The sequence below is a fragment of the Gemmatimonadota bacterium genome, assembly GCA_016719105.1.
GTDB lineage: Bacteria > Gemmatimonadota > Gemmatimonadetes > Gemmatimonadales > Gemmatimonadaceae > SCN-70-22.
Map to the genome: position 1 here is coordinate 461,372 of JADKAQ010000002.1, position 230,686 is coordinate 692,057.

At 69.1% G+C, this 230,686-nt stretch carries 216 protein-coding genes, 4 tRNA genes and 2 pseudogenes (2 of these 222 cut by a window edge); 151 read left to right on the top strand and 71 right to left on the bottom strand.

Annotated elements, in window-relative coordinates:
• The 7 genes from IPN47_05615 to IPN47_05645 all read right to left on the bottom strand — a co-directional run.
• On the bottom strand, positions 1-1,442 hold the 5' portion of the coding sequence (locus IPN47_05615) for a hypothetical protein (GenBank protein MBK9407520.1). Its footprint begins 2,107 nt before the window's first position; 1,442 of the gene's 3,549 nt are visible here — the first part of the coding sequence; its start codon is at positions 1,440-1,442; the stop codon falls past the left edge of the window.
• Between the two features lie 129 nt (positions 1,443-1,571).
• Complete coding sequence (locus tag IPN47_05620) at positions 1,572-2,876, bottom strand: pyruvate dehydrogenase complex dihydrolipoamide acetyltransferase (protein ID MBK9407521.1); 1,305 nt, start codon at positions 2,874-2,876, stop codon at positions 1,572-1,574.
• A 78-nt stretch (positions 2,877-2,954) separates the two neighbouring features.
• Positions 2,955-3,938 carry a pyruvate dehydrogenase complex E1 component subunit beta gene (locus IPN47_05625; GenBank protein ID MBK9407522.1) on the bottom strand — a complete coding sequence of 328 codons (984 nt, stop codon included), beginning with the start codon at positions 3,936-3,938 and terminating at the stop codon, positions 2,955-2,957.
• 79 nt (positions 3,939-4,017) lie between these two features.
• Positions 4,018-5,037, bottom strand: a complete 1,020-nt coding sequence (pdhA, locus tag IPN47_05630) for a pyruvate dehydrogenase (acetyl-transferring) E1 component subunit alpha (GenBank protein ID MBK9407523.1) — start codon at positions 5,035-5,037, stop codon at positions 4,018-4,020.
• A 130-nt stretch (positions 5,038-5,167) separates the two neighbouring features.
• A complete protein-coding gene (gene lipA, locus IPN47_05635) occupies positions 5,168-6,076 on the bottom strand; it encodes a lipoyl synthase (GenBank protein ID MBK9407524.1) in 909 nt (302 codons plus the stop codon).
• Positions 6,077-6,222: 146 nt separating this feature from the next.
• Complete coding sequence (locus IPN47_05640; GenBank protein MBK9407525.1) at positions 6,223-6,882, bottom strand: FAD-dependent oxidoreductase; 660 nt, start codon at positions 6,880-6,882, stop codon at positions 6,223-6,225.
• The gene (locus IPN47_05645; protein ID MBK9407526.1) at positions 6,831-7,313 is read right to left on the bottom strand and encodes an FAD-dependent oxidoreductase; all 483 of its coding nucleotides are present in this window, start codon (positions 7,311-7,313) and stop codon (positions 6,831-6,833) included. The genes IPN47_05640 and IPN47_05645 overlap by 52 nt, the downstream gene beginning before the upstream one ends.
• 120 nt (positions 7,314-7,433) lie before the next feature.
• Between IPN47_05645 and IPN47_05650 the strand changes: the two genes are divergently transcribed.
• The gene (locus IPN47_05650; protein MBK9407527.1) at positions 7,434-7,661 is read left to right on the top strand and encodes a hypothetical protein; all 228 of its coding nucleotides are present in this window, start codon (positions 7,434-7,436) and stop codon (positions 7,659-7,661) included.
• Between the two features lie 153 nt (positions 7,662-7,814).
• A complete protein-coding gene (locus IPN47_05655; protein MBK9407528.1) occupies positions 7,815-9,380 on the top strand; it encodes a M28 family peptidase in 1,566 nt (521 codons plus the stop codon).
• A gap of 126 nt (positions 9,381-9,506) precedes the next feature.
• Here IPN47_05655 and IPN47_05660 read toward each other — a convergent pair whose 3' ends face one another.
• From IPN47_05660 to IPN47_05675, 4 genes are all read right to left on the bottom strand, one after another.
• The gene (locus IPN47_05660; protein ID MBK9407529.1) at positions 9,507-10,466 is read right to left on the bottom strand and encodes a hypothetical protein; all 960 of its coding nucleotides are present in this window, start codon (positions 10,464-10,466) and stop codon (positions 9,507-9,509) included.
• A gap of 38 nt (positions 10,467-10,504) precedes the next feature.
• The gene (locus tag IPN47_05665; GenBank protein MBK9407530.1) at positions 10,505-11,326 is read right to left on the bottom strand and encodes a DUF3108 domain-containing protein; all 822 of its coding nucleotides are present in this window, start codon (positions 11,324-11,326) and stop codon (positions 10,505-10,507) included.
• Complete coding sequence (locus IPN47_05670) at positions 11,326-12,132, bottom strand: glycosyltransferase family 2 protein (GenBank protein MBK9407531.1); 807 nt, start codon at positions 12,130-12,132, stop codon at positions 11,326-11,328. Before IPN47_05670 ends, IPN47_05665 begins: the two co-directional genes overlap by 1 nt.
• Positions 12,133-12,231: 99 nt before the next feature.
• Positions 12,232-13,287: a glycosyltransferase family 4 protein gene (locus tag IPN47_05675; protein MBK9407532.1), complete on the bottom strand. Its 1,056-nt coding sequence runs from the start codon at positions 13,285-13,287 to the stop codon at positions 12,232-12,234.
• Between the two features lie 132 nt (positions 13,288-13,419).
• Between IPN47_05675 and IPN47_05680 the strand changes: the two genes are divergently transcribed.
• The 4 genes from IPN47_05680 to IPN47_05695 all read left to right on the top strand — a co-directional run bounded on the left by IPN47_05680 (position 13,420) and on the right by IPN47_05695 (position 16,652).
• Entirely contained in the window at positions 13,420-14,145 is a 726-nt protein-coding gene (locus IPN47_05680) for a hypothetical protein (GenBank protein ID MBK9407533.1), read from the top strand.
• 204 nt (positions 14,146-14,349) lie between these two features.
• Positions 14,350-14,922 (top strand): hypothetical protein, encoded by a 573-nt coding sequence (locus IPN47_05685; protein MBK9407534.1) that lies wholly within the window; start codon positions 14,350-14,352, stop codon positions 14,920-14,922.
• Between the two features lie 123 nt (positions 14,923-15,045).
• Entirely contained in the window at positions 15,046-15,804 is a 759-nt protein-coding gene (locus IPN47_05690; protein MBK9407535.1) for a hypothetical protein, read from the top strand.
• A complete protein-coding gene (locus tag IPN47_05695; GenBank protein MBK9407536.1) occupies positions 15,696-16,652 on the top strand; it encodes a BamA/TamA family outer membrane protein in 957 nt (318 codons plus the stop codon). The genes IPN47_05690 and IPN47_05695 overlap by 109 nt, the downstream gene beginning before the upstream one ends.
• Positions 16,653-16,810: 158 nt before the next feature.
• On the opposite strand, the gene IPN47_05700 is transcribed toward IPN47_05695, so the two are convergent.
• Genes IPN47_05700 through IPN47_05725 form a run of 6 tightly spaced genes read right to left on the bottom strand, consistent with a single transcriptional unit; the run spans position 16,811 to position 23,257 of the window.
• A complete protein-coding gene (locus tag IPN47_05700) occupies positions 16,811-18,364 on the bottom strand; it encodes a peptide MFS transporter (GenBank protein ID MBK9407537.1) in 1,554 nt (517 codons plus the stop codon).
• 24 nt (positions 18,365-18,388) lie between these two features.
• Positions 18,389-19,489, bottom strand: coding sequence for an ATP-binding cassette domain-containing protein (locus tag IPN47_05705; protein ID MBK9407538.1), 1,101 nt, complete (start codon positions 19,487-19,489; stop codon positions 18,389-18,391).
• An 11-nt stretch (positions 19,490-19,500) separates the two neighbouring features.
• Entirely contained in the window at positions 19,501-20,526 is a 1,026-nt protein-coding gene (locus tag IPN47_05710; GenBank protein ID MBK9407539.1) for an ABC transporter ATP-binding protein, read from the bottom strand.
• Positions 20,523-21,446, bottom strand: coding sequence for an ABC transporter permease (locus IPN47_05715; GenBank protein MBK9407540.1), 924 nt, complete (start codon positions 21,444-21,446; stop codon positions 20,523-20,525). The genes IPN47_05710 and IPN47_05715 overlap by 4 nt, the downstream gene beginning before the upstream one ends.
• Positions 21,439-22,410 carry an ABC transporter permease gene (locus IPN47_05720; GenBank protein ID MBK9407541.1) on the bottom strand — a complete coding sequence of 324 codons (972 nt, stop codon included), beginning with the start codon at positions 22,408-22,410 and terminating at the stop codon, positions 21,439-21,441. Before IPN47_05720 ends, IPN47_05715 begins: the two co-directional genes overlap by 8 nt.
• A gap of 52 nt (positions 22,411-22,462) precedes the next feature.
• The gene (locus tag IPN47_05725) at positions 22,463-23,257 is read right to left on the bottom strand and encodes a lipoate--protein ligase family protein (protein ID MBK9407542.1); all 795 of its coding nucleotides are present in this window, start codon (positions 23,255-23,257) and stop codon (positions 22,463-22,465) included.
• Between the two features lie 221 nt (positions 23,258-23,478).
• Here IPN47_05725 and gcvP point away from each other — a divergent pair.
• Positions 23,479-26,362: pseudogene (gcvP, locus tag IPN47_05730) on the top strand (aminomethyl-transferring glycine dehydrogenase).
• Positions 26,363-26,483: 121 nt separating this feature from the next.
• Here gcvP and gcvH read toward each other — a convergent pair.
• On the bottom strand, positions 26,484-26,873 hold the full coding sequence (gene gcvH / locus IPN47_05735; GenBank protein MBK9407543.1) for a glycine cleavage system protein GcvH: 390 nt from the start codon (positions 26,871-26,873) through the stop codon (positions 26,484-26,486).
• A 66-nt stretch (positions 26,874-26,939) separates the two neighbouring features.
• Positions 26,940-27,554 (bottom strand): dephospho-CoA kinase, encoded by a 615-nt coding sequence (locus IPN47_05740; GenBank protein MBK9407544.1) that lies wholly within the window; start codon positions 27,552-27,554, stop codon positions 26,940-26,942.
• 95 nt (positions 27,555-27,649) lie between these two features.
• Between IPN47_05740 and folE (IPN47_05745) the strand changes: the two genes are divergently transcribed.
• A complete protein-coding gene (gene folE / locus IPN47_05745; GenBank protein MBK9407545.1) occupies positions 27,650-28,288 on the top strand; it encodes a GTP cyclohydrolase I FolE in 639 nt (212 codons plus the stop codon).
• 33 nt (positions 28,289-28,321) lie between these two features.
• Here the strand turns inward: folE (IPN47_05745) and IPN47_05750 are convergent, their stop codons facing one another.
• Positions 28,322-29,197: a helix-turn-helix domain-containing protein gene (locus tag IPN47_05750; GenBank protein MBK9407546.1), complete on the bottom strand. Its 876-nt coding sequence runs from the start codon at positions 29,195-29,197 to the stop codon at positions 28,322-28,324.
• A 255-nt stretch (positions 29,198-29,452) separates the two neighbouring features.
• Here IPN47_05750 and IPN47_05755 point away from each other — a divergent pair, with 255 nt between their 5' ends.
• From IPN47_05755 to IPN47_05775, 5 genes are read left to right on the top strand one after another with little or no spacing between them, the layout of a single operon-like run.
• On the top strand, positions 29,453-30,043 hold the full coding sequence (locus tag IPN47_05755) for a prepilin-type N-terminal cleavage/methylation domain-containing protein (GenBank protein ID MBK9407547.1): 591 nt from the start codon (positions 29,453-29,455) through the stop codon (positions 30,041-30,043).
• Positions 30,043-30,468, top strand: a complete 426-nt coding sequence (locus IPN47_05760) for a prepilin-type N-terminal cleavage/methylation domain-containing protein (GenBank protein MBK9407548.1) — start codon at positions 30,043-30,045, stop codon at positions 30,466-30,468. Before IPN47_05755 ends, IPN47_05760 begins: the two co-directional genes overlap by 1 nt.
• A 7-nt stretch (positions 30,469-30,475) precedes the next feature.
• Positions 30,476-31,654: a hypothetical protein gene (locus IPN47_05765; protein ID MBK9407549.1), complete on the top strand. Its 1,179-nt coding sequence runs from the start codon at positions 30,476-30,478 to the stop codon at positions 31,652-31,654.
• Between the two features lie 24 nt (positions 31,655-31,678).
• Positions 31,679-32,254 carry a hypothetical protein gene (locus tag IPN47_05770; protein ID MBK9407550.1) on the top strand — a complete coding sequence of 192 codons (576 nt, stop codon included), beginning with the start codon at positions 31,679-31,681 and terminating at the stop codon, positions 32,252-32,254.
• Entirely contained in the window at positions 32,215-33,837 is a 1,623-nt protein-coding gene (locus IPN47_05775) for a hypothetical protein (GenBank protein ID MBK9407551.1), read from the top strand. The genes IPN47_05770 and IPN47_05775 overlap by 40 nt, the downstream gene beginning before the upstream one ends.
• Before the next feature lie 106 nt (positions 33,838-33,943).
• Here the strand turns inward: IPN47_05775 and IPN47_05780 are convergent, their stop codons facing one another.
• Together IPN47_05780 and IPN47_05785 are read right to left on the bottom strand one after the other, a co-directional pair.
• Positions 33,944-34,555 carry a thymidine kinase gene (locus IPN47_05780; GenBank protein ID MBK9407552.1) on the bottom strand — a complete coding sequence of 204 codons (612 nt, stop codon included), beginning with the start codon at positions 34,553-34,555 and terminating at the stop codon, positions 33,944-33,946.
• Positions 34,555-36,474: a DbpA RNA binding domain-containing protein gene (locus IPN47_05785; protein ID MBK9407553.1), complete on the bottom strand. Its 1,920-nt coding sequence runs from the start codon at positions 36,472-36,474 to the stop codon at positions 34,555-34,557. The genes IPN47_05780 and IPN47_05785 overlap by 1 nt, the downstream gene beginning before the upstream one ends.
• 147 nt (positions 36,475-36,621) lie before the next feature.
• On the opposite strand from IPN47_05785, the gene IPN47_05790 reads away from it, so the two are divergent.
• The 9 genes from IPN47_05790 to IPN47_05830 all read left to right on the top strand — a co-directional run bounded on the left by IPN47_05790 (position 36,622) and on the right by IPN47_05830 (position 47,440).
• Positions 36,622-37,824, top strand: a complete 1,203-nt coding sequence (locus IPN47_05790) for a pyridoxal phosphate-dependent aminotransferase (protein ID MBK9407554.1) — start codon at positions 36,622-36,624, stop codon at positions 37,822-37,824.
• 131 nt (positions 37,825-37,955) lie between these two features.
• Positions 37,956-38,459, top strand: coding sequence for a hypothetical protein (locus IPN47_05795; GenBank protein MBK9407555.1), 504 nt, complete (start codon positions 37,956-37,958; stop codon positions 38,457-38,459).
• Complete coding sequence (locus IPN47_05800; protein MBK9407556.1) at positions 38,456-38,734, top strand: Lrp/AsnC ligand binding domain-containing protein; 279 nt, start codon at positions 38,456-38,458, stop codon at positions 38,732-38,734. Before IPN47_05795 ends, IPN47_05800 begins: the two co-directional genes overlap by 4 nt.
• Positions 38,713-39,753 (top strand): hypothetical protein, encoded by a 1,041-nt coding sequence (locus IPN47_05805; protein ID MBK9407557.1) that lies wholly within the window; start codon positions 38,713-38,715, stop codon positions 39,751-39,753. Before IPN47_05800 ends, IPN47_05805 begins: the two co-directional genes overlap by 22 nt.
• Positions 39,754-39,830: 77 nt before the next feature.
• Positions 39,831-41,840: an ATP-binding protein gene (locus tag IPN47_05810; GenBank protein MBK9407558.1), complete on the top strand. Its 2,010-nt coding sequence runs from the start codon at positions 39,831-39,833 to the stop codon at positions 41,838-41,840.
• 2 nt (positions 41,841-41,842) lie between these two features.
• On the top strand, positions 41,843-42,706 hold the full coding sequence (locus IPN47_05815) for a hypothetical protein (protein MBK9407559.1): 864 nt from the start codon (positions 41,843-41,845) through the stop codon (positions 42,704-42,706).
• An 88-nt stretch (positions 42,707-42,794) separates the two neighbouring features.
• Complete coding sequence (locus tag IPN47_05820; GenBank protein ID MBK9407560.1) at positions 42,795-44,003, top strand: metallophosphoesterase; 1,209 nt, start codon at positions 42,795-42,797, stop codon at positions 44,001-44,003.
• The gene (locus IPN47_05825; GenBank protein ID MBK9407561.1) at positions 44,000-46,459 is read left to right on the top strand and encodes an SMC family ATPase; all 2,460 of its coding nucleotides are present in this window, start codon (positions 44,000-44,002) and stop codon (positions 46,457-46,459) included. Before IPN47_05820 ends, IPN47_05825 begins: the two co-directional genes overlap by 4 nt.
• Positions 46,460-46,465: 6 nt before the next feature.
• Positions 46,466-47,440 carry a GNAT family N-acetyltransferase gene (locus IPN47_05830; protein ID MBK9407562.1) on the top strand — a complete coding sequence of 325 codons (975 nt, stop codon included), beginning with the start codon at positions 46,466-46,468 and terminating at the stop codon, positions 47,438-47,440.
• Between the two features lie 74 nt (positions 47,441-47,514).
• Here the strand turns inward: IPN47_05830 and IPN47_05835 are convergent, their stop codons facing one another.
• Together IPN47_05835 and IPN47_05840 are read right to left on the bottom strand one after the other, a co-directional pair.
• Positions 47,515-47,997 carry a hypothetical protein gene (locus tag IPN47_05835; GenBank protein ID MBK9407563.1) on the bottom strand — a complete coding sequence of 161 codons (483 nt, stop codon included), beginning with the start codon at positions 47,995-47,997 and terminating at the stop codon, positions 47,515-47,517.
• Between the two features lie 98 nt (positions 47,998-48,095).
• Positions 48,096-48,272 (bottom strand): hypothetical protein, encoded by a 177-nt coding sequence (locus tag IPN47_05840; protein MBK9407564.1) that lies wholly within the window; start codon positions 48,270-48,272, stop codon positions 48,096-48,098.
• A 254-nt stretch (positions 48,273-48,526) separates the two neighbouring features.
• Here IPN47_05840 and IPN47_05845 point away from each other — a divergent pair, with 254 nt between their 5' ends.
• The 5 genes from IPN47_05845 to IPN47_05865 all read left to right on the top strand — a co-directional run bounded on the left by IPN47_05845 (position 48,527) and on the right by IPN47_05865 (position 51,411).
• Positions 48,527-48,784 (top strand): hypothetical protein, encoded by a 258-nt coding sequence (locus IPN47_05845; protein MBK9407565.1) that lies wholly within the window; start codon positions 48,527-48,529, stop codon positions 48,782-48,784.
• A gap of 78 nt (positions 48,785-48,862) precedes the next feature.
• Entirely contained in the window at positions 48,863-49,276 is a 414-nt protein-coding gene (locus tag IPN47_05850; GenBank protein ID MBK9407566.1) for a 6-carboxytetrahydropterin synthase, read from the top strand.
• Positions 49,254-49,931, top strand: coding sequence for a GTP cyclohydrolase I FolE (folE, locus tag IPN47_05855; protein ID MBK9407567.1), 678 nt, complete (start codon positions 49,254-49,256; stop codon positions 49,929-49,931). Before IPN47_05850 ends, folE (IPN47_05855) begins: the two co-directional genes overlap by 23 nt.
• Positions 49,932-49,950: 19 nt before the next feature.
• A complete protein-coding gene (locus IPN47_05860; protein ID MBK9407568.1) occupies positions 49,951-50,655 on the top strand; it encodes an SDR family oxidoreductase in 705 nt (234 codons plus the stop codon).
• A 78-nt stretch (positions 50,656-50,733) separates the two neighbouring features.
• Positions 50,734-51,411, top strand: a complete 678-nt coding sequence (locus IPN47_05865) for a hypothetical protein (GenBank protein ID MBK9407569.1) — start codon at positions 50,734-50,736, stop codon at positions 51,409-51,411.
• Positions 51,412-51,431: 20 nt separating this feature from the next.
• Here the strand turns inward: IPN47_05865 and IPN47_05870 are convergent, their stop codons facing one another.
• From IPN47_05870 to IPN47_05890, 5 genes are all read right to left on the bottom strand, one after another.
• Complete coding sequence (locus IPN47_05870) at positions 51,432-53,258, bottom strand: long-chain fatty acid--CoA ligase (protein MBK9407570.1); 1,827 nt, start codon at positions 53,256-53,258, stop codon at positions 51,432-51,434.
• Between the two features lie 236 nt (positions 53,259-53,494).
• Positions 53,495-54,262, bottom strand: a complete 768-nt coding sequence (locus IPN47_05875; protein MBK9407571.1) for a hypothetical protein — start codon at positions 54,260-54,262, stop codon at positions 53,495-53,497.
• The gene (locus IPN47_05880; GenBank protein ID MBK9407572.1) at positions 54,259-55,026 is read right to left on the bottom strand and encodes a ParA family protein; all 768 of its coding nucleotides are present in this window, start codon (positions 55,024-55,026) and stop codon (positions 54,259-54,261) included. The genes IPN47_05875 and IPN47_05880 overlap by 4 nt, the downstream gene beginning before the upstream one ends.
• A gap of 1 nt (position 55,027) precedes the next feature.
• A complete protein-coding gene (locus tag IPN47_05885; protein ID MBK9407573.1) occupies positions 55,028-55,483 on the bottom strand; it encodes a tetratricopeptide repeat protein in 456 nt (151 codons plus the stop codon).
• Between the two features lie 299 nt (positions 55,484-55,782).
• Entirely contained in the window at positions 55,783-55,920 is a 138-nt protein-coding gene (locus tag IPN47_05890) for a hypothetical protein (GenBank protein ID MBK9407574.1), read from the bottom strand.
• Here IPN47_05890 and IPN47_05895 point away from each other — a divergent pair.
• Entirely contained in the window at positions 55,911-56,429 is a 519-nt protein-coding gene (locus IPN47_05895; protein MBK9407575.1) for a hypothetical protein, read from the top strand. The two genes, IPN47_05890 and IPN47_05895, sit on opposite strands and share 10 nt — an antisense overlap.
• 67 nt (positions 56,430-56,496) lie before the next feature.
• On the opposite strand, the gene IPN47_05900 is transcribed toward IPN47_05895, so the two are convergent.
• The 7 genes from IPN47_05900 to IPN47_05930 form a co-directional block, all read right to left on the bottom strand.
• Complete coding sequence (locus IPN47_05900; protein MBK9407576.1) at positions 56,497-57,123, bottom strand: PAS domain-containing protein; 627 nt, start codon at positions 57,121-57,123, stop codon at positions 56,497-56,499.
• Positions 57,124-57,254: 131 nt separating this feature from the next.
• The gene (locus IPN47_05905) at positions 57,255-57,815 is read right to left on the bottom strand and encodes a hypothetical protein (protein ID MBK9407577.1); all 561 of its coding nucleotides are present in this window, start codon (positions 57,813-57,815) and stop codon (positions 57,255-57,257) included.
• A gap of 17 nt (positions 57,816-57,832) precedes the next feature.
• Positions 57,833-59,848, bottom strand: a complete 2,016-nt coding sequence (gene ligA, locus IPN47_05910) for an NAD-dependent DNA ligase LigA (GenBank protein ID MBK9407578.1) — start codon at positions 59,846-59,848, stop codon at positions 57,833-57,835.
• A gap of 108 nt (positions 59,849-59,956) precedes the next feature.
• Positions 59,957-60,484, bottom strand: a complete 528-nt coding sequence (locus tag IPN47_05915; protein MBK9407579.1) for a ferritin — start codon at positions 60,482-60,484, stop codon at positions 59,957-59,959.
• A gap of 132 nt (positions 60,485-60,616) precedes the next feature.
• Positions 60,617-61,429 (bottom strand): GAF domain-containing protein, encoded by an 813-nt coding sequence (locus IPN47_05920; protein ID MBK9407580.1) that lies wholly within the window; start codon positions 61,427-61,429, stop codon positions 60,617-60,619.
• 175 nt (positions 61,430-61,604) lie between these two features.
• A complete protein-coding gene (locus IPN47_05925; protein ID MBK9407581.1) occupies positions 61,605-61,994 on the bottom strand; it encodes a response regulator in 390 nt (129 codons plus the stop codon).
• Between the two features lie 13 nt (positions 61,995-62,007).
• A complete protein-coding gene (locus IPN47_05930; GenBank protein MBK9407582.1) occupies positions 62,008-62,784 on the bottom strand; it encodes a hypothetical protein in 777 nt (258 codons plus the stop codon).
• 92 nt (positions 62,785-62,876) lie between these two features.
• Between IPN47_05930 and IPN47_05935 the strand changes: the two genes are divergently transcribed.
• Positions 62,877-64,256: a thymidine phosphorylase gene (locus IPN47_05935; GenBank protein ID MBK9407583.1), complete on the top strand. Its 1,380-nt coding sequence runs from the start codon at positions 62,877-62,879 to the stop codon at positions 64,254-64,256.
• Positions 64,257-64,400: 144 nt separating this feature from the next.
• Here the strand turns inward: IPN47_05935 and IPN47_05940 are convergent, their stop codons facing one another.
• Positions 64,401-67,622, bottom strand: coding sequence for a hypothetical protein (locus IPN47_05940; protein MBK9407584.1), 3,222 nt, complete (start codon positions 67,620-67,622; stop codon positions 64,401-64,403).
• Between the two features lie 223 nt (positions 67,623-67,845).
• On the opposite strand from IPN47_05940, the gene IPN47_05945 reads away from it, so the two are divergent.
• The gene (locus IPN47_05945) at positions 67,846-68,088 is read left to right on the top strand and encodes a hypothetical protein (GenBank protein ID MBK9407585.1); all 243 of its coding nucleotides are present in this window, start codon (positions 67,846-67,848) and stop codon (positions 68,086-68,088) included.
• A 105-nt stretch (positions 68,089-68,193) separates the two neighbouring features.
• On the opposite strand, the gene IPN47_05950 is transcribed toward IPN47_05945, so the two are convergent.
• From IPN47_05950 to IPN47_05975, 6 genes are all read right to left on the bottom strand, one after another.
• A complete protein-coding gene (locus tag IPN47_05950; GenBank protein MBK9407586.1) occupies positions 68,194-68,529 on the bottom strand; it encodes a hypothetical protein in 336 nt (111 codons plus the stop codon).
• Positions 68,530-68,545: 16 nt separating this feature from the next.
• Positions 68,546-69,211 (bottom strand): hypothetical protein, encoded by a 666-nt coding sequence (locus tag IPN47_05955; protein ID MBK9407587.1) that lies wholly within the window; start codon positions 69,209-69,211, stop codon positions 68,546-68,548.
• 165 nt (positions 69,212-69,376) lie between these two features.
• On the bottom strand, positions 69,377-71,311 hold the full coding sequence (gene gyrB / locus IPN47_05960; protein MBK9407588.1) for a DNA topoisomerase (ATP-hydrolyzing) subunit B: 1,935 nt from the start codon (positions 71,309-71,311) through the stop codon (positions 69,377-69,379).
• A 219-nt stretch (positions 71,312-71,530) separates the two neighbouring features.
• Positions 71,531-71,839: a DUF721 domain-containing protein gene (locus IPN47_05965; GenBank protein ID MBK9407589.1), complete on the bottom strand. Its 309-nt coding sequence runs from the start codon at positions 71,837-71,839 to the stop codon at positions 71,531-71,533.
• A complete protein-coding gene (gene recF / locus IPN47_05970) occupies positions 71,832-72,971 on the bottom strand; it encodes a DNA replication and repair protein RecF (GenBank protein ID MBK9407590.1) in 1,140 nt (379 codons plus the stop codon). Before recF ends, IPN47_05965 begins: the two co-directional genes overlap by 8 nt.
• Complete coding sequence (locus IPN47_05975) at positions 72,968-73,747, bottom strand: enoyl-CoA hydratase/isomerase family protein (protein ID MBK9407591.1); 780 nt, start codon at positions 73,745-73,747, stop codon at positions 72,968-72,970. The genes recF and IPN47_05975 overlap by 4 nt, the downstream gene beginning before the upstream one ends.
• 183 nt (positions 73,748-73,930) lie before the next feature.
• Here IPN47_05975 and mtnA point away from each other — a divergent pair, with 183 nt between their 5' ends.
• The 5 genes from mtnA (at position 73,931) to IPN47_06000 (ending at position 79,507) form a co-directional block, all read left to right on the top strand.
• Positions 73,931-74,989 (top strand): S-methyl-5-thioribose-1-phosphate isomerase, encoded by a 1,059-nt coding sequence (gene mtnA / locus IPN47_05980; protein MBK9407592.1) that lies wholly within the window; start codon positions 73,931-73,933, stop codon positions 74,987-74,989.
• A 185-nt stretch (positions 74,990-75,174) separates the two neighbouring features.
• Positions 75,175-76,647 (top strand): glycerol kinase GlpK, encoded by a 1,473-nt coding sequence (gene glpK, locus IPN47_05985; protein MBK9407593.1) that lies wholly within the window; start codon positions 75,175-75,177, stop codon positions 76,645-76,647.
• Between the two features lie 110 nt (positions 76,648-76,757).
• Positions 76,758-76,964, top strand: a complete 207-nt coding sequence (locus IPN47_05990; GenBank protein MBK9407594.1) for a hypothetical protein — start codon at positions 76,758-76,760, stop codon at positions 76,962-76,964.
• A gap of 141 nt (positions 76,965-77,105) precedes the next feature.
• Complete coding sequence (locus tag IPN47_05995; protein MBK9407595.1) at positions 77,106-78,920, top strand: hypothetical protein; 1,815 nt, start codon at positions 77,106-77,108, stop codon at positions 78,918-78,920.
• Positions 78,917-79,507, top strand: coding sequence for a zinc ribbon domain-containing protein (locus tag IPN47_06000; protein MBK9407596.1), 591 nt, complete (start codon positions 78,917-78,919; stop codon positions 79,505-79,507). The genes IPN47_05995 and IPN47_06000 overlap by 4 nt, the downstream gene beginning before the upstream one ends.
• Positions 79,508-79,529: 22 nt before the next feature.
• Here IPN47_06000 and IPN47_06005 read toward each other — a convergent pair whose 3' ends face one another.
• The 5 genes and pseudogenes from IPN47_06005 to IPN47_06025 form a co-directional block, all read right to left on the bottom strand.
• Positions 79,530-81,365, bottom strand: a complete 1,836-nt coding sequence (locus IPN47_06005) for a hypothetical protein (protein ID MBK9407597.1) — start codon at positions 81,363-81,365, stop codon at positions 79,530-79,532.
• On the bottom strand, positions 81,358-82,116 hold the full coding sequence (locus IPN47_06010) for an ABC transporter ATP-binding protein (GenBank protein ID MBK9407598.1): 759 nt from the start codon (positions 82,114-82,116) through the stop codon (positions 81,358-81,360). The genes IPN47_06005 and IPN47_06010 overlap by 8 nt, the downstream gene beginning before the upstream one ends.
• Before the next feature lie 148 nt (positions 82,117-82,264).
• Positions 82,265-83,689: pseudogene (locus IPN47_06015) on the bottom strand (transglutaminase domain-containing protein).
• On the bottom strand, positions 83,686-84,198 hold the full coding sequence (locus IPN47_06020; GenBank protein MBK9407599.1) for a macro domain-containing protein: 513 nt from the start codon (positions 84,196-84,198) through the stop codon (positions 83,686-83,688). Before IPN47_06020 ends, IPN47_06015 begins: the two are co-directional and overlap by 4 nt.
• Before the next feature lie 16 nt (positions 84,199-84,214).
• Positions 84,215-84,553, bottom strand: a complete 339-nt coding sequence (locus IPN47_06025) for a divalent-cation tolerance protein CutA (GenBank protein MBK9407600.1) — start codon at positions 84,551-84,553, stop codon at positions 84,215-84,217.
• Positions 84,554-84,717: 164 nt separating this feature from the next.
• On the opposite strand from IPN47_06025, the gene uvrA reads away from it, so the two are divergent.
• On the top strand, positions 84,718-87,618 hold the full coding sequence (gene uvrA / locus IPN47_06030) for an excinuclease ABC subunit UvrA (protein MBK9407601.1): 2,901 nt from the start codon (positions 84,718-84,720) through the stop codon (positions 87,616-87,618).
• Here the strand turns inward: uvrA and IPN47_06035 are convergent.
• Together IPN47_06035 and IPN47_06040 are read right to left on the bottom strand one after the other, a co-directional pair.
• Positions 87,593-89,155, bottom strand: coding sequence for a hypothetical protein (locus tag IPN47_06035; GenBank protein ID MBK9407602.1), 1,563 nt, complete (start codon positions 89,153-89,155; stop codon positions 87,593-87,595). The two genes, uvrA and IPN47_06035, sit on opposite strands and share 26 nt — an antisense overlap.
• A 16-nt stretch (positions 89,156-89,171) precedes the next feature.
• Entirely contained in the window at positions 89,172-90,038 is an 867-nt protein-coding gene (locus IPN47_06040; protein MBK9407603.1) for a CoA transferase, read from the bottom strand.
• A gap of 149 nt (positions 90,039-90,187) precedes the next feature.
• On the opposite strand from IPN47_06040, the gene sdaAB reads away from it, so the two are divergent.
• The 29 genes from sdaAB (at position 90,188) to rpoC (ending at position 121,893) form a co-directional block, all read left to right on the top strand.
• Positions 90,188-90,862 carry an L-serine ammonia-lyase, iron-sulfur-dependent, subunit beta gene (gene sdaAB / locus IPN47_06045; GenBank protein ID MBK9407604.1) on the top strand — a complete coding sequence of 225 codons (675 nt, stop codon included), beginning with the start codon at positions 90,188-90,190 and terminating at the stop codon, positions 90,860-90,862.
• An 85-nt stretch (positions 90,863-90,947) separates the two neighbouring features.
• On the top strand, positions 90,948-91,832 hold the full coding sequence (sdaAA, locus tag IPN47_06050) for an L-serine ammonia-lyase, iron-sulfur-dependent, subunit alpha (protein ID MBK9407605.1): 885 nt from the start codon (positions 90,948-90,950) through the stop codon (positions 91,830-91,832).
• Positions 91,833-92,005: 173 nt separating this feature from the next.
• Positions 92,006-92,410, top strand: a complete 405-nt coding sequence (locus IPN47_06055) for a hypothetical protein (GenBank protein ID MBK9407606.1) — start codon at positions 92,006-92,008, stop codon at positions 92,408-92,410.
• Positions 92,411-92,413: 3 nt separating this feature from the next.
• Positions 92,414-93,202, top strand: a complete 789-nt coding sequence (locus tag IPN47_06060) for a PspA/IM30 family protein (protein ID MBK9407607.1) — start codon at positions 92,414-92,416, stop codon at positions 93,200-93,202.
• Positions 93,199-94,392 carry an AI-2E family transporter gene (locus IPN47_06065; GenBank protein MBK9407608.1) on the top strand — a complete coding sequence of 398 codons (1,194 nt, stop codon included), beginning with the start codon at positions 93,199-93,201 and terminating at the stop codon, positions 94,390-94,392. The genes IPN47_06060 and IPN47_06065 overlap by 4 nt, the downstream gene beginning before the upstream one ends.
• Entirely contained in the window at positions 94,393-95,733 is a 1,341-nt protein-coding gene (locus IPN47_06070; GenBank protein MBK9407609.1) for a phenylacetate--CoA ligase, read from the top strand.
• Between the two features lie 184 nt (positions 95,734-95,917).
• Positions 95,918-96,754: a glycosyltransferase family 2 protein gene (locus tag IPN47_06075; GenBank protein MBK9407610.1), complete on the top strand. Its 837-nt coding sequence runs from the start codon at positions 95,918-95,920 to the stop codon at positions 96,752-96,754.
• Positions 96,751-97,623 carry an ABC transporter permease gene (locus IPN47_06080; GenBank protein MBK9407611.1) on the top strand — a complete coding sequence of 291 codons (873 nt, stop codon included), beginning with the start codon at positions 96,751-96,753 and terminating at the stop codon, positions 97,621-97,623. The genes IPN47_06075 and IPN47_06080 overlap by 4 nt, the downstream gene beginning before the upstream one ends.
• Positions 97,620-99,020 (top strand): ABC transporter ATP-binding protein, encoded by a 1,401-nt coding sequence (locus tag IPN47_06085; GenBank protein MBK9407612.1) that lies wholly within the window; start codon positions 97,620-97,622, stop codon positions 99,018-99,020. The genes IPN47_06080 and IPN47_06085 overlap by 4 nt, the downstream gene beginning before the upstream one ends.
• Positions 99,021-99,076: 56 nt before the next feature.
• The gene (locus IPN47_06090) at positions 99,077-99,571 is read left to right on the top strand and encodes a hypothetical protein (GenBank protein MBK9407613.1); all 495 of its coding nucleotides are present in this window, start codon (positions 99,077-99,079) and stop codon (positions 99,569-99,571) included.
• Between the two features lie 273 nt (positions 99,572-99,844).
• A complete protein-coding gene (locus IPN47_06095) occupies positions 99,845-100,873 on the top strand; it encodes a UbiA family prenyltransferase (GenBank protein MBK9407614.1) in 1,029 nt (342 codons plus the stop codon).
• A complete protein-coding gene (locus IPN47_06100) occupies positions 100,870-101,808 on the top strand; it encodes a sulfotransferase (GenBank protein ID MBK9407615.1) in 939 nt (312 codons plus the stop codon). The genes IPN47_06095 and IPN47_06100 overlap by 4 nt, the downstream gene beginning before the upstream one ends.
• Entirely contained in the window at positions 101,805-104,312 is a 2,508-nt protein-coding gene (locus tag IPN47_06105) for a glycosyltransferase (GenBank protein MBK9407616.1), read from the top strand. Before IPN47_06100 ends, IPN47_06105 begins: the two co-directional genes overlap by 4 nt.
• A 7-nt stretch (positions 104,313-104,319) precedes the next feature.
• A complete protein-coding gene (locus IPN47_06110; GenBank protein ID MBK9407617.1) occupies positions 104,320-105,537 on the top strand; it encodes a glycosyltransferase family 4 protein in 1,218 nt (405 codons plus the stop codon).
• A 1-nt stretch (position 105,538) separates the two neighbouring features.
• Positions 105,539-106,756, top strand: a complete 1,218-nt coding sequence (locus tag IPN47_06115; GenBank protein MBK9407618.1) for a glycosyltransferase — start codon at positions 105,539-105,541, stop codon at positions 106,754-106,756.
• 106 nt (positions 106,757-106,862) lie between these two features.
• A complete protein-coding gene (locus IPN47_06120; protein ID MBK9407619.1) occupies positions 106,863-108,335 on the top strand; it encodes a cysteine--tRNA ligase in 1,473 nt (490 codons plus the stop codon).
• Positions 108,336-108,509: 174 nt separating this feature from the next.
• Positions 108,510-108,582, top strand: a tRNA-Thr gene (locus tag IPN47_06125).
• A 69-nt stretch (positions 108,583-108,651) separates the two neighbouring features.
• Positions 108,652-108,734 (top strand) — tRNA-Tyr (locus IPN47_06130).
• A gap of 72 nt (positions 108,735-108,806) precedes the next feature.
• Positions 108,807-108,879 (top strand) — tRNA-Gly (locus IPN47_06135).
• A 54-nt stretch (positions 108,880-108,933) separates the two neighbouring features.
• A tRNA-Thr gene (locus tag IPN47_06140) sits at positions 108,934-109,006 on the top strand.
• A gap of 139 nt (positions 109,007-109,145) precedes the next feature.
• Positions 109,146-109,298 carry a 50S ribosomal protein L33 gene (gene rpmG / locus IPN47_06145; GenBank protein ID MBK9407620.1) on the top strand — a complete coding sequence of 51 codons (153 nt, stop codon included), beginning with the start codon at positions 109,146-109,148 and terminating at the stop codon, positions 109,296-109,298.
• A 2-nt stretch (positions 109,299-109,300) separates the two neighbouring features.
• Positions 109,301-109,528 (top strand): preprotein translocase subunit SecE, encoded by a 228-nt coding sequence (secE, locus tag IPN47_06150; GenBank protein ID MBK9407621.1) that lies wholly within the window; start codon positions 109,301-109,303, stop codon positions 109,526-109,528.
• 3 nt (positions 109,529-109,531) lie between these two features.
• Positions 109,532-110,089: a transcription termination/antitermination factor NusG gene (gene nusG, locus IPN47_06155; GenBank protein ID MBK9407622.1), complete on the top strand. Its 558-nt coding sequence runs from the start codon at positions 109,532-109,534 to the stop codon at positions 110,087-110,089.
• A 412-nt stretch (positions 110,090-110,501) separates the two neighbouring features.
• A complete protein-coding gene (rplK, locus tag IPN47_06160; protein MBK9407623.1) occupies positions 110,502-110,927 on the top strand; it encodes a 50S ribosomal protein L11 in 426 nt (141 codons plus the stop codon).
• The gene (locus tag IPN47_06165) at positions 110,927-111,619 is read left to right on the top strand and encodes a 50S ribosomal protein L1 (protein MBK9407624.1); all 693 of its coding nucleotides are present in this window, start codon (positions 110,927-110,929) and stop codon (positions 111,617-111,619) included. The genes rplK and IPN47_06165 overlap by 1 nt, the downstream gene beginning before the upstream one ends.
• Before the next feature lie 6 nt (positions 111,620-111,625).
• The gene (locus IPN47_06170) at positions 111,626-112,108 is read left to right on the top strand and encodes a 50S ribosomal protein L10 (protein ID MBK9407625.1); all 483 of its coding nucleotides are present in this window, start codon (positions 111,626-111,628) and stop codon (positions 112,106-112,108) included.
• Positions 112,109-112,243: 135 nt separating this feature from the next.
• Positions 112,244-112,627 carry a 50S ribosomal protein L7/L12 gene (rplL, locus tag IPN47_06175; GenBank protein ID MBK9407626.1) on the top strand — a complete coding sequence of 128 codons (384 nt, stop codon included), beginning with the start codon at positions 112,244-112,246 and terminating at the stop codon, positions 112,625-112,627.
• Between the two features lie 290 nt (positions 112,628-112,917).
• Positions 112,918-117,564 carry a DNA-directed RNA polymerase subunit beta gene (gene rpoB, locus IPN47_06180; protein ID MBK9407627.1) on the top strand — a complete coding sequence of 1,549 codons (4,647 nt, stop codon included), beginning with the start codon at positions 112,918-112,920 and terminating at the stop codon, positions 117,562-117,564.
• A 3-nt stretch (positions 117,565-117,567) separates the two neighbouring features.
• On the top strand, positions 117,568-121,893 hold the full coding sequence (rpoC, locus tag IPN47_06185) for a DNA-directed RNA polymerase subunit beta' (GenBank protein MBK9407628.1): 4,326 nt from the start codon (positions 117,568-117,570) through the stop codon (positions 121,891-121,893).
• 122 nt (positions 121,894-122,015) lie between these two features.
• On the opposite strand, the gene IPN47_06190 is transcribed toward rpoC, so the two are convergent.
• Positions 122,016-122,867 (bottom strand): carboxypeptidase regulatory-like domain-containing protein, encoded by an 852-nt coding sequence (locus IPN47_06190; protein MBK9407629.1) that lies wholly within the window; start codon positions 122,865-122,867, stop codon positions 122,016-122,018.
• A 128-nt stretch (positions 122,868-122,995) separates the two neighbouring features.
• On the opposite strand from IPN47_06190, the gene IPN47_06195 reads away from it, so the two are divergent.
• From IPN47_06195 to IPN47_06240, 10 genes are all read left to right on the top strand, one after another.
• Positions 122,996-124,453: a 1-acyl-sn-glycerol-3-phosphate acyltransferase gene (locus IPN47_06195; GenBank protein ID MBK9407630.1), complete on the top strand. Its 1,458-nt coding sequence runs from the start codon at positions 122,996-122,998 to the stop codon at positions 124,451-124,453.
• Positions 124,454-124,619: 166 nt separating this feature from the next.
• Entirely contained in the window at positions 124,620-125,021 is a 402-nt protein-coding gene (locus tag IPN47_06200) for a 30S ribosomal protein S12 (GenBank protein ID MBK9407631.1), read from the top strand.
• A complete protein-coding gene (gene rpsG / locus IPN47_06205) occupies positions 125,018-125,488 on the top strand; it encodes a 30S ribosomal protein S7 (protein MBK9407632.1) in 471 nt (156 codons plus the stop codon). Before IPN47_06200 ends, rpsG begins: the two co-directional genes overlap by 4 nt.
• A 149-nt stretch (positions 125,489-125,637) precedes the next feature.
• Entirely contained in the window at positions 125,638-125,919 is a 282-nt protein-coding gene (locus tag IPN47_06210) for a PqqD family protein (protein MBK9407633.1), read from the top strand.
• Between the two features lie 54 nt (positions 125,920-125,973).
• Entirely contained in the window at positions 125,974-127,887 is a 1,914-nt protein-coding gene (locus tag IPN47_06215; GenBank protein MBK9407634.1) for a hypothetical protein, read from the top strand.
• Positions 127,888-128,018: 131 nt separating this feature from the next.
• Complete coding sequence (locus IPN47_06220) at positions 128,019-128,198, top strand: lasso RiPP family leader peptide-containing protein (protein ID MBK9407635.1); 180 nt, start codon at positions 128,019-128,021, stop codon at positions 128,196-128,198.
• Between the two features lie 290 nt (positions 128,199-128,488).
• The gene (locus tag IPN47_06225; protein MBK9407636.1) at positions 128,489-128,668 is read left to right on the top strand and encodes a lasso RiPP family leader peptide-containing protein; all 180 of its coding nucleotides are present in this window, start codon (positions 128,489-128,491) and stop codon (positions 128,666-128,668) included.
• A gap of 216 nt (positions 128,669-128,884) precedes the next feature.
• Entirely contained in the window at positions 128,885-129,895 is a 1,011-nt protein-coding gene (locus tag IPN47_06230) for an ABC transporter ATP-binding protein (protein ID MBK9407637.1), read from the top strand.
• A complete protein-coding gene (locus IPN47_06235) occupies positions 129,892-130,692 on the top strand; it encodes an ABC transporter permease (GenBank protein ID MBK9407638.1) in 801 nt (266 codons plus the stop codon). The genes IPN47_06230 and IPN47_06235 overlap by 4 nt, the downstream gene beginning before the upstream one ends.
• A gap of 12 nt (positions 130,693-130,704) precedes the next feature.
• A complete protein-coding gene (locus IPN47_06240; GenBank protein ID MBK9407639.1) occupies positions 130,705-131,673 on the top strand; it encodes a hypothetical protein in 969 nt (322 codons plus the stop codon).
• On the opposite strand, the gene IPN47_06245 is transcribed toward IPN47_06240, so the two are convergent.
• Both IPN47_06245 and IPN47_06250 read right to left on the bottom strand, forming a co-directional pair.
• A complete protein-coding gene (locus tag IPN47_06245; GenBank protein ID MBK9407640.1) occupies positions 131,670-133,040 on the bottom strand; it encodes a hypothetical protein in 1,371 nt (456 codons plus the stop codon). The genes IPN47_06240 and IPN47_06245 overlap by 4 nt on opposite strands.
• Positions 133,037-134,407, bottom strand: coding sequence for a tetratricopeptide repeat protein (locus tag IPN47_06250; protein ID MBK9407641.1), 1,371 nt, complete (start codon positions 134,405-134,407; stop codon positions 133,037-133,039). The genes IPN47_06245 and IPN47_06250 overlap by 4 nt, the downstream gene beginning before the upstream one ends.
• A gap of 316 nt (positions 134,408-134,723) precedes the next feature.
• On the opposite strand from IPN47_06250, the gene IPN47_06255 reads away from it, so the two are divergent.
• The 28 genes from IPN47_06255 to map all read left to right on the top strand — a co-directional run bounded on the left by IPN47_06255 (position 134,724) and on the right by map (position 153,603).
• On the top strand, positions 134,724-135,203 hold the full coding sequence (locus tag IPN47_06255; protein MBK9407642.1) for a lasso peptide biosynthesis B2 protein: 480 nt from the start codon (positions 134,724-134,726) through the stop codon (positions 135,201-135,203).
• 38 nt (positions 135,204-135,241) lie between these two features.
• The gene (locus IPN47_06260; protein ID MBK9407643.1) at positions 135,242-136,441 is read left to right on the top strand and encodes a nucleotidyltransferase family protein; all 1,200 of its coding nucleotides are present in this window, start codon (positions 135,242-135,244) and stop codon (positions 136,439-136,441) included.
• A 493-nt stretch (positions 136,442-136,934) separates the two neighbouring features.
• Positions 136,935-139,052, top strand: coding sequence for an elongation factor G (gene fusA, locus IPN47_06265; protein ID MBK9407644.1), 2,118 nt, complete (start codon positions 136,935-136,937; stop codon positions 139,050-139,052).
• Positions 139,053-139,143: 91 nt separating this feature from the next.
• Positions 139,144-140,346 (top strand): elongation factor Tu, encoded by a 1,203-nt coding sequence (gene tuf, locus IPN47_06270; GenBank protein MBK9407645.1) that lies wholly within the window; start codon positions 139,144-139,146, stop codon positions 140,344-140,346.
• Between the two features lie 100 nt (positions 140,347-140,446).
• Positions 140,447-140,755: a 30S ribosomal protein S10 gene (gene rpsJ / locus IPN47_06275; GenBank protein ID MBK9407646.1), complete on the top strand. Its 309-nt coding sequence runs from the start codon at positions 140,447-140,449 to the stop codon at positions 140,753-140,755.
• Positions 140,756-140,899: 144 nt separating this feature from the next.
• Entirely contained in the window at positions 140,900-141,586 is a 687-nt protein-coding gene (gene rplC, locus IPN47_06280; protein MBK9407647.1) for a 50S ribosomal protein L3, read from the top strand.
• 3 nt (positions 141,587-141,589) lie between these two features.
• Entirely contained in the window at positions 141,590-142,426 is an 837-nt protein-coding gene (gene rplD, locus IPN47_06285; GenBank protein MBK9407648.1) for a 50S ribosomal protein L4, read from the top strand.
• A 3-nt stretch (positions 142,427-142,429) separates the two neighbouring features.
• Positions 142,430-142,720 (top strand): 50S ribosomal protein L23, encoded by a 291-nt coding sequence (locus tag IPN47_06290; protein ID MBK9407649.1) that lies wholly within the window; start codon positions 142,430-142,432, stop codon positions 142,718-142,720.
• A gap of 6 nt (positions 142,721-142,726) precedes the next feature.
• Complete coding sequence (rplB, locus tag IPN47_06295; protein ID MBK9407650.1) at positions 142,727-143,566, top strand: 50S ribosomal protein L2; 840 nt, start codon at positions 142,727-142,729, stop codon at positions 143,564-143,566.
• A gap of 30 nt (positions 143,567-143,596) precedes the next feature.
• Positions 143,597-143,911, top strand: coding sequence for a 30S ribosomal protein S19 (rpsS, locus tag IPN47_06300; protein MBK9407651.1), 315 nt, complete (start codon positions 143,597-143,599; stop codon positions 143,909-143,911).
• A gap of 3 nt (positions 143,912-143,914) precedes the next feature.
• Positions 143,915-144,277 (top strand): 50S ribosomal protein L22, encoded by a 363-nt coding sequence (gene rplV, locus IPN47_06305; protein ID MBK9407652.1) that lies wholly within the window; start codon positions 143,915-143,917, stop codon positions 144,275-144,277.
• Positions 144,277-144,936, top strand: coding sequence for a 30S ribosomal protein S3 (gene rpsC / locus IPN47_06310; GenBank protein ID MBK9407653.1), 660 nt, complete (start codon positions 144,277-144,279; stop codon positions 144,934-144,936). Before rplV ends, rpsC begins: the two co-directional genes overlap by 1 nt.
• 28 nt (positions 144,937-144,964) lie before the next feature.
• Positions 144,965-145,393, top strand: a complete 429-nt coding sequence (gene rplP / locus IPN47_06315) for a 50S ribosomal protein L16 (GenBank protein ID MBK9407654.1) — start codon at positions 144,965-144,967, stop codon at positions 145,391-145,393.
• On the top strand, positions 145,383-145,589 hold the full coding sequence (gene rpmC / locus IPN47_06320) for a 50S ribosomal protein L29 (protein ID MBK9407655.1): 207 nt from the start codon (positions 145,383-145,385) through the stop codon (positions 145,587-145,589). The genes rplP and rpmC overlap by 11 nt, the downstream gene beginning before the upstream one ends.
• 27 nt (positions 145,590-145,616) lie before the next feature.
• Positions 145,617-145,898, top strand: a complete 282-nt coding sequence (gene rpsQ, locus IPN47_06325; GenBank protein ID MBK9407656.1) for a 30S ribosomal protein S17 — start codon at positions 145,617-145,619, stop codon at positions 145,896-145,898.
• A 12-nt stretch (positions 145,899-145,910) separates the two neighbouring features.
• Positions 145,911-146,279 carry a 50S ribosomal protein L14 gene (gene rplN, locus IPN47_06330; GenBank protein ID MBK9407657.1) on the top strand — a complete coding sequence of 123 codons (369 nt, stop codon included), beginning with the start codon at positions 145,911-145,913 and terminating at the stop codon, positions 146,277-146,279.
• 82 nt (positions 146,280-146,361) lie between these two features.
• Complete coding sequence (rplX, locus tag IPN47_06335; protein ID MBK9407658.1) at positions 146,362-146,682, top strand: 50S ribosomal protein L24; 321 nt, start codon at positions 146,362-146,364, stop codon at positions 146,680-146,682.
• A 116-nt stretch (positions 146,683-146,798) separates the two neighbouring features.
• On the top strand, positions 146,799-147,416 hold the full coding sequence (rplE, locus tag IPN47_06340; GenBank protein ID MBK9407659.1) for a 50S ribosomal protein L5: 618 nt from the start codon (positions 146,799-146,801) through the stop codon (positions 147,414-147,416).
• Between the two features lie 23 nt (positions 147,417-147,439).
• Entirely contained in the window at positions 147,440-147,745 is a 306-nt protein-coding gene (gene rpsN / locus IPN47_06345) for a 30S ribosomal protein S14 (protein MBK9407660.1), read from the top strand.
• Positions 147,746-147,913: 168 nt separating this feature from the next.
• The gene (rpsH, locus tag IPN47_06350) at positions 147,914-148,312 is read left to right on the top strand and encodes a 30S ribosomal protein S8 (protein ID MBK9407661.1); all 399 of its coding nucleotides are present in this window, start codon (positions 147,914-147,916) and stop codon (positions 148,310-148,312) included.
• Positions 148,313-148,324: 12 nt separating this feature from the next.
• On the top strand, positions 148,325-148,864 hold the full coding sequence (gene rplF / locus IPN47_06355) for a 50S ribosomal protein L6 (GenBank protein ID MBK9407662.1): 540 nt from the start codon (positions 148,325-148,327) through the stop codon (positions 148,862-148,864).
• Between the two features lie 8 nt (positions 148,865-148,872).
• On the top strand, positions 148,873-149,220 hold the full coding sequence (locus IPN47_06360) for a 50S ribosomal protein L18 (GenBank protein ID MBK9407663.1): 348 nt from the start codon (positions 148,873-148,875) through the stop codon (positions 149,218-149,220).
• A gap of 2 nt (positions 149,221-149,222) precedes the next feature.
• Complete coding sequence (rpsE, locus tag IPN47_06365) at positions 149,223-149,987, top strand: 30S ribosomal protein S5 (protein ID MBK9407664.1); 765 nt, start codon at positions 149,223-149,225, stop codon at positions 149,985-149,987.
• Positions 149,980-150,234: a 50S ribosomal protein L30 gene (gene rpmD, locus IPN47_06370; GenBank protein ID MBK9407665.1), complete on the top strand. Its 255-nt coding sequence runs from the start codon at positions 149,980-149,982 to the stop codon at positions 150,232-150,234. The genes rpsE and rpmD overlap by 8 nt, the downstream gene beginning before the upstream one ends.
• Positions 150,235-150,256: 22 nt before the next feature.
• Positions 150,257-150,706, top strand: a complete 450-nt coding sequence (rplO, locus tag IPN47_06375) for a 50S ribosomal protein L15 (GenBank protein ID MBK9407666.1) — start codon at positions 150,257-150,259, stop codon at positions 150,704-150,706.
• Positions 150,707-152,038: a preprotein translocase subunit SecY gene (gene secY / locus IPN47_06380; protein MBK9407667.1), complete on the top strand. Its 1,332-nt coding sequence runs from the start codon at positions 150,707-150,709 to the stop codon at positions 152,036-152,038.
• 155 nt (positions 152,039-152,193) lie between these two features.
• A complete protein-coding gene (locus IPN47_06385) occupies positions 152,194-152,841 on the top strand; it encodes an adenylate kinase (protein MBK9407668.1) in 648 nt (215 codons plus the stop codon).
• A 3-nt stretch (positions 152,842-152,844) separates the two neighbouring features.
• Positions 152,845-153,603, top strand: coding sequence for a type I methionyl aminopeptidase (gene map, locus IPN47_06390; protein MBK9407669.1), 759 nt, complete (start codon positions 152,845-152,847; stop codon positions 153,601-153,603).
• A gap of 78 nt (positions 153,604-153,681) precedes the next feature.
• On the opposite strand, the gene ftcD is transcribed toward map, so the two are convergent.
• Together ftcD and IPN47_06400 are read right to left on the bottom strand one after the other, a co-directional pair.
• On the bottom strand, positions 153,682-155,205 hold the full coding sequence (gene ftcD, locus IPN47_06395) for a glutamate formimidoyltransferase (GenBank protein MBK9407670.1): 1,524 nt from the start codon (positions 155,203-155,205) through the stop codon (positions 153,682-153,684).
• A 348-nt stretch (positions 155,206-155,553) separates the two neighbouring features.
• Positions 155,554-156,378, bottom strand: coding sequence for an inositol monophosphatase (locus IPN47_06400; protein MBK9407671.1), 825 nt, complete (start codon positions 156,376-156,378; stop codon positions 155,554-155,556).
• 24 nt (positions 156,379-156,402) lie between these two features.
• Between IPN47_06400 and trpS the strand changes: the two genes are divergently transcribed.
• The 6 genes from trpS to gltB all read left to right on the top strand — a co-directional run bounded on the left by trpS (position 156,403) and on the right by gltB (position 166,076).
• A complete protein-coding gene (gene trpS / locus IPN47_06405; protein ID MBK9407672.1) occupies positions 156,403-157,377 on the top strand; it encodes a tryptophan--tRNA ligase in 975 nt (324 codons plus the stop codon).
• Positions 157,374-158,417, top strand: a complete 1,044-nt coding sequence (locus IPN47_06410) for a D-2-hydroxyacid dehydrogenase (protein ID MBK9407673.1) — start codon at positions 157,374-157,376, stop codon at positions 158,415-158,417. Before trpS ends, IPN47_06410 begins: the two co-directional genes overlap by 4 nt.
• Before the next feature lie 3 nt (positions 158,418-158,420).
• The gene (locus IPN47_06415; protein MBK9407674.1) at positions 158,421-159,563 is read left to right on the top strand and encodes a PilT/PilU family type 4a pilus ATPase; all 1,143 of its coding nucleotides are present in this window, start codon (positions 158,421-158,423) and stop codon (positions 159,561-159,563) included.
• Positions 159,560-160,459, top strand: coding sequence for a dihydrodipicolinate synthase family protein (locus IPN47_06420; GenBank protein MBK9407675.1), 900 nt, complete (start codon positions 159,560-159,562; stop codon positions 160,457-160,459). Before IPN47_06415 ends, IPN47_06420 begins: the two co-directional genes overlap by 4 nt.
• A 150-nt stretch (positions 160,460-160,609) precedes the next feature.
• A complete protein-coding gene (locus IPN47_06425) occupies positions 160,610-161,107 on the top strand; it encodes a DUF456 domain-containing protein (protein MBK9407676.1) in 498 nt (165 codons plus the stop codon).
• A 280-nt stretch (positions 161,108-161,387) separates the two neighbouring features.
• Positions 161,388-166,076, top strand: coding sequence for a glutamate synthase large subunit (gltB, locus tag IPN47_06430; GenBank protein MBK9407677.1), 4,689 nt, complete (start codon positions 161,388-161,390; stop codon positions 166,074-166,076).
• Positions 166,077-166,131: 55 nt separating this feature from the next.
• On the opposite strand, the gene IPN47_06435 is transcribed toward gltB, so the two are convergent.
• Complete coding sequence (locus tag IPN47_06435; protein ID MBK9407678.1) at positions 166,132-166,533, bottom strand: hypothetical protein; 402 nt, start codon at positions 166,531-166,533, stop codon at positions 166,132-166,134.
• Between the two features lie 197 nt (positions 166,534-166,730).
• Between IPN47_06435 and IPN47_06440 the strand changes: the two genes are divergently transcribed.
• Entirely contained in the window at positions 166,731-167,228 is a 498-nt protein-coding gene (locus IPN47_06440; protein ID MBK9407679.1) for a DUF1269 domain-containing protein, read from the top strand.
• A gap of 82 nt (positions 167,229-167,310) precedes the next feature.
• Here IPN47_06440 and IPN47_06445 read toward each other — a convergent pair whose 3' ends face one another.
• The 5 genes from IPN47_06445 to IPN47_06465 all read right to left on the bottom strand — a co-directional run bounded on the left by IPN47_06445 (position 167,311) and on the right by IPN47_06465 (position 172,022).
• Complete coding sequence (locus IPN47_06445) at positions 167,311-167,841, bottom strand: hypothetical protein (GenBank protein ID MBK9407680.1); 531 nt, start codon at positions 167,839-167,841, stop codon at positions 167,311-167,313.
• A gap of 169 nt (positions 167,842-168,010) precedes the next feature.
• The gene (locus IPN47_06450; GenBank protein ID MBK9407681.1) at positions 168,011-168,517 is read right to left on the bottom strand and encodes a hypothetical protein; all 507 of its coding nucleotides are present in this window, start codon (positions 168,515-168,517) and stop codon (positions 168,011-168,013) included.
• Positions 168,514-169,062, bottom strand: coding sequence for a GNAT family N-acetyltransferase (locus IPN47_06455; GenBank protein MBK9407682.1), 549 nt, complete (start codon positions 169,060-169,062; stop codon positions 168,514-168,516). Before IPN47_06455 ends, IPN47_06450 begins: the two co-directional genes overlap by 4 nt.
• Complete coding sequence (locus IPN47_06460) at positions 169,059-169,604, bottom strand: hypothetical protein (GenBank protein MBK9407683.1); 546 nt, start codon at positions 169,602-169,604, stop codon at positions 169,059-169,061. The genes IPN47_06455 and IPN47_06460 overlap by 4 nt, the downstream gene beginning before the upstream one ends.
• 84 nt (positions 169,605-169,688) lie before the next feature.
• The gene (locus tag IPN47_06465) at positions 169,689-172,022 is read right to left on the bottom strand and encodes an RNA-binding transcriptional accessory protein (GenBank protein MBK9407684.1); all 2,334 of its coding nucleotides are present in this window, start codon (positions 172,020-172,022) and stop codon (positions 169,689-169,691) included.
• Positions 172,023-172,247: 225 nt separating this feature from the next.
• Here IPN47_06465 and IPN47_06470 point away from each other — a divergent pair, with 225 nt between their 5' ends.
• The 18 genes from IPN47_06470 to IPN47_06555 all read left to right on the top strand — a co-directional run bounded on the left by IPN47_06470 (position 172,248) and on the right by IPN47_06555 (position 192,974).
• Positions 172,248-173,063 carry a TetR/AcrR family transcriptional regulator gene (locus IPN47_06470; GenBank protein MBK9407685.1) on the top strand — a complete coding sequence of 272 codons (816 nt, stop codon included), beginning with the start codon at positions 172,248-172,250 and terminating at the stop codon, positions 173,061-173,063.
• The gene (locus IPN47_06475; GenBank protein ID MBK9407686.1) at positions 173,060-174,373 is read left to right on the top strand and encodes a TolC family protein; all 1,314 of its coding nucleotides are present in this window, start codon (positions 173,060-173,062) and stop codon (positions 174,371-174,373) included. The genes IPN47_06470 and IPN47_06475 overlap by 4 nt, the downstream gene beginning before the upstream one ends.
• A 26-nt stretch (positions 174,374-174,399) precedes the next feature.
• Positions 174,400-175,293: an HlyD family efflux transporter periplasmic adaptor subunit gene (locus tag IPN47_06480; protein MBK9407687.1), complete on the top strand. Its 894-nt coding sequence runs from the start codon at positions 174,400-174,402 to the stop codon at positions 175,291-175,293.
• Positions 175,290-176,270: an ABC transporter ATP-binding protein gene (locus IPN47_06485; protein ID MBK9407688.1), complete on the top strand. Its 981-nt coding sequence runs from the start codon at positions 175,290-175,292 to the stop codon at positions 176,268-176,270. The genes IPN47_06480 and IPN47_06485 overlap by 4 nt, the downstream gene beginning before the upstream one ends.
• Positions 176,267-177,001 carry an ABC transporter ATP-binding protein gene (locus IPN47_06490; protein ID MBK9407689.1) on the top strand — a complete coding sequence of 245 codons (735 nt, stop codon included), beginning with the start codon at positions 176,267-176,269 and terminating at the stop codon, positions 176,999-177,001. The genes IPN47_06485 and IPN47_06490 overlap by 4 nt, the downstream gene beginning before the upstream one ends.
• Positions 176,998-178,101: an ABC transporter permease gene (locus IPN47_06495; GenBank protein ID MBK9407690.1), complete on the top strand. Its 1,104-nt coding sequence runs from the start codon at positions 176,998-177,000 to the stop codon at positions 178,099-178,101. Before IPN47_06490 ends, IPN47_06495 begins: the two co-directional genes overlap by 4 nt.
• A gap of 3 nt (positions 178,102-178,104) precedes the next feature.
• A complete protein-coding gene (locus IPN47_06500) occupies positions 178,105-179,241 on the top strand; it encodes an ABC transporter permease (protein MBK9407691.1) in 1,137 nt (378 codons plus the stop codon).
• Between the two features lie 139 nt (positions 179,242-179,380).
• Positions 179,381-180,676, top strand: coding sequence for an adenylosuccinate synthase (locus tag IPN47_06505; GenBank protein ID MBK9407692.1), 1,296 nt, complete (start codon positions 179,381-179,383; stop codon positions 180,674-180,676).
• Between the two features lie 2 nt (positions 180,677-180,678).
• A complete protein-coding gene (ypdA, locus tag IPN47_06510) occupies positions 180,679-181,722 on the top strand; it encodes a YpdA family putative bacillithiol disulfide reductase (GenBank protein ID MBK9407693.1) in 1,044 nt (347 codons plus the stop codon).
• 131 nt (positions 181,723-181,853) lie between these two features.
• Positions 181,854-182,849, top strand: coding sequence for an MBL fold metallo-hydrolase (locus IPN47_06515; GenBank protein ID MBK9407694.1), 996 nt, complete (start codon positions 181,854-181,856; stop codon positions 182,847-182,849).
• The gene (locus tag IPN47_06520; protein MBK9407695.1) at positions 182,833-184,371 is read left to right on the top strand and encodes an FAD-dependent monooxygenase; all 1,539 of its coding nucleotides are present in this window, start codon (positions 182,833-182,835) and stop codon (positions 184,369-184,371) included. Before IPN47_06515 ends, IPN47_06520 begins: the two co-directional genes overlap by 17 nt.
• A 51-nt stretch (positions 184,372-184,422) precedes the next feature.
• On the top strand, positions 184,423-186,114 hold the full coding sequence (gene peaA, locus IPN47_06525; GenBank protein ID MBK9407696.1) for a quinohemoprotein amine dehydrogenase subunit alpha: 1,692 nt from the start codon (positions 184,423-184,425) through the stop codon (positions 186,112-186,114).
• Positions 186,114-187,562 carry a quinohemoprotein amine dehydrogenase maturation protein gene (gene peaB, locus IPN47_06530; GenBank protein MBK9407697.1) on the top strand — a complete coding sequence of 483 codons (1,449 nt, stop codon included), beginning with the start codon at positions 186,114-186,116 and terminating at the stop codon, positions 187,560-187,562. Before peaA ends, peaB begins: the two co-directional genes overlap by 1 nt.
• Before the next feature lie 51 nt (positions 187,563-187,613).
• On the top strand, positions 187,614-187,979 hold the full coding sequence (gene qhpC / locus IPN47_06535; protein MBK9407698.1) for a quinohemoprotein amine dehydrogenase subunit gamma: 366 nt from the start codon (positions 187,614-187,616) through the stop codon (positions 187,977-187,979).
• Positions 187,976-189,091, top strand: coding sequence for a hypothetical protein (locus IPN47_06540; GenBank protein ID MBK9407699.1), 1,116 nt, complete (start codon positions 187,976-187,978; stop codon positions 189,089-189,091). The genes qhpC and IPN47_06540 overlap by 4 nt, the downstream gene beginning before the upstream one ends.
• Before the next feature lie 13 nt (positions 189,092-189,104).
• A complete protein-coding gene (locus tag IPN47_06545; protein MBK9407700.1) occupies positions 189,105-190,817 on the top strand; it encodes an ABC transporter ATP-binding protein in 1,713 nt (570 codons plus the stop codon).
• Entirely contained in the window at positions 190,814-191,551 is a 738-nt protein-coding gene (locus tag IPN47_06550) for a S8 family serine peptidase (GenBank protein ID MBK9407701.1), read from the top strand. The genes IPN47_06545 and IPN47_06550 overlap by 4 nt, the downstream gene beginning before the upstream one ends.
• Before the next feature lie 70 nt (positions 191,552-191,621).
• The gene (locus IPN47_06555) at positions 191,622-192,974 is read left to right on the top strand and encodes a glycine--tRNA ligase (GenBank protein MBK9407702.1); all 1,353 of its coding nucleotides are present in this window, start codon (positions 191,622-191,624) and stop codon (positions 192,972-192,974) included.
• A gap of 93 nt (positions 192,975-193,067) precedes the next feature.
• Here the strand turns inward: IPN47_06555 and IPN47_06560 are convergent, their stop codons facing one another.
• Entirely contained in the window at positions 193,068-193,859 is a 792-nt protein-coding gene (locus IPN47_06560) for a transporter (protein MBK9407703.1), read from the bottom strand.
• A gap of 270 nt (positions 193,860-194,129) precedes the next feature.
• On the opposite strand from IPN47_06560, the gene IPN47_06565 reads away from it, so the two are divergent.
• The 3 genes from IPN47_06565 (at position 194,130) to IPN47_06575 (ending at position 197,269) form a co-directional block, all read left to right on the top strand.
• Complete coding sequence (locus IPN47_06565) at positions 194,130-195,236, top strand: BamA/TamA family outer membrane protein (GenBank protein ID MBK9407704.1); 1,107 nt, start codon at positions 194,130-194,132, stop codon at positions 195,234-195,236.
• A gap of 235 nt (positions 195,237-195,471) precedes the next feature.
• The gene (locus IPN47_06570) at positions 195,472-196,671 is read left to right on the top strand and encodes a hypothetical protein (GenBank protein ID MBK9407705.1); all 1,200 of its coding nucleotides are present in this window, start codon (positions 195,472-195,474) and stop codon (positions 196,669-196,671) included.
• A 97-nt stretch (positions 196,672-196,768) separates the two neighbouring features.
• Complete coding sequence (locus IPN47_06575; GenBank protein MBK9407706.1) at positions 196,769-197,269, top strand: SRPBCC family protein; 501 nt, start codon at positions 196,769-196,771, stop codon at positions 197,267-197,269.
• Positions 197,270-197,333: 64 nt separating this feature from the next.
• Here IPN47_06575 and IPN47_06580 read toward each other — a convergent pair whose 3' ends face one another.
• The 8 genes from IPN47_06580 to IPN47_06615 form a co-directional block, all read right to left on the bottom strand.
• Positions 197,334-197,801 (bottom strand): hypothetical protein, encoded by a 468-nt coding sequence (locus tag IPN47_06580; GenBank protein MBK9407707.1) that lies wholly within the window; start codon positions 197,799-197,801, stop codon positions 197,334-197,336.
• A 148-nt stretch (positions 197,802-197,949) separates the two neighbouring features.
• Positions 197,950-199,482, bottom strand: coding sequence for an alpha/beta fold hydrolase (locus tag IPN47_06585; protein ID MBK9407708.1), 1,533 nt, complete (start codon positions 199,480-199,482; stop codon positions 197,950-197,952).
• 94 nt (positions 199,483-199,576) lie between these two features.
• Complete coding sequence (gene cbbX, locus IPN47_06590; protein ID MBK9407709.1) at positions 199,577-200,473, bottom strand: CbbX protein; 897 nt, start codon at positions 200,471-200,473, stop codon at positions 199,577-199,579.
• Positions 200,474-200,590: 117 nt separating this feature from the next.
• Positions 200,591-201,019 carry a ribulose bisphosphate carboxylase small subunit gene (locus IPN47_06595; GenBank protein MBK9407710.1) on the bottom strand — a complete coding sequence of 143 codons (429 nt, stop codon included), beginning with the start codon at positions 201,017-201,019 and terminating at the stop codon, positions 200,591-200,593.
• 119 nt (positions 201,020-201,138) lie between these two features.
• The gene (locus IPN47_06600; GenBank protein MBK9407711.1) at positions 201,139-202,599 is read right to left on the bottom strand and encodes a form I ribulose bisphosphate carboxylase large subunit; all 1,461 of its coding nucleotides are present in this window, start codon (positions 202,597-202,599) and stop codon (positions 201,139-201,141) included.
• 363 nt (positions 202,600-202,962) lie between these two features.
• A complete protein-coding gene (locus tag IPN47_06605; protein ID MBK9407712.1) occupies positions 202,963-204,636 on the bottom strand; it encodes an amidohydrolase family protein in 1,674 nt (557 codons plus the stop codon).
• Between the two features lie 87 nt (positions 204,637-204,723).
• Positions 204,724-205,356, bottom strand: a complete 633-nt coding sequence (locus IPN47_06610; GenBank protein MBK9407713.1) for a response regulator transcription factor — start codon at positions 205,354-205,356, stop codon at positions 204,724-204,726.
• Complete coding sequence (locus IPN47_06615) at positions 205,353-206,069, bottom strand: sensor histidine kinase (protein ID MBK9407714.1); 717 nt, start codon at positions 206,067-206,069, stop codon at positions 205,353-205,355. The genes IPN47_06610 and IPN47_06615 overlap by 4 nt, the downstream gene beginning before the upstream one ends.
• 241 nt (positions 206,070-206,310) lie before the next feature.
• Here IPN47_06615 and IPN47_06620 point away from each other — a divergent pair, with 241 nt between their 5' ends.
• The 17 genes from IPN47_06620 to IPN47_06700 all read left to right on the top strand — a co-directional run bounded on the left by IPN47_06620 (position 206,311) and on the right by IPN47_06700 (position 225,788).
• On the top strand, positions 206,311-207,669 hold the full coding sequence (locus tag IPN47_06620; protein MBK9407715.1) for a M20/M25/M40 family metallo-hydrolase: 1,359 nt from the start codon (positions 206,311-206,313) through the stop codon (positions 207,667-207,669).
• Positions 207,670-207,728: 59 nt separating this feature from the next.
• Positions 207,729-208,406 (top strand): SDR family NAD(P)-dependent oxidoreductase, encoded by a 678-nt coding sequence (locus tag IPN47_06625; protein MBK9407716.1) that lies wholly within the window; start codon positions 207,729-207,731, stop codon positions 208,404-208,406.
• Positions 208,407-208,830: 424 nt separating this feature from the next.
• Positions 208,831-210,252, top strand: a complete 1,422-nt coding sequence (nirK, locus tag IPN47_06630) for a nitrite reductase, copper-containing (protein ID MBK9407717.1) — start codon at positions 208,831-208,833, stop codon at positions 210,250-210,252.
• A 21-nt stretch (positions 210,253-210,273) separates the two neighbouring features.
• A complete protein-coding gene (locus tag IPN47_06635; protein MBK9407718.1) occupies positions 210,274-211,092 on the top strand; it encodes a formylglycine-generating enzyme family protein in 819 nt (272 codons plus the stop codon).
• Positions 211,089-211,721, top strand: a complete 633-nt coding sequence (locus IPN47_06640; GenBank protein ID MBK9407719.1) for an SCO family protein — start codon at positions 211,089-211,091, stop codon at positions 211,719-211,721. Before IPN47_06635 ends, IPN47_06640 begins: the two co-directional genes overlap by 4 nt.
• A gap of 37 nt (positions 211,722-211,758) precedes the next feature.
• Positions 211,759-213,165 (top strand): alginate export family protein, encoded by a 1,407-nt coding sequence (locus IPN47_06645; protein MBK9407720.1) that lies wholly within the window; start codon positions 211,759-211,761, stop codon positions 213,163-213,165.
• Positions 213,166-213,273: 108 nt separating this feature from the next.
• Positions 213,274-214,656, top strand: coding sequence for a GAF domain-containing sensor histidine kinase (locus IPN47_06650; protein ID MBK9407721.1), 1,383 nt, complete (start codon positions 213,274-213,276; stop codon positions 214,654-214,656).
• A gap of 6 nt (positions 214,657-214,662) precedes the next feature.
• Positions 214,663-214,950: a hypothetical protein gene (locus IPN47_06655; GenBank protein MBK9407722.1), complete on the top strand. Its 288-nt coding sequence runs from the start codon at positions 214,663-214,665 to the stop codon at positions 214,948-214,950.
• A complete protein-coding gene (locus IPN47_06660; protein MBK9407723.1) occupies positions 214,947-215,282 on the top strand; it encodes a hypothetical protein in 336 nt (111 codons plus the stop codon). Before IPN47_06655 ends, IPN47_06660 begins: the two co-directional genes overlap by 4 nt.
• A 137-nt stretch (positions 215,283-215,419) precedes the next feature.
• The gene (locus tag IPN47_06665) at positions 215,420-216,316 is read left to right on the top strand and encodes an AAA family ATPase (protein MBK9407724.1); all 897 of its coding nucleotides are present in this window, start codon (positions 215,420-215,422) and stop codon (positions 216,314-216,316) included.
• 183 nt (positions 216,317-216,499) lie between these two features.
• Entirely contained in the window at positions 216,500-217,372 is an 873-nt protein-coding gene (locus tag IPN47_06670; protein MBK9407725.1) for a DUF58 domain-containing protein, read from the top strand.
• Between the two features lie 3 nt (positions 217,373-217,375).
• The gene (locus IPN47_06675) at positions 217,376-220,861 is read left to right on the top strand and encodes a hypothetical protein (protein ID MBK9407726.1); all 3,486 of its coding nucleotides are present in this window, start codon (positions 217,376-217,378) and stop codon (positions 220,859-220,861) included.
• The gene (locus IPN47_06680) at positions 220,858-221,478 is read left to right on the top strand and encodes a DUF4159 domain-containing protein (protein MBK9407727.1); all 621 of its coding nucleotides are present in this window, start codon (positions 220,858-220,860) and stop codon (positions 221,476-221,478) included. The genes IPN47_06675 and IPN47_06680 overlap by 4 nt, the downstream gene beginning before the upstream one ends.
• The gene (locus IPN47_06685; protein MBK9407728.1) at positions 221,462-222,760 is read left to right on the top strand and encodes a hypothetical protein; all 1,299 of its coding nucleotides are present in this window, start codon (positions 221,462-221,464) and stop codon (positions 222,758-222,760) included. Before IPN47_06680 ends, IPN47_06685 begins: the two co-directional genes overlap by 17 nt.
• Complete coding sequence (locus IPN47_06690) at positions 222,757-223,683, top strand: histone deacetylase (protein ID MBK9407729.1); 927 nt, start codon at positions 222,757-222,759, stop codon at positions 223,681-223,683. The genes IPN47_06685 and IPN47_06690 overlap by 4 nt, the downstream gene beginning before the upstream one ends.
• A gap of 419 nt (positions 223,684-224,102) precedes the next feature.
• Positions 224,103-224,774 (top strand): GvpL/GvpF family gas vesicle protein, encoded by a 672-nt coding sequence (locus IPN47_06695; GenBank protein MBK9407730.1) that lies wholly within the window; start codon positions 224,103-224,105, stop codon positions 224,772-224,774.
• Positions 224,775-224,777: 3 nt separating this feature from the next.
• Positions 224,778-225,788 carry a serine/threonine protein kinase gene (locus IPN47_06700; GenBank protein ID MBK9407731.1) on the top strand — a complete coding sequence of 337 codons (1,011 nt, stop codon included), beginning with the start codon at positions 224,778-224,780 and terminating at the stop codon, positions 225,786-225,788.
• A gap of 60 nt (positions 225,789-225,848) precedes the next feature.
• Here IPN47_06700 and IPN47_06705 read toward each other — a convergent pair whose 3' ends face one another.
• Positions 225,849-226,343: a DUF393 domain-containing protein gene (locus IPN47_06705; GenBank protein MBK9407732.1), complete on the bottom strand. Its 495-nt coding sequence runs from the start codon at positions 226,341-226,343 to the stop codon at positions 225,849-225,851.
• 75 nt (positions 226,344-226,418) lie between these two features.
• Here IPN47_06705 and priA point away from each other — a divergent pair, with 75 nt between their 5' ends.
• The 3 genes from priA to IPN47_06720 form a co-directional block, all read left to right on the top strand.
• Entirely contained in the window at positions 226,419-228,926 is a 2,508-nt protein-coding gene (gene priA, locus IPN47_06710) for a primosomal protein N' (protein ID MBK9407733.1), read from the top strand.
• A 355-nt stretch (positions 228,927-229,281) separates the two neighbouring features.
• A complete protein-coding gene (locus tag IPN47_06715) occupies positions 229,282-230,403 on the top strand; it encodes a hypothetical protein (GenBank protein MBK9407734.1) in 1,122 nt (373 codons plus the stop codon).
• Positions 230,385-230,686, top strand: partial view of a transcriptional repressor gene (locus IPN47_06720; protein ID MBK9407735.1) — the 5' portion only. Its footprint extends 178 nt past the window's final position; the window shows 302 of its 480 coding nt (coding positions 1-302); its start codon is at positions 230,385-230,387; its stop codon lies off the right edge, out of view. The genes IPN47_06715 and IPN47_06720 overlap by 19 nt, the downstream gene beginning before the upstream one ends.

Genomic DNA, 230,686 nt, shown 5'->3' on the forward strand with positions numbered 1-230,686 from the left:
GCGATGCCGCCGCTGGCGAGTGCGTAGGTGAAGGCGGCCGAGGCGGCGGTGGCACCGGCGGTGACGGTGACCGTCCGCGTGGCGGGGGTCGGCGCGTACGTATGGGTCCCGGCGACCGCGTTGGAGGCGGTGACCGTGTAGCTGCCGGGCTTGAGATTGGAGAGCGTCGAGGTGTTGGCGACCTGCGCGGAGTACCCCGACGGGCCGGTGACGGTGATGGAGGCGGGGACGGCCTGCGGGAGGCCGGTGATGGTGACGACGAGGCTTCCCGTGGTGACCGCGTAGGTCACCGTGGCGGTCGCGGCGACGGCGCTCGCTGTCACCGCGATGACCTGCGAAGTCGGCGCGCCGGTATAGGTGAGCGCACCCGCCGTGACCGGGGTTGCGGCGATCGTGTAGTCGCCAGGTGCAAGTCCGGTGAGCGCCTGGGTTTCGGTGATGGTCTGCGAGTAGGCGTTCGGCCCCGTGACGGTGATCGCGGCGCTGGCGCCCCCGGGGAGACCGCCGACGTTGACGCTCAGGCGCCCGGTGGCCAGCGCATAGGGGAGCGCCGCGCTGACCGGCGAGATGGACGGGGCGACGTCGACCGTGACGGGGGCCGGCGCGCGGTACCCGTCGAGGCCGACGGTCACGGGGTCGCCGGAGATGGTGTAGCGTCCCGGCGTGAGGTTCATCAGGCGTTCGCCGGCGGCGGCGGTGCGCCGAAAGTCGTTAGGCCCGGTGACGGTGGCCGTTCCGCTCGCGCCGGTGGGGAGCCCTGAGATGGTGACGACGAGCGATCCGGAGGCCAGCGCGTAGGTGAAGGCGACCGGGGTGGGTGTCGTGGAGGCGGCGACGGCGACGTCGAGCGTGGCGGCCGTCGATGCGTAGGTGTTGTTGTCGATGACGTGCGCGGCCGGTGTCAGGCGATACGCCCCGGGCGCGAGCCCGCCGAGGGTCGCGCCGGCGCTCACGGTGCGGGAGAAGCTGCTGGGTCCCGTGACGAGGATCTCGGGGTTTGCTCCTGACGGGAGCCCGGCGGCCGTGATCGCCAGCGATCCGGTGAGGATGGCGTAGCCGACGGAGACCGGTGTGGTGGTGCCTGCCGCGATGGTGACCGCTTGCGTGGCGGGGGCGGCGCCGAACTTGTCCAGCCCTGCGGTGACCTCGGCGGCGGTAACGTCGTAGGCGCCCGGCGCGAGTGAGGCGATCGTCTCGGTGCCCGACACTGTGCGCGAGTAGCCGGCAGTGTTGGTGATGGTGACGCCGGCCGACGACCCGCCCGGGAGCCCGCTGACGGTGACCGCGAGCGCGCCGGTCTTGGGGTTGTTGGGGCCGTTGCTGCCGGTCGCGTTGCCGCCCTCGCTGCCGCCGCAGGCCGCGACGGTCGCCAGGATGCAGGCAGTGGTTAGGCGTGCGGCCCACACGATGCGTGGGGCGCGCTCGGCAAGTCGATGAAACATGCGCATGCGTCCTTGGGAAGATCCTCTCCCCAAGGACGCCTGCGCGGCTACCGGTGCAACGAGCTCGGCCGGAGCCACCACCCGTGCGTGACGTGCGTCACAGGTGGCGGCTCACGGGGAGGTGCCTGCCTAGTAGACCAGCAGGAGGGGATTCTCCACGAGGCGGCGGAGCGTCTGGAGGAACCTGGCGCCTGCCGCGCCATCGATCACGCGATGGTCGCAGCTCATGGTGACGCGCATGCGCCGACGGACCTGAACGTCCCCGCCCACCACGACCGCCTTGGCCTCGATGCCGCCGACGGCGAGGATCCCGGCTTCGGGCGGGTTGATGATGGCGGTGAATTGATCGATCCCGAACATCCCGAGGTTGGAGATCGAGAAGGTCGACCCGGTGTATTCCTCGGGCTTGAGCTTTCGCTCGCGGGCCCGCTTGGCGAGGTCGCGCGACTCGGCGGCGATCTGGCTCAACCCCTTGCTGTGGGCGTCGAAGATCACCGGGGTGATGAGCCCGTCCTCGATGGCGACGGCCATCCCGAGGTGCACGCGGTTCCAGTAGCGAATCGAGTCGCCCTGCCAGTGAGCGTTGCACTCGGGGTGCTGCGCCAGCGCGGTGGCGACTGCCTTGATGACGATGTCGTTGAACGAAACCTTGTACGCATCACCCAGCTCGGCCATCGCGGCGCGCATCTCGGCGACGCGCTCCATGTCCAGTTCGGCGGTGAGGTAGAACGTGGGGACCGGGCCGATCGACTCCGCGAGTCGGCGGGCGATCGTCTTGCGAATCTGGGTGAGGGGGACGTCCCGGTACTGCTCGCCGGAGAGGGGAGAGGGGACACGGGAGACGGGAGTGGCGGCGCTCGGCGCTGCCGAGGGCGGCGTCGTGCTGCTGGCGGCGGCTTCGACGTCGCGCTTGATGATACGACCGCCGGGGCCGGAGCCGTGGAGGGCGCCTAACGCGATGCCGTGGTCGGCGGCGAGCCGGCGGGCGAGCGGCGACGAGCGCAGGCTCGCATCGTTGGCCGGTGCGGCGGCGGGTGCCGGTGCGGCTGGCGGGGCCGATGGCGCGGCCTGCACCGGTGCCGGCGCAGGGGCGGCGGCGGTTGGCGCGGGCGCCGGGGTTGCGGCTGGCGGCGACGCGACCGGTGCGGCGGGCGCGGGGGTGCCGGAGCCGGCGACCAGGGCGTCGATGTTCTCGTCCGCTGGGGCCACGACGCCGATCAGGGTGCCGACGGCGGTGGTGGCTCCTTCGGCGATGAGTCGACGGCGCAGGACGCCGTCGCCTCGGGCGACGAGTTCCATGATCGCCTTGTCGGTCTCGACTTCGGCCAGGGTCTCGCCGTTCTTGACGACGTCGCCCTCATTCTTGAGCCACTTGACCAGGCGTCCTTCCTCCATCGTGGGAGAAAGGGCCTCCATGAAGACTTTGGTAGCCATGAGCGCTAGACGGGAGACGGGAGACGGGAGGCGGGAGTGCGCGGCTGCGCCGCGCTAGTCGGGCGGGCGATTGGTGACTCAGGTCCCCACATACATCACCTGCTTGATGGCCGCGATGGTCTTGGCCACGTCGGGCTTGGCGGCGCGCTCGAGGTTCTTGGCGTACGGCATCGGGACGTCCTCCTGGTGCACGCGGAGGATCGGGGCGTCCAGGTGGTCGAAGCAGTGGCGCTGCACGTAGTCGACCACCTGCGCGCCGACACCACAGACTTCCCACCCTTCCTCGAGGACGACGGCGCGGTTGGTCTTGCGTACCGATGCGGCGATGGTCTCGACGTCCATGGGGCGGATGGTGCGGAGGTCGACGACCTCGACACGGATGCCTTCCTTGGCCAGGGCGTCCGCCACCTGCAACGATGTCAGGACCGACTTGCCGTGGGTGATGAGCGAGCAGTGGTCCCCCTCGCGCTTCACCTCGGCCTTGCCGATCGGGACGATGTAGTCCTCGTCGGGGACCTCGCCCTTGGTGTTGTAGAGCATTTCGCCTTCGAGCAGGACGACGGGGTTGTCGTCGCGGATGGCGGCCTTGAGCAGTCCCTTGGCGTCGTACGGCGTGCCGGGCGTGATGACCTTGAGTCCCGGGATGTGGGCGAGCCACGATTCCCAGGCCTGCGAGTGCTGCGCCGACAGCTGCAACGCCGCCCCGTTCGGGCCGCGGAAGACCATCGGCATGGGGTACTGCCCGCCGGACATGTAGAGCATCTTGGCGGCCGCGTTGACCACCTGGTCGAGCGCGAGCAGGGCGAAGTTCCAGGTCATGAACTCGATGACCGGGCGCAACCCCGCCATGGCGGCGCCGACGCCGACGCCGGCGAAGCCCAGTTCGGTGATGGGCGTGTCGACGACGCGCATCTCGCCGAACTCCTGCAGCAATCCCTTCGACACCTTGTACGCGCCCTGGTACACGGCGACTTCCTCGCCCATGAGGAAGACGCGGTCGTCACGCTGCATCTCCTCGCGGAGGGCGTGATTGAGGGCGTCGCGGTAGGTAATTATCGGCATGACGAGAAGGGAGACTGGAGACGGGAGACGGGAGACGAGAGGGGACGGGCGCGGCGGTCGCAGGGGCGAGAGGTCGTCGTCATGTCGTGGTCTCCACCAGCACGTCCTCCCACAGGCTCTCGACCGCCGGCTCGGGGCTCGCATCGGCGAAGTCCCACGAGTCCTGCACGATCGCCTTCACCTCGGCGTCGAGCTTCTCCATCCCCGCGTCGTCGATCTCGCCTAACGCTTCCATGTGGGCGCGCAGGACGTGGATCGGGTCGCGCTTCATGTACTCCTCCAACTCCTGCTTCGAGCGGTACGTCCCGCTGACCGCGTCGGACATCGAGTGCCCCATGAACCGGTAGGTGCGCACCTCGAGGAGCGTCGGCGTGGACTGCGTCCGGGCGCGGTGCACCGCCTCGGCGACCGCGGCGCGGACGGCGAGAACGTCCTGTCCGTCCACCTGCGCACGCGGCATGTCGTACGCAGCGCCGCGCTGGTAGATGTCGTGGATGGCCGACGCGCGCTCGAGCGCTGTCCCCATGCCGTAGCGGTTGTTCTCGATGATGTAGACCACCGGGAGCTTCCAGAGCGCAGCCATGTTCAGCGCCTCATGGAAGGCGCCGGTGTTGACCACCGACTCGCCCATGAAGCAGAGGATGACCTGGTCGGTGCCGCGGTACTTGATGGCGAAGCCCACGCCGGTGGCGATGGGGACGTGCCCGCCGACGATCCCGTGGCCGCCGAGGAAGTTGGTGTTGCGGTCGAAGAGGTGCATGGAGCCCCCCTTGCCGCGGGCGCAGCCATCGCTGCGGCCGAAGAGCTCGGCCATGACGGCGCGCGGGGTGATGCCGCGTGCCAGCGCCTGTCCGTGGTCGCGGTACGTCGTGATGACGTAATCGTCCGGGCGCAGCTGCGTGATGGCCCCCGTGCCGCAGGCTTCCTGCCCGATGTAGAGGTGGCAGAAGCCGCCGATCTTGCCTAACGCGTAGGCCTCGGCGCAGCGCTCCTCGAAGCGGCGCTGCAGGAGCATGGAGTGGAGCAGGGCGGCGCGCGTGGGCGCGTCGGTCTCGCCGAACGTGCTGTCGGCCTTGAGGTCGGTCTTTTTCTTCGCCATGGTCGAGTGGGCGGGTGCCAGTGACGGCATCCGGTAACCGTGGCGCACGCTCTGGCGCGCTCGGAGGGTGGTCTCCTGGGAAGCTCGCGGGCGCCCTAGCGGCACCCGCGTCCCGGTGATCGGTCCTGTTCTACACGCCGGCGGCTTGCACCTGCTCCCAGGCGTGGTAGCTCGAGCGCACGAGTGGGGCGGCCTCGACGTGCTTGAAGCCGAGTTGCATCCCGATCGTGCGCAGCTCGCGGAACTCCTCAGGGGTATAGTATCGGTCGAGCGGGAGGTGTCCGTCCGACGGCCTGAGGTACTGCCCCATCGTGAGGATGTCGACGTCGACCGCGCGCAGGTCGTGCATGACGGCGACCAGTTCCTCCTTCGTCTCCCCCAGCCCCACGATCACCCCGGTCTTGGTGGGGATCTGCGGTGCCACCTGCTTGGCGAAACGAAAGATCTGCATCACACGCTCGTAGCGGCCGCCGGGGCGGGCGCGCTTGTACAGGCGCGGGACGGTTTCGGTATTGTGGTTGTAGATCTCCGGGCCGGCCTCGAGGACCGTGCGGATGGCGTCCTCGTTTCCCTGGAAGTCGGGGACGAGCACCTCGACCGAACACCCCGGGAGGCGCTGGTGGATCTGCCGGATCGTCTCGGCGAAGATGTAGGCGCCGAAGTCGGGGAGGTCGTCACGGTCGACCGAGGTGATCACCGCGTGCTGCAGCTGCATCTCGGCGATCGCCGCCCCCACGCGATTGGGTTCGTCGACGTCGTACTTGGGAGGACGCCCGTGCGAGACGGCGCAGTAACCGCAGTTCCGCGTGCAGACATCGCCCAGGATCATGAAGGTCGCCGTCCCGTGCTGCCAGCATTCGCCGACGTTGGGACAGTGCGCTTCCTCGCAGACGGTGTGGAGGTTGAGCTCCTTCATGAGCCCCTTGAGGCGCACGTAGTTCTCGCCCCCCGGCGCCTTCACCTTGAGCCACGACGGCTTGCGCTCGGGCAAGGGCTCGGCGCGGTGACGTCCCATGATCTGGTACAGCGTATCCGACATTCGCAGCTCGCTGGTCCGCCGGCGCGGGAGTGACATCAGGACGATGGCACCCCCACCCCGCATCGGTGCGGCAATCTACCCCTCGGTGCTCTCCGGAGCCAAGCACCCGTAACCGATCTGGAGATTTGAGAAGGTTACGGTCGGACTCAGATTCCGGGCGGAAAACGGTTGATCGAGAAGGGGGAGAGGTCGTGCGCGATCTCGTCGCCTGCCACCAGCGAGGCGACGACGTCGCCCGTGAGCGGGGCGAGCAGGATACCGTTTCGCGAGTGGCCGCAGGCGTAGATCAAGGCCGGATACTCCGGATCGGGACCGACGATCGGGAGCCCGTCGAAGGTCATCGGGCGGAAGCCCGACCAGGTCCGGACCTCGTCGGCGCGGGCCAGGGCGGGGACCAGGTGTCCAGCGACGTCGCGAAAGCCGTTGAGGGCGGCGTCTGTCGTCCCGACCTCGTATCCCACGGCCTCGGAGGTGCTGCCCACGAAAACCTGTCGGTCGGCGGGGCGAGGGACGAGGTAGCCGCCGAAGCCGAAGACGGGGCGGGAGAGCGGGGCACCGGCCAGCGCCATCATCTGTCCGCGCAGGGGGCGCACCGGGATCGTCCGCGGTGTGCCGTGGAGGAGCGGGGCCCAGGCCCCGGTTGCCACGACGACGCACCGAGCCCGCAACCGACGTCCCCCCTCGAGCTCGATCGCCACCATGTTTCCCACGAGCTCGATGCGCCGGGCCTCGGCGTCGACACGCGGGAGCGCGCCTAACGCCACGGCTTCGTCGAGCGCCAGGAGGAGTCGCTGGTTATCGACCATCCCGTCGTCCTGATGCAGGCGCGCGCCCAGCGGGGCGTGCAGCGCCGGCTCCAACTGGGCGACATCTCCTGCCGAGAGCCAGGTCGACATGGTGTCGGTGCTGGCGGCCAGCGCGGCGGCCTCCCGATCGGTGGCGGGGACGCGCAAGATGCCGTCGAGTGCGAACGGGATGCTCCGACCTGTGGTCGCCTGCAGCTCCTCGAGGAACGAGGGATAGCGCGCGCGCGCCGCGAGGGTGAACGGGAGCGCGCGGGGCGCACGGGGTCGATGGTCGGGGCGAGGAAGCCGGCGGCGGCAGCCGAGCCGAGTCCGGCGCGACGTCGGCCGACGATGGTCGTCTTGAAGCCGCGGGATGCGCAGGCGCGCGCGCAGGCCAGTCCGACCAAGCCATCGCCGAGGACGACTACGTCGAGAATTTCACTGGACGTCATGCGCGGTTCCTCGCGAGATTGCAGGCGGTTCTGGCGCACCGATGCGTGGCGCGCCCAGCGTGAAACTTCGACCGAGCCGCGGGCGTACGGTCGGCAGTCCTCGAATTGGAGTCGTCACCCATGCTTCGCACCATTTTCATGATCGGGCTGTTCGCCATCGGCGGGCTGTTCCTGCTCAAGCTCTTCTTCGGAGTCTTCGGCGTGTTCTTCGGGCTGCTCATCGGCCTGCTAGCGCTCGCCGTGAAGATCGCGATCTTCGGTGCGCTCATCTACCTGGTGATTCGCGTCGTCAGTCCGGACACGGCGCGTCGACTGCGGGAGCGTTGGTCGGGGGCGTCGTCGGTCTAGGGCGACGAGCGCGCACAGGGGCGCAGCGGGAGCACAGCAGCGGCGCAGCGGGAGCGCGCAGGTCTCGGTAGTTTCTCGGGCCGGTCCTTCGGATCGGCCCTGTTGTTTGGGCGGACGTTCCGTCGCGGGTACTCACTCCATTCGATTTCAGAGATGCGGAAGCTTCGTGGTACGTTGACGCTGTCGGCGCTGGTGTGGATGGGCGCGTGCAAGGCTGGGGCACCGGGTGTTGCGGCGGCACCGGCGCCGACGAGCATCGAACCTAACGCGGCGGAGTTGCGTTCGGACCTGTTCGCGTTTGCGGCCGACTCGTTTCGCGGGCGGGAGACGGGGACGCCGGATGCCGATCGGGCGGCGGCGTGGATTGCGCGACGCCTGGCCACACTGGGGCTCGAGCCGGCGGGTGACAGCGGGTACTTCCACCGCGTGCCGATGCGCCGTACCGCGCTGGCCGCCGATTCGATCGTCGTGACGACCCCCTCTGGGCGCACCTCGTGGCGACTGGGGCGCGACCTCCTGATGCTGACGGCGCTGGGTCCGGGGGCGCCGCTCCCCAAGCTCTCGACGGACGCCGAGGTGGTGTTCGCCAGCTACGGGCTTATTGACCCGGCGTTGGGGCGAGATGACTACAAGGGGCTCGATGTGAAGGGGAAGGTCGTGGTCATCGCCGGGGCGATTCCGCCTGGCGTCGATGCGGCCAAGCGGAAGGCGCTGGAGAATCCCGATGCGCTCTTCTCGCGCTTGGGTGGCGCGATCGGGCGGGGGCCGGCGGCGATCGTCCTCCTGCTCTCCGATTCGCTGTTCGAGCTCGCGTCGGGGCAGTTCTCCGACCGACAGGTCGAGCTGGCGCGCGGTCCTGCGCCGGCGAACGCCGCGCGCCCGCTTCCGATGGTGGCGGTCGGGCGGCTGACGAGCGGCTCTCCGCTGGTGCCGGCGGGGTGGCCGTCGGCGGATCAGTCGACGGTGCTGGCCGGGACCCGGCTCACCGCGTCGGTGCGGCAGCGCTCCGAGGACTTCAACGGCTACAACGTGGTGGGGATCGTGCGCGGGACCGACCCGGCGCTGCGCAACACGTACGTGGCGTACGGGGCGCACTACGATCACATCGGGATCCAGCCGGCGGTGAACGGCGACTCGATCGCCAACGGTGCGGACGACGACGGTTCGGGGAGCGTGTTGCAGCTGTCGTTGGCCCGTGCCTTCGCCCAGGGGCCCAAGCCGAAGCGCTCGCTCCTGTTCGTGTGGCACGTGGGGGAGGAGAAGGGGCTCTTCGGTTCGGACGTCTTCACCACGTCGCCGACCGTGCCGCTCGACTCGATCGTCGCACAGCTCAACGCCGACATGGTGGGGCGCAACGGCGACGACTCGCTCTACATCGTGGGGCCGGGGGCCGCGCCGAACGGGCAGAGTGCGACGCTGGGCGCGGTGATCGACTCGGTGAACGCGACGACCGCGCGTCCGTTCGCGTTCAACCGCGAGTGGGACACGACGACGCACCCCGAGCGGATCTACTTCCGCAGCGACCACTTCAACTACGCGCGCAAGGGGATCCCGATCGTCTTCTTCACCACGGGGCTGCACCCGCAGTATCACCAGGTGACGGACGAGGCGGGGCTGATCAACTACCCGAAGATGGAGCGGATCGGGAACCTGATGTACCGGGCCGGGTTCGCGTTAGGCGATCGGCCGACGCGGCCGAAGCCTACGGCGACGCAGTAGGCGGAAGACGGAAAGACGAGAAGACGAGAAGACGAGAAGACGAGAAGACGAGAAGACGAGAGGCGGGGGCGCTGAGGGTCGCGCTCCCGCCTCTTGCATGGTGCGACGGAAGCGCAGCTGTTGCTGTCACGTCTCGCCTTCGGGTCTTCCCGTCTTCCGCTCCATCTCGGTCACGACCGCCCACGCCAGCAGCGGCACCATGATCTCGTGATGGCCGGTGATCTCGAATCCCTGGCCGCCGGTGAGGACGGGGCGTTGCACGACGTTCATGCGGGGGCGGTAGTGCCGGTGCATGTCGAGGTCGCAGGTGGTGAAGTGCGTGGGGCGGCCGTCGTGGAGGTTGCGGGCGATGGTGAGCGCCTTGAGGAAGACCTCGGGCATGATGACTGCGCTCCCCAGGTTGAGGACGACCCCTCCGTCGTGGAGCCCCGGGAGTGCACCGGCCAGCCGGCGAAAGTCGCGGTGACTGGTGTCGCCGATGGCCGCGCCGCTGGCCGCGGGGTGCTGGTGGATGATCTCGGCGCCTAACGCGGCGTGCACGGTGGCGGTGACGCCGAGGGCGCGCGCGGCATACAGCACCGAGAGCTCGGGATGCGCGAGGTCGGGGGTGGCGTGCAGCAGACGCCCGACCGACTCCCCCATCCCCCATCCCTCGCGCTGCCCCTGCACGAAGGCCTCATTGAGGCTGCGTCCGGTCTCTTCGGCCATGCCGAAGGTCCCGTCGCGGAGGCCGGCGGCGACATCCTCCGACGTGGCGCCGAAGCGGGCCATCTCGTAGTCGTGGATGGCGGCCGATCCGTTCATCCCCAGGTGGGTGATCACCCCACGCCGCATGAGATCGATGAGGACGGGGGCGAGCCCGGTCTTCACGACGTGGCCGCCGAGCATGACGACCACGGCCCGCCGGGTACGTGCGGCGTGGACGATGGCAGAGACGACGCGGCGGAGGTCGCGCGCGACGAGGATGTCGGGGAGGGCGTCGAGAAAGGCAGCGAACGAGCGATCGTCGCCCGGGGCGCGGGAGAACTCGTTCGAGCTGACCTTGTTGGGGCGCCGGGCGACGGGGACGGTGTGCACGCGCGACAGGTCGGCCTCTGGCGGCGCCGCCGGAGCGTGCGCGCCGCCTAACGTGGCTGGTCCGTCGGGTTCGCCGGGGCGGGGAGGGGGGGCGCTCGGTGCGATTGGAGGTACAGGTTGAGGGAGCCGATCTTCGTCCGCGACTTCATCTGCACCATGATGCGACGGGAGTCGTCGGAGAGCCAGATGCGCGCCTGGCCGTTCTCCGAGAAGATCCCCTTGGACTTGATGATCGGCTGGATGACCAGGGTGTGAAACGTCCCTGCCGGGACGGTGATCGTCTCGCGGCCGAGGACACGCACGATGACCGGGTTGCGATCGGGGCGGAAGTAGCGACTGAACTCGTACGTCTTCCCCACTTCGAGGGGGATCGTGCGAATGAAATAGAGGAACGAGCCGTCGTCGAGCGGGTTGCCGACGGATGTTTCTTCGGCTTTGTCATTCTCCTGGAAGACGGCACGATCGGGGAAGATCTCATAGCGCCGCTCGCGGTTCTTGCCGCCCTCGTCGAAATCCTGCACGAAGCGCAGCGAGTTGAGCGACGCGCGATCGATCCAGCTTTCGAGCACGTCGTCGACGCGATAGAACGGGATGCCGCCGCGCACGCGGAACCGCGTGTGCCACGCCGGGCGCCCGCGGAGCGCGACCGTGTCGAGCACTTCCATGCTCCCCTGTCCCACCTTGAGCGCGCCGAACTTCACGTCATAGACCAGTCGCTCGCCCACGCCGAACGGAACCGCCGCGAAGGTCGACGGGGGGGACGGCGGGGGATCGCCGGCGCCGGACGCCTGCGCCGTCGCCGAGCCGGACCGGACGAGGGCGACGACTGCGCCCACCGCCAGGACGCGACGCACGACGGCACCGGGCATCAGCTGGTCGGTGTCGGGGGGGCGACCGGCGGGACGCGATGACGCGCGCTGCGGCCGAAGCGATAGAGGTTCATCACGTCGGCGAGCGGCTTGACGCGCGTGTCGCGCGGACGAAGGTCGTACCGCGGCTCCATCGTCACCGTCTCGGTGCGACGCGCGTGAGGGATGGTGGCCAGGAGGAGATCGACGTTGGCGGCCCACCCTTCACCCGAGATGAACGGCGCGTCGCCGGCGGCGCGCAGGGCGTCGCGCAGCACCGAAACACGGTAGAGGCGCAGGGAGCCGAACGGGTCCTTCACCCCCGGCGTCTTGACCGACCAACGCAGCGCCCATGGTGCAAAGCGGCGCAGCCGGCGAACGGCCTTGGGGCTTTCCGCGGCATCGGCCGATTCGGCGACCACGACGTCGGCGCCGCCTTCGAAGCGCTTCACCAGCTCGGGGATATGCTCCGGCTGGTCGGTGAAGTCGCCCTGGAGCGTGATCACGGCGTCGCGGCGCGCATAGCGCGTGCGCTGCGAGGCGTCGCGGCAGAGCGCGGTGAGCGCGCCAGCGTAGCCCACGCGGCGCTCGCCCCCGAGCACGGTGAGCGGGAGCACCTTGCGGTACGGCTCCAGCGTCTCGGCGGTGGCATCGGTGCTCGCGTCGTTGTACACGAGGATCTCATACTCACGGGAGTACTCCTGGAAGACCTTGCGGATCTTCCACAGGAGGACACCGATGGTCGGGGCCTCGTCGAACGTCGGGATGCAGATGTAGAGCACGTGGGGGCGAGTTGAAGGTCCGCCGAAAGCTAGGCGGATGGTCACGGCGATTGTACACCATCCGTCCGGAGTCGTTCGGTGGTACGGACGGTCGGGGAGGGGGGCGACGGCTGCCGTGACACACCCGTGGCGAGGTTCAGCCGATCATCTACCCAGGACGCGACGATACGTGGCCTCCGTCCCGTCGACCATTCGCTCCACGCTGAAGTCGGCGGCGCGGCGTGGTCCGGCACGCCCCATGGCCCCTCGCAACGCGGGATCGTCGGTGGCGCGCGTCACGGCGGTGGCGAAGGCGGCCACGTCGCCCGGGGGGACAAGGAGGCCGGTCTCATCCTGGGTGATGAGTTCGGGGAGCCCGCCGACGGCGAAGACGATAGGGGGGACGCCGAGGGCCATGGCGTCGATGACGGCGGTCCCGAGCCCTTCGGCGCTCGACGGGTGCCAGAGGAGATCGAGCCCGGCCATGGCCCGGTGCACCTCGTCGACGAATCCCGCGCGGAAGGCCTCGACTCCACCCAGCATCTCGGTCCCGGTCCCCTGACCTCCCAGGAGGACCAGTCGCACGCGCTGGCGCAGCGCGGGGGGGAGTCGCTCGCCGATGCCGGCGAGGAGTCGCACCCCTTTCTCTGCGGTCATGGCGCCCACGACGCCGCACAGGATGGTCTCGGCATCCCACCCCCGTTCGGCGCGCCAGTCGCGCGCGAGGTCGACGTGCGGGGTGGGGACGCCGGAGTACACCACGTCGATGCGGCTGGCGGGGACGCCGCCGAGTTGCAGCGCGTCCTGCACCGCGTGCGAGATGGCGATGAAGCGGGCGACGCGCGCGCCATACTTGAGCCGTCCCTTGGGGACGAAGGCGACGCGTCGGGTGACCACGAGCGGGATGTCGCGCTTGCCGATGAGCGCCCCCATGGCGAGGGCGTGCGCGCGTGCGTCGTGGGCGTGCACGACGTCCGGTCGCCAGGTGCGAATGAGGGCGTGCAGGCGACGCGCCGCGGCGAGGTCCCAGTCGGCGCGCATGCGCACGCCACTGGCCGCGAGGCCGGCGCTACGCAGCCGATGCAGCAGCGGCGCGTCGCTGGCGGCGACGACCAGGGGCTCGTGACCGGCGTCACGTTGGCCGCGCGTTAGCAGCAGCACCTGCCGCTGGCCACCGCGCCACTCTCGCCCACTGTCGACGTGCAGGATGCGAAGGGACATGTCGCCGGAAAGGTGCGTGCGAGGCGGGACGGATGGCAACGCGTCCCCCCTCCGGAGTGGTGTGGCGAAAAGCTGCGCCGATACCTACTCCTATGCGCGGGGTATGACCACGTGACGTCGGAGGGTTGCCGAATGATTCTCGCGAATGTCCGTCAGTGCCTGACGAGGGGGGATGCGCAGCTGGCGATGCGCCTCGTGGCCCGTGGCTCGTCGGCCGAACTCGATCGGCTGGAACACGCGTTGCGCGACGAGGGGATCGACGCGATCCTCGACGATCCGCGTCTGCGCCCGGCGATGCTGGAGCAATCGCAGGCGGCGCACGCCTCATCGCGCCTGTTCGTGTACGTGGTCGTGCGTCACGCCCTGCGGGAGGTGGGCGAGGACGACCGCACGATGGCGGACTTCGTGGCGAGCGTGCTGCTGCAATTCGGGGACAAGGATCGCGCCCGTCGCATCCGCGAGTACGACGACCAGGTGTACGACACGCTGGCCTCGCTCCTGGCCGATGCGGACAGTGCCGACCCGACGCGCGCCTTCCTGGTGCGCGTGCATCTCGGGCACTACGCGCTCTGGCTCGCGGGGGTCTTTCCCGATCATATCGAGCATCGCCGCCACCGTCGCGGCGGGCCCGATCTGGAGTACTTCGACGAGATGGGGCGTCGGGGCTACCAGCTGGCTGCTGAGCACCGCCTCGCGTCGGAGCACGGGGTCACGGCGCTGTTCGAGCACGCCGCGGAGCGTTTCGGGCGCCTGCGCTTTGCCCTGAACCGGGTGAGCGACGGGGTCTTCTTCGCCCGCCATCACACGGCGTCGAAGCTGATGCGGCAGGTGCGCGACGAGGCGCGCTGGGTGTCGTAGGAGAGCGGACGGGAGACGGGAGACGGGAGATAAAACCGACGGAGCGCGGGTACGTAGTGTCTGCCGTCTCGTGTTCGCACGCGGAGCGCGGGTGTCACCGCCCTCGCGCTTCCGCGTGGGCATGCGTGGCGAGTTGCCGTCTGCGGCGCTGGCGGGGTAACGTTCCCGTCTCACTTCCCCCGACTTCCCCCCGACGAGGATTCCGTGTTCGAGGAGATCCGGCAGGCATTCCACGATTTGTTGAACGGCAACGTCGCGCCCGAGGAACGGCGCGGGATGCTCAGCCAGATGCGCGACTCGCTGGTGCAGGCGCGCATGGCGGTGGACGACCTGCAGAAGGGGGTGGAGGTGACGCGGAAGCGTCTCGCCGCGGAGCAGCGCGAGCTCGACACGATCGTCCGTCGCAAGGCGCTGGCCGAGGGGATCAACGACGCGGAGACGGTGGCCGTCGCTGCCAAGTTCGAGGCGCATCATCTCGAGCGGGTGGCGCTGCTCCAGAAGAAGCTCGAGGCCGAAGAGGGTGAACTCGCCCTGGTCGAACGTGAAGTCGAGGAAATGAAGGGACAGTTCAAGGCGGCGAGCGCCGGCGTGGGATCGGGGCTGCGCGCGGGTGGGCCGGGGAGCGCGCCACCGAGCGATGCCGAACTCGGACTGGATGACCGCGGGGCAGGGCTGGCGTCGGAGCTGGGGGCGATGGATCGCGAACGCCGCCGGGCGACGAGCGAAGCGGACGCGGATGCGCGCCTCGCCGAGCTCAAGAAGCGCATGGGGCTCTAGCTGCTGCCACGCCTTCGAGCGCTCCGCCGGGCGACCCTCGCCGCGAGCATCCCCGGGGCCCTGCTGCAGGCACAGGGGCCGGTACGCACGCAGGTTCGCTGTGACGGGCAGACGATCACCGAGGTGGTGATCGTCTCGCAGGCCCCCGGTTTCGGCGGCGTCTTCGCGCGCTCGCCGTTGATGGGACGGCTTGTGACGCGCATGCACGTGACCACGGCGCCGGCGGTGATTCGCAACTTCGTCCTGCTGCGCAAGGGCGAGCGGTGCAGCCCACTGCTTCGCTCGGAGAGCGAGCGTATCCTGCGCGCGATGCCGTTCATCGCCGATGCCAACGTCACGGCCTACCGGGACGGGATGGATGGCGTGCGGGTCGAGGTAGTGACGGTCGACGAACCGTCGCTCATCGGCTCGGTGGGGCTGGAGAACGATGCGCCCTTTCTCACCGGACTCACGGTCGGCACGCAGAACCTGCTGGGGAACGCGGTCTTCGCGTCGGCGAGTTGGCGGGACGGCTTCTTCTATCGTGACCGGTATGCAGGGCGCTACACGAACTACCAGCTCTTCGGGAAGCCGTACCAGTTGCAGCTCGCGGCCGCGCGACGCGAGCTGGGTGGCGACTGGGAGGCCGAGGTGGCCTATCCCTTCCTGACCGACGTGCAGAAGTCGGCGTGGCGGGTGAGCGGGGGCGAGATCGACGAGTACGCGCGCTTCCTGCGTCCGGGGGGACGCCCTCGTCGCTCGAGGTCAAGCGCCGCTTCGCCGATGCGGGGGCGATGCTGCTCGTGGGTAGCTCGGGGTTGCTCGGGCTCCTGGGGGCGCAGCTCTCGTACGAGGCCAACTCGCCGTCGTCCGCGCCGGTGCTCGTCACCGATTCGGGGCTGACGTCCGACACGACGTCGACGCTGATCGGCCGGTATCGGACGTCGCGCAGCGCGCGCGTGAACATGCTGCTGGGGTTGCGGCGCGTGCGATTCGTGCGCGTGACCGGCTTCGACGCGCTCAATGGGCCGCAGGACCTTCGCATCGGCACGCAACTCGGCCTCACGGTGGGGCACAGCCTGCCGGCCTCGCGCGGGATCGCGCGCAACGAGAAGTACGTGAGTGCCAACCTGTACTTCGGCGTTGGGGGGACACGCTCGTACGCGGCGGTGCAGGCGGACGTGGAGGGGCGGCAGTCGCAGGAGACCAAGGGGTGGGACGACGTGCTCACGAGTGGGCGCCTGGCGTGGTACCTCAAGCCGCATCCGCGGCATCTCGTCTCGGCGGACCTCACGTGGGGGGGCGGGTGGAGTGCGCGCATCCCCTATCAGCTCGACCTGGGGGCGCGTCGCGGCGGGCTGCGCGGCTACGACGATGTGGAGCTTGGCGGCGCGCGGCGGGTGATCACGCGGATCGAGGAGCGGTGGCGCATCGGGAACTTCCGGGGGACGGCCGACGCGGGCGTGGGCGTCTTCACCGACTTCGGACGCGTATGGGCCGGCGACGTCCCGTTAGGCCTCAACAGCGGATTCCGACAGTCGGTGGGCCTCTCGTTGATGGCCGCCGTCCCCCCACGTTCGCAGCGCATGTGGCGCCTCGACCTCGCCGTCCCCATCGACCGCCGCGACGGCTCGCGCTGGGGCGTGCGCCTGACGAACGAGGACCGGACGCGTGCCTTCTTCAACTCGCCCGGCGACGTGCGACGCATCCGCGAGCGGGTGCTGCCGCAGAGCATCTTCAACTGGCCGTAAGGGGCGGACTAGGGGAAGACGGGAAGACGGGAAGACGGGAGGACGGGAGGACGGGAGGACGAGAAATGACGAGGGCGGCGAACTGGAAATGGTTCGCCGCCCTCGCTCGTCTCGTCTTCTCGTCTTCTCGTCTTCTCGTCTTCTCGTCTTCTCGTCTTCTAGTCCTTCGTCGTCGCCAGCATCTTGCGAATCGGGATGATGAGGAGTGCCATCACGGCCGAGGCGATGAACAGCGACGTGGCGGTGCGCTGGAAGAGGGCGGGCATCTGCTGCAGCTTCTCGGGATCGACCTCGCCGCCGACGAGGCCGGCGATGAGGTTCCCCATCGCGGTGGCGAGGAACCAGAGCCCCATCATCTGCCCCACGAACTTGCGCGGCGCGAGCTTGGTCATCGAGCTCAGCCCCACGGGGCTCAGCGCCAGCTCCCCAAAGGTCTGGAACAGGTAGCTCACCGTCAGCCACCACATGGAGATCTTCACCGTGCCGTTGCCGTCGATCACGAGGTTCGACGCCTGCACCATGATCAGGAAGCCGACGGCCGTGATGACGAGCGCGAGGGCGAACTTGGCGGTGCTGGAGAGTTCCATGCCGCGCTTGGCCAGCCCGACCCAGAGCGCGCCGAAGACGGGGGCGAGCGTGATGACGAAGAACGAGTTGGCCGACTGCAGCCAGAGCGTCGGCATCTCCCAGCCGAAGACGTTGCGGTCGGTGAAGTCGCGGGCGAACAGGTTGAGTGAGGTCGGCGCCTGTTCGAACGCGGCCCAGAAGACGATCGAGGCGAGGCAGAGGACGAGGATCACCGCCATGCGCTTCTTCTCGTCGCCGGTGAGGCCGGCGAACAGGAACAGGTAGGCGAAGTAGGCCAGCCCCATGGTGGCCATGATGAGGCTCATGCGCTCGGCCACTGCCACCGGGTTGATGTGGATGACCCCGACCATGGCGAGGATGACGATGCCGAACACGGCGGCGAGGGCGGTCAGCGACCAGCGCTTGACGCGTTGCTGTTCCTCGGGTCCCGACGACGGTGACACGCCTAACGGGCCCAGCGTCTTGCCGATGCGCGCGCGGTACGTGATGACGCCGGCGAGCATGCCGACGCCGGCGGCGCCGAAGCCCCAGTGCCAGCCCACGCGCTCGCCGAGGTAACCGGTGATGAGCGGGGCGATGAAGGCGCCGGTGTTGATCCCCATGTAGAAGATCGAGAAGCCGGCATCGCGTCGTGCCCCGCCCTCGGGATACAGGTCGCCGACGAGCGCCGAGATGTTGGGCTTGAGCAGGCCGGTCCCGACCACGATGAGGACGAGGCCGAGGAAGAAGGCGCTCTGCTCGAGCAGGGCGGAGAGCGCGATGCTCAGGTGGCCGAGCGCGATGAAGATGCCGCCGTACCAGATGGAGCGTTGCAGCCCGAGCCACCGATCGGCGACCCATCCGCCGGGGAGCGAGGCGAGGTAGACCGACGCCGCGTAGATCCCGACGATGGCCGAGGCCTGCGCCCGATCGAAGCCGAAACCGCCGCTGGTGAGGGCGGCGGTCATGAAGAGCACGAGCAGCGGGCGAATCCCGTAGTACGAGAAGCGCTCCCACATCTCGGTGGCGAAGAGCGTGGCGAGCCCGCCCGGGTGGCCGAAGAAGCTGCGGTCGCTCGTGAACGGGCGACGTGCGGCGTCGTCGGCGTTAGGCGTGGTGGACCCGGACGCGGTGGCGGTGGCCATGTGCGGAGGAAGTGGAGGGGACGTTCAGGAGTCGAGCCTGGTGCCGATGGCGGCGAGCGGGAGGTAGCGCTCCGCCGGCTTCGTCGCGCCGGCCCCCTGCTGCGCGGTCCAGTCGACGGTCGTCGGGAGCTGCTTGATGCACGCGGCCAGGTGATCCGTCCCCTTGGTCTCGAGCGGGGGGACGAGTCGTGCGCACGCCTCGTCGCGCGAGGGGTGATGGCACCGCGGATGGAAGACGCACCCCGACGGAGGAGACACCGGCGACGGCACGTCCCCCGACAGGACGATGCGCTGGCGCGACCGTGTGGGGTCGGGGACGGGGACGGCGGAGAGCAGCGCCTGCGTGTACGGCATGACCGGCTCGCGATACATGTCGCGCGCCGAGGCCAGCTCCACGATGTGGCCGAGGTACATCACCGCGACGCGCGACGCCATGTGTTCGACCACCGACAGGTCGTGCGCAATGAAGATGTAGGTCAGCCCGCGGTCGCGTTGCAGGTCCTGCAGCAGGTTGATCACCTGCGCCTGCACCGAGACGTCGAGCGCCGACACCGGCTCGTCGCAGACGATGAGCCGCGGTTCGACGGCGAGGGCGCGGGCGATGCCGACGCGCTGGCGTTGCCCGCCGGAGAACTCGTGCGGATAGCGCGCCGCGTACTCCGGGCGGAGCCCGACCTCCTCGAGCAATCGGCGCACGCGCGCGTCGGCCTCGGCCCCCTCGGCCAGGCGGTGTACCGTGATCCCTTCCTTGATGGTCGCGCCGATGGTGAGGCGCGGGTTCAACGAGGAGAAGGGATCCTGGAAGATGATCTGGATGTGGCGCCGCATCGCGCGCAGCGCGCTCCCCTTGAGGGCGAGCAGGTCGGTGCCGTCGAAGCGAATCGTGCCGCTCGTCGGTTCGACCAGCCGGAGGATGGTGCGCCCCAACGTCGTCTTGCCGCACCCCGACTCGCCGACGATGCCTAACGTCTCGCCCGGGAAGACGTCGAAGGAGACGCCGTCGACGGCGCGCACGACGCCGTGCGACCGACCGAACAGCCCGGTGGATTGCGCGAAGTGGGTGCGCAGGTCGCGCACCTCCAGGAGCGGCCGCGTGCCGGCCCCGGTCGTTGCAGCGGCGTTCACCGCGGGGGCGTTCACAGGGGCCTCGCGGCGCGGACGCGCGTGGGCTCGGGCGCGCGATCCCCTTCCGCCAGGTGGCAGCGCGCCTGGTGTCCGGCAGAGACCGCGATCATCGCCGGGGCGTCCACCTCGCAGCGGTTCCAGGCGTGCGAGCAGCGATCGCGAAAGCGGCAGCCGCTCGGCCACGCGGTCGGCGGCGGCACGCTTCCCGGGATCGTCGTCAGCCGCTCGCGGTTCATGCCCACGCGGGGCATGGCCTGCATGAGCCCGCGCGTGTACGGGTGCGCGGGCTCGGCGAAGAGCGTGCGCACCGGCGCCTCCTCCACGACCTGCCCGCCGTACATCACCACGACACGCTGCGCCGATTCGGCGACGACGCCGAGGTCGTGCGTGATGAGGAGGATGGCGGTCCCGAAGTCCTGTTGCACCTTGGCCAGGAGTTCGAGGATCTGCGCCTGGATGGTGACGTCCAGCGCCGTCGTGGGTTCGTCGGCGATGAGGAGTGCCGGGTTCATGACCAGCGCCATCGCGATGAGGACGCGCTGTCGCATCCCCCCAGACAGTTGGTGCGGGTAGTTGCTCGCCCGCTCGCGCGGCGACGGAATGCCAACGAGCGAGAGCATCTCGACCGCGCGCTCCCATGCGACCTTGCGGGAAGCGCCCTGGTGCACGCGGGCCACCTCGGCGATCTGGTCACCGACGGTGAAGACCGGATTGAGCGCGGTCATCGGCTCCTGGAAGACCATGGCGATGCGGTTGCCCCGCACCTTGCGCATCTCCTCGGTGCCCAGCGTCATGAGGTCGCGCCCCTCGAACCAGAGGTGACTGCCGTCCTCGATGCGTCCGGGGGCCTCGATCAGGCGCAGGAGCGACAACGCGGTGACCGACTTGCCACACCCCGACTCGCCGACGACGCCGACCGTTTCTCCCTTGGCGATCGAGAACGACACCCCGTCCACCGCCCGCGCGATGCCGGCGGGCGTGTGGAAGTAGGTGCGCAAGTTCTCGATGCGGAGGAGCGGAGCGAGGGGCGCGGTCATGGCGCGGGAAGCTGGCGCGGGTTGAGCGCCACGCGCAAGCGGTCGGCGAGGGTATTCACGGCGAGTGCGGTGCCGACGAGGGCGAGGCCGGGGAAGAAGGCGAGCCACCAGTTGGTGTCGATGGTCTCCCGTCCGTCGCGAATGATGCTCCCCCACGTCGGGGTGGGGCGGGGGATGCCATAGCCCAGGTACGACAGCCCGGCCTCGAGCACGATGACCTGCCCGATGGCGATGGTCGTGGCCACGAGCACCGGCCCGGCCGCGTGCGGCAGGACGTGCCTAACGAACACGCGCAGCGGGCCGGTGCCGAGCGCCCGCGCGGCGATGACGAAGTCGCGGTCGCGCAGCGCCGCCGCCTCGGCGCGTGCCAGTCGGGCCACGACAAACCACCCCGTGGCACCGAGGATGAGGACGAGCGTATCGGCTTCGACCGAGCGCCAGAGCGAGAGGATGGTGAGGAGGAGGAGGATGCGCGGGATTGCCAGGAGGGCATCGACAACGCGCATCATCGCGCCCTCGACCCGCCCGCCGAGAAAGCCGGCGGCGCCGCCGTACAGAAGCCCAAATCCCGAGGAAAGGGCAGCGGCGAGCGCGGCCACGCCGAGCGAGACGCGCGCGCCATGGAGCATGCGGCTGAAGACATCGCGACTCGACTCGTCGGTGCCGAACCAGTGCAGGGGAGACGGTGGCGCGAACTTGAGGGCGACCGGGTCGAGCGGCTTCAGGGGGTCGTGCGGCGACAGCCATGGGGCGGCGATCGCGGCCAGCGCGAGCAGCACGAGGAAGAGCAGCGCGATGCGCGCCCTTCCGTCGCGGAACATCAGCTGCAATACACGCCCGGCTGGCGTCGACGAAAGGGCCCGCGCGCTGTCGGGCGTCGAGGGAATCGCGAGCGAGGCGACGACGGGAGTGTCAGCCACGGCGCAGGCGTGGATCGACGACGGCCGAAAGCAGGTCGGCGAACAGGCTCCCAAGCACGACGAGGAGGCTCCCGACCATCGTGGTCCCGAGTACCACGGGATAGTCACGTGCGGCGATGGCATCCAGTGCCACGCGCCCCATTCCCGGCCACCCGAAGATGTTCTCGATGATGACCGCACCGCCGACCAGGGCGGGGAGGGCGAGTCCGAGCAGCGTGATGGTAGGCAGGAGGGCGTTTCGCAGCGCGTGGCGCATCACGACGGTGCGCTCTCGCACGCCCTTGGCGCGCGCCGATCGGACGAAGTCCTCGGGGAGGATGTCGACGAGCGCCTGGCGCTGGTGTCGGGCGACCACGGCGCCGATGATCAGCGCGAGCGTCGTGGCCGGGAGCACCAGGTGCCAGGCCACGTCGCGCAACTTGCCCATTGGCGACATGTACTCGTGCATGGTCTGGTCGAACATCCCCGACACAGGGAACCAGCGCAGGCGCATGGCGAAGACGAGCATCAGCGCCAGGGCGAGCCAGAAGTCGGGAAGCGCCGAGAGGGCGACGCTGATGCGGCCGGCGACCCGATCGAGGCGCGTGCCGGCGCGCGCCGCCTGCGCCGCACCGGTCACCACGCCTAACGCGAAGCCGGCCGCGAGCGCCGCCGACATCAGCACGAGCGTGCGAGGGAGCGCCTGCGCGAGGATCGCTCGCACCGGCTGATGTTGCGAGAGCGAATTCCCCAGGTCGCCGCGCACGAGCTGGGTGAGGAAGCGCGCGTACTGGGTGGTGAGCGGAGCATCGAGCCCGTACTGACGACGGAGGGTGGCACTCATCTCCGGGGTGAAGCGGGCGTCCTCGAGCTGCGCCGCAAAGGGCTCCCCCGGGGCGGCGTGGATGAGTGCAAACGTCACCGTCGCGACCGTGAAGAGGATCGCGAGTCCCTGCAGCAGGCGGCGGAAGAGGAAGGGGATCATGCGCCCCCAAGTGTACGGCGGCGATGCCTGACGAGCGAGCCGGGGCCGACGATCACCGTCGCCACGTCCACGCGTGGTCGGAAAAGCGTGCGCGCGCCAGCTGCAGCACGTCACCCTCGCAGGCGCCGGCGTCCAGGACGCTTGCCGTGGGGTCCCATGCGTCGCGCACGGCGGCGAACAACTCGTCGGCGAGGTCGCGCGGGGAGGGCGCACGTCCCAACGACTCAAACAAGGTCGCGGCCGGCATCGTCGTCCCCACCGGGACGGCCGAGAGCTCCGCGACGAGGGCCTGATCGTCCTCGACGAGCACGGAGCCGTGCTGCAGCATCGCCCCCTGCTCACGGTACTGGGCACTCCCCACGAGCTTGCGTCCGTCGACCATCAGTTCGCCGGAGGCGGGGAGCTCGAAGCAGGGCGCGCTCGCGGGGGGTGGCAACCGCTCGGCGCGCTCGGCCACCTGCGCCGCCACGCCCAGTGCGTGCAGGGCGGTCAGCAGGAGCCCGTTGATCGCGTGATACGATTGAGCCAGCGATTCGTGCGCCGGGGCAGGGGCGGTGACCGAGTAGGTGATCTCGCGGTGATGCAGGAGCGCGCGCCCGCCGGTGGCTCGACGCACGACGTGGACCCCTCGGGCGGCCGCGCGCTCGGCGGTGTAGACGCCGAGCGCGCGTTGGTTGCGCCCGAGCGAGAGCGTGGGGGCGCTCCACGAGTAGACGCGCACCACACCTTCCCCGGTGGCGCGTGCGCGCGCCATGAGCGCCTCGTCGAGCGCCATGTTCTCCACGCCGTCGAGCGGTGCCGTGAGGAGGAGGCGCCAGCGCCTGTCCACGAAGGAGGTCCCGTGCATGGCGACGAATCTAGCGCTGGCTCGGGTGGTCCGACCGGGGGGGGCGCTCGCGGGTGATGCATCCCGCACCCCGGTCCTATTCGCGGGCACTCCCCCCGGCGACTAGTTTTCCCCCCGCGCCTGCCCGTCGATCGCCACGGCGCCACGCCAACGATCGCCCTCGCGGTCGAGCCACGCGGCACGATGCATCGCGGGCCCCTGATCTCGCCCTTGGGGTGTCCATGACCACGACCAGCAAGCCGACGTTCGCGTTCGACGCGGACTCCTTCATTCGCCGGCATATCGGACCGTCGGCCCACGATATCGATGCCATGCTCGATGCGCTGGGCTACGAATCGCTCGACGCGTTCATCGATGCCACCGTCCCCGAACAGATCCGGCTGCGCCGGACGCTGAGCATCGGGCCGGGACGCACCGAGCACGATGTGCTCGCCGAACTGCGCGGGATGGCCGAGCAGAATCGCGTCTACCGTTCGTACCTCGGGCTCGGCTACCACGATACGCTCGTTCCCCCGGTCATCCAGCGCAACATCCTCGAGAACCCCGGCTGGTACACTGCGTACACGCCGTACCAGGCCGAGATTGCGCAGGGACGCCTCGAGGCGCTGCTGAACTACCAGACGATGGTGATCGACCTCACCGGTCTCCCCATCGCCAACGCCTCGCTGCTGGATGAAGGGACGGCGGCCGCGGAGGCGGTCGCGCTGGCCCACGCCACGAAGGCCGCGGCGGAGAAGACGACGGTCTTCGTCGACAACGGGTGCCTGCCGCAGACGCTCGACATCGTCCGCACGCGCGCCAAGGTGCGCGGCTGGCAGGTCGTGACCGGCGACGCCAGCACGGCATCGTTTGGGAGGGAAGTCTTCGCCGTCCTCCTGCAGTATCCCACGAGCAGCGGTGCCATCGTCGACTACCGCGACGTGGCCGACCGTGCGCACGCCGCCGACGCCCTGGTCATCGCCGCCGCCGACCTGCTGGCGCTGACGCTGCTCGTGCCGCCCGGCGAGTGGGGGGCCGACGTCTGCGTGGGCAACTCGCAGCGCTTTGGCGTGCCGATGGGCTTCGGTGGCCCGCACGCCGCTTTCTTCAGCACACGCGACGAGTTCAAGCGCAACATGCCGGGGCGCATCATTGGCGTGTCGCGCGATGCGCAGGGGAAGCCGGCGCTTCGCATGGCGCTCGGCACGCGCGAGCAGCACATCCGGCGTGAGAAGGCGACGAGCAACATCTGCACTGCGCAGGTGCTCCTGGCGGTGATCGCCGGGATGTACGCGGTGTGGCACGGTCCCGAGGGACTCCGTCACATCGCGAGGCGCATCCATCGCCACGCCGCCCTCCTCGCCCTCGGTGCCGAGCGCCTGGGGCACTCGGTCGCGCACGAGACCTTTTTCGATACGATCACGGTGCAGCTGGCGGGGATCTCCGCCGAGGCTATCGTGGGCGCTGCCGCCGAGCGCGGGATCAACCTGCGCGCGGCCGGCGAGACGTCGGTCACGATCGCGCTCGACGAGACCGTCGGCGCGGGCGACGTGCAGGAGCTGCTCGCCGTCCTCGCCAACGGCGCGGTCCCGCCCACGGTCGATGCACTCGACCGCGACGTGGACGCGCGTTTCGACGAACGCTTCAAGCGCACGTCGCCCTTCCTCACGCATCCCGTCTTCTCGCGCTATCACGCCGAGCACGAAATGCTGCGCTACATCCGCAAGCTCGAGGGGCGCGACCTGTCGCTCTGCCACTCGATGATCGCGCTCGGGTCGTGCACCATGAAGCTCAATGCCACCGCCGAGATGTTCCCGGTCACGTGGACCGAGTTCGGGCGCCTGCATCCGTTCGCTCCGGCCAACCAGCGGCGCGGCTACGACGCGCTCTTCTCGACGCTCGAGGCCGACCTGGCCGAGATCACCGGCTTCCACGCGGTGTCGCTGCAACCGAACGCGGGATCGGCAGGGGGAGTACGCCGGGCTGCTCACGATTCGCTCCTACCACGAGTCGCGCGGGGAAGGGCACCGCGACGTCTGCCTCATCCCGCAGTCGGCGCACGGGACCAACCCGGCCAGCGCTGCGATGGCCGGCATGCGCGTCGTGGTGGTCAAGAGCACCCCGAACGGTGATATCGACCTCGACGACCTGCGCGCCAAGGCCCAGGAGCACTCGGCCAAGTTGGCCGCGCTGATGGTGACGTATCCGTCGACGCACGGCGTCTTCGAGACCGGGATCAGGACCGTCTGCGAGATCGTGCACGCGCACGGCGGGCAGGTCTACATGGACGGCGCCAACATGAACGCCATGGTTGGCGTGGCGCGCCCCGGCGACATCGGTGCCGACGTCTGCCACCTCAACCTGCACAAGACCTTCTGCATCCCGCACGGCGGCGGTGGTCCGGGGATGGGGCCGATCGGTGTGGCCAGTCACCTTGCACCGCACCTCCCCGGGCACCCGATCGTCGCCCAGGATGGCCGCGCCACGTTGGGCGCCGTCTCGGCAGCTCCCTGGGGTTCGGCGTCGATCCTCCCCATCTCGTGGGTCTACATCAAGATGATGGGGGGCGAAGGGCTCGCCTTGGCGACCAAGATCGCCATTCTCAACGCCAACTACATGGCGCACCGCCTCGAGGCGCACTACCCCGTGCTGTACAAGGGGGAGAACGGGCGCGTCGCGCACGAGTGCATCATCGACACGCGCGTGGTGAAGGGGACGAGCGGCGTCGAGGTGGAGGACATCGCCAAGCGGTTGATGGACTACGGCTACCACGCGCCGACGATGTCGTTCCCGGTGGCCGGGACGATGATGATCGAGCCGACCGAGTCGGAGTCGAAGGCGGAGCTGGATCGCTTCTGCGATGCGATGATCGCCATTCGCGAGGAGATCACCGAGATCGAGCAGGGGATCCTCGATCGCGCCGACAATCCGCTGAAGCACGCGCCGCACACCATGGACGTCGTGATCAGCGACACGTGGAGCCGGGGCTACTCGCGCGAGAAGGCGGCCTTCCCCGCCGACTGGACCCGCGAGCGCAAGTTCTGGCCCGCGGTGAGCCGCGTGGACAACGCGTACGGCGATCGCAATATCGTCTGCTCGTGCCCGCCCATCGAAGACTATGTCTAGAAGACGGGTGCAGTCGATGTACCGTTAGGGTTGTTCGCGAATGTGGCAGCAAAGGAGAGGGCGGCGAGGCCAAGACTGGCCCGCCGCCCTCACTCGTCTTCCCGACTTCCCGTCTTCCGCGTTACTCGCCGATGTGCTTGGCGTAGGCTTCCGCCGAGAGGAGGCCGGACGTCTGCGACGGATCCGACAGCTTGATCTTGATCATCCACCCGTCGCCATACGGGTCGCGATTGATCGCGGCCGGGTCGCTGTCGAGGGCACCGTTCACCTCGACGATCTCGCCGGAGACCGGGGAGAACAGTTCGGATACGGCCTTGACCGCCTCGATGGTGCCGAAGGTGTCGTGTGCGCCGTATGACGCACCCGTCTTGGGGAGCTCGACGAACACGATGTCGCCCAGCTGGTCCTGCGCGTAGTGGGTGATGCCGACGGCAAAGACGTCCGCTTGGGCGGTCGCCTTGAGGTATTCGTGATCGGCGGTGTACAGGAGGTCGGTCGGGATGTTCGACACGTTCGCCACTCTGGGGAGGAAGGTCCGCGCGAAGTCTACCGGCGCGCGAAAGTCCTTGTCAAGAAATCAGGCGGTCGATCGTGCGCGCTCGACCAGGCGCTCCCAGAGCGCATCCACCTGCTCCAGGAGTGACTCGCGCGATCCGTCGTTCTCGATCACGTAGTCGGCGCGCGCGCGCTTCTCGGCGTCCGGCAGCTGTGCATCGATCATGCGCTGGGCCTCCTCCGGGGAGAGCGATCGGCGTTCGACCAACCGCGCCCGGCGAATCGGTTCGGAGGCTGCGACGAGGATGACCGCATCGAAGTCGCCGGCGCGATCGCGTGCCGACTCGAAATACAGCGGGATGTCGCATACCACGATCTCGGCACCCGCCGCGCGGGCCGCCGCGGCGCGGTGCTGGCGAAGCGCCTCCACGCGGGGGTGGACGATCGCATTCAACGTCTGGCGTGCCTCGGCATCGGCGAAGACGATCCGACGCATGGCGGCGCGGTCGAGGGAGCCGTCGGCGGAGAGCACCTCGGTCCCCCAGCGCGCGACGATTTCGGCCAATCCGGGCGTTCCCGGGGCCACGACCTCGCGCGCCAGGACGTCCGCGTCGACGAGCGCAGCCCCCCGGGCGACCAGTCGTTCGGCGACGGTCGACTTTCCGCTGGCGATGTTCCCGGTGAGGACGACGAGCATGACGGACGAGCGGGAGGGAGCAGGAGGGGCGCCACGGCTGTCGCGCGACGGGCCCCGTGGGCATGTTCACTCACCTCCACCCTTCGCGCAACCTCATGACTGAGCTCGTTCCGCGGGCGACCGTGCACGAATCCCCGTCTCCCCATCCCGGCGACGACGAGCGCGCCCCGGCGCCCACGGGGTACGCGACGCTGGTGCGGCGTCAGCTCGCGTTGTTAGGCGAGGATCCCACGCGCGAAGGGCTCCTGCGCACCCCCGAACGCGTGGCAAAGGCGATGGCCTTCCTGACGCGCGGCTATTCGCAGCGCGTGGAGGATGTCGTCGGCGAGGGGGTCTTCGAGGAACCGCACGAGAACATGGTGATGGTGCGCGACATCGAGCTGTACTCGATGTGTGAGCATCACATGTTGCCGTTCTTCGGGAAGGCGCACATCGCCTACATCCCGAACGGGCGGATCGTGGGGTTGAGCAAGCTCCCGCGCATCGTCGACATGTTCGCCCGTCGGCTGCAGGTGCAGGAGCGGCTCACGGGCGAGATCGCCGAGGCGATCGAGCACGTGCTGGCGCCGCACGGCGTGGGGGTGGTGATCGAGGCGTACCACCTCTGCATGATGATGCGCGGCGTGGAGAAGCAGAACTCGAAGACGATCACGTCGGCGCTGCTCGGTTGCTTCCGCGACGACGCGCGCACGCGCGAGGAGTTCCTGCGGCTCGCCTTCGCCCCCGATCACTAGGGGGCGCGACGAGTCGTCGCGCTGCGCGCGACGTCAGTCGGCGGCGGTCGTCAGCTGGCCCGAGGCGAGCGCGACGGCGGAACCGTCGATCGCACCGGTGAGGTCGTCGCTCGCCCCCTCGCTGCCGTCACCGCCGTCGTCATCGTCGTGGCTGGTGTCGCGCAGCATGGCGTGCATGGCGAAGTCGGCACCGCCGCGGGCCCGGATTTCCGATGGCGTGGCGTGCAGGTAGCGCTGACAGGTGTTGCGAAAGGCGCTGCCGGATGGGAAGTGCAGGGTGAGCGCGATGCGATCGGCGCTTCGGTGCGGGTCCTCGAGCATGTGTGCGGCCACGACGAGCCGCCCCCAGGTGAGCAGGCGCTGCGGTGAGGGGAGGGCGGCCTGCTCCAGGTGCTTGGCCAGGACTCGGCGCGAGAGCGAGAGCGTCTCGGCGAGCGACTCAGTCGTGAGCCGTTCGTGGGCCCGCGTGACGCAGAGCATGACGGCGTCGCGCACCGTGGGGCGCGTCTCTGCGAGGGCGGTACGCAGGCGGGTGGCGACGCTGCGCGCCTCGGCCTGTTCCACGATGGCGGCCAGCGACGACGGCTCGTCGTCGCGATCGGCGACGACCAGGGCGTCCACCCCCGCGCGACCGACGTCGAACAGGTCGTGGGCCCGCTCGGGCGTCACGGCGACGTAGGCGATCGTCGTCACACGAGGGAAGTTGCGCTTGAGTTGACGCAGCGGCTCCAGCGACATCTCGCCCGAGGCGAACAGGTCGAGGACGACGAGGTGGACCGGCTGCTTCTCGCACAGGAACGTGACCGCTCCCCAGTCGGCACAGGGTTCCACCGTGTGCCGGCCGCGGAGCGCGGTTCGGAGTCGCAACAGGCGCGCCGGGTTGGATACCAGCGCGGGGACCACACTCATGCCCTCGCCTCTTCCCGGGGGGGTCGTCTGACAGCCATGCGTCAAGACGCCCGAGGGGGGCCGACCGTCACGCGGGCGGAATGCAGTGCAACATCGTGACGCTCAGGGCCCACCGCGTGACGGGGGTTCGGGCTGGCACCCGTAACTTCGACCCAGTCTTCCTCGTCCATGACCAGACGCAAGGTCTTGCACGATCACGACTTGTGCGAACGGTCACACACGATGCTCGGTACGACGCAGCTCTCGGGAGGGTGCATGACTGGACGACAACGACACGGACCTAACGACGCACGACGACGCAGCCGGCGCGGCTTCACGCTGCTCGAGCTGGTCGTGGTGCTGATCATGGTGAGCATCATCGCGGGGATGGCCGTCCCGCGGTTGAACTATGAGAAGTATCGGGCCGATGCCGCCATGCGGACAGTGCGGACGATCCTGCAGGGCGCGGAGCGCAACGCCATCATGCGGCAGACCAACGTCGTGGTGGCCTTCGACGTGGCCAACTCGGAGTTGCACATCGTCGAGGATGCCAACAACAACTGCGTTTACGACTCGGGTGAGCGGAAGACGCTGCGTCCCCTCGAGGAGGGCGCGATTCTCGCGCCGACGTCGTCGGGGTACAGCGGCTCGTCCGTGGCGGCGGTGAGCGGCAGCAACCTCTGCTCGATCCTCGGGTTCCCCGCGATCCAGTTCCTGCGAGACGGGGCGGCGAGCAGCGATCTCGAGGTGTACATGACGTCGAGTCGCGGGACCACGACCGACTTCCGGCTCGTGAAGGTGGCGATGGCGACGGGTCGTGCCGACGCGTTCCGCTATACGGGCTCCCTCTGGACCAGGATGAACTGATGCGCACTCGTCGATGTGGAGCCAGCCAGCACGTGGTGCGCGGCGCCCTGCGGCGCGCGACGCGCCGCGGCATTTCGCTGTTGGAGGTGATGGTCGCCCTCACGATCCTGGGGACGAGCCTCATTGGGATGGCCGAGTACGGGCGCCGGTTCGCGCGCACGAACGCCAACTCGGCGATGCTGAACAACGCCCTCGACCTGGCGTCGGCGCGTGTCGAACGCGTGAAGGCCGAGCGCAACTACACGTCGATGGACACGCTGGCCAGGACCGAGACGGTCATCTCGGGATATCCCAACTACACCCGCGTCACCGCCATCGCGCAGACGCTGTCTGCGCAGTACGCCTACAAGACGGTCACCGTCACCGTGACGCATCCTGCGATGTCGAACCCGGTGAAGAAGACCACCGCCATCGCGCGATTCTAGGAGACCTATGCGACTGACCTCCCGTCCCGCCCGGTCCCCCGATCGTCGAGGATACTCGCTCGGCGAACTGCTGCTGTCGTTGACCATCACGATCGGCATCTTCGCTGCGGCGGTCCCGTTCTTCACGATGCAGATGCGGCAGCTGCAGCAGGACGTTGGGCGAAGCGATGCCCAGCAGACGGCGCGCTACGCGCAGAACATGGTCGACCGCGAGCTTCGCAACATCGGCATCGGCGTGCAGCCGATGGACAATGCGCTGGGGATCCCGCGCAACCAGCCCAAGATCGTGCAGGCCCATCCCTACGCGGTCACGTTCAACACGGACCTCATCGCCAACGACACCTCCGACGTGGAGGCCGTGTACTACGATCCCAACGTCGCGAACAACCTCACGATCGCGATGAACAGCGGATCGCCGATCTCGCTGCCGTGGGCCAGCAAGGCGTATCCCGACTTCACCTATCGCAAGAACGACGGCTCGATTTCGCTGGCGGAGACGGTGAGCTACTGGGTGTCGTCCGATTCGTCGGCGCCGAGCGCCTCGAGCCTGTACGTGCTGTGGCGTCGCGTGAACGACGGTCCCATCACGGTGGTGGCCACCGGGATCAAGATCACGGGATCGCAGCCGTTCTTCAAATACAGCCGGGTGCTCGCCTCGGGAAAGATCGACTCGGTGGCCACCTCGGCGCTGCCGATCTACTGGGACCAGGTGGGGAGCATCGCCGACTCCATCCGCACCGTGACGTTGACGGTGAACGGCGTCTTCAACGGCTACACCTTGCAGAACAAGGCGAAGGCGTTCGTGCGAACGGTGAGTTCGCAGACCTCGCTCGCCAACATCGGGCTCTCGCAGCGCAGTTCGTGCGGCGACCTCCCGCTGAATCCGGGCTCGCCGACGGTGGCGCTCGTCAACGTCGGTGGCGTGGATCGCGTGCAGATGACCTGGTCCGCGTCGTCCGACGAGGCATCCGGCGAGAAGGACGTGGAGCGATACGTCGTCTATCGGCGCGTCGTGGGCAATCCATGGACCGAGCCGATTGACCAGGTGGGCGGGTCCAAGTCGGCGACCTACATGTGGGAAGACTTCGACATCCAGACGGGCATCAGCTTCGAGTACGGGGTGGCGGCGCAGGACTGTTCGCCGGCCAACTCGTCGATGCGCGTCAGTTCGGCTATCACGCACTAGGGAGGACCCTCGATGCTGCAGCGAATGAGAACGTTCCGCCAGCGCCTGCGGGCCCGCCGTGGGTCGGCGCTGATGCTGACCATGGTCTTTACCTTCGCGTTAGGTGGCCTGGCCATCTCGGCGGTCTACATGGCCGGGAGCACCTCGATCCTGTCGAAGCTCTACGATCGTGAGCGCGACTACCGCTACGCGGCCGAGTGGGCGCTGGCGGTGGGGAAGAGCCGCATCATGACCGATACGACGTTCGTCCTCCCGGACTCGTTGTACGTGCAGATCCTCAATGGGTCCAACGTCAACGATGCCGCCGGACAGCCGGTCCCCAAGGTCAAGGTCGACCTGTATGCCGGCGTCGGCGGAAGCTCGACCGGGCAGTACGGGCGCTTCGTGGAGCTCGTGGCGGTTGCCTACGACAACGGGGGGGCGCGGCACGTGCGTCGCCTCGAGTTGCAGGCGGAAAACTTCGCGCGATTCGCGATGTTCACCGATCGCTGGTCGCCCGGCTGCTACACCACGGGCGAAATCGTCCGCGGGCGCGCGCACTCGAACGCCGACTGGCAGTCGTGTGCGTCGGCGCCGGGCCCATCTACACCGACACGGTGAGTGCGGTGACGACGGTGTCGGGGACGGCGCAGTATCCAACCGCCGGGCATCGCTATCCGAGTGCGCCGCGCATTCCGTTCCCTTCCGTGGCCAAGCTGTCCTGGATGCCAGGGTACGCGGCGTCGGCCAACCTGTCGTATACGCCGCCGGCGCGCGTCGGCTCCACGGGGCTTACGCGCATGGAGTTCGTGGCCGTCGACCTCGATGGCGATGGCTTCCTGACCGGGGCGGCGGAGGGCTATTTCCGCATCTTCGAGTCACGCAGCGGTGCGACGTCGAATCCGTGGACGGCGGGCGGGAGTTCGGCCTCGCCGTACGTGACGGGCGGGACCGACTCGCTCTTCGTGCGAGCGGGGACGACCAACGGGACGCGCTTCGACAACATCCTGAGCGGTGGCGCGTCGACCAACAAGAGCGTCGTGCAGAACCAGTGCGGCGTCTTCTACATGATGGGGACGCCCGCGCGTCCGCAGTTCATGCCGCTCGCCGCGCACGACACGCTCAACACGCGCTATCGCTGGTTCATCGATACGCTCTCCGTGGCCACGCTCGGACGGCCCGGGACGCGCGCGGCGGCCATCACCTACCTGCGCAACTACCAGACGTCGAACGCTTCCTATGCAGCGAACGCCGCGAACTTGCTGCGGGCGGGGAATGCGTACACCACGGGGACGGCGCGCTGCTTCCCGGCGGGTGATCCGTACCTGATGCCCGTGGAGCGTCCGGGGCTGCTGAATGCATTCCCGGCTGCGGCCGGGCAGTCGATCGACACGCTCCCCGACCTGTCGAAGCGCGGGGGCGAGGACACAACCTTCACGGCGGTCACCAAGACCGGCGCCTGGCGGTCGTGGTCGGGCTTCGGGGGGTCGTTCTTCACTGGGGCGACACGTCGTCAGGCGGTGGAAGAGCCGTTCCTCTGGCCGGTTCACCGCACCCAGAACCTCAACTCGAAGGGTGTCATCTACGTCAACGGTGACATCATGTTGAGCGGGGTGTTCCGGGGGCGAGCCACGTTGTATGTGTCGGGCGACATCGACATGATCGATGACCTCACGTACGTGACCAATCCGGCGTCGTTGCCCATCTGCCAGAACCTCCTGGGGATCATCACCGGCGGCAATATCTGGATTGCCGACAACACCCTCAACCGCCCGCGCTTCGTCAACGGGACCGCGGCGGCCAACGCGAGGTTCTTCGACGACAACCAGGACTACTTCCTCCATGCGGTGACGCTGGTGGGCGTCAGCAACACCAACGCGACGTTCGGGGTCGAGCTGTTGAGCTCGGGGCCGAATGCGGGGCGTCTCTGCTCGCCCGTGCCGCCCAACAGCGCGCAGACCTCCGGCGGCTGCATCAACCAGGCGGGTGGCGTGATCCAGCGCGTCATCTCGGCGACCTTCGCGGGCGGCTACACCGGGTTCGCGGAAAACCGCGTGAAGGATGCCTGTCTCGACGTGGACTCGCCGCCGTACTTCCCGCTCACCGGGCGGTACCTCGACAACGAGTTCTACGAGATCGATCCGGCGCAGTTCAACCAGATCGGAGTGGCGCAGTTCTATCGGCGACTGCAGTCCGGGGTGTAACCGCGGTCGCGAGACCCTGCACAGAACGACAAACGGCGCCTAACGGCGCCGTTTGTTTTTCTGTTCGCGCCCTTGGGTGGTCGGGCGCGCCAATCAGCCGTCCGCCCTAGATCCCGAGCGCCCGCTGTGCCTCATCGCGCTTGCGCACGACATGGCATGCGCGACACCGCGCCTCGTACGAGTCGGCAGCGCCCACCATGATGACCGGTGAATCCCACGAGGCCGGTTCGCCATGGATGAGGCGTTGGTTGCGGCACGCGGGAGCTCCGCACAGCACGCAGATCGCGTGCAGCTTGTCGACCACCTCGGCGATCGCGAGCAGGCGGGGCATCGGGCCGAAGGGCTCGCCCCGGAAATCGGTGTCGATCCCGGCGAGGATCACGCGCCGCCCGCGATTGGCGAGCGACGTGGCGACGTCGCAGATCGCCTCATCGAGGAATTGCGCCTCGTCGATGGCGATGACGTGGGCCATCGGGTCGATGCGCGCCGCCACCTGCGCGGCGGAGTCGACCGGGATGGCTTCCACCGAGCGTCCATCGTGGCTCGACACGGCGAAGAGCCCCGCGTAGCGGTCGTCCAGGTGCGACTTGAACACCTGGACCCGCTTGCGAGCGATCATCGCGCGCCGCACGCGGCGCATGAGTTCCTCTGACTTGCCGCTGAACATCACGCCGGCGATCACCTCAATCCAGCCGCCCGTCAGCTGCAGCGTCGACATCAACCCTCCGTGCGCCGTCCGCGGGCATGGCGCAGCCGGTCCCCGCGTTCACCCCATTCACGCGACTCGTTGATCGCGCGCGGACCACTCCCGGTTTCCTCGCGATCGCGCCGCGGCGGGCCGCCGCGGAAGCCGCCGCCACCGCTCCGTTCGCCGCCGCGAAAGCCGCCGCTGCGCTCTCCACCGCGGAAGCCGCCGCCACTGCGCTCGCCACCGCGAAAGCCGCCACCGCTGCGCTCACCGCCGCGGAACCCTCCGCCGCTGCGCTCACCGCCACGGAAGCCGCCGCCACTGCGTTCGCCGCCACGTTCACCACCGCGCTCGGTCCCTCGTGCGCCGCGGTCTCCACCGCGGTCACGATCGCCGCCGCGGAAGCCACCGCCACTGCGCTCGCCGCCACGGTCACCGCCACGCGGCGGGCCGCGGAAGCCACCACGATCGCCACCACGCGGCGGACCACGGAAGCCACCACGATCGCCGCGGTCACTCCGCTCCGCCCCGCGGAAGCCGCCGCGCGACTCGCGCTCGCCGCCGTCGCGTTCGGTCGGTCCACGATCTTCGCGCGCCATGACCTTGCGCCCGCGAATCGACGTGCCGTTGAGCGAGGCGATCACCTTCTCCCCCACTTCGGAGGCGACTTCGACAATCGTGAAGGTGTCGCGCAGTTCGATGTTGCCGATCTTGTCGGCCTCGACGCCGGCCTCACCGGTGATCGCTCCGACGAAATCGCCCTTCCTCCCGCCGTCGCGCTCGCCGACGTTGATGAAGACACGCGTGTACGTCGTGCCAACCGGCGCGACGCGTTCGGTGGGGGCGGTCACGGCCGGCGCTTCGGCCGCCTTGGCCGTGCGCTTGGGCTTCGCCTTCTCACGCTCGAGCTCGAGCATCCGGAGCGCCGCCGCCGCAACCTCCACGGCATCGAACTCCGCCAGCAGCGGCTCGATCGTGAGCACTTCGCGATGCAGGGGACGCGCGCGGATCATGGCGCGCACTTCCTCGCGCAACGCTTCCTCCGCGGCACGCGCGGTCATGGGAACCGACGACAGCGCGAGCGGGGTGGCACGTCCGCCGGCCAGGCGCAAGAACGCCGCGAGCTCGTCAGGAGCGACGAGGACGACGGTCGCCTTGGGCGTCGACTGGGCGAGCGCTTGCAGCTGGTCGGCCGAGGCGAGGGCCCCGAAGCAGATCACCAGCGGTTCGTGCGCATCGATGGCGCCGCTGCGTACGCGCACGAGCGCGTCGTCGCCGGCATGGCCGATCGTGGCCAGCGCTCGCGTGGCGGCCGGAACGAAGGCCTCGTCGGCCAGCACGGTCGCCCGTGCGGGGTCAAAGGTATCCAGGATGCGGCGCAAGGCCGCCGCCCGGTCACCGCGGGCCGTGACGAGGTACTGGAGGCTTCCGCCCGCCGTGGGGAGCGGGTCGTGGGTGATGCGGCGGGCGCGACGCATGTGCGCCTCGACGAAGGCCGACACCGCCTCGTCCACCGTCCCGGTGATGAGGATGCGTTCGGCCTCACGCGGGAGTTCGCTGAGGAGCGTGGCAAGGTCGTCGCCCGCACTCGCGAGCAGATCGCTCGCATCGACCAGGACGAGTGTCGTCACCCCCTCGAGCTTGAGGGCGGAGCCACGCACCAGGGCGAGGGCATCGGCCGGCGTCGCCGCCACGGCGCGTGCACCTGCCGACAGCCGGCGCGCCGCGCGCGCGGGAGCCGTCACCGGGACCAGCAATACGTGGTCCCCTTCCACCGTCGGGTTCACCAGCCGCGCAATCCACGCGGCGGTCTCTGCGCTCGGCGTCAACACGAGCACCTGTACTCCTTCCACTGCCACATCGCCCCGCTGCACCTGGGGCCCAAGCACGCTTGCCACGCGTGCGTCACCCGGCGGTAGCACGTGCACCACGTGCTGGCTCCTGGCCACGCCAGTCTCGTCCTGCTCCACAAAACCTCACTTGTCAATCGCGCACGTCGCGCGTGCGCTCGCGTTGGTCCTACCTGAACGAGTAAGATACCTGATCCGCTCCCCGACTCCTACGGCACGGCCGCCCCATTTTCCCCGCGTTCGCCCATGGCATTGGCCTTCACTCCCTCGTCCAACATCGCCCTGCTGCGTGAATCGGCGACCATCGCCGTCTCGCAGCGCGCCAAGGCCCTCAAGGCCGAGGGACGGGCCATCATCGACCTCGGGGCCGGCGAGCCGGACTGCGATACGCCGCGCTTCATCCGCGAGGCGGCCAAGGCCTCGATCGATGCGGGCCACACGCACTACACGCCAACCGAAGGGATCCTCCCGCTGCGCACGGCGATCGCCGAGCTGGCGCGCGAGTATGGCCCGGTCGCGACCGACATCGCGCCGCTCGACGTGGTCGTCTCCAACGGCTCCAAGCAGTCGCTCTTCAATGCGTGCTTTTGCCTGTTTGGGCCGGGCGACGAGGTCCTGATCCCGACGCCCTCGTGGACGTCGTACTACGAGATGGTGCAGCTGGCGAGGGCGGTCCCGGTCTCGGTGATGGGCGACCCGGCCAACGACCTCAAGGTCACGGCGTCGATGCTCGCCGCGGCGGCCACGCCGCGCACGCGCGGGATCATGCTCAACTCGCCGTGCAACCCCACCGGGGCGGTTTACTCGGCTGACGAGCTGGGCGAGCTGCTCGCTCTCGCGCACGCGCGCGGCTGGTGGGTGATCAGCGACGAGATCTACCGGCGCATCAGCTACGACGGCGATGCCCCGGGAGCGCTGCAGGTCGCGCCGGCGCGCGACAACCTGGTCGTGATCGACGGGGTGGCCAAGGCGTACGCGATGACGGGGTGGCGCGTGGGGTGGAGCATCGCGCCGCGGGCGCTGACGAAGGCGATGACCGCCTTCCAGTCACACGCCACCTTCCACACCGCCTCGATGGCGCAGCACGGGGCGCTGGCCGCGCTCACGCGGCGCGCCGAGGCCGATGCGGCGATCGCCGAGATGGTCGCCGAGTACCAGCGGCGCCGGGCGGCGGCGCTGGCGTGCTTCGCCGATGCTCCCGACCTCCCGCTCGTTAGGCCCCACGGCGCCTTCTACTTCTACTTCGACGTGTCGGCGGCCTTTCCCGGGCACGCCGAGCCCGGGTCGGCCTTCGCCGCACGGCTCCTCGAGGAAGAAGGGGTGGCGATGGTGCCGGGGGCGGCGTTCCACAACCCGCAGTGGATTCGGGCCTCGTACGCCGCCCCCCAGCAGGACGTCGTGGAGGGGATCAGCCGGGCCGTTCGCCTCTGGAAGGCGCTGAAGGCGTAGTCCCCCGCCGGGGCGGGGATGGTCCGCCTGCGAACCCGGCCGTTGTTCCTCCTGTTCGGAGCGCCTCGCCTCGCCCTATACTGAGGGAAGCGATCGCGCTCCAAGCCACATGTGGCGACCGAGGAGGGGACGTGAATATCCCAGTGCGCGTCGAACCGTCCGTCGGCACTCCCGACGACGTCGAATACCGGTGGGACGCCGACACCGACATCCTGTCGGCGGTGGTGCACGCGGGGGAGGGGACGGACAAGCCCCGTGCGACGGCGCTCGAGCTCGAGGGCGCCGACGGTTCCTGGCTCATCCTCGACGTGCGCGGGGGGCGCATTCGCGGCGTCGAGGTGGCGGTCTGGCCCGACGTGCACACCCGTGCCGAGCTCGCGCCGCCCGCCGACGTGGAGGATGGCATGGTGATCGTCGGGGCGGTGGAGCAGGGGAAGCGACTGGCCGTGGAGGTCAACACGCGCCTGGCGGCCGAAGCCGATCGCGCCGAGCGCACGATACATTTCCGCCTTGGTGCGAGCCGCGAGACCCGGACGGTGCGCATCGCCCGCGACATCCTGGTCGACGTTGATCGACGCGACCGGATTGCCGGGCTGTGGCTTCTGGGCGTTCCCCCGTTTCCCGACGAACCGTGATAACCACGATTGTCCTGATCAAGGCCGACCCCAAGCACATCCCCGACACGGCGCGCGCCATCGCCGGGATCGACGGCGTCCAGGAGGTCTACTCGGTGTCGGGCGAGTGGGACCTGGTGGCGATCGTGAAGGTCCCCAGCTACGAGCTGATCGCCGAAGTGGTGACGGAGCGTTTCCCCGCGGTGGCCGGCATCACCCGCACGCAGACGCTGACGGCCTTCCGCGCGTATTCCAAGGGCGACCTCGAGCAGGCGTGGGACATCGGCGTCAACTGACGGCGCGCGCGCTCCATGAGGCGTTAGGCCCCCTGGCGCGCGCCGTTGCGCCTGGCGACGGGTCGCTGGAGGTCTCGCTCGCGGCGCAGGAGGCAGGACGCACCACGGCGGCCCCCCTCCTGCGCGACCGGGCGATGCGCGCGCACGCCGTCGCCGCGGCGGCCGACGATGGGGTGGGCTTCGTCGCCTTTCTCGACGGGGTGCAGGAGAGCCGGGTGGTCGCCTACGTGGGGACGGTCCCCATCGTCCATGGGCGCACGGGGGCCGTGATCCGCGCGCGCGTCGATCGCCGGCTGGTGACCTGGGGCGACGGCCCACGCAGCGATGACGCGCTCTACCTCCCGATGGGGGGCGTGCCGCCCGCGGTGATCGACGCGCTCGCCGCCACCGCCTGTCCGATTGTCGACACCACTGATGACACGATCGGCGTGGAGGAGGCGCACCCGCAGCAACTGCTGCGGCGTGCGGTGCACCTGGTCCAACGCGAGCGAGAGGCACAGGAGCAGGCGCTCGCGGTCGCGTGGTGCCGCGCGTCGGGCGGGGCGCCGCTCTACCTCGACGGCGGGCTCCCGCCGTCGGAGGAGGTGCTCGCCGGAGGGGGCGCAATCGGCGTGATCAAGTCGCACCACACGCTCTACGCCACCGGCTCGGCGCTCGCCACCGTCATGTCGTTAGGCGCCGGCGAGCGATCGTCGATCTTCGTCGTCGAGACGCGGTGGCGGGCCCCCGTGGCGTCGTGGTACCTGCGCCTGCGCGCCCCCGGGCGTCGCGACCCGCTGTGGGGACTCGTGCGCGTGGAGGCATCGCTGGCTGCGTTGAACGGCGTGCTCGCGCGCGCGGCGGAGGGGGGGAGCGCTCCCGCGGACGACCCCGACCTGGCCGCCGACCGCATCTCGCAGTGGGTGGCGGCCGAGTCGGCGCCGCTCTCCCTCCCCGATGCACGCTGGGACACGATGGCCTACGGCATACGCGACTGCGAGGTGTACCTCCGCGCAGCGCTCGGGCGACTGGCGACGTAACGCGGTTCGTCCCACCGCCCGCTACATTCCCCGCGCCTCCCTCGCCCATCGTCTCGCGCGGCCCCGCCCCTCACGTCATGTCTCCCTCGCCAGACGCCCCGCCGACCAGCGCCGCTCGTGAGCAGCCCGAGGACCGCCCGCGCCTGCTGGGGCGCGTGGTGGCCACCGAGCGCCGTCCCAATACGACGCATGAGTTCCACTTCTGGACGGCGCTCGACTCGCCGGTGGGGATCGGGACGATCGTACGGGTGGAAGGGACGCACGCCATCGAAGGGCAGATCCCGCAGGTCTACGGCGTGGTCACCGATGGGATGTCCTACTCCGACCTGGCCTCGCCGCTGCACGACGTGATCGGCTTCGATGCCGACCCGGCGCGCGCCGCTCGCGCCGCGACGGAGCGGGCCGAGATCCGGCTGTATACGGCGGCGGTGCTTCGCCACATCCCCGACGAACCGTTGCAACCGGTGGCGATGGGGCAGGTCTTCCTGGCCGACGATCGTGACGTGGCCGTGGCGCTGCGCATGGACGGCTACCTCCGCGAGGGGGCGCGCACCGGGATTCCGGTCGGCGTCTACCGCGCCGGCGGGATGGAGTCACCGATCTACCTCGACGCCGACTTCCTCCTCGGCCCCGAGGCGGCGCACCTCAACATCACCGGCGTCTCCGGACTGGCCACCAAGACGTCGGCGGTGGAGTGGCTCCTGGCGTCGATCTTCGCCCACTTCCCCGCCAAGAAGGGGTCGGTCGCGGCGGTCTGCTTCAACGTGAAGGGGCCGGACCTCTGCTTCCTCGACCGGCCGTCGACGCTCGAGGCGCGCGACCGCGCGTTGTACGAGGCGTTAGGCGTCCCCGCGGCCCCCTTCCCGAACGTGTACTATTTCGCCCCCTACAAGGCGAAAGGATACGCACTGAACACGCTGCGCTCCAACCCCGCCCTGCAGCACAACGTCTCGCCGCTCACGTGGGGGTTGCGCGAGGTGATGCAGTTCGCCGAGGTGCTGCTCAACAAGGACGACATCGACGCCAAGGCCGATGCGCTCATCGACTTCGTGGCGTCGCGCGTGGTGGACCAGCCGTTCAGCGATCCCCTCATGGGGGGACGGCAGTTCCAGGTGCGCTCGTTCGCCGACCTCGATGCCTTCTTCCGCGAGTTGATCGATGCGATGGAGGGGGCCAATCGCGAGCAGTGGCGCACGCACCACGTGGCGACGATCCGCAAGGTGCGCAACCGGCTGGTGAACATCGCCACGCGGTGCGAGGGGCTCGTCACCAACGATGGCCACGCCTCGGATCTCCCGTTCGGGAGCTTCGAGGACCGGGCGGTGTATGTGATCGACGTCGCCAACCTGGAAGAGGATGCGCAGGACCTGATCTTCGCGCGCGTCGTTTCCAAGCTGCGCGAGCACCTGGAGCGCCGCGCGCTGGGCGTCGATCACCTTGTCGTCTTTGTCGATGAACTCAACAAGTACGCGCCGGCCGACGGACCGGAGACCTATGTGCGCAAGATGCTCCTCGATATCGCCGAGCGTGGGCGATACCTGGGGCTCGTGCTGTTCAGCGCGCAGCAGTTCCGGTCGCAAGTGCACCGGCGCGTGGTGGGGAACTCGGGGACGGCGATCTACGGGCGCATGGACCCCGACGAACTGGCGACGCCGGGCTACGCGGTCATCGGTCCTTCGACGCGCACCAAGCTCGCCACGCTCGACAAGGGGCAGCTGATGGTGCGGCATCCGCACTTCGCGCAGCCCATCTTCGTTCGCTTCCCGCGCCCGGCGGTGTTGTCGGGACGCGAGGGGGCCGAGCGCTTTCCGCAGGGTGAGGAGCCCACGCTGCAGGAGGCGGTGCTGCGCCAGCTCCGCACCCTCGACCCGCAGCTGACGATGGCGTCGATCGCCACCGTCTTCGAGGGGCTCTATCGCGACGACGAGATCCTGCGCGCGCGCGATCGCACGATGCGCGAGCGCCCGAGCGACGTGAAGGGGCACTTCCTGTCGCAGTTCCGTTCGCTGGTGGCCTCGCGCGTGCCGGCGCCGTCGCCAGTGCGCCCGCTCCGCCCGGCGCCGCTGGGCGATCCGTACGGGACCTAGCGATGCAGAGCTGGCGTCGGTTCGTGTATGGGGCGGTGACGGTCGCGGGGGCGATCGGGGCGTTCGGCCGCCCGGCCACGGCGCAGGGTGTCGTGTCGCCCGTGGTGTTGCAGCTGCGCCCCCGTCCCGGCGACCTCCTGCGCCTCAGGCTCGACCAGACGATCGAAATGGGGGTCAGTGAACGCGGGAGCGGCGAGGATACGACGGCGACCGACGTCACGTCGCTGGTGATGCTCGCCCGCCTGTCGGTGGAGTCGGCGGACCTGAACGGTGCCACGGTGATGGCGGTGGCCGACTCCGTCCGGATCGAGAGCAGCGGCAGCTACCAGTCCGACGTGCTGCGCCAAGCCAAGCTCCTGCAGGGGCAGCGTTTTCGCTTCCGCGTCGCCCCCGATGGGTCGACGACGGTGGCGGGGGCCGATGCCTGGGCGGGGCCGGCGGTGGGCTCGCTTCTTTCGCAGCTCCCGGCCACCCTCCCGGCCGAACCGATCGCCCCGGGGACGACCTGGAACCGATCGGTCGACATCCCGCTCGCGGCCGCCCCCGATGGCAAGGCCAATGCGACGCTGACCGCGACCTTCCGGTTCGATTCGCTGTCGCGGTCGGGGGAGTTCGCCTACCTGTCGATGAAGGGGCGACTGGTGCGCTCGGGGCCGATGCAGAAGCCGGCGACGGGCGGGGTGACAGAGGGCTTCGTGCAGACCTCGGGGAACGTGACGGCGACGCTGATGCTGGACCGGCGTCGGGGCTGGATCGCCGATGCCCGAACGGTCATCGCGCTGCGGTCGCTGGTCACGGGTCGCGGGAAGGATTCGCCGCCCCTGCGCGTTCGCATGAAGATCACCCAGTGGATGCGCGTCATGTGAGCGGGGACCCGGCGACCGGGATCCGCGCGGAAACACATGGCGCGGTGCGGGGCGGTAACATGGCGCCACGCGTATATTTCCGCCGCCCATGCGCCTCGTCCATCTCTCCGACCTGCACCTCGGATATCGCCAGTTCCAGCGGCAGACGGCCGCTGGGATCAACCAGCGCGAAGCCGACATCGCGACGGTGTTTCGCGGGGTGGTGGACCGTGTGATCGCGATCGCCCCCGACGTGGTGGTGATCGCCGGGGACATCTTTCACAACGTGCGACCGCCGAATCCGGCGATCCTGCATGCCTTCGCGCAGTTCTCGCGCCTCACGGCGGCGCTGCCGTCGGCGATCGTGGTGATGGTCGCCGGGAACCACGACTCGCCGCGCGCGGTCGAGACCGGGTGCATCCTGCGGCTCTTCACGCCGTTAGGCATCCACGTCGTGGATGGCGAGCCGCAGCGCCTGGCCTTCCCCGATCGCGACCTGTCCATCCTCGCCGTCCCCGACACCGGGGTGCCGCACCGCGTGCAGCTCGACCCGGACGCTTCCGCCAGTCGCAACGTCCTGGTGCTGCACGGCGAGATCGCGGGGATCCTTCCGGCGGGGGCCGCGCACGCCGAGCGGACGGCGATCGAGATCACCCCCGAGGAACTCGGCGCCGCTCGCTGGACGTATGTCGCGCTGGGGCACTACCACGTCTTCCGGCAGGTGGCGCCCAACGCCTATTACTGCGGGTCGCTCGACTACACGAGCGCCAACCCCTGGGGCGAGATCGCCGAGGAGAAGGCGGCCAAGCTCCCCGGGAAGGGCTTCCTCGAGTACGACCTCACGACCGGCAAGCGCACGTTCCATCCCATCAAGCCGGCGCGTCCGCTCGTGGACTTGCCGCGCATCGAGGGGCGCGGGCTGTCCGCGCCGGACATCGATGCGGCCATCAAGGCGAATGTTGCGCGCGTCCCCGGGGGGATCGAGGACAAGATCGTGCGGCAGGTGGTGCGCGACGTCCCGCGTCACGTGGCGCGGGAGATCGACCACAAGCTGCTGCGCGAGCTCAAGAAGCGCGCGCTGCACTTCCATCTCGACACGCGGCGTCCCGACCTCCTGCGCTCCAGCGTGGGGCAGGGGTCGGCCGGGCGGCGCGCGTCGTTGATGGAGATGGTGCGCGACAAGTTGCGCGGGCGCCCCCTCACCAGCGACATCGACAGGGAGCGGCTGGTGGAACGGGGGCTGACCTACCTCGCGGAAGCCGAACAGCGCGAGGGGACGGCGGCGTTAGGCGCGGCCGCGGCGGAGCCCGAGGCGTGAGGCTCAACTCCCTCCACCTCGTCAACTTCCGGCAGCACGCCGACACGCGCCTCGAGTTCGACCTCGGCCTCACCGGGATCATCGGGCCCAACGGCGCGGGCAAGACCACGCTCCTCGAGGCGATTGCCTGGGCCCTCTACGGCCAGAGCGCTGCGCGCGGGACACGGGACTCGATCCGCTTCAACCGGGCCGCGCCGCGCGCCTCGGTCAGGGTGGAGCTCGACTTCGAGCTCGCCGGTCATCGCTACCGCGTCGTGCGGGGGCTGACCAACGCCGAGCTGTACCTCGACGGCGCCGACCAGCCGATCGCCAACTCGCTCACGGCGGTGAGCGAGCTGCTGCAGCGTCGGCTGGGGATGTCGCGCGCGGAGTTCTTCAACACGTATTTCACCGGGCAGAAGGAGCTGAACGTGATGGCGGCCATGGGGCCGTCGGAGCGCGCGCAGTTCCTCTCGCGCGTGCTGGGGTACGAGAAGCTGCGCGGGGCGCAGGAGCTGGTGCGCGAGCAGCGCAAGCTGATCGTGGCGCAACTCTCGGGGCTGCGCACGATGATGCCCGACCCGGAGGTCATCACGCGCGCCCTCGCCGAGGCCCGCGCCCGGCGGCGTGCCGCAGAGCTGCAGCTGACGGCGGCGGAGCAGCGGCTCCAGGAGGCCGGGCTCGCACTGGGCGCCATGGCGCCCAGCTGGCAGGAGGCGCAGGCGGCGCGCGAGCAGCTGCAGGAGCTGGTGGGCGAGCTGCGCGTCGTCGAGAGCGACGAGGCGTCGCGCACCCGCGAGCTGGAGCGCCTCGACGCCGAGCTGGTGGAGATCACGACCGCGCGGACCGAGCTGGAGACCCTGGCCGGCGAGCTGTTGCCGCTGGCGACCGTGGCCGCCGAGTTCCGCCGGTTCGAGGACCTCGCGCGCGAGGAAGGGCGCCGCCTCACGCTGGTGGAAGCCGAGCGTTCGTTAGGCGAGGAGCTCGCCCGCCTGCGCGAGCGGCGGGAGAAGATCGTTCGCGCCCCGCAGCTCGAGGAAGAGGTCACCGAGACGCTGGAGCGCAAGCGCCGCGAGCTCGAGGAATCGTTAGGGCAGCTCGAGGCCCGCCGGACCGAGTGGGTGCGCGACCGGCAGGAGGCCGAGACCAAGCGCGATGCCCTGCGTCGCCAGTACCAGGAGCTCAAGGGACAGCGCGACAAGGTGCTCGACCTGGGCGAGGATGGCGTCTGCCCCACCTGCACCCGCATCCTCGGCGAGTCGTTCCGCACCGTGCTCGACGGGCTCGACGAGCAGCTCGAGACCATCACGGTCGATGGGCGCTACTACACGACGCGCCTCGAGCAACTCGAGCAGATGCCGGCCGAGGTGCGCCAGCTGGACGAGCGCCGCCGCGAGCTGCAAATCGAGGTGGGGACGCTCGAGCGCCAGCTGGCTCGCGTACAGGGGGCCGTCCAGGAGGTCGCGCAGCTCTCCCGCGACCTCACCGCCAAGGAGACGCGCCACGAGCAGCTGGCGCGCGACCTGGCCGCCATTCCCACCGGCTACGATGCCGATCGCCACCAGGCGCTGCGCGCCGAGACCGATCGCCTGGCCCCTCTCAACGACCGGGCCACGCGGCTGAGCACCCTGCTGGAGCGCGAGCCGCGACTGCTCGCCGAGCGACGGGCCGCGTGGGACGACGTCACGCGCCTGCGTACGCGCGCCGTCGAGCTGCGGCGCGCGCGCGAGACTATCGCCTTTTCGGAACAGGAGTACCTGGAGCTGCGCGAGCGCCAGGACACCACGCTCGCCGACGCCCGCAGTGCCGAGATCGCCGTCGCCACCTCCAAGGGCGAGGTGCAGACCGCGAGCTCTGCGCTGCAGCACGCCGAGCGTGCGCAGCAGGAATACGAACGGGCGCAGGCGGCGCACGAGGGGCTGCAGGTCGACAAGCGGCTGCACGATGAACTGGATCGTGCCTTCTCCGACCTGCGGACCGACCTGAACCACCAACTGCGCCCGGAGCTCTCGGAGCTGGCGAGCGCCTTCCTGGCCGAACTCACCGATCATCGGTACACGGAGCTCGAACTCGACGACCAGTACAACGTCATCGTGCTGGAGGATGGGCAGCCCAAGCCGGTGATCTCAGGGGGCGAGGAGGACCTCGCCAACCTCGTGCTGCGCCTCGCCATCTCGCAGCTGATCGCCGAGCGCGCCGGGCAGTCGTTCTCGCTGCTCGTCCTGGACGAGGTCTTCGGTTCGCTCGACGAGGTGCGACGCCACAACGTGGTGGAGTTGCTGCGGCGCCTCTCCGATCGTTTCGAGCAGGTGGTGCTCATCACGCACATCGAGTCGGTGCGCGAGGGGCTCGACCGCGTGATCACCGTGGAGTACGATGAGGAGAGCGGGAGCGCGCGGGTGCGGCAGCCCGAACCGGAGCTGGTTGGGGCGATCGAGGGATCGCTGTCGCTCGAAGAGGCGGGAGAGGAGGCCTAACGCCAGATGTCCACGACCAGCCCCTGGCGTTCGCTGCGCAACATCAGCGGCCCCTTCCCCGCGCGCCTGACGGACATCGATCCGCTCAACCGCGTCTTCAGCGACGCCTTCACCGAGCGCTATCGGCGCGACGGCATGGTCGGCGTGCGCGTGCCGTACCTCAACCCTGCCATCTGGCGCTACGCGATCGAGGATGCGCACGGCGGCGCGATGCTCTGGCGCGATGAGCGCGACGAGATCGTCGCCTTCAACATCGCGCATCACTCCGGCGTCGAGGGGTGGATGGGGCCACTCGCGGTGCGTCCGGAGTGGCAGGGGAGCGGGGTCGGGCGCGCCGTGGTGCAGGCTGGGATCGACTGGCTCCTGGACCGCAACGTGAAGGTGCTGGGACTGGAGACGATGCCGCGCACCATGGACAACATCGGCTTCTACTCCCGCCTGGGCTTCTCGCCCGGCCGCCTGACCATCACGGTGACGCTGGAGGCGGCGACGCACGATGTCGCGGTCCCACTCCTTGGGGCGCTGCCGCCGCGTGACCGCGACGACGTGGTCGCGCAGTGCCGTCGCCTGACCCAGGAGCAGCTGCCGGGCTACGACTTCTCGCGCGAGCTGCTGCTCACGCTCGAGTTGGGGTTGGGCGATGTGGTGCTGCGCTACGAGCGTGGTGCGCTGGTGGGCTTCGCGCTCTTCCACTCCGCGCCGCTCGTGGAGGGGCGCTCGCGCGAGGAACTCCGCGTGCTCAAGCTCGCGCTGTCACGCGAGGGCGACATCACGGCGATGGCCGCCTTGCTGGCCGGGGCGGCGCGCCAGGCCGGCACTCGGCGTGTGGCGATTCGCGTGCAGGGGGAGTACACCGACGCGTATCGCGAGTTGATCTCGCTCGGCGCCCGCGTGCGCTGGACCGACTTGCGCATGGTGGTGGCGGGTCGCGCCGAGTCGCGTGCGGCGACCGGGATGGTCCTGAGCAACTGGGAGATCTGACCGTCGCGGCGCGAACGGCTGCCTAACGCCGCGGCGGCGAGCGGCGCCGCGGTCCGGCGGTCACCCCGCGCCGACTACGCGGTCGCCTCTGGGGGCTGGGGCGGGGCACCGGATGGAGGGGTGCGCACGCGCGAGGCGCTGCGCTCCACGTCGCCGAGGTCGAGGTAGGCGCGAAAGGGACGAATCAGTTCGCCGAAGGCGCCGGCATTGAAGCCATACGCGTCGCGCACGAGCATCGCGTGCACCGCCGCGCGCGCGAGACGCCGCGCGTCATGGGCGCCGATCTCGTCGAGGGCGCCGACGTCTGCGAGGATGATCGCGTCGACGATCTCGTCGGTTCGCGCCAGCCGTTGGGTGAGTGCCGACTCGTACGCGGCGCGGCGATCGTCGCCCAGGAGACGGGTCGCTTCGTCGGCGAGTTCGACGGCGAGCGCGTAGTAGTTGTCGTTGCCACGATGATGCGTCACCAGTTCTCGCCACTGCGATGGTGACACAGCGCGCAGTCGCTCGATGAACTGGTCGGCAAGTTCCGACCGATACCTGAGGTCGTCATCCATGCGCGTGAACGTACGCCCGGTTTCAGGATGCGCCGATACAGGAGGGGGAATTCCGTTACGCTACGTAACCCCTTGCTCGTCTGATACAGGAGGGCGTGTTATCGCTTCTTTGTCGTGTCCTTGGGCGCTGGGGTGCCGCGCACGACGACGCGCCAGATGAGGAGGAAGACGCCGACGGTGAGCAGTGCGTGCACCCACCCGGTCGCTTCGGTGGCAAAGGTCGCGAATGCCCAGACGGCGAGCATGGCGATCGCGGCGAGAATGCCAAGGTCCATGGAAGTGCTCGGGAGTGCGTAGGAAAGTTGATTTGACCGGTCACAGCGCGCCCGGTACATTCCGGGCGAATTTCAGCAATGCGGAACGGAGAGACCGACTTTTTGAGCCGATAAGCTCATCGAAGGGGTTCAACAAACGGGTCGACGTCATGCCCCAGTGCGGGGAAGGCGGAAAGCGCGGTGCGAATCTTACACCTATCGCTTGGGCTTCAAAAAAACCTCTTCGTTCCGACCTGGCGAGGCTCCATACAATTATGGAGCCTCGCCTTGCGTATGGGGGAGCCAGCACGGCGGTCGAGCGGCGACGGCGGGCGGGGATGGTGGGAGGGGTGGTGGAGTTCGTGCGCCGTGCCTTCTGGCGATGGCGCGTGACCGGGAACAACATCAAGGCTCGTCGGCTTCACTCCGAGGGTGGGGCATGGCGCAATGCGCCCCGTCCTGGCGGCCTGTCCGCCATGCGACTGCTCCAGCCCGTGCACGAGACCTGGCACCACCGCGCCGTCGGCGCGTGAGCGCAACTTAGGCGTCCTCCGACGGCGACTCAAGCGAGCGAGTCGCGCCGGGCCCGCCGCCCCACTGTCCCAACTCGCATGCCCGTCGTGACCGTGACGCGGCGCCTTCGCTTCAATGCGGCGCACCGCGTGCACAACCCCGCCCTCAGCGACGCCGAGAACACGGCGCTGTTCGGGAAGTGCAACAACCCGAATTGGCACGGACACAACTACGCCCTCGAGGTGTCGGTGGAGGGCGAGGTGGACCCGGTCACGGGCTACGTGATCGACCTCGGCGCACTGCGCGACGTCGTGGAGCGCACGGTCATCGAGCACCTGGATCACCGGAACCTGAACCTCGACGTGGCCTTCCTGCGCGGGATCAACCCGACGTCGGAGAACCTCGTCGTCGCCATCTGGGGTGTGCTGCAGCCGCACGTCCACCCGGGGCGCCTAACGAAGCTGCGACTGTGGGAGACGGAGAACAACTATGTCGATTACGACGGGCGCTGAGGCGGCGCGCACGCGCACCCCGCTCACGCCGCTGGTGGTGCGCGCCGACCAGATCGCCGGCGACGACGAGTCGCCGATCACCGACGCGCGCGGCCTCGAGTTCGAGAACATCGTCCGCCGGCAGCTCGAGTTGCTGGGCGAGGATCCGGCGCGCGAGGGATTGCTGCGCACCCCGCATCGGGTGGCCAAGGCGATGGCCTTCCTCACCCATGGCTACTCGCAGCGGGTCGAGGATGTGGTGGGCGAAGGGGTCTTTGCCGAGGCGCACGAGAACATGGTGATGGTGCGTGACATCGAGCTGTACTCGATGTGCGAGCACCACATGCTCCCCTTCTTCGGGAAGGCGCACATCGCCTACATCCCGAACGGGAAGATCGTGGGGTTGAGCAAGCTGCCGCGCATCGTCGACATGTTCGCCCGTCGGCTGCAGGTGCAGGAACGGCTCACGGGCGAGATCGCCGAGGCCATCCAGGACGTGCTGGCGCCGCACGGCGTTGGCGTGGTCGTCGAGGCCTATCACCTGTGCATGATGATGCGCGGCGTGGAGAAGCAGAACTCCAAGACGCTGACGTCGGCGCTGCTCGGCTGCTTCCGCGACGACGCGCGCACGCGTGACGAGTTCCTGCGCCTGGCCCACGGCTCCAACGGGCGCTGACGTGTCTGGCTACGCGTCCATGGGCGGGCGGACCGCGGTCGTCACCGGCGCCTCACGCGGGATCGGCGAGGCGGTGGCCCGCGCCCTTGCGGCTGGCGGAGCGCGCGTGGTGCTCCTGGCGCGCCACGCCCCGGCGCTCGAAGCCATCGCGGCGCAGGTGGGGGGCGGCGCGATGGCCGTCCCGTGCGACCTCACCCAGGCATCCCAGGTGGACGCGGCCGTCGCGCGCATCACGCGCGAGATCGGGACCCCCGACCTGCTCGTCAACAATGCCGGGAGCTTCGCCCTGGGGGCCATCGGACGCATGCCCCCCGGCGACGTGGAGCAGATGCTGCAGCTCAACCTCCTGGCGCCCTATCGGCTGCTGCATGCCTTCGTCCCGGCGATGCGCGCGCGCGGGAGCGGACACGTGGTCACGATCGGCTCGGTCGCGGACCGCGTCGCCTTTCCGGAGAACGCCGGCTACGCGGCGGGAAAGTTCGGCGCGCGCGCCATGCACGAGGTCCTGCGGCAGGAACTGCGCGGCACCGGCGTGCGTGTCTCGCTCGTCTCCCCCGGCCCTACCGATACCCCGATCTGGGATCCCATCGATCCCGATGCGCGCCCCGGCTTCACGCCGCGCGCACGGATGCTCTCGGCTGAGTCGGTCGCCGACGCCGTCCTGTGGGTGACGACACGCCCCGACGGTGTGAACATCGACGAGCTCCGACTGAGCCGCTCATAGGCTCGAGGGGGAGCGCACGCGCGGTCGGCAGACGATCTTGCGTCGGTCTCCCCTCTCTGGTCTCCCGTCGAAGGTGACATGCACATCGAGATCGTCGACTCGCTCCGTTGTCCATCGCCGCACGAGGAGACGTGGCTCGTCGCGTCGGTGACCCGCTTCGAAGGGCGCGACATCGTCGAGGGGGCGCTCGGCTGTCCCGTCTGTCGGCGGCAGTTTGCGGTGCGCCACGGGGAGGTCGACTTCACCGGCCCTGAGGCCGATGCAGTCGATGCCGGCGGCCGTGCGCGCGCGACGCCGGTCGGGGCGGATCTCGGGGGAGCGCCGCCTGACGAGGAGGAGCTGCTGCGCGCGCGGGCGCTGCTCGCGCTCGCCGACGGGGGAGGGCTCGTGCTGCTGGGAGGGGAGCACGCGCGGATGGCGTCGGTCCTCGAAGATGAGGCGCAGGTGATGCCGCTGCTGCTCAACGCGCCGGCGTGGGCGAGTGGGGGCGTGCGCCCTCCCTCGGCGATTCGAATCGCGGACGGGCTCCCGGTGGCGGCGGGGGCGCTGCGCGCGGCGTGGCTCGACGAGGCGACGGCGAGCCGCTCGGACACGGTGCGCGCGGTGCTGCGGGCGCTGCGCCCGGGGGGGCGCCTGGTCGCCCCGGTGACGGCGCCCCTCCCCGACGGCGCGCGCGAGCTGGCGCGCGACGCGCGCGAGTGGGTCGCCGAGAGTTCAGGCGCGGCCAGCGCCCCGGTCTCGCTCCGTCGCCGTTAGGCAGCGGGCACCACTGCGCGCTAGACGGCGACCTCTTCCTCGTAGAGCGCGTTGATCAGCGCCTTGTAGTTCTGGTCGACGACGCGTCGCTTGACCTTGAGCGTGGGCGTCATCTCCCCCGACTCGACGGTGAAGTCGTGCTCGAGGAGCGCGATCTTCTTCGGTGTTTCGAAAGAGGCGAGCCCGGTGAGCTGCTTGCGCACCTCCTTGTCCATCTTGGCCAGCACGGTGGGCATCTGGAGGAGCTGCGCACGATCGGTCCAGAGGAGCCCCTTGAGGGCGGCCCACTTCTCCAGGTTGTCGTAGTTGGGGACCACGAGCAGGACGGGGAACTTGCGGCGGTCGCCGATCATGACCGCCTGGCTCACGTACTTGTTGGTCTTGATCAGGTTCTCGATGGGCTGCGGGGCGATGTTCTTCCCGCCGGCGGTGACGATGATGTCCTTCTTGCGGTCGGTGATGCGGATGAAGCCGTCCTCGATCACCCCGATGTCGCCGGTGTGGAACCAGCCGTCGCCGTTGATCGCCTCGGCCGTCGCCTCGGGCTTGTTCCAGTAGCCCTTCATGACGTGCGGGCCGCGGGTGAGGATCTCTCCGTCAGCCGCAATCTGCACCTCGACGCCGTCCACCGGCTTGCCGATCGTCCCGATGCGGAAGTTGGCCGGGGTATTCACCCCGATCACCGGCGAGGTCTCGGTGAGCCCGTACCCCTCGAGGATCGTGAGACCGGCGGCGTAGAAGAACTTGTTGATCTCGTTGGCGAGCGGGGCGCCGCCGGAGACGAAGTAGCGCAACCGGCCGCCGGTGCGCGCCTTGAGCTTGGAGAAGACGAGCCGCTGCGCGATCGCGTACTGCACGGCGAGGAAGTCCGAGGGCTCGCGCCCCGAGAGTTTCTCGTCGGCCCAGCGGTCGGCGACCCCGCGGGCCCAGAAGAAGATCCGCTTCTTCGTGCCACTGCCGGAGAGCGCGTTCTCCAGCACGCGAGCGTACATCTTCTCGTAGAGGCGCGGGACCGACATCGCGATCGTCGGCCGCACTTCCTGCATGCAGATGGGGACCAGGTCGAACGACGGGACGTAGGCGATCGATGTCCCGGTGAGGAAGAACCAGTAGTCGCCGGTGCGCTCGAAGATGTGGCAGAGCGGGAGGAACGAGAGGGCGACTTCGCTCCCCGACATCGGCAGGAGGTCGGCGGTCGCGCGCACGTTCGACCAGAAGTTGTCGTGCGACAGCATCACACCTTTCGGTGCGCCGGTGGTGCCGGAGGTGTAGATGATCGTCGCGAGGTCGCCCGGCTTCACGGCACGCGCCTCGCGCTCCCACGCCTCGGCTGCCGCCGGCGTGTCGATCCCGGCGCCACGCGATTCCACGTCGGCGAGCGACAGGTCCGACTGCGCGCGCGCGCTGTCGTCGAAGGCGATCACCAGGCGCAGCCCCGGCACCTGCTCGCGGATCGTCGCAATCTTCTCGGCCTGTGCAAGGTTCGAGACGAAGATCGCGACGGCTCCCGAGTCGTTCAGGATGTACGGGATCTGCTCAGCAGGGAGCGTGGGGTAGATCGGGACGTCGGTCAGCCCGGCGGTGAGGCAGGCGAAGTCGGCGATCGCCCACTCCGGGCGGTTCTCCGAGAGGATGGCGATGCGGTCGCCCCGCGCGATCCCCAGTTCGTGCAGGCCTAACGCGATACGCCGCACCCGCTCGTGAATCGTGCGATGCGAGATCGGGCGCCACGAGTTGACGGCCACGCGGTGCAGCATCGCGTCGGGCTTGTCGTACTTCCGCAGCGCATCCAGGAAGAGTGAGGTGAGCGTCCCTTCCGGCGGGCGTGGGCCTCCGCGTGCGTACATCGAAGACTCCTGCGACGGTTTCGTATGGAAGATCGAACGTTGATCGACGTCGGGTGGACCGGCGGGCCGACCGGCGGATGCACCGGTGAACATCTCGAGGGGCCGGACATCGGACGCCGATGCACGGCGCGGAACTTGTCGAATGGGTCGTGCGAGCGGAACCGTGGACTCGGTGCGATCGAACGAAACATCCGGCCCGTGACGCGCGAAGGCGCCACGAGACCGCCCGGCGGCCGCTACGGAGCCGGGAGAATCAGGACGGTGCGGAGCGCCGGCTTGTCCTTGAGCGCTCCGCCCATCGTGACCGACGCGCGCACCACGAGGGTGTCGGTGACCGACGCGCCGGTCGCGGTGCGCACGCGCACGATGCGCGACGCGATTCCGCTCCCATCGGTGGTGTCGATCGGGGATATGCGCGCCCCCGAACTGACGAGGGCGTAGGTCCCCGTGTCGCCTGGGGCGAGCACGACGCCGCGACGCAGCAACTCGAACTTCACCCGAACCGGGGTGGCGGAGCCGGTTCCGGCGCGCACCGTCACGGCGACCGACTTGGAGGTGTCGATGGCGGTACCGGCGGTGGGCGGGCGAAGGCGGAGCGTGTCGGGCCCGGTCCCGTTGAAGGCGATCGAGTCGGGGCGCCGGATGATCGAGAGACTGCGCGCGATGCTCTGCAATTGCCCGGAGACCGCGTACACCTTGCTGGTTCCGGTGGTATCGGCGGCGACGATTCTATTCCCGTTGACGACCTTCACCAACGTGTCGGTGGCGACGAAATAGACCGGCGCATCGGCGACGAGATCACCGTCGGCGGTGTACACCCGCGCGACGAGTCGATCGGCCCTGCCGAGGGTGTCGACGAGGGTGTCGCCGCGCACGAGCGACGGGTTCGCCGGGGCGACGAATTCGATGGAGGCGACTTCGGCCGGATCGACGCTGAGGTCGATGCACGAGGTCGTGCCGGCGACGAGGGCCAGGCACGCGAGGGGCTGCCAGCGGCGAATCACCGGAACCGCTCCGAGAGCAGCGTCGCGAGGTTGATGTACGCCTGCGCTGCAGCGTCGGCGGGCGTTCGGAGCACGACCGGTTGCCCGGCGGCGAAGGCCTCGAGCGCCGCCTCGGTGCGCGGAATGACGACGTCGAAGACCATGTTGCGGGGGAGGTGCTCCCGCACGTAGTCGGCGACGCGCTGCGACGAGGGGTGGGTCGGTTCGAACATCGTCAGGAGCAGCCCGTCCAGGGTGAGGTCGCGATTGCGTTCCACGATCTCCTGGATACCCCGCAGAATCTGGGGGGTCGTCTGCAGCGCGAGCGGTTCGCACTGGAGCGGCACGATGACGTGCTGGCTGGCCTCGAGGACGCGATGCACGATGGCGCCGAGCCCTGGGGGGGTGTCGACGACGACCACGTCGCAGCGCTCCCGCGCGGTCGCCAGCAGGTCCTTGAGCACCGACGTCTCGGCGATGAGCTGCTGGTAGAAGCTGTGATCGGACGAGTCGGAGACCGACCCGGCGAGGATCACCCGCAGCCAGGGGAGGGCGGTCGGGAGGATGATCTCCCGGAGCGACCGCGCCCCGTTGAGGTAGTCGGCGAAGCCGTACGTCGGGTGACCGCGTCGGAGGCCGATGCCATACCGGACGGCGCCCTGCGGGTCGACGTCGATGACGAGCGTCTTGAGCCCGCGCCGGGCGAAGGCCGCGGCAAGGTTCACTGACGTCGTGGTTTTCCCGACCCCTCCCTTCTGACTGACGACCGCGAGGACGCGCCCCACGTCAGTGCTCGACTTCGGGGGACTCCGCCGAGTCGTCGACCTGCGGCGCGCGCAGCTCATCGAGCGCCTTGCGCGCGTGCTCGATGTTGGCTGGATCGGCGCTCTTGGGCGGGGAGGCGAGGAAGGCCTCGAGATGCACGGCCGCCTCGTCCTTTTCGCCACGCTTGATGAGCAGGAAGGCGAGCCCGTAGTGCGCTCCTGCGAGCGACGGTTCGACCTCGAGGGCGCGCTTGTAGCACCGGATGGCCTCGTCCCATCGCGACTGGCGCGAGTAGGCGATGGCCATGTTCATCAGGATCTTGTGGTCGTCGGGCTTTTCGCGGAGGGCGAGCCGATACGACGTCAGGGCAGCGTCGAGGTCCCCCGACTTCTCGAGGGTCAGCGCCTCACTGAGGTAGTCGAGGCGCCGATTGCTCTTCTCGCTCCCGCCGCCAAACAGGCGGCTCAACCATGACATGCGATCGAGGCTGGGCTGAGGGGAGGCCGGCGATGGCCCATTCGCGACCTGCGATGCGAAGTGGGGAGGGCGACACGGCGCTGCGGGCGCAAAGCTATCGCGCGGCCGCAGCATGAGCAACCGCCGGACGAACGCTTCGCGTCGAGGCACGACGGAGATCGCATCGCGCGGCGGCGCGCCCGGTCGTGTACCACACAACACCATCGTGGCGGCTGGTGATGCGCCACAATGCACCATGGTGGCGCCCGACGACCGCGTCAGAGATCACCAACTCGCCCTCCCCGGTGCGCGTCGCTAGGTTAGCCCACGAGGGCGCCGCACAGCCGGTCCGTCGCGCGGTTCTCTTCATGACCATCCCGCGTGTTCTGCCGGATGTTCTGCCCGATGTTCTGCCCCACGCGCACGACGATCACGCCGAGGACGAGAGATGTCGCCACGACGCTATGAGGTCGACCCCACCAAGGGGCGGTTTGACGTGGAGTGGCCGCTGTTCGGCGAGCTCTCCCGTGCGCTCGCACTCAAGGTCGCGCGCAGCTACGACCCCGAGATCGTCGTCGGGGTCGCCACGGCGGGGGTGATTCCCGGGGCGGTCGTCGCCGCGATTCTGGAGCGCGAGTTCCGCTCGATCCTCGTGAGCCGTCGCGACCAGCAGCAGGTGCGCGAGACGCCATCGGTCCTTGGCGCCGCCCCGCACGAGGTGCGCGGCCGCCGCGTCCTGATCGTCGACGAGACGTGCGACAGCGGTGCGACGATGCGCCTGGCGGTGGCGGCCATCGTGAACGCCGGCGCCGCCGAGGTGCGCACCGCCGTCTCGTTCAAGACGGGGTCCTACGAGCCAGACTTCCACGCGCTCGCCACGGAGAGCACCATCGTCCTGCCGTGGGACCGTGAGGTGCTCGTCGACGGCGAGCTGGTGGCGAACCCCAAGTACGTCGAGACGCGTTAGGCGCGGCGGCGCGACGCGCCGGGTCGGACGTTGCCGCGGGCGATCGTTCCGGCCCTGGTGCCTGGCCTCACGACTCGGTCACCGCCTCCACGAGCACCAACAGGTCCTTGGCGAACGGGATGCGATCGCGAGCGCCCGGCTCGAGGTCCGTGGCCGAGCCATTCGCACGGTGACGCGCGAGCCACTGCCGAATGTCCCGCTCGGGGAGGGAGGGTATGCCGGCGGTCGCGCCAGCGACGGCGCCGGCCCCAGCGCCAGCAGCAACGCCTGCCAGCACACCCGCCGACGCGTCGCTCGCGGCGGGGATCACTTCGCGCTGGACTGCCACCCAGTGCGTGACCGTCCCCGCCGAGTCGCGCATGGGCGCGAGCTTCCACTCGATGACGTAGGGCGAGCCGTCCCGGCGATAGTTCACGATCTGGCCCTGGAACGCCTCGCCCAGCCCCACCGCGCGTCGCATGGCGTCGAGGACGCGCCGATCCGTGGCGGGCCCCTGGAGGAAGCGTGGATTGCGCCCCAGCGCCTCCGAGCGGCTGTAGCCCGTTAGGTGCTCGAAGGCCTTGTTCACGAACACGATCGTCGGACCAGGAAGCTCCATGTCGGGCATCGTCACGACGATGGCGTCGGGGCAGTACTCGAGGGCGCGAAGCGAGATGGAATCGAGCGGGCGAGTAGGAGCGACGGGCTTCGACATACGACAGCGGTGGCGGGCGGTGGTCTCGGGTGCTACTGCGGATACACGGGAGGGGAGCGTGCGGCCCCCTGGCTGCTCGCTCCCCTCTGGAGTCTCGGCTCGTGATGAGCCGACTTTAATCTGCAGGGCGACTACGCACAGGCGCCGATCGCGTCCTCGTACGGCTCGCCGCGCCCCATCTCGTCGTAGATCTGCTCCATCACCGCCGGGCTTCCCACGAGGAAGCGGCAACGCGGTGCACCTGACGAGCGGCATTCCACCTCGAGTACCGCGACCGGGGCGCCGGCGACGCGGCCGAACAGGTCGGCGAACATCCCGGTGGTGAGGTGGCAGCAGGGATGGTCCATCCCGCTCTGCGGATCGGCCTCGCCCCAGTCGCTCGAGTCGAGCGTGGCGACCACGTCGCCGATCGAGCCGACCGTGATGCTCCCCCAGCCGGCATCGCGGAAGAACTCGGTGGCGCGCTGCTCGAAGCTCTCGACATCCAGCGACTCCGCCGGGAGGTCGGTGCGTTCGGCGAGCCAGCGCTTGAACGCCTCCCACATGGCGTCGCCGCCGGCATAGCCGGCTTCCTGGAGGTAGACCGCGGCATCGGGGCCGCCGTCGCGCAGGAGGGCGGCGCGCAGCGTCGCGAGCGACGAGCGCGTGAGGGCGAGCATCCCGTGACGAGTGAGGTCGAGCGGCTGTGGCATGCGAGTGTCCCGTTCGGTTAGCGTCCAACTCTCCGCAGCATCTCGGCTTCGTCGATCACCTCGACGCCGAGGGCGTTGGCCTTGTCAAGCTTGCTCCCGGCGGCCTCGCCGGCCACCAGGAAGCTGGTCTTCTTGGACACGCTGTCGGTCACCCGGGCGCCGGCGCGTTCGAGCATCGCGGCCGCGTCGGTCCGGCTGAGGGTTGGCAGCGTCCCAGTGATGACGACCGTATGCCCCTTGAGGGCACCATCCTGTGCCACTGGCTGCGGTTCGGTCATCGTGAGCCCCATCACCTCCAGCCGATGGACCAGGGCGCGGGCCGTCGGATCGGCGAAGTACGTGACCACCGACTTGGCGATGATCGTCCCGATCCCGTGTACCTCGCCAATCTCCTCCTCGGTGGCCCGCATCAGCGACGCCATCGAGCCGAAGTGGCGCGCCAGGAGCTCGGCGGCGGTCGCCCCGACGTGCCGAATCCCCAGCCCGAAGAGGAGGCGCGAGAGCGGCTGCGCCTTGCTGGCGGCGATGGCATCGACGAGGAGCTGGGCGCTCTTCTCGGCAAAGCGCTCGAGTGCCCCGATCTGCTCGACCGTCAGGGCGTACAGGTCCGACGGGTCGGAGACGAGCCCGGCATTCACCAGCTGCTCGAGGCGGGCGTAGGAGAGCCCGCGGATGTCCATCGCGTCGCGTGAAGTGAAGTGGACGAGCCCCTCCAGGCGGCGCCCCTCGCACCGGACGTTCGGGCAGTAGTACGCGACCTCTTCCTCGTCGCGCACGCGCGCGGTGCCGCAGACGGGGCAGTGCGTCGGCATGCGCCACGGCTGCTCGTCCCCGGTGCGCTTCTCCGGGACGGGGCCAATGACCTGGGGGATGACCTCGCCCGCCCGCTTCACCTGGACCGTGTCGCCGATGCGCAGGTCCTTGGCGATGATGAGATCCTCGTTGTGCAGCGTGGCGTAGGTGACCGTCGTCCCGCCGATCTCCACCGGCTCGAGGACGGCGTACGGATTGAGCGCGCCGGTGCGCCCGACGTTGACGCGGATCTCGAGCAGGCGCGTCTCGGCGATGTCGGGGGCGAACTTCCGGGCGATCGCCCAGCGGGGCTCGCGCCCACCGACGACCCCCAGGTCTTCCTGGAGGGCGAGCTTGTCGATCTTCACCACCCCGCCATCGATCGCGAAGTTGAGCGTCGCGCGGAGCTCGTGCTCCAGGCGGTGTGCCCAGGTCATCACGTCGGCCAGCGTCGCGCACCGCTGCCGGTGCGGGGCCACCGGGATCCCCCACGACTCGAGCGCGGCGAGCACCTCGCTCTGGGTTTCGATGCGGAGCGTCTCGCCCGGCGCGGCGATCATCGTGTAGCCAAAGAAACGCAGCGGGCGCGTGGCGGTCATGGCCGGGTCGAGCTGCCGCAGCGTTCCCGCGGCCGCATTGCGCGGATTGGCGAAGACGGGCTCACCCGACTGCACGCGCTGTTCGTTCATGCGCTCGAACAGGTCGAACGGATAGTAGATCTCGCCGCGGACCTCGATGCGCGCCGGCACGTCGTCCCCGCGCAGGCGCAGGGGGACGTCGCGCACGGTCCGGATGTTCGGGGTGACGTCCTCGCCCACCGACCCGTTGCCGCGCGTGGCGCCCATCACGAGCACCCCGTCCTCGTACAGGAGGCTCACCGCGGCCCCGTCGATCTTGAGCTCGGCGGAGTAGCCGGCCTGTCGCACCTCTTCTCCCGCCAGGCGCACGAGGCGATCCTCCCAGGCCTGCAGCTCCTCGTTGGAGAAGGCGTTGTCCAGCGAGAGCATCGGCACGTGGTGCGTGTGCTTCGGGAGTGCACTGACCGGCGCCGCCCCCACGCGCTGCGTGGGGGAGTCGGGGGTGCGCAGCTCGGGATGCTCGCGCTCGATGGCTTGCAGCTCACGGAACCGCACGTCGTATTCGGCGTCCGACATCGACGGCCGGTCGAGGACGTAGTACTCGTACGACGCGCGATCGAGCAGGGCGCGGAGTTCGGCAGCGCGTTTGGTGGGCGAAGCCATGCGTCGGGAAGACCGGAGGACGGGGGCGAGAGGACGTGCGCAAGAAGCAAACGGCGAACGGGCCCGGCGACAAGCGCGCCGGACCCGTTCACGCGTCAAGCCAGGGGACTACGCCTCGCTTTCCGCCTCGCCCTCGGCGGGCCCTTCCTCGAGACCGCCCTGGAGGAGGAAGTTCTCCACGAAGAACAGTCCAGGCTCGCCGGCGCGCTTCACCATGCGCAGGAGCGTGTCCATGCTCGACACCTCCTCGCGCTGCTCATTGATGAACCACTCGAGCGCGTTCTTGGAGAGGTGGTCGCTCTCCTTGATCGCCAGGTCCATGAGGGCGTTGATCTGGGCCGTGACGCGCATCTCGGAGTCGAGCGACAGCCGCACCGCGTCCTCGGCCGACGTGAAGATGGCGCGCGGGGCGGGGATCGCCGGGATCTCCGGGGTGGCGCCGGCGTCCACGAGGTACTTCACGAAGCGCATCGCGTGCTGGCGCTCTTCGGCGGCCTGCTTGTAGAAGTGCTTGGCCAGGGCGGGGAGCCCCTCGCCGTCGAAATACACTGCGATCGAGACGTACTGGTTGGAGGCGGCGAGTTCGTTGCCGATCTGCTCGCACATCGCGGCGGTCATCGCCTTGGAAATGAGCATGGTTTGACGCTGGCTGGGGGAACGTGCTCGTGCACCCGGCGTGCCGCATGTCGATGACGGCACCGCATGTCAAACTAGCGAGAGCGCGCCGACGCGGCCAGCGCGCCGGCAGACCGTGCGCGGACCGGGGTCCTATCCCCTGGCTTCTTCCTCGATGACCTGCATGGCGACCGACACGAGGCGCTCGAGTTCGTCGTCGCTCTCACGCGGCAACAGCGTCTCGGCCCACTTCTGGTCGTCGCTGCGGGTGTAGCGCGAGACCAGGCGGCGGAGGAAGGCGACGAAGGCGATGCGCTCGAGGTCCACGCGGCGACGGCGCTCGGCCTCGGCGTCGTTGGCCCGCTGCACCTGCTCGAAGCGGTGGGCGTTGCGCAGCGCGCGCGCCGTCAGCCCGGCGATGACCTCGCAGAACTGGATGTCGGAGGTCGAGAAGGGGACCCCGCCGCGTTCCGTGCGCAACACGATGGCCCCGATCACCCCGCCGCGCGAACGCATCGGGACGACGATGATCGAGCGGACGCTTCGGAGGTCGAGCGCGTCGCGCATTGCGGCGAAGCGAGGATCGGCGACCGCGTCGGGGATGACGATCGTCTCGCCAGAGCTGAAGGCGTCGGCCAGCTCGGGATAGCGAGCCAGGTCGACCACCACGTTGCTGATCGTGGGATCCTCGTAGGTTGCCACGAGGCGCACCTGGTGCTTGCCCTCGCCCCCCAGGTAGATCGACGCGCGATCGAGTCCGAACAGCTCGCCCAGTCGGCGGGCAAGGCGCTGGAGGACCTCCGCCACCTGCAACGCACCGCCGAGCTCTTGCTGCAGGTCGATGACGACCAGCAGCTGGTCACGCTCGCGCGTGAGCTCGTCGACCCGCTCGCGCAGTCGCGTGACCTCGAGCGCCGATGGGTCGGACGCCGTCTGATCGAGGGTGAGTGCAGCGGGTTGGGGCATGCGCTGGGCGACGTCGCGGCGGGCGGAAGCGAGCGCTCGCGGGATCAAGCGGGCTCGCCTGTAAAGACGCGCGAGATGCACCGCACGTCATAGCGTGCGCCCCCTCGCGCCCCATCCGTGACACGGGTCACCCGCGCTCACGGGCATCGCGCTTGGAGCGCGACGCCCGCGGGGGTCAACTCCGGACTTGGTTGATCAACCGATTCACTTCCGCGAGCACGGCGCGCGGTTCGCACGGCTTGGCGAGATACCCGTCGCACCCCACCTCCATCGCGCGCTCGCGATCACCCGGCATGGCGTGCGCCGTGAGGGCGATGACGGGAATGTGACTGGTCGCTGCCTCGCGCTTGAGCGTCTGCGTGACCTCCCATCCGTCGATGAGCGGAATGGAGATGTCCATCAGGATGATGTCGGGGAGTTCACGTCGCGCTTTCGCGATCCCCTCCTCACCATCGAGCGCCTCGCTGACGCGAAAGCCGTGATGGCGAAGGATGGTCGAGTAGACGATGCGATTGTCCTCGTTGTCCTCGACGATCAGGACCGTTCGATCACGCGAGCCGCTCATGCGTCCGTCCTTGCTAGCGCTGGAGTTTGCGCAGGGCCGCCTCGGCCTGGCGCTTGTAGCCGGGATCGTTCACGTCGCCCTGCTTGCCGCGGACCACGAACTCGAACTGGGCGCGCGCCTTTGCCTTCTCGCCCACGTCGAGGTAGATCATGCCGAGGTCGAGGTGATGGGTCAGCCGGTCCGGATCGACCGCTACCGCCTTCTCGAGGCTCGCCACGGCGTCCTTCCAGCTGGCCTGGCCGAACACCTTCCCGCCTAACACGTTCTTGGCGAAGAAGCGTTCCACGCCGCTCAGCCGCATCACCTCGGCATTCCACATGCCGATGACGTGGAGGGCACCGGGGTGGTTGGGATCGAGCCGGAGCGCCTCGAGTGCCTGGGCGTGGATCTCGTTGGCGTACTTCACGCGGTCCCGGACGCCCAGGGTGAGGGCGGTGCGCCCCAGGGCGCGCGCCAGGTGGAAGTGCGCTTCAGGATCGTTAGGGCTTGCCTCGACGGCTCGGCGGGCGTATTGCTCTCCCTTGCGGAAGTACTCGGTCCGCTGGGGGCCGTCGGCGGTCTGCTCCCCGATGTCCACGGCGCTGCGCGAGGCCTTGCCCAGCGCCTCGCCGTTGCGGGGGGAGGCGGCCACGGCCGCTTCGTAGTGCGTGAGTGCCGCGGCGGAGTTGAACGCCGCGGCTTCACGGTCGCCGAGGGCGACGTGATCGACGGCGCCCTGCGCGCCGGAGCGGGCCGGGAGCAGAAGCGCCCCGGCCAGAACGAGTGACCCGAAGTTTTTCAGATGCAACATGAGGGAACGCCACGTCTCCGCTATGAGGCGCCCGGCAAGGCGCCGTGGTTGAGGTCGTGGGGGTCCGTGAACATACCCGAAACGAGCCGCACATGCTTGCCCAGCGCCTGATTGAACGGAAACGCGATGGAGGCCGCCTCTCCGCACCGGAGTGGGAGGCGCTCGCGCACGCCTTCACGTCGGGGAGCATGACCGAGTACCAGATGGCCGCGTTCCTGATGGCGGCCTTCATTCGCGGGCTCGACCGTGACGAGGTCGGCGCGCTGACCCAGACCATGCTCGATAGCGGGCAGTCGCTCGATCTCTCGCATCTCGCGGCGGGGCGCATCGACAAGCACTCCACCGGCGGGGTGGGCGACAAGGTCTCGCTGATCCTGGCCCCCCTGGTCACCTCGCTGGGGCTGGTCGTCCCGATGATGTCCGGGCGCGGGCTCGGGCACACAGGGGGGACGCTGGACAAGCTCGAATCCATCAGCGGCTTCCAGACGCGACTCTCGCTCGAGCAGGCGCGCCGGCAGCTCGAGGACATCGGCTGCGCGCTCATCGGGCAGAGCGAGGAGATCGCGCCCATGGACCGCAAGCTGTACGCCTTGCGCGACGCCACCTGCACGGTGGAGAGCATCCCGCTGATCGCGGCGTCGATCATGAGCAAGAAGCTCGCGGAGGGGCTCACGGGGCTCGTGCTCGACATCAAGCGCGGTTCCGGGAGCTTCATCCCCGACTTCGATCGCGGGGTGGAGCTGTCGCGGCTCATGATCGACCTGGGCGAGGCGCATGGCTGCCCGGTGGTGGCGCTGATGACCGCCATGGACCGCCCGCTCGGCCGCGCCTGCGGGAATGCCCTCGAGGTCGAGGAGGCGATCCACGCGCTGCGCGGCGAGGGGCCGCCCGACCTGATGCAGGTCACCTACGCGTTAGGCGCGGAGATGCTCGTCCTCGGCGGCGTTGCCGCCAACACCGACCAGGCGCGGCGCAAGATGGAGGTCGCCATCTCCAGCGGGCGCGCCGCCGAGATGTTCCAGCGGATCATTGCGGCGCAGGGGGGTGATGCGAACGTCGTCGAGGACCCGTCGCGACTGCCGCAGGCGCGCGAGGTCGAGATCTACACGGCGCCACGCGCCGGCGTGATCGCGCGCGTGGAACCGCGGGCGGTGGGACGCGGGATCATCGCCCTCGGCGGGGGGCGCACACGGATGGAGGACGCGATCGACCCGAGCGTGGGCTTCGTCATTCGGGCCCGCCCTGGCGACGTCGTGCGTGTGGGCGAGCCGCTGGCGACGATCTTCTCGCGAGACGAGGCGGGGATCGCCGCCGGCATGGCGGCGCTGACCGACGCCTTCGTCATCGCCGAGGAAGCCGAGCCGCCACTCCCGCTGGTCTCGCACCGCGTGACCAAGGCCGGCGTCGAGCCGTACGAGGCGGAGCCCTGGGTGCGGACCTCGGAGTTTCCGGTGTTCGTCGAGCCGAGGTGATGTAGGGGCGGAAGAACAGAAGACGGGAAGACGAGAAGACGAGAAGACGAGATAACGACCTTCGGGCGTGGAACTCGGCGCCGTGCTAGATCGAACTCGTCTTCCCGTCTTCCCGTCTTCCCGTCTTCCCGTCTTCTGATCCTCTTACATTGCCGTTGCCTTCTTCGGTGGCGGCGCCAGCTCCGGGAGGCCTAACGACTTGAGCAGCGGGTTCATGCGGCTCACGCTCGCGTTCACCTGCTTCTCCACCATGTCGATCACGGTCTGTGCGTCGCGGCGCACGTCGCCCATGTATTCGCGCTGGGCGGCGATCACCGGCGTGAGGCCGTTGTCGATGCTGCCCATCAGCGACATCGCGCGTTCGAGCGGGCGAGGCCCTTCGGAATAGAAGGGGATCACGTCCGAACGGGGGCGCGTCAGCTGCAAGCGCACGCTGTCGAGCTTCACGATCTCCTCACCGGCAGCGCCAGCCATCTCCCGGGCCGCATCGCCGCGCATTTCCTTCCCCGACGCGCGACGTTCCTCGATCTGCCCCTTGAAGGCGACCAGGTTGCGCTCCGTGTCGATCAGCGAGGCGATCACTGCGTTCAGGCGCGTCGCCTGCTCGAACTGCTGGCGCAGCTCGGCCTCGCCGAGCCCCGACGACGGATCGATGCGCACCGTGAGGGGCTGCTCAGAGGCGGCCCCCGACACCGTCAGGCGTACGGCGTACTGCCCCGGCAGAACCTGCGGGCCCATCGGACGCGAACGCCAGTCGCCGGGATCGGCGCTGTCGGCCGGCATGTCGCTGAGGACCTTGGGGGCGTCCATGCGCAGGTCCCAGGTGATGCGGTTGAAGCCGGCATCGGCGGTCGGGCGCTTGAGCGTGCGGATCACCGAGCCGTCCTTGAGGATCTCGACCTTCACCAGCGAGTCGGCCGCCGGCTTGGTCCCCAGCCAGTACGTGATGACCGCCCCGTACGGGGCGTTCTGTCCGCGGAACTGCTTGTTCCCGTAGTTCCACTGCTGGTCGCCCTGGTTGTAGCGGACGGCGGCGCGCATCGGGAAGAGGTGCGACGCCTTGGCGGCCACCTGCGCCGACATCTGCTGCACCGGTGTGGCGTCGTCGAGGACCCAGATCGCCCGTCCGTGCGTCGCCAGCACCAGGTCGTTGTCGCGCGGATGCACGAGGACCTCGTGGATTGCGACTGACGGGAGGTTCTTGAGGCGCAAGCGCGTCCAGGAGGTCCCGCCGGTCCACGAGACGTAGAGCCCGAACTCGGTCCCGGCATACAACAGGTTGGGGTTCTTCGGGTCCTCGCGAATCACCTGCACGTAGGCCGCGGCCGGGAGGTTGCCGCTGATGTTGCTCCATGTGCGCCCGAAGTCGGTCGTCTTGTAGACGTACGGGCGGAAGTCGTCCATCATGTGGCGCTCGAAGGCGACGTAGGCGGTCCCGGCCGCCGTGCGAGACGGCTCGATCCCGCTCACCACGGCGTCGGCGCCGATGCCTGCCACGTTAGGCGCGACGTTCACCCACGACTTCCCATCGTCCTGCGTCACCTGGACGTTGCCATCGTCCGTCCCCGCCCAGATCACCCCCTTCTGGACCGGCGACTCGGCGAGCGAATACACGTTGCCGTAGTACTCGGCCACCGTGTTCTCCTTGAGGATTGGTCCGCCGGCGTCGCCCAGGCGCGACTTGTCGTTCTTCGACAGGTCGCCCGAGAGCGCGGTCCACGACTTCCCCCAGTCGGTGGAACGGTACACGATGTTACCCGCGAAGTAGACGACGCGCTTGTCGTGCGGCGACTGGACGATCGGCGCGTTCCAGTTGAAGCGCACGGCGTTGGAGTCGGCCGAGTAGCCGTCCATGCGCTTGACCTGTGGCGACGCCTCGCGCTGCTCGTAGGTCTTCAGGTTCGTCGCCTGGATCCCGCCGGCCTGGTAGTCGGAGAGGAAGTGGTCCGGGTCATCGGGGTGCGACACGGCATAGTAGCCGTCGCCGTTCTGGATGAAGCGCCAGTCGGTCGCCATCACCGCGGCGCCACGCGTGCGCGACGGCCCGGTCCACACGCCGTTGTCCTGCAGCCCGCCAGCGACATGGTAGAATGGCTCCCGCATGTCGTAGCTGAGCTGGTAGAACTGGCCCACCGGAAGGTTCTGGAACCACTCCCACGTCTTGCCCTGGTCATACGAGACGTTCAATCCGCCGTCGTCCCCCATGTAGAGGCGCTTGGGATTGAGCGGGTCGATCCACATGGTCTGGTGGTCGCCGTGGAAGTTGCCCGTGACCGCCTTGAAGTTCGACCCGCCATCGATCGACACCATGTACGACATGCCTAACGTGTACAGGCGGTCGGCATTCTGCGGATCGACGCGCAGGTCGGCGTAGTAGAAGCCGCGCCCGAGCGTGTGGGCGTTGTCGCTCACCTTGTGCCAGGTCTCGCCGTGGTCGTCGGAGCGAAAGACGTAGCCCTCCCGGGTCTCGGCCACCACATACACCACGTTGGGCGAGGACGGCGCCACCTTGATGCCGATGCGCCCCATGAGCTTGGGGAGCCCCTTGGTCATCTTCTGCCACGAACGCCCGCCGTCGGTGGAGCGGTACACACCGCCGTTCTCGTCGCCCGAGCGGTGCGTCCACTGCTTGCGGTCGAAGTACCACAGGCCGGCGTACAGGATGTTCGGGTTCTGCGGGTCGATGTCGAGGTCCGAGGCGCCGTGCCGGTTGTCGGTGTACAGCGACTTCTTCCAGGTCTCGCCGCCGTCCTCGGTCATGAAGACGCCGCGCTCCTCGTTAGGCCCGAAGGCGTGGCCGATCGCCGCGACGTACACCTTGCGCGGGTCCTTCGGGTTGATGACCACGCGTGGAATATGCCGCGTGTCGCGCAACCCGAGATGCGTCCACGTGCGTCCCCCGTCGGTCGTTTTGTACACGCCGTCGCCGAACGAGACCGAGTTGCGGACGTTCCCCTCACCGGTCCCGACGTACACCACTTCGTGATTGGTCGGATCCACCGCGAGGTCGCCGATCGACTGCACCGACTGCTTGTCGAAGATCGGCGTCCACGTCGTCCCGGCGTTCAGCGACTTCCAGATCCCGCCCGACGCGCTCCCCGCGTACAGGATCGACGGATCGCCTGCGACCCCCTCGATGTCGGCCATGCGTCCCGACATGTTGGCCGGGCCGATGTTGCGGAAGGCGAGGCCCGTGAAGGTGGATTCGGCGACCGTCGGTGGCGTGGCTGGCGCGGCCGCGGCGGTCGGGCGTCGTGTCTGGGCTGCCAACGGGGAGGTGAAGACCGCCGACATCGCGACCGCGAGGACGGCGACGCCAGGCGCAAAGCCGCGGCTCACGGCGCGACGAGAAGGAGAGACAGACATGGGTGCGGTTCCGGGTGAACGAGGGACCTCGCCGCCACGGGCGAAGGGCGCGGCAATCATACCGTCTCGCGGCGTCGTGCGGGAGCGTGATTCGTCGCTCCCCGTGTGCGGCTTTGCGCCCCTTTTCTCGTGGGCGCCCCGGCGTCATCTTCCGCGCCACGGCGCGCCGGGAACCGGGGGCGTCACACCGCACGTTCACCGTCGTCACCCTACCGAGGACGCCATGGATATCGACATGAAGAAGTACGCCAAGCTCGCGTCGCTCGGAGCGTTGGCGGTTGCCGCCGGATGCGTGGGGCTCTACGCTCTTCTGGCTTGGGTCTCCACCCCCACGGCAACCGGCGGCATCGACGGGGTGCACGCGATGATTGCCTACCTCGGCATCGCCGTCCCGATCGCGGCCATCGTCGCCGTGCACGTCACGTACGCACGCGTGCTGTCCAACTACGCGAAGGACAACGCGTAGCGCGATCGCGCACGCGGCACCGCGCGTCGGCGGGCATTCGTCCGCACGCGAATCGCGCCGCGTCCCTTCGTGGGGCGCGGCGCGATGCTGTTCCAGCTGTCGGCGTTACGAGATCCAGGTCCCGAGCACGGTCCCGAAGAACTGCAGCACCAGGATCACCAGGGTGCCGGCGCTGGCGACCGCGGCCACCGAGCGCATGACGGCGAACACCACCCCTCGCGTCCCCGTTGCCCCGCGTTCGCGCTCGCCGATCCCCCACGCTCCAAACGCAGAAAGCAGGGCGGAGACGGTCACGATGCGCCACCATGGCGGGTCGAACAGGAGGATCGCCGCCGTCGTGACAAGACCGCCCACGGCCATAGCGACCAGCCCCCAGTCGGGGACCCGGCGGCTCAGCGACGCGAGCAAGACGGCCAGCGTCGGTTCGTTCGCGTCGCGCATCCGAAGGGCGTCGCCCTTACCGCTTGCCGAAGCCGAACGACACGCCGATTCCGTACGACGGATCGGACCCCTCGAGGCCGAGCGGCAGGGTGATGACCGGGCGAATCAGGACGCTGGAGCTCAGGACGAAGCTCACGCCGCCCGACAGGAGGCCGTACGTGTCGTTGTCCGATCCAGAGCCGCCGCTCGGCCCGTCGATCGCAATGCGGCTGTACACACCCTGCAGCGACGCGAACGGAATGAGCGCGACCGAGGAGGTCGTGCCGACGCGGGCACCGATCGCCACACCTGCGGCGCCGTCGGTGGTGCTGGCGCTGTAGGCGGAGCTCCCGCCGTCGGGAAGGGAGGTGTAGCCGAGTGAGGCGATGGGGCAGAAGGTGATGTTGCGGCTGGCGCCGGTGATGAACGAGAGGCCGCCGTCGACACCGATCGACTTGCCGGTCCCGTCGATGCCGTCATAGTCCTGCAGCTGCGCCGACACGCCGCCAAAGGCGATGGACGAACCAAAGCCGACGCGCGCGTCGAGGGCCTTGCTACCGTCGCTGAAGAGCGCGGTGAAGGTGGCGTTGGTCGGCTGTGCAGTGAGCGAGCCGAGTCCGAGGCAGGCCTGCGCGTCGGCGCGCGTGGAGAGCGAGGAGAGAATGGCGGTCGTGGCGACCGCGACGAGTGCCATGTGTTTCATGTCGAGTTCTCCGTAAGGGGAACATGGGAGGCGTGCGTCGCCGCCCTGACCAATAATCAGGGAACGAACGCCGGGAGACGCAACCCTAAGTGAAAAAGGACGGGGCGCACCGCGATTGCAGTGCGCCCCGTGATCCCTACCCGCTTGGCCTCGACTTGTTCGACGCTAGATGTCGAGGTTGCTGACGAACTTGGCGTTGGCTTCGATGAAGGCCTTTCGCGGCTCGACATCGTCGCCCATGAGCGTCTGGAAGATCTGGTCGGCGAGGACCGCATCCTCCATCCCCACGCGCATGAGGGTCCGGCGCTCCGGGTCCATCGTGGTATCCCAGAGCTGTTCCTTGTTCATCTCGCCGAGGCCCTTGTAGCGCTGGATGTTGACCGACGACCGGTCGGAGCCGCCCAGGCGCTCGGAGTACGACTCGCGCTCCTTCTCGTCATAGGCGTAGAACTCCTGCTTCCCCTTGGCCACGCGATAGAGCGGGGGCTGCGCGATGTAGACGAAGCCGGCCTCGATGAGCTCGCGCATCTGCCGGAAGAAGAACGTGAGCAGCAGGGTGCGGATGTGCGCGCCGTCGACGTCGGCGTCGGTCATGATGATGACCTTGTGATAGCGCGCCTTCTCGATCTCGAACTCTTCCTTGATCCCCGTGCCGAGCGCCGTGATGATCGTGCGGATTTCCTCGTTGGAGAGGACCTTGTCGATGCGGGCCTTCTCGACGTTGATGATCTTGCCGCGCAGCGGGAGGATCGCCTGGAACTCGCGGTTGCGCCCCTGCTTGGCCGACCCACCGGCCGAGTCGCCCTCGACGAGGAAGATCTCGCACATGGCGGGGTCGGAGAGCGAGCAGTCGGCGAGCTTGCCGGGGAGCGTGCCGACGTCGAGCGCTGACTTCTTGCGGGTGAGGTCGCGCGCCTTGCGCGCCGCTTCGCGGGCGCGGGCCGCGGAGACCGCCTTCTCGATGATGATGTTGGCGGTGCGCGGGTGCTCGTCGAGGTAGGCCGAGAGCCAGTCGTTGACGACCGTCTTCACCGCCGACTCGGCTTCGCTGTTCCCGAGCTTGGTCTTGGTCTGCCCTTCGAACTGCGGTTCGCGGACCTTGACCGAGACCACCGCCGTCAGCCCCTCGCGTGCGTCGTCGCCGGAGAGGGAGAAGTCGGCCTTCTTGAGGAAGTTCCCCTTGGCAGCGAAGGCGTTGATGGTGCGCGTGAGCGCGGCCTTGAAGCCGGTGAGGTGCGTCCCACCTTCGTGCGTGTTGATGTTGTTGACGAAGGTGAAGACGTTCTCGTTGTAGCCGTCGTTGTACTGCAGCGCGATCTCGATGCCGATGTCGTCCTTGTCGGTCTCGAGGTAGAGGACCTCGGGGTGCAGCGGCTTCTTGCTGCTGTTGAGGTACTTCACCATTTCCTGCAGCCCGCCCTTGGCGAAGAACGTCTCGGTCTTGGGCTCGTCCCCACGCTCGTCGGTGAGCGTGATGGTCACGCCCTTGTTGAGGTACGAGAGTTCGCGCAGGCGGTTGGCCAGCGTGGCGTAGTCGTAGCGCAGCTCGGTGAAGATCTCGTCGTCAGGCTTGAAGTACACCTTGGTCCCGGTGTCCTTTTCCCGGACCTTGCCTAACGTCTTGAGCTGGGTGGTGGTGGTGCCGCGCTTGAAGTCCATGTAGTACTCCTTCGCGTCGCGCTTCACCCACACCTTCAACTGCTCGGAGAGCGCGTTCACCACGGACACGCCGACGCCGTGCAACCCGCCCGAGACCTTGTAGCTGTCCTTGTCGAACTTGCCGCCGGCGTGCAGGACGGTCATCGCGACCTCGAGCCCCGGGAGCTTCTCCGTGGGGTGCATATCCACCGGGATGCCGCGCCCGTTGTCCTCGACGGTGATCGAATCGTCGTGGTGGATCGTGACGCCCACCGTGTCACAATACCCCGCGAGCGCTTCGTCAATCGAGTTGTCGACGACCTCGTAGACGAGATGATGGAGCCCGCGCGAGGACGTTGAGCCGATGTACATCCCGGGGCGCTTCCGAACCGCTTCCAGCCCCTTGAGGACCTGGATGTTGCTCGATTCGTACGAATTCCCGTTGGAGGGGGTCTTGGCCATGTCTGCCCGTTTCTTGGACCGCTGAAAGGCCCCGAAGAGTCGCCGAAAGTCGGGGAAAGCGAGGAGCGCGAAATGTACCCCGCCGGCCGGCCGTTTTCAACCGCCGCCTTCCCCGCTAAGCATTTGTTCAGTAAGAGCTTAGCGGCACCCCCCGACCCGCGATTTCCCCCTTGCGCGACGCGCCGGCGCCCCTCCGGCCGCTTGCCCGCTCTCGCGAGCCTAACGCATCAGCGTCCAGCGCAGCTTGAGGATCGGCTTGTCCCCCGTGATCCGGTTCACCGAGGCCAGCAGTTCGCGCTCCATCATCGTCAGCTCCGACATCCACGCGTGACTGCGCACGGCGACGAAGAGCGTCCCGTCGTCGGTGATCGAGAGCGCCTGCGTGGCACCGGCGATCTCGGGTCCCACGAGCGTCGGCCATTGCTCCAGCACGGCCGACTGCTTGATGCGCGCGTCCATGCCTGTGCGCTTGAGGAACTGCGACAGGAGGTCGGCCAGCCGTTCGGGGGAGTCGGGACCGTTAGGCATCGAGGACGCCGTCGACGATGTGGTGACGCGGGAGCGCGGTGAACTCCGCCGGCACGTCGTCGCCCCGCGGGACGACCAGGACCATCTGGCCCGGCGGGCCGTCGCCGAGCACCTGCAGGATACGCCGGGCGCGGTCGACATCCAACTCGGCAAACGGGTCGTCGAGGAGGACGATCGGGGTGCGCCCCGCCAGCGTGTGCAGCGTCTCGCGCTCCAGGAGCCGCAAGGCGATCGCCGCCGTGCGCTGCTGCCCGGCCGAGCCGAAGGTGCGGAGCGCCCGCCCGCCCAGCTTGAGGGAGAGGTCGTCGCGATGCGGGCCGCTGTGCGTGAGCGTGCGCCGCAGGTCCTGCCCGCGATCGCGCTCGAGCGCCGCCGCCAGCTGCAGACGCACGCTCGCCTCGTCCTCGTCCGCCCCCGCGTCGATGGCGAGCGTCGTGTGGTAGTCGAGCGTCACCCGCTGGCGCTCGCCGATCGCGGCGCAGAGCGCCTCGAGCCTGGGGGCCGCCCAGCGGCTCCAGCGCACGCGCTCGCACCAGAGCGTCGCCCCGGCCTCGGCCAGCGCCGGCTCCCAGACCGAGGCGCGCTGCGCCCCGTCGCCGCGCTTCACCGCCTCCCGCAGCGACGCGTTGCGCCTGACGAGTGCCGCCCGATAGCGCTGCAGGGCGGTCAGGTAGCGGCGCGACGTGGTCGCCAGGGTGATGTCGAGGAAGCGGCGGCGCTCGGTCGGGGCGCCGGCCACGAGCTCCACGTCGCGGGGCGAGAACATCACCGACGGGACCGCGCCGAAGGCGTCGGCCAGTCGACTGCACTCGGCGCCGTCGAGCACGACCTTCTTGCGCTTGCCCACCCGGGCAAAGCCCACGCGCATCGCGTCGACCCCGGCCCCCGCGATCGTCGCCGCCAGGTGAAAGGCCTCGGCGCCGAAGCGCACCAGCTCCACGTCGCGCGCGCCGCGCACCGAGCGCAGTGTGTGCAGGTAGTGTATCGCCTCCAGCAGGTTCGTCTTGCCGTGCCCGTTAGGACCGACGACGACCATCCCCGCCGCCGGGACCTCGACCTCGACGCGCTGCAGGTTGCGGAAGTCGCGGACGGAGAGCGCGACGAGCGCGACGCTCACCGGCGCGTGAGTCACCGGCCGGTGAACGTCGCGGCGCGCTTCTCGAGGAAGGCGGCCATCCCCTCGGCCATGTCCGCCGTCCCCGAGAGGATGGCGAAGTGGTTGGCCTCGAGGTTGAGGCCGTCGGCCTGCGTCGCGTTGTAGCCGCGATCGACCGCCTCGATGCAGAGCGCGAGCGCGAGCGGGGCGTTGGCCAGGATCTGCCGCATCATCTGCTCCGCGGTCGCCATCAGCTCCCCGGCGGGGACGACCTTGTTCACCAACCCGATGCGGAGCGCTTCGGCCGCGTCGATCATCTCTCCCGTCAGGAGCAACTGCAGCGCGCGCCCTCGACCGACCAGGCGCGGGAGACGCTGCGTTCCACCGTACCCGGGCGTGATCCCGAGCTTGACCTCGGGCTGGCCGAACTTTGCGCTCTCCGATGCGAGACGGATGTGGCAGGCCATGGCCAGCTCGCATCCGCCGCCGAGGGCGAAGCCGTTGATGGCGGCGATGACCGGCTTGGGCGAGCGCTCGTACTTGTCGAAGACCGCCTGTCCGTATGCCGCGCGTGCCTTCCCCTCCATCGGCGACTGGCGCCGCAGCTCCGCGATGTCGGCGCCGGCGACGAAGGCCCGTGCCGCACCGGTGAGAATCACGCCGCCGATATCGTCGCGCGAGCGCACCTCGTCGATGGCCCGTTCGAGCTCGGCGATCGTCGCGTCGTTGAGCGCATTGAGCTTGTCGGGACGGTTGACGGTGAGGACGGCGACCCGGTCGGAGACGACGAGCGTGAGGTTTTCGTAGGACATGGGACGGACGACGGTGAGGTCGGTGGGGGGCGCGTGACGCCGATGCACTCGGCGCACTGCGCACGTGGGGCTCGCGTGACGCGCGGGGAAGCCGGCATGGCCCCGGGCTCCTGACGGACGGGCGGAATCTACCGCCGCCCGCGCGCTCCCGCTCCGGGGGGCGGGGGGGTAGCTTAGCTCGCCATGCAGATCATTGAAGCGGTGCGCTGGTCGCCCTCGGGCGACGCGGTGCGCATCATCGACCAGCGACTGCTCCCCGCGGAGTACGTCGAGCGCGATCTCCGCGCGGAAGACGAAGTGTGTGACGCGATCCGGACCCTGGCCGTGCGCGGAGCGCCGGCGATCGGGATCTGCGGCGCCATGGGGCTCGTGACGACGATCGCGCCGCACGTGGGCGAGGGCGAGGTGGCCTTTCGGGAGCGGCTGCGCACCGTGGCCTGGCGCATCCGCGAGGCGCGCCCAACGGCGGTCAACCTGGCGTGGGGCATTGACCGAATGCTGCGCCGCGCCGCCGCGGTCAGCGGGAGCAACGCCGAGCTGCTCGAGGCGCTTCGCGAGGAAGCGACGGTGATTCTCGCCGAGGACCGGGCGATGTGCGAAGCGATCGGCGCACATGGCGTGACGCTCCTGGCCGAGGGGGCCCGCGTCCTCACGCACTGCAACGCCGGCGCGCTCGCGACGGGCGGCATCGGCACGGCTCTCGCGCCGGTGTATCACGCCGCCCGCGCCGGCCGGAGGGTCGCCGTCTATGCCGACGAGACGCGCCCGCTGTTGCAGGGAAGCCGGTTGACCGCGTGGGAGCTGTCGCGCGCCGGGATCCCGGTGACGGTTATCGCCGACAACATGGCAGCGTCGTTGATGGCGATGGGGGCGATCGACGTGGTCATCGTTGGCGCGGATCGCATCGCGGCCAACGGCGACGTGGCCAACAAGATCGGGACGTACGGCGTGGCGGTGCTCGCGCACCATCATGGCATTCCGTTCTATGTCGCGGCGCCGTCGTCGACGATCGATCCGGCGACGCCGACGGGGCGCGAGATCGTGATCGAGCAGCGCGCGCGCGAGGAAGTGATCCGCGGATTCGGGCCGGAGACGGCACCGGTCGGCGTCTCGGTGTGCAACCCCGCGTTCGACGTGACGCCGGCGGCGCTCGTGACCGGGATCGTGACGGACCGTGGGATTGTCCGCGGGCCGTATGCCTTCGGGGCGGAGTGGGCGTCGGGTGGAGGGGCCTCCGTATAGGGGAGCGGGGGGCCCCCCCATGAGACACGGTGCCTTGTGTCTCGTGATGGTGCGTCATCGTTTCCTTCGCCCTTGCATCGTTTTCGCGGCACCACCGCGCGCAGCGTTCACACATCAGGCGCGCCAGCAGTCGCACTCGCCAATCGCGCTCGAACCGGCACTCGCCACCTTTACGTCCTGACGCCATGCGCCACGTCCTCGCCATCGACCAAGGCACGACCGGCTCCACCTGCCTCGTCGTCCGCGCGGACGGTTCGATCGCCGGGCGCGCGTACCGCGAGATCACGCAGTACTACCCGCAGCCGGGGTGGGTCGAGCACGACGCCGAGGAGATCTTCGAGCGCACGCGTGACGCCGCACGCGAGGCGATTGCCCGCGCCGGCGTCACCCCCGACGCAATCGGCATCACCAACCAGCGCGAAACGATCGTTGTCTGGAGCCGCGCCACCGGTCGCCCGGTGTCCCGCGCGATCGTGTGGCAGGATCGGCGCACCTCCGAGCGCTGCGCCGAACTCGCCCCGCGCGCCGAGGAGATCACTCGCCGCACCGGACTCGTCGTCGATCCGTACTTCTCCGCGACCAAGCTGGAGTGGCTGCTCCGCGATCCGGCGCTCGCCGAGCGCGCCCGCTCGGGCGAGCTGGTGGCCGGCACCATCGACAGCTGGCTGATCTGGCAGCTGACCGGCGGCACGGTGCACGCGACCGACGCCAGCAACGCCTCGCGCACCATGCTGTACGACATCGACGCCGCCCAGTGGAGCGAGGAACTCTGCGCCCTCTTCGGCGTCCCGCGCTCCATGCTCCCCGACGTGCGCCATTCGGCTGGCGCCTTCGGCGTCACCCAACGCGAGCAGCTCGGCCACGAGATCCCGATCTGTGGGGTCGCCGGCGACCAGCAGGCCGCCCTGTACGGCCAAGGATGCTGGCAGCCGGGGGAAGGGAAGAACACCTATGGGACCGGCGCCTTCCTCCTGTTCAATGCAGGGGCAACCCGCCCCAAGGGGGGCGGTGGACTGCTCACGACCGTCGCCTGCGACGCGTCGGGAAATCCGGTGTACGCACTCGAGGCGGCGATCTTCATTGCGGGAGCCGCCGTCCAATGGCTTCGCGATGGGCTGCAGATCCTCGAGCGCGCGGCCGACAGCGAGGCGATGGCTGCGTCGCTGACCTCCAACGACGGGGTGTATTTCGTCCCCGCGCTCGTGGGACTCGGGGCGCCGCACTGGGCGCCGGACGCGCGCGGCACGATCGTGGGCCTGACCCGTGGAACCAGCCGCGCGCACCTCGTGCGCGCCGCGCTGGAGTCGATGGCGTACGCGACCGCCGACGTCGTCTCCACCGTGCGCGAGCAGGGGGTCGCCCTCGACCGACTGCGCGTCGATGGAGGGGCGACCGCCAATGACTGGTTGATGCAGTTCCAGTCCGACGTCCTGCAGGTCACGGTGGAGCGTCCGGCGATGATCGAGACGACCGCGTTAGGTGCGGCCGGGCTCGCTGGCATCGCCTCCGGCGTGTGGCAGTCCCCCGGCGAGTTCCTCGCGTCGCGTGGCTTCACCCGGTTCGAGCCGCAACGGCCCGCGTCCGATGTGGCGCGCGACTACGAAGGGTGGCGGCGCGCGGTGCGGGCGACGCTCGCCTGGGCGGCCGATCGCCCCTAGCGACGCCCAGCGCGACCGCGCACGAGATGCGGCTGGCGCGGGAGTGGCAACCGACGCCATCATTACACGGTCTCGGGAATCATCGCGCCATCCGCCCTTCGCCACACTCCATGACCGCCGACGACGACGATGTCCCGCGCGAACAGCGGAAGAACGTCCTGCTGCGAATCCTGATCAACGACATGCTCGAGCAGGTGCGCGAGCTCAACCGCAATGCCGGACCCTGGCCCAGCGAGGAGCGGGCGAAGGCCGAGGCGGAGCTCGATCGGATCATGATGCAGGTGCGTCAGGAAGCGGTTCGTCGCGGAGAGAAGTAGCGGCGTGACCGATCGCGTGTCCTTCCGCGTCCGGTGCTCGGGCGCGGAATGCCTGCCGCGTCCATGTCCGGCGCGCCCGCTGTCCATCCCGGCGTTGCTCGCCTCGTTCGGCACGGGCGACTCGATCCCCCTGCGCTTCCCATGGCGATCGTAGGATTGTTCGCGAGCTGGGGGGCGGCGCTCTTTGCGGCCTGGGCGTTCGTCGGAGGGCTCGCGGGCACCACGCCGGGACATCCCGCGCGACGCTCGGCCGAACGTGCGCTGGTGGCGGCGGCGATCGCGGCTGCCGTGGCGACCGCCGCCCTCGTCCAGTTGCTGCTGGCGGGCGATGTCACCATCAGCTACGTCGCACGCAGTATCGCGACCAATCTCCCCAACGGCTACCGCGTCGCCGCGCTGTGGAACCTGCCGGCGGGGGCCGTCCTTCCCACGGCGACGCTGGCCGCCCTTGCCGGGGGGCTGGCCACCGCGCACGCGCGCTCCTCGCTCGGCGTGGCCGCCGTCGGTGCCATCGTGATGGCGCTGATGGCGGCGTCGCTCGCCGCCATGCCGTTCGACACCCTGCCGTGGACGCCGACGGAGGGGCTGGGGCTCTCGCCGACGCTGCAACACCCGATGTCGGTCGCGGGACGGGTGGCGCTGTCGTGTGCGGTTGCGGCGGCGACGGCGTTGGTCGCACTGGCTGCCGATCACTTGTCTGAACCCGCGGGTTCCGCGGTGGCGTCGTCGAGCGAGCGCGTTCCGGGGGACCGTTCGCTCGACGCGGCGCCGATGATGGCCGGCATGACGATGGTGCTGGTCGCGCTCGTCATGTGGGCGGTGGCGCGCGGCGGATACGCGACGGGGGGCGCCCCCTCGCCCGCGCCCCCGACGGCTTGGGGAGGGGCGCTCGTGCCGGCGCTGGTGAGCGTGGCCTTCGCGGCGGTCGCGGCGCGAACCGGAGGGACGGCATTCTTCGCCTCCGCCCTCGGCGCGCTCGGCCTGCTGAGCGCGGTGTTGCTTGGCCGAGACGTGCCGCGCGCGGGCGGGTGGGCGATGGATGCGTTCGCCCTCACCTCACTCGTGGCCGCGGCATCCGGTGCCGCGGTCGCCGTGCGTTGCGCGCGTGGGCGCGGGGCGCGCCTACTCGCCCTCCTGTCGATCGTCCTCCTGGCGGTTGGAAGCGCGGCGACGCGCGGGATCGCGGGCGCGGCGCCGTCGTGGGCGGCAGGTGCGGCGACCTGGTCCCTCGTCGGGGGGCTCGCCGCGGCCGTTGCGGCTGACGGTATGGCGTCCCCCTACGCTCGCTGGCTCCTCCCCGTGTTCGCGGTGGCGGGCGCCGCGCTCGGTGCCACGCTCTGGTCACCCGATCCCCTTGCGATGGGGTGGTGCACCGTCGCCGGGCTCGCGCTTGGCGCTGCCGTGTCGGCGCTCGTCCCGCGCGCGACCCTGCGTGCCCCGCTGACGACGGTGGCCCGACCGCTCGCGATCGCCCTCGCCGCGTTGGCCGCCGCCGGCGAATCGCGATCGGCGACGACCGTGGTCACGCTGACCGGCGGTGGACGCACGACGGTCGCGATGCACTTCGGCCCGCCGCTCGTGCTCTCGCACCAGGGGATCTCGCGCTACGAGATCGGCAACGCACACGTCGCCGCGCTGGCGCTCGAGCCGTCACGTGGCGGCTCTCCCATGGCGATCGTCACCACCGACCGACGCGAGTACGTCGACGGACGGGATGAGATCCTTGGCCCGCCCACCACGCGTCCGGTCATCGTGGCGTTTGCCCTCGAGGAGCTCCGTATCGCGGTCGACGACGTGAGGCCCGATGAAGGGGCGCGGTTGCGGCTGACGGTGGCGCCGCTGGCCCTGGCGTGGCCGCTCGCCCTCGTCGTCCTGGCGCTGGCCGCGCTCCTCGGCCTCCGTCCGCGCTCGGCATACGCTAGACTTCCCGCCTCCACGCACACCGTCACGGCATGACCTCGCTCGTCATCGGCATCGTTCTCCTCGTTGGCGGAATCGCCTTCGCCGCCTATCCGTTCCTCCGGCCGTCCACGAAGGAAGAGGACCCCGGCGTTCCCGACACCGGGGCGGGGCGCGCACGTCCCGCACCGGTCGCGGCGTCGCTCGATCCCGTTGCGGCGGAGTTGGAGGAGCTCGAGCTCGATCGCGCGATGGGGAAGCTCTCCGACAGCGACTACCAGCGCATCCGCTCCACCCTCGAGTCACGGCTGCGCGGAATGCCTGCGGCTTCGGCTCCGCGGCGAGCGACCCCGCCTGCGCCTGGCGCGGTGCAGGCGACGTCGCCGGCGGCACCGACGGCCGTTCCCCCTGTCTCCGTGGCCGCCGCCGTCCCCGCCGATCTCGCCGACGAGGCGGAGCGACTGATTGCGGCCGAGCGAGCGCAGGTGGTGCAGTGCGGGACGTGCGGACCGCGGCCTGAGCCCGCCGCGCGGTTCTGTTCCACGTGCGGGCGCGCGATCGGCGGGTGTCCCAGCTGCGGCAAGGCGATCCGGCAGTCCGGCGCCCGCTTCTGCGACCAGTGCGGGACGGCGCTGGTCCGCTAGCGCCACGCCCCGCCCTGGCCGCCTAACGCTCCAGTGCTTCGAGTCGCCGCTGTGCCATCCGCAGCGGCACGAAGGTGGCCAACAGGCAGAGCAGCGCCGCCAACCCGAAGCCGATGATCATCTCCGTCGGATCGACCGACTCGGCGGCACCGTACAGCCGTGAGCTCAGGTAGCCATACACCGGGCGCGCCTCGAGGAAGATCACCCCGCCGATGACCATCACCGCGGTCATCATGAACATCAGCCCACCGAACGAGGTCGGGATCTGGGCGGCGTTCTCGGTCTCGAAGCGCGGGTAGAGCGTCCCGAAGCCGACGGCCAGCCCGGCGATGGCGAAGGTCATCAGGGTGATCGTGCCGACCGACACGGCGAACATGAAGGGGCTGACTTGCAGCAGGTAGTTGGTCACCGCGACGATCGAGAGCGCGAGCGCCAGCAGTGGCACGGTCCCGACCCAGAACTTCGACCACAGCAGCTCGCGCATCGAGAGGGGGCTCGAACGCAGCAGCCACCACGAGCGTCCCTCGAGGCTCACCCCCGGAAAGAGGAAGCGCGCCGCGATCGACGCCAGCACGAAGCCCGCGAGCCCCAGGTTGAGGAACGGAATCAGGTTCACGATGAAGAAGGTGATCCCGTCGCCGGTGAGCGGGAGGAACTTGATGTTGACGACGTAGACCACCACCAGCACCGCCAGCAGGATGAGCTGTGACCACTGCGTGGTGTCGCGAAAGAAGACGCGGATCTCCTTGAGAATCAGCTCGCGCCGCAGCGTCCCCCACGGGGAGAGCAGGCGCGCGAGGATGCTGGGCTTGCCCGTGCTGCGCACCGTCTGCTGCGCACTCTCCTGCGCCTTGGTGAAGCCGATCGGGTACAGCGCGCGATGCAGCAACGCTCCCATCACGACGAACGCCGCCGCCGTCGACCAGAGGAGGTAGAGCGGGAGCAGGTCGAAGTCGCCGGTGAGCCATCCCATCAACGTGCGCTGCAGCCATTCGCTCGGCAGGGCAGGCGACGTGGGGCCGCGCAGCACCGAGATGAACTCCACCAGGGAGCGGAACCCCTCGGGCTTCGCGAGCTTCTCGGGGCGCATGAGGCGAAAGAGCACCACGACGCCGGCGCCGGCGATGACGGTGATGACCGACAGGATGTCGCGCGTGCGCCTGGCGGGGAAGATGTTCACCAGGAGCAACGTGATCGCGCTCCCGATCACCGACGGCAGCACGAGGAACGGAATGAAGGCGGCGATCGCCACGAACGGGAAGAGCACGCCGCCGTCATAGGCGAAGCCATACGCGCTCAACATCGGGATAGCCAGCAGCACCACCATCCAGCTGGAATGCAGCGTCGTCTCGAAGAGCTTGGCGCCGTAGAGCGTGAGCCAATCGACCGGGGCCGAGACCAGCAGGTCGAGGTCGCGCGCGAGGAAGAAGCTCGACAGCGCGGTGATGATGTTCGAGAGCAGCAGGATGGAGACAAACGACAGGAGGAGGATGCCGAGCAGCTTGCCGGCGAGCAGCGCCCCGATCTCCTCGACGCCCTTGAAGTAGACCAGCACCCGGTACAGCGCCCCGAAGGCGAAGGCCCAGAAGCCCAGCCCGATGACGCCGAGCAGCGCGTACCGCGCCCCGCGTCCCTGTTCGGCGGTTGCCGATCGGGCCCGGGCGGTCTGCCACTTGGGGGACAGGAGGTGCCAGAGCGAGGCCCCCCGCGCGGGCGCCGGCACGCGCAGCCCACCCGCGGGCGTGTAGCGTGCGGCATCGAGCGGGACGCTGGCGTGCGCCCCGGACAGGCGCCGGTGCCGCTCCACCAGGCCGGGGTCGGGGCCGGCGGGGAGCGGGGCCAGTGGGTCGTTAGGCATCGAGGACCTCCATGAGCCCGCGCGCCGCGTTCTCGCCCGTCAGCCGCAGGAAGATCTCCTCCAGCCCCTCGTCGCCGCGGGCCGCGTCACGCCGCAGCTCCTCCATCGTCCCGCAGGCGCGGATCGTCCCCTTCTGGATGATCCCGATGCGGTCGCACATCGTCTGCGCCACCTCGAGGGTGTGCGTCGACATCATGATCGTGTGCCCGCGCCGCGTGTACTCGCGGAACAGGTCCTTGAGGATCTTCGCCGCCTTGGGGTCGAGCCCCACCATCGGCTCGTCGACCACGATGACGTCGGGACGGTGCACGAAGGCGCTGGAGATGATCAGCTTCTGCCGCATCCCGTGCGAGTACGACTCCACCAGTTCGTCGCGCCAGTCCTCCAGGTCGAAGAGCGCCAGCAGTTCGCGCGCGCGGTGCTCGACCGCGGCACCGTCCTCGCGATAGAGCCCGGCGACGAAGCGCAGGAACTCCATCCCGGTGAGCTTCTCGTAGATGAACGGGCGGTCGGGGATGAAGCCCAGCTTGGCCTTCGCCGCCATCGGATTGGCGTTGAGGTCCAACCCGGCGATGCGCACCATGCCCGCGGTGGGGCGCAGGATCCCGGCGATCATCCGCAACGTGGTCGTCTTGCCGGCGCCGTTCGGCCCCAGGAAGCCGAACAGCTCTCCTTTCGGGACGAAGAGGTCGATGGCGTCGACGGCGGTGAAGGCGCCGTACTTCTTGGTGAGCCCGGTGAGTTCGATCATCGAGGGGTGGCGCCAGTCGTGGGGAGGCGGCGTGGGAGAGCACCGTGAGGTCGAGACGGCCGATCACGCGGGCGAGCTCGGTTTGCGCGGCGAGTCCACCGGTGAGCAGGCGGAGGTGCGACGCGTCGGTAGGGAACTGCCCCAGCGTCGGGTCGACTCCAACCCAGCGCTGCAGCATCACCTCGGCCCACGCGTGATAGTAGAACTTGCCGTCGATCGCGACGACGCCGCTGATGGTGCGTGCCGGGATCCCCACGGCGCGGGCGAGGGCGACGAAGAGCTGCGCGTGTTCGTTGCAGTCGCCGGCCCGCGAGCGGAGCGTGGCCACCGCACTCGGCAGTGTGACCGACGGTTCCTTCGCGAGAGAGTCGTGCACCCACGTCATGAGCCGCTGCGTGACCGCGTCGGCCATGGCGTCGCGTCCCTTGAGGCGCTTCGCCAGCGCCACGATCGCGGGATGCTCCACCTCCAGCAGCGGCTCGGCGCGCAACTCGCGCGCGAACCGCGCGCGAGTGGCAGCGCTCGGCGGGAGGGGGAACGACGGGCGCAGCGTCAGCGGCGAATCGCGCAGGATCGTGACCGTGTCGCCGCGCACCGTCTGGGAGCCACCGTGTACCGGAAGGCGCGCGAGGTCGACTCCGCGCACGCGAAGCTGCAACGTGTCGAGCAGCGGCACGTTGGCCAGGACGCCCGCCGAGATGGCGGTGACGCTCCAGAGGTCCTCCGTGGGCTCGGTGCGGCGCGCGCGCAGCGGGCTGGCGGTGCGCCAGTTCTCGAACGCGACTTCGTAGGCGGTGCGGCGCATCGAGATCCCCGCGGGCGCCTGCATCGTGATCATCCGCCCGATCTCGTCGATCCACGTGTCGAAGCTCCCGCCGTCGCTGGCGGTGACGCGGAACCCGCGCACCGTGTCGGCGTGCGCCCCGAGCCAGCGTCGCGAGTTGGGGTCGAAGGCGGCGCTGTCCACGAGGACGAAGAGCGACTCGGCACGAATCGAGACCGGCATCGCCCGCGCCGACATCGTCGTCGGGTCGAACGTCTCGATGGTGTAGGTGTTCCCCACCTCGGGGGGCTCGCCTAACGCCACGGCGAGCGGGACGAGCGTGGGGAGGAGGAGGGGCCCCGTCAGCCGCACCCGGTTGGTGTCACCGGGCACGCCGGGCGCCTGCACCACGTACTCGAGGATGGAGTCGCCCACGGTGCGCCCGGTGGCGCGCACCGCCTGTGCGTCGCTCCCGAAGGTCAGCGTGAAGTCGCGCAGCGCGAGCCCGCGCGACAGGCGCACGACCGACTGCGCCGTCGTGCGCTGCATCGTCCCGCCCACGGCCAGGTCGGCGACGAGATAGTCCGTCACCTGCAACCCGCCGGGGATCGTGTCGATCGTGTTGGAGGCGAAGCCGACGTGCGCCCCGGCGCGCTCCACGGCGAAGTAGGTCGCCCCCGGCGCGACGCGGGCGGCGATCTCGGCCAGCTTCTCCCGCGGCGAGCGTGACATCTCGCGCTGTGCGAAGGCCGCGATCCCGGCCCCCCACGCCGCCAGGATCCCGATCGCCATCAGGCCGCGTGCGTTCATCCCTCCCTCCACAGTCGAGTCACGACGTTGCGAAACGCCTCGGCCTCGAGGTCGTTCTCCACCACGATCACGACGTGCGCCGGACGCGGGCGCGTGTCGGCGTGCGCCTTGAGCACCGCCACCATGGTCTGCGCGGCGTCGTCGACGTCGAGGTTGCCGGCCCCCAGCCCAAACGGCGCGATGGCCAGGCGGTCTATCGCGAAGTCGTGCGCGCGCTGCAGTACGCTCGTCGTGGCCCGGCGCACCCCGTCGCGCGTCACGCGCTCGGTCTCGGTCGAGACGACGGCGTGGATCATCAGGTCGGCCTGCACCGCCCCCGCGGCGGTGACCACGGCCGCGCCCACCTCAAGCGGTTGTTGCACGTGCAGCTGACGGAGCAAGCCCTCGCCCGCCGCCTGCTCGAGCCGACGGATCACCGGCGTCACGGCGCGCAACTCGGCATTCACCGGGCGGGCGACGGCGTCGGCGGCCACGAAGGCCAGGTCATCGATGGTGACGGCGATCTGCATGAGGGGGATGACCGCGCTACGAGAGCAGCGCCATCGACGTCTCGTCGTTGATCCAGTTGACGTACTTCTCCAGTCCCCACTGCACTTCCAGCGCGAGCAGCTCGGGCACCTTGTACGGATGCAACTCGGCAAAGGCCTTCTCGATCGCGTGCAGCACGGCCGAGCGGGTCTTCATCAGGATCACCGTCTCCGACTCATCGGCGATCTTCCCCTCCCAGCGGTACAGCGAGCGCGAGCCGGGGAGGAGTGTCCCGCAGGCGATCAGCCGGCGCTCGAGCAGGGCGCGCACGAGCGCGGCCCCCTCATCGGCGGAGGCCACGGTGGTGAGCACGACGACGGCGTCGGTGTGCGGCATGGAGTCGGGTGATCCGGGACACGGGAAACCGGGGCGCAGACGCCCCCGGTAGGGACAGCGGAGAGCTAGCGGAAGTCACGCGAACTCCGCCAGTTGGCCGATCGTTGCCCTCTGGGCTCGACCGGCTTGCTGCCATCCCAGTCTTCGGCATATTTTCGGGACCTATGGCCCCCACCAACGAAGCGCTCGTCGTTCGCGGAGCGCGTGAGCACAATCTCCAGAACGTCGACGTCACGATCCCCCGCAACAAGCTCACGGTCATCACCGGGCTGTCGGGGTCGGGCAAGTCGTCACTCGCCTTCGACACCATCTACGCCGAGGGGCAGCGTCGATACGTCGAATCGCTCTCGGCGTACGCGCGGCAGTTCCTGGGGCTCATGGAGAAGCCCGACGTCGACACGATCGAAGGGTTGTCGCCGGCCATCTCCATCGAGCAGAAGACGGCGGGGCACAACCCGCGCTCGACGGTTGGTACGGTCACGGAGATCTACGACTACCTGCGACTGCTGTATGCCCGCGCCGGCACCCCACACTGTCCCAACTGCGGACGCCCCGTGCAGCGTCAGTCGGCAGGACAGATCACCGATGCCATCCTCGCGTGGCCCGACGGGACGCGCCTCGAGATCCTCGCGCCGCTCGTGCGGGGGAGAAAGGGGGAGTTTCGCGAACTGTTCGAGGCGGCGCGCAAGCAGGGCTTCATCAGGGCCATCGTCGACGGCGAACTCGTCGAGCTGGCCAGCCCCCCCAAGCTCAACCGGCGCCAGAACCACGACGTCTCCATCGTCGTCGATCGCCTCGTGGTGCGCGCCGACGATCGCGGGCGCCTGACCGACTCTGTCGAGACGGCGCTCAAGCTCGCCGAAGGACTGGTCGAGGTGGTGAAGCACGCCAAGGAGAAGACCACCGAGCTCTTCTCCGAGCGGTACGGCTGCCCCAACTGCGGCATCTCGATGCCGGAGATGGAACCGCGCCACTTCTCGTTCAACTCGCCGTTCGGCGCCTGCCAGTCGTGCGGGGGGCTGGGCACGCGGCGCGAGGTGAGCGAGGACCTCATCCTCGGCGATCCGTCGCTCACCATACTCGAAGGGGTGATCCTCCCGTGGGGTGAGCCCGACGGCTACCTGCGCCGCGTGATCCTCCCGGGTCTTGCCAAGTCGATCGGCTTCGAGTTGAGCACTCCCTGGGCCAAGCTCCCCGAGAAGGTGAAGCGCGTGCTCCTGCACGGGAGCGTTGGAGCGAAGGTCACGGACGAGGGTGAGGACGAGCCGAAGAAGAAGCGCGCCACCGCCAAGTCGGCCGCCAAGAAGTCTCCCGTCTCCCGTCTCCCGTCTCCCGTCTCCTGGGAAGGGATCGTCGCCAACATCTCGCGCCGCTACCAGGAGACCGACTCGGACACCATTCGCCAGGAGCTGGACGGCTTCATGGTGATTCGTCCGTGTGCTGCGTGCCGCGGTCGCCGCCTCAAGCCGGAGTCGCTCGCCGTCACCGTGCACCAGCGCAACATCGGCGACGTCGTCGAGATGTCGATCGGTGAGTCACGCCGCTTCTTCGATGACATTCCGGTCAAGCACAACGGCAAGGCCGGGCTCGACGCCGAGATCGCCGGCCCGATCCTCAAGGAGGTGCGTGAACGGCTGCGCTTCCTCGACGACGTCGGGCTCGACTATCTCACGTTAGGGCGCTCGGCGGAATCGCTCTCGGGCGGTGAGGCGCAGCGCATTCGCCTCGCGACGCAGATCGGCTCGCGCCTCGTGGGCGTGCTGTACATCCTCGACGAGCCGTCCATCGGGCTGCACCAGCGCGACAACGCGCGACTGCTCGGGACGCTCAAGCAGCTCCGCGACCTGGGGAACACCGTCATCGTCGTCGAGCACGACGAGGACACCATTCGCGAGGCCGACTACGTCATCGACCTCGGCCCTGGGGCGGGGAAGCACGGCGGCAAGGTCGTGGCCTGTGGTTCGGTCGACGACATCATGAAGGTTCCGGGGTCGATGACCGGGCGCTACCTCAAGGACGAGGTGCGCATCGAGGTCCCCAAGCAGCGTCGCCCCGCCGATCCGGCACGAACCATTCGGGTCGTCGGCGCGCGCGAGCACAACCTGCGCGACCTCAGCGTCGACTTCCCGTTAGGCACCTTCATCACCGTCACCGGCGTCTCGGGGTCGGGCAAGTCGACGCTGGTGGAGGACATCCTGCACCGCTCGCTGGCGCGTCACTTCTATCGGGCGCGCGTCATCCCCGGCGAGCACACGCGCATCACCGGGCTCGAGCACATCGACAAGGTCATCGACATCGACCAGTCGCCCATCGGCCGCACGCCGCGCTCCAACCCCGCCACGTACACGGGAGTCTTCACCCCCGTGCGCGAGCTCTTCGCCGAAATGCCCGAGGCCAAGATCCGCGGCTACGGGCCGGGGCGCTTCTCGTTCAACGTGAAGGGGGGGCGCTGCGAGGCGTGCCAGGGCGACGGGCTCGTGAAGATCGAGATGCACTTCCTCCCCGATGTCTACGTCCCGTGCGACGTGTGCAAGGGGAAGCGCTACAACCGCGAGACGCTCGAAGTCCGGTTCCGCGGGCTCAACGTCGCCGAGATCCTCGACCTCACCGTCGAGGACTCGCTGGCTTTCTTCGAGAACCAGCCGCGCATCCACCAGAAGCTCGTCACGCTCAACGACGTCGGCTTGGGCTATATCCATTTAGGGCAGAGCGCCACCACCCTCTCCGGCGGTGAGGCGCAACGCGTGAAGCTCGCCACCGAACTCTCCAAGCGCGACACCGGGCGTACGCTCTACATCCTCGACGAACCCACCACCGGACTGCACTTCGAGGACGTGCGCATGCTGCTCGAGGTGCTCCACCGGCTCGTCGACCGTGGCAATACGGTGCTCGTCATCGAGCACAACCTCGACGTCATCAAGACGGCGGATTGGATCGTCGACCTTGGGCCCGAAGGAGGGAACAAGGGGGGAAGGATCGTGGCCACCGGGACGCCCGAGCAGGTCGTGAAGGTCAAGGAGAGCTATACGGGGCAGTTCCTCAGGACGGTCCTGAAGGGGCGTTAGGCGCCGGGCGCGCCGTCGACGGCCGCACGACGGTCAGTGTCGCGTCCCGCAGGTCATCCGGCGGCGACGGCGCATCGAGCAGTGGCTGTGGCACGTCGAGCAGGTATCGCTGGAAGAAGGCGAGCAGGTACCGGGACATGACCCGCTCGATGATCGCGCCGTCCGTCGTGCCGAGGAGGGCCAGGTTGGGGCGTGCGATCCAGCGGAAGAACGGCATGGCGATCGCCAGGTCGGCGAAGCTCCCGTGCGTCGTCCCGCGCACCTCGACGTGCAGCAGGTCGGCCGAGGAACCGAAAAACACCGGGAACTGACCGTTCCCCTCCCGCGACATGAACAGGAAGGGGACCTGCAGCGGATGGTCCAGGATCTGGCCGAACTGCCAGCCGTCGATGTTCACCCCCGCCTTGCAGCGCCGGTCGCGGATGCAGGTGACCCCTGCCGTCGAACCGCCGAACGACATTCCCGCCACGCCGAGTCGTTCGAGATCGAGTCGTCCAGCGAAGCGATCGCGCGTCCCGACCGTCTCCCGGTCGGTCCCCGCATCGATGGCCGTTAGGCGGTCGATGAGGAAGCGCGTGTCGTCATACCAGACGTCGGTGCTCGACATGACGTACACGCCGACCTGCGCGAAGTACTCCTCCATGTGACGCCAGGTCGCGCGGGTGCTGTCCGGATCCGCGACCGAATCGAGCTTCGCGGAGAGGCGCGCGACCTCCTGCTGAGCCTCCCCCGACGGCATCGGCTTTCGCGTCCGGCTGTTGTCGAGCACTACATGCCCGTCGGGGAAGGTCAGGCGCGACGCATCGTACAGGTGCCCGAGGCTCACCACGACGAATCCGTGGCTCGCGAGCTCCTCCATCTGCACGACGTTCTGCCACGGCGTGGAGTTGAAGCCGTGCGAGTAGATGATCACGGGCCAGCGCGCTTTGGCACGCGCCATCGGCGCCTCGGGCGATGCATGGGCGGGGACGAGCGCGAGGTGCGAGAAGACGAAGGCCGGGAGACCGATCGCGGCCTCCGCATCGGTGTCACTCGGCCAGAACGGGGCGCGCGGCGCCCCCGCCTCGACCTCCGCCGGATACCAGACATTCGCGAGGAGTTCGCGCCGTCTCTCAGGCTTTGGAGCAAACGGGTCGACGCGCGCGCTATCGAGGAAGGCCAGGCGCGTCGTCCCCACGCCGAACGGACCGGACGGCGGCGGATACTCGAAGATCGGGAAGCCGGCGGCGACGACCGCGCTGAGGCCAACGATGAGCAGCGCGCCCAGCACGCCAACGACGCCTCCCAGCGTTCGCCGCGATCGGCGTGGCGCGGCCTCCGGCACGCGCCGTACGGCGAGCAGTGAGAGGAGCAGGGCGAGCGCGTATGCCGGATACAGCGGCCACCGCGCCCCCTCCACGATGGCGTGCACCACAAAGAGCGCGAGCGCGAACCATGGCAACGGGCGCGTCCAGCGTGGGCGGGTCGCCGCCGGCGCGAAGCGCGTGAGGGCGGCGCAGGCAAGGACAGCGGGAGCCGCGATCTCGAGGGGACGCATGTGAGGGCAGTGCGCGTTAGGTAGCGGCGACCGCCGCGATCGGGATGTCGTGCTTGCGGCCAAAGGTGACCCATTCGTCGACACGCCGCTCCCGGACCTTCGCGGCGATGAGCGATGCGTCAGCGTGGGCGATCCCGAGCCCGCCCACGAGTCGCGCCAGGAAGTGCGCCTCGAGTGCCGCGATCGCGACCACGCCGTCGCTCGCCGGATACAGCGCATAGCCTGGCGAGCCGCCACCGAGGACTCCTCCCGGACGGGTGAGGCCATGGTCGCGCGGAGCGGCGAGCGCCCTCGCCGCGTCGACGAGGGCCACTTCGCGCCACCCGCCGACACCGCTGCGCGAGCGCCCGACGAGGAGCGCGAGCGCGGCAGCCGCGGCGTCGATGCCGGCGGCGACGTCGGAGAAGAGGGTGACCGGCAGCGCCTGCGGCGACACGAGCCCCGCTTCTGCCTGGTACGTGAGATCGTGCCCTGGTAAGTCGCTGTCCGGCGACGGATGCCCGACAATCGAGACGGTACAGAGCCTCGGGTGCCGCGCGCGCACGGTCGCGCGCTCGAGCCCAAGTCGCGCGAGCGCCGACGGGCGCGACGAGACGATGAGGATGTCCGCCTGCTCGAGCAGCGCGTCGAGTTCCGCCCGCCCCGCCACCGACTTGAGGTCGATCGTCACGACGCGCTGCCCCGCAGAAAGCTCCTCGTACCAGACCGGGGCCGCCCCGGCGAGGAAGTCGCCGGCGGGCGGTTCGACCTTGGTGACCTCGGCCCCCAGCGCCGCGAGTCTCGCAGCTGCAACCGGTCCGGGGACGTTGATCGCGAGGCTCACCACCCGCGTCCCACGCAGTGGATCGTCGCCTGCCGCCGTCGCATCAGCCGGGTTGCGCATGGCGAGGAACTTCGCCCTGGAACGCCCTCGGGAACAGAGCCCCCCAGACGACCGGCTGGCGATGCCCATGCCCGCACGAGAGATTGCTCCCGACCGATCCTGCGCGGGCGCGTCCGCGCGATCGCTCGCCACGTCCTCGGCCCCCCTCCATGGTTTCCCTGCTCGATATCATCGGTCCCGTCATGGTGGGCCCCAGCTCGAGCCACACCGCTGGCGCCTGCCGCCTCGGGATGCTCGCACGTGGCCTCGTCGGCGGGACCCCCGAAAAGGCGCTCATCGAATTGCACGGTTCCTTCGCCCGCACGGGTGAGGGACACGGGACCGACAAGGCGATCGCCGGCGGATTGATGGGCTTCCGCCCCGACGACGAGCGCCTGCGCGACGCGCTCGACATCATGGAACGCGAGGGGCTGGCCTACACCTTCGAGAAGACGAAGCTCGGCGAGGAGGGGGAGACGCACCCCAACACCGTCCGCATCACCCTCGAGCGCGGGGACCGCAGGGCCGAGATGATCGGCTCATCGTTAGGCGCGGGACGCATCCTCGTCTCGCAGATCGACGGCTTCCCGGTCGAGGTGCACGGGACCTACCACACCATCGCGCTGGTGGCCGAGGACATCAAGGGATCGATCGCCCGCATTGCCGGCCTGCTCGCCGACGATGGCGTCAACATCGCCACCTTGCGCCTGACGAGAAAGGAACGGGGCGGCGACGCCTTCATGGTGATCGAAGTCGACGAGGAGCCGGGCCCCGAGGTGCGCGACCACATCCGCACGCTCCCCTGGGTCAAGTGGGCCTACCGCCTGGACAAGGTCGGCGCCTGATGCCCGCTCGCGTCGTCTCGACCGTTCACGGCGCGGGGCTCCGGCGTGCCGGGTGCCCGTTCCGCTCGCCTCTTCCCATCTCCTGATGTACAAGGCTCTCGCTGACGCCATCCGTGACGCCGAATCGCAGGGGACGACGCTCGCCGCCGTCGCCCTCGCCGCCGAGTCGCGCGACCAGGGACGTCCCGTGTCCGAGATTCGACAGGCACTCGCCCGCGCCCTCGCCGTCATGCGCGGCGCGGTGACGCAGGGACTCACCGGCGACCTGCGCTCCGCGTCGGGGCTGGTAGGCGGCGATGCGGCAAAGCTTCGGGAAGGGCCGCCAGGGCCGCTCGCCGGCACCCCCTTTCGCGACATCCTGGCGCGCGCCCTCGCCGTGCAGGAAGTGAACGCGGCGATGGGGGTCATTGTCGCCGCGCCCACCGCGGGCGGCGCCGGTGTGCTCCCGGCGGTCCTCCTGGGGCTCGCCGACGCCAAGGGGCTCGGCGACGAGCTCCTCATCGACGCCCTCGCCACGGCGGGGCTCATCGGGGCGATTGTCGCGGAGCGCGCCTCGCTGTCCGGCGCCGAAGGGGGCTGCCAGGCCGAGACGGGTGCCGCGGCCGGGATGGCCGCTGGCGCCGCCACCGAGATGCTCGGCGGCTCGCCCAGCCAGGCGGGACATGCCGTCGCCCTCGCGCAGCAGGGGACGCTGGGGCTCGTCTGTGACCCGTTAGGCGGGCTCGTCGAGCTGCCGTGCGTCTTCCGCAATGCCACCGGCGCCGCGATCGCCCTCGCCGCCATCGAGATGGCGATGGCTGGGATCACCTTCGCCATTCCCGCCGATGAAGTGATCGACACGATGGGGGAGATCGGTCGCAGCATGGACGTGCGCTATCGCGAAACGGCCGGCGGCGGGCTCGCGGCCACGCCGACCGGGCGTCGGCTGGCACGCGAACGGCTGGTGCAGATCAAGCGCAGCGACGCCTAGGGTTCACGCGACGCACCGTTCGTCGTTGGCCGCGCGCTCGGCGGTGTTCCGCCGACTCGATGGCCTGTATCTTGGTCGGGCGGCGAGGGCGCGCCGCGGCGGTTTCGACGGGCGGGAAACCCGCGGGGGGCACTCCCCGTAGGTGCAAGAGGCCATTCTACGCAGGGACCACTATGGTAACGAAAGAAGACCTCGAGTCCTTCCTGGACCGCCTCTCCTCAGAGGGTGCCAGCTACTTCGAAGCAGGCGAGAACACCTGGATCGTGCAGCCCGGTGGTGCGCTCAACCTCGACGTGGTGGTGCACTACAGCCCCCCCGTCATCGTGTTGCGCATGAAGGTGATGAACGTCCCCGAGAAGAACGGGAAGGGGGCGCAACTCAACCGGCGCCTCCTCGAGTTGAACGCCACGGACCTCGTGCACGGATCGTACGGCATCAGCGACGGCTCGATCGTCCTGACCGAAGCGCTCGAGGTGTCGCACCTGGACTTCGAGGAGTTCCTGGCCTCCTACGAAAGCATGACCCTGGCCCTCGCGACGCACCTGCGCGAGCTCACGTCGTACCGCGAGGACGCATAGCCCATGGGCATCTTCGATCGTCTTGCCTCACTCATCAAGTCGAACGTCAACGACATGATCTCCTCCGCCGAAAATCCGGAGAAGATGCTGAACCAGATCATCGTTGACATGCGCGACCAGTTGGTGAAGGCCAAGCAGCAGGTCGCGGCGGCCATCGCTGACGAGAAGCGGTTGCATGACCAGTTCGAGTCGGAGTACAAGCAGTCGCAGGACTGGGAGCAGAAGGCGATGCTCGCCATCAAGGAGGGGCGCGACGACCTCGCCAAGCAGGCCCTCGTCAGGCAGAGCGAGCACTACGCGCACGCCCAGCAGCTCGAGACCACGTGGCAGTCGCACCAGCTCGAGACCGAGAAGCTCAAGAACGCCCTGCGTGACCTCAACGACAAGATCGAAGAGGCCAAGCGCAAGAAGAACCTGTTGCTCGCGCGCCAGCGTCGGGCGCAGGCGCAGAAGCGCATCTCCGAAACGATGTCCGGTCTGTCCGAGAAGTCGGCCTTCGAAGCCTTCGCCCGGATGGAAGAGAAGATCGAGCAGAACGAGCGCATGATCAAAGCGTCGTCGGAGATCGACGAGGAGTTCTCGGGCGATCGCCTGCAACGTGACTTCAAGCTCCTGGAGAAGTCGTCGACCACCGTCGGTGCCGACGCGCAGCTCCTGGCGCTCAAGCAGAAGATGGGGCTGCTCCCCTCGGCGTCTCCCGCCGAGAAGCGCCAGCTCGGGGCCGGCAACGTGCCGGCCGAAGAGACGGTGCACGCGGAAATCGAGGAGCCCGACCACAAGCAGAACGGGTGACGGGACACACGTCTCCCACCTTCAAGGTCGCGCCCGTCCTGGCATCGACGGTCGCGACCGTTCTGTTGTTGGGGCTGTTGTTCAAGGCGGCGGACATCTTCCTGCTGCTGTTCGTCGCCATCCTGTTCTCGCTCTTCCTCGGTGCCGTGCGCGACGCGCTCGTGCGCCGGTTGCGGCTGCCGGCATCGATCGCCTTCGCGCTCGCCGTCCTCGGGACGCTCGCCGCGGTCGCCGGACTCGTCACGCTGCTCGTCCCCCCGGTCGTCGAGCAGACGCAGCAGCTCGTGGGGAACCTCCCCAACTACGTCAGCGCCTGGCAGGGGTGGCTGCAGCGCCTGCTCCTGCGGTATCCGCGCCTGCAGGAGCTGTGGAGCGCCGAGTCGGGGAAGCTCGTGGGAGGGATCGTCTCGCAGGCCGAAGGCGCGATGAGCGAGATCCTCCCGCAAGTCGTCGGGATCGGTCACGCCGTCGTGAACATCGTCTCGATCCTCGTCATGGGGATCTTCCTCGCGCTGCACCCCGGGACGTATCGCGAGTGGCTCATCGCGCTCTTTCCGCCCACGCGCCGCGACATGGTCCGCGACGTGTTGCGCGACCTCGCGAGCACGCTCAAGTCGTGGCTCGTGGGGCAGCTCATCGCGATGGCCGTGCTGGCCGTCCTCACCGCCATCGGGCTCTACGCGCTCGACGTTCCGTACTGGCTCACCTTCGGCGTCTTCACCGGCGCGGTCGCGATCATCCCGTTCTTCGGCACGCTCGTCTCGTCCACCATCCCCGCGCTCTTCGTCCTTGGCGGTGAGGGAGTGTTCGGGGTGACACCGGGAACGCATGCCCTGCTGGTGATGATCCTCGGCTTCGTGATCCACATCATCGAGGCCAACTTCGTCGTCCCGCTCATCACGGCCAAGCAGGTGGAGATCCCGCCGGTGCTGAGCATCATGGCCGTGCTCGTCGTCGGTCGCCTCCTGGGCCCGATCGGCCTACCGGTCGCCGTTCCGCTCCTCGCGGTGATGATCGTGATGGTGCGGCGCGTCCTGATCAACCGGATCTACGAAGGGCAGGGGACGCAGCGCGCCGGCAAGGAGCGGGTGCTCATCCTGCGCGTCCCTGCACCTGACGGTGGCGTGCTCGTGGCCGCCGACCCCCCGCTCGACGTCCTCCGCCTGAGCGACCTCCGCCGCCCCGCGTAGATGATCTTCGAGCCCGCGTTCGAAACGCTCGACACCGATGCCATGCGCGCGCTCCAGGGACAACGCCTGCGCGCGCTGGTGGCCACCGTGCAGCAACGGGTCTCGATGTACCGCGAGCGCCTCGCGGCCACCGGGATTGCGCCTGACGACATTCGCTCGATCGACGACATCACGCGCCTTCCGATCACGCGCAAGGACGACCTGCGCGATCACTATCCGTTCGGGCTGCTCGCCGTCCCCCGCCAGCAGGTCATGCGGGTGCACGCCTCGTCAGGCACCACCGGGAAGGCCACCGTGGTCGCCTACACGGCAAATGACGTGGACCTGTTCGCGCGCGTCAACGCCCGCGCCTTGGCCATGGCCGGCGCCGCGCCCGGGATGATGCTGCACAACGCCTATGGCTACGGCCTGTTCACGGGCGGCCTCGGCATTCACTACGGCGGCGAACGTCTCGGCCTCTCGGTCGTCCCCGTGAGCGGCGGGATGACCGAGCGACAGCTCACCCTCATCACCGACTTCCGCCCCGAGGTCATCACCTGCACGCCGAGCTACGCCCTCACGCTGGCGTCCGAGTTCCGGCGTCGCGGCGTCGATCCGTCCGACATCTCGCTGCGCTACGCCGTCCTCGGGGCCGAGCCGTGGACCGACGCCATGCGCGCGCAGATCGATGAGGCGTTAGGCGTGACCAGCACCAACATCTACGGCTTGTCGGAGATCATCGGTCCCGGCGTGTCCAACGAGTGCGTCGAGGCGCGCGACGGCTCGCACGTCATGGAAGATCATTTCTACCCCGAGATCCTCGACCCCGACACCGGGCGCCCCGTCCCCGACGGCGAGGAAGGCGTCCTGGTGATCACCACGCTCACCAAGGAGGCGCTCCCCCTCCTGCGCTATTGGACCGGCGACATCACCTCCCTCGTGCGCGGGCGCTGTGCCTGCGGGCGCACCCTCGTCCGGATGCGACTCATCAAGGGACGCACGGATGACATGCTCATTATTCGTGGTGTCAATGTCTACCCGAGCCAGATCGAGGCGGTGTTGGGTCGCATCGTTGAACTCGCGCCGCACTATCGCCTCGTCGTCAGTCGCGACGGGACGCTCGATGCGATCAGCGTACACGCCGAGGTCTCGGAGTCGTTCTTCCGTGAGGTGGGGCGCGGCGTTCTCTCGGCTGACGTCATCGAAGCCGACCACCGGCTGCGTGCGCTGCGCGAACGCATCGCCGCCCTCCTGCGCGACCTGATCGGCGTCGCGATGGCCGTCGAACTCATTCCGCCGGGCGAGGCCCCCCGCTCTGAGGGAGGGAAGCTCAATCGGGTGGTCGATCGCCGCCCGCGGTAGTCGGGCGACCAGTCCGTTACGGCGATTCGGCGTGTCGCACTGGGCCGTAGCATTGCGCTTGCAGGAGGGGTGGTCAGTCCTCACAACGCCCTCCCGTCCGCAGCGCCGGGGGAGGGTCCGTTCGGTCGTTCTGACCGCATCGCCGGTTTGGCGCGGCGGTCGAACGAGGAACCACTCCGTACAAATGCCGAAGATTTCCGTCATACTTCCTGCGTACAACGTCGCCGAGCACTTGAAGGAGTGCTTGGCGGCGCTCGTGACGCAGCGAGTGGACGGCGCCGACGTCGAGTTGATCCTCGTGGACAACAACTCGACGGATGCGACGGTGGCGATCGCCGGCGAGTTCTCCGATGTGCGCGTGCTACACCAGCCGGTTCAGGGCTCCTACGCGGCACGGAATCTCGGCGTGCGCGAGTCGACCGGCGGTATTGTGGTATTCCTCGACCCCGACTGCGCCCCGCGTCCCGGCTGGCTGCGAGCCGCGGTGAGGGGGCTCGACGCGCCGAAGACCCAGATTGTGCTCGGGCGTCGGTACTACGGTCCGTCGCGGGCATTGGCGCTACTGTCCAAGTACGAGGACGAGAAGATTCAGTGGATCCTGCGCCGCCGGTGCACCGACCAGGTCTATGGCTACACCAACAACATGGCGGTGCGGCGCGCATTGCTCGACACGTATGGCCCGTTCCCTGAGCGCAGTCGTGGCGGCGACACGATGTTCGTGCAGCGTGTGGTGCGCGCGCTGGGGACCGACGCCGTCGCCTTCGTGCGCGAGATGGGGGTCGATCACCTCGAGGTGACGCAGCTGGCGGACTACTATCACAAGCGCACCATCTACGGCGCGAGCAACGAGCGCCTGTCGCAGGAGGTCCCCTTCCGCCCCCTCTCGAGCGGTCAGCGATTCGCCGTGCTACAGGCCCTGCTGCTGCGCGGCCGGGTGGCGCCGTGGGATGCGGTCGTGCTGCTGGCGCTCCTCGTGCCCGGCGCCATCGCATACGATCGGGCCCGGCGAGGGGCGAGATGACCGCTCCCTCGACGCGGCGCGAGAGTGCCGGCGAGGAGGTGAGTGTGTTCGACGCCAGTCCCGCCCTTCGCCACCCGCGACAGTTCCTTGCCGATGTCCGCCGCGACCTGCGGGTCACGATGGACCTGGCCCCCCAGATGGCGCGACGCCAGATCGTCGCGCGCTATCGCCGATCGGTGCTCGGCTACCTCTGGCTCCTGCTCGTCCCGGTGAGCACCGCCGCGGCGTGGCTGTTCGTGCGGGCGAGTGGCGCGTTGCACATGACGAGCAGCGGCGCCCCGTATCCCCTCTACATCGTGGCGGGCCTCTTCCTCTGGCAGGGCTTCCTGCGGGCGCTCAATGCGCCGCTGCAGCAGGTGAACGCCTCGCGCGCCGTCATCTCGAAGATCCGCTCTCCGTGGGAGGCGGTGATCGCGGCCGGATGGGTCGAGACGGTCTTCGAGTTCGCGATCTTCGTTCTCGTCCTCCTGCTCGCGATTCCGCTGTTGGGGGAGTGGCCGGGCCTCGGGATGCTCTCCGCGGTGGTTCCCATCGTCGCGCTGCTCCTGCTGGGCGCCGCTCTCGGGCTGCTCCTCGTCCCCCTGGGGTTGCTGTTCGACGACATCCCACGCGCCGTGGTCGTCGGCTCGACGTTCCTCTTCTTCGTGACGCCGATCGTCTATCGCCCCCCCAGCTCGGCGTTAGGCACCGTGACGTTCCGGCTCAACCCCGTCGCCGTGCTCCTGGATGCCGCGCGCTCGGCACTGGTCGGCGATGCGCCGGTGGCGCCGGCACTCGTGCTTCCGTGGGCGTTGGTGGCACTCCTCGCCTTCGTCGTCGGCTGGGTCGCCATGCGCGTCGCCGTCCCGCACCTCGTGGCGCGCCTGTGAGTGCGCGAGTCGTACTCGAGGTCGACGGGATCTCGAAGAAGTTCGCCCGTGGATTCTTCGGGGCGCGGCGCTCGGCCCTGCGCGACATCTGGCGCGAGATCGCGGTGTGGAACACGAGCCCCCGCGATCGCCTCCATGCCGCCGAGTTCTGGGCGTTGCACGAGGTGTCGTTCGCGCTGCGCGAGGGCGACGCCCTTGGCATCATCGGCGCCAACGGAGCGGGGAAGAGCACGCTGCTCAAGGTCCTGTCGCGCCTGCTCAAGCCCGATACCGGGAGCGTGAGGATCTCGGGGCGCGTGGGGACGCTCATCGAGCTCGGGGCCGGCTTCAATCCGGTGCTCTCCGGTCGCGAGAACGTCTTCGCGCAGGGCGCGCTGTACGGCTTTGGCGTACGACAGATGGCCCAGCGACTCGAGGCGATCGTCGATTTCGCCGACATCGGCGAAGGGATCGACAAGCCGGTGCAGCACTACAGCAGCGGCATGCGTGCCCGGCTCGGATTCGCGGTGGCGGTGCACGTCGATCCGCAACTCCTGCTGGTTGATGAGGTGCTGGCGGTGGGCGACCTGGCCTTCCAGAACAAGTGCATGCGCCACATGCGCGAGTTCCGCGAGCGCGGCGGGACGCTCGTCTTCGTGGGTCACGCGGGGCATCAGGTGCAAGCCGCGTGCGACCGTGCGATCGTGCTCGAGCGCGGGGAGTGCCGGTTCGACGGCGACGTCGTCGACGCCCTCGACTACTACTTCCGTCAGCAGCAATCCGGCGACGCCATCCCCGTCACCGCCGGCGGTTCCGGTGCGGCGCTCCTGCAGATGGCGGCCGGCAACGCACAGGGGGTGACCATGGGCGACGTCGTGGTGCGCGGGGCCGCGGGCGCCCCGAGCTCCGGCGCGCCCGCCGACATCATCGCGCCCTACACCGCCGAACGGGCGCATCCGCGGGCGCTGCTCTTCTGCGCCTTCTACTCCATCGATGGGCAGCGCGCGCTCGCGGGCGCGGCGCTGGAGATTCCTGGCGGGCTCGTGGCCGGCGCGGCCTCCGTGCACGCGCGACTGCCGCGTCTCCCCTTCAACGAAGGGAGCTATCAGTTGCGGCTGGCGCTGATCGACATGGAGCTGGGGTACCCGGTCGCGCTCAAGGGATGGATGGACCAGTCGGTGCGCGTCACGGTCGACGGCGACGCGTCGGTGGTCTCCAACTTCGGTCGCATCATCGACATGCCGGTGATGCTCGCCGTCGAGATCGGACGCGCCGATGCCAAGCCGCGCTGCGGTGTTCACGGATCGTGGTCGCGCCCGGGGCGTGGGCGATCTGCTGGCGATGGTCGCGCCGGGTCCGTCGGACGACCGTTCGACATCGAAGCGCGCCACTTCTACCGGACGGCGGTCGATGGGTAAGCGCCTGTTCAATGCGGAACTCACGCGCGCCATCGACGCCGACCTGAACGCCACGCATGGCGACCATCGCTGACGTGCGCGTCGCCCTCGACCGGGCTCGGGGCTTTGTCGCGGCGACCCCGCTGCCGAGTGGCGAGGTGCCGATCGACTTCATGCACACGGGGATCCCGGGGCGCGAGCGAGTGTCGGCGTGGTGTACCAACTGCTTCGCCACGATGTTCGCCTGCCATGCATTGGCCGAGGAGTCCTCGCCGGTGGCGCGGACGATCATCGAGCGCGCGCGCCCGTTCCTCGAAGGCGAGTTGATCCCGCCGGGGATCTGGAACTACTTCGCCGAGGGGGGGACCCCTGCGCCAGCGGGGTCCGCGGGACCGGCTGGTGTGCTGAGTCTGGCGGGTGGGGGCGCGTTCGAATCCCGGTGGTCCGGGCAACAAGGGCGGTGGCCGTCTGGGGCGGGGAGCGGGGGACCCCGGCGGGCGGGCGGGGCTGGTGGCCGCGATTGCGTTGCCCTCCCTTCGGCGGGGGCGCGGTCCCGAGACACGTGCGGGTGAAGGGGGCGGCGACAAGTGGTATCCGACGCGCGTTCTTCTCGGCGCGGCGGCGGGGGGGGCGGGGGGGGGGGGGGGCGGGGGCGGGGGGCCGGTGATGTGGTCGGCGCGCTTGGGGGGCGGGGCCGGGGGTCGATCGCGCGATCGTTTCTCGGCGCGGAGCGGGGGGCGGGCGGGCGGCCCACGGGCGGGCTTCGGATGCGGGATGGTACGAATCGCGGAGCTACACGACGGCGCTCGCGTGCGAGAGCCTGGCCCTGTACCTGAAGGCCGAGAATGCGTAGCGCCCTCCGCATGAATCAGTGGTGGAGCGGGAAGATCCCGCCGGCGCTCGCGGCGGCGTACCTCGCGGCGTGCGTCAATGCGGGACCGCTCGATGTCACCGCGATGGCGCGGAACCTCGCGCTCTTCCTCGTGTCATCGCTCGGCATCGGGGGGATCGGGTACCTGCTCACCGACGCGTTCGACGTCGAGGAAGACCGGCGCATCGGAAAGCAGAACGGATGGTCGGCGTTGTCACCGCTGGCGCGACTTGTGGTGAGCACGTGCCTCCTGGCCGCCGCTGCGCTCCCGTGGCGCTGGCTGCCTAACGCACGGCTCGGGGCGTCGCTCGTGGTCCTCGAGATGCTGCTCTTCCTGCTCTATGCGGTGCCACCCATCCGGCTCAAGGAGCGCGGAGTGGCCGGCATCGTGACGGATGCGGTGTATGCGCACGTGCTCCCGGTCGCGGTGGCGTGGACCGTGTTTGCTGGCCCCCCCGACACACGCGGCGACGAGGTGCTCATCGCCTTGTTCCTGCTCTGGATGCTCGCCATGGGGATGCGCCACCTGGCGCGACACCAGCACGACGACCTCGATCGCGATCGCATGGCCGGCATCAGGACGTTCGCCGCCGGGCGTGGGCGCGACGGCACGATGCGGTGGATCGTGCGGCGCCTCCTCCCCGTCGAGATGGTCGCCGCGCTGTCGGCGCTCGCCTGGGCCCTCCCCGTAGCCCCGTTGCTTCTGGCGGGGTTCGTGGTGCACGCGTTCTGGGAACTGTACGTGGTGCGGGAACGCTGGATCGCGCCGCTCCCCCCGTGGCGGGTGATGAGCGACACCGAACGGCACGACCTGCTGGCGCAGCGGGTCCTGTCGGGGTTCGTCGAGCGATGGCTGGCACCGCTCGCGCTCCTGTCGCTCGTGGTGCATGACGCACGGGCGCTCTGGCTCGTGCCACTGCACCTGCTGGTGGCCGGCGCACCACTGCGCACCTGGTGGCACGACGTGCAATCCCTCCCCCGATTCACGAAGAACCCCGCATGACCCGCACTCGCGTCCTCCTGCACATCGGCTTCCACAAGGCCGGCTCCTCGTGGCTGGAGCAATGGCTCGCCCGACATCCGCAGGTCAGGTTTACGGCCGGGACCTTCGCCGGGCTGCGCACGCCGATGGACATCTGCCGCGAGGCTGCGCGCGGCGACCGCGACGTCCGCTGGCTCGCGATGAGCGAGGAGAACTGGACCGGGGGGCTCGTCTTTCCCGAGGGCTACTTCTACCTCCTGCTGCGCCACCAGGGCTTCCACAAGCGCCCCCCCGCCATTCGCGAACACCAGGCGCGTCTGGCCGACGAACTCGTGGCGATGTACCCGGGCGCACGCGTCCTGATGATCACGCGCGGGTTCGCCGGGGCGCTGCGCTCCGTGTACTCGCAAGTCGTGCGAATCGGTGGCGACCTGTCCTTCCACGACTTCCTGCAGGAGTACGAGCTGCAGATCGCCGCCTGGCTCAACTACGATCACGTCGTCGCAACGTACCGCGCCCGCTTCGGTGCCGAGAACGTCACCGTGCTCCCGTTCGAGGCACTGGCCGCTGGCGAAGCGTCTTTCATCCGCATCCTCGAGGAAGAGCTCGCGCTGGACCACGAGGACATGGCCATCGGCCGCGTGCTTCCGTCGCTGTCGCCGGCGTTGCTCAAGGGCTACTCGACGCTCTCCCGTCGCATGCTCGCGCCCGTCGCCCGCCACTTGCGGAATTATCGTGCGATGCAGATGTACTTGGCCTATGCCGGCCTGGTGGTCGACAAACCATGGGCCAACGCGATCGTGGGCACACTGTTCGGTCGTGGTGCCGATCCCTCCGCGCTCACCGTGCCTGACGAGTACCTGGAGCGCTTTCGCGGAACCGCCGCCTCGCTCGCCGTGCTGCCACGATACGCGCCCTATCGCGCCGCGTACCTCCTCGACGACGCCGCCCCGTGACCCGGCGCGTCATCCTTGGCCTGCCCGAATGGAACCTCAACGGCGTCTGCATCTTTGCCGCCAACCTCGTGCGTGCGCTCAACGCGCGCGGACAGGACGCCCGACTCTTCATCACCGAAGAAGGATCGCCGCTCGTCGACTATCCGCGGGTGGGCGCGCCGCCGCCAGCCGACATCCCAGTCGACCGACTGCGCCTGACAGCGTACGACCGCTGGAGCGATGCCTGGATCGGGGTCGAGCGCTACCTCGAGGAGCAGGCCCCGTGCGTCTACATCCCTAACCACGACTTCCGCGCATCCTGTGTCACGCCGCGCCTGTCGGAGCGCGTCACCGTCATCGGGATGATCCACGCGGACAACGCCCTGGAGTACGAACACGTCGGCAGGCTGGCACGCCATTGGGATGCGGTCGTCGCCGTCAATCCGTCCATCCGGCGTCGCGCCGCGATGGAGATGCCCTGGCTCGCCTCCCGACTCGCCGCGATCCCCATCGGTGTCCCGCTCCCTGCGCGCGTGGCCGAGCGCACGCCATCCGACGTCTTGCGGCTGGTGTATCACGGCGAGCTGCGCGCGCACCAGAAGCGGGTGCTCGATCTGGTGGGGATGCTCGACCTGCTGGTCGCGCGCGGCGTGCGCGCGCAGCTCACGCTCGTTGGAGACGGCCCGGCGCGCGCCGACATCGAGGCGCGCGGGAAGTCGCTGATCGCCGCCGGGCACCTGGTCCTCCGCGGCGCCCTGCCGCACGCGGAAACGCTGGCCGAACTCGAGCGGCACGACGTGTACGTGCTCGCCTCCGAGTTCGAGGGGACGCCTAACGCCATGCTCGAGGCGATGGCGCGTGGCTGCGTCCCGGTCGTCTCCGACCTCGAGACGCTGGCGAGCGTAGTCGCTCACGACGACAACGGGCTGCGCTTCCCGCCGGGTGACGTCGACGCCTTCGCCACCGCGGTCGCTTCGCTCGCCGCCGCCCCCGCGCGCCGAGCGGCCATGGCGGTGCGCGCCGCGGCGACGGTGCGCGATGGAACGTGGGCGCTCCACGCCATGGTCTCGGCGTGGATCGCGCTCTTCGAGCGCGTCGAACAGGCCAAGGCGGCATCACCTCGCCGTCCGCGCGCGCGCATGAGTCCTCCCGCACCGACGATGGGTGGCGTCTCCATCCTCCCGGGGCGATTCGACGGCTCCGCACGCCTGGCCAATCGCGTCCCGATGTGGCCCGATCCGCTCCCTCCCGCCGAGCGTCAGCCCACACGTGCGCCGCATACGGCGCCGCTGGCTGACCACCGCATCGTCTTCGCCGCTACGTCGGGACGCATCAGTGGCGTCGACATCTTCGCCGTGCACCTCGTGCGCGCCCTCGCGGCGCGCGGGTTCAACGCCGAGATTCTCGTCACCCGCCCCGACGAGCCGGTACCGGATCCCCTCCCGTTTCCCGCCGACGTTGCCGTGCGGCGCCTAACGGTGACCCCTCGCACGTCGTGGCGCGCGCGCTGGCGCTTGCTCGTCAACGACCTCGAGCGCGACGGCGCGCCCGTGCTGTACGTCCCCAACTACGACTGGCGACACTCCGGCATCTCGCCCACGCTGGCCAGCACGGTCAAGATCGTCGGCATCGTGCACAGCGATGATCCGCAGCACTACGAACACGCGCTGCGCCTCGGTGAGGCGTGGAACGGAATCGTCGCCGTCAGCGACGCCATCGCGCACGAGATGCAGGCGCTGGCGCCACGCTTCACGCCGCGCCTCGAGACGATCCCGTACGGCGTCCCGGTGCCGCCGAGCGCGGTGCCGCGAAGCCGGCAGGGCGGGGAGCCGCTGCGCATCGTCTACGCCGGTCGCCTCGCGCGATACCAGAAGCGTGCGCTCGACCTGGTCGGTATCGCCGACGCGCTCGTCGCGCGCAACATCCCGTTTGAGCTCACCGTGGCCGGTGGTGGGCCCGACCAGGGCGACTTCCTTGGCGCGGCAGCCCGTCACCTGGTCGAGGGGCGGATGCGCTTCGTGGGCGGATTGCCGAACGAAATGGTGCAGGAGCTGCTCACGCGTGCCGACGCGTTCCTCTTGCCGTCGGCGTTCGAGGGGCTCCCAGTCGCCCTCCTCGAGGCCATGGCGTGCGGCGCGGTCCCCGTCGTCTCCGACATCCGCAGCGGGGTGCGGCAAGTGGTGCGGGACGGCGAGAACGGCTACGTCGTTGCGCCTGGCGAGGTGCAGGGTTTCGCCGATCGGCTCGCCGAACTTGCACGCGATCCCGCGCTCGTGTCGCGCATGTCGTATGCGGCCCATCGCGCCGTGCACGACGGCCCGTTCACGATCGACGCGATGTGCGAGCACTACCTCGCCTTCTTCGACCGCGTGGCGCGCGAACCATTCGCCCGTCCCGTGGGAGCGGCGCGACATCCGGGGGACATCACCGGCCTTCGCGCGTGGCTCCCGCCGGAGCTACCCACCCCGGTGCAGGTCTCGGCGCGTCTGCGCCAGCTCGCGCGCGGCGCCGTCGGCGCTCGCTGAGGCAACCGTGCGCATCGTCGTCACCTCGCCCAACTGGACGCTCAACGGCGTCAACGCATTCAACGCCACGCTCGTGCGCGGGCTGCGAGCGCGCGGACATGACGTGACGTTGCTCCTGACGGGGTCGATGTGGCGCGATGACAAGCCCCTCCCCATCCCCGACGACCTCGCGGTGTCGCACCTCGCGCTGCCGTCCGTCGCCACATGGCCCGCCCGATGGACTGCGTTGCAGCGCTCCCTCGAGGCGGCGGCCCCATGCCTCTACCTGCCCAACCACGACATCGCACACTCCGGCATCTCGCCGGCGTTGTCGTCGCGCGTCGGGATCCTGGGCATCGCACATAGCGACGATCCGCAGCACTACGACCACGCGCGGCGTCTCGCGCCGTGGTGGAACGGCGTCGTCGGGGTGAGCGAGACGATCGTGCGCGCGCTGGGCGCGATGGATGAGGTACGGGCAACTCCGGTGACGCACATACCGTACGGCGTCGCCGTCTCCGCCCGCTCAGATGTCGCCAGTCGCGCGCGCCAACGCTCGGCTCCGGGGGAACCGCTCCGCATCGTCTACGCCGGACGACTCGAGGACCGACAGAAGCGCGTCTCGGATCTCATCGCCATCGCGAGCGCGCTGCGGGCGCGCGCGGTGTCTTTCGAGCTGACGATCGCGGGCGACGGTCCAGCGCGCGGGCATCTGGCGACGGCGGTGCGCGAGGCACGGCTTGAAGATGTCGTGCGTCTGGTCGGCACGGTCCCCATGGACCAGATGGCCGAACTGTATCGTGCGCACCAGGTCTTCCTTCTGCCGTCGGCCTTCGAGGGACTTCCGCTCGCCTTGCTCGAATCGATGGGGCAGGGATGCGTCCCCCTCGTCAGCGACATCGCCAGCGGCGTGCCCGAGCTGGTGCGTGACGGCGAGATCGGCTATCGAGTCGCCGTCGGCGACGTGGACGCGTTCGCCGAGCGGCTGGCCCTTCTGTCGCGCGAGGCCGACCTGTGTGCGGAGATGTCGAGCCGCGCGCGGGATGCGGTCGCACGCGGACCGTACGGCATCGACGAGATGGTGGACCGCTACGAACGCCTGCTCGGCGACATCTGGTCGGAGGTGACGAGCGGTCGATATGCACGCCGCGCCGCCGACATCGTCCCCCCGCCCGGGCTCGACTGGCGCGCGCAATTGCGCGCGCCGCTGGCCGCACTGCGCGATCGTCCGCGCGGGAGCGCCTGACATGCGCGTCCACGCCTTCGCCCGTCGCTTTCCCAGTCTCTCCCAGACGTTTGTCCTCAATCAGTGTACCGGACTGCTCGATCTCGGTGCGGAGCTGACCGTCTTCGCCGATGGGGCCGACACCACCGGATTGTCGCACCCCGATCTCGTGGCCAGCGACATCACGAGTCGGGTTCGCCACTACGGCATCCCTGAGCCGTGGAGCCGCCGGCCGCTCCCCGCGTTGCAGCTGATGACCGCCGCGTCGCCGTTGTCCGTGCGTCAGCGTTTCGCGTTGCTCGCTCCGTGGCGTGGCGGCCGTGAGGCGGCGTCCGGCCGCCTCCTGTTCGAGGGCGCAACGGTCGCGCGTGAACGAGCGCCCGATATCCTGCACGCGCACTTTGGCCCGGTCGGTGCCATGGTCGACGCGCTGCGCGACGCGGGCGTGGTCGCCGCGCCCCTCGTTACCACGTTCTACGGCTACGACGTCTCGCGAACCCCGGCGTCGCGCTATCGGAGGCTCTTTCGCAACGGCGACGCGTTCCTGGTGTTGAGCGAGGCCATGCGGGCGCGCCTGCTCGCCATGGGGGCGCCGTCCGAGCGTGTGTACATCCACCGACTGGGCGTCGACCTCGCGCGCTTTGCCCCGGCGGCCGGTACCCGGCCCGACGTGCGTGGCCAGCTGCACCTGCTGTCGATCGCTCGCCTGGTGCCCAAGAAGGGAATCGCGGATGCGCTCCGTGCCGTCGCGCGCGCACGCGCGAGCGTGCCAACGATCCGCTACACCATCGTTGGCGATGGTCCACTGCGCGCAGAGCTGGAACGGCTCGCCACGTCGTTAGGTGTCGCCGACGTGGTGCGCTTTGCCGGGTGGATGGCGCAGCAGGATGTGCTGGCGGTCGCGCGGACCGCCCACGCCGTGCTCGCCCCGAGCGTCACCGCGCCCGACGGTGATGCGGAGGGGACTCCCGTCGCGATTCTCGAGGCCCAGGCGCTCGCCCTTCCCGTCGTCGCCACTCGGCATGCTGGGATTCCCGAAGTCGTGGTGGATGGCGAGAGCGCCCTGCTCGTGGATGAACACGATGTCGAGGCGCTCGCGTCGGCCATCGTCACGCTCGCCGATCCGCAGGTGGCCGAGCGCATGGGCGCGGCTGGACGCGCGCTGGTCGAGCGGCAGCACGACATCCGACGACTCAATCGGGAGCTGCTCGCGCGCTTCGAGTCGTTGGCACGACGCTGACGATCGCACCACGAGCGACGCGCTGGCCGCGGCTCGTACGGGCGTTCCGGTACCACCGTTCGCGGAGCACCGTTACCTTCTCCGAGTCCTCACCCGTCGACCGGCGATGCCCGAGTTCCGCCTGTACAACACGTTGTCGCGCACCGTGCAACCGTTCGTTCCCGCCGACGGCGAAACGGTGCGGTTCTACTCGTGCGGCCCCACGGTCTACGACCCGGCGCACATCGGGAACTTCCGCACCTTCCTGTTCAACGACCTCCTGCGACGCGCCTTGCGCCTCGAAGGGTGGAAGGTCGCGCAGGTGCAGAACCTCACCGACGTCGACGACAAGATCATTCGACGGGCGGAGTCGACCGGAAAGACGATCATCGAAGTCACGGAACCGATCACCGAGATCTTCCACAAGGACCGCCGCTACCTGCGCATCGAGGATGCCGAGGAGTATCCCAAGGCGACGACCCACATCCCGGAGATGATCGCGCTGGTCGAGACGCTCCTGGAGAAGGGGGTCGCCTACAAGGCCGAAGATGGCTCGATCTACTTCGCCATCGATCGCTTCCCGGGGTACGGCAAGCTCTCGCGCCTCGATGCTCGCGAAGTGAAGAGCGGCGCGCGCGTGGCGCAGGACGACTATACGAAGGAGAACGCCCAGGACTTTGCCCTGTGGAAGGCCGCCAAGCCCGAAGACGAGGCGACCGGCGCCGCCTGGGACGCCCCCTTCGGCCGCGGGCGTCCCGGCTGGCACCTCGAGTGCTCGGCCATGGCCATGAAGTACCTGGGCGAGACGCTCGATATCCATTGCGGCGGAATCGACCTGGTTTTCCCGCATCACGAGGATGAGATCGCCCAGTCCGAAGCGGCGACCGGGCAGATCTTCTCCCGCTTCTGGTGCCACGGGGAGTTCCTGCAGATCGATGGGACGAAGATGTCCAAGCGGCTGGGGAACATCACGACGGTCAAGGACCTCCGCGAGCGTGGCGTCTCGGCCGCCGCGCTGCGGCACTTCATCTATTCGACCCACTATAGAAAGCAGATGAACCTGTCCGGGACCGGTCTCGAGGCGTCGCTCGAGGCGGTGCGCCGGGTGGGGGAGTTCGCGCATCGACTGGAGACGGCGCGCGGGGGGACGCCCGAACTGGCGGTGGCGGCCCGAGAGGGGGAGCAAGCGTTCCGAACAGCGCTCCGCGAGGATCTGAACGCCCCGGAAGCGGTGGCGGCGCTGTTCACGTTCCTGCAGAAGGCGAATGCCGAGCTCGACCGAAAGGGGGGCGACGCGAGCAGTCTGGCCGAGGCGCGACGGGTTTTCGCGCTGATGGATTCCGTGCTCGACGTCCAGCCCCGGGCGCAGCGGGTGGTGGTGGGGCCAGATCGGGTGGAGCCGGATCCGGCGTCGCTCCCCGATCTGGAGCCGCCCGAGCTGGAGCAGGTCCGATGGGCGGTTGGCCGACTGCGCGACCGGCTGGCCGCCCGCGCCCAGCGCGATTTCGCCGCCTCTGACGCGATTCGGGCCGAGGTGGAGGAGCGGGGGTTTGTCGTGAAAGACACCCCCGGCGGCACCCAGTTGGAGCGATGGCGGTAGAAAGACGGGGGGCGGCAGAGGGGCGGATTGGCCGAATCCGGGTGGCTCGGACGTCAGCCTTTCACTCGTTTCCCCGTCTTCTCGTGTTCTTGTCTTCCGCGGTATCTGGTTGAGTTGACACGAGTTGCAGCCCCCGCTATCCTTTGTGTCTCGCGCAAAAAAACCTGGCGTGTCGCTGACGTAGCTCAGTTGGTAGAGCTCCTGATTTGTAATCAGGCGGTCGCGAGTTCGAGTCTCGCCGTCAGCTTGTTGGGGCGGTCGAGGACGGCGAGGCGGCGGCACCGGCGGGAATGCGGGACAGCGTGGGTAGTCGTTAGGTGGGGTACCCAAGTGGCCAACGGGAGCAGACTGTAAATCTGCCGGCGTACGCCTTCGAAGGTTCGAATCCTTCCCCCACCATCGGGCGGGACTGCAGGGAAGAGCAGGGCAGGCAGGGCCGCACGGCGTCGTTAGGTCGGTGCGGGGCACGATGCGGGAGTAGCTCAGTTGGTAGAGCGCGAGCCTTCCAAGCTTGAGGTCGCGGGTTCGAGCCCCGTCTCCCGCTCTGTAGGGTTGTCGGGTAGGGCGGCTCGGCTCGGAGCTGCAGCAGGTCGAGGTTGCACGCGTAGCTCAGTTGGTAGAGCACACCCTTGGTAAGGGTGAGGTCATCGGTTCAATCCCGATCGCGTGCTTGCTGGAACGTTGGTTGAGGGTGGCACCACGCAATAGCGCAAATCAGGCGAGGGATGAGGGTCGGGCGCTGCCAGGATTGGTGGCGGCGGGCTCTCGTCTTCCCGTCTTCTCGACTTCCCGTCTTCTGGGTCCAGAGCGATGCCCCGCGACAAGATCATTCTCGCCTGCGGCGAGTGTAAGAACCGCAACTACTTCACCACGAAGAACAAGCGCACGCATCCTGAGCGCGTCGAGTGGAAGAAGTACTGCCCGCGCTGCAACAAGCATCAGACGCACAAGGAAACGAAGTAGCCGTGACTACCCAAGCCGCCAGTGCGAGCTGGATGCAGCGTCTCGTCGCGTTCTATCACGACGTGATGGCCGAGATGAAGAAGGTGACGTGGCCCGATGTCCCGCAGGTGCGCCAGCTGGCCATCGGGGTCATCATCCTGTCGCTGTTCATCGGTGGGCTCATCGCGCTCATGGATGTCATCCTGCAGCAGGTGCTCGTGCGCTGGATTCCGTCGTTCTTCGGGGGCTAAGCCGTGGAGCACCGCTGGTACGCCATCCAGACCACAGCCGGGCACGAGAACAAGGTCAAGTCGCTCATCCAGCGGAAGATCGAGCAGGATCCCCGCGCCGCGGAGGAGCGTCTGATTCGTCAGGCCCTCGTCCCGACGCAGCAGGTCGTGGAAATCAAGAACGGCAAGAAGGTCACCGTCGAGCGCAAGCTGTACCCCGGCTACGTGCTCGTCGAAATGCTGTGGAACCAGGAAACATCGCACATCATCAACGGTATCCAGGGCGTCATCAAGTTCGTGCAGCACGGACTGGGCGGCGCGACCAAGGAGCCGATGCACCTGCGGCAGGACGAAGTGAAGCGCCTGCTCGGGATCGCGGATGAGGTGGAGGAAGCCGCACCGCGCGAGGAGATCCCGTTCCTCGTCGGACAGGCGGTCGCCATCACCGAAGGGCCCTTCACCGACTTCAGCGGGACGGTCGAGGAAGTGATGCCCGACAAGGGGAAGGTCCGCGTGATGGTGTCGCTGTTCGGGCGCCCCACGTCGGTGGAACTCGATTACTTGCAGCTGAAGGCATACTGACCCATAGCAGTACCAGACGCCGGGGGATCGGCATTCGCGCGAGGGAACTGCAGCGCGAACGCACGACACGATCCCGGCGCAGGTCGACCAGAGCACGGGCAACCGTCCCTCGGTCACCACCCGCAGTCACCGGCCCTTGCGCGGGGCGGCCGCTACGCGGCGAGAAGCGCACCGTCGGCAACCACGACGACGTGAATCACACGGTGGAAGTCTGAACGCGGTTGCTCGTCGTACAGGGCCGCGGGACGGTACGAGGTCGGACAAACGTGGACCCGGGCACACGCCCTGGCCTGCTCACTCCGCCTCACGCTCAACCAGCATCATCGCTGAGCCCTGCGGACGCGACCTCGGTCGCTCGCGGGTCCGTCCCCCTGTTCGCCGTTCGCTCCGCGCTCGTACGCAGAGGAGACCAATGGCAAAGAAGGTCAGCGGGTTCGTCAAGCTCCAGATCCCCGCGGGGCGCGCGAATCCGGCTCCTCCGGTGGGTACGGCTCTCGGCCCCCAGGGGATCAACATCATGATGTTCTGCAAAGAGTTCAACGCTCGGACGCAGGACCGTGACGGCTTGATCCTCCCTGTCGAGATCACGATCTACTCGGACAAGTCGTTCACCTTCATCCTCAAGACGCCGCCCGCGGCCATCTTGATCAAGAAGGAGCTCGGACTGGAGAAGGGGTCGGGTCAGCCCAACCGCGTGAAGGTCGGGACGATCAGCAAGGCGCAGGTCAAGAAGATCGCCGAAGTGAAGATGCCGGACCTTAACTGCGACTCGATCGAGTCCGCGATGTCGATGGTGGCAGGCGCGGCGCGCTCGATGGGTGTCGAGGTCAAGGACTGATGCGCACTCACGGCAAGCAGTTCAACAATGCGGCAAAGAAGCGTGACATCGCCTCGGCGTACCAGATGCGCCAGGCGCTCGAGCTCGTGAAGAGCTCCGCCTTTGCCAAGTTCGACGAAACGGTCGAAGTCGCCGTCCGCCTGGGCGTCGATCCGCGCCACGCCGATCAGGTCGTGCGTGGAACGGTCGTGCTCCCGGCTGGCACCGGCAAGACGGTGCGCGTCCTCGTGATCGCCGTCGGTGAAAAGGCCCGCGAGGCGCAGGAAGCCGGCGCTGACTTCGTCGGTGTCGAGAACCTCCAGAAGATCAAGGACGGCTGGCTCGACTTCGACGTCATGATCGCCACCCCCGACCAGATGGGCCAGGTCGGCCAGCTGGGGCGCGTGCTCGGCCCCCGTGGCCTCATGCCGAACCCCAAGGCCGGCACCGTCACCATGAACGTCGGTCAGGCCGTGCGTGAGTCCAAGGCCGGCAAGATCGAGTTCCGCGTCGACAAGGGCGGCAACGTCCATGCGGCGATCGGCAAGGTGTCGTTTGGCATCGAGGCGCTCGAGACCAACTTCACCGCCTTCATGGACCAGATCGTCCGGTCCAAGCCCGCCGCCGCGAAGGGCGTGTACGTCCGGAACGTCTCGGTCTCCAGCACCATGGGCCCTGGCGTGCGTGTCGACACCACTCCGTACCGGGGTTAACGAGCGATGAAGAGATCCGACAAGGAACAGCTCGTTAACGAGCTCCGCGACAAGATCAAGGGAGCGAGCGCGCTCTACTTCACCGACTTCACCGGCCTCAACGTGAAGCGGATGACCGAACTGCGCCGGCGCTTCCGCAAGGCTGGGATTGAGTACGTCGTCATCAAGAACACCCTCGCGCTGCGGGCCGTGAACGAGAGCGGCCTCACCGGAAGCCGCCTCAAGGGGCCGACCGGCGTGGTGGTGGCGAAGGATGCCATCGTCGCCGCGAAGGTGCTCGTCGACTTCGCCAAGGAGCACGACCAGAAGCCTGGGCTGAAGGGCGGTCTCTACGAAGGGAACGCGATCGACGAGACCACGATGCGCAAGCTCGCCACGCTGCCGACCCGCGATGAAGCGCTGTCGCAGTTCGTGAGCGCGTTGAACAGCGTCCTGATGATGTTCGCCCTCGCCCTCGAAGCGAGAAAGGAGCAGGTAGAGAACGGCTAAAGCCCAGGCGAGACGGGAGAGGGGAGACGGAAGACGGGAGCTGTACCCCGCGCCGGATGCCCTTCACTCACCCGCCATGGAATTGTGATTCAACAATCCCAGGATCGCCTGGGTCCCACACGGAGAATACAGACAATGCCTACGACCCTGAGCAAGGACGAGATCCTCGACGCGATCGGCAACATGTCGGTCATCGAGCTCGCCGACCTCATCGACGCGTTCAAGACCAAGTTCAACGTCACCATCGCCGCCGTTGCCGCTGGCGGCGCGGGCGGCGGTGCTGCCGCGGCCCCGGCCGTCGAGGAGCAGACGGAGTTCTCCGTCATCCTCAAGGCCGCCGGCGCCAAGAAGATCCAGGTCATCAAGGTCGTCCGCGAGCTGACGGGCCTCGGCCTGAAGGAAGCCAAGGACGTCGTCGATGGCGCGCCGAAGGAGATCAAGGGTGGCGTGTCGAAGGACGAAGCCGCCCAGATCAAGGCCAAGCTGGAAGCGGAAGGCGCCGAGGTGGAGGTCAAGTAAGAACGGCGGACGAGCGACGGGAGACGGGAGACGGGAGTGCGGCGGCCTCAAGGCCGCCGCGACTGCCGAAGCCCGAGGGTTTCGCGAGCTGCAACGCAGCGAGCACTCCCGTCTCCCGTCTCCCGTCTCCCGTCCCCTTACTCCTCCAGCCCCGCCGCCGCTCAGTGATTCAGTCGTACCGCTCTACTTCCGCAGCTCCTTCCTTCGCCTCCCTCTCGCTCGCGCCAATCGCGGCGCGCACGAGGGTGGGGCCGTTTTCGCCTGTGCGCGGGTGAAACATGCCTGAATTGATGAAGCAGATCACATTTGGAAAGCTCGACGAAGGAATGGGGATGCCCCATCTCCTCGACATCCAGACACGGGCGTTCGAGACGCTCTTGCAGCTGGATGCCGCCTCGCATGACCGCGAGGACATCGGCCTCGAGCGGGTCTTCAAGGATCTCTTCCCCATCACCGACGTCCACGAGAACTTCTCGCTGGAGTTCGTCAAGTACAACCTGGGCGAACCGAAGTACTCCGTCGAGGAGTGCATCGAGCGAGACATGACGTTCTCGGCGCCGCTCAAGGCGACGCTCCGACTCGTCATCAACGAGGACGTCAACGGCGTCAAACGCCCGCGCAACATCATCGAGAAGGAAGTCTACCTCGGCGAGTTGCCCCTGCTCACCGACCTCGGCACGTTCGTCATCAACGGCGCCGAACGGGTCATCGTGAGCCAGCTGCACCGCTCGCCGGGCGTGGTCTTCGAGGAGTCGACGCACCCCAACGGGCAGCGCCTGATCTCGTCGCGCATCATCCCGTTCCGCGGATCGTGGGTCGAGTTCACCGTCGACATCCACGACGTGATCTACGTCCACATCGACAAGAAGAAGAAGTTCCCGGCCACCGCCCTGCTGCGCGCCTTTGGGTACGGCGCCAACTCGGACATCCTCCGGCTCTTCTTCGCCGTCCGCGACCTCGACCTCACCAAGAAGCGTGAAGGCCGCGCCGAGACGCGCGAGGTCCTGGGCGCCATCCTCGCCGAGGACGTCACGCTCGCCGGCGAAGAGGCCGCGCCGGACGCGCCCAAGCTCAAGACGAAGAAGGCCCGCGCGCTCGCCGAGCGCGCCCAGGCCGACCTCCTCGTCCGCGAAGGCGACGAACTGACCGAGGAGATCTTCAATCGCCTCACCCGCCAGGGGATCAAGACCATCAAGGTCTTCTCCTCGTACATGACGGTGGACCTGCGCGACGAACTCGACGCGATCGAACGCGGCGAGCGCCCGCAGCCGCGCGTCCTGTCGCATGACGTCGTCGACCCGGAGACGGGCGAGGTCGTCGCCGACGCCGGCGGTGCGCTCAAGGAGACGCTCATCAAGCGCATCCGGAAGGCCGACATCGTCAAGGTGCAGGTCTTCGTCCCGTCGGGCCGCGCCGAGTCCGCGCTGATCAAGAACACGATCGCCAAGGACCCCACCGACCCGAAGCACATCACGCCGGAAGAGCGCAAGAAGCAGCAGTGGCCAGGCGACGCCGAGTCGGGCGAAGGGAAGGCGCTCAACTCGATCTACACGCTGCTCCGTCCGGGCGATGCGCCGAACAAGGAAACGGCCAAGCAGGCGCTCGAGCGCCTGTTCTTCTCGCCCAAGCGGTACGACCTCGGGCGCGTGGGGCGCTACAAGATCAACCAGCGCCTCGGCCTCAAGGAAAAGGCGAGCACCACGGTGCTCACCAAGGACGACTTCATCGCCATCCTCCGCAACCTCGTCGAACTGCACGAAGGACGCGGGCACGTCGATGACATCGACCACCTGGGCAATCGTCGTATCCGTTCGGTGGGCGAACTCATCGCCAACCAGTTCTCGGTCGGTCTGTCCCGCATGGCGCGCCTGGTCAAGGAGCGCATGTCGATCAACACCGACCCCGAGAAGATCTCGCTCGACGACCTCGTGAATGCGCGTACGGTCAGCGCGGTCATCCAGGCGTTCTTCGGCTCGTCGCAGCTGTCGCAGTTCATGGACCAGACCAATCCGCTGGCCGAGCTGACGCACAAGCGCCGTCTCTCCGCGTTAGGCCCTGGCGGCCTCACCCGCGAGCGCGCCGGCTTCGAAGTGCGCGACGTGCACTACTCGCAGTACGGGCGCATGTGCCCGATCGAAACGCCGGAAGGTCCGAACATCGGCCTCATCACGTCGCTGGCCTGCTTCGCGCGCGTCAACGATCTCGGCTTCGTCGAGACACCGTACCGCGTGGTCAAGAACGGCAAGGTGACCAACGAACTCGCCTGGCTCGATGCCAACCGCGAGGAAGACACGGTCATCGCGCAGGCCAATGCCAAGCTCAATGAGGACGGGACGTTCACGGACGAACTGGTGCTCTGCCGCCAGCGCGGTGACTTCCCGGTCGTCTCGCCGGATCGCATCGACTTCATGGATGTGGCGCCGGAGCAGCTCGTCTCCATCGCCGCGGCGATCATTCCGTTCCTCGAGCACGACGACGCCAACCGCGCGTTGATGGGCTCGAACATGCAGCGCCAGGCGGTGCCGCTCCTCAACCCGCAGACCCCGCTCGTGGGGACCGGGCTCGAAGCCAAGGTGGCCCGTGACTCCGGCGCGGTGGTCATCGCCCGCCGGTCGGGTGTCGTGACGCGCGTGACGGCCGACGAGATCATCGTCGATGCCGGCCCGGCGGAGCGTGCCAAGGTCAGCGGCGACAAGCCGCTCGAACGGCTGACGCAGCAGGATCGCTACAAGATCAAGAAGTACTGGCGCACGAACCAGGACACCGCCATCAACCAGCGCCCCATCGTCCGCCTCGGCCAGAAGGTCAAGGAAGGCGACGTGCTGGCCGACGGTGCCGCGACGGAGTTCGGGCAGCTCGCGTTAGGCTCGAACGTGCTCGTCGCCTTCATGCCGTGGTACGGGCACAACTTCGAGGACGCGATCGTCCTCTCCGAGCGCCTGGTCAAGGACGACGTCTATTCGTCGATCCACATCCAGGAGCTCGAACTGCACGTGCGCGACACCAAGCGCGGGCAGGAAGAAATCACGCGGGAAATCCCGAACGTCGCCGAGGAGTCGCTGGTCGACCTCGACGAGCGCGGCATCGTGCGCATCGGCGCCCACGTGAAGCCGGGCGACATCCTCGTCGGCAAGATCACGCCGAAGGGCGAGACCGAGCTGTCGCCGGAAGAGAAGCTCCTCACGGCGATCTTCGGCGAGAAGGCGAAGGACGTGAAGGACTCCTCGCTCAAGGTGCCGCCGGGCATGGAAGGGGTGGTCATCGACGTGAAGATCTTCTCGCGCATCGAGGACCAGGTGGTCGAGAAGGATCGCGGTGAGCGCATCGGTGAGGTGCGCCGCCTCGAAGGGGAGGAGAAGGTGCGCGTCAACGAAGTCCGCGACGAGGAACTCAAGGTCCTCCTCGAGGGACAGACGGTCGCGCTCGCGCTCAAGGCGGGGACGGTGGAGGAAGGGATCACCACCGGGTCCGTGCTGACGAAGGAGCTCCTCCGCGACCTGCGCTTCGCCCAGCTCGACCTCAAGACGTTCCGCGTCGAGAGCAAGAAGATCAACGACCAGATGCGCGAGATCATCGATGCCGCCAACGAGGAAAAGGCGCGCATCGAGGAGAAGGCCGAAGAGCGCATCGACCGCATCCTGCAGCCGGATGAACTCCCGCCGGGCGTCATCCAGCTGGTGAAGGTCTACCTGGCCGAGAAGCGCAAGATCTCGGTCGGCGACAAGATGGCCGGCCGCCACGGCAACAAGGGTATCGTGGCCCGCGTCGTTCCCGAGGAGGACATGCCGTTCCTTCCCGACGGACGTCCGGTCGACATCGTGCTCAACCCGCTAGGCGTGCCGTCGCGCATGAACGTCGGGCAGATCCTCGAGACCCACCTCGGGTGGGCGGCGCGGATCCTCGGCTTCTATGCCAAGACCCCGGTCTTCCAGGGGGCGAACGAGAAGGAGATCGGCATGCTGCTCAAGCTCGCCGGGCTGTCGTGGGCCCGCGAGACGCTGTCGCTCACCGGCACGGCGATCAACATGACCGACGCCGACATCCGGCACATCACGCGCGACTTCCGTCCCGAGAAGGGCGCGGCCGATCGCGTGGAGCTGCTGGCCGACGCCTCGATCAATGAGCTCGGCGGGCGCGGCATGTCGCCCGAGACGAAGGACATCTTCCACCGGGTGCGCGAGTTCCTGTCGTACGCGGCCCGCACCCTCGCGGAGCGCGAGGAACTGGAGCTCAAGAACCAGCTCACCTTCCACCAGTCGGGTGCCGACGATGAGTCGGCGTCGGCGCCGTCGCGTGCCGAGATGAAGGCGGCGGCCAAGGCGGTGGAGAAGCGTGTCGGGCGCACGCCGCAGGAAGTCCTCGAGGATCTCGAGCTTCCGGCGCTGGCGGCGATGCTCGGCAAGAAGTCCGAAGCCGACGTGGAGAAGGCGGCGATGGAGCTGTTGCGCCTCGCCGGCATCACGCCGGGCGGCAAGATGCACATGCGCGACGGGCGCACGGGCGAGAAGTTCGCCTCGCCGGTCACGGTCGGGGAGATCTACATGCTCAAGCTCTCCCACCTGGTCGACGACAAGATCCACGCGCGCTCCATCGGCCCCTACTCGCTCGTCACGCAGCAGCCGCTGGCGGGCAAGGCGCAGTTTGGTGGCCAGCGCTTCGGGGAAATGGAAGTGTGGGCGCTGGAAGCCTACGGCGCGGCGCACACGCTCCAGGAGATCCTCACCGTCAAGTCCGACGACGTCAACGGCCGGTCGCGCGTGTACGAGGCGATCGTGAAGGGGCAGAACCTCCCCGAACCGGGGACGCCGGAGTCGTTCAACGTGCTCGTGAAGGAACTGCAGGCGTTAGGCATCTACGTGAAGATGGGCGCGAAGGGCGAGCTCACCGGAAACAGCGCAGGAAACGGTGCCGGCTTCACCACCGAAGGCGAGGTGTAACCCATGATCGATTTCCGTAGCGCGCGCGAGACGCGCGCCTCCTCGTTCGACTTCATCCAGGTCCGCATCGCGTCGCCGGAGGAAATCCGCGGCCCGAAGGACCCCAAGGAGCGCGAGCGGCAGGAGATGCAGGGGCTGCGGCAGTGGTGGTCGTGGGGCGAGGTCACCAAGCCCGAGACCATCAACTACCGCTCGTTCAAGCCCGAGAAGGACGGCCTCTTCTGCGAGCGCATCTTCGGTCCCGTCAAGGACTGGGAGTGCCACTGCGGCAAGTACAAGCGCATCCGCTATCGCGGCGTCATCTGCGATCGCTGCGGCGTCGAGGTCACGCTGTCCAAGGTGCGCCGTGAGCGCATGGGACACATCGAGCTCGCCGTCCCGGTGGCGCACATCTGGTTCTTCAAGACGCTGCCGTCCCCCATGGGGAACCTCCTCGACCTCACGCTCCGTGACCTCGAGAAGGTGATCTACTATTCGAACTACGTCGTCATCGAGCCGGGCAACCAGGAAGTCCGGGCCAACCAGCTCCTCGACGAAGACCAGTTCCTCGACCTTCGCATGAAGGCGAAGGAAGAGGGCGATAGCGCCTTCATGGCCGACATCGGCGCGCCGGCGGTGCGTGAGCTCCTCAAGCGCATCGACGTCGACAAGGTCGCCGAGCAGCTGCGCCGCAGCGTGACCGACGAGTCGTCGCAGCATCGCAAGAAGCAGATGCTCAAGCGCCTCAAGATCGTCGACGCCTTCCGCAACTCGGGCGACGCCGGCGGCACGCGCAACAAGCCGGAGTGGATGATCATGGACGTGATCCCGGTGATTCCGCCGGATCTCCGTCCGCTCGTCCCCCTCGACGGCGGGCGCTTCGCCACGTCCGACTTGAACGACCTGTACCGCCGCGTCATCAACCGCAACAACCGGTTGATGAAGCTCATCACGCACCGTGCGCCGGAAGTCATTCTCCGCAACGAGAAGCGCATGCTGCAGGAGGCGGTCGACGCCCTGTTCGACAACGGGCGCCGCTCCAAGGCGATCCGCGGCCGCGGCAAGCGCCCGCTCAAGTCGCTGTCCGACATGCTCAAGGGCAAGCAGGGGCGCTTCCGCCAGAACTTGTTAGGCAAGCGCGTCGACTACTCCGGCCGTTCGGTCATCGTCGTCGGCCCCGAGCTCAAGCTGCACCAGTGCGGTCTGCCGAAGGCGATGGCGCTGGAGCTCTTCAAGCCGTTCATCATCCACAAGCTCGTGGAGAAGGGGATCGCCGAGACGGTCAAGCGCGCCAAGAAGATCGTGGAGCGCGAGAGCCCCGAGGTCTACGAGATCCTGGAAGAGATCATCAAGGACCATCCGGTCCTCCTCAACCGCGCGCCGACGCTCCACCGCCTGGGCATCCAGGCGTTCGAGCCGGTGCTCGTCGAGGGCAAGGCCATTCGTATTCACCCGCTCGTCTGCGCGGCGTTCAACGCCGACTTCGACGGCGACCAGATGGCCGTGCACGTCCCGCTGTCGTTCGAGGCCCAGCTCGAGGCACGCCTGCTCATGCTGTCGTCGAACAACATTCTCAAGCCGTCCGACGGTCGCCCGATCTCGGAGCCGTCGCAGGACATCGTGCTCGGCTGCTACTTCGCGACCAAGCAGACGCAGGACTTCGACAAGATCGCCAAGGATCCGAAGCTCACCCACGCGCTGCGCTCAATCGGCAGCGTGGCCGAGGCCGAGATGACGATCGCCACCGGGCGCGCCAAGCATCACACGCCGGTGCGCTACCTGGTCGATCGCGACGGCGAGAAGAAGTGGATCGTCACCACGGTCGGTCGCATCCTGTTCAATGCGATCATCCCGGCCGAGGTGGGCTTCCAGAACCGCGACATGAAGAAGAAGGCGTTAGGCGAGCTGGTGTTCGACACCTTCCGCCGCGCCGGCCTCGCCAAGACCGTGGAGTTCCTCGATCGCCTCAAGGAGTTCGGCTTCGCCAACGCGACCCGCGGCGGCGTCTCGATCGGCATCGAGGACCTGCACATCCCGGGCGACAAGGAAGTGCTGCTCAAGGAAGCGGAGGAGCGCGTCGAGCGTTTCCAGCGCGCCTACCAGACGGGCAACATCACCAACGGCGAACGCTACAACAAAGTCATCGACACCTGGACCCACGCCAACTCCGACATCGCCGACGCCATGGTCAAGGCGATGCGCGAGTCGCACGCGGGCTTCAACCCGGTGTTCATGATGTTCGACTCCGGCTCGCGCGGTAGCCGCGACCAGATCCGCCAGCTGGCGGGGATGCGCGGCCTCATGGCCAAGCCGCAGAAGAAGCTCACCGGTGGTATCGGCGAAATCATCGAAAGCCCGATCAAGTCGAACTTCCGCGAAGGTCTCTCCGTGCTCGAGTACTTCATCTCGACCCACGGTGCACGTAAGGGGTTGGCCGATACGGCGCTCAAGACGGCCGACGCCGGCTACCTCACGCGTCGTCTCGTCGACGTGGCGCAGGACGTCACGATCGCCGAAGAGGATTGCGGCACGATTCAGGGGCTGGAGATCGCCGCGCTGAAGGAAGGCGAGGATGTCATCGAGGCGCTCAGCGAGCGCATCGTCGGCACCGTGGCCGCCGAAGACGTGGTCGATCCGCACGTGCGCGACGAGTCCGGCCGCCACGTCGTGCTCGCCGAGGCGGGGCAGCTCATCGATGAAGAAGGGGCGAACGCCATCGAAGAGGCGGGGATCGAGTCGGTGAAGATCCGCTCGGTGCTCACCTGTGAGGCCAAGCGCGGGCTGTGCCGCATGTGCTACGGGCGCAACCTGGCGACCATGAAGATGGTCGACCTCGGCGAGGCGGTCGGCATCATCGCCGCCCAGTCCATCGGCGAGCCCGGCACGCAGCTCACGCTCCGTACGTTCCACATCGGTGGGACCGCGGCGCGTATCGCCGAGCAGACGGCGCGCAAGTCGAAGGTCGCCGGTGTCGTCGAGTTTGGGGACCGCCTCGTGCTGGTCACCAACCGCGAAGGCCAGAAGATCGTCACCTCGTACGAAGGCGAGATCACCATCCGTGCGTCGGCCGACAAGTCGTCGGCCATCGGCGCGCGACTGGCGGTGCCGCTCGGCGCCACCTTCTTCGTGAAGGACGGCGACGAGGTCAAGAAGGACCAGGTCATCTTCACGTGGGACCCGTACACCAACCCGATTCTCGCCGACATCGAAGGCACGATTCGCTTTGTCGACATCGTCGAGGATGAGTCGGTCTCCGAGGAGCTCGACGAACTCACCGGCTTGCGCCAGCGCGTGATCATCGAGGACCGCGAGAAGAAGCTCCATCCGCACATCGAGATCTGGCAGACCAAGGGCGGGAAGGAGAAGCGCGTTCGCGACTTCGTCATCCCGGTCGGGGCCGTGCTCGTGTCCACCGACGGCGACGAGATCCACGCCGGTGACACGATCGCCAAGGTCTCGCGTGAAGCGTACAAGACCCGCGACATCACGGGTGGTCTCCCCCGCGTGGCCGAACTCTTCGAGGCGCGTCGCCCGAAGGATCCGGCGACGATCTCCGAGGTGGACGGCATCGTGAAGTTCGGCGACATCAAGCGCGGCAAGCGCGAGGTGTTCGTCACCCCGGCTCGCGTGGAGAACACGCAGTGGGTGGTCGACGAAGGCGCCGAGTCGCAGCTGTACGAGGTGCCGGCCGGCAAGCACTTGCGCGTGCACGAGGGCGACCGCGTGCGCGCCGGTGACCGCCTGACGGAAGGGCCGGTCAATCCGCACGACATCCTACGCATCAAGGGGCCGCGTGCGGTGCAGGAGTACCTGCTCAACGAAGTGCAGGAAGTCTACCGCCTCCAGGGCGTGAAGATCTCCGACAAGCACATCGGCGTCATCGTCAAGCAGATGCTGCAGAAGGTCCGCATCGTCGATCCGGGCGATACGGAGTTCCTCGAGGGCGAGCACGTGGACAAGCAGGTCTTCCGCGAACAGAACGATCGCGCGAAGAAGCGGAAGGAGAAGCCGGCAACGGCCGAACCGCTGCTCCTCGGGATCACGAAGGCGTCGCTCACGACGCAGTCGTTCATCTCGGCGGCCTCGTTCCAGGAGACCACTCGCGTTCTCACGGATGCCGCAATCCGCGGTGCCCGGGACGACCTGATGGGGCTCAAGGAGAACATCATCATCGGACACCTCATCCCCGCCGGCACCGGGCAGTACCGGTACAACGACGTGGAGATCGAGGGAGCCGAGCTGCCGGAAGTCACCCCGCAGCTTCCGATGAACGAGGAGCCGCTTCCGAGCGTCTTCTCGGCGAGCTTCGCCGACAGCACGTTCAGCTTTGGAGGGAACGACGACCTGTAACCCGCCGGGTTGCAGGAGTCGGTATGCACGAAACAACGCCCGGGCAAACAGCCCGGGCGTTGTGCGTTGTTAGGGGGTGGGTCGTAGTGGCCCGGCGCGCACGCGTGCGGCCGACCGACGGATCAGCTGCGCGTCCAGATGACCAGGACGCCGCAGCCGCCCGACGTGCGATTGAACTGGGCGGGAACCTGCGAGGCTCCGGCGTACGCTTCGATCGACTCGATCTGTTCGGGGGGGATGCTGTTCACGTCGTGGAGGGGCACGCTCCCGCCTTTCGAGTTGTAGATCAGCGCGCCGTTGAGGTACACGTCCATGTAACACGCCGGCCGCGCGCCGGCCGCGATGTCGGAGCGGTCGAGCTGGAATCCGCCCGCCTGGCCAAAGGCGCCCCCGGACGTCGCCGGCGAACGTCCCGAGGCAGCCCACGCTTTCATGCCGCGCCCACGGCGAATCGAGACGCCGGGCGCGAGGGCTGCCAGCACCTCGGACGTCTGCCGGTTGGAGAATTTCTCCAGCATCCGTCGATCGATGAACGATCCGTTGCCGAACTTCCGCCGCTCCTCGAAGCCCGAGAGGCGCGAGGCGGTGCTGGTGGCTTCACCGGTCACCGCGACGCCGGCCAGGGTCTGCACCGCCGGCTGCAACACGATGGGGGAGATCTCGAGGACGTCGACGTCCAGGTCGACCGTGACGGTCTCGGGGCGAAAGCCGGGGGCCGCAGCAATCACCAGACGCTCTCCCAGGGGCACCGCGACCAGCGCGAAGTGCCCGAGCGAATCGGTGGCGACGCGTACGCTGCCACCCGCAATGCTCACGGCCGCGCCGCGTACGGGTGCGCGCTGCGGACCAGCGAGCACCTCGCCGCGAATCGAACCCTGCGCCGGCGCCGCGAGGGCCGGGACCGTGAGCGCGATGGCCCACGCCAGCTGCCAGCCGCGCCGGCACCGGACGATGGAGTGGCGATGAATGGACATGCAGCGAAGCTGGGGAGTGAACGGGAGCACGTCCAGCGTGGACCACGATAGCTGCGTCCCGGTGCGACTGATAAGGGGTGGGACGCCCTTCGCCTTGACGCCGGCCCCACGCACCGGGAAGTTGGCGCGTGCCCTATCGCACGATCGGACTCCTGATGGCGCTGCTCGTCGTGCTGCTGGGCCTGCGATGGCTCGGCCGCGCCACGCTCGATCGTGCGGCCCGCCGCGCGGTGCTGCGGTTTCGCTCGCGCGTGGATCGCTACAAGCTCACCAAGAAGCACACGATCGTCGCCGCACTGCTCGCCGATGAGGCGATCACGATTGCCGTCGACGAGCACGCGCGCGAGCACGGCGCCACGCCCGAGGAGACCTGGCGCCGAGTGCGGCGCTACCTCGATGAGATCATCCCGTTCTTCAACATCCTCGCGTACTACCGGCTGGGATACACGGCAAGCCGTCTCGTGCTGAACCTGTTCTACAAGGTCAGCGTGGACACCGAACGCCCCGATCCGTTTCGCGGACTCCCGCGCGACTCGATCATCATCTACCTGATGAACCATCGTTCCAACGCCGACTACGTGCTGGTGGCGTACGCCTTGGCGGGTGACGTGTCGATCTCGTACGCGGTGGGCGAGTGGGCGCGCGCCTTTCCACTCGAGTACATCTTCAAGGCGTTCGGGTCGTATTTCATCAGGCGGCGCTATCGGGAAGCGCTGTACCATGTGGTGCTCGAACGCTATGTGCAGCTCATCACGCGACACGGCGTCACGCAGGGAATTTTCCCCGAGGGAGGGCTCACGCGCGACGGGACGCTGCGCCCGGCCAAGATCGGGCTGCTCGACTACGCGTTAGGCGTGGCCCGCGACCCCGCGCTGCGTGCGCGCATGTACGTGATGCCGGTGGCGCTCAACTACGACCGCGTCATCGAGGATCGCACGCTGCTTCGCGAACTCGCCGCGCGCGACGGTCGCCCGCACACGTCGCGCTGGGCGCAGTTCCGCGAGGTGACACGCTACGTCGGCTGGAATCTCGGACGCATGTTCACCGGGCGGTGGAAGCGCTACGGGCGGGCTGCGGTGACGGTGGGGAGTCCCATCCCTGTGGGAGCGTGGGTCGATCGCCTGGAGTTGGAAGGGATCCCCTTGTTCGAGATCGAGCGGCACGAGCGCCTGGGGCACGTGCAGCGGTTCTGCGACGAGGCGATGGAACGGATCGGCGCCCTCGTCCCGGTGACGCCGGTCGCGCTGGCCTGTGCGGCCATCCAGACCTTCAGCGCCGACTTCGTTCCCCGCGACCAGTTGCTGGCGCGCATGGCCGAGCTACGGAGCGTCCTCCCCGACGTGAACACGCGCGTCCTGCAGGCCGAACGGTCCGTGGAGGAGATCTTTGACCGGGCGTACCGGATGCTGCGCCTGCGGAAGGTGGTCGCCCGGCAGGGGAACGGTTACCTCATTCTGTCGCGCGGACGCCCCCTGATCTCCTACTATGCCAACGGGGTCGCGCACCTGCTCGGCCCCTACACGGCGGGCATTCGCGAGCGTGATGCGCTTCCCGTGCTGGCGGCAACGGGGGACTGGAGGGACTGATCCGAGGCGACCGGGGGATTCGGTCACGATTCAGGAGAGATTCCCTCCGGACGGATTGACCTCCGCACCTTGCCTCGCGGACGGGCCCCGTCTAAGTTCACGATTCTGTTCCGTGCCGCCCTCGGTGGGCGATCCACGTAGATGTCGATTCACGAACTGGTACTGAATGCCAACGATCAATCAGCTCGTCCGGCGCGCGCGCAAGGACGTTCTCAAGAAGGAAAAGTCGCCGGCTCTCAAGGCGAACCCGTTCCGCCGCGGTGTCTGCACCCGCGTGTACACCACCACGCCCAAGAAGCCGAACTCGGCGCTGCGTAAGGTGGCCAAGGTTCGCCTGACGAACCAGATCGAAGTCATCGCCTACATCCCCGGCGAAGGGCACAACCTGCAGGAGCACTCGATCGTGCTCGTGCGTGGTGGCCGCGTGAAGGACCTCCCTGGGGTGCGCTATCACATTGTCCGCGGGACCCTCGACGCCGCCGGCGTCAACGGTCGTAACCGGAGCCGTTCCAAGTACGGCACCAAGAAGCCCAAGGCGGGCGCCCCCGCCGGAGGTAAGAAGAAGTGAGCCGCCGTAAGAAGTCGGTGAAGCGTCCCGTTCTCGCGGATGCACGCTACGACAGCCAGACTGTCTCGAAGTTCATCAACTCCCTGATGTATCAGGGAAAGAAGTCGACCGCCGAGCGCCTGTTCTATGGGGCGATGGACATCGTCGAATCCAAGACGAGCCAGCCTGGGGTCAACGTCTTCAAGCAGGCGCTCGCGAACCTCAAGCCGGTCATCGAGGTCAAGTCGCGCCGCGTCGGTGGTGCCACCTATCAGGTCCCGGTCGAAGTCCGTCCCGAGCGCCGCACGGCGCTGGCGATGCGCTGGCTCATCGGGTATTCGCGCGACCGCAACGAGAAGTCGATGGCCGAGAAGCTCGCGGCTGAGGTCATTGCGGCGTCCAAGGGTGAGGGGAATGCGGTGAAGAAGAAGGAAGACACGCACCGCATGGCCGAAGCGAACAAGGCGTTTGCCCACTATCGCTGGTAGCCTGGCCCCAGACCTATTCTGGTACGAGCGCTCGCCTGGATCGTCTACCAGGCGAGCGTTCGTCGCATCTGGCACGCAAGTTGACTCGGATGGGGCTGCCACATCCCCGCTATCTCTCCCATCCGAAGAGCGTCGTAATGTCGATCAGCATGGCTAACGTCCGTCTGCCCAAGCCCAAGCCCGACCTGATCTTCAAGACTCTGGCGGACGGGGGTCTTATCTTCTCGCCGGAACTCGAAGTCTATTTCTCGGTGAATGCTGTCGGCTCGCGCGTGTGGAACCTGCTCCCACCCGTGACCGACACGCTCGATTCACTGGTGTCGACGCTCTCGGCGGAGTACACCGACGTGACCCCAGACGTGATTCGTGCCGACGTCGAGGAACTGCTCGCGGAGTTCGCGGCGCAGGGGTTGGTGGACCCCCTCCAGTGATGCCGAGCGCGCGGCGATGCTCCGGCACGCCGCGCCCCTGAGCCGCACGTCGCCGTGACCGCCCTCGCCGCCTGGTGTGGCGCGCCATCGAGCAACAGCGTCGACACGGTGACGCAGCTGCTCACCGCCCTGACCCTTCGCGGCGACCGTCCCACACTTTCGCAGCCGCTGCCAGGCTGCGTATTGGGCGCCGCGTTGTTCGAGTGGCAGTCGGAATGGGCCGGAACCGGCGTTGGCCGATGCGGCCCGGTGACCGTCGCCGCCGACGCGACCCTCTACTACGTCGACGATCTCGTGACGGCGCTACGCCACGAAGGCGTGGCGGCAGAGTCACACTACCCCGCCGACCTCATCGCTGCGGCGATCCGCGCCTGGGGGGAACGCGCCGTCGAGCACCTGGAGGGCGACTACGCCTTCGTGGCGTTGCAGGGCGAGGAGCGCACGCTCATCGCGGCGCGCGATTGGGGGGGACTCAGGTCCCTCTACTTCGCCGCCACCCCGGATGCGATCGCCTTCGCCAGCGAAGCGTCGCCGCTCGCGTCGCTCCCGGGGGTCGACGATTCGCTGAACCTTCCATGGCTCGCCGAAGCGGCCGCTGCGCGGTACGAGTCCCCAACCGAGTCTGCCTATCTCGGTGTCCAACTCGTGACGGCGGGCTCCCTCGTTCGGGTCAAGCTCGACGGCGCGAATCTCGATCGGCGCATCGAACGGGTGCGCACCTTCGATCCCCCTCGCTTCCTGGGCGACCAGCATCCGGTTGTCCCTTTCGAGCAGGCCACGGGAGAACTGCGCGCCCTGATGGAGGCAGCGGTTCGCGAGCGGATCCCCGCGCGTGGCGACGTCTCCGTTGGGCTGAGTGGCGGACGCGATTCGACCGCGGTGTACGCACTCGCGCGTCGCCAGCAGGGGGCACGGGTCAAGAGCATGTCCGTGACTTATCCCGAGGGTGATCCCGGCCGGGAGGACGACGTCATTCTCGACGTGCTCCGGATGTGTGGTGGCGAACCACACTGGATCTCCGCGACGGAACTCCCGATCCTCGGCACCGTCGATGAATCGGCCGCGTCGCGTCACGAGCCGTTTGCCCATGTGTACGCCGAGTTCCAGGAGGCGCTCGCGCGTGCGGCGCGAACGCTCGGGACGCACGTGATGCTCAACGGTAGCGGCGGCGATCAGCTCTTTTCTGGCGAACCGACGTATCTCGCTGATCTGCTGCGGGAGGGGAAGCTTCGCACGCTACGGTCGGAGTGGCGAATGCTCGAGGGAGGCCGGGATTGGAAGGCGTTTTTCAAGTTCGCCATCTGGCCCAATCTGGGTCCTGTCTCGAATCAGGTGTTGTCGCTGCTTCGCGGAAAGCCGTTCGTCGATCCGTTCGACCGAGAGCTTCCCAAGTGGATCCGACGGGATTTCGCGGTTCGGCAGGGGTTGGACGCGCGTCACAGGGCGAACTTCCCATCGCGTCGGGCCGCATCGAGCGCGGGCGATTTCGAGCGTCGATGGCTGCTGGCGCACCCGTTTTTTCCGCGGGTGTTCGCCGAGGCCTACCGCCTCTATCTCAAGGAAGGGATTGAGCTACGCACCCCGCTGGCTGATGCGCGCCTCCTACGTTTTGCTGCATCTCGGCCCCGCTGGGAACGGCGGAGCGGCTGGCAGGTGAAGGTCCTGATGCGCGCATCCCTCACCGATGTGTTGCCGCCCTCGGTCACTGCCGGCCGTCGACGCCCGACCGGGACGACCGAGGGGCTGCTCTCGCTGGCGATTAACCGGCATCTGACGCGATTAATCGATGGGTTGGGAGAAGATTCCGTTCTCGTACGGTTGGGAGTCGTCGATCTGACGCTGTTGCGGGCTTTGGGATCGCGAATTGCTAAGGGAGAGTCAGATCCGGCGGCGCTGGAAGCCGTGTACACGATTCTTGCTGAGAAGTGGGCTAGGTCACACACCGGCAAGCGTTTCCCGGTTGCCTGATCGCCGGTTGGATTCGAAATTGCATTTGTGGAAAGGCGTAGGACAGAGCGAGCAGTAGGCGCTCAAAGCGCGGCGGGGGAGCCGCATTGCCGCCGGGGCAACGTCCCGGTAATCCTGACTAGGAGTACGAAATGTACCAGAAGCCGACTGTGGTACGTCTCGGCACTTTCCGTCAGCTGACCCAGGTTGGGTGCGTTGGAGGGACTGATTCCTTCTCCGTGCCTGGCATCGGGACGTCGATCGGCGGCACGCCGGTCTATGGCTCGAATGGGCAGCCGACGGTGTGCTTGGCGCCGAACGTCTCGCGCTAAGGGACGAGCTACGGAGCCGAGGGACCGGAGAAATCCGGTCCCTCGTGCTTTTCTATCCACTCCGGTCTCCGGAATCGAGATCCAGACTGGGTGCTTCGTCCGCGGTCCTGTGACCCGAATCGGTGAGCTCCGTCACCTTCGGCAACATTTTTGCATGAGAAGATGTTCGTGTGATGGCGACTCGAACCGGAGCCACCAGGCTCAGGTCGGCGCGATTATGCGACCGCGCAAGTGAGGCGGCGGTGCCGCCGGGACACTCTCTCGGCAACTTCTCAGTAAGGAGGACGCGGATGTATCAGAAGCCGATGGTCAAGCGACTCGGCGGATTTCGCGAGCTGACGAAGCTCGGTTGTGTCGGCGGGAGCGACAGCTTCTCTGTCCCCGGAATCGGAACGTCGATCGGCGGAACGCCGGTGTACGGGTCGAACGGCCAGCCGACCGTCTGCCTGGCGCCGAACGTCTCGCGCTAACGACGTGAGTCTACCAAGGGGGCCGGAGCAATCCGGCCCCTTTGCGTTGCTGGTGACCTAGCCGCTCGACCGCCCGTCATCACGCCGAACGACCGCGATGGGCCCCGCGCGCCACTCACCGTCCCGAGCGGGGCGGGTGTGTTCACCAGAGTCCGTAGAAGTGAGTATTCTCCCGTCATGGCCGATTCCGAGACACTTGCCCAGGGCACACCCCGCGTGACGCGTCACGCGGAGCCCGATGCGATTGTCGTGCAGGACGTCCACAAACGGTTTCCCAGCCCGCGGTCGATCTGGCAGACCCTTCGGCATCCCGGCCAACGGGAATGGGTCGAGAGCCTTCAGGGCGTCTCGTTCTCGGTCGCTCACGGTGAGTTCTTCGGGATTCTCGGTCCCAACGGGGCCGGGAAGACGACGCTCTTCAAGTGCATCACGGGGTTGGTGACGCCGGAGCGTGGGCAGCTGACGCTGCAGGGGCATGACGTGCAGCGGGCCACGCGGCAGGCGCGCGCACAGATCGGTGTGGTCTTCGCGAATGAGCGCGCCATGAACTGGCGGCTCGATGCGCGCGAGAACCTGCGCCTCTTCGCGGCGCTCTACAATGTGGCGCGCTCCGAGGTCGATGACCGGGTGGAGCACGTGCTCCGTCTGGTGGATCTGGCCGATACCGGGCAACGGCTGCTCGGCACCTTTTCCTCCGGGATGAAGCAGCGCGTGTCGTTGGCGCGCGCGCTCCTGACCGATCCGCCCATTCTGTTGCTGGACGAACCGACCCGCAGCCTCGACCCGGTGTCGGCGCAGCGCTTCCGCGACTTCCTGCGCGAGCAGGTGGTCACGCGCGAGCGCACGGTGCTGCTGGCGACCCACACCACCGAAGAAGCGTTCGGCCTCTGCGATCGCGTCCTCGTGCTGGATCGCGGTCGCGTGCTGGCGACGGACACGGCGACCCGTCTCGCCGACCAGTTCGCTGACCAGGTGTACCGCGCCTGGGTTCGTGACCCGGCGCATCCGGCGCTTCGCGACGCCGGCGTCCGTCTCCTCGACGAGCTGACGTCCGCCGATGGCTGGTTCGTGGTCGAGTTCCCCGACCTCGGTACCGGCCACGATGCCGCGGCCACGCTTCGGAAACTGGTGGCGAGCGGGGTGGAGGTGTCCCGATTCGAGCGCATGGGACTATCGTTAGGCGAACTCCTCGAGCGGGTGGTCGCGCAGCGCGGGAGTCGCGCATGAGGGTCGTCCTCGCCATGCTGCGCGCCACCTGGCGCGCGGCGACCAGCTATCGCCTCGCGACGGTCTTCTCGCTGGCGGGGTTGGCGTTCACGGTGGTCCCGCTGTACTTCGTGGCGGGGGCGCTGCAGGGAACGATGGAGCGCAGCATCCAGGCCGAAGGCGGGCAGTACTTCGCCTTCGTCCTGGCCGGGATGGTCGCGACGATGATCATCACCGAGGCCATCTCGACGATTCCCTCGAACGTGGGATCGGCAGCCACCAGCGGGACACTCGATTCGCTCTTCCTCACGCCGACCCCCCCGGTGGTCCTGTTCGCCGGGCTGTCGGCGTACGGTGCGGTGTGGACGCTCATTCGCGCGGCGTTGCTCCTGCTGGGAGGGGCGGCGTTCGGCGCCTCGATCAGCTGGGCGAACCTCCCGCAGGCGCTCCTCGTCCTCGCGCTGCTCGCGCTCGCGTACGTGCCGTTCGGGTTGCTGATGACGGCGTCGCAGATCGCGTTCCGCACGTCGGGGCCGTTCATGAGCGGGATCCTGCTCGCCTCCACGTTCCTCGGCGGGGTCTACTATCCGGTGCACGTGATCCCGTCGTGGCTGCAGTCGCTGGCCTGGTTCGTCCCGCTCTCTTACGGGCTGCGCGCATTCCGCAAGCTCCTGCTCGAGGGGGCGCCGCTGCTGTCGGTGTGGAGCGATGTCGGCATGCTCCTGGGGTTCATCGTGGTGCTCGGCTCCGTCGGCGTGGCGGCCCTGTCGCTCGCCTTCCGGTACGCGCGCCGCACGGGCGGACTGTCCCAGTACTAACGATCGAGAGTGATGACGACGCGTACGCGCTACCGCGCCTTCGGGCGCGTCCTGGAATCCGAGCTACGACTCGGCGAGCTGCATGAGATTCCCCTCGATGCGCGAGCGCCGGAGTGGCGTTTGCTCCTGGCGGACGGCTCGCCCCCCGAGGTCCCAGGGGCCACGCTGATCGGCACCGAGGACATCGCGTACGGGGCGACGGTCTCACTGTTGCTGCTGCGTCCCGGGGAGTATCGCCTCGTCTACTCCGACACCGGGACCTTTGACCTGTCGGCGTCCACTGGGGAGATCCGCTGGTGGCGTTCGCCGACCTGCGACGACGATCTCGCGGCGATGGACATCCTCGGGCGGGTGCTGGCGACGATGCTGCACGCCGAGGGGGCGGTGACGTTGCATGCCAGTGCCGTGGCAGTGGATGGCGCGGCCATCGGCTTCATGGCGCCCAAGTTCCACGGCAAGAGTACGCTGGCTGCCGCGATGACCTATGTCGGGGCGCACCTGGTGTCCGACGATGCGCTGGCGATCCTGCCGGGCGCCCCCGTGCGCTGCGTGCCGGGGGTGCCGAGCGTGCGACTGCGGGAGGAGAGTGCCGCGCACTTTCCGCGGACCAAGGGGGTGCAGGCACCCGACCTGCCGCGCTGGCGCGTGATCGACATGCTGCCCGGTGACCAGGTGGCGTTGCAGCCGATGCCGTTGGCTGCGCTCTATGTGTTGTCGTCACGCCCGGCCGACGAGGTGACGGAGCCGGTGCGCCGCGTGCCGATGGGAGCCATCGACGCCATTGTGGCGCTGTCGCGCTTTGCGAAGATGGGGGCACTGCTGGGCGATCGTGAGGGACAGCACCATGTGGCGCGCGTCGTCGACGTGGTGTCGACGGTCCCGGTCTACACGCTGGAGATCGTGCGCGACCTGCAGCAGCTGGAGCAGGTCTCGGCGACGATCGCTGGGTGGCACCGCGGGGCGAGCGGTACGGACGCCTAACGGCGGCGGTAGTCCGGCAGGTCGGCGTCGACGCCGCGTTGCACCCGCTCGGCCAGCGCGGCCGCGGCGGCCCGCGCCACCGCATCCCAATCGTTCAAGTCGCGGCGTCGGAACGGGCGCACGGACGGGAACCACGGCGATCGCTCGTGGCCCACGGGCCAGCGAAGCTCGGGGATTCGCGTGCAGAACACCCACGTCGGGACGCCGAGCGCGGGGGCGAGGTTCGAGACGGCGCTGTCGACCGTGATCACGAGGTCGAGTTGCCGAAGGACCGCCGCCGTGTCGGCCAGGTCGCGCACCTCGGGGAGCGGTGTCACCCCGAGGGCGGCGCACTCCGCCTTCGCGCGCGCTTCCGGATGCAGGCCGTACCACTGCACGCCCGCGACGCCGAGCAGCGGTGACAGCGCCGCGAGGTCGGCGGGAGACCGATCGGCGTCGTGCCCGGCGCGCGCATTGCCGGCCCAGGCGATGCCGACGCGCAGCGCGTCGGTAGGGGGGAGGCGCGGACCGTCGTCCGGGGCGTGCAGGTATGGCGCCGTGGGACGAGACTCGCCGTAGCCGTCGCGCAGCAACCACGCGAGGTGCCAGAGGGAGCAGGTGACGGCACCCTCGGGAATCTCGGAGACGTGCGGCGTCAGCGAGGCCACGCCGGGGACGTCGCGCAGCAGTCGCTGCAACGGCGCCGGGACGCACAGGTGCAATGCCCGCACCCGGTCGGCCGCGAGCGCGAGAAAGCGGGCGTAGAAGATGGTGTCGCCGAGACCACCGTACGCCACCACGTGGAGGTCCTCTCCCGCGAGCGACTCGCCGCGCCACCAGCGCGGTGCGCGGAAGTGCGGTGCGAAGGTGTGCTCCCAGTGCATCGCGAACTCCGCCCAGCCGCCGTCCCAGTCGCCGACGGCCACGCGCGCGAGGGCGCGACGCGTCCCCTCGACGGAGCCGGGCGGGGTCGGGAGCTGCGCGGCGATCTGCATCTCGCGGAGTCCCTCCTCGTCGCGGCCCGCGGTGAACAACAACTGCGCACGCGCGATGCGCACCGCGAGATCGCCAGGCGCCAGGGCGGCCGCTTCCGTGAGATGCTGCACTGCGCGATCGGGCTGCCGCTGGTGAAATGCGCTCGTCGCCGCATGCACCAGCAGGTCAGCGTTTGTCGGGTCGAACAGCCGGCACGCCTGCAGGAAGCGCTCGGCCACCGGGTAGTCGCCCGTCGCGATGGCCAGGAGGGCGCCTTCCAGCATCGCGTGGGCGTTCATCGGGTCGTGCTGCAGCAGCTCGAGCAGGAGCTTGCTGCATTCGTCGTATCGACCGTGCAGGCGGTGCTCCCGTGCGATCGCCACCCGGTCATCCTGCTGCCGACCGTTGGTCATGGGACGAGGAGGCGGCGATAGCCGGGGAGGTCTGCATCGACCCCGGCGGCGAGGCGCTCCCGCAGTTGTACGGCCAGCGCGTCCCCGACTGCGGACCAGTCCCGCGTGTGGGCGCGACGGAAGAGCCGCGCCGCCGGATACCAGGGCGAGCGGTCGGCGCCGATGGGCCAGCGGAACTCGGGAATGGTGGGGATCATGATCCAGGTCGGGATGCCTAACGCGGCCGACAGGTTGGCCACGGCGGTGTCGACCGTGATGACGAGGTCGAGTTGCCGCAGGATGAACGCCGTGTCGCCGAAGTGCCGCACCGGGGGGAGCGCGTGCGCCGTCGATTCTGTGCCCGGTGGCAGCGGCACGGCGTCCGGCGGGACGCCGGGCTGCAGCAGGTGCCAGTCGACCCCGTCCACCGCCAGGAGGGGGGCGAGCCGAGTCACGTCGTGACACGAGCGGTCGAAGTCGTGCGCGCAGTCCCGTCCTCCGAACCAGACCAGGCCAACCCGCAGGCGATCGGTCGGTGCCAAGCGTGGTCCGTCGGTCGGGAGCGGGATGTACGGGATCGCTGACGGGATGGTCTCGCGCGTCGTCCCGAGCTTGCGCGGCAGGGTCCAGAGTCCCGCCACCCGCATGCCGCTGTGCAGCTCGGAGGGGTCGCGCACGATGGCATCGATCCCCTCGACGTGCTCGAGGAGCGGGACGAGCGCCGGCTCCAGCGCAGCGACGACGCGTCCCACTCGCGCGCGCACCTGCGCGGCGTAGCGGATGAACAACAAGGTGTCGCCGAAGCCGCCGTCGACGGTCAGGCAGACTGTGACGTCGGGGTCGGGGCGGCCGTCCCACGCGCCGATCGATTCGAGACTCTGGCTCCGCGCCTGCGCCCACGACTCGTCGAAGTCGGCCCACCCGTCGGCGAACTCGCCGCGCGTGACGCGCACGAGCGCACGCAGCTCCAGGTCTCCAGCGTTCGCGGGGCGAGGGAGCGCGAGGGCGACGTCGAAGGCGTCACGCCCCTCATCGGGGTGCCCCAGGATGTAGTGCAGCTGGCCGCGCGCGATGTGGGCGCGTACGAATCCCGGGTCGATGGCGACGGCGCGCTCGTACGCCGCCAGCGCCGCTTCGGGGTCGCCGAGCCGAAAGCTGCAGTAGCCGACGTTGTAGATGGCCTGCGCGTCGGTCGGGACCAGGCGTGCGCACATCTCGAACAGCGTTCGCGCGAAGGCAAACTCCTTCAGCTTGATCGCCAGTGTCCCCCCCTGGAACCAGACTTCGGGGTCCATGGGCGCTGCCATCACCGCCTGCTGGAGCGTGGCCGCGGATTCCGCCAGTCGTCCGGCTTTTCGATGCTGCTTCGCGAGGTCCAGCAGGTTCATGACGGTAGTGTGACGGGGAAACGTCAGTGTTGAGAGGAGAAAGCACGGAGTATGCCACTCGGCGTCGATGTCGCGATCCGGCTCGCGCCAACGCCACGACAGGAGCGGGCCGCGTTTCCCGTTGCATGAGGCACCACAATTGCGGATATCATGGTGATCCAAGTCACCAGGCGTTTCGAGCGGGGCGAACCGTGAAACGGTTGTTCGGTCAATCAAGGAGATGGCGTGCGACGATGCGAGAGCTGGCGTGGCCGGACCCGGTGAGATGCTGAGGATGGTGGCTTCCGAATCGCTGTTGTACGGTATCTTGTGGCGCATGAGTATTCGGGCCCGGCGCCTTTGGTGGCGCGTCCGGTCGTCGCTCAAGCTCCTCTCGGCCTCACCCGCTGAGTGGCGCAATCTGGTGCGCGCGCAGGTCGCCTTGCTGCACGCGAGGTTCCTTCTCTCGACGCGTGAGACCGGGCGTCTGGTCTCCCCTGAGGAGGCCGCTCCGCACGAGGGCGACGTCTCGCGGCTTGTCGAGGCGAAGGCACTGGCCCTGGCCGTGCGGCGGTCGGCGGTGTTCGGTCTGTTCCGCCCCACGTGCCTCGTCCAATCGATGGCGTTGATGAAGTTGCTGCAGCGGGACGGCATCCCGGGCGGTCGCATTCGCATCGGGGTGCGCGAGCGTCGGGGCGAGGTACAGGCTCACGCCTGGGTGGAGTACGCCGGGGAGGTCATCGGCGACTTCGGGGAGCACGTTGCGACCTTCACCGAGCTGACGGACGTGCGACTCGTGGGGACGAAACCGTCGTGACCGTGGCAGAGGCGGCCAGTCGCCCCGTGACCCATCCCGTGAACCCGTCCCGCGCGTCGAGTCTCCTTCGCCCGGAGGAGCAGCTTCTCTTTCGGCTCGCGGCCCCCCGCCACTCGGCGTCGGAGGTTCGCGCGCTCGTCGCGCGTGGGATCGACTGGGACCGCTTCATTGCGCTGCTCCTGAACGAGGGGATCACGGGGGCGGTCTGGCGCGTCCTTCACAGCCTCGACGTACCGATTCCCGCCGCGGCTTCGGCCCAGATGCAGGGAGTGGCCGCGCTTTCCGACTTCCGGCTGCTCGCCGTTCGCCGCCTGCTCGAGCGCACCCTCGCGCGGCTGGCGGCGGGTGGCATCGAGGTCATGGTCGTGAAGGGGGCGGCGCTCGCCTCGTTCGTGTATCCGGAGCCGGGCGACCGCAACATGGCCGACATCGACGTCGTCTTGCCGGCGGCGCGGGCGCGCGAGGGGGCGATGATCGCGGCGGAGCGGGACTGGACGATGGATGGAGGGGAGCTCAAGGAGGCGCTCTACGAGGAGCATCACCACCTCCCCCCCATGTGCGATACCATCGGGCTCGACATTCGGCTCGAGATCCACACGGACGTGCTGCCGAACGGGCACCCGTTGCACTTCGGGATCGACGCGTTGCGGTCGCGCGCGGTGCGCCGGACCTTGGGCGGGGTGAGCGTCCTCGTGCCGTCGTCCGAAGACCTCCTTCTCTATTCGTGCGTACACCTGGGCTGGTCGCACGAGATGAAGGTCGGCGGGTGGCGGACGTTCCGCGACGTCTCGGAGCTGGTGGAGCAGCCGACGTTCTCCTGGGATCGTTTCCTGGCGCTGGCGCGCGAACGCACGTTGTCGCCGGCCTGCTATTGGACGCTCGAGCTGGCCTCGCGACTGTGCGGCACTCCGGTTCCCGCGCAGGTCCTGCGGGCTCTTCGGCCGAATGTGCCCGGGTTTGTGCGGGAGATTGTGGCGCGGCACAACACGCTGCAGCTGACGCCGCTCTCTGGTCACAACCCGTCGGAGGCGCTGGCTCGGATGCTCTGGAACGTCGGGATGCGTCCGGGAGCGGCGGGGCACGGGACGGTCCGCCCGTGGCATCACTCCGACAGCAAGATCCGGAAATCGCACGAACTGGGGCTGGAGGAGAAGTCGCCGTCCGTGGAGCGGTGGTGGGCCCATCCGATGGGAATTCAGGCGACGCTCTCGTATGTGTGGCGCCTGATGGCGCACTAGGATCCGCGGCGCCACGACGCGCGCTGGCGGGGGGCGATACGCGGTGCGCGGCGCCGGGGAATGAGTGCGCGACGCCGGGCGCTCCGAAATGCAACTCGCACATTGACTTTCGCCTTTCGCGGGGCCAGATTCCTCGGCTCTCAAGACCATGCGGTTGAAACCGGTCTTTGGGACGAGCGGCTTTGAGCGCTCGACCGCCGAGGTACTGCGCATCGGCACTTATGGGCCCGCACTTCGCGGGGGAGCACGATTGGCCGGCGAGGCATCCGATGGGTGCCGAGTTCCCGAAAAGCAACGCAGGACAACTTGACGTCAGGCCGGGTGGCCTGACGCGCCATGGGTCCCCACTCGTGCAGCAGTGGCGGGTGTACCCGGCGGCAGCGGATGGATACCGGCTCCTGCCTTAAGGAGCGTCACGGTCCACCCGCGTTTTTGCTGATGTGAGATTCGGACGCGCGGGGGAATCCTCGCCGCCTAACGCCTAGAAGAGACCATGCCTCGTACGACTCCGCTCGACCACTATCGCAATATCGGCATCATGGCCCACATCGATGCCGGGAAGACGACGACGACCGAGCGCATCCTGTACTATACCGGTAAGAGCCACAAGATCGGTGAAGTCCATGATGGCGCGGCCACCATGGACTGGATGGAGCAGGAGCAGGAGCGCGGAATCACGATCACCTCGGCTGCGACGACCTGTTTCTGGAAGCGTCACGGCCAGAGCTTCGACAAGGGGTCGGGGCCGGAGTACCGCATCAACATCATCGACACGCCTGGGCACGTGGACTTCACCGTCGAGGTGGAGCGTTCGCTCCGCGTGCTCGACGGCGCGGTCGCCCTGCTCGATTCGGTGGCGGGTGTCGAGCCGCAGACGGAGACCGTGTGGCGTCAGGCCGACCGGTACCGGGTCCCGCGGATGATCTTCTCGAACAAGATGGACCGCGTCGGCGCCAACTTCGATCGCTGCGTCGCGATGATCCGCGACCGCCTGACGAAGAACGCCTTTCCGATCCAGCTGCCGGTTGGCTCGGGTGAGCTGTTCACCGGGCACATCGACGTGGTCGAGCGCAAGGAGTACATCTTCCACGACGAGACGTTAGGCAAGACGTTCGACGTGCGGGAAGTCTCCGACGAGTTCACGGCGGCGGTCGAGAAGGCGCGGCACGAGCTGATCGAGGCGATCGTCGAGCACGATGATACGCTCATGGAGCGCTACCTGGCGGGCGAAGAGCTCTCGGTCGAGGAGATCAAGGGGCTCATCCGCAAGGCGACGTGTTCGATGAAGTTCACGCCGATCCTGTGCGGGGCGTCGTTCAAGAACAAGGGCGTCCAGGCGCTCCTCGACGCGGTCATCGACTTCCTGCCGGCACCGGTGGACGTCGAGGCGATCCAGGGGCACCTGCCGCACCACGACGAGACGTTCGACACGCGTGACGTGACCGACGAGGCGCCGTTCGCGGCGCTGGCGTTCAAGATCGCGACCGATCCGTTCGTCGGAAAGCTGACGTTCTTCCGGGTGTACTCGGGCGTGCTGGCGTCGGGGAGCTACGTCTACAACTCGACGAAGGACAAGCGCGAGCGCGTGGGGCGCCTCCTGCAGATGCACGCCAACAAGCGTGAGGAGATCCCGGAAGTGCGCTGCGGCGACATTGCGGCGGCCATCGGGCTCAAGGACACGCGCACCGGCGACACGCTGTGCGACGACGAGCATCCGATCATCCTCGAGGCGATGAAGTTCCCGACGCCCGTCATCGACGTGGCGATCGAGCCGAAGACGAAGGCTGACCAGGACAAGCTGGGCATCGCGCTCAACAAGCTGGCGGAAGAAGATCCCACGTTCCGCGTCCACACGGACTCGGAGACGGGGCAGACGATCATCTCCGGCATGGGCGAGTTGCACCTGGAGATCATCGTCGACCGCCTGAAGCGCGAGTTCAAGGTCGATGCGAACGTCGGGCGTCCGCAGGTCGCCTATCGCGAGACGATCAAGAAGCGCGCGGAGAAGGTCGAAGGGAAGTTCGTGCGCCAGTCGGGCGGTAAGGGGCAGTACGGCCACGTGGTCATCAACATCGAGCCGGCCGAACAGGGGCAGGGCTTCGTGTTCGAGGACAAGATCGTGGGCGGCGTGATCCCGCGCGAATACATCGGGCCGGTCGAGCAGGGGATCAAGGAAGCGCTGGAGAACGGCGTCCTGGCCGGCTATCCGATGGTCGACGTGAAGATCCAGCTCGTGTACGGGTCGTACCACGAGGTCGACTCGAGCGAAATGGCGTTCAAGATTGCGGGGTCGATGGCGTTCAAGGAGGCGGCCAAGGCGGCGTCTCCGTGCATCCTCGAGCCCATCATGAAGGTCGAGGTCGTGAGCCCGGAAGCGTACATGGGCGACGTCCTCGGCGACCTGTCGTCACGTCGCGGCAAGATCGGCGGCATGACGCAGCGCGGCGAGGCGCAGGTGATCGCGTCGACGGTGCCGCTGTCCGAGATGTTCGGGTATTCCACGAAGCTCCGCTCGATGTCGCAAGGCCGGGCGGTGTACTCGATGGAGTTCTCGCACTACGAGGAAGTGCCGAAGAGCAAGGCAGAAGAGATCATCAGCAAGGTGAAGTAAGTAGACGGGAGACGGGAGACGGGAGACGGGAGGGAATCCCGATGCAACTCTCCCCGTTTAGGGCACCTCCACACCACTAGGAAACGCTGCAATGGCCAAGGCAAAATTCGACCGGAACAAGCCGCACGTTAACGTCGGCACGATCGGCCACGTCGACCACGGCAAGACCACCACGACGGCTGCGCTCACGAAGATTTCTGCCGACAAGGGCTTCGGCACGAAGTACGTGGCGTACGACGAAGTTGCGAAGGCGTCGGAATCGCAGGGGCGTCGTGACTCGACGAAGATCCTGACGATCGCGACCTCGCACGTCGAGTACGAGACCGCGGCGCGTCACTACGCGCACGTCGACTGCCCGGGGCACGCTGACTACGTGAAGAACATGATCACGGGTGCCGCGCAGATGGACGGCGCGATCCTGGTGGTCTCCGCGGTCGACGGCCCGATGCCGCAGACGCGCGAGCACATCCTGCTCGCCCGTCAGGTGAACGTGCCGAACATCGTCGTCTTCCTCAACAAGTGCGACCTCGTCGAGGACGCCGAGCTCCTCGACCTCGTCGAGCTCGAGGTGCGTGAGCTCCTCAACAAGTACAACTACCCTGGTGACGACGCCCCGGTCATCCGTGGCTCGGCCATCAAGGCGATCGAAGGCGATCCGGCTTGGATCGCGAAGATCCAGGAGCTGTACGATGCCCTGGATACGTTCATCGCCGAGCCGGTTCGCGAGATCGACAAGCCGTTCCTGATGCCGGTCGAGGACGTGTTCTCGATCACGGGTCGTGGCACGGTGGCGACCGGGCGTATCGAGCGCGGGAAGATCAAGGTCCAGGAAGAAATCGCGCTGGTCGGTTTCGGGTCGGACAAGAAGTCGATCGTCACGGGCGTCGAGATGTTCCGCAAGCTGCTCGATGACGGCCAGGCGGGCGACAACGTCGGCCTCCTGCTGCGCGGCGTCGACAAGAAGGAAATCGAGCGCGGCATGGTGCTCGCCAAGCCCGGCTCGATCACGCCGCACACGAAGTTCGAGGCCGAGGTCTACGTCCTCACGAAGGAAGAGGGCGGCCGCCACACGCCGTTCTTCAAGGGATACCGTCCGCAGTTCTACTTCCGCACCACCGACGTGACGGGCTCGATCGAGCTCCCGGGCGGGACGGAGATGGTGATGCCGGGCGACAACATCCAGATGACGATCGAGCTGATCACGCCGATCGCCATGGAAGAGCAGCTCCGCTTCGCCATCCGTGAGGGTGGGCGTACGGTCGGCGCTGGCGTCGTGACCAAGATCCTCGCCTAAATGAAGAAGACGAGAAGACGGGAAGACGGGAAGACGAGATGGTGCGTCGCCCTGCGCTTCTCGTCTTCTCGTCCTCTCGTCTTCTAACCACTCGATAGATATGGCTGGACGTATTCGCATTCGCCTCAAGGCCTTTGACCACGCGGTGATCGACCAGGCCGCCGGGGACATCGTGCGCACGGCGGAGAAGACGGGCGCGCAGGTCTCGGGGCCGATTCCGCTCCCGACCAAGACGCGTCGCTGGACCGTGCTGCGCTCGCCGCACGTGGACAAGAAGTCGCGCGAGCAGTTCGAGCTGAAGACGCACATGCGCGTCATCGACATCCTCGATTCGCGCGCGCAGACGGTGGACGCGCTCACCAAGCTGGATCTCCCGGCGGGCGTGGACGTCGAGATCAAGGTCAACTAACTGCAGAAGACGGGAGGTCGAGAAGACGGGAAGACGAGAGTCGATCCCGGCACCCGATTCCCCGTCAGCACCAACAAGTCCAACGGTCACCCAAACGCGGTGTGCTGACTGGCCACCCGGACCGCGACTTCACGAGAGGAATTCATGTTAGGCATCATTGGCAAGAAGCTGGGGATGACCCAGATCTTCAACGAGCAGGGTCAGCAGATCCCCTGCACCGTGGTGGAGGCGAAGCCCAACCCGGTGGTGCAGGTGCTGGAGAACGAGTACGACAAGAGCGGCTATCGCGCTGTGCAGCTGGGCTACGGCTCGCAGCGGGTGCGTCGGGAGTCGAAGAAGGGCGAGCGGGACCCGCGTGGTCGTCGCGCCAGCAAGGCCGAACTCGGCCACGCGGCGAAGGCGGGGCTCTCGGCGCCGCCGCGCGTGTTGCGCGCCTTCCGACTGGACGATGCGCCGAAGGGGACGGAGGTTCCGACCTACAAGGCGGGCGACACGATCGATGCGACGATCTTCACGGTCGGCGAGTATGTGAAGGTCACCGGCACGACGAAGGGACGCGGCTTCCAGGGCGTGGTGAAGCGCCACGGGTTCGGCGGCGGTCCCAACACGCACGGCAACACGAAGCACCGCAAGCCGGGTTCGATCTCGCCGGGCACCGACCCCTCGCGCGTCATCAAGGGGAAGAAGATGCCTGGCCACTACGGGACGGACCGGCACACCCAGGTGAACCTGCGCGTGGAGAAGATCGACACCGCGCGGAACCTGATCTACATCCGAGGCGCGATCGCCGGGCCGACCAACGGCATCGTGCTCGTGCGCAAGCAGGGATAAGCCATGTCCGAGCAGACGACCGAAACGAGCCGAGACGCCGCGGCGTTTACCGCGTTAGGCACCGCGCGTGAGCGCGTGAGCCTCCCGTCGACCACGTTCGACGGCACGGTGAACATGCCCGTGATGCACCAGGTGGTGAAGGCCTACCTCGCCAACCAGCGTCAGGGAACCGCGTCGACGAAGACGCGCGGCCTGGTGACGGGTGGCAACCAGAAGCCGTGGAAGCAGAAGGGGACCGGGCGCGCCCGTCAGGGTTCGACGCGCGCCCCGAACTGGCCGGGCGGTGGTACGGTCTTCGGCCCGCACGGGGACCGCAACTACTCCGAGGACGTGCCGCGCAAGGTGAAGGCGCTGGCCCGCCGCAGCGCGTTCAATGCGCGCGCGAATGAAGGGGCCGTGATGGTGATCGACGCCTTCAACTACACCGAGCCGCGCACCAAGGCCATCAAGGCGCTCATCGAGCGCCTGGGCGTGGGCGAGCAGAAGGTGCTGGTCCTGACCGACGGCGTGAAGCAGAACGTGCACCTGAGCGGGCGCAACCTGCCGAACGTCCACGTGCTGCCGTTCAGCGACGCCTCGGTCTATCACATCCTGTGGTCCGATGTGGTGCTGATCGAGGGATCGGCGATCGGCCACACGCTGGCCCCGATCGCGGAGAAGGAGTCGGCGGCGCCGAAGAAGGCGAAGCCGGCGGCGAAGGCGGCGGCCAAGACGGCGACGAAGAGCGCCCCGAAGGCAAAGACGGCGGCGAAGAAGGCTGCGCCCAAGGCCGAGACGGCTGCGGCGTCCACCGAGAAGAAGCCGGCGGCGAAGAAGTCCGCCCGCAAGAAGGGAGAGTAAGCGATGGCGACGCTGCACCGTACCGTCGTCCGTCCGATCGTCACCGAGAAGACCTCGGCGGCCTACCAGGCCAAGGGGGAGTATGTCTTCGAGGTCGCGAACGATGCGACGAAACCGGCGATCCGACAGGCGATTGAAAAGTTGTTCGGCGTGAAGGTGACTGGAGTCTGGACCAGCAACGTGCGTGGCAAGCCGCGCCGGAGCATGGGGAAGACCTCGGGCGTGCGACCGAGCTGGAAAAAGGCGATCGTGACGCTCAAGGCGGGCGACAAGATCGACATCTTCGAGGGCTAAACGAGCATGGGCATCCGTCAATTCAAGCCGGTGACGAAGGGCACGCGCTTCCGTTCGATCTCGGATTTTGCCGAGATCACGCGGAGCACGCCCGAGAAGTCGCTCGTCGAGCCGCTCAAGAAGTCGGGCGGTCGCGACAACCATGGGCACATTTCGATGCGCCGTCGCGGCGGCGGTCACAAGCGCCAGTACCGCATCATCGATTTCAAGCGCAACCGCTTCGGTGACGTCGCGGTCGTGCAGACCATTGAGTATGACCCGAACCGCTCGGCGCGCATCGCGCTGGTGCAGTATGCGGACGGGGAGAAGCGATACATCCTGCACCCGAAGGGGCTGGCCGTCGGCGACAGCGTGGTGTCGGGGCCGGGCTCGGACGTGCGCACGGGGAACGCGCTGCCGTTGGGCGAGGTGCCGTTAGGCACGTCGGTCCACAACATCGAGCTGATTCCGGGCAAGGGCGGCCAGATGGCGCGCTCGGCGGGGATGTCGGCTGAGGTGGTGGCGAAGGAAGGCGACTACGTGACCCTGCGCATGGGGTCGACGGAAATGCGCCGGGTGCACCAGCGCTGCCTCGCGACGATTGGCGAGGTGGGGAACTCGGAGCACGAGCTGCAGTCGTGGGGGAAGGCCGGGAAGTCGCGCTGGAAGGGACGTCGTCCCAAGGTGCGCGGCGAAGTGATGAACCCGGTGGATCACCCGCACGGCGGGCGTACGCGCGGCGGGCGGAATGTGGTGAGCCCGTGGGGCAAGAAGGAGGGTGTGAAGACGCGCAACATGAAGAAGCCGTCGCAGCGCCTGATCGTCCGCGGCCGCAAGCGTGGCAAGGCCACGCAGTCCGGCTTCTAGCCTGACCTAACGACACTCGAAGAGTTTTCCATGGCTCGTAGCATCAAGAAAGGCCCGTTCGTCCAGGAGGCGCTGCTGAAGAAGGTGGCGGGGATGAACGCGCGGAACGAGAAGAAGGTCATGAAGACGTGGTCGCGCGCGAGCACGATCCTCCCCGACTTTGTCGGTCACACGTTCGCGGTGCACAACGGGAACAAGTTCGTTCCCGTGTACGTGACCGAGAACATGGTGGGGCACAAGCTCGGCGAGTTTGCGCCGACGCGACTGTTCCGCGGGCACTCGGGGAACCGTCCGACGGACAAGAAGGCGCCGGCTCCGGCGGGCGCGTCCAAGGGAGGGAAGTAACCGATGGCTACCGAGGCACGCGCGATTCAGCGCACGGCGCGGCAGTCGCCGTACAAGATGCGGCTGGTCATCGACCAGATCCGCGGCATGATGGTCAATGATGCGTTGTCGCTGCTGAAGTTCTCGAAGAAGCATGCGGCGGTGCAGATCGCGAAGACGCTCGAGTCGGCGGTGGCGAATGCGGAGCAGGCGGCTCGGGCCGCGAACGCGTCGCTGGACGTGGACACGCTCTTCGTGAAGAAGGCGATCATCAACGAGGGGCCGAAGCTCAAGCGGTGGACGCCGGCTGCGATGGGGCGTGCGACGCCGATGATCAAGCGAACCAGCCACGTCGAGATCGTCGTGGCAGAGAAGGGAGCGCGATAATGGGACAGAAGACGAATCCGATCGGCTTCCGACTCGGGATCACGAAGCAGTGGCGGTCGCGCTGGTACGCCAACCGTGACTTCCCGCAGCTCCTGAAGGAAGACGCGCTGCTGCGGAAGTACCTCAAGACGCGCCTGGGCCACGCGGCCATCTCCGACATCCACATCGAGCGGAAGCCGGGGAAGGTCGTGGTGACGATCCACACCGGGCGACCGGGGGTGGTGATCGGGAAGAAGGGCGCGGAAGTGGACAAGCTGCGCGACGAGCTGGCGCAGCTGACGGGGAAGGAGGTCGGGATCAATGTCGAGGAGATCAAGCGTCCCGAGCTCGACTCCCAGTTGGTGGCCGACAACATCGCGAACCAGTTGTCGCAGCGCATCTCGTTCCGTCGCGCGATGAAGCGGGCGGTGCAGAGCGCGATGCGGATGGGCGCGCAGGGGATCAAGGTGAAGGCAGGTGGCCGTCTGGGCGGCGCGGAGATCGCGCGCGTCGAGGGCTACCACGAGGGGCGGGTGCCGCTGCACACGCTGCGCGCCGACATCGATTACGCCACGTCGACGGCGAAGACCACGTTTGGCACCATTGGGGTCAAGGTGTGGATCTTCAAGGGCGAAGTGGTCGAGGATCGCCGCGGCAAGACGTACAGCACCGGCGTATAACCGGCCGCCGACCTAACGAGATACAGACATGCTTAGTCCTAAGCGAGTAAAGTTCCGGAAGCAATTCAAGGGGCGGATGAAGGGGTTGGCGCAACGTGGCGCCGAGATCTCCTTCGGACACTTCGGCCTGCAGGCGCTCGAGCCCGGGTGGGTGACCAACCGGCAGATCGAGGCGTGCCGTGTCGCCATGACGCGTCACATCAAGCGCGGCGGCAAGGTTTGGATTCGCATCTTCCCGGACAAGCCGATCACGAAGAAGCCCGCCGAGACCCGAATGGGGAAGGGCAAGGGGTCGCCTGAGGGTTGGGTGGCCGTGGTGAAGCCCGGGCGTGTGATGTTCGAGCTGGAAGGGGTGACGCGCGAGATCGCCGAGAAGGCGATGGCGCTGGCCTCGGCCAAGCTGGGTGTCAAGACGAAGTTTGTCGTCCGCGAGGAGGCGCATTCCGATGCGAGCTGAAGAGATTCGCGAACTGTCCGTGGCGGACGTCCAGGCGCGCATTGCGGAGTTGGAGGAGGAGCGTTTCCGCCTCCGCTTCCGGAGCGCGACGGAACCGCTGGAGGATCCGCTGCAGCTGCGGGCGATCCGCAAGAACATCGCGCGCCTGCGGACGGTGCTGCGCGAACGTGAGCTGGCCGCACCGGCCAAGCGCTAGCCAGGAGCACGAGCGAACATGGCCGAGATGACCAATAACGGACAGCAAGCGACGTCGCCGCGGAACGCGCGCAAGATGCGCGTGGGCGTGGTGGTGAGCGACAAGATGCAGAAGACCGTGGTCGTGCAGATTGACCGCCGGGTCCCGCATCCGATGTATGGCAAGATGGTGACGCGCACGAAGAAGGTGAAAGCTCACGACGAGGAGAACTCGGCGAAGATGGGCGACACCGTGCGCATCATGGAGACCCGGCCCTTGTCGAAGGACAAGCGGTGGCGCGTGGTCGAGATCGTCGAGCGGGCGCGCTAGGAGAACTGAGCGATGATCCAACAGGAATCAGTGGTCAAGGTCGCGGACAACTCGGGCGCGAAGAAGGCGCTCGTGATCCGCGTGCTCGGTGGGACCAAGCGACGGTATGCCGGACTTGGCGACAAGGTGATCGTGGCGGTGAAGGACGCGCTCCCGAACGGCACGGTGAAGAAGTCCGACGTCGCGAAGGCGGTCGTCGTGCGCACCGTGAAGGAGACCCGCCGCAAGGACGGGAGCTACATCCGGTTCGACGAGAATGCGGTCGTGATCATTGACGACAAGGGCGAGCCCCGTGGGACGCGTATCTTCGGCCCCGTGGCGCGCGAGCTGCGCGAGAAGCGGTACATGAAGATCGTCTCGCTCGCGCCGGAGGTCTTGTAACATGCGCGTACTCAAGTATCGCAAGAACGACGGCAAGCGCCTGGGGGCGGTTCGCCACCAGCGCAAGGCGGAGCGGGTGTTGATGCCCATCACCAAGGGCGACACCGTGCGCGTCATGCGGGGCGAGGACAAGGGGAAGGAGGGGAAGGTGCTCCGTGTCTTCACCAAGACTGGGCGTATCACCGTGGAAGGGATCAACATCGTGAAGCGGCATCGGAAGGCGCGTCGCGCGGAAGAGCAGAGCGCGATCATCGAGATGCCGGCTCCGGTTCATCATTCGAACGTGATGTTGCTCGATCCGAAGGGTGGGAAGCCGACGCGTGTGCGTCGCCGGATCGATGCGGACGGCACGAAGGAACGCATCAGCGCCAAGAGCGGGGATGCCATCCCGCGTAACCGCTGAGGCGAGGACGATAGACTATGGCAACCAAGGAAAAGAAGGGCGGGGCCCCGGCCGGCGGTAAGTCGGCCTCAGGTGGCAAGTCCGCGTCGGGCGGGAAGGGCGGCGAGCGCAAGTCGATGCTGCCGAAGGGACCGCACCTGGGGGCGAAGCTCCCGGTGCCGGCGCCGCGCCTGCACGGCTATTACAAGACGACGGTGGCCCCGAAGCTCATGCAGCAGTTCGGGCTGACCAACGTGCACCAGGTGCCGGGGCTGACGAAGATCGTGATCAACGTCGGGCTGGGCGAAGCGATCAAGCAGCCGAAGCTGCTCGACTCGGTGGTCGAGGAGTTGGCGCTCATCACCGGGCAGCGTCCGGTGCGGAAGAAGGCGAAGAAGTCGATCGCCAACTTCGGGCTCCGCGAGGGGCAAGAGATCGGCGCGGCGGTGACGCTGCGTGGCGCCCGGATGTGGGAGTTCCTGGACCGATTCGTCAACAGCGCGCTGCCGCGCGTCCGCGACTTCCGCGGCCTCGGCACCCGTTCGTTCGACGGCCGCGGCAACTACTCGGTCGGCATCAAGGAGCAGATGATCTTCCCGGAGATCAACTACGACATGGTCGACCAGATCCACGGGATGGACATCACGTTCGTGACGACCACGGACAAGGACGACCAGTCCTTCGCGCTGCTGCGCGAGCTGGGGATGCCGTTCCGAGGCGACGAGAAGCCGATCGTCGTCGCGTTCACCAACTGAGACACCAGAGCCGTTAGGCAGCCATGGCCAAGACGTCCAAGACCGTCAAGAACGAAGAGCGCAAGGTGCTGGTGGCGCGCTACGCCGAGAAGCGTCGCGCCCTCCTCGCGATCATCAAGAACCCGAAGACCGGCGACGCCGAGCGTGAAGCGGCGTACAGCAAGCTGCGCAAGATGCCGCGCAACTCGTCGCGCGTTCGCATTCGCAACCGCTGCTCGATGACCGGGCGTGCGCGCGGATACGAAGGCTACTTCGGCCTGTCGCGCCTCGCGCTCCGCGAGATGGCGCTGAATGGATTGATCCCGGGAGTCCGCAAGGCGTCCTGGTAGTGTGAGAAGACGGGAAGACGGGAAGACGAGTGTGGGAAGTACACACTCCGCCCGTGGACTCGCGAGGCTGTGCGCTCGTCTTCTCGTCCTCCCGTCTTCTCGTCTTCTTTTCCCCTGATTCCTCCACGTCCGCAGGTGTCGGATACGAGAGGAGAGTGAGCGAACTACATGAGCATGACTGACCCGATCGCCGATATGCTCACGCGGATCCGCAATGCCTGCGGGTCGAAGCACCGTCGCGTGGACATGCCGGCATCGCGCGTGAAGACCGAGATCGCGCGGATCCTCAAGCAGAACAACTTCATCACCGACTACCGCCACGTGGAGAACGAGCAGGGGCACAAGCTGCTGCGCGTCATCCTCCGCTATGCCGGCGGGCAGCCGGTGATCCGGGAACTCAAGCGCGTGTCGTCGCCTGGCCTGCGGAAGTACGTCGCGGTCGGCGAGATTCCGCGCGTGCGCAACGGCCTCGGGATGGCGATCCTGAGCACGTCGCGTGGCGTGATGTCGGACGCCGATGCGCGCAAGGCGCACACCGGCGGCGAGCTGCTCGCCCTCGTCTGGTAAGGAGAGCCTACGATGTCACGAATTGGGAAGCATCCCGTCCCCGTCCCCGCAGGGGTGACGGTGGACTTGAAGGGCTCGGCGCTGACGGTGAAGGGAGCCAAGGGCGAGTTGTCGCGCGTCTTTCACCCGGACATGATCCTCGCGTACGAGAACGGGCAGATCACGGTGAACCGTCCGTCGGACGAGTCGCGCCACAAGGCGCTGCACGGGCTGACGCGGACGCTGGTCTCGAACATGGTCGAAGGCGTCACGAAGGGGTTCGTTCGCCAGCTGGAGATCACGGGCGTCGGGTACAAGGCCGAGGTGAAGCCGTACGGCCTGCTGATGTCGTTAGGATATTCGCACACGATTGAGGTGAAGGCCCCCGCTGGCGTGAAGCTGTCCGCGCCGCAGCCGACGCAGGTCCTGGTCGAAGGGGCGGACAAGGAAGTCGTGGGGCGCATCGCATCGGAGATTCGCAAGCTGCGCAAGCCGGAGCCGTACAAGGGCAAGGGCGTGCGCTACGCGGGCGAGATCATTCGCCGGAAGGCCGGCAAGGCGGGAGGCAAGTAATGCGTAGCATGGGAATCCCGAAGACGCGCCAGGAACTCCGGTATCGCCGGCACCTGCGCATCCGGAAGCGGGTCATGGGGACGGCCGAGCGGCCGCGCCTGGTCATCTTCCGTTCGCTGAAGCACATCTACGCACAGTTGGTCGACGACGTGTCCAAGAAGACCGTCCTGACGATTGGCGATGGCAAGCTGACCGGGAAGAAGGCCGAGAAGGCTTCTGAGGTCGGCAAGGCGCTGGCCGCGGCGGCGAAGGAGCAGGGCATTGCGAAGGTGGTATTCGATCGCGCGGGTTATCGTTATCACGGCCGCGTGAAGGCGCTGGCCGATGGCGCCCGCGAGGGCGGTCTGGAGTTCTGAAAATGGCTGAGAACGAGACAACTGGTTCTGCGACCGGCGGGTCGCGCCCTGCAGGTGGCGGTGGTGGTCGCGGCGGACGCGGCGGCCCCGGCGGCGGTCGTGGTGGCCGCGGCGGCGGCGGCGCGGGCCGTGGCGCTCCCGGAGGGGGCGGCGCTGGACGCGGACGTGAAGGGGGCCCGGGTGGCGGCGGTCGCGATGGCGGCCGTGGCCCGCGTGGCGGCGGCGAGCAGCAGGCGCGTGGTGGGGAAGGCGCGTCGGATCTCGTCGAGAACGTGGTCGCGATCAATCGCGTCGCGAAGGTCGTGAAGGGTGGTCGTCGCTTCTCCTTCAACGCGCTGGTCGCCGTCGGCGACGGGCAGGGGAAGGTGGGCTTCGCGACGGGGAAGGCGAACGAAGTGTCCGAGGCGGTCCGCAAGGCCGTCGAGGGGGCGCGTCGCAAGATGGTCTCCGTCCCGCTGACCGGATCGACGATCCCGCACGAGGTGGTCGGCCAGCACGGGGCCGGTCGCGTGTTGATGAAGCCTGCGGCGCCTGGCGCCGGGGTGATTGCCGGTGGAGCGGTGCGCGCCGTGATGGAGTGCGCCGGGATCACCGACATCCTGACGAAGTCGTTAGGCTCGACGAACCCGCACAACATGGTGCGCGCGGCGTTCGACGGCCTCATGCAGCTCACGACGGTCGAGCAGATTGCGCGCGAGCGCGGCGTCGAGTCGTCGGCGATCGGCTACCGGTCGCGTCACAAGGGGAAGGAGGTCTCCCATGCCTAGGACATTCGTGTGGCACCCGACGCGTGGCCCCAAGGTCACGCCGAAGGACGTAGCCCCGACCGGCGGCAAGGTCCAGATCACGCAGGTCAAGAGTGGGATCGGACACAGCGAGACGATGCGCCTGACGCTTCGCGCGCTGGGTCTCCGGCACCACCAGAGCTCCGTCATTCAGCAGGATACGGCCGCGCTTCGCGGCGCGATCAAGAAGGTGCGGCACCTGGTCAAGGTGACGCCAGTTAAGGAGTGAGACTGTGGCGACCCAGGAAAAGATCGGGCTGCATAACCTCTCGCCGGCACCGGGTTCCCACCGGAACCGGAAGCGCCTCGGGCGCGGCCCCGGCTCCGGCCAGGGGAAGACGGCGGGCAAGGGACATAAGGGAAGCATGGCGCGCGCGGGGCACGGTGGCCCGGGCGGCGGCAAGCCGGGGTTCGAGGGCGGGCAGATGCCGCTCACGCGCCGGATTCCGAAGCGCGGCTTCAACAATGACCGTTTCCGCGTGGAGCACCAGGTGGTGCGCCTCGCCGACCTCGCGAAGGTCGACGGGAACGACGTGACGCGCGAGTCGCTCGCCAAGGCCGGGCTGATCAAGCTCAGCAAGGGTCCGGCGAAGCTCCTGGCGACCGGCGAGGTGCCGGGTGCCTACACCGTGCGCGGCATCAAGGTCAGCGGCAGCGCGCGAGAGAAGATCGCCGCGGCCGGTGGCCGCATCGAGGAGTAAATGGCCCAGCCTAATCCGGCCCAGGCGCTCGCGAACATTCGCAACACGCCGGAGCTCTGGGAGAAGATCGTCTTCACGTTCCTCTGCCTGGCGCTGTACCGGGTCGGGGCGCACGTCACCGTTCCCGGCGTCGACGTCATCGCACTGACCGACTTCTTCGCCAATCAGGGATCGGGCGGGCTCCTCGGGCTCTATGACCTGTTCGTGGGCGGTGGCCTGTCGCGTGCGACGGTCTTCGCCCTCGGCATCATGCCCTACATCTCGTCGTCCATCTTCGTGCAGATCGCCGGGGCGGTGATCCCGACGGTCGACAAGATGCAGAAGGACGAGGAAGGGCGGAAAAAGCTGACGCAGTGGACGCGCTACGGCACCGTCGTCCTCGCCATCGTGCAGGCGTGGGGCTTCGCGTTGTTCACCGAGTCGTTGCAGCAGGCGGTGGCCAACCCCGGCTTCGGGTTCCGCGTGCAAACGGCGTTGTTCCTGACGACCGGCGCGGTCTTCGTGATGTGGCTGGGCGAGCAGATCACGGAACGCGGCCTCGGCAACGGGGCGTCGCTCCTCATCTTCTTCTCGATCGTCGAGCGTTTCTGGCCGGGGATCGTGCAGACGTTCAAGTTCGTCGGCACCGGGGCAGTTGGCCCGTTCTCGCTCGCGATCCTGGGCGTGGTGATGGCCGCGGTGGTGGCGGGTGTCGTCTCGATCACGCTGGCGGCTCGTCGCGTCCTCATCCAGATCCCGCAGCGCACCATGGCTCGCGGGCGCATGCGTGAGGCCGCCCGCAACTTCATCCCGCTGCGCATCAACTCGTCGGGCGTGATGCCGATCGTCTTCGCGCAGTCGGTGATCGTGGTGCCGGGCGCCATCGCGCAGTTCTCGGGGAACCCCGCCGCGCAGCGCGTGGCGGAGCTGTTCACGCCGGGGACGTGGCTCTATCTCGCCACGTCGGCGATCCTGATCCTCTTCTTCACGTACTTCTACACGTCGATCATCTTCAACCCGATCGACCTGGCCGAGAACCTGAAGAAGCAGGGCGGCTTCATCCCGGGCGTGAAGCCGGGGGCGAAGACGGCGGAGTACATCGATGGCGTCGTCTCGCGCATCACCCTTCCGGGTGCGCTGTTCCTGACGGCCATCGCGCTCCTCCCCGTGGTCATCGCGAAGTGGATCAACGTGCCGTTCCAGTTCGGCGGCACCTCGCTCCTCATCGTGGTCGGCGTTGCGCTCGATACGATGTCGCAGATGCAGCAGCACCTCCTGCTGCGGAAGTACGACGGCTTCATGAAGAAGGGGCGCGTTCGCTTCCGCGGTCGGCAGGCGACTGGCGGGTTCTGATCCGCACGGCGTGCGCCCGATGTGGCGCGCGGCTTGAGACGATGGCCCAAAGTTCGCATGACCCGGCGGTGCGCCTCGCGTTCGCCGGGTCGTGTGTTCCACACCTCGATCGTTCCGTCACGTGTTGACGATTCACCTCACGACGTAGCCGTCCGATGATCATCGTCCTGCTGGGTCCCCCTGGCGCCGGCAAAGGCACGCAGGGAGAACGACTCGCCGAGCAACTCGGCATTCCGAAGCTCGCGACCGGCGATGTCCTGCGGGCGGCGGTGCGTGAAGGGACGCCGCTGGGCCTGGCGGCGAAGGCCGCGATGGATCGCGGAGATTTGGTGCCGGACGACGTGATCCTGGGGATCATGAAGGAGGCCCTAGCGTCGCCGACGGCGGCCAAGGGGGTCATCCTGGACGGCGTCGTGCGCACGACCCCGCAGGCCGAGGGACTGGCGCGCGTGCTCGAGGAACTGGGGCGCCCGCTGGACGCGGTCCTCGTGGTCGAGGCGCCTGACGAGGCGATCGTGGCGCGCCTGAGTTCGCGCACCGTGTGCGACGTGTGCCAGCGCCCGTTCACCGGCCGCGAGCCGGGCGAGCGGTGCAACATCGACGGACATCAGCCCGAAGGGACGCTGGTGCGGCGCAAGGACGACGAGCCCGAGGCCGTTCGCAACCGGCTCGCGGTGTACCAGCGCCAGACGGCACCGGTCATCGACTGGTATCGCACCCATGGGGCGCCGCTGCGCTTCGTGGATGGGATGGGGACGCTCGACGAGGTCCTGGGGCGCATCCGAGTCTCGTTAGGGATCTGAACCGTGGTACACCTCAAGTCGTCGCGCGAGATCGAGATCATGGCGCGGGGCGGGCAGCTGCTGGCCCGCACGCTGGAACTGCTCAAGAGCCGCGTGCGTCCGGGGATCAGCACCAAGGAGCTGGACACGATTGCGGACGAGTTCATCCGCAGCCAGCCGGGGGCGAGTGCGGCATTCAAGGGGCTGTACGGCTTTCCGGGTTCGGTGTGCATCTCGATCAACGAGGAGATCGTGCACGGCATCCCCTCGGCCAAGCGCATCCTCAAGGAGGGTGACATCGTGTCGCTCGACTTCGGGGTGAAGCTCGAGGGGTACTTCACCGACGCGGCCATCACGGTCCCGGTGGGGGAGATCACGGCGCAGGACCAGACGCTCCTCGCGGTGACCCAGGAGGCCCTAGCGGCCGGGATCGCGGCGGCTCGCGTGGGGAACCACATCGGCGACATCGGCGCGGCAATCTCGGGGGTCGTGCGGCCCGCGGGGTTCACGACGGCGGACGACCTGGTGGGGCACTATGTCGGCACCAAGCCGCATGGCGATCCGCAGGTCCCAAACTTCGGAAAGCCAAAGCGCGGCGCGCGGCTGCTGGCGGGGCTCACGATCGCGATCGAGCCGATGGTGAACGTGGGAGCGTCGCCCATTCGTACGCTCTCCGACCGGTGGACGGTGGTGACGGCCGACGGATCGCGCTCGGCGCACTTCGAGCACACCATCGCGATCCTCGACGAGGGGCCGCGGATCCTGACCTCGCTGGTCGCGTAGCGCGCGACGGCGAGCAGCACGAAGGGCCGGCCGCGAACGCGCGGCCGGCCCTTCGTCGCAACGGGGGCTCGACGATCGTCAGGCGCCGATCGCCGATTCCACCACGCTGGTCGCCGCGTCGGCGCTGGCGCGTGCGCTCTCCAGCAGGGCGCGCGATTCCTCGAGGAGTCGTGCGCCGATCGATCGGTCGCTCAACGAGGCGACGTTGATGCGCACGTTGTACACGGCGCCGCGGCATGCCGCTTCGGCGAGCAGTGCGGCGACGCCGGCGTCGGAGGCGCAGTTGGTGTTGCCGTGGCGGGCCGCGCGCTGGGCGAGGTCGGCGACCGCGGCACAGGCGCGCGCGGTCTCGAGCGGGACCTGGGCGGCGCCGAGCAGGGCGTGGTCGATGGCAACGGTCCGCTCGGCGGCCTGCTCCTCGGTGTCCTTCGGGAGCGTGTACGCCTTCATCACGTCGCCATACGCCGCCGCGTCGCGCGCGACGAGGGCGGCGAGGGTGCTGCCGAGGGCGGCGGCTTCCAGGGCCAACGCCTTCATGTCGTCCTCAACGGCGGCGTACTTTTTCCGGCCGATGGTCAGGCCGGCGACCATCTGGGCGAGCGACGCGCCTAACGCCCCGACGTGTGCGGCCACCGAGCCACCACCGGGGGCCGGCGTGGGGGCGGCGACGCTGGCGACGAAGCCGCTGAGGGTCTCGCCGCCGGCGATGGCCGCGCGCACCTTGCGTTCGAGGACGAGCTCGGGGGAGAAGCCGCGCAGTTGCAGGTGGCGGGCCGCGGTGTCGAAGAGCGCGCGTTCGGGGACGAGGCCGACGATCTCCGACCAGGTGGGCGACACGCCCTGCGCCTGGGCCTCCAGCTTGACCATGTCGAAGGCGCGGTAGAGGGGGGTCTTCTCGATGTCGACGAGGTTCATCGAGACCTGTGCCTGTCCGTCGACCTCGAGACCGAGCCCCTTCACGTAGCGCAGCCCGCCTGACGAGTGCCGGAGCGCCTTGGCGACGTCCTTGGCGACCTGGAGGTTCTCCCGTGGCCCGAGGTAGACGTTGTAGGCGACCAGGAAGGGGCGGGCGCCGATGGCCGTGGCTCCGGCGGTCGGGTGGATGACGGCTTCGCCGAAGTCGGGGCGACGGGCGGGGTTGGTGGCGATCTCATCGCGCAGCCCCTCGAACTCACCGCGCCGGACGTCGGCGAGGTTCTCACGCGTCGGCGTCGTCGCGGCGCGCTCGTAGAGGTACACCGGGATGCGCAGCTCGGCGGCGGCGCGGGCGCCTAACGCACGGGCGAGGGCGATGCAGTCGTCCATCGTCGCCCCCTCGAGCGGGATGAAGGGGACGACGTCGGTGGCGCCGATTCGTGGATGCTCGCCCTGGTGGGCGGTGAGGTCGATGTGGGCGGCCGCGGTGCGCATGCCGGCGAAGGCGGCGTCGACGGCGTGCTCGTGCGGGGCGACGAAGGTGACGACGGTGCGGTTGTGCGAGGCGTCGCTGGAGACGTCGAGGACGACGACCCCCTCGACGCCGGCGATGGCGTCACGAATGGCGGCGATGACTTCGGGGCGGCGCCCCTCGGAGAAGTTGGGGACGCACTCGACGAGCTTCATGGGACGGAGGATCGGAAGACGAGAAGACGAGAAGACGAGAAGACGAGAAGACGAGAAGACGAGAGGAGTGGAACTCGAGATGAGGAGACTACCGGTCGCCGGCGCGACGCGGGCAGGCGACGACGCGGCGACCATGCGGCGACGACGCGAGGCGATCGGGCGACGACGCCGGGAGGGGCGTGGGGGGCCCCCCCGAGCAGAAGATGCGCGCGCGTCTCACGCTTTGCATCACCATTTCCGCGCTCCCCGCATCAATTCACCGCGCGGGGTCGCGACGTCGCGCCATGTCGCCGACGTCGCCGCACGCGCCGGCGGCGCGCGACAAGACTCACCTCGCCACTCCCCGCCCTAGCCTCCCGCCCCCTCCCCACGCAGCTGCGCCAGCAACCAGTCGTGCATGATGCCGTTGCTCGCCACCACCGACGTATGCGCCGGCTGGATGTCGCGCCCCGCCACATCGGTGACCCGCCCCCCGGCCTCCCGCACCAGCAGGATCCCCGCGGCGATGTCCCACGGGGCGAGCGACAGCTCCCAGAAGCCGTCGAAGCTGCCGGACGCGACGTGCGCCAGGTCGAGCGCGGCCGACCCCGCGCGCCGCACCCCCGAGGTCTGCGAAATCACGCGCCCGAGTTGGGCCAGATACGGCTCGATCTCGTCGGCTTTCTTGAACGGGAATCCCGTCGCGAAGAGCGCGCGCAGTGGGGCGTCGGTCGCGGCGACCGAGAGCCGCTCACCATCACGAAAGGCACCGCCCCCCGACGTCGCAGAGTAGGTGGTGCCGAGCGGGATCTGGACCACCACGCCGACAGTGAGTTCGCCTCCGACCATGGCGCCGATGGATACGGCGTACTCGGGATAGCCGTGCAGGAAGTTGGTGGTGCCGTCGAGTGGATCGACGACGAAGACGATCCCATCGGTCGACGCGGCTCCCGGCGTGAGCTCTTCGCCCAGGACGAGCGCATCGGGGATGCGGTCGAGCAGGTACTCCCCGATGCGAGCCTCGGCGCCGAGGTCGACCTCACTCACGAAGTCGGCGCGCGACTTCACCTGCCAGTCGATCGCTGCGAGGTCACCGGTGCGCGAACGCACGAAGTCCGCGCCGAGTCGGGCGGCGGTGATGGCGGCGTCGAGCAGCTGCGCCTGCAGTGCGGTGTCGTGTCGTTGCGACGGCAAAGTCGGCCCCCTTAAGTTGCTCCGATGCCAAGAATCTTTAGCGGAATCCAGCCGTCCGGGGAACTGCACATCGGGAATTATCTCGGTGCGGTGAAGAACTGGGTCGCGTTGCAGCGCGAGTTCGAGTCGTTCATCTGCATCGTGAACTACCACGCGATCACCCAGCCGTTCGTCCCGTCCGAGCTGGTGAAGCGCACGCACGAGATGGCGGTGTCGCTGCTCGCGGCCGGGATCGATCCGTCGACGGCGACGCTCTTCGTCCAGTCGGCGGTCCCTGAGCATACCGAGTTGGCGTGGGCGTTCAATGCCATCACCCCGCTGGGCGAGTTGGAGCGACAGACGCAGTTCAAGGACAAGGCGTCGCGCCAGGAGAGCGTGGTGGCCGGCATCCTGAACTACCCCGTCCTGCAGGCCGCCGACATCCTCCTCTATCACGCCGACATCGTTCCCGTGGGCGAGGACCAGATTCAGCACCTCGAGCTGTCGCGCGAGATCGCCCGTCGCTGGAATGCGCGCTTCGAAGAGGGGTACTTCCCGGAACCGCAGCCGCGCCTCACCCCTACCCGTCGCATCCTCGGGCTCGACGGGCAAGCCAAGATGTCGAAGTCGCTGGGGAACACCGTCGCCCTCCTCGAGTCGCCGGCCGCGATCTGGGACAAGCTCCGGCCGGCGGTCACCGACCCGGCACGCGTGCGGAAGACCGACCCGGGCAACCCCGACGTCTGCAACATCTACTCGCTGCACAAGGCGTTTAGCCCCGAGGCGACGCAGCAGGAGGCGGCGTCGCAGTGCCGCAGCGCCGGCTGGGGGTGCATCGACTGCAAGAAGGTGCTGGCGGCGTCGATGGAGGTTGAGCTCGTGCCGATCCGTGCGCGGGCGGCGGAGCTGGCGGCCACGCCGTCGCTGGTGACCGACGCGTTAGGCGACGGGGCGGCGCGCGCCCGCACGGTGGCGCGCGCGACGATGGCCGAGGTGCGGGAGCGCATGGGGCTGGCATGACCGCCCCGCGGCGCCTGGTGGTGGAGGTGAGCGCCCAGGCGCGCAACTGGTCCCTCCCGGTCGCGGGGCTCGAGCGCCTCACGGCCGAGGCGCCGCCGGGGTGGACCGTCGAGGTGCTCGACGAGACCACCCCGTTCCACAAGGATGCGGGGCACGTCGTGACGCCGTCGGCGCTGGCCGCTGCCCCCGAGATGGAGGCCTACTTCGGGTGGGGGATCGCCGAGCCGCTCTTCCAGGCCGCCCCGGCGTTGCGCTGGGTACACTCGGCCGCCGCAGGGGTCGGTCGCTCGCTCTTCCCGGCGATGGGGGCGAGCGACGTCGTCTTCACCAACTCGGCCGGGGTGATGGGGGAGAGCATCGCCGAGCACGTCGTGGGCGGCGTCCTGTACTTCCTGCACGGCTTCGACGTGGCCGTGGACCAGCAGCGGCGTGCGTGCTGGGACAAATCGCCGTTCACGGATGCGCGCGTGGCGATGCGCGAGCTGTGCGAGTGCCGGGTCCTCGTGGTCGGCACGGGCGGGCTCGGTTCTGCCATCGCGCGGCGGTTCCATGCCCTCGGGGCCGCGCGGGTCACAGGGGTGCGCCGGCGCTTGCACCTGGCGCCGCCCCCGGCCTTCGATGCGGTGATCGGGCTCGAGGCGCTCGAGGCGGAGCTCCCGACGACCGATCTGCTCGTGCTGGCCGCCCCGTTGACCCCCGAGACGCGCGCCCTGCTCTCGGCGGAACGAATGGATTGCCTCCCTGCCGGGGCGGTCGTCGTGAACGTAGCGCGCGGTGCGCTCCTGGATGAGGAAGCGCTCGCGCAACGGCTCGCTCGAGGGCAGATTCGAGGGGCGGTGCTCGACGTCTTCGAGGAGGAACCGCTCCCGGCGACGAGTCCGCTGTGGGCCCTCCGCAACGCCTTGGTGACACCGCACGTGGCCTACGTCTCACCGCGGCTTTTCTGGAGGCGCGCGCTGGACCTGTTTCTCGACAACTGGGCGCGCTACACGCGGGGAGAGCCGCTGCGCAACGTGGTAGACAAGCACGCGGGGTATTGATTCGTGGAAAAGATCATCAAGGCGGCAGTCGATCGTGGGGCGTCGGACCTGCACATCAAGGCCGGCGACGTCTTTCGTGCCCGCATCGACGGGAAACTCGTGGCGATGACGAAGCAGGCGCTCACGCCTGAGCAGACGCGGGCCATCGCGATGCGCCTCATCGCCAACGAGAAGGTGAAGGAGCGGATCGACTCGCTGCTCGACTACGACTGCTCCTGGGGGGCCCCCGGCATCGGCCGCTTCCGCGTGAACATCCTGCGGCAGCGTTCGAGCTTCATGATCGTGATGCGGGTGATCCCCTTCAAGGTGCCGACGATCACGGAGCTGTCGCTCCCGCCGGTGCTGGAGAAGATCGCCCTCACCGAGCGCGGCATGGTGCTGGTGACCGGGGTGACGGGGTCGGGGAAGTCGTCGACGCTGGCGGCGATGATCTCGCACATCAACACCAACGTGGAAAAGCACATCGTCACGCTGGAGGAGCCGATCGAGTTCCTGCATCGCGACGTGCGCAGCTCGATCACGCAGCGCGAGATCGGGGTGGATACGGAGAACTTCCGGCAGGGGCTCAAGGCCGCGCTGCGGCAAGACCCGGACGTGATCGTCCTTGGCGAGCTGCGCGACACCGAGACGATCGACACGGCGATGAAGGCGGCCGAGACGGGGCACTTGCTGCTGGCGACCGTGCATACCCCCGACGCGCAGACGACGATCATGCGCATCGTATCGATGTTTCCGCCGGAGGAGCAGGAAGTGGTGCGGTTGCGCCTGGCGGAGTCGCTCCATGGGGTCGTGTCGCAGCGCCTGCTGCCGCGTGCCGACGGCAAGGGGCGTGCGGTGGCGTGCGAGATCATGGTCAACACGCCGACCATCCGCGACCTCATCCTGCAGCAGAATGTCGGGGACATCCGTGACTTCATGGCCGAGGGGCGCGACCAGTACGGGATGCAGACGTTCGACCAGCACCTGGCCGAGATGGTGACGTCGGGGATCGTCTCGTTCGACGTGGCGCTCGCCGCCTCGACCCGCCCGGCCGATTTCGAGCTGTCGATGTCGGTGTTCAAGAAGCCATCGCGAGACATGAACAACGTCGCCGACGGGTTCGGCGGCGACCTCAACCTCAGCACCAACGGAGGGATGTGGCAGTGATCCCGTCGATCAAGGGGATTTTTGCGCCCGTCATCACGACGTTCGACCGGCGCGGCGAACTCGACCTCGATGCGTTCGGCGCCAACCTCAAGGCACACATCGCCGCGGGGCTGCATGGCGTCGTCGTCGCCGGCTCGACCGGCGAGGCCGCGCTGCTCGAGGAGAGCGAACGCCAGCGGCTGGTGGAGATGGCACGCTCGGTCGTGCCCGCCACACACCAGGTCATTGTCGGGACCGGGGCCGAGTCGACCAAGGCGTGCGTACGCCGCTGCCGCGAGGCGGCCGAGCGCGGGGCCAACGCCTGCCTGGTGGTCGCGCCGCACTACTACTCCAACGCCATGTCCAACGCCGCACTGCAGGCGCACTACGAGCGCGTGGCCGACGAGTCGCCCCTCCCGGTCCTGCTGTACAACATCCCCAAGTACATGCACTTCAAGCTCGAGCCCGAGCTGGTCGCCCGCCTGGCGGAGCATGACAACATCGTGGGGATGAAGGACTCGTCAGGCGATCTCGAGACGATGGCGAAGTACCTGCTGGTGCAGGGGCCGCACTTCGGCGTCATCACCGGGCACGGCGGCACCTGGCTCAAGGCGCTCAACATGGGCGTGGTGGGGGGCATCCTCGCCGTCGCCAACTTCGCCACCGAACTCACGCTCGACGTAGCGCGCCTCGCCATGGCCGCGCAGGAGCCCGAGGCATCGGAGGCGCAGCGCCGCCTGACACCGCTCGCCCTCGAGATCGTGGGGCGCATGGGGATCCCCGCGGTGAAGGTCGCGATGGAGCGTGTGGGGCTGCACGGCGGGCCGGTGCGACTCCCCCTGCTCGACAGTTCGCCGGCGGATGCGGCGCAGGTGGCCGAGCTGCTCAAGGAAGCGAGCGTCGCCGTCGTCAGCTGATCGATCGGTCGCGGGCGAATCCCGCCTGATCGTCCGCGCGTAGGGAACGGCGCGGGTCTGGGGTGTCACGCGACACCACCACGCCCGCGCCGTCGTTCGTCGAGCCCTTCGATCGGCCGCTGGTTCGCTCCACGTCGCCCCCACCATCGCATGAGCTTCCTGATCCTCGCCGCGGTCTTCGCCGTCTCGATCTTCCTGGTCGTGCTGGGGCTTCCCGGGCTTTGGCTCATGCTCGGGGCGGCCCTCCTGTACAACTGGCTCGTCCCCGCCGCGGCCATCGGCTCGATCACCCTGGTCATCGCGGCGGGGCTGGCGCTTGTCGCGGAAGTGCTCGAGTTCACCCTCTCGGCACGCTACACCACCAAGTACGGCGGCTCGTCGCGTGCCGGGTGGGGGGCGATCCTGGGCGGCTTCGTGGGGGCGATGGTGGGGATCCCGATCCCGGTGATCGGTAGCGTGATCGGGGCCTTTGCCGGGGCGTTCGTGGGCGCGCTCATCCTCGAGCTGACGCGGGCCGAATCGACGCGCGGGAGTGCGACGCGCGTGGCGTGGGGGGCGCTGATCGGACGTGTGGTCGCGGCGGGGGCGAAGACCGGGCTGGGATGCGCGATGGCGGCGCTCCTGCTCTTCGCGGCGGCCCAACGCTGACGTCGGGCGCGCGGCGGAGCGCCGAGCCCTTCTTCTTCCGAATCATTGCTATTGACGGAACGTGAAGGTTGCATGATTATGCGTTATGCAACAGCGTCGCGCCCTCTTTATCAGCAATAGCAATCGACTTCTTGCCAAGGTACGGGCAGGGAGCGGGGCCGGCTGACGCGCGTGCATAAGTAATCAGCGATGTCACCGAGGCCCGCTCGTTATCGAGCGGGCCTTTTTTCTGGGCATCCCTCTCCGGGGAGCGCCCGTTCGCCCCACCACAGGAGCACCGATGGCCGACCACGGGCAGCGTATCCGCTCGGCAGACTCCCGCAGCACACCGCTGGTTCCAACGCACACCCTCGCCCCCGACGAGCGCCACGCACGGCGCGGCTCGCCGGATGACGCGTCGCCCTCCAGCCCGTGGCGTCCGCGGGATGCCTGCGGCGTGGGCTTCATCGCGCAGCAGTCGGGGGAGCGGTCGCACGAGGTCACTCGCCTTGCCCTGGAGGCGGTGTCGCGCGTGGCGCACCGCGGGGCGTCGTCGACCGACAAGTCGGGGGATGGGGCCGGGCTCCTGACCCAGATTCCGTACCGCCTCTTCCGGCGCGATGCCGATCGGTGGGGTGGGGTGCTCGCGCCCGGGCAGCCGTTCGCCGTGGGGATGTTCTTCCTCCCGGTGCAACCGGCGGCCCGCACGCGGGCCGCCGCGCTCATCGAACGGGTCCTCGCCGCCGACGCGCTGCCGCTGCTGGGGTGGCGCGAGGTCCCGGTGGATCCGATGGCGTTAGGCAGCACGGCCCGCGCGTCGATGCCGTACATCGCGCAAGTGCTGGTGGGACAGCCCGCCGGCATGGACGACCCGGCGACCTGGGAGCGGGCGCTGTACCTCGCGCGCCGCGAGATGGAGCGCGAAGCGGCCCGCGAGGGGCTGGCGCCGTTCTACTGCTGCTCGATGTCGTGTCGCACCATCGTCTACAAGGCGATGCTGACAGGATCGCAGCTCCCGCGCTTCTACACCGACTTCAAGTATCCCGAGTTCGAGACGGCCATTGCCGTCTTCCACGAGCGCTACGCCACCAACACACAGCCCAGCTGGGAGCTGGCGCAGCCGTTTCGCCTCCTCGCGCACAACGGCGAGATCAACACGCTGTGGGGGAACCGCAACGCGATGACGATGCGCCAGCCGATGCTGGCCACGCCGGCATTCGGTGACAAGAGCGACCGCGTGCGCGACGTGATCGATCCCAGGGGGAGCGACTCGACGTCGCTCGACAATGCGATGGAACTGCTGGTGCGCGCGGGGCGCACGCCGGTGCACGCGGGGATGATGCTCGTCCCTGAGGCGTGGGAGAAGTATCCCGACGTCGACAGCGACGTGAAGGCGTTCTACGAGTATCACCAGTGCGTGATCGAGCCGTGGGATGGGCCGGCCGCGCTGGCCTTCAGCGACGGCGTCACGGTGGCCGCGGCGGTCGATCGCAACGGGTTGCGCCCGTGCCGCTACAAGATCCGCTCCGACGGGATGATCGCGCTGGGGTCGGAGGTCGGGCTGGTCGACTTCGACCCGCGCGAAGTGGTGGAGACGGGGAAGCTCGGTTCCGGAGAGTCGCTGCTGGTCGACACGCAGCGCAAGCTCGTCCTGCGATCGCTCGAGGCCAAGCGCGAGATCGCGACGCGCAAGCCGTACGCCAAGTGGGTCGCGCGCTACATGGCGACGCTCCCGCCGAGCGCTGGCGAGGAACCGCTGGTGACGTCGAGCAGCGCCTTGCTCCCGATGCAACTCGCCTTTGGCTATGGCTTCGAGGACGTGCGGATGGTCCTCGAGCCGATGGGCGGCACGGGGGCCGACGCCGTGTGGAGCATGGGCGACGACACGCCGATTCCGCCGCTGTCGACCTTCCCGCAGGGCGTGTACGCCTACTTCCGCCAGCGCTTTGCGCAGGTGACCAACCCGCCCATCGACTCGTTGCGCGAGACGCAGGTGATGTCGCTGCGCATGCACCTGGGGCGTCGGGGTTCGCCGCTCGAGGAGCGTCCCTCCCACGCCCGCATGCTGCGCGTGGAGCATCCCGTGCTGCTGCCTGACGAGATGCGGGCGCTCCGCGACTTCGCCCTCTTCGACGTGCGCACGCTCGATGCCACCTTCGCCGCGGCCGACGGTCCGGGGGCGATGCTCGTCGCGTTAGGCAGCCTGTCGCGCGAGGCTGAACAGCTCGTCCGCCGCGGGGCGCGGATCCTCATCGTCAGCGACCGGCTGGCCGGTCCGACGCGCGCGCCGATTCCCATGCTCCTCGCGCTGGGGGCGGTGCGACAGCACCTGATTGCCAAGGGGCTCCGCGCCCGTGTGGGGCTGGTAGCCGAGGCGGGTGATGCGTTCGACCCGCATCACGTGGCGGCGCTCGTGGGGTACGGCGCCGAAGCGGTGCATCCGTGGCTGGCCATGGAGACGGTGGCGGCGATGTACGCGGAGGCGCCGGAGCACGGGCGTCGCGATGTCGACGCGACCCAGCGTCCGCTCCCGGCCGAGGCGCTGGCGCGCTATCGCTCGGCGATCGAGAAGGGGTTGCTCAAGGTGCTGGCGAAGATGGGGATCGCCACGCTCTCGTCGTTCTGCGGGGCGCAGATCTTCGAGGCGCTGGGGCTCGGCGCCGAGGTGATCGACCGGTGCTTCGCCGGGACGGTCTCACCGTTAGGCGGGCTGGGATTCGCAGAGCTGGCCGCGGATGTCATGGCGCGCCACCAGGCGGCGTGGCCGCACGTTGGCGAGTTGCCGCACAGCCTCCCCGACTACGGGCGCGTGCGCTTCCGCAAGGACGGTGAGGATCACGGGTGGGCGCCGGGCATCGTGGTGGCGCTGCAACGCGCGACCGGGAGTGCGCGCTCGGCGGGGATCAGCGGCGACGAGGCGTATCGCGACTTCCTGTCGAAGAACGGGGAGCGCCGGGCGTCGGGACCGCGCGACCTGCTGCGCTTCACGACGCGGACGCCCATCCCGCTGGACGAGGTCGAACCGGTGGAGGCGATCCGCCAGCGCTTCGTCTCGTCGGCGATGTCGCTGGGGGCGCTGTCGCCCGAGGCGCATGCGACCATCTCCATCGCCATGAACCGGATGGGGGCACGCTCCAACTCGGGCGAGGGAGGCGAGGATGCGCGCCACTATGCGTCGCTGCCTAACGGCGACCGCGCCGACAACCGCATCAAGCAGGTAGCGTCCGGTCGATTTGGCGTCACGACCGAGTACCTGGCGCGTGCCGAGGAGCTGGAGATCAAGATCGTGCAGGGGGCCAAGCCCGGCGAGGGAGGGCAGCTGCCGGCGCACAAGGTGACGGAGCTGATCGCGCGGCTGCGCCACTCGGTGCCGGGCGTGTCGCTCATCTCGCCGCCGCCGCACCACGACATCTACTCCATCGAGGACCTCGCGCAGCTGGTGCACGACCTCAAGACGGTGAACCCGCGGGCGCGCATCGGGGTGAAGCTGGTGGCGGAGGCCGGGGTGGGGACGGTCGCGGCCGGCGTGGCGAAGGCGTTCGCCGACTACGTGCTCATTGCCGGCTACAATGGCGGGACGGGGGCCTCCCCGCTGTCGTCGATCAAGCACGCCGGCTCGCCGTGGGAGCTGGGGCTGGCCGAGACGCAGCAGGTCCTGGTGAAGAACGGGCTGCGCCACCGCATCGAGGTGCGCGTGGATGGCGGCTTCAAGACAGGTCGCGACGTGGTGATCGGGGCCTTGTTAGGCGCGGAGTCGTTCGGCTTCGGGACGGCGCCACTCGTGGCGCTGGGGTGTGCGATGGCGCGGCAGTGCCACCTCAACACCTGCCCCACCGGCATCGCCTCGCAGCGCGACGACCTGCGCGCCAAGTTCCGTGGGACTCCCGAGCAGGTGGTGGCGTACTTCACGCACGTGGCCGAGGAGGTGCGCGAGATCCTCGCGTCTCTTGGCGTGCGTCGCCTGCAGGACATCGTTGGTCGCGCCGACTACCTGGAACGCGAGGAGCGCCCGGAGCGTCCACGCGCGGCGCTGCTCGACCTCTCGTTCCTCCTCACGCGTGCCGAGCGGGCGGGGGAACCGGCGGTGCGCACGGTGGCCCGCAACGAGCGGCCGCCGATGCCGTCACTCGACGAACAGATCCTGCGCGACGCCGAGCCGTTCCTCGGGCACGGGCTCCCGTTCTCGGGACACTACAACATCCGCAATCACCACCTCACGGTGGGGGCGCGCGTGGCGGGGACGATCGCCGAGCGGCACGGCGATGCGGGGCTCCCCGCCGAGTCGATGCACCTGCGCTTCAGCGGGAGCGCGGGACAGAGCTTCGGCGCGTTCACCATCTCGGGGATGCATCTCGACCTCGAGGGAGAGGCCAACGACTACCTGGGGAAGGGGCTCAGCGGAGGGGAACTGACCCTTCGCCCGTTCCGCGAGGCGCTGTACGCGCGCGCGAGCCACGAACACCTGATCCTGGGGAACACGGCGTTGTACGGTGCCACGGCCGGGCGCGTCTTTGCCGCGGGGCAGGCGGGTGACCGCTTCGCCGTCCGCAACTCGGGGGCGGTGGCGGTGATCGAGGGGGCGGGGAACCACTGCTGCGAGTACATGACCGGTGGAATCGTCGCCGTCCTCGGGCGGACCGGCCGCAACTTCGGGGCGGGGATGTCGAACGGCGTGGCGTACGTGCTCGATGAACGCGGCGACTTCGCCGGGCGCGTGAACCACGACATGGTCCTGATCGGCGACCTCGATCATGAGGATCGCGTCCTGCTGCACGCGCTGGTGCGCGAGCACCGCGACCGCACGATGAGCCTGCGCGCGCGCACGATCATCGCCAAGTGGGAGTGGTACCTCCCGCTGGTGCGGAAGGTGAAGCCGCGCGGTGCCTCGGAGCACGTGGCGGAGATCCGGCGGCGCTACCTCGACCGTTACGTGCGCCCCGCGGTGGCCAGCGACGCCACGCTCGACGCGGAGGTGCGCAAGACGGCGTAGGGCAGTGAAGGCGGGATCGTCCCCGGCGTGGACGCGGATCCGCGCCGGGGACGTGTCACTTCTTGCAGAGGTGCTGTAGGGCCACGTCGGCGAAGTTTCCGGCGATGGCGGGGCCGAAGCCCGGCTGCTTGTTCACCGTGCGCTGGAAGACGGTGTTGGACTTCTCGTCGATGTACGTCGCGTTCTCCTTCGTGGCGAACGTCATCTTGGCGCAGTCGAACATGGCGATCGCGCGCGAGGCGGTGAGGTCGCCCTTGGGCGACTTGACCGGCTTGGTGTAGGCCACGCGGATGGTGGCGTTCACGATCCCGTCCTTGCCCTTCTTGACGGTGCGCGGGTCGATGAACACCGGGTTGCCGGTGCGCGTCTTCCCGATCTCCTGCCATCGCGGCTGCGCGGCGGCGGGGGTGGTGGTGACGAGCGGGGCGAGGAGGGCGAGGAGCGCGAGGCGACGCATGAGGGAGGCGACCGAAGCGGGGAGTGGTGGCTGTGTCCGAAACGTTACGCTGATGGGCGCGCGCACCGGAAGGGTCGGGGAAGGAGGACACCGGAGGGGGAGGGCGGGGAGTTGCACGTCGGCGCCGTCGGTGCGATATACGCAGGCGTCCGCCGTTCGCCCGAAGCGCCGCCGTCCACCATCGCTGGAGCCCGTTCATGACCGTTCCCCCGAGCGCCACCCCGCCCGCGTCCCGCAAGATCGTGATTGCCCGCTACGGCAGCACCGGTGGTGCCAAGCTGGGGCTCGACCAACTCAAGAATGCGGGGACGCGCCTTGGCAACGCGGCGGTCATCGAGCGCGAAGCCGACGGCAAGATCGGCTTCACCGAGACCCAGGACTGGGGGATCGGGAAGAGCGCGGCGATCGGCGCGGTCGCGGCGCTCGTGCTCCCGGGGATCGGCCCGGTGATGGGGGCGCTGGCCGGCGGACTCGCGGCGTATTTCATCGACGCCGGATTCCCCGATGACCTGCTGCGCCAGCTGGGGAGCGGACTCGAGATCGGGACCTCGATGCTCGTCGCCCTGGTGCGCGAGGAAGACCTGTTGCATGCGGAACAGGTCATCGTGACCAGTGGTGGCACGGTGCTGGGGAGCGGCTTCGAGCCGGACCTCGGCGCGGCGCTGGAGCGCATGCGCCCGAACGACGCCAGCTGAGCGGGCGGCCCCCCCGAATGGACAGAGCGCCGGTGCGAGTGGATCGCACCGGCGCTCCTGCTTTCAGGCGCGAGGCGAGGCGTTAGGGAAGTCCCTGCGCGATGCGCAGCTTCACGCGCTCGGCGAACATGGTTTCGAAGGCGCCGGTGCTCCCGCAGGCGACCGGTTCCGTGGAGTTGCCGGCGACGTCCTGCGCGCCGCCGATCATCGCCAGCCGCAACGTGGTGTGCGTCGAGTCCTTCGCGTCGGCAAAGGCGAAGGCGGTGACGTAGACGCGCCAGTTGTCGGCGTTGGAGCCGGTGATCCCCTGCCCGCAGTTGAGCCAGCGGGAGATGGGGCGTCCAGCGAAGCTGCGCATCTTGGCTGTGCTGGTGACGCCGACCATGCCGCGCACCGAGTCGCGCGCGTCGACCTGGAGCTTGAGCTCGGCGAAGACCTGCGACGCGGCGTGAAAGACCAGGCCACGCGGCGAGTCGATCGTCACGGTCGACGCCATGGAGTCGACGTTGACCGGGCCGGGGTGACCGATGATGCCGAGGCGCACGCGCGCGTTCTGCGCGCTGGCGGAGCTGCTGGCGACGGCGAGGGCGAGCGACGCGATCAGGAGGCGCACGGCGGGCATTCCTTGGTGGGCGGTGGACCTTCTCCAATCCAACGGGGCGCATGGGGGTGGCGCAAGAGCGTGAGCGATGCGGGTGGCGGCGCCCCTGTCGGGCGGGCTCGTCGACAGACGGCTCGTCGCCGACTGGCTCGTCGCCGGAACGCTCGCTTCGCGGGTCGGCTCATCGCCCTTCGGCGACGAGGAACCCGCGCTGTTTCAGGAGGTCGAGCAGCCTCGCGATACGTTGCAGCGACTCGCGGTCGTTCTCGTTGATCGGGTGCGGGTCGCGCGACATGCGCGGCGAGCGCATCTCCTCGGGCGACATGGTGAGCATGCGGTTGCGGTCGCGCGCGGTGGCGTCGACTACGAGGACGATGCCGGTGCGGGCGTCGTCGGCGGGCTCGCGGTGCAGGCGCACACGCAGGCGAATCTCGGCCTCTCCCATTCCGCCACGTCGCACGACGAAGGTGCTGGTCACGACGTCGGCGTCGGCGGCTGGCGCCCCGTCGACGGTCATGCGGGCGCTGTCGAGCGCCTCTCGCACGAGCGAGCGTGCGGAGTCGAGTGTCGTGGCCGACATGAGCGTGTACGGCGGCAGCTGCAACCGCGGCCGGCTCGTCGCGCAGCCGACGGTCGCGGCCAGGGCGAGGACGAAGGCCGGGATGGTGGTGCTGGTGGCGCGCGTCATTCCTCGCCCGCGAACCGACGCAGCATCACCCAATCGTTCTGCACGTCGGTGCCCACGACGAACGGCTTGGTCCCGGCCTGGACGAAGCCGCACTTGGCGTAGAAGGCCTGCGCGCGCGGGTTGTGTTCCCACACGCTCAGCCAGAGGGCGCTCGCGCCTCGAGCGCGCGCGGCGTCGGCGACCGCCTCCATGAGCGCCTGGGCCACGCCACGACCATGCCATGGGGTGTCCACATAGAATCGCCAGAGCTCGAATGGGGCGAGGTGCGCCACGCACGCTGGTGCCTCGCCCACGCGGATCTGCGCATAGCCGGCGAGGGAGTCATCGACCTCCGCCAGCAGGACGTCGACATCGGGATCGGCGATCTCGGCCCCTTGCTGTGCCTCGCTGTAGCTTTTCGTCAGGTGCAACGCGAGGTCCTCGGGGGAGTTCGAGTCGCCGAACGCCGCGGCGAAGGTGCGCGCCGCGATGTCAGCGAGCGCGCGTGCGTCGTGTGCGGTCGCTCGCCGCACGCGGACGGTGGGGCGGGGGGCGTCGGCGTTCATGTTGCTCCCAGTCGTTGGCGCACGAGTTCGAGGATGCGGTTCTCGATCGCCCCGGTACTCTCGCAGGCGATGGGATCGCCGAGCGGGCCGCTGAACGCCTGCGCACCGGCGGCGACCGCGACACGTACGCGTGAACCCCCGCCGCTGGCGGCGGCGACCCCGGCGAGGATCGCCATGTGAACGCGATAGGCGTTGGCGGTCGCGCCCGTGTGGCCGATGCCGCAGTCGACCCAGGTGGACATCTGCTTGCCGGCGAAACGTCGGGTGTGCTTGAGCCCGAGATTGCCCACCAGCCCCGCGGCCGAGTCACGCACGGCCACCTCGACCCCGAGTGAATCGAGGGCGAATCGCAGCGCGGTGAAGACGGCCCCGGGAGGGGCGTTGACGGCGACCGCGGTTCCCACGGTGTCCAGACGAACAACACCGCGAAAGCCGGGGAGCATGACGGTGGCATTGAGCGCCTGCGCGCGGGCAGGCGAGGCGGCGCCGGCGATGGCGAGGAGGAGCGCGGCGAGCGGTGTCAGGAGACGTCGCGGAGCCATGGCGAGAGTCGAGGTCGAAGAGCCGGGTACCAGCTGCTGCACTGATACCCGGCGAGGCGCCAACGTGCCCGCGTGCCGGGCCGCCTACTTGAAGCGCATTCCGTTGGGCGCAATGTAGCCCTTCCCGGGAGTCGGGGCGGGCTTGGGCGGTGGTGCCCCTCGCCCACGATCCCCAGACCCCTTGGCCGGCGGGGAACCCGTACGCTCGGCGCGTGCGGTCCGCTCGACCGCGGCGGGCCGTTCTCCGGTGGCGGCCGGACGCGAGTCGCTGCGCATGGTGAGGGCGATGCGACCACGGGCGAGGTCGACCGACTGCACGGTGACCTTCACCTTCTGCCCCACCTTCACCACGTCGTTGGGGTCCTTGACGTAGCGATCGGCCAACTGGCTCACGTGCACGAGGCCGTCCTGGTGGACGCCGATGTCGACGAAACAGCCGAAGGCGACGATGTTGGTGACGACTCCTTCCAGGACCATGCCGGCGGAGAGGTCCGCGGGCTTCTGGATGTCATCCCGGAAGGCGGGGGGCTCGAACGCCTGACGAGGGTCACGTCCGGGCTTGCGCAGTTCATCCACGATGTCGCGCAGCGTGGGGAGTCCCACGTCGCCGGAGACGTAGCGCGAGAGTTCGACGGTGCCGAGCAGCGCATCGTTGCCGATGAGCGAGGCGACGTCGGCCCCCAGGTCGCTGGCCATGCGTTCGACCAGGGCGTATCGCTCGGGGTGAACGGCGCTGGCGTCGAGCGGGTGTTGGCCGCCGCGCACGCGCAGGAAGCCGGCGGCCTGCTCGAAGGCCTTGGCGCCGAGGCGCGGCACCTCGCGCAGTTCGGCGCGCGACTTGAGTCCGCCGCGCTGGTCGCGCACGGCGACAATGGACTGGGCAAGCGAGGGACCGATCCCCGAGACATAGGCCAGCAGGGCAGCGGAGGCCGTGTTGACCTCGACGCCGACGCGGTTCACGCACGAGGCGACGATCTCGTCGAGGCGTGACTTGAGGCGCGGCTGGTTGACGTCGTGCTGGTATTGCCCAACGCCGATCGACTTGGGGTCGATCTTGACCAGCTCGGCGAGCGGATCTTGCAGCCGGCGGGCGATGGAGACGGCGCCGCGCAGCGAAACGTCGAGTTCGGGGAACTCGCTGCGGGCGAGGTCGGAGGCGGAGTAGACCGATGCGCCGGCCTCGTTGACCACGACGACCTGCGGGCGCGGTGCATCGAGCTCGCGCAGCGCCGCCTTGACCAGCGTCTCGGTCTCGCGGCTCGCCGTCCCGTTGCCGATGGCGATGAGCTCCGGGGTAAAGCGGGTCGCCATCGCGCGAATGGCGCCGGCGAAGCGGTCTTCCTGGTGGAGATAGAGCGTGTCGGTGTGGACGAGGGCACTGGTGGCGGTGACGACGGCGACCTTGACCCCGGTGCGGAAGCCCGGGTCGAGGCCGATCACGCGTCGCTCGCCGGCCGGCGGGGCGAGGAGAAGTTGCTCGAGGTTGCGACCGAAGATCGTGATCGCCTCGTCGTCGGCGCGCGACTTGAGCTCCAGGCGCAGCTCGACCTCGATGGCGGTCGCGAGGATGCGCTTGTAGGCATCCGTGGCCGCGAGTGTGAGCTGCTGCGCGGCGCGGCGTCCCTCGAGGATCTCGCGGGTGAGGCGTGTGATGATCGCCTCGACCGGGGCCTCGATGCGCCACATGAGCTCTTCTTCCGCCTCGCCGCGACGAATGGCGAGCATGCGATGCGACGGGATCGTCCCTAACGACTCGCTGAACTCGAAGTAGTCCTTGAACTTGGAGGCGTCGCTGGCCTTGCCCGGGAGTACGGTGCTCTTCACGATCCCCTGCGCACGCGTCATCTCGCGCACCCAGCCGCGCACGGTGGCGTCTTCGGCCACCTGCTCGGCGATGATGTCGCGCGCGCCCAGGAGCGCCGCGTCGACCGTGGGCACCTCGAGCGTCTCGTTGACGAACGCGGCGGCGGCCTCGAGCGCCTCGGCGTCGTTGAGTGCGCCGCTCCATAGCTGCTCGGCGAGCGGGGCGAGGCCGCGCTCGCGGGCGATCATCGCGCGCGTGCGACGCTTGGGCTTGAAGGGGAGGTAGAGGTCCTCGAGCGCCTGCTTGGTGTCGGCGGCGTTGAGCTGTGCACGCAGCGCGTCGTCGAGCTTGCCCTGCTCGTCGATGCTCTTGATGATGGCGGCGCGCCGCTCTTCCATCTCGGCCAGGTAGTCGGCGCGGTCGCGGACGTCGCGGAGCTGGACTTCGTCGAGCCCGCCGGTGACTTCCTTGCGATAGCGGGCAATGAAGGGGAGGGTGTTCCCCTCGTCGAAGAGGCCCAGGGTGCGCTCGACCTGTCCCGTGGCGAGGGACAGCTCCTTGGCAACGCGGGCGATGATGCTGGGAGATGAGGCGGTCGTGGTTGTGTCGGACATGCGGCGAGGATCGCGAACCGAAAGGACCGATGGCGGCGGGACACGCGACCGGTGTGGAGCGGGCAAGCTGAACGCGTCGCGCGTGCGGGGCAACGGCTTGACATCGTGGCCACGTGTCGCTGCCGTGCGGCGGGACGGCGGCGGTCACGCGTGCGGTTCGTGGTGCGACGGGCATGCGGAACGCGCCCGATTGACGTCCGGGGGTTGACCATACAGTTTAACCACATGGTTAAACCAACTGGTTCAACACGCCCGGCCCGTGCCGCGGCCCGCCGCACGGGAAAGGGCGCGGGCACAGGCGCCCGAACGAGCGCTCGGCCGGGCGCTGGCAAGGGCGCGGAGAAGCCCAAGGCGAGCCCGACGCGCGCGCGATCGAAGGGCGCCGCCGCTGCGGCCGTCCCCTCCGCCCCGTCCGCCACACCCGCGCGCCCCGCCGATGATCAGGCGAGCCGCGAGCGCATCCTGGCCGCCGCGCACCGCGTCTTCATCCGGCAGGGGACCGCCAAGGCGCGCACGCAGGAGATCGCCGACGAGGCCGGGGTCAACAAGGCGCTCGTGCACTACTACTTCGGGACCAAGGAGGCGCTCGCCGACGCGGTCTTTCGCAACGCCGCCTCGCAGTTCATGCCGCGCATCTTCGGGATCCTCGCCTCCGACACGCTCTCGATCGAGGACAAGGTGCGCGCCGTGGTGCGCGAGCAGGTCGAGTTCCACCTGGCCCGCCCGTACCTCGCCGGCTACGTGATCAGTGAGGCGCACGCCGCACCGGAGCGTGTGCGCGCCGTGATGAGCGGGGCGACCGGCGGGGCGCCACTCGGCGTCTTGCGTCGGCAGCTCGCGGCGGCCGCGGCGGCCGGCGACATCCGCCGGATCTCCGCCGAGCACTTCGTGGTGAGCCTCGTGGGGCTCCTCGTCTTTCCGTTCATCGCGCGTCCCCTCTTGCCGGTCCTCATCGGGATCGACGACGATCGCTTCCCTGCCTTCGTCGAGGCGCGCAAGCGCGAACTCCCCGACTTCTTCCTTGCAGGGCTGCGTCCGTGAACGCCACGCGATTCCTCCTCACCGTATGCGCGTTAGGCGCCGCCACCGGCGCCAGCGCCCAGGACACCCTCTCGCTCGGGGCGCTGCAGGCGGCCGCGGTGCAGCGCGACCCGCGCGCCGTGCAGCCCGAACTCCTGCGCGCCGCCAGTGCCCAGCGCCTCACGACGCTCGACATGGAGCGCCGCCCGCAGCTGGCCTTCAATGGAAGCGCGTCGCACCAGAGCGACGTGACGCAGATTGCCCTCAAGCTCCCGGGGGCGTCGGTGCCGACGCCACCCAAGGATCGCTGGCAGGCCACCCTCGACCTGCAGCAGGTGGTGTACGACGGTGGATCGATTGCCGCGCGCCAGTCAGTGGAGCGCGCGCGACTCGCCGAGTCGTCCGCCGCGGTCGATGCCGCGCTCTATCGCCTGCGTGGCGAGGTCAACGGCGCCTTCTTCTCGGCGTACCTCCTGCAGGAGCGCACGCGCGAGTTCGACGCGTTGCTCGGCGACCTCGAGGCCCGGTTGCAGCTGGCGCGAGCCCGCGTCGTGAACGGAGCCGCGCTTCCACGCGACACGTCGGCCATCGTGGCCGAGCAGTTGCGCGCCGTGCTGGCCCGCGACGAAGCGGTGTCGGCGCGGCGCGCGTCGATCGCCGTCCTCGAGCGCCTGACGGGACGCACCATCGCCGAACCGTCCGTCTTCGCGTTGCCGGCGCTGGCGCTCGAGGTGGCCCGCAGCCGCGACGAGGGACGCGTGGAGGCGCTGCGGGCCCGTCCCGAGTTTGCGCAGTTCGCCCGCACGCGTGAACGGCTCGAGCGTGAGGCCGCGCTGACACACGTCGAGAATCGCCCGCGTGTCCTCGCCTTCGGGCAGGCGGGGCTCGGTCGTCCGGGACTCAACCAGTTCCGCACCGATCCCGACGAGTTCTGGCAGGCGGGGCTCCGTATCGAGTGGCGCCCATGGACCTGGCGCAGCGCCGACCGCGCCTCCGAGTCGTTGCGGCTGCAACAGCGCATCGTGACCACCGAGGAGCGCGCGCTCGCCGACCAGTTGGCGCGCGCGGTCGAGAGTGATCTCGCCGACATGCAGCGGCTGCAACAGGCGCTGGTGAGCGATGCGCGCCTCGTCGCCCTGCGCGACGACATCGAACGCCAGGCACGCGCGCAGTTCACCGAGGGGGCGATCACCGGCGCCGAGTACGTCGAGACGCGCACGGATGTCGTCGAGGCGAACCTCACGTTGCAGCGGCACCGCGCCGAGCTGGCGCAGGCCGAAGCCCGCTATCTCACCACGTTGGGGCTCGCCCCGCGTTCACTCCAGCCGTAGCACCCATGTCATCCGTTCGACAGTTCATGATGGTAGCGACCCTCCTCTCGGTCGCCGCCTGCCGCAAGGAGAGCGCCGACGCCTACGGCAACTTCGAGGCAACCGAGGTGACGGTGTCGGCCGAGGCGAGCGGGCGCGTCCTGCGGCTCGACGTGGAAGAAGGGGCGCGACTCGCCGCGGCCGCCGATGTCGGCCTCATCGACACCACGACGCTGGCGCTGCAGCGTGCCGAATTGCTCGCGCGGCGAGCGGCGGCGCAGGCGCGCGTGCGCGAGGTCGATGCCAACGCCGCGACGCTGGAGACGCAGCGGGTGATCGCCGAGCGCGAGCTGGCGCGCACGCGTCGGCTGCTGGCACAGCAGGCAGCGACCGCGCAGCAGGGCGATCGCGCGGAGCGCGACGCGAAGGTGCTGGGCGATCAGCTGCAAGGTGCGGCGGCCACCCGTTCGACCGTCGGGAAGGAGGTGGCCTCGATCGACGCGCAGGTGGCCTCGATCGACGAACGCCTGCGCCGCAGCCGCGTCGTGGCCCCCGGAGGCGGAACGGTGCTGGCCCGCTACGTGGAGCCCGGCGAGTTCGTGCAGCTCGGGACGCCACTGTTCAAGATGGCGGCGCTCGACACGCTGACGCTGCGGGCGTACCTGAGCGGGGCCCAGTTGGCGCAGGTGGCGCTCGGGCAGTCGCTGACGGTGCGCGTGGACGCGGGCGGCGACTCGCTCCGCACCGTGCAGGGACGCGTGACCTGGATTGCGGCCACCGCCGAGTTCACCCCCACGCCGATCCAGACGCGCGAGGAGCGCACGGTGCAGGTGTACGCGGTCAAGCTCGCCGTGCCTAACGTGGATGGGCGGCTGCGCATCGGGATGCCCGCCGAGGTGACGCTCGCCGCGGCGGCACCCGCAACCGGCGCCTCGAAATGAGCACCGGGGTGCAGTCGCCGCTGGTGTCAGGTGCATCGCGCGCGGGGGTCGCCGTGGCGGTGCGCGATTTCACCAAGCGCTTCGGCGACGTGACGGCGGTGGACGGCATCTCGTTCGACATCGCGCCGGGAGAGCTGTTCGGCTTCATCGGCCCCGATGGGGCGGGGAAGACGACGCTCTTTCGCACGATGGTGACGCTGCTCGTCCCCGACGCCGGGCGCGTGGAGGTGCTCGGTCGCGATGTGGTGGGCGACCTGTGGGCGCTGCGGTCGCGCGTGGGCTACATGCCGGGACGTTTCTCGCTGTACCCCGACCTGAGCGCGATGGAGAACCTGCAGTTCTTCGCCTCGGTCTTCGGGACGAGCGTGGACGAGGGGATGCGGATCATCGAACCGATCTGGCGGCAACTGGCACCGTTCGCCAACCGCCGGGCGGGGGCGTTGTCCGGGGGGATGAAGCAGAAGCTCGCGTTATGCTGCGCCCTCGTGCACGCCCCCGAGATCCTCTTCCTCGACGAGCCCACGACCGGGGTGGACGCGGTGTCGCGGCGCGAGTTCTGGGACTTGCTGGACCGACTACGCGGCGGCGGCCTCACGATCGTCGTCTCGACGCCCTACATGGATGAAGCAAGTCGCTGCGATCGTGTGGCGCTGATGCAGAAGGGGCGCCTCCTCCTGGTCGACGCCCCCGGGGCGATCGGTGAGGCGTATCCGCGCCCCATCTTCTCCGTGCGTGCCGCCGAACGACTCGGGACGCTGGGGGTGCTGCGGCGCTTTCCGCATGCGGCGGCGGTGTGGCCCTTTGGGGAAGTGGTGCACTACACCGATGCGCGCCCCGGCATGTCGAACGCGTCGATCATCACCGAAGTCGAGGCATTCGCGCGCGCCGCGGGAGTCGAGGCGCTGGAGGTGCGGCCGATCGCGGCGGGAATCGAGGACGCCTTCATGTGGCACATGATGGCGCAGGAGCGGGCGTGAGCGCGCTGGCGATCGACGCGCGCGCGCTCACGCGACATTTCGGCGACTTCACGGCCGTCGACGCCATCACGTTTCACGTGGCACAAGGCGAAGTCTTCGGCTTCCTCGGCGCTAACGGTGCGGGGAAGACGACGGCGATGCGCATGCTGATCGGGCTGCTCGAGCCGACCTCAGGCTCGGCCACCGTCGCCGGCTTCGATGTGGCAAGCGCATCGGAGTCGGTGCGTCGCAGCATCGGCTACATGAGCCAGAAGTTCTCGCTCTACGACGACCTCACCGTACAGGAGAACATCACGCTGTACGGTGGCATCTACGGGCTGAGCGACGCGCAGATCGCCGAGCGGATGCATGCGCTGCTCGGTCGCATCGGGCTGGAGCACGCGCGAAAGGAGCTGGTGCGGCGCATCCCGTTAGGCTGGAAACAGCAGCTCGCCTTCTCGGTGGCGCTGCTGCACGAGCCACGCATCGTCTTCCTCGATGAGCCGACCGGTGGCGTGGATCCCATCACCCGGCGGCGCTTCTGGGAGATGATCTACGAGACCGCGGCGACGGGGACGACGGTGCTGGTCACGACGCACTACCTCGATGAGGCGGAGTACTGCGACCGGCTGTCGATCATGGTCGATGGTGCGATCGCCGCCATGGGGACGCCGGGTGAAGTGAAGGCGGCCTACGCCGCCTCGTCGCTCGATGAGGTGTTCCTGCGCCTGACGCGTCCGGGGGCCGCATGAGGGCCTTCCTCGGCTTCGTGCGCAAGGAGGCGTTTCACATCCTGCGCGACAAGCAGACGTTCTGGATCCTCCTGCTCATGCCGCTCGTGCAGGTGCTCCTCTTCGGCTTTGCGGTGCGCACCGACGTGTACGACATCCGGCTGGCGATCGTCGATCCATCGCCCGGTCCCGCATCGCGCGTACTGATCGAACGCTACTCGGCGTCGCCGCGCTTTCGCGTGATGGGCGTGTACGCGAGCACGGCGCCCCTCGATCAGCAGTTCCGCGAAGGCACGCTGCGCCAGGCCATCGTCCTGCCACCCGACGTGGACCGGGCGCTGCTCGGGCGCGCGCCGCTGTCCATCCAGGTCATCACCGACGCCGCCGATCCCAACACCGGGAGCATCATGCAGGCGTATGCGTCGGCGGTGCTGCAGCGCTGGCACGCAGAACAGACCATGCGGGCCGGCGGCGTGCGGCTCGATGTCGCGGCGCGCATGCGATTCAACCCGACGCTGGAAAGCGTGAACCTCTTCGTCCCCGGGCTCATCGCGCTCGTGCTCACCATCGTCTCGGCGATGATGACGGCCATCTCGATCACGCGGGAGAAGGAGACGGGGACGATGGAGATGCTGCTCGTCTCGCCGCTGCATCCGGTGGCGATCGTCGTGGGCAAGGTGGTCCCGTACGTCGTCATGGGCTTCACCAATGTCCTGCTGGTGCTGGGCGCGGCGCGACTCGTCTTCGGCATGCCGCTGCGCGGGAACGTCGCACTGCTTCTCGCCGAGGCACTGCTCTACATCCTCACCGCGTTGGCACTCGGCATCGTGATCTCGACGAGTGCGGCGACGCAGCGCACCGCGATGATTGCCGCGATGGCCGGGCTTCTCCTCCCGACGCTCATGCTCTCGGGCTTCATCTTCCCGCTCGATTCGATGCCCACGCCGCTGCAGGTGATCTCCAACATCATCCCGGCGCGCTGGTTCCTCATCATCGTGCGCGGGATCATGGTGAAGGGGGCGGGGCTCGCCACGCTGTGGCAGGAGACGCTCATCCTGCTCGCCCAGACCGTCCTGCTCCTGGCCGTTGGAGTGCGACGCCTCGCCATCCGGCTGGAGTGATCGATGCGCACCATCTTCTTCCTGATGCGAAAGGAGTTCCTCCAGGTCTTTCGCGACAAGGCGACGGTCTTCCAGATCTTCTTCATTCCCGTCGTGCAGCTGCTCATCCTGTCGAACGCGGCGACGTTCGACATCAAGCGCACCGCGCTGGCCGTGGTCGACGAAGACCGCTCGACCGTCTCGGCCGGGCTCATCCAGCGCCTCGAGGGGGGCGGGCGATTCTCCGTCGTCCGGTTGCAGCCGACGATTGCCGGCGTGGAGGCGGCGCTGCTCGACCGCGAGGTCTCGGCCGTGCTGCACATCCCGCACGGCTTCGAGGACGACCTCGTGCGCGAGCGGCACGCCCCGTTGCAGCTGCAGTTCAACGCCGAGGAAGGGGCGGCGGCGGGGATCGTGCAGGCGGCGGCGCTGGCGGTGCTCACCGACTACGCGCGGGAGCTGGGGGTGTCGCTGCCGCGTGGCCCGGCGGGTGTGTCTGGCGCGATGACCGTCGGCGCACCGCTCGACCTGCGCACGCAGGGCTGGTTCAATCCGTCGCGCAACTACAAGCACTACATGGTGCCGGCGCTCCTGGTCTCGCTCACGACGATCATCGGGCTCCTGCTCACGGCACAGAACATCGCGCGGGAGAAGGAGCTGGGGACGCTCGACCAGTTGAACGTCACCCCTATCACGAAGGGGCAGTTCATCACCGCCAAGCTCCTCCCGTTCTGGCTGTTGTCGCTCGTGATCTTCAGCATTGGCCTCATCATCGGGAAGGTCGTCTTCGGGATCCCGACGCGCGGGAGCGTGCCGCTGGTCTTCCTTTCGGCGGCGATCTACCTCGTGGTCGCGCTCGGGATCGGGCTCTGGATTTCGACGTTCACGAGCACGCAGCAGCAAACGATGTTCGTGGCCTTCTTCATCGTGCTGATCTACCTGCTCATGAGCGGGCTCTTCACCCCGGTCGACTCGATGCCGCGGTGGGCGCAGTGGGTGGCCGAGGCCAATCCGGTCAAGCACTTCGTCTTCATCATGCGCGCCGTGCTGGTGAAGGGGGCGGGGGTGGAGACCATTCTCAGGCCGCTGGCGATCCTCGCGGTGGGCGGTGTGGCGGTGCTTTCGCTGGCGGTGCGACAGTACTCCAAGCAGGCGCACTGAAAACGGTGGGGGCGAGGTGAGGCGAAGTCGTTGACTCCCGCCCCGCACCCCGTAGCTTTCGCCAACGCCCCCGCTCGCGCGCGGGGGCGTTTTTTTGTGTCCTCCGGCGCTCCGCCCGTCCCAAGCCAGGCAGCACCTCATGTTCGATTCGAAGACGCGCACCATCGTGGTCGTCGGCGCCCAGTGGGGCGACGAAGGGAAGGGGAAGCTCGTCGACGTGATCGCCGAGAAGGCCGATTGGGTCGTGCGCTACCAAGGGGGGGCCAACGCCGGCCACACGGTGCACATCGGTGAGGACTCGTTCGTCCTGCACCAGATTCCGTCGGGGATCCTGCACCCCGGGGTGCGGTGCGCGATCGGCAACGGCGTGGTGCTCGACCCCGAGACGCTCTTCACCGAGATCGACGAGCTGGTGAAGGACGGGATCGATGTAGAGGGGCGCCTCTATGTGTCGGACCGCGCCCATCTCGTGATGCCGTACCACAAGCTGGTCGATTCGGAGAGCGCGGCCTCGAAGGCGATCGGGACGACGGGACGCGGCATCGGTCCTTGTTATGAAGACAAGGCGGGGCGCCGCGGCGTGCGCGTGGTCGACCTCAAGCACATGAACAACCTGCGCCCGTTGGTGGAGAAGGGGGTCGAGACGGCCAACATGCGCCTCGAGCGCAACGGCTCGACCAAGCGCGCGTCGGTGGACGAGACGATGGAGCGCCTGGGGGCGCTGGCGCCGCGCCTCACCGCGCTGTCGGAGGACCTGGGGCTGGCGATGCACCGCGCGGTGAAGAGCGGGGCGGCGATCCTGCTCGAGGGGGCGCAGGGGTCGTTGCTCGACGTCGACCACGGCACCTATCCGTTCGTGACGTCGAGCAACACGACGGTGGGCGGGGCCGCCACCGGCTCGGGGATCGCCCCCACCGCGCTGCATACGGCGTTAGGCGTGGTGAAGGCGTACACCACGCGCGTGGGCAACGGCCCGCTCCCCACCGAGTTCGAGGAGCCGTTGCACTCGCATGTGCGCACGCTGGGCAACGAGTTCGGCGCGACCACCGGGCGTCCGCGTCGCTGCGGCTGGTTTGACGCCGTGGTGGTGCGCTACGCGGTGCGCGTGAACGGCCTCACCGACCTCGCCGTGACCAAGCTCGACGTGCTCGACACGCTCGACTCACTCGGTGTCTGCACCGGGTATCGCGTCGGCGACACGCTGTACGAGGAGTTCCCGGCCGACATCAGCGTCCTCGACGCGATCGAGCCGGTGTACGAGTGGTTCCCCGGGTGGAAGACGTCGACCTCCGATGCGCGGTCGCTCGCCGACCTGCCGCGCGAGGCCCGCGCCTACCTCGACCGCATCGAGGCGCTCGTCGATGCGCCCATCCGCTTCGTCTCCGTGGGGACGCGTCGCGACCAGATCATCGATACGTCGCTCGAGTCGCGCTAGCCATGCCGACGAGCGAGGACGCCATATCGCAGGATCCGGACGTTGTGGTCGTGGGGGCCGGCCCCTGCGGGCTGGCCGCCGCGATCTCGCTCGGGCGGGCCGGCTTTCGCACCGTCGTCGTCGATGCCGAGTGCGTCGTCAGCTCGATCACGCAGTACCCGACGTACGCGACCTTCTTCTCCACGGCGGAGAAGTTGTCGTTAGGTGGGCTCCCCTTCGTCATCTCCGAGGCCAAGCCCACGCGGCGTGATGCGCTGACGTACTACCGCGCGGTGGTGCAGCACTTCCACCTCACCGTGCGGCAGTTCGAGCGTGTCGAGGCGATCGAGGGGAGCGCGCCGCACTTCACCGTGCGCACGCGCCGGCGCGGGGGCGAGGAGGGGCGCATCGCCTGTCGTGCGGTCGTCGTGGCGACCGGGTACTGGGGCTCGCCCAACCGCCTCAACGTCCCGGGCGAGGACCTTCCGCACGTCACGCACGCCTACCGCGAGGGGCACGTCGCCTTCCAGCAGACCGCGGTGGTCGTCGGCGGCGGCAACTCGGCGGCCGAAGCGGCGCTCGACCTGTGGCGCGCCGGTGCCGCGGTCACACTCGTGCACTTCGGGCCGTCGTTCGACAAGAAGATCAAGCCGTGGATCCTCCCCGATCTCAACAATCGGATTGCCGAAGGGGCGATTCACGTGCGGTGGAACTCGCGCGTGACGGCGATCCAGGGCGACCAGGTCGAGGTCGTGGGCGCCGACGGCGTGACCGGGCGCGTGCAGGCCGATCACGTCTTCCTGCTCACCGGCTTCGCGCCTAACGTGGCACTGCTGCGCGAGGCGGGGGTGCCGATCGACGCCGAGACGGGCATCCCGTCGCACGACCCCGCCACGCTGGAAACGAGTGTCCCCGGGCTCTTCATCGCGGGGGTCGTGACGGCGGGCTACGATGCCAACAAGGTCTTCATCGAGAATGGGCGCTTTCATGGCGACTTCATCGCGGCGCGCCTGCAGGGTTCGGCGCCGCCACCGCCGCCACGGTTGAGCCGGGAGCTGGATACGTAGGGACGGGAGACGGGAGACGGGAGTTCGGGGTACACGGCGCGGCGGAGTGCAGCTGTCCGTGTTGCCGGCTTTTTCGACCTCTCATTTCGTCAAGGCACGCGCCACTGGTTGGTCCACTCGCGAGGCACAACATGGACGATCTCGTTACGCGACGGCGGTTTCTGGCGGATGGGGTGACGTGCACGGCGCACCTGGCGCTGGCCGCCGCGCTTGCACCTGACGCGGTGCGGCGATTGTGGGCGCAGGCGCGTAGCGGCGTGGTGATCGCCACGGAGCCGTTCGGTCGCCTGGAGCAGGTGGCCGAGGGGGTGTGGGCACTCATCTCGACGCCGCTCGGCGGGTCGTTCGTGACGGTCGCCAACGGGGGGCTGATCGCCGGGAAGTCGGGGGTGCTCGCGATCGAGGGGTTCATGACCCCCGAGGGGGCGCGCTGGCTCGCGGGCAAGGCGCGCGAGCTCACTGGGCGCTGGCCCACGCACGTCGCCGTCACGCATTACCACTCCGACCACATCAACGGCGTCGCCGCGTATCGTGACGAGGGGGCGAAGCCCGCCATGCTCGTCACCGACGAGACGCGCGGGGCGGTGCTCGGCGCCGTCCTGCCGCAGGTGACCCCCGCCGACGAGGCGCGGCGCGAGGCACTGGCGCAGTCGGTTGCTCCTGGCGGCGATCCGGCCACGATCGACCTCGGCGGGCGCTCGGTGCGGCTCGTGAGGCGCCGCGGGCATACGCCGAGCGATGTCACGGTCGAGGTGGACGACCCGTCGATCGTCTTCACCGGCGACCTGGTGTGGAACGCCATGTTCCCCAACTTCGTCGATGCGATGCCGACGGCGCTCGCCGACGCGACGCGCGCGCTGCGCCGCACGCGGGCGACGACGTACGTCCCCGGGCATGGCGGCGTGGCCACCGATGCCGACGTCGGGCGCTACCTGGCAATGCTGGGCGAGGTGGAGCAGGCCGCGCGCGCCGCGCACACCCGCGGGACGCCGGCCGCGGCGGCGGCAGCGGGCTTCGCCCTGCCGCCGGCGTTAGGCGAGTGGGCGCTCTTCAACAAGGTCTTCTTCGAGCGGGCGTTCGCGGCGTGGTACCGCGAACTCGGCGCCGGTGATGGCGCCAGACGGTAGCGCCGCGCGCGGGGGGCCGCGGCACCCGCCCGAGCTCCCCGCCGAGCCGGACGTGATCGTCATTGGCGGTGGAACGGCGGGCGCTGCCGCCGCGCGCCTCCTCGCCACCTGGGGGCACCTCGTCGTCCTGCTCGAGCGCGAGGGAACGCGCGCCCCGCTCGCCGAATCGCTCCCCCCGAGCTGCGTCCCCCTTCTGGAGACGATCGGCGTGCGCGCCGCCGTCGAGGGGGCGGGCTTCCTGCGCTGCACGGGCAACACCGCCTGGTGGGGGGGCGAACCGATGCGCGTCGAGACGTTCCCCGGCGGACGGCTGGGCTTCCAGGTCGTGCGCGGGAAGCTGGAGGAGGTGCTGGGGGGGCGCGCGACGGCGGCCGGGGTGGTGCGCGTGCAGCCGGCGACGGTGTTGCGCGTCGATCGCGAGGGCGACGTGAACGTGGTGGACGTCGCGCTGGCCAGCGGACGCCACTCCCTCCGCGCCCCGTGGGTCCTCGATTGCAGCGGGCGGGCGGGGGTCGTGGCGCGCAGCCACCGCGTCCCCGCCCCGGACGGGGTTCGCACCGTCGCCCTCATCGACGTGTGGGAGAAGCCGTTCGGGTGGGCGCTCCCCGACGAATCGCACACGCTCGTGGAGAGCGCGACGTGGGGGTGGGGGTGGTCGGTCCCGGTGACGCGCGAACGACGCTTCGTCACCATGATGGTCGATCCCGTGGCCACGCAGCTGACGGGCGATGAGGGGCTGGCCGCTCGCTATGCGGAGCTGCTCGCGTCGCTTCCGGCGTTGGGCGAACTGTCCCGCGGGGCGCGTTGCAGCGGTGCGCCGTGGGCGTACGAGGCCACGCCCTACCATAGTCTTGACGTCGCCTTCCCGGGGCTCCTGCTCGTCGGCGACGCGGCGAGCGCCATCGACCCGCTCTCCTCCTATGGAGTGAAGAAGGCACTCGCCTCCGCCTGGCTCGCCGCCGTGACGGTACACACGGCTTTCGTCTCGCCGGAGCACGCCCCGCTGGCCGCCGACTTCTTCTCCGAGCGCGAGCGCGCCTACGTGCAGAGCGCGACGCAGGGGCTGCGCGGGCTCTCTCGCGAGGCGGAACCCGGGGGGAGCGCGGTCCCCTTCTGGTCGGCACGCGCGGAGTTGGAGGGGGGGAACGAGGCGGAGCTTTCCGGCCAGGCTTCGGTCGAGCGCCTGCGTCACGACCCTGCGGTCCTCGCCGCTTTCGAGACGCTGCGGCAGGCACCCGCCATTCGGCTCGTCCCATCGGACGGGGGGCGCCGCGTGCTGCGCCCCGTCGTGCGCGGCAACGTCGTCGTCCCGGAGGAGCACCTCGTCCTGCCCGGGGACGAGGTGGCGGTGCGCTACCTGCGCAGCGTCGACTTGCTGGCGCTGCTCGATGTCGCCAGCCGCCATGACGACGTGGGGGCGATGTATGCGCAGTTCGCCCGCCTCATGGGTCCTATCCCCCTCCCCGACTTCCTGGGGGCGCTGAGTGTGCTGGTGGGGAAGGGGTTCGCTCGTCTTGCTTGACATCACCCGGTTTCGCCCGTAGAACAGGCGGAACGCGTCGACAGGGGACACATGGCGTTGGGTAGCTTCCTAACGAGGGTCGCTGGAGTGGCGAGCGCGCTGGCGGCAGTGGCGCCGCTCGCGCACGCGCAGCCGCAGCGCCCGCAGGCCGATACCGGCGGATTCGTCATCTCCGACCCGCTGGTCGTGAGCAAGTGCCAGAAATGCCACGCCCGCGATTCGACCGGGCACATGGGGCGCCTCTCCTACCTGCGCAAGACGCCGGAAGGGTGGGAGGCCTCGGTGCGCCGGATGGCGTCGCTGGCCGACGTCAAGCTGCAGCCGACGGACGCGCGGGCGATCGTGAAGTACCTCGCCAACAAGCAGGGGCTCGCCCCGGCGGAGGTGCGCGACGCGCGCTTCGAGATGGAGCGGCGCTTCATGGACTTCCGCTACACGGGCGACGCCGTCACCGAACGCACGTGCCGCGCCTGTCATTCGGTGGGGCGCGTGATGTTGCAGCGCCGCACGAAGACCGAATGGGAGCTGCTGATCGCGACGCACCGCGGCTACTACCCCAACTCCGACTTCCAGGCCTTCCGCCGTTCGGGGCCGTCGAGCGACAGCGCGCCGGCACCGCACCCCATGGACCAGGCCATCGGGCACCTGTCCAAGGCGTTTCCGCTGCAGACCCCCGAGTGGACCGCGTGGTCGGCGACGATGCGACCGGCCCCCATGGAAGGGAGCTGGCTCCTCTCGGGCTACGAGGTCGGGCGCGGGGCGCTGTTCGGGCGGCTGACGGTGCGCAAGGTTCCGGGGACGGATGACGAGTTCACGTCGCGTGCCGTGTACCGCTTTGCATCTGGCGGCGACCCGGTGGTGCGCGAAGGCAAGTCGGTGGTCTACACCGGGCACCAGTGGCGCGGGCGCTCGGCGGCACCGGGCACCAGCGCCGATTCCTCGTGGCGCGAGGTGATGTCGGTGGAGCCCGGCTGGCAGGAGATGTCGGGGCGCTGGTTCCGCGGCGGCTACGACGAGTTTGGCATCGACATCTCGGCGCAACGCATCAGTGGGGGGACGGTGGTGGCCGGGGTGGTCCCCAAGGCGCTCAAGCGCGGTGCGCGCGACGTCGAACTGACGGTCTTCGGCGCCAACCTCCCGCGCAGCGTCTCGACCGGGACCATCGACTTCGGCCCCGGGATCACCGCCACGCGCGTCGTGCGGTCGAGCCCCGACGAGATCGTGGTTCGCGTCAACGTCGACAGCGCGGCGCGCGTGGGGAATCGCGACCTCGTGGTGGGCGGGGCCTCGCTCAAGGAAGCGGTCGTCGCCTACGACAAGGTCGACCGGATCCGCGTGTCCCCCAACTCGAACATGGCGCGCGTCGGTGGCGTGCGCTTCCCCAAGCAGTTCGCGCAGTTCGAGGCGTTAGGCATCTCGTACGGCCCCGACGGCAAGCCCGATACCGCCGACGACATCTCCGTCGGCACGGTGCCGGTGACCTGGAGCCTCGAGGAGTACGGCGTGACGTTCAAGGACGATGACGTGCGCTGGGTCGGGTCGCTCGACCAGCGCGGCGTCTTCACCCCGGCGGTCGACGGACCCAATCCCGATCGCGCCGGGTCGCGCAACAACATCGGCGACGTGTACGTCGTGGCGACGTACCAGCTGCCGGGCGGCGCGCGTCCCATCAAGGCCCGCTCCCTCCTGATCGTCACCGTCCCGTTGTACATGCGGTGGGAACCCGCGAGGACTGCCCCCTGATGCTGCTGCGTCGCGCCGAGTTCCACACGTTCAGCGCCGATGGGGCGCCGCACGTCTACCTGATCCCGTCGGCCGCGGTCTTCCGCCTCGACGGGGCGTCGGCGGCCGTGCTCGACACGCTCGCCAGCGAAGACCTGGCGCCGGCGGCGCTCGCCGATCGCCTGGCCGATCGCTTTCCGCGCCCGCTGGTGCAGGAGACGGTCGACGAGCTGCTGGCCGCGCAGGCGATCCGCACGATCGCCGAGCCGGTCCCGGCGCCACGGGCCGACGGCGCTCGCGCCGGAGGCGTCGGTACAGCCGGGCCGCGCAAGCGCATCCCGCTCACGACGCTCGTCCTCAACGTGACGAGCAAGTGCAACCTCAGCTGCAAGTACTGCTACGAGTACGGCGAGGATCGCATCAGTGAGCCGGCCACCAAGCCGCGCTTCATGAGCGAGGAGACGGCGCGCCAGAGCGTCGACTTCATGCTCGCCGAGTCGGGGAACCAGAAGGCGGTGCACCTCACCTTCTTTGGCGGCGAGACGCTCCTCAACTTCAAGGTGCTGCAGTACGCGCTGCGCTACGCGAAGGAGAAGGCGGGCGAACTGGGCAAGACGGTCGATGCGAGCCTGACGACCAACGCCACGCTGCTGCGCGAGGAGATCATCGACTGGATGGTGGCCGAGAACGTCGGCGTGACCGTGTCGATGGACGGGGCACAGGAGCAGCAGGACAAGCTGCGCGTCTTTGCCAACGGGGCGGGGAGCTACGACGTCGTCATCCCGCGCGTGAAGGAGCTGCTGCGCCGCCACACGCGGCGTCCCATCGGGGCGCGTGTGACGCTCACGAAGGACAACCTCCGGGTGCGCGAGATCTATCGCCACCTCAAGGAGGAGATCGGCTTCTGGGAGGTGGGCTTCGCCCCGGTCACCACCAAGTGGCAGCGCGACTACGCCATCGCCGACGAAGGGTTCGAGACCATGCTCGGCGAGTTCCAGCTCCTGGCGCAGGAATACCTCGAGACCTCGCTGCAGGGGCGTCACCATGGCTTCTCCAACGTGCGCGACACGCTGGAGGAGATCCACAAGGGAGTCGCCAAGGCTTATCCCTGCGGCGCCGGGCTCGGGCTGCTGGGTGTGGCGACCGACGGCGACGTCGCGCTCTGCCACCGCTTCGCCGGCTCCGACAGCCACAAGCTGGGGACCGTCACCGGCGGGATCGACCACGAGCTGCAGGACGACTACCTGCGCAAGCATCACATCGACAACAAGACCGACTGCCGCACGTGCTGGGCGCGATCGCTGTGCGCCGGCGGCTGTTACCACGAGGCGCACACGCGCTACGGCTCCACCGAACAGCCCAACCTGCACTACTGCGACTGGATCCGCCGCTGGAGCGCGACCTGCCTGGAGGTGTATGCCACGCTGGCCGCGCGCCGTCCCGAGTTCCTGCGCCAGTTCGACGCCTGATCGCTCCCGCGTTCGCCTGACACTGCCTAACGCTGTCCCGTAGAGGATTGCATGCGCCACCTGAAAGCGGTCAACCGGAAGGCCCGGCACATCGAGGAACTGCACACCCCACCGCAGGCGTCGCCGCACGACGCCGACGACGTGGTGGCGTTGCAGGGGACGCAGGGGCCGCGCGTCCCTGAGGGGCCGCACATCCCGCTGGGGTGCTCCTTCGTCTTTTCGCCCGGGTGGGAAGTGGATAGCAGCGGCTCGACGGCCGGCCTTTGCCAGCCGGTCGAGCGCGACCTGTACGACTGCTACATCACGTGCTTCTGGCCCATTCACGTCCCCGACCTGTACAACCACGCCCCCGACTGGACGGCGAAATGCGCCGCGGCCCAGCAGGACTGGCGCAAGATCGACCTCATCTTCCCGTGAGCCGTACCGTCATGCGCCACGCTCCCGCCCCCCTGCGGCGCCCGGCGATCGCCGCGGCGCTCCTGCTCGCCGGTGCGACCTCCTCGCTCGCGGCCCAGGCGCCGAGCGGTGGGAACGGGACGATCTACTACGGGACCTACGACAAGAAGGTCCTCGTCATCGACGAGGCCTCGATGGCGGTGCGCGACTCGATGACGGTGGCCATCGGGATCCCGATCGGTCTTACCCTTTCGGCCGATCGCAGCAAGCTGTATGCGATCGATGCCGCCTTCGAGAAGATCGAGACCTTCGACCTCGCCAGCCGCAAGTCGCTCGGCTTCTTCACGCTGAGCGAGGGACGCACGCAGGTGCGCATGCGGGGCTTCAACATCGATCCCAAGGATCGCTTCGCCATCCTGATGGTGAAGGCGGCGACCAAGCGTTCCGATCGCTGGGAGATCGGGAAGAACACGCTGCTCAAGTACGACCTGGCGAAGAAGGTGGTGACCGACACGATTCCGTGGCCCGACGGGAAGGAGCGCGAGTTCGCGCAGATCCTCTTCTCCCCCGACGGCGCGTACATGTACTTCTTCACCGACGAGGACGTCCTCGTCTACGACGCGCAGACGCTCAAGCAGGTCGACAAGTGGGACCTGCAGCGCTCGGTCGACGACGGGCTGGGGAACTGGAACTTCGGCTTCCCCGAGAGCCTGTACGACGAGCCGGGCTTCTCGACCGGGCTCTTTCGCACGACCGACCCGGTCAACCACCGCACCCTGATGGGCGTGGCGCGCGTCGACCTGGCCAAGCGCACGGTCGACTTCTACTCGTTAGGACCGAGTGAGCCGGTGGGCTTCGCCCTCGCCCCGGGGCGGCAGCGGGCGTACGGCATGCGGCAGCAGGTGGGGAACTACCAGTTCTGGACCTTCGACCTCGAAAACCGTCGCGTGGGGCAGCGGGTGGAGTTCGAGGGACGCCCGCGCATGGGGCTGACGGTGAGCACCAACGGGTCGCTGCTGTATGTGCACACTGCCGGTGCCACGATCGACCTGTACGACGCGCAGACGCTCAAGTACGTGCGCACCGCCACGTTCCGCGCCGACATGACGGACATCATCGTCGTGCCGCGGTAGGGAGCGGCGCGCAGTGCGTCGTGCGTTAGGCTATGTGCGCCCCTACGCGGGGCGCCTGGCCCTGGTGGTCGTCCTGTCGCTGGTGAGCACCGCGCTCTCGCTGGCCCAGCCCTTCCTCTCCAAGGTCCTCGTCGATCGCGCCCTCATCGGGCGCGACTTCGGCGCGCTGGGGTGGACCGTCGCCGGCTTCCTCGCCCTCACCGGCGCCTCGCTGGTACTCAACGTCTTCAGCGGGTTGCGCTACACGCGCGTGTCGGCCGACATCCTGTTCGACATGCGGCTCGACGTCTTCCGCCACCTGCAACGCCTGTCGCCGCGCTGGTTCACGCGCACCCCCATCGGCCAGATCGCCTCGCGCGTCAACAGCGACATCGCCGAGATCCAGCGCGTGGCCGCCGAGGTGGCGCTGGCCTGGATCGGGCAGGTGGCGTACCTCGTGGGGAGCGTGGTGATGCTCGTCCTGCTCGACGTGCGCCTCTTCGCCGTGGGATTGCTCGCCCTCCCGCTCGCGCTCTGGGCCATGGTCGCGTATCGCAAGCGGCTCGAGGGACAGGTGGCGCAGGTGCGCGACCATAGCGCCGGCGTGGGGACCTTCCTCATCGAGGCGCTGCAGGGGATGAAGCTCCTCGTCGCGCACAACGCGCAGCAGCGCTCGGAGGACGAGTTCCGGCGGCGCAACACCGGCTTTGTCGAATCGCTCATCGCGATGCGCCGCCTGACGTACCTCTCGGGGGGGCTCCCCGGCGTCCTCCTGGCGGTGGGGTCGGCCGCGGTCTTCCTGTATGGCGGCTACCGCGTGATCGAAGGGGCCATCACCATGGGGACGCTCGTCGCCTTCGCGGCGTACCAGATGCGCCTCCTCTCCCCCATCCAGGGGTTGATGGGGATCTACGCCAGCGTCGCCTCGGCGCGCGTCTCGCTCACGCGCGTGCAGGAGATCCTCGATACGCCCGTCGAGGTGAGCGATCCCGTCGCTCCCACGGCGATGCCGACGTGCCGCGGCGCGGTAGCCCTGCGCGACGTCGCCTACACCTTCGACCGCGGCGCCGTGCTGGATGGCGTGTCGTTCGAGCTGGCGGCCGGTGAACGTGTCGCCATCATCGGCGAGAGCGGGGTGGGGAAGTCGACCATCGCCGACCTGCTCGTCAGGCACGCCGACCCGCTGCGCGGCGTGGTGCTGCTGGACGGCGTCGACGTGCGCACCCTCACGCTGGCCACGCTGCGCCGCTACGTGCTGACCGTGGAGACCGACCCGTTCGTCTTTCACGCCACGCTGGCCGCCAACCTTCGCGTCGCCGCCCCGGACGCCGACGAAGCATCGTTGTTGCGCGCGCTGTCGCTCGTTGGGCTCGCCCCCTGGCTCGCCACCTTGCCCGACGCGCTGGCGACCGTTGTCGGGGAGCGCGGCCGCGCGATGTCGACCGGCGAACGGCAGCGACTCGCCCTGGCGCGCGCTGTCCTCGCCGACCCGCGCGTCCTCATCCTCGACGAGGCCACGGGGGCCCTCGATCCGGCGACCGAGGCGGCGATCCTCAACGCGATGGATGGATGGCTCGCCGCCAGGACCGTCATCCTCATCACGCACCGCCCGGCGGTGGCGGCCCTCGCCCCGCGCAGCATCGTGCTGCGCGCCGGACGCGTGGTGGCCGACGCGCCGACAGCCGAATTGCTCGGCCGAGGGGCGATGGCCGCAGGGGAGACGGCCCCCGTGTCGGCCGGCGCATGAGCGGCTACCTAACGACGGATGGCGCCGCCCTGGCCCAACGCACGGGCCGCGGGATTCGCATCGCGGTCATCGACAGCGGCGTCGCCCCCGATCATCCGCACGTGGGCTCGGTCGGGGTGGGGAGGGCATTGGTGGGCGACGATCCCGCCGACACCGCCGACCGCCTGGGGCACGGCACCGCCGTCGCCGCCGCCATTCGCGAGAAGGTCCCCGACGCCGAGTTGATCCCCGTGCGTGTGCTCGACCGCCAGCTGGCGACGAGTGCGCGTATCCTCGCGCAGGCCATCGAGTGGGCGGTCGAGGCGGGGGTCGACCTGGTGAATCTGAGCCTCGGGACGACCAACGAGGTGCACATCCCCCTGTTCGAGCATGCGCTCGACCGGGCGCGCGAACGCGGCGTCGTCGTGGTCTCGGCGCGCAGCCACGCCGGGGTGACCTGGTATCCCGGAGGGCTCCCGGGGGCGATCGGGGTGCTCGCCGCCGAGCAGCTGCCGCGCCATGCGCTGGCCGTCGTCCCCGGGACGTTAGGCGCCGGGGTGCAGGCCTCGCCCTACCCGCGCCCCATTCCCGGCGTCCCCGTCGAGCGCAACCTGTCCGGCGTCTCGTTCGCCGTGGCCAACGCCTCGGGGATCATCGCCTGCGCCCTCGAGGCAGGCGCCCCGCGCGGCGACTCGGACGCGCTCCTCGCCTGGATCGCCGCCCGGGCGGTCCCGAGGGGGGAGGAGACGGGTTAGTTTGCGGGCACGATGCGCGCGCGGCCTGGCCGCGCGCACTCCCGTTTCCCGTCTCCCGTCTCCCGTCCGTATGTCCTCCCCCGACGTCATGGAAAAACTCGTGTCGCTGTGCAAGCGACGCGGCTTCATCTTCCAGTCCTCCGAGATCTACGGAGGCGCCGGCTCGGTGTGGGACTACGGGCCGCTGGGCGTCGAGCTCAAGAAGAACCTCAAGGATCGCTGGTGGCACGCGATGGTGCGCGCCCGCGGCGACATCGAGGGGCTCGACGCGGCGATCCTCATGCACCCGCGGGTGTGGGAGGCCTCGGGTCACGTCGCCGGCTTCACCGACCCCATGGTCGACTGCAAGGCGTGCAAGGCGCGCTTCCGTGCCGACAAGCTCGAGGACGCCCAGTGCCCGCGGAAGCCCAGCAAGCACCCCGGGGAGCACGGCGACTGCGCGCTGACCGAGCCGCGCAACTTCAACCTCATGTTCAAGACGTTCATGGGACCGGTGGAGGAATCCGCGTCGGTCGTCTACCTGCGGCCGGAAACCGCGCAGGGGATCTACGTCAACTTCCTCAACGTGCAGCAGGCGTCGCGGCAGAAGGTCCCGTTCGGCATCGCCCAGATCGGCAAGGCGTTCCGCAACGAGATCACCCCGGGGAACTTCATCTTCCGCACGCGCGAGTTCGAGCAGATGGAGATGCAGTTCTTCGTCGATCCCGACGGGGACCACATGCAGTGGTTCGAGTTCTGGAAGGGGCAGCGCATGGCCTGGCACCAGTCGTTGGGGCTGCAGCAGGAACGGCTCCTGTTCCACCAGCACACGCCGCAGGAGCTGGCGCACTACGCGCGCGCTGCCTTCGACATCCAGTTCGACTTTGGTGGCACGCTGGGCTTCCAGGAGATCGAAGGGGTGCACCACCGCGGCGACTTCGACCTCACGCGCCACCAGGAGTACTCGTCCAAGCGCTTGGAGTACGTCGACCAGGTGAGCAATCGTCGCTACGTCCCGTTTGTCATCGAGACGTCGGTCGGGGCCGACCGCACGACGCTCGCCGTCCTCGTGAACGGGTATCGTGAGGAGGCGGTCGCCGGTGAGCAGGAAGGGCGCGTCGTGCTCGGGTTGCACCCGTCGCTCGCCCCCATCAAGGCGGGCGTCTTCCCGCTCACCAAGAAGGACGGGATGCCGGAGTTCGCCGAGAAGCTGTCGAACGAACTGCGCCCGCACTTCCCGGTCTTCCTCGACGAGAGCGGGGCGATCGGGCGCCGCTATCGCCGCCAGGACGAAGTCGGCACGCCGTTCTGCCTCACGATCGACCAGCAGACGATGACCGATGGCACCGTCACCGTCCGCGATCGCGACACGCTGGCGCAGGAGCGCATCGCCGCTTCCTCGGCGCGCGAGTACATCGCGGCGCGGATCGGGCACCTGGCGTAAGCCGTCGGCGCGCAGGCGCCGTCATGACGTGCGCGAGGCCGGGCGCCGTTCCCCTCGGGGGAGCGGCGCCCGGCCTGCGTATGGCACCAACGGCTACCAGCGGCGCGCGATCCCCACGCCCATGAACCAGCTCTGCCCGTCGCCGAGACGTTGCACCTGACGACCGGCGCGCGCGTCCAGCTGCAAGTTGTCGCTCAGCCCGTAGGTCAGGCCACCGTTCATGTAGTGGGACTTGTCCAGCCCTTCCTGCTGCGGATAGAAGCCGAAGTACTCGACGTACGACCCCACGCGCTGGCTCAGCCCGATCGCCACCGACGCCGATGCCGACGGCTCGGCGTAACTGTCGAAACGCTCGCGGACCACGGCGTAGTTGAGGTTCGAGGCGAAGGCGAAGCGCTCGCTCAGAGTCCACGCGCCGATCAGCTTCATCTGCGGCTGCATCTTGTTGGCGCGGAACGGCTGGGCCCCCGTGGGCAGCGTCGAGTGCACGATGAGGGAGACCTTGGGGCGGACGCTGCCGAGCGCACCGCCATCGAACAGGTTGAACTTGGCGCCGAGCGAGGCATCCTCGAGCCCTCGTACCGTGCTCCCCGACACCTGCGAAAAGGCGTACGAGTTCAACCCGACCCGCAGCTCGGCGCGCGGGGCCAGCCCCACGCGAATCAGCGCCTCGCCGAGCGATCCGGCGCGTTCATCACCATCCCGGCTGTAAGTGCCGCCGGATTCGAGCTGGACAAGGCCGCTGGGGACAATCTCACTGCTCTCGGTGAAGTCCGGGCGGTCGGTAACGATCGGCTCGAGGTTGCCGCGCGCAACGGTGGCGCAGGCGGCGAGTGGGGCAAGGACCGCGAGCAGCATGGCGCGGGAAGAAGACGAACGAAGCACGGCGGAATCCTCACGGCGGGGCGATCACCAGCACCGAGAGCAGCCGCCCTCGACGTTGGTGAACCGCGTCACGTGGGCGTATCGACCCTTCGCCGTCGCACCTTTAATCCCGCTGTCATGTGTTGTCCCAAACGGTCGGGAAGGGGGCCCGACTACGTCATCGCGGCGCGGGTACTACGTCATTGGGCGGATGGGAGCGTGCGTCCGGTGATGCCATCCTGGGGCATGCGACCATCCCAACCTTCCGATGCCGAACATGAGAGGTCTCCCATGCCGACCCTCACGGCCCGTGCACGCGCGAGCGTGCTCCTCCTGCTGTCGCTGGCGTGCGGGGCAGGGGGCGTCGACGGACAGTCGTCGACCGACAGTTCCGCCAGTCGTCCGCGCCTGAGCGCGCTCCCGGTCGTCGGGTCGGCCCCCGAGACCGGCTTCCAGTACGGCGCGACGGTGTTGCGCATGTTCCGGGTTGGGCGCGACACGGCGACCCGCACGTCGCAGCAGCAGCTGTACGCGATCTTCACCGCCAAGTCGCAGGCCCGCGCCTGGGTGCAGGAGGACCGATGGAGCGAGGGCAACATCTGGCGCGTGCGCGGCCGTCTCGAGTACCAGCGCTTTCCGCTGCCGTACTACGGCGTCGGCGATGACACGCCGGACTCCAACGAAGAGTGGTATACGTCGAGCGGCGCCTCGGGGCAGCTGATGGTGCAGCGCCGGCTCGGGACCGCGCTCTACGCCGGCGGGGCGGCGCGCGTCTTCGACCTCGCGGTGCGCGATCGCGAACCCGGCGGCGCGCTGGCGTCGGGGACGGTCTTCGGCGCGCGCGGCGGGACGCTGGTCCAGGCGCAGGGATTCGTGGCGCACGACTCGCGCGACCACGTGCTCTCGCCGCGCGCCGGGCACCTCATGCAACTGACGGTGAGCACGGCGGGCGGGGCGATCGGGTCGCGCTACGACTTCACGCGGTACGCCGTCGACCTGCGGCGCTACTGGACGTTAGGCAGCCGGTCGCACGTCGTGGCGGCACAGCTGCTGGGCGAGGCGACCACCGGGCGTGCGCCGTTCGACCAGCTCGTGCAGGTGGGGAGCGACACGGCGCTGCGCGGCTACACGCGCGGGCGCTATCGCGACCATGACGGGATGAGTGCGCAGGTCGAGTACCGCTCGCCCTTCTGGCACCGCCTCGGCTTCACCGCGTTCGGTGGGGGCGGGGTGGTGGCACCGCAGCTGTCCCGGCTCACCGAGGCGACCGTATTGCCGAGCGTGGGCGGCGGGCTGCGCGCCCTGTTGATCCCGGCGCAGCGCGCGACGATCCGGGTGGACTTCGGGGTGGGGAAGGGGAGTACGGGGCTGTACGTGGCGCTCAACGAGGCATTCTGACGCCCCGCGCGAATCGACCTCGGCCGATCCCTCAGGCATCGCGCGGACGCCAGAGGGAGCCCCTGATTAAGTAGATGCTAAGTGCACATTGCCGGTGGGAGTCCCGAATTGGATGTTGGGACACATCCGGGAGGGTCCGGATGAGTGGTGCAGTCGCTCGTGACCGGGAGGACTTATGAAACGCGTTCTTGTACTCACCGCGCTGTCGGTTCTGGCGACGGCGTGTATCGATGATGTGTCTCCGCCGACGGCGCCGCCGGTGAGCGCATCCGTCGATCAGGAGACCGGGGCCACCGGATCGCTGGGCCGGTATGTGGCGGTGGGGACCAGCATTTCGATGGGCTGGGCGTCGGATGGTGTCGTCGGCGCCTCGCAATACCAGTCCTGGCCGGCGCAGCTGGCGCGCATGGCCGGGGTGCCGTTCAACGTGCCGTTCCTCAAGACCCCTGGCTGCCGTGCCCCGATGGCGGCGCCGCTGGCGTCCGGTGTGCGCATCTCCGGCGAGCCGGTGGCCATCGCGCCGGGGGCCGTCGGTTGCAGCGCGCTCGCGCGTGACGCGAAGCTGCCGCTGCAGAACCTCGCGATGTCGTCGGCCACGACGTACGAAGCCCTATACGTGACACCGGAGACGCGCAACGACCCGTTCTACACGCGCCTCTATTCCCGCATCTATCCCCCAAACACGACGCAACTGCAGGCGGCCTTCCTCGCGGGGCCGACCTTCATGTCGATCGAGTTCGGGGCGAACGAGGTGCTGGGCTCACGTGACGGTCGCGCCATCGTCGGCGTGACGCTCTTCCCGGTGAATCTCTGGCAGCAGTTGTATGCCGGCATGGTCGGCACCGTGCGCGCCAACGTGCCGCAGGGGGTGGTGGTCGGGCTCATTCGCGACGTCTCCTCGTTCCCGGCGTTCCGTGCCGGTCGGGAGATGTGGGCTGATCGCGAGGCTTTCCTGCGCAAGTTCAACGTGCAGGTCCTCCAGAACTGCCGCGACAACCCCAACCTGATCTCGGTTCCGTTCCTCGTCCCCGCGACCGTTGCGGCGGGCGTGGCAGCGGCCAAGCAGGGCCTCCCCCCGGTCCCGATGTCGTGCGCCGCTGGTCCCGCCACAGCGGTCGACTACGTGCTCGATCCGACCGAGGTCGCGATCGTCAATACGCAGTTGGCGCAGATGAACGCCTTCATCCGGGCCATGGCCGAGCAGACCGGCTATGCGAAGTTTGACCTGGAGGTGTTGTACGGCATGCCGGCGCTCAAGCCGCGCTTCAGCGTCGTCACGCTGATGATGACGGGGACGCCGTACTCGGCGTACATGAGCCTCGACGGCTTCCACCCGAGCGCGCTGGGCCAGAACGTGCTCGCCCGCGCCGCGGTCGCGGCGGTCAACCGCCGCTACGGTTTCGCCATCGTGCCGAAGGTTCTCACGGCGCAGTAGGGTGACTTGGTCGGCCAGCGCCGACCGCTCACCCGGAACGTCACCGGCGCGCCATTTCGATGGCGCGCCGGTGTTGCGTGGGCCATTCTTCCCGCACATGCGCACCCTCGCCTATCTCGCGGTCCTGCTCCTCGGCGCGGTCGCCGTGATGTACATGGTGGGGCGTTCGCTCCCCGTGGCGCATCTGGCGTCTCGCGGCCAGCGATTCGACGCGCCGCTCGACTCGGTGTGGCGACTCATCGCCGACGTCGGCACGTATGCCTCGTGGCGCACGGGGCTCTCCCGCGTGGAGCTGCTGACGCCACTGAACGGACGCACCGCTTGGCGTGAGTACACGCGGCGTGGCGGTGTCGACTACGTCGCGGAAGAGATGGTGGAGGGGGAGCTCTTCGTCGCCCGCATCACGACCACTGGGCTCCCGTACGGCGGGCGCTGGCGGTACGAACTCAATCCAGACACCGGCGGGACGCGCGTGACGATCACGGAAGAGGGAGAGATCTACAACCCGATCTTCCGATGCCTGATGAAGTACGTCATCGGTGAGACCAGGTCGCTCGAGGCGTTGCTCGACGCGATCGGCAAAGGTCTGTCGCGCTGAGCGCGGTCGCGCGCGGGCGCGCGGACTGTCCGCGCCCCGCGCGACCGTTCGCGACGTCTCACGCCTAACGCGTGCGCACCGTCCCGGCGTAGGCCAGCGACGACGTCGGTGGCGTGGAGCCGAAGTCGGCCGAGCCGGTCAGCGTCCCCGTTGCATCGAGCGACGCGTAGCGCCCCGTCGCCTGGTCGATCTTCCACGAGCCGCTCAGCGTCGCGGCGGTGGGGCTGGAGAACTGCAGGCTCGCGCTCCCGCTGATGACCATCGTCCCCTGCGTTCCGGTGAGCGTGCGCCGGAACGTGACGGGGACCGGCGGGCGATCGAGCGGGCCGCCGAAGGTCAGCTCCTCGGTGGTCGTGCCGTTGTCGCTGACCGCGCCGGACAGCTGGAAGGTGCCGGCCGAGGTGGTCTGGCTGGTGAGGGACTGCTGGATGGCGATCTGCACGGGGCCTCCGACACGGGGGGAATTGGCGTCGTCGCAGCCCACCAACAGGGCGGCGACGGCAAGGCACGAGGTGAGGTGACGCGTCTGCACGGGTGTCTCCAGTCGAGTGGTGATGCGCTCGGGTGGAGGTCAACGTCTCACCCCCCGTGGGGGGAATGCACCACGCATTTGGGGGGAGCTGCGTGGGGGGCGGTCGCCCGCGCCCGTGGGTGGCGCGGCGCCACCCACGCCCCTGAACTCAGTCGGCCAGGCGCCAGCCGAACTGCGTCGCGTCTCCGGTCGACGCGCGCGGGGCGAAACGTTCGAGGGTGATGCCGCTCCCCACGAGGACATCGTGCAGCGTCTCCGAGATCACGACGTCTCCCGGCTCGGCGAGCGAGGCGAGCTGTTGCGCCACATCGCCGGCAATCCCCACCGCGACGCCGTCCGACGTGCGACACTCGCCGATGTGGAGCGAGATCCCCCCGATGCGTCCGCGCCCGAGGTCGCGGAGCCGGCGCGCGCAGGCAATCGCGCGGCTCGGCGCGTCGAAGAGCGCCGTCCACCCCGTCGGGTCGAGGCGCTCGCGACGCGGGCGGAACGCGTCGGCAATCGCGCGTTGGTCTGCCGAGAGCGCGGTGCCGCGACCGTGCACGTGCACGATGATCGCCAGCCAGGTGTCGGCGAGTTGGGCCTCGTCAGGCTCGGCGAGGAACTCGGCGATGGCGCGGACGAACGGTTCGCCGTTGACGAAGTAGATGTGGTCGGCGCCTGGGAACTCCAGGAGGCGCGCCCCCGGGATCTGTGCGGCGAGGAAGCGCGCCGCCTCCACCGGGACCACGCGATCGTCGCGCTGGTGGAGCACGACCGTACGGGTGCGCAGCTGCGGCAGGAGGGCGCTGACGTCCACGTCGCGCGCGACCTCCATCACGGCGCGCACCGCCGACGGGCTCGACGCGCCGCGCAGGAGGCGCGACCACCACGCCTTGAAGGATTCATCGTGCAGGCGCGTGGGGGCGAATCGCTCGATGGACCACGGCTGCCCCCACGACTGCTGCAACGCCTCGATGCGTCGGTCGAACTCCTCCCGCGGCGCGGCCCACGCGGGCTCGGCGCCGGTGCGTGCGACACGCGCGGTCGCCCCCAGCAGGAGCAACCCGCGCACACGTGCCGGGTGCTGCATCGCCAGGAGCAACGAGGCGGCCCCGCCCTCGGAGGTCCCCAGCACGAAGGCGCGCTTCGACCCGACGGCGTCGAGCACGGCGACCGCATCACCGACCGTCTGTTCCAGCGTCGGCGCTCCGCGCACACGATCCGAGAGCCCCACGCCGCGCTTGTCGAACAGGATTACTCGGGCGACGCGCCCCAACTGCTCGAAGAACGCGGCGTACTCCGGGTTCTCCCACCCGATCTCCAGGTGCGAGATGAAGCCGTGGAAGAAGAGGAGGTCGACCGGACCGCTCCCGACGACCTGGTACGCGATGTAGACGCCGCCGCGCTCCACGTACTGGATCGGCGAGCGGGAGACGTGCGTTGAAGCCCCGGCCGTCGCGACCGCCGACGGGGGCGCGTCGCCGCCCGCCGGGGCGATGGGGAGATCCAGCAGCCCGAGCGCCGCCGCCCGGCGGACCGCCTGCGTGCGGCTGGTGACGCCGAGGGTGAGATACAGCTCCTTGTTGTACCAGCGCACCGTCTCCGCCGACAAGTTGAGACGCGACGCGATGGCGCGGTCGCTCATGCCGTCGGCGATGAGTCGCAGGATCTGCAGCTCGCGCTCCTTGAGGTCGCGCAAGGTACCGGCGGGCGAGGGGACGATGGCGTCGGGCGAGGGGCGAGGTGCGCGATGCTACGGCACCTCGCGGCACGGCACAAGGGCGCTCGCCGATTCAGCGCCCGTCGTCGCTCGCGGCCTCTCGCGCGCTGTCGGGGGCGTCGAGAAAGACGCGACTCTGCCGGATGTCGGCGGCGTCGATGCGCGTGAGCTCCTCAGCCGTGATGATCCCCCCGCCGGAAATGAGGCGGCTCGCCTGTCGCAGCTTGGCGCGATCAAGCGCGTTGCGCACCGAGCGGGCGTTGGCGAAGTGCGGCTGCACCATGCGGCGCTCGAGGTACTCGTCGAGGGCGCGCCGCGACTCCGCATCCAGGCGGTACTGCTGTCCCGTCAGCAGCAACTCGGCGATCGTCATCAGCTCCGTGCGATCGTAGTCGGGGAAGTCGATGTGGTGCGCGATGCGGGAGTGAAAGCCGGGGTTGGAGCCGTAGAACGTATCCATCCGGTCCTTGTAGCCGGCGAGAATGACCACGAGGTCGTCGCGCTGGTTCTCCATGACCTGCAGGAGCATCTCGATCGCCTCCTGCCCGTAGTCGCGCTCGTTCTCGGGGCGGTAGAGGTAGTACGCCTCGTCGATGAACAGCACGCCCCCCATCGCGCGCTTCACCACTTCCTTGGTCTTGGGGGCGGTGTGTCCCACGTACTGCCCCACGAGGTCGTCGCGCGTGGCGACGACGAGATGCCCCTTCCGCACGAAGCCCAGGCGATGGAGGATCTTCGCCATGCGCATGGCCACCGTCGTCTTCCCCGTTCCCGGGCGACCAGTGAACGACATGTGCAGGGTGGGGCGATCGGTGGCCAGTCCCGCCTTCTCGCGCAGCTTGGCGATGAGCAGGAGTGAGGCGATGTCGCGGATGCGTGTCTTGACCGGGACGAGCCCGACGAGGTCGCGGTCGATCTCGTCGAGCAGCTCCTGGATCTGCGAATCGCGGTAGGCGGCGCCGAGGTCGATCTGGTTGCTGGGGCGCGCGACCCTCGGCGGGACGACATGGGCGGCCGGGGATGGCGCGCTGGTCGTCGCGGAGGGGGACGTCGGGTCGGGAGTGCCGGTCACTGGGGGCGCCGGTGCCTAACGCGAACGCCCGTACCGCTCGCCCGCCGGGGCGTCGGTGGCGTAGCTGTGCGTCGAGTACCGCACCTGGCGGTCACTCGCTTCCTGGCGGTCGAGGCGGAAGCCCGGCTCGTGCGTCGGCCGCTGCACGAGGAACGAGAGCGCTGTCGTCTGCCGCCCCGGCGACCGATCGTAGCCGCTGATGCGGATGTAGTGCTCGGGATACCGTTCGCGGCACGCCTTGAGCTCGAGCATGACCCCCGATGCGTCGCGGATGTCGAACATGGGAAGGCCGAACATGTCCCAGTACACGTTCCGCGGATGCGGGTCGTCGGTGTACTCGATGGAAATCGGCCAGTCGTTGTCCAGGCAGTATTGCACCTGGGCCTTCACCTGATCGTCGGTGAGGTCGGGGAGGAAGCTGAAGGTGCCTTGGGTGATGCGCATGGCTATCTAGAAGACGAGAAGACGAGAAGACGAACGAACGAGAGACGAGGACGAGAGGACGAGAAGACGAGAAGATGCGGGCGAAGCGAGCAGCCCAGCGAACGCTGGGGTCCACCGACCTAGCTTGGGGTGACTACCGCATCCGGCACATCCGTGCTCTGGAAGTCGAACGTGATGTCCTTCCAAATCTCCAGCGCCTTGCGCAGGGAAGGGGACCACTGCGCGGCGGCGGCCAGGATGTCGGGGCCTTCATTCAAATAGTCGCGTCCTTCGTTTCTCGCCTGGATCATCGCTTCCACGGCCACACGATTGGCCGTCGCCCCTTCGGCGATGCCGTCGGGGTGGCCGATGGTGCCGCCGCCGAACTGGAGCACCACGTCCTCGCCCAGGAAGTGCAGGAGCTGGTGGATCTGCCCGGCATGGATGCCGCCAGATGCAACGGGCATCACCGCCGGCATCGAGGCCCAGTCCTGCTCGAAGTAGAGCCCGAGCGTCGGGTCGACGGGCACGTGGTTGTCACGCAGCGTCTTGTAGTAGCCCTTGGTGGTGCTGGGATCGCCCTCGAGCTTGCCGACGACCGTCCCCGCGTGGATGTGATCGACCCCCGCCAGGCGCATCCACTTCGAGATCACGCGGAACGAGACGCCGTGCGTCTTCTGCCGCGTGTAGGTGGAGTGGCCGGCGCGGTGCAGGTGGAGGATCACCCCGTGCTTGCGCGCCCACTTGGCCATCGACTGGATGGCCGTGTAGCCGATGGTGAGGTCGATCATGACGATGACGCTGCCGAGCTCCTTGGCGAAGTCGGCGCGCTCGTACATCTCCTCCATCGTCCCGGCGGTGATGTTGAGGTAGTGCCCCTTCACCTCGCCCGTCACCGACTGCGCCTTGTTGACCGCCTCCATGCAGAAGAGGAAGCGATCGCGCCAGCGCATGAAGGGCTGCGAGTTGATGTTCTCGTCGTCCTTCACGAAGTCGAGGCCACCACGCAGGGCTTCGTAGACCACGCGACCGTAGTTGCGCGCCGAGAGGCCGAGCTTGGGCTTGGTGGTCGCGCCTAACAACGGGCGCCCGTACTTGTTGAGGTACTCGCGCTCCATCACGATCCCGTGCGCCGGCCCCTGGAAGGTCTTGGTGTAGTGGGGCGGGATGCGCATGTCCTCGAGGCGGAGCGACTTGAGCGCCTTGAAGCCGAAGACGTTGCCGATGATCGACGACGTCAGGTTGGCGATCGACCCTTCCTCGAACAGGTCGAGGTCGTAGGCGATGTAGGCGATGAACTGGTCGGTGCCGGGGACCGGGTCGACGCGGTAGCACTTGGCCTGGTACTTCTCGTGCGCGGTGAGGCGATCGGTCCAGACGACCGTCCACGTGGCGGTCGACGACTCACCGGCGATGGCCGCCGAGGCTTCGATCGCGTCGACGCCGTCCTGGGGGACGAGACGGAAGGCACAGAGGATGTCGGTCGGCTTGGGCTCGTAGTCGGGCTGCCAGTAGCCCATTTCCGCGTACGGAGTGACCCCCGACGCCCAGCGGTTCTTGGGGGCGCCGTCGGCGCCGCGTGCTCCAGAGTGTCCCGCCATGAATCGTCCCCGAGGTCGCGCGTAGAGGTAGGATGGTGGCGCTCGGGCGTGCCCGAGCCCGCCATGTGAATTATTTCACAAGCCCACGCCTAAGCTCTATCCCGCGCGAGACGCACACCATGACCCATCGGGGGGTGCTGGGCTGCCCGGACGGATAGGGGACTAGACGTATCCCCTTGCCGACGCCCCCGGCGTGCCCTCAGTGCGACGGGGTGAGGCGACCCAAAAGCTCTACACGGAGGTTCACGGAGGATTCACGGGGGTTCACGGAGGGGCCCGGCGAATCGCTGATCTCCTCCGTGTACCCCCGTGTTACCCCCGTGAACCCCCGTGTCATGCTTTTCAAACGGCCGCACGACGAGCCTACTCCCTCGCCGCCCCTCGCTGCTCGTGCACGACCTGGCCGCCGAGCATGGTCAGCACGCTCATCGTCGCCGGTAGCTTGTCGGGCGTCACGGTGAACAGGTCCTGCGACAGCACCACGAGATCGGCCAGCATCCCCGGCGCGATCGTCCCGCGTTCCCGCTCGGCAAAGGCCGCGAACGCCGCTGTGCGTGTGTAGGCAATCACCGCCTGCTCGCGCGTGAGTGCCTCGGACGGGACGTTGGGGTGCAGTGTCGCCAGCATCACGTTGAGCCCCGGCTCCAGCGGGCCGTCGCTGCCGATGGCGAGCGTCACCCCGGAGTCGAGCAGCGAGCGCATCATGTCGATGCGTCGCAGTCGCTCGGCCCCCCATCGCGCGTGCATGATCTCGGGGATGGCCAGGTGCGCCGGGTTCTGCACGACGATGATCCCCAGCTTCTTGATGTCGGCGAGCTGGTCCCGGCCGAGTGCGTCGGCGTGCTCGAGCCGCGGCCGCAGGGCGCGCCAGGCGCTGTCCGGCCCCTCGGCGCGCATCGCCGCGATGACGAGGGCGATGGTGCTGTCCCCAACGGCGTGCAGCATGGGCTGCTCACGGCGACGCAGCGCGTCGCGCACGATGGCGCGCAGGGTGTCGAAGGGGAAGTTGGCCCGCCCGTACCACCCCGGCCGGTCGGCGTACGGCCGCCGCATGAGCGCGAGCTGCTCCACCGGCGTCCCGTCGAGCACCCACTTCACGCCGGAGATGTGCATGGTGGGGGCGAGCGCGGTGTCGGCACCGCTCACGCGCCAGTCGTTTGAGATGACGGTGCGCCCCGCGGGGATGGGAAAGCGAATCACCCGATGGTGGGGGCGCATGGCGCTCGCCCGCCGCGCCACGGCGCGCGCCCGGTCGAGTTCGTAGCCCACGGTCATGTCCTGCACCGAGGTGATCCCCATCGCCAGGATTTGCTCCCCGTAGCGTTGCACCGACCGCGCGAAGAGCGAGTCGCCCCGCGCCCTCCCCAGGCGGCGCTGCGTGCCGTAGATCGCGTATTCGTCGATGCGCCCGGTGGTGCGCCCCGACGCGTCGCGCCCGAGCCACCCGCCTAACGGGTCCGGGGCTTCGAGGAGCCCGGTCTCGCGCATGGCGCGCGTGTTGAGCACGGCGCCGTGCCCCGACCAGCCGTTGATCCACACCAGGTGGTCGGGGACGACGGAGTCGAGGACGAAGCGCGTGGCGCGCGGATCATCGAAGACGCGCCCGCCAACGCTCGACATGAGCCACACATCCTTGGGGGTGCGCCTGGCGACGGCCGCGAGTGAGTCGAGCAGCGGCTGCAGCGCCGGATCGGGCGTGGGCGACGGATCGACGGTCACGTCGACCGAGCGCGGCCCCGAGAGCCCGACGTGCGCGTGCGCATCGTCGAAGCCCGGGACGACGGTGCGCCCCTCGAGTGCGATCCGTCGGGTGCGCGCGCCGGCCAGCCGCTCGATCTCGGCGGTGGTCCCCACCGCGACGATGCGGTCGCCGCGCACCGCGATCGCCTGCACCCACGGCTTCGCCGGATCGCTGGTGAAGACCTTGCCGCCGGTGAGGATCACATCGGGGGCGCCCCCCTGGGGCGACACGACGCGCAGGGGGAGGGCGCAGCACACGAGCGCCGCGCAGAGGAGTCGGACCGCGCTTCGCACCATGGCGCACCCACCTCGGAAAAAGATGAAGGGATGAGGAGACGCACGGCTCGCTGTCTCCTCATCCCACAACTCGGCTGCACGACTGCGTTAGCGTCGCGGCGCGCGCTCGCGCAGGTACACCGCCACGGCTTCGGTGCGGTTCCCGACGCTCAGCTTCATGTACAGGTTCTGCAGGTGGAACTTGACGGTGTTCTCGCTCACCCGGAGCCGCCGCGCGATCTCGGCGTTGGTGGCCCCTTCGGCCAGCAGTGCGAGCACCGACTCCTCGCGCTCGGTGAGCTGGCGCGGGTCCGACGACGTCGACTTGCCTAACAACCAGCGCTTGGCCGCCAGCGGGAAGACGAGCTGCCCGCGATAGACCTGGCGGATCGCGTCGACCGTGTTGCGCGGCGGGTCGGTCTTGAGCGCGTAGCCGTCGGCCCCGCCGTCCAGCGCGGCGCGCATCGACGTCCCGTCGCCGTACGCCGAGAGGACGAGGACGCGCACCGGGATCTTCTCGGTGCGGATGCGTTCGAGGCAGGCAAGCCCGCTCATCGTCCCCATCTCGAGGTCGAGCACGACGACGTCGGGGCGGTGGGCGCGGAGCTGGTCCATCACCTGTGCGCCGTCCGTCGCCGCCCCCACCACCTGCATGTCGGGTTGCGAGTCGAGGAGCGAACGCAGCCCCTCCAGCACGAGGGCGTGGTCGTCGGCGAGCAGGATGCGAAGGCGCGGTGTCATATGGCGTCGACCTCGACGGTCACGCGCGTCCCCTTGTCGGGGGCGCTGGAGAGTTCAAAGGAGCCGCCGATCATCTCGACACGGTCGCGCATCCCGCGCAGCCCGAAGTGCGATTCGCCGAGGGCGTCGGTGGTGTCGAAGCCGGCGCCGTTGTCGATGATCTCCAGGCGAAGGCGCGGACGGGGACCGGTGCGCACGGCGCGCAACGAGACGTTCACCTTGCTCGCGCCGCCGTGGCGGTAGGCGTTGGAGAGCCCTTCCTGCAGGATGCGATAGAGCGCGATACGCACGGGGAGGTCTTCCTGCGGGAGCTCCTCATCGGCCTCGATGGCGATCTGCGTGTCCGTCAGGTGCTCGTGCTGCAGGAGCAACTCATCCACGAGCTGGCGCAGCGGGCGATGCTCGAACTCCGGGGCGCGGAAGGCGCCGATGAAGGAGCGCACCTCGGTGAGCCCGTCCTCGAGCAGCTTCCGGATGCGGTCCTTGCGCTGCAGCACCTCGGCGTCGACGTCGGGCGAGCGCTGCAGCGCCGCCTCCATGAGGTCGAGCTGCGACAGGGCCGCATACATGTGCTGCACCGGGCCATCGTGGATGTCGAGGAGGATGCGCTGGAGCTCCCACTCGGTGATGGCGAGCATGCGACGCGAGGCGCCAACCTCGCGCGTCCCGGCGTCGGGGCGTTCCTGCGGGTTCGGAGCAGTTGGTGAGGTCACGCTTGTGCTGCCTCCGTGAGTGACACGTGTGACATGGCCGACGTTGGCGTCCCGCGACGTGGGAGGAGGCGTCGCAGGGGCGCCGAACGGCACCTGACGACAATGTGCGCGGTCTCATCGATTCCTGCGAGGGGATGAGGCACGACAGTTCGTCGCCCCTCGCGGGACGCCGCGCGCCGCGTGGTTCCTCTGGTCGGTGACCTGGGCGCTCGCTAGGCTTGAAGCAGCCCCCGTGAACCCCATGACGACCGACGCACCGAAATCCACCGATCCGCTGATCGACGAGACCGTCGCCCACCTCCAGGCGCTGGTGCGCCTCGACACGAGTAATCCCCCGGGGCGCGAGATGGCGGTGGCGCGCTACCTGGATACGGTGCTCCGCGAGGCAGGGGTCGAGACGTGGCTGGACGAGCCGGCGCCCGAGCGCGCCGCCTTCATCGCCCGCATCCGCGGCGACGGCTCCCAGCGCCCGCTGCTCCTGATGGCGCACATGGACGTGGTCGGGGTCGAGGCGGCGAAGTGGTCGGTCCCCCCGTTCGGCGCCGAGATCCGCGACGGCTACCTCTACGGGCGCGGCGCGATCGACGACAAGGGGATGCTCGCCTGCAACCTGATGGCGATGCTCCTTGTTAGGCGCGCCATCGTCGCCACCGGGACCCTCCCCACGCGTGACGTCATCCTCCTGGCCACCTCCGACGAGGAGACCGGGGGGATCTTCGGGATCGACTGGGTCCTGGAGCACCGGCGCGACCTGGTGGAGGCCGAGTACGCCCTCAACGAAGGGGGGCGCGTGCGGGTCGTCGACGGGCGCGCGCTCTACGCCGCCGTGCAGTGTGCCGAGAAGGTGCCGCACAACGTGATCGTCACGGCGCGCGGCCCCGGCGGGCACGCGGCGGTCCCCCACGGGGGCAACGCGATCACCCGCCTGACGACCGCCATCGCGCGCATCACGGCCCACGAGGAGCCGCTCGCCCTCGGCGCGGTGACGCGGCAGTTCTTCGATGCGCTGTCGCACGTCTGGCCCGACGCCACGCTGCGCCGCGCCATGGCCGACGTTGCATCTGGCGACCCGGCGCGCGTGGCCACGGGCGAACGTACCCTGTCGGGGACACCGTCGATGAACGCGGTGCTGCGCAACGGCATCTCCCCCACGCTCATCAGCGGCGGGACGCGCTCCAACGTGATCCCCACCGAGGCCGAGGCGACGCTCAACATCCGCACGCTCCCCGGCGACTCGATCGAGGATGTGATCGAGCGCATGCGCGCCGTGGTGGGCGACCCCAACGTGTCGTTCCGCGTGCGCGCCAGCGGCGACGACGCGCCGGAGTCGCCGATCGACTCGCCCATGTATCGGGCCATCGTCGACAGCGTCGCCGCGCTCGACGGCCGCATCCGCACCGTCCCGTATCTCAGCACCGGCGCCACCGACTCCGCCACGCTCCGCAAGGCGGGGATCCCCTGCTACGGCATCCTCCCGTTCCCCCTCACGCAGGAGGACGAGGACCGCATGCACGGCCACGACGAGCGCGTGAGCCTCGACGCGCTCGGCTTCGGCGTTCGGCTGGTGCACGGAATAGTCCAACGGATGACTCGTGTGTAGCCGCTCCCACTCGTCTTCCCGTCTTCCCGTCTTCCCGTCTCCCCGTCTTCTGAATTCCCATGCCCACCGCCGTCATCACCGGAGCCAGCAAGGGCATCGGCCGCGCCATCGCCCTTCGGCTCGCCCCGTCCTACGACATCGTCGCCCTCGCCCGCTCCGAGGATGCGCTGCGCTCGTTAGGTGCGGAGATCGCCGCCAAGGGAGGGCGATGCACCGCCATCGGTGTCGACCTGCGCGACCCGGCGGCGATTGCCACCGCCCTCGACGGGGTGCACGCCGACGTCCTCGTCAACAACGCCGGCGTCCTGCACAAGAAGGCGTTCATCGACCTCACGCCGACCGAATGGGCGGAGATGATGGACGTCAACGTGAACGCCATCTACCACGCCACGCACGCCGTCCTCCCGGGGATGATCGCCAAGGGGGCCGGGCACGTGATCAACGTCTCGTCCATCGCCGGGCGCAGCGTCATGGTCGGCGGGAGCGGCTACAACGCGACCAAACACGCCGTGCAGGCGCTGAGCGAATGCCTCATGCTCGAGGTGCGCGACTACGGGGTCAAGGTCTCGCTGGTGATGCCGGGATCGGTCGCGACCGAGCTTTCCCCTGGCGGCTCCAAGGTGGAATGGGCGCTCCGCCCCGAGGATGTCGCCGAGACGGTGGCGCAGATCCTGTCGATGCCGGCGCACGCCCTGACGTTCATGGTCGAGGTGCGGGCCGCGCGGCCGCGAAAGTAGCGCGTCGTCCCGTCCAACGGAGTCTCGGGAGATCCGGCTCCGGCGGCTGAACCTCGAGCCTCGTGGGCGGTGCTGCCGCACCACGCGGGCACGCGTCCAACGCCCGAGGGCACGGGCGACTTTTCGTGTGATTGCAGCGCGAGGCCGTGGTGTCGTCCGGTCTCGCGCGCGTCGTGTCGTGTTCCCTGACAGAATCCCAGGGAAGATCCCTCACGTCCGTCAGAAGCATCTCCGACGTGTATTTCACACATCGATATGATCTTTGCAGGCCGTCGCCGCTCCCCTACGGCGCACGCCAACCCTGCCGCTCGCGCAGCGCCCGACCCTCCACCCAACGGAACCACACGTGGAACACACAACCGTCGCCGTCACCCATCGGAGCAGCACGCGCACAGGGCAGTGCTTTGCAGCTGCGTGTCTCGGATTGATCCTCGTGGCATGTTCCTCGGCTGACGCGCCGGCGTCCCGCGATCCGCTCGCTGGCCGCGGCAGCGGTGCCCTGCCCGTCGAGACGCTCCAGGTGGCGTTTGCCCCCGCGGTTCCCAAACCCATCACCAGGACGTCACCCGCCAAGATCGTCATCAACCTCGAGACGCGCGAAGTGCGCAAGCGACTCGCCGACGGCGTGGAATACACGTTCTGGACGTTTGGCGGCTCGGTGCCCGGTCCCATGCTGAGGGTGCGCGCGGGCGACGAGGTCGAGTTCCATTTGAACAACCACCCGTCCAGCAAGATGCCGCACAACATCGACCTGCACGCCGTCACTGGACCGGGCGGCGGGGCGGCCGCTTCGTTCACGGCGCCGGGGCACAGTTCGCAGTTCTCCTTCGCGGCACTCAATCCGGGGCTCTACGTCTACCATTGCGCCACCGCGCCGGTCGGCATGCACATCGCCAACGGCATGTACGGCCTCATTCTCGTCGAACCCGCCGAGGGCATGCCCAAGGTCGATCGCGAGTTCTATGTCGTGCAGAGCGAGTTCTACACGGCCGGGCGGCATGGGGAGGCTGGCGTGCAGTCCTTCGACATGGAGAAAGCACTGCACGAGGATCCCGAATACGTCGTCTTCAACGGTTCGGTGGGGGCGGTGGCCGGCGACAATGCACTCAAGGCGAACGTCGGCGAGACGGTGCGCATGTACGTCGGCAACGGCGGCCCCAATCTGGTGTCGAGCTTTCACGTGATCGGCGAGATCTTCGACAAGGTCTACACCGAGGGTGGATCCGTGGCCAACCAGCGCGACGTGCAGACCACGCTCGTCCCCGCCGGTGGCTCGGCGATGGTCGACATGAAGCTCGATGTACCGGGAACCTTCATTCTCGTGGATCACTCGATCTTCCGCGCCTTCAACAAGGGCGCGCTCGGCATGCTCAAGGTCGAGGGGGGCGAGAACAAGACGATTTACTCAGGCAAGCAGAATGACCTGGTGTACCTCCCCGAGGGAGGTGCCGTGCAGGCGGTGCCGAACGAGGCGAGCGCCGCCCCGGAGCGCGAACTCCCACGCAACGAGCTGCTCGCTCGCGGCCAACAGGTCTTTGCCGCCAATTGCGCGGCCTGCCACCAGCTCGGCGGGGAAGGGGTCCCCGGGGCGTTCCCGCCGCTGGCAAAGAGCGACTTCCTGATGGCGGACAAGGATCGTGCGATTGGTGTGGTGATGCGCGGGCTGTCGGGGGAAATCTCCGTGAACGGTCAGAAGTTCAACGGCGTGATGCCGAGTCTCGCCCTCAGCAACACCGACATCGCGGCCGTGTTGTCGTACGTGCGGACGAACTTCGGCAACCGCGCCACGGACCTCGTGTCGTTGCGCGATGTCCAGCGTGTGCGCGCCGCGCGTCCGAAGCCCTGACGGGAGCGCAACGTGCGGTTGGTGTCGTCACGTGCACTGCGTGCCTGCTCGATCATGCTCGTGCTGTGCGGCGGCGCCTGGCGCGCCGCCGCGCAGTCGCCCGCCGTTCACCGCTACCGCACGGTGACGGAGGGTCACGTGCGCCCGTTCTACCTCGCGGGGGTCGCGGACACGGGGCTAGCGGTGGCGGCGTACCAGCTCGCCGAACGCGCCGTGAGCAACGCCGACTTTCTCCGGTTTGTCATCGCCAGGCCAGAGTGGCGGCGGTCGCGTGTGGCGCGCATCGCAGCCGATCCTGCCTATCTGCGACACTGGATGGGCGATACCGTGCTCGGCCCAGGCGTGGCGGCATCGGCGCCGGTCGTCAACGTGTCGTGGTTCGCGGCGCACGCGTACGCCGAGTGGAGCGGCGCGCGCCTCCCGACCACGGCGGAGTGGGAGCTGGCAGCCGGTCGCTTCCGGCGCGCGCTTGGCGGCACGACCGACCGTCTGCAGGCGCTCCTGCTGGAGACGTACAGTGCGCAAGCGTCGGGTGCGACGGCGAGCGCCACCCTCCGCCTGACGAGCGATGACGGAGTACTGGGGCTGCACGGCGGGCCCTGGGAGTGGGTCGACGACTTCAACGCCGTCGTCACCAGTGGCGAGTCGCGCGGCGACGGCACGCCAGATGACGGCCTGTTCTGCGCCGGCGGCGCCGCGCTTTCGGCCGATCCCGGCAACTACGCGGCTTTCATGCGCTACGCCGTCCGTGGATCGCTGCGAGGCTCGTATGCGCTGGCGACACTTGGGTTCCGCGTGGCGCGTGACGCGGCGCCACTTCGGTCGAGAGGCAAACGATGAAAAGCAACATGTACACGCCACGCTTGGCACTCATGATCGCCGGCGCCCTGCTGCAGCTCTCCGCCGCCGCGCAGGCGCAGGCGCAGGCGCGGGCACGGGCGCGGGACGAGACGAAGGCCCTCCCCGATCATTCGCTCTACCGCCTCACCGGCCGATGGACCAACCACGACGGCCGCTCGCTCGGGCTCGCCGAGCTGCGCGGCGAGACGGTGGTACTCGCGATGGTGTACACCTCCTGCACGATGACCTGCCCGCTCATCACCCGGGAGATGCAGTCGGTGCAGCGCGCGCTCCCGCCCGACGTGCGCCCACGCGTGCGATTCGTGCTCGCCTCGTTCGACCCGGCGCGCGATTCGGTCGGCGCGTTGCGGCGCCACGTGGAGAAGATGGCGCTCGACGCGCGGTGGCTCGCCTTGCGCGGCGCGCCGCCGGATGTGCGACAGCTCGCCGTGCTCCTGAACGTCAGCTACCGTCAGCTGCCAAGCGGGGACTTCGACCATTCGAACATCATCAGCGTGCTCGACGCGGACGGCGTGCTGCGCTTCCAGTCGCCGCGCGTCCCCGGCGACCGCGAGGCGCTGGGCAAGGCCGTCGTGGCGGCAACACGGACGCCTGCTTCTGCCCGTTAGCTATCCTCATCATTGCTTCCTTGTCCGGGCCCTTCCCATGCGTGCCATTCCCGCGTTGCTCTGCGCGACCGTGTGCACCCTGGCCGGCGGGATGTGCATCGCCTCGCCCGGGCAGGCCCAAACGGCGCCACGCGCGTCGCGCCCCCCCTTCGAGAACCTCCGCTTTCGCGAGAACTGGGCGGAGGCGCCCAGTGGCGATCCGCTGGATCCGCTCAAGCACATAACGCTGAGCAACCGCGGCGGCGCGTGGCTCTCCCTGGGGGGGCACCTGCGTGTGCGTGGTGAGTCGGTCCGGCATTTCCTCGGTGGAGGGACTGGGACGCGCACCGATGCCTTTCTCGCGGTGCGCGCGCACCTGCACGCCGACCTCCATCTGGGGACGCACCTGCGCGGCTTCGTGGAAGGACGCGTGGCCGACGTGGCCGGGCGCGAACTGCCAGGCGGGGCGCGCCCCCTGGATCGCAATCGCGGAGACCTTGGCAACGCCTTCGTCGAGCTGGCGGGCACGCTGAGCGGCGCTCGCGCCGCAGCGCGGTTCGGCCGTCAGGAGTTGCTCCTGGGGCGCGAACGCATCATCTCCCCGCTCGACTGGGCCAACGTGCGTCGGGTGTTCGAGGGAGGGAACGTGGAGGTTCGGCGCGGAGCGCTGGCGTTCAGCGCCTCCTCGGTTCGTCCGCTCGTGCTGCGCCCGCTCCGGCGCGACATCGCCGACGACGTCACGCGCCTCTGGGGCACGACGGTCGCATGGCAGCCGGCGCGAGGTGGGCGCGTGTTGGAAAGCGCGGTGTTGGTGAAGTCGGTGCGCGGGGTGGGAACGCCCCCGCAGGCAAGACGGGCCACCGCGACGACGCGCCTCGTCACGCCCATCGTGCGTCCCGATCTTGCCCTCGAGGTCGAGGGCGGTGTCCAACGCGTGGAGGGGACGGGCGGCGCCACCTGGGCGACGATGTTCGCCACCGATCTCACGTGGTCGCCAGCGCGACCGGGGTCGCCGTCTGTCACCATTGGCCTCGACCGCGCGAGCGGCACACGAGCGGGAGTGCCGGCACAGAGCGGCACGTGGGATCAGTTGTATCCGCTGGGACACGCATACGCGGGGTTCGCTGACGCCTTGGGGCGTCGCAACCTGATGGAGGAGCGCATCGTCACGCAGTTCTCACCCACTCCATTCGTTCGGATCAGGACGTCGGCGCACGCCTTTCAACGCGCGTCGGCGGCCGACGCCGCGTACGATGTCGCGGGGGGGATCTTCCGATCCGCGAGCGCCACCGCGACGTCGCGCGACGTCGGCAAGGAAATCGACGTCACGCTGCAGTGGCGGCTGGCGTCGCACCTGCGCGTGGACGGCGGCCTCGCGCGGTTCACACCTGGCCGGTTCCCGCACCAGACTGGGAGTGCGCTCCCGTACTCGTGGATCTTCTCGTCAATCACCGCGACATTCTGATCACGTACCGCGCTCGTCCATCCGAGACCCGTCGGAGGTCGATGAATGCGTGGGCATCGGCGCGCCTGTTCTTCACGGCGCGCGCGCCCCGCGTTAAACTCCCCGCCCGTGCCCAAGACTGTCCGCAAGACCCTCGACGGGCTGCGATCGTCCAAGCCCGTCCTCCCCACCTCGACCACGCCGGAGTCGCTGCGTGAGTTGATGGCCGTGCGCGAAATCGTGCACGCCTTCCTCAACGCCGACCGTCCCGAGGAGGTCTTTCAGTTCGCGCTCGACCGCGTCAGTCCGCTGGTCGGGGCGACCTTCGCCTCCGTGTACCTCGTCGACGGCGTCTCCGAGCTCATGCACCTCGTGGCCGCGCACAACTTCCCCGAGCGCTATCAACCATGGCTCGGCGAAATGCGCGTACGACTCGGCTTCGGCCCCAGCGGCGAAGCGGCGGCCGAGAAGCGGATCATCGAGGTCCCCGACGTCTTTGCCGATTCCGACCTCGACGACTGGGTCGAGGTGGCCTCGGAGCTCGGCTTCAAGTCACTCGTCGCCCTCCCCCTGCAAACGGCCAGCAAGGTGCTGGGGGCGGTGACGTTCTACTTCGCCGACTCGGGGGCGCGGGGCAAGGAATCCCGCGGCATGATGCGCCTGGTGGCCGACCAGATGGCCGCCACGGCCGAAAAGGCGTCGCTCATCGATCAGTTGCGGCGGACCAACGCGGCGCTCACCGAGGCCAACGCCGAGCTCGAGGAACAGTACGCCGCGGTCGTCGAGGCGCGGCGCGCCAAGGACGAGTTCCTGGCCAACATCTCCCATGAGCTGCGCACCCCGCTCACCTCGGTGCTGGGCTACATCTCCATCCTGCAGGAGGAGCTCTCCGGGCCGCTCACCGACGGGCAACGGCACGACCTGCTGCACGTGAAGCGGTCGAGCGAGCGATTGCTGGAGCTCATCGAGGACCTGCTGGAGCTCACGACGCTGACGCGAGGCGACATCTCGCTCTTCGTCGAGGAGTTCGACCCGGCGCTGGTGCTGCAGGAAGTCGTGGCGACGGTGGCTGGGCGGCCGAACGAGGTGGAGCTGCGGGTCGACGAGCCGCCGCCGTTCCTGCCGCGCATGAAGTCGGATCGCAAGAAAATCGCCCGTATCCTCGTTAGCTTGCTCGGCAACGCCTACAAGTTCACCGCGCGCGGGCACGTGCAGGTCGGCGTGACGCTGGTGGGCGATCGTGTGCAGTACCGCGTCTCGGACACCGGGATCGGGATCCCCATCGAGGCGCAGGCGACGGTGTTCGAGGAGTTCCGCCAGGCCGATGGCTCGGTCACGCGCCGCTATGGCGGCTCGGGGCTGGGGCTGGCGTTGGCGCGGCGGCTCTCCCGCCTGTTGGGGGGAGACGTGGAATTGGTATCGGCAACGGGGATCGGGACGAGCTTCACCGTCTCGCTCCCGCTCGAGTTCGAACCTGCGCGCGACGCGCGGGGCAACCTCACGATCACGTAATCGGGCATGACCCAACGACGCACGATGCAGGAGATGCGCACGACGCTCGCCCCCGCCGATGTCCTGGCGGCGGCCAAGGAGTTCTTCTCCCGTCGCATCAACATCTACGCCGCCTTCCCCGAGCAGGAGAGCGCCGCGCACCTCACGCTGCGCGGGCAGGGGGGAGAAGAGATCGTGATCGGCGCCATCCCGCGCGACGGGGCGACGCTGGTCACCGGGGCCTCGTACATGTTCGACGCGCAGGTGTCGCGCTTCTTGTCGACGTTGCCGCGCGCCGCCGAGGTCCTGGCATGAGCGCCGCGACGCCGTTCACGACGCAGCTCCGGAGCCGTCCCGAGGGGATCCGCCTTGGCACGGGAAACGAGCCGGTCATCACGCTGCGGGTGCAGATCCCCGAGGTGTGGGATACGATTCGCGTCGACGCGCCGGCAGACACGCCGGTGTCGGTGGTGAAGGAGCGGGCGCTGCAGGCGCTGATGCCTGACGAGTCCGCGCATCACGCCGACTACGTCATCAAGCTGGCCGGTTGGGAGGTGCTCGACGAGCGCGTCTCGCTGACCGATGCCGGCGCGAAGCAGGGGTCGATCTTCCTCCTCACCAGTCGTCGTCGTCATCCCGTCCGCTGAGCCACACGACCGTTCCCCCGACGTCCTCCCCCGCTGCCGCCACGACGCCTGAGGCGTTGCTGGCGGCCGCGTCGCGTCTGCGCGAGGAAGTGGCGCGGCGCATCGTGGGACAGCGCGAGGTGCTCGACGAGATCCTGATGGCGATCCTGGCCGGCGGGCACGCGCTCCTGGTGGGGGTCCCCGGGCTGGCCAAGACGCTGATGATCAAGTCGGTGGCCGATGCGATGCAGCTGGACTTCCGGCGCATCCAGTTCACGCCGGATCTCGTTCCCAGCGACATCACCGGGACCGAGATCCTCGAGGAGAACACAAGCACCGGCGGGCGCTCGTTCCGCTTCGTGAAGGGCCCCGTCTTCGCCAACATCGTCCTGGCCGACGAGATCAACCGCGCCCCGCCGCGCACGCAAGCGGCGTTGCTCGAAGCGATGCAGGAGCACCGCGTGACGGCGGCCGGCGAGACGATGCGGCTGCCGGAGCCGTTCTTCGTGCTGGCGACGCAGAACCCGATCGAGCAGGAGGGGACCTACCCGCTCCCCGAGGCGCAGCTCGATCGGTTCCTCTTCGACATTCGCGTCGGCTATCCTAACGAGGACGAGGAAGTGGCGATCCTGCGGGCGACGACCGGGCGCTCGGAGGTGGAGCTGGTGCCGGTGCTGGACGGCGCGCAGACGCTGGCGCTGCAGCGGCTGGCGCGCGATGTGGCGGCGAGCGAGCCGGCGCTGCGGTACGCCGCCGCGCTGGCGCGTGCGACGCGCCCCGACTCGTCAGGCGCCCCGGAACTCGTGCGGAAGTACGCGCGCTGGGGGGCCGGGCCACGCGCGGGGCAGGCGTTGATCCTCGGCGCCAAGGCGCACGCGCTGCTGTCGGGGCGCATGGCGGTGGCCCCGGAGGACATTCGTCGCGTGGCGGGGCCGGTGTTGCGGCATCGCGTGCTGCCGAACTTCGCGGCGGAGGCCGAGGGGATCGGGGCGGAGCGGATCGTGCGCGAGGTGCTGGAGCGGGTGAGCGCGCCGTCGAGCGGCGTGCGGCTTTAGGGTACGGAGAGGGAGGGAATGGTACGGGTGATGGGGGGTGGGGGGCGTATGTTGTTGTTGGGGGGGGCCCCCCAATCGTCGCGGCCGTTCGAGCGCGCGCGCCTCGTCCCCCCGCTACCGCCCGCCGCTCCCACGCCCCCGTCGCTCCCGCTCCCCCCCTCGCGCGCGCGCTGACCCCCTCGCATGTCGATCCCGCGCGAGTACGGCCCCATCCTCGACGCGGTTCGCGGCCTCACCTGGCCGGCGCGCCGGCGGGTGAGCGGCGTCCACACCGGTTCGCACCTCTCGCGCCTGCGCGGGCGTGCCCCCGAGCTGAGTGAGTACCGGCTCTACCGCCAGGGCGACGACCCGCGCCAGCTCGACTGGAAGCTCCTCGCGCGCAGCGATCGCGCCTTTACCCGGCTCTCCGACGATCGCGCCGTCCACCCCACCTGGTTCCTCGTCGATGCGTCGGCCTCCATGGCCTTTCCCTCGGCGTCGCAGGCCAAGTGGTGGATGGCGCGCGCCCTGGCGACGGCGCTGGCGTCGATCGCCCAGCGCGCCGGCGACCCGGTGGGGGCGATCATCGTGGCCAGTGGCGGGACCGCACACGTGCGCGCCCGCACGCGTGCCGACGTCCTGGTGGAGCTGGTATCGGCGTTAGGCAGCGTGGTGCCGGCGGGGGCGGCCGAGGCGGCGCCGTCGCTCGTGCTCGTCCCCGAGCGCGCGCGCCTCGTCATCCTCTCCGACCTGCTGGGCGACGAAGGAGCGCTCCGCCACGCGGCCGCGGCGCGCACCAGCGCCGGTGGCGACGTGCACGTCCTGCACATCGTCTCGCGCGAGGAGCTGGAGCCACCGGCGTCCATCGCCCTCGCGGTCGACCCTGAGGACCCCACCGTCGAGCGCCCCTTCGACGCCGCGGCGCGCGCCGCCTACGTCGCACGGTTCGCCGAATGGCGCGAAACCACCGCACGGGCCTGGCGACTGGCCGGGGCGACCTATCGTCAGGTGCAAGCGGAGGACGACCCCGGCCTCGTGGCGCGCGCCGTGGCGACCGGCGCGCGTGAGGGGCGCTAGCGCATGCTGACGCTGGCCGCTCCGTGGGCCCTCGTGGCCGGCGCTGTCGCCTCGGCGGTGGTGCTGGGGTTGCACCTCCTGGCGTGGCGCCGCCCCGCGCCGACGCTGCTCCCCACGGCGCGCTTCGCCCCGCCCTCGGCGGTGCGGGCCGTGTCGCGCGACCTGCGCCTGAGCGACCGCCTCCTCCTGCTGGTGCGCGTCGCCGTGTTGCTCCTGGCGGGGCTCGCCCTGGCGCGTCCCGCGTGGACGCCGGCGCGTTCGGGGACGGCGCGGGTCTTCGTGCTCGACGCCTCGCGGCGCGTGGCGCGCGTCGGCGACGTGGCCGACAGCGCGCGAGCGCTCTCCGCCGGCGCCGCGGTGACCGCCTGGGTGCGTGTCGATTCGGTGGCCCGCCTGCTCTCCGACACCACGCTCGGCCCCCGCGCCGCCGTGCGCGGCGCGCTGGGTGCGGGGCTCGTCGCCGCGGTGCGCGAAGCGGTGCGCCTCGCCCGCGTGCACGACACCGTCGAGGTGGTGGTCGTCTCCCCCCTTTGCCACGGAGAGCTGGGACGCGTCGATGGACGCCGTGCGTGCCCAGTGGGGCGGGGCGGTGCGCGCGATACGCGTCGCCGCCGCGGTCGACTCGTCAGCCGCAACGCGCGTCGACGGCTCCCGCCCGCCGCGCGAGCTCCCGCCCGCCGGCGATCCGCTCGGGGCGGCCTTCGCCCTCGCGCTCGACTCCACCGCTTTGTCGCTCCGCGTGACGCGCCTCCCCCTCACCGCCGCCGACTCCGCGTGGGCGCGCGAGGGGGGCGTCGTCGTGTCGTGGCCGGGGACCGCTCGGTCGGACTCGGTCGCCGCACCGCAGGCGCTGGTGGCCGGCGACCGGGCGGTGATCGGTCGCTTTGCGCGCGCGCCGATCCCGCTGGCCAGTGGCCGCACGATCGCCCGCTGGGGCGACGGCACCCCCGCCGCGCACGAAGTGGCGCTCGGCGCGGGATGCCTTCGATCGGTAGGGGTTGGCGTACCGTCGGTCGGGGACGAGGTGCTGCGTCCGTCGTTCCTTGCGCTGGTTCGCCAGTTCGCCACGCCGTGCGGTGGAGGGAGCGCCGGGGTGATGGACACGGCGCGTGTGGCGGCGTGGGCGCGCGGGACTGGCACCGGTGCAGCTGCCGGCGTCACGTCGCAGGGCGAGTCGGCGACGGCGCGTCCCGGTGCGGCGCCCGTGGATGGGGGCCAGTCTGGCGCCGCCACCGCCGCTGCCATCACTGCCGCCACCGCCGACCCGTCATCGCACGACGCCGAGCGGTGGCTGCTGGTGGGCGTCGCGCTCCTGCTCGCCGTGGAGTGGTGGCTGCGCCGCCGCGTGGCGCAGCTAGAAGTCGAGCGCGCCGACGCGACGCAGGCCACGCGGGAGGCGGCATGACCTCGCCCGCGAGTGCCGGCGCACCCATGACGCAGGCGCGCGAGAGCGTGCGGCACTGGCGCCGGCGGCTGCAAGGTGCGGCGGTGCTGCGCGGCGTGCTCGCCGGCGCAGGAGCCGGCCTGCTCGTGACGGCGATCGCGCGCCTGGCCCTCCCCTCGTCCGCGGCGCCGCTCGTCCTGGGCGCGGTCGCCGCGCTTGCCGTCGCCGTCGGCACCTGGTGGCGCACCGCCGCCTTCGCCCTCTCCACGCAACGCGCCGCGCTCTGGCTCGAGGAGCGTGCACCCACGCTGCGCTACGCGCTCGTCACCGCCGCCAACGACGACGTTGCGCCTGCCGCCCAGCGCTCGCTCGAGCAGGTGCTGCGTGGCTCCACGTGGGAGGCGCCGGCGCGCGCCGCACTCTGGCGCTCGCTCGCAGGTCCGGCGGTCTTCGCCGCCGTCGGCGCGACCGCGATCGCCGTCGTCCCCGCCGACGGGTCGATCGGTCGCGCGGGATCGCCGACATCCGCCACCGGTGCGGCGACCGCGTCGGTCGCCCCGTTAGGCGCGGTCACGGTCTCGCTGCGCCCGCCGGGCTACACCGGGCTGGCGCCGCAACAGCTCGAATCTCCGGCGTTGCTGCGCGCGTATCCCGGCAGCGTCATCACGCTGCAAGGGGCGGGCGATTCGACCACGACGCAGGTCACGCTCGACGACCGCCAGCTCCCGGTGCGAGCCTCGGGCGATCGTTGGACGAGCGCACTCTCCAGCGCCAGCGCGCGTGCACTACTGCGCGTGCAACGCGTGGGCGGCGACGCTCGGCTCATCGCCCTCGAACCGCTCGTCGATTCGGCCCCGCGCGTGACGCTGCACGCCCCGGCGCGCGATTCGATCCTTCGCACGCCGAAGGGGACTTTCGCGCTCTCCGCCGACATCCACGACGACCTGGGGCTCGCGCGCGCCTCGTTCGACTACATCATCAGCTCCGGCGAAGGCGAGCGCTTCACCTTCAGGAGCGGGTCGCTCGGCGCACTCGCCGCCGGGACGCAGCGCGACGGTGCCTTGCGCGCGACGCTCTCCCTCGACGCGCTGGGGCTGCAACCGGGCGACGTGTTGCACCTGCGGGCGGTCGCCCGCGACCGCAACACCATCTCGGGCCCCGGCATCGGCAGCTCCGACACGCGCACGATTCGCATCGCCCGCACCGACGAATACGACTCGGTCGCCGTCGAGCAGGCCCCGCCCGCCGAGGCCGACAAGTCGGTGATCAGCCAGCGCATGCTGATCAACCTCACCGAGGCGCTGGTGAAGCGTGCCGCGCGCGCGTCGCGCGCCGACGTCGTCGCCGAGTCGCGCCGCATCGGGCGCGACCAGGCGCGCCTGCGCAAGCAGGTCAGCGACATCATCTTCTCGCGCCTGGGCGACGATGCCGACGGCGAGCACTTCCACGGCGATGGGCACGGGCACGCCGAGAACGACTCGTTAGGGAGCGGTCCGCTCACCCCCGAGCAGCTGCTCAAGGCGGCCGAGCGCGCGACGCAGATCTCGGGCGCCCCCACCGACTTCGAGCACGACGAGACGCCGGTGGTGGCGATCAACCGCCCGATGCTCGAGGCCTACAACGCGATGTGGGACGCCGGACGCGCCCTCGATGGCGGCGAACCGCGGAAGGCCATTCCGCCGATGTACGTCGCGCTCGCCGCCATCCAGCGCGCGCGCTCGGCCGAGCGGCTCTACCTGCGCGGGACGCCACCGCGCGTGGTCGTCGACCTCGCGCGCGTGCGCCTGACGGGGAAGGACAAGGGGACACCCGGGGCTCGCACCCCGCGCCTCGCCACCGACGCGGCGCGCCGTCCGCTGCTCGAGCGCTTCGCCCGCGCCCTCGACGTGCTGGCACGCGACCCGGGCGCCGGCGTCGATTCGCTCATCGTCTTGCGCCTGGCGGTCGCCGAGTCGCGCCCGGCCGCCGCCAGCGCGCTGGAGGGGGCCATCGGCGAGCTGCGGGGGTCGCGCGATGCGACCGCATCGCTGCTGCGCGCCCGGCGCGCGCTCGACGATGTCGTGGTCGCCAGCGACTCGCTCGCCGTGTGGGGGAGCGTGCGATGAGCCCCCGGGCCACCTTCACCTTCGCCACCGCGCAGTACGAGTCCGGCGACTGGGATTCGGCGCCGCTCGTCCCCGCCAACCTCATCGACTCGGTCGCCCGTTACACCGAGATCGACGTCTCCCCGTCCGGGGTGATCGTGGCGCTGGGGTCGGAGGCGGTGCTGCGCTACCCGCTCTTGTACCTGACGGGGCACCTGCCGGTCCGCTTCACGGCGCAGGAGAAGCGCATGCTCGCGCGTTATCTGGAGCGCGGCGGGCTCCTCTTCGTCGACGATCACAACCACGACGTCGACGGCATGTTCCACAAGACGGCCACCGAGGAGCTTGAGGCGGTGGCCGGCAAGCTCGCGAAGCTTCCCAACACACACGCGCTCTACTCGGCCTTCTTCCGCTTCGAGGACGGCCCGCCCAACACCTCGCATGAACTCAACGGGTGGGGGGACAACCTCCTGCACCCGTACCTCATGGCGGCCATGCGCGGCGACCGCATCGCCGTCCTCTACAGCAACAAGGACTACTCGTCGGAGTGGAACTTCCACCCCGACAACAAGCGCTTCTACTCGGTCGACAACACGCGCTTCGCGGTGAACCTGGTGGTGTATGCCCTCACCCGGTAACCGTCGCCTGCTCGAGGGGGGCGCTCGCACCGCGGCGTGCTTGGCGTTAGGCGCGCTGCTCTGGCGCGCCTGGTTCCCCGCGCCGGCGGGCGACGTGGCGCTCCGCCTCGCCGGAACCGGCGGGCTGCCGCAGGCACTGGCGCGCGCGGTGCGGACACCGGTCGCTTCGCTCGATCTGGCCGTCGATTCGCTCCCCGGCGCGAGCGATCGCGCGGTGGCGCGTGCCGTCGCGGCGGCGGGAACCACGGTGCGATGGACCCTCGCGGCCCCTCCGTCGGTGTCGGCGGCGGTCGCCGAGCCGCTCGCCGAGCCGTCGGGGCGCGTGCGCCTGGTGACGATCGGTCGCGCCGAGGCGGCGCTCACCGTGCGCGATGCCGCAGGGGCGGTCGATTCGGCCAAACTGTCGACAACGGGCGTGCGCGCCGTCGATGCCACGATGGACGGGGCGGTGCTCGTACACGGCGCGGGGGCTCTCGCCACCACGATGCGCCGCGACTCGCTCGTCCTGCGCCCGGTCCTGGTGCTGGGGCGCGCCGGCTGGGAGGGGAAGTTCGTCGCCGCTGCCCTCGAGGAGGCGGGGTGGCGCGTCGACGCTCGCTTCAGCGTCGCCCCGCTCGTCGACGTGCGGCAGGGCGCCGCGGACGCGATCGACACCTCGCGCTACTCGGCGGTCGTCGTGCTTGACGAGAGCGCCGCCTCGCGCGCCGCGGCGATCGCACGCTACGCGCGAAGCGGTGGGGGGGTGATCGTCACCAGTGCCGCCGCGCGACTCACGGCGCTGGCCTCCGTCCTCCCCGCGCGCGCGGGCGAGGCCATCGTCCCGACGCTGGGCGCACTCTCCGGCGAACGCCCTCGGCGCGCGCTCGGAGGGGTCGCGCTCACCTCGGCGGCCCGTGATGCCGTCACCCTCGAGCGCACGGGGAACCGCGCGCGGATCGTGGCGGCGCGCGTCGACGCGGGGCGCGTCCTGATGATGGGGTACGACGACACCTGGCGCTGGCGCATGGAAGGCGACGACTCGGGGCCGTCGGCGCACCGTGCCTGGTGGTCGTCGCTCGTGTCGTCGGTGGCCTACGCCCCGCCCGTGCAGCTGACGGCCACGCCCTCGGTCGACGAGGCGCCACTCGCGGCGTTGGTCGAGGCGTGGGGCCCCCCCAGCGACCTCGCCGCCGACACGGCTCCCCCGGTCTCCTCCGTCGCCTGGGACCGATTGCTCTTCGCTGCCTTCCTCCTCGCACTCCTCGCGGAGTGGTCTTCCCGTCGCCTTCGCGGAGCCCGATGACCGTCGCCTACATCTCGCACGCCGACTGCGGCCGGCACGACACCGGCTGGCATCATCCCGAACACGTGGGGCGGCTGCGCGCCATTCCGCGCGCGTTGCGAAACGACTTCGACCTGTATCAAGCCATCGAGCACCTCGAGTCGCGGCACGCCACCGCCGACGAGCTGGCGATCGCGCACGATCCCGACTACGTGGAGCGCGTTCGCGAACTGGTGGAGCAGGGTGGCGGGCGCCTCGATCCCGACACCGTCGCCAGCGAGGGGTCGTGGGACGCGGCGCGCGCCGCCTGTGGCGCCGTGCTCGATGGGGTCGACATGGCCTTCGACGGGCGCGCGGTCCGCAGCTTCGCGGCGGTGCGTCCCCCCGGGCATCACGCGCTGCGCGCGCGGGCGATGGGCTTCTGCCTCTTCGGCAACGTGGCGATCGCCGCGCACTACGCCCGCCGCCGGCACGGCGCCCAGCGCATCCTCATCGTCGACTGGGACGTGCACCACGGCAACGGGACGCAGGCGCTGGTCGAGGACGAACCCGACATCCACTTCGTCTCCATGCACCAGTGGCCCTGGTACCCGGGGACGGGGGCCGCCGAGGATCGCGGGCCGCACCGGTCGGTGTGGAACGTCCCCATGGCCGCCGGGCTCCCGGCGGCGCAATACGTCGAGGCGCTCACGCGAGGCATCGACGCCGCGACCACCGGATGGACCCCCGACCTCATCCTCGTCTCCGCCGGCTTCGACTCGCTGCGGGGCGACCCACTCGGCGGCTTCACGCTGGAGCTGGAGGACGTCGACGCCCTCACCCGCCAGCTCGTGGAGCGGGCGACCGGGTGGTGCGGCGGGCGCCTGGTGAGTGCGCTGGAGGGGGGATATGACCCCGACCGGCTCGGCGCCGCCTGCGTCACGCACCTCCGCGCCCTGCTCTAGCCCGGACGCTGCGATGTGGCGTCCGTTTTCCGGGGGTCTCTGGAGCCGAGCATTGCGCGTTCGTACACTCCGAGGGGCGCGATTTTCGGCAGAAAGTTCCGTGTGACGGACGGTACCATGAGAATCGTCTGAGATACGCGAGCGACCGGCCGATGCCATGCGTCGGACGTCTGCATGAAAGCCGCATGAAGAGGCGCGCCTCTGAACGGCGCGGGCGGGGGCAGGGTGAGTTGACGGTGCGGGACCGGGGGGTGGGCGTCATGTCTGGAGTGCCTACGGTCGATACTGAGGATTGACCCGCCGCAGGGTCGGACGGTGTGGAGCCGCTGCACGACCGGGCGGTGGTGGAAGGGGCGCAGCACCACGCGGATGCACGGCAGGCACGTCCCTTCGCAACGCAGGACCCAACGAGGATATCAGTGGCGCGTACGCGCAGCCTCCGTAACCCGGCCATCGGCGCTGACGCGCTGCAGCTCTTTGGTGTCGTCGCCCACGATTCGTCGTCCCCGTTGCGACTGTCGGGGGCCGAATTGGTGCCGCTTCGCGACCTCGCGGCCATCGTGCGCTCGGCGCCCTACGAGCGCCTGGCGGCGACCAGCGATGCGATCGGCGAGTATCGCCGCATCGTCGAGGACGCGTTCCGCGAGCAGCAGGTGATCCCCGCGCCGTTCGGCACCGTCTTCCGGTCGCGTTCGTCGCTGCTGCACTGGATGGAGCTGCACTACGTGGCGCTCGTCGACGCCGTCGGCTTCCTGAGCGATCGTCTCATGGCCCGCGTGCGCGTGGCGCCGCTCCCGCTGCCACCCGAGGAGCTCAGCGAATCGCGTGAAGTGCGCGCCGCCGACTTCGAGACGACGGTTTTCGACTCCTTCCGCTTCCTCAAGCGCAGCGCCGTGTCCTGCGTGACCTTCGAGCCGCAGTCGGGGGCGACGGGGAAGAGCGTCGAGGCGTCGTTCCTGATCGAGCGCGACAAGTGGACAGTCTTCCATGAGGCGCTGGGCGAGGAACGCCAGCGACTTCCGGAGCTGGAGATCGACGAGAGCGGCCCGCTCCCGCCGTACGATTTCGTCCGCCTCCAGTTCGGAGCCTGAGCCGTGTTCTGTCCCGATTGCGGCACCTGGAACCGGACGCGGGCGGTGAAGTGCACGCGCTGCCACGACAACCTCCCCGAGGTCAGCGCCGCCCCGCTCGAGCAGCCCGACAGCGAACTCACCAACCTCCGCAAGGCGTCCGGGGCGCGCTATCGCGTCGTGCGCCGCATGGGGAGCGGCGGCATGGCGCACGTGTACTACGCCATGCACGCCACGCTCGACCGGCCGCTGGTCGTCAAGGTGCTGCACGCGCACCTGGCCAAGGACCCGGAAATGCGCGAGCGCTTCAAGCGCGAGGCCGAGGCCTCGAGCCAGCTGATGCATCCGCACATTTGTCCGATCCTCGACTTCGCCGACCTCAGCGAGCTGGTGTACCTGGTCATGCCGTACATGGCCGGCGGTTCGCTCGCCGACGTCCTCGTGCGCGACAAGACGGTGCCGCCGGGGCCGTCGGCGACGATCTGCGCGCAGGTGGCGACCGCGCTCGACTACGCGCATCGCCGCGGCGTGGTGCACCGCGACATCAAGCCCGACAACATCCTCTTCGATGAGGACGGGCACGCGCTCATCACCGACTTCGGCATCGCGACCGCGCGCTTTCACGGGCGCCTGACGAGAAGCGGGCGCGCCATGGGGACGCCGCACTACATGTCCCCCGAGCAGGCGATGGGGAAGATGGTCGACGGGCGCAGCGACATCTACGCCGTGGGCGTGATGCTCTACGAGATGCTGCTCGGCTTTCCTCCGTTTGACGGGGCCGACTCGTACTCCGTCGGCTACAAGCAGGTGCACGAGGCCCCCGTCGCCCCCGAGGTCGTCGACTCGCGCGTCCCGCTCGAGCTCTCGGCCATCGTGATGAAGTGCCTCGCCAAGCCGGCCGGGGAGCGCTTCCAGACCGGGAACGACCTCGCCGATGCGCTCCTGAGCTACCTGCTCAACAACGGGAGCCCCGCCGAGCAGCGGACCGCGTGGTTCTCGCGCCACTCGGGGGCGGCAGCGGTCTCCTCGCTGTAGCGTTTCGCAGGGCGCTGTGACCTGTCAGCCGGCGCGGGCATCGCTCGCGCCGTTCGTGTGTCAGGGCGTCATCAGGAAGCGCGCCGAATCCTCGGCGCTGGGGAGCCGGCAGCTGTCGAGCCGCCCAAACCAGGCAATGCGGCGACGCGCCACGAAGTCGTAGCACCAGTCGCGAAGCGCGCGCGGCAGCAGGTAGCCCGCCGTCGCGAAGGCCCACGCCCCCCCCACGTAGCGCAGCAGCTCCAGCACCGCCGTCGACTTGATCCACGCCCCCTCGCGGTGGACGAGGATCACCGAGTCCACGTTGGCGAGCCCGGGGAGCCGCGCCAGCGCCTCGCGCCCGACCGCGCTCTTGAGCGGGGCAAAGCGCATCGACCCTTCGCGGTCGCGCTTGAGGACCCACTGCACGGTGCGATCGCACAGCCCGCACTCGCCGTCGTAGAGCAGGACGAGGCCGTGCTCCTCGAGCAGCGCGGTGAGCGACTGTCGGGACGGCTTGGCTCCCTTGGGCGCCTTGGCGGGAGCGGAGGGGCGGTGGTCGCGGGGGGCGGGCATGGCAGAAAACTAGGCGGGGGGCGGGCAGCGCCACACCTCCGCGCCGCCGCCCGTTGGGGGATACCTTTGCGGGGCATGCCTCCCCACGCCCCCACGCGCCTCGTCGACGTCGCGCTCCCCGTCCCGCTCTTCCGCACCTTCTCGTATGCGGTCGACCGGGACTTTCCCAACCCGCTCGTGGTCGGGAGTCGCGTCGTGGTGCCGTGGCGCAATCGGGCCGACGTGGGGATCGTCGTGGCCACGGACGTCGCTGCGGTCGAAGGGGTCAAGTACAAGGCGGTGACCGCCGTCCCCGACCCCGAGCCCGCCGTCTCGCCGTCGCTCCTGGCCACCTGCCAGTGGCTCGCCGACCACTACGTCGCCCCGTTAGGCATCGCGCTGCGCAGTGCCCTCCCCGCGGCGCTCACCGGCGTCGAGGTGCCATCGCCCCCGGGCAAGACGCGTCGCACCGTCGTGCTGGGCGCCGCCGTCGATTCGCTGATGGAGCGCGACGTGCTCTTCAAGCGCACGCGCCGGCAGCGCGAGCTGTACGAGTTCCTCGAGACCGCCGGCGGGCGCGCCAGCGTCGAGCATGTCATCGAGCGGCTCGGCGTCTCGGAGAGCGTCATCGATGGGCTGGTGAAGCGCGGGCTGGCGACCATCATGCGCGAGGCGGTCGATCGCGATCCCTTCGCCCTGCGCCCCGGCTCTCCTCCCCCCGCGCACGCCCCGACGCCGGCGCAGCAGGGGGCCATCGAGCGCATCGCGGGTGGAAATGCCGGCGACGTCTTCCTCCTCCATGGCGTGACCGGGAGCGGGAAGACGCTGGTCTACCTCGAGGTCCTGCGCCGCGTCGTCGACCAAGGGGGGCGCTCGGCGATCGTCCTCGTCCCCGAGATCGCCCTCACGCCGCAGACGGTCGATCGCTTTCGCGGCGTCTTTGGCGATCGCGTGGCGGTGCTGCACTCGGCGCTGAGCGATGGCGAGCGTCTCGATGCCTGGCGCGCGCTGCGCCGCGGGGAGAAGCGCATCGCGGTCGGGGCGCGCTCGGCGATCTTCGCGCCGCTCGACGACGTGGGGGCGATCATCGTCGACGAGGAGCACGAGAGCAGCTACAAGCAGAACGAGACGCCGCGCTACCACGCGCGCGACGTGGCCATCGTGCGCGCGAAGCACGCCGGGGCGGTGACGGTGCTGGGGAGCGCGACGCCGAGCCTGGAGAGCTGGGTGTTGGCGCAGGAGGGGGCGTATCACCTGATCTCGCTTCCTGATCGTGTGGGGGGTGGGGTGCTCCCGGAGATCGAGATCGTGGATCTGGGCGGGGTGCGCCGAGGGGAGGGGAAGGGGTCGGAGTGGACGCCGGGGACGGAGAGCGCGCTGGCGTCGGAGCGGGTGGCGGCGGTGGCGGCGCGGCGGGTGGCGGAGGCGGGGGTGGTCGGAGCGGAGGGGGCGGAGGTGCCGACGCGGGGGGCCCCCCCCGAGCGCCCCGCGCGCATCGCCGCCCCCCCGCGCGACGTCGTCCCCGACGCCCCGCTCCCCGAGCGCGTCCCGGCCCCTGCGCGCCACATCGTCTCCCCCGCGTCGCGCGATCCCTTCCGGCGCGTCGTCTCCGAACAGCTCGAGCGCGCCATCCGCACCACGCTCGACGCTCGCGAGCAGTCCATCCTCCTGCTCAACCGGCGCGGCTATTCATCGTTTGTGCAGTGCACCACCTGCGGCGACGTCACCGCCTGCCCCAACTGTTCCATCTCGCTCACCTACCACCGCACCCCCGAGCGACTGGTCTGTCACTACTGCGGGCACGCCGAGGAGATCCGCGCCACCTGTGCGCGCTGCGGCGCCGCCACCATGCGCCAGCGCGGGCTCGGCACCCAGCAGGTCGAACGCCTCCTCGTCGAGCGCTTCCCCGACGCGCGCATCGCCCGCATGGACGTCGACACCACCAGCGGCAAGTGGGCGCACGCCGAGATCCTCGATCGTGTGGGCGCCGGTGAGGTCGACATCCTGCTGGGCACCCAGATGATCGCCAAGGGGCTCGACTTCCCCAACGTGACGCTGGTGGGGGTCATCGACGCCGACGTCGGCATCAACCTCCCCGACTTCCGCGCCGCCGAGCGCACCTTTCAGCTGCTGGCGCAGGTCGCGGGGCGCGCCGGGCGCAGCACCAAGGTAGGGCGCGTGATCATCCAGAGCCGCATGGGTGAGCACCATGCCCTGCGCTGCGCCATCACGCACGACTACCATGGTTTCGTCGCCGAGGAACTCCCGGGCCGCGTCTCGCCGCCGTATCCGCCGACCATCCGCCTGGCCAACGTGATCTTCAGCGCCACCGCCGAGGACGCGACGGCGACGCTCGCGCAGCAGGGGACCGACTGGCTCCGCCGCCTCGTCGCCGCGCGCCCCGAATTGCAGCTGACCATCATCGGCCCCGCCCCCTGCGCCGTCGACCGCATCAAGCAACGCTGGCGCTGGCACACCCTCATCAAGGCCCCGCGTAGCGCCGCACTCACCCGCGCCCTGCGCTACTTCGCCGAGCGCTTCGAGGTCCCCAACCGCGACGGGATGCGCCTGGTGGTCGACCGCGACCCGGTGAGCCTGCTGTAGCGGTTCGCCCGCTCCGGCCCGGCCCGACCTACTCCGGACCGTCCGGCCGCGCGCGCGGCGACCGCCGCCGCGCCAGATCCCGGTTCGGCCCGCCATCGGACGGCGATGGGGCGTCGGCGCGGGCGTTCGGGGATGCGGGAGCGCCCGTCTGGGGCCCCGCACGCCCTTCCGGCGGAAATTCCCGCTCTATACGCGAGATCAGGAAAAGGGCAGAGGTTGTTCGCCCCCCCGCCTCCCGTGATCTTTCCCCCGTGACGATTCTCCTCCAGACCCGCCTCGCCCCCCTCGCGCTGCACACGGCTCCCGACGCGCGCGTCCCGTTGGCCGCCACCACCTTGGCCGCGGGGGGCGCCCGATGAACGACACCACGCGTCGCTTCCTCACGGCGATCGTCGATCGCGTCCCCAACGGCGGGCGCATCGTCGAACTCCGGCTCTTCCCCGCCATTCGGCAGGGCGGAATCGAGAGCGGTGTTGCGGTCGTCGCGGTCGAGCCCCCCGAGCCGGTGGTGGAAGTGGTCGAGGGTGCCGAGGTTGCGCCTGACGGTGTGACCGGTGACGCCACCGCCGCCGGCGACAGTGGCGTCGCCACCGTCGACACCGTCGCCCTGGATGCGCCGGCGCTCGTCGACGACCAGCACTTCGCCGAGGCGGTGACCGACCTCATCGACACCGACGTGGCGGTCGAGGACGAGGAAGGGCAGTCGGGCGACGACGTCGCCGCCCACGCCTCGTTCGTCCCGATGGCCGACGCCGCCGACGAATCCGAGACCGCCGACGCCCTCGACGATGAAGTGCACACCATCGTCCTCAACGTCGAGCGCGACGTGGTGGCCGCCGAGGCGTATGCCGATGACGAGGCTGATGCCCTCGTGGTCGCCGCGGATACCGCCGAGGAGCGCACCGCGGAAGTGACGCTGCACGTCGAGCCCGAGGTGGCCGACGAGGAGTCGCCCTACGCCGATGCCCCCGCTCCCGGCGGCACCGAGGCGCGTCCCATCCTGGCCGATGCCCCCGAGGCGCGCGACGCGTTAGGCGAGGCCATCGGCGATGCCCGTGCACGCCTGGCCTCGCCCGTCGGGGGGATCGAAGTCATCGCCGAACCGGCCGACGTCACCTCGCCTAACGACGAGGAGTCCATCGCCCTGGGCGACATCCTCGCCCTCCCGTCGCCCGGTGGCGAGGGGGAGCCGTCCGAGGGGGGAGCCGATCCCGCCGTGGCCGACGTCACGGAGGTCGCGCCGCGCCTGCGCCGCTACGCCATCCTCACCGCGCGCTATCGCCTGACCATCAAGGGCCCCGACCGCGGCAAGTGGGACGTCGAGATCACGCACGAGGCCGACGCCCCACTCGACACGGTCGAGCGCGTCGCGCGCGGCGTCGCCAAGCGCGCCGGCGAAGAATCGGACCCCGAGCACTTCTCCGCCGAGTCGCTGCAGGCGGCGCTCGCGGCCCCCGTGTGGGCCACGACGCCGTAGTCGAGGCGTTCAGCGCCTACCTGCGCGAGCACGGTCTCCCCGTGACCGCGCAGCGCGTGGCCATCGCCGACATCATGCTCCGCTCCGAGCGCCACCTGTCGGCCGACGACGTGGCGCTCGAACTGGCCACCCGCGAAAGCGGGATCGGCCTTGCGACCGTCTATCGCACCATCGACCTGCTGACCAAGAGCGGCCTCCTCGTCGAACGCGACTTCGGCGAGGGCTTTCGTCGCTACGAGCCCGCCCGCGACGTCCCGCATCACGAGCACCTGCTCTGTACCGT

Coding starts and splice junctions, on each gene's coding strand:
- IPN47_05620 (MBK9407521.1), bottom strand. CDS start 2,876: ATGGCTACCAAAGTCTTCATGGAGGCCCTTTCTCCCACGATGGAGGAA.
- IPN47_05625 (MBK9407522.1), bottom strand. CDS start 3,938: ATGCCGATAATTACCTACCGCGACGCCCTCAATCACGCCCTCCGCGAG.
- pdhA (MBK9407523.1), bottom strand. CDS start 5,037: ATGGCGAAGAAAAAGACCGACCTCAAGGCCGACAGCACGTTCGGCGAG.
- lipA (MBK9407524.1), bottom strand. CDS start 6,076: ATGTCGGATACGCTGTACCAGATCATGGGACGTCACCGCGCCGAGCCC.
- IPN47_05640 (MBK9407525.1), bottom strand. CDS start 6,882: ATGGTCGATAACCAGCGACTCCTCCTGGCGCTCGACGAAGCCGTGGCG.
- IPN47_05645 (MBK9407526.1), bottom strand. CDS start 7,313: ATGACGTCCAGTGAAATTCTCGACGTAGTCGTCCTCGGCGATGGCTTG.
- IPN47_05650 (MBK9407527.1), top strand. CDS start 7,434: ATGCTTCGCACCATTTTCATGATCGGGCTGTTCGCCATCGGCGGGCTG.
- IPN47_05655 (MBK9407528.1), top strand. CDS start 7,815: ATGCGGAAGCTTCGTGGTACGTTGACGCTGTCGGCGCTGGTGTGGATG.
- IPN47_05665 (MBK9407530.1), bottom strand. CDS start 11,326: ATGCCCGGTGCCGTCGTGCGTCGCGTCCTGGCGGTGGGCGCAGTCGTC.
- IPN47_05675 (MBK9407532.1), bottom strand. CDS start 13,287: ATGTCCCTTCGCATCCTGCACGTCGACAGTGGGCGAGAGTGGCGCGGT.
- IPN47_05680 (MBK9407533.1), top strand. CDS start 13,420: ATGATTCTCGCGAATGTCCGTCAGTGCCTGACGAGGGGGGATGCGCAG.
- IPN47_05695 (MBK9407536.1), top strand. CDS start 15,696: ATGCTGCTCGTGGGTAGCTCGGGGTTGCTCGGGCTCCTGGGGGCGCAG.
- IPN47_05700 (MBK9407537.1), bottom strand. CDS start 18,364: ATGGCCACCGCCACCGCGTCCGGGTCCACCACGCCTAACGCCGACGAC.
- IPN47_05710 (MBK9407539.1), bottom strand. CDS start 20,526: ATGACCGCGCCCCTCGCTCCGCTCCTCCGCATCGAGAACTTGCGCACC.
- IPN47_05720 (MBK9407541.1), bottom strand. CDS start 22,410: ATGATCCCCTTCCTCTTCCGCCGCCTGCTGCAGGGACTCGCGATCCTC.
- IPN47_05725 (MBK9407542.1), bottom strand. CDS start 23,257: ATGCACGGGACCTCCTTCGTGGACAGGCGCTGGCGCCTCCTCCTCACG.
- IPN47_05740 (MBK9407544.1), bottom strand. CDS start 27,554: ATGCTCGTCGTCCTCACCGGGAACATCGCCAGCGGAAAGTCGACCGTC.
- folE (MBK9407545.1), top strand. CDS start 27,650: ATGACTGAGCTCGTTCCGCGGGCGACCGTGCACGAATCCCCGTCTCCC.
- IPN47_05750 (MBK9407546.1), bottom strand. CDS start 29,197: ATGAGTGTGGTCCCCGCGCTGGTATCCAACCCGGCGCGCCTGTTGCGA.
- IPN47_05755 (MBK9407547.1), top strand. CDS start 29,453: ATGACTGGACGACAACGACACGGACCTAACGACGCACGACGACGCAGC.
- IPN47_05760 (MBK9407548.1), top strand. CDS start 30,043: ATGCGCACTCGTCGATGTGGAGCCAGCCAGCACGTGGTGCGCGGCGCC.
- IPN47_05765 (MBK9407549.1), top strand. CDS start 30,476: ATGCGACTGACCTCCCGTCCCGCCCGGTCCCCCGATCGTCGAGGATAC.
- IPN47_05770 (MBK9407550.1), top strand. CDS start 31,679: ATGAGAACGTTCCGCCAGCGCCTGCGGGCCCGCCGTGGGTCGGCGCTG.
- IPN47_05780 (MBK9407552.1), bottom strand. CDS start 34,555: ATGTCGACGCTGCAGCTGACGGGCGGCTGGATTGAGGTGATCGCCGGC.
- IPN47_05790 (MBK9407554.1), top strand. CDS start 36,622: ATGGCATTGGCCTTCACTCCCTCGTCCAACATCGCCCTGCTGCGTGAA.
- IPN47_05810 (MBK9407558.1), top strand. CDS start 39,831: ATGTCTCCCTCGCCAGACGCCCCGCCGACCAGCGCCGCTCGTGAGCAG.
- IPN47_05815 (MBK9407559.1), top strand. CDS start 41,843: ATGCAGAGCTGGCGTCGGTTCGTGTATGGGGCGGTGACGGTCGCGGGG.
- IPN47_05820 (MBK9407560.1), top strand. CDS start 42,795: ATGCGCCTCGTCCATCTCTCCGACCTGCACCTCGGATATCGCCAGTTC.
- IPN47_05830 (MBK9407562.1), top strand. CDS start 46,466: ATGTCCACGACCAGCCCCTGGCGTTCGCTGCGCAACATCAGCGGCCCC.
- IPN47_05835 (MBK9407563.1), bottom strand. CDS start 47,997: ATGGATGACGACCTCAGGTATCGGTCGGAACTTGCCGACCAGTTCATC.
- IPN47_05840 (MBK9407564.1), bottom strand. CDS start 48,272: ATGGACCTTGGCATTCTCGCCGCGATCGCCATGCTCGCCGTCTGGGCA.
- IPN47_05845 (MBK9407565.1), top strand. CDS start 48,527: ATGGAGCCTCGCCTTGCGTATGGGGGAGCCAGCACGGCGGTCGAGCGG.
- IPN47_05850 (MBK9407566.1), top strand. CDS start 48,863: ATGCCCGTCGTGACCGTGACGCGGCGCCTTCGCTTCAATGCGGCGCAC.
- folE (MBK9407567.1), top strand. CDS start 49,254: ATGTCGATTACGACGGGCGCTGAGGCGGCGCGCACGCGCACCCCGCTC.
- IPN47_05860 (MBK9407568.1), top strand. CDS start 49,951: ATGGGCGGGCGGACCGCGGTCGTCACCGGCGCCTCACGCGGGATCGGC.
- IPN47_05865 (MBK9407569.1), top strand. CDS start 50,734: ATGCACATCGAGATCGTCGACTCGCTCCGTTGTCCATCGCCGCACGAG.
- IPN47_05870 (MBK9407570.1), bottom strand. CDS start 53,258: ATGTACGCACGCGGAGGCCCACGCCCGCCGGAAGGGACGCTCACCTCA.
- IPN47_05885 (MBK9407573.1), bottom strand. CDS start 55,483: ATGTCATGGTTGAGCCGCCTGTTTGGCGGCGGGAGCGAGAAGAGCAAT.
- IPN47_05895 (MBK9407575.1), top strand. CDS start 55,911: ATGTCGCCACGACGCTATGAGGTCGACCCCACCAAGGGGCGGTTTGAC.
- IPN47_05900 (MBK9407576.1), bottom strand. CDS start 57,123: ATGTCGAAGCCCGTCGCTCCTACTCGCCCGCTCGATTCCATCTCGCTT.
- IPN47_05905 (MBK9407577.1), bottom strand. CDS start 57,815: ATGCCACAGCCGCTCGACCTCACTCGTCACGGGATGCTCGCCCTCACG.
- ligA (MBK9407578.1), bottom strand. CDS start 59,848: ATGGCTTCGCCCACCAAACGCGCTGCCGAACTCCGCGCCCTGCTCGAT.
- IPN47_05915 (MBK9407579.1), bottom strand. CDS start 60,484: ATGCTCATTTCCAAGGCGATGACCGCCGCGATGTGCGAGCAGATCGGC.
- IPN47_05920 (MBK9407580.1), bottom strand. CDS start 61,429: ATGCCCCAACCCGCTGCACTCACCCTCGATCAGACGGCGTCCGACCCA.
- IPN47_05925 (MBK9407581.1), bottom strand. CDS start 61,994: ATGAGCGGCTCGCGTGATCGAACGGTCCTGATCGTCGAGGACAACGAG.
- IPN47_05930 (MBK9407582.1), bottom strand. CDS start 62,784: ATGTTGCATCTGAAAAACTTCGGGTCACTCGTTCTGGCCGGGGCGCTT.
- IPN47_05935 (MBK9407583.1), top strand. CDS start 62,877: ATGCTTGCCCAGCGCCTGATTGAACGGAAACGCGATGGAGGCCGCCTC.
- IPN47_05940 (MBK9407584.1), bottom strand. CDS start 67,622: ATGTCTGTCTCTCCTTCTCGTCGCGCCGTGAGCCGCGGCTTTGCGCCT.
- IPN47_05945 (MBK9407585.1), top strand. CDS start 67,846: ATGGATATCGACATGAAGAAGTACGCCAAGCTCGCGTCGCTCGGAGCG.
- IPN47_05950 (MBK9407586.1), bottom strand. CDS start 68,529: ATGCGCGACGCGAACGAACCGACGCTGGCCGTCTTGCTCGCGTCGCTG.
- IPN47_05955 (MBK9407587.1), bottom strand. CDS start 69,211: ATGAAACACATGGCACTCGTCGCGGTCGCCACGACCGCCATTCTCTCC.
- gyrB (MBK9407588.1), bottom strand. CDS start 71,311: ATGGCCAAGACCCCCTCCAACGGGAATTCGTACGAATCGAGCAACATC.
- IPN47_05965 (MBK9407589.1), bottom strand. CDS start 71,839: ATGCCTAACGGTCCCGACTCCCCCGAACGGCTGGCCGACCTCCTGTCG.
- IPN47_05975 (MBK9407591.1), bottom strand. CDS start 73,747: ATGTCCTACGAAAACCTCACGCTCGTCGTCTCCGACCGGGTCGCCGTC.
- mtnA (MBK9407592.1), top strand. CDS start 73,931: ATGCAGATCATTGAAGCGGTGCGCTGGTCGCCCTCGGGCGACGCGGTG.
- glpK (MBK9407593.1), top strand. CDS start 75,175: ATGCGCCACGTCCTCGCCATCGACCAAGGCACGACCGGCTCCACCTGC.
- IPN47_05990 (MBK9407594.1), top strand. CDS start 76,758: ATGACCGCCGACGACGACGATGTCCCGCGCGAACAGCGGAAGAACGTC.
- IPN47_05995 (MBK9407595.1), top strand. CDS start 77,106: ATGGCGATCGTAGGATTGTTCGCGAGCTGGGGGGCGGCGCTCTTTGCG.
- IPN47_06000 (MBK9407596.1), top strand. CDS start 78,917: ATGACCTCGCTCGTCATCGGCATCGTTCTCCTCGTTGGCGGAATCGCC.
- IPN47_06005 (MBK9407597.1), bottom strand. CDS start 81,365: ATGCCTAACGACCCACTGGCCCCGCTCCCCGCCGGCCCCGACCCCGGC.
- IPN47_06010 (MBK9407598.1), bottom strand. CDS start 82,116: ATGATCGAACTCACCGGGCTCACCAAGAAGTACGGCGCCTTCACCGCC.
- IPN47_06020 (MBK9407599.1), bottom strand. CDS start 84,198: ATGCAGATCGCCGTCACCATCGATGACCTGGCCTTCGTGGCCGCCGAC.
- IPN47_06025 (MBK9407600.1), bottom strand. CDS start 84,553: ATGCCGCACACCGACGCCGTCGTCGTGCTCACCACCGTGGCCTCCGCC.
- uvrA (MBK9407601.1), top strand. CDS start 84,718: ATGGCCCCCACCAACGAAGCGCTCGTCGTTCGCGGAGCGCGTGAGCAC.
- IPN47_06035 (MBK9407602.1), bottom strand. CDS start 89,155: ATGCGTCCCCTCGAGATCGCGGCTCCCGCTGTCCTTGCCTGCGCCGCC.
- IPN47_06040 (MBK9407603.1), bottom strand. CDS start 90,038: ATGCGCAACCCGGCTGATGCGACGGCGGCAGGCGACGATCCACTGCGT.
- sdaAB (MBK9407604.1), top strand. CDS start 90,188: ATGGTTTCCCTGCTCGATATCATCGGTCCCGTCATGGTGGGCCCCAGC.
- sdaAA (MBK9407605.1), top strand. CDS start 90,948: ATGTACAAGGCTCTCGCTGACGCCATCCGTGACGCCGAATCGCAGGGG.
- IPN47_06055 (MBK9407606.1), top strand. CDS start 92,006: ATGGTAACGAAAGAAGACCTCGAGTCCTTCCTGGACCGCCTCTCCTCA.
- IPN47_06060 (MBK9407607.1), top strand. CDS start 92,414: ATGGGCATCTTCGATCGTCTTGCCTCACTCATCAAGTCGAACGTCAAC.
- IPN47_06070 (MBK9407609.1), top strand. CDS start 94,393: ATGATCTTCGAGCCCGCGTTCGAAACGCTCGACACCGATGCCATGCGC.
- IPN47_06075 (MBK9407610.1), top strand. CDS start 95,918: ATGCCGAAGATTTCCGTCATACTTCCTGCGTACAACGTCGCCGAGCAC.
- IPN47_06080 (MBK9407611.1), top strand. CDS start 96,751: ATGACCGCTCCCTCGACGCGGCGCGAGAGTGCCGGCGAGGAGGTGAGT.
- IPN47_06090 (MBK9407613.1), top strand. CDS start 99,077: ATGGCGACCATCGCTGACGTGCGCGTCGCCCTCGACCGGGCTCGGGGC.
- IPN47_06095 (MBK9407614.1), top strand. CDS start 99,845: ATGCGTAGCGCCCTCCGCATGAATCAGTGGTGGAGCGGGAAGATCCCG.
- IPN47_06100 (MBK9407615.1), top strand. CDS start 100,870: ATGACCCGCACTCGCGTCCTCCTGCACATCGGCTTCCACAAGGCCGGC.
- IPN47_06115 (MBK9407618.1), top strand. CDS start 105,539: ATGCGCGTCCACGCCTTCGCCCGTCGCTTTCCCAGTCTCTCCCAGACG.
- IPN47_06120 (MBK9407619.1), top strand. CDS start 106,863: ATGCCCGAGTTCCGCCTGTACAACACGTTGTCGCGCACCGTGCAACCG.
- rpmG (MBK9407620.1), top strand. CDS start 109,146: ATGCCCCGCGACAAGATCATTCTCGCCTGCGGCGAGTGTAAGAACCGC.
- rplK (MBK9407623.1), top strand. CDS start 110,502: ATGGCAAAGAAGGTCAGCGGGTTCGTCAAGCTCCAGATCCCCGCGGGG.
- IPN47_06165 (MBK9407624.1), top strand. CDS start 110,927: ATGCGCACTCACGGCAAGCAGTTCAACAATGCGGCAAAGAAGCGTGAC.
- IPN47_06170 (MBK9407625.1), top strand. CDS start 111,626: ATGAAGAGATCCGACAAGGAACAGCTCGTTAACGAGCTCCGCGACAAG.
- rplL (MBK9407626.1), top strand. CDS start 112,244: ATGCCTACGACCCTGAGCAAGGACGAGATCCTCGACGCGATCGGCAAC.
- rpoB (MBK9407627.1), top strand. CDS start 112,918: ATGAAGCAGATCACATTTGGAAAGCTCGACGAAGGAATGGGGATGCCC.
- rpoC (MBK9407628.1), top strand. CDS start 117,568: ATGATCGATTTCCGTAGCGCGCGCGAGACGCGCGCCTCCTCGTTCGAC.
- IPN47_06190 (MBK9407629.1), bottom strand. CDS start 122,867: ATGTCCATTCATCGCCACTCCATCGTCCGGTGCCGGCGCGGCTGGCAG.
- IPN47_06200 (MBK9407631.1), top strand. CDS start 124,620: ATGCCAACGATCAATCAGCTCGTCCGGCGCGCGCGCAAGGACGTTCTC.
- IPN47_06210 (MBK9407633.1), top strand. CDS start 125,638: ATGGCTAACGTCCGTCTGCCCAAGCCCAAGCCCGACCTGATCTTCAAG.
- IPN47_06220 (MBK9407635.1), top strand. CDS start 128,019: ATGTACCAGAAGCCGACTGTGGTACGTCTCGGCACTTTCCGTCAGCTG.
- IPN47_06225 (MBK9407636.1), top strand. CDS start 128,489: ATGTATCAGAAGCCGATGGTCAAGCGACTCGGCGGATTTCGCGAGCTG.
- IPN47_06235 (MBK9407638.1), top strand. CDS start 129,892: ATGAGGGTCGTCCTCGCCATGCTGCGCGCCACCTGGCGCGCGGCGACC.
- IPN47_06240 (MBK9407639.1), top strand. CDS start 130,705: ATGACGACGCGTACGCGCTACCGCGCCTTCGGGCGCGTCCTGGAATCC.
- IPN47_06245 (MBK9407640.1), bottom strand. CDS start 133,040: ATGACCAACGGTCGGCAGCAGGATGACCGGGTGGCGATCGCACGGGAG.
- IPN47_06250 (MBK9407641.1), bottom strand. CDS start 134,407: ATGAACCTGCTGGACCTCGCGAAGCAGCATCGAAAAGCCGGACGACTG.
- IPN47_06255 (MBK9407642.1), top strand. CDS start 134,724: ATGAGTATTCGGGCCCGGCGCCTTTGGTGGCGCGTCCGGTCGTCGCTC.
- fusA (MBK9407644.1), top strand. CDS start 136,935: ATGCCTCGTACGACTCCGCTCGACCACTATCGCAATATCGGCATCATG.
- tuf (MBK9407645.1), top strand. CDS start 139,144: ATGGCCAAGGCAAAATTCGACCGGAACAAGCCGCACGTTAACGTCGGC.
- rpsJ (MBK9407646.1), top strand. CDS start 140,447: ATGGCTGGACGTATTCGCATTCGCCTCAAGGCCTTTGACCACGCGGTG.
- rplC (MBK9407647.1), top strand. CDS start 140,900: ATGTTAGGCATCATTGGCAAGAAGCTGGGGATGACCCAGATCTTCAAC.
- rplD (MBK9407648.1), top strand. CDS start 141,590: ATGTCCGAGCAGACGACCGAAACGAGCCGAGACGCCGCGGCGTTTACC.
- IPN47_06290 (MBK9407649.1), top strand. CDS start 142,430: ATGGCGACGCTGCACCGTACCGTCGTCCGTCCGATCGTCACCGAGAAG.
- rplB (MBK9407650.1), top strand. CDS start 142,727: ATGGGCATCCGTCAATTCAAGCCGGTGACGAAGGGCACGCGCTTCCGT.
- rpsS (MBK9407651.1), top strand. CDS start 143,597: ATGGCTCGTAGCATCAAGAAAGGCCCGTTCGTCCAGGAGGCGCTGCTG.
- rplV (MBK9407652.1), top strand. CDS start 143,915: ATGGCTACCGAGGCACGCGCGATTCAGCGCACGGCGCGGCAGTCGCCG.
- rpsC (MBK9407653.1), top strand. CDS start 144,277: ATGGGACAGAAGACGAATCCGATCGGCTTCCGACTCGGGATCACGAAG.
- rplP (MBK9407654.1), top strand. CDS start 144,965: ATGCTTAGTCCTAAGCGAGTAAAGTTCCGGAAGCAATTCAAGGGGCGG.
- rpmC (MBK9407655.1), top strand. CDS start 145,383: ATGCGAGCTGAAGAGATTCGCGAACTGTCCGTGGCGGACGTCCAGGCG.
- rpsQ (MBK9407656.1), top strand. CDS start 145,617: ATGACCAATAACGGACAGCAAGCGACGTCGCCGCGGAACGCGCGCAAG.
- rplN (MBK9407657.1), top strand. CDS start 145,911: ATGATCCAACAGGAATCAGTGGTCAAGGTCGCGGACAACTCGGGCGCG.
- rplX (MBK9407658.1), top strand. CDS start 146,362: ATGCCCATCACCAAGGGCGACACCGTGCGCGTCATGCGGGGCGAGGAC.
- rplE (MBK9407659.1), top strand. CDS start 146,799: ATGCTGCCGAAGGGACCGCACCTGGGGGCGAAGCTCCCGGTGCCGGCG.
- rpsN (MBK9407660.1), top strand. CDS start 147,440: ATGGCCAAGACGTCCAAGACCGTCAAGAACGAAGAGCGCAAGGTGCTG.
- rpsH (MBK9407661.1), top strand. CDS start 147,914: ATGAGCATGACTGACCCGATCGCCGATATGCTCACGCGGATCCGCAAT.
- rplF (MBK9407662.1), top strand. CDS start 148,325: ATGTCACGAATTGGGAAGCATCCCGTCCCCGTCCCCGCAGGGGTGACG.
- IPN47_06360 (MBK9407663.1), top strand. CDS start 148,873: ATGGGAATCCCGAAGACGCGCCAGGAACTCCGGTATCGCCGGCACCTG.
- rpsE (MBK9407664.1), top strand. CDS start 149,223: ATGGCTGAGAACGAGACAACTGGTTCTGCGACCGGCGGGTCGCGCCCT.
- rpmD (MBK9407665.1), top strand. CDS start 149,980: ATGCCTAGGACATTCGTGTGGCACCCGACGCGTGGCCCCAAGGTCACG.
- secY (MBK9407667.1), top strand. CDS start 150,707: ATGGCCCAGCCTAATCCGGCCCAGGCGCTCGCGAACATTCGCAACACG.
- IPN47_06385 (MBK9407668.1), top strand. CDS start 152,194: ATGATCATCGTCCTGCTGGGTCCCCCTGGCGCCGGCAAAGGCACGCAG.
- ftcD (MBK9407670.1), bottom strand. CDS start 155,205: ATGAAGCTCGTCGAGTGCGTCCCCAACTTCTCCGAGGGGCGCCGCCCC.
- trpS (MBK9407672.1), top strand. CDS start 156,403: ATGCCAAGAATCTTTAGCGGAATCCAGCCGTCCGGGGAACTGCACATC.
- IPN47_06410 (MBK9407673.1), top strand. CDS start 157,374: ATGACCGCCCCGCGGCGCCTGGTGGTGGAGGTGAGCGCCCAGGCGCGC.
- IPN47_06425 (MBK9407676.1), top strand. CDS start 160,610: ATGAGCTTCCTGATCCTCGCCGCGGTCTTCGCCGTCTCGATCTTCCTG.
- gltB (MBK9407677.1), top strand. CDS start 161,388: ATGGCCGACCACGGGCAGCGTATCCGCTCGGCAGACTCCCGCAGCACA.
- IPN47_06435 (MBK9407678.1), bottom strand. CDS start 166,533: ATGCGTCGCCTCGCGCTCCTCGCCCTCCTCGCCCCGCTCGTCACCACC.
- IPN47_06440 (MBK9407679.1), top strand. CDS start 166,731: ATGACCGTTCCCCCGAGCGCCACCCCGCCCGCGTCCCGCAAGATCGTG.
- IPN47_06450 (MBK9407681.1), bottom strand. CDS start 168,517: ATGACGCGCGCCACCAGCACCACCATCCCGGCCTTCGTCCTCGCCCTG.
- IPN47_06455 (MBK9407682.1), bottom strand. CDS start 169,062: ATGAACGCCGACGCCCCCCGCCCCACCGTCCGCGTGCGGCGAGCGACC.
- IPN47_06460 (MBK9407683.1), bottom strand. CDS start 169,604: ATGGCTCCGCGACGTCTCCTGACACCGCTCGCCGCGCTCCTCCTCGCC.
- IPN47_06465 (MBK9407684.1), bottom strand. CDS start 172,022: ATGTCCGACACAACCACGACCGCCTCATCTCCCAGCATCATCGCCCGC.
- IPN47_06470 (MBK9407685.1), top strand. CDS start 172,248: ATGGTTAAACCAACTGGTTCAACACGCCCGGCCCGTGCCGCGGCCCGC.
- IPN47_06480 (MBK9407687.1), top strand. CDS start 174,400: ATGATGGTAGCGACCCTCCTCTCGGTCGCCGCCTGCCGCAAGGAGAGC.
- IPN47_06485 (MBK9407688.1), top strand. CDS start 175,290: ATGAGCACCGGGGTGCAGTCGCCGCTGGTGTCAGGTGCATCGCGCGCG.
- IPN47_06495 (MBK9407690.1), top strand. CDS start 176,998: ATGAGGGCCTTCCTCGGCTTCGTGCGCAAGGAGGCGTTTCACATCCTG.
- IPN47_06500 (MBK9407691.1), top strand. CDS start 178,105: ATGCGCACCATCTTCTTCCTGATGCGAAAGGAGTTCCTCCAGGTCTTT.
- IPN47_06505 (MBK9407692.1), top strand. CDS start 179,381: ATGTTCGATTCGAAGACGCGCACCATCGTGGTCGTCGGCGCCCAGTGG.
- ypdA (MBK9407693.1), top strand. CDS start 180,679: ATGCCGACGAGCGAGGACGCCATATCGCAGGATCCGGACGTTGTGGTC.
- IPN47_06515 (MBK9407694.1), top strand. CDS start 181,854: ATGGACGATCTCGTTACGCGACGGCGGTTTCTGGCGGATGGGGTGACG.
- IPN47_06520 (MBK9407695.1), top strand. CDS start 182,833: ATGGCGCCAGACGGTAGCGCCGCGCGCGGGGGGCCGCGGCACCCGCCC.
- peaA (MBK9407696.1), top strand. CDS start 184,423: ATGGCGTTGGGTAGCTTCCTAACGAGGGTCGCTGGAGTGGCGAGCGCG.
- peaB (MBK9407697.1), top strand. CDS start 186,114: ATGCTGCTGCGTCGCGCCGAGTTCCACACGTTCAGCGCCGATGGGGCG.
- qhpC (MBK9407698.1), top strand. CDS start 187,614: ATGCGCCACCTGAAAGCGGTCAACCGGAAGGCCCGGCACATCGAGGAA.
- IPN47_06550 (MBK9407701.1), top strand. CDS start 190,814: ATGAGCGGCTACCTAACGACGGATGGCGCCGCCCTGGCCCAACGCACG.
- IPN47_06555 (MBK9407702.1), top strand. CDS start 191,622: ATGTCCTCCCCCGACGTCATGGAAAAACTCGTGTCGCTGTGCAAGCGA.
- IPN47_06565 (MBK9407704.1), top strand. CDS start 194,130: ATGCCGACCCTCACGGCCCGTGCACGCGCGAGCGTGCTCCTCCTGCTG.
- IPN47_06575 (MBK9407706.1), top strand. CDS start 196,769: ATGCGCACCCTCGCCTATCTCGCGGTCCTGCTCCTCGGCGCGGTCGCC.
- IPN47_06595 (MBK9407710.1), bottom strand. CDS start 201,019: ATGCGCATCACCCAAGGCACCTTCAGCTTCCTCCCCGACCTCACCGAC.
- IPN47_06600 (MBK9407711.1), bottom strand. CDS start 202,599: ATGGCGGGACACTCTGGAGCACGCGGCGCCGACGGCGCCCCCAAGAAC.
- IPN47_06605 (MBK9407712.1), bottom strand. CDS start 204,636: ATGGTGCGAAGCGCGGTCCGACTCCTCTGCGCGGCGCTCGTGTGCTGC.
- IPN47_06610 (MBK9407713.1), bottom strand. CDS start 205,356: ATGACACCGCGCCTTCGCATCCTGCTCGCCGACGACCACGCCCTCGTG.
- IPN47_06620 (MBK9407715.1), top strand. CDS start 206,311: ATGACGACCGACGCACCGAAATCCACCGATCCGCTGATCGACGAGACC.
- IPN47_06625 (MBK9407716.1), top strand. CDS start 207,729: ATGCCCACCGCCGTCATCACCGGAGCCAGCAAGGGCATCGGCCGCGCC.
- IPN47_06640 (MBK9407719.1), top strand. CDS start 211,089: ATGAAAAGCAACATGTACACGCCACGCTTGGCACTCATGATCGCCGGC.
- IPN47_06645 (MBK9407720.1), top strand. CDS start 211,759: ATGCGTGCCATTCCCGCGTTGCTCTGCGCGACCGTGTGCACCCTGGCC.
- IPN47_06655 (MBK9407722.1), top strand. CDS start 214,663: ATGACCCAACGACGCACGATGCAGGAGATGCGCACGACGCTCGCCCCC.
- IPN47_06660 (MBK9407723.1), top strand. CDS start 214,947: ATGAGCGCCGCGACGCCGTTCACGACGCAGCTCCGGAGCCGTCCCGAG.
- IPN47_06665 (MBK9407724.1), top strand. CDS start 215,420: ATGGCGATCCTGGCCGGCGGGCACGCGCTCCTGGTGGGGGTCCCCGGG.
- IPN47_06670 (MBK9407725.1), top strand. CDS start 216,500: ATGTCGATCCCGCGCGAGTACGGCCCCATCCTCGACGCGGTTCGCGGC.
- IPN47_06675 (MBK9407726.1), top strand. CDS start 217,376: ATGCTGACGCTGGCCGCTCCGTGGGCCCTCGTGGCCGGCGCTGTCGCC.
- IPN47_06680 (MBK9407727.1), top strand. CDS start 220,858: ATGAGCCCCCGGGCCACCTTCACCTTCGCCACCGCGCAGTACGAGTCC.
- IPN47_06685 (MBK9407728.1), top strand. CDS start 221,462: ATGCCCTCACCCGGTAACCGTCGCCTGCTCGAGGGGGGCGCTCGCACC.
- IPN47_06690 (MBK9407729.1), top strand. CDS start 222,757: ATGACCGTCGCCTACATCTCGCACGCCGACTGCGGCCGGCACGACACC.
- IPN47_06705 (MBK9407732.1), bottom strand. CDS start 226,343: ATGCCCGCCCCCCGCGACCACCGCCCCTCCGCTCCCGCCAAGGCGCCC.
- priA (MBK9407733.1), top strand. CDS start 226,419: ATGCCTCCCCACGCCCCCACGCGCCTCGTCGACGTCGCGCTCCCCGTC.
- IPN47_06715 (MBK9407734.1), top strand. CDS start 229,282: ATGAACGACACCACGCGTCGCTTCCTCACGGCGATCGTCGATCGCGTC.